This window comes from Rhodococcus sp. NPDC019050, assembly GCF_055664235.1.
Map to the genome: position 1 here is coordinate 1 of NZ_JBVOON010000003.1, position 230,686 is coordinate 230,686.

A 230,686-nucleotide genomic window follows, 5' to 3' on the forward strand; every position below is an offset into this window, starting at 1 on the left:
AACACCCCCCCCCCCCCCGGGCTTTCCCGGGGGCCGCGGCCCCGGGCCCCCCCCCCCCCCCCCCCGGGGGGGCGCCCCCCCCCCCCCCCCCCCCGCCCCTGAGTCGTGTCGGTGAGAGGCCCGACCGCCGAAGTAGTCCCGTTGGGTCAGCTCGCGCGCTGCAACCGCTCGAGCCGGTCGAACACCAACGTCACCGCCGTGTCGGTGTGCGCGAGCACCTCCCGCGTGCTCTGCCGGCCCGCGGCCCAGCTCACGAGGGCCGACATCCACACGTCGGCGATGATGTGCACCGCGTTGAGAACTTCCTCCGTGACCGTGTCGATGCCCGCGGCCCGGGCGAACAGGTCTGTCAGGACGTTCCCGAGGTAGTCGAGTTCGGGCGCGGACGACGCGTCGGCGAACATCGTCGCCCGTACCAGTGCGTCGTACAGCCGGGGCTTTTCCTCGAGTTGCCGGATCGACGCCCGGAACACCACCATGATGCGGTCGTGCGGCGTGTCGCCGGGAAGCTCGACCTCGGCGAACCTGCGGGCGGCCGACTCGAACTCGAGCACCAGTGCGACGACCAGCAGGTGATTCTTCGACGGGAAATAGCGATACACCGTACCGAGAGCAACACCGGACCGATCGGCAACCGCGCGCATCTGCACGGCGTCGTAGCCGCCTTCGGCAGCGAGTTCCTTCGCCGTCCCGATGATGCGCATGAAGCGGGCTCGCTGGGCGGGCCGTAGCTCCGCACCCGGCGTGGAAACAGCCCGCTGCGTCGCACGCGCAACCTCTGGGGTCCGCTCCTCCGCCATCACGTCACCTTCCGTTCTTCCACGTCGAGGATAGTTCAGAGCCGGACGGCGCCTGCACCACGAGCCCCGACGTCCTTATCTAGACAGGTGTCCGGAAACCCTTCCCTCGAGAGGTAGAACGCGTTACATTTTCCTCGTCATCCGACGAGAGGGGCCACAGTGCGCCACGGAATCACCCTGTTCACCAGCGACCGGGGAATCCGACCCGATGTTGCCGCGTCGACCGCGGAGAGCCGAGGGTTCGACAGTTTCTACGTTCCCGAACACACCCACATACCGGTGCGGCGTGAATCCGCCCACCCGGGGACCGGCGACGAAACGCTGCCCGACGACCGGTACATGCGCACCCTCGATCCCTGGGTCTCGCTCGGCCTCGCCGCCGCCGTGACGTCGACGATCAGCCTGGGCACGTCGGTCGCGCTGCCGCTCGAACACGACCCGATCACGCTCGCGAAGACGATCGCCACCCTCGACCACCTCTCGGGCGGACGCGTGATCCTCGGAGCCGGATTCGGCTGGAACGCGGAAGAACTCGCAGACCACGGCGTTCCCCCGGGCAAGCGCCGCACCGCCTTGCGGGAATACCTCGAGGCGATGCAGGCACTGTGGACCCAGGCGGAGGCATCCTACGACGGCACCTTCGTCTCCTTCGGCCCGAGTTGGGCGTGGCCCAAACCGGTCCAGCAGCCGCGGCCTCCCGTGCTCATCGGGGCGGGTGCGACCGAGCGCAACTTCGCGTGGATCGTGCGTTCTGCGGACGGCTGGATCACCACCCCCACCGAACGCGACACCGTCGAGAACGTGCACCGGCTCCACAAGATGTGGGCGGAAGCGGGCCGCACCGGAACCCCGAAGGTCGTCGCACTGGCCGGCCGGCCCGACACCGAGCAGCTGAGCCGCTGGAGCGACGCGGGCGTGGACGAGGTCATCTTCGGTCTTCCCGATCGTGCAGAGGCCGACGTCGTCTCCTATATCGACCGGCTCGCCGGCAAACTCGACCACTGATCGACGCACCAGAACGGGACCCACATTGAACACCGATTTGCATCCCCTCCAGGCCGACCGGATCGACACCTGGCACCACGAGGCCGACGTGGTGATCGCCGGATACGGCATCGCCGGTGTCTCGGCAGCCGTCGAAGCCGCTCGGGCGGGCGCCGAGGTACTGGTCCTCGAGCGCACCGGAGGCTGGGGCGGAGCCGCCTCGTTGTCCGGCGGCATCGTCTACCTCGGAGGTGGGACCGGCCTGCAGAACGCGCTCGGGTTCGAGGACACCCCCGACAACATGAAGGCCTTCATGCTCGCGGCGCTCGGGCCCGGAGCCGACGAGGCGAAGATCTCCGAGTACTGCGAGGGCAGCGTCGAGCACTACGACTGGCTCGTCGACAACGGCGTCGTCTTCAAGGAGAGCTTCTGGGGTGAGCCCGGCTGGGAGATCCCCGGCGACGACGGCCTGATGTACTCGGGCGGCGAGAACGCCGCCCCCTTCAACGAGATCGCGACCCCCGCTCCGCGCGGCCACGTCCCCCAGATGGCGGACAAGCGCACCGGCGAGAAGGGCGGCGGATTCATGCTCATGCAACCGCTGTCGCAGGTTGCCGAAAAACTCGGCGTCCGAGCCGAATACGACGTCCGCGTCCAGCGTCTCATCATCGACGAGGACGGGCGCGTCGTCGGTATCGCCGCCAAGCAGTACGGCAACGAGGTGTACGTCCGGGCCCGTCGCGGCGTCGTCCTCGCAACCGGAAGCTTCGCGTACAACAAGGAGATGGTCGCCGCTTACGCGCCCCAGCTCGCGGGACGTCCGGGTGCCGCGATCGAGGAACACGACGGTCGTGCGATCCGGATGGCGCAGGCACTCGGCGCCGACCTCGCGCACATGGACGCCACCGAGGTCGCGTTCTTCGGCGATCCCCAGTTGATGGCGCGCGGCATCCTCGTCAACGGTCGCGGCAACCGCTACGTGCCCGAAGACACCTACCCGGGGCGGATCGGGCAGTTGACCCTGCTCAAGAACGACAACCAGGCGTTCCTCGTCATCGACGAGGCCGCCTACGAAGAGGGTTGTGCTGCTACCAGTTCCACGCCTTTCTTCCGGTTCCGCCCGAAGTGGGTCGCGGAGACCGTCGAGGAACTCGAGTCCGACATGGGATTGCCGGCGGGCACGTTGCAGGCCACGGTCGAGGTGTACAACCGGCATGCAGCGACGGGCAGCGACCCCGTACTGGGCAAAAAGAGCGAGTGGTGCGTGCCGATCGGGTCACCGATCGCCGCCCTGGATCTGCGCAACTGCACCGCCGGGTTCACGCTCGGCGGGTTGCGGACGACCGTCGACTCCGAGGTTCTGCACGTCTCCGGTGAGCCGATCCCCGGCCTGTTCGCCGCGGGCCGTTGCACCTCCGGAGTATGCGCCTGGGGATATGCGAGCGGAACGTCCCTCGGCGACGGCAGTTTCTTCGGCCGGCGGGCGGGCATCTCCGCAGTTAAGGGCTGAACCGGACCGAGCGGGTCCCGGGCTCAGAACACCGAACCGGCATCGCGGCGGACGATCTCGTCCGCGCCGTACTCCGCGAGCGCGGCGATCGTCATGGACGGATTGCACGCGCCGGTCGAGCCCGGGATCTTCGCTCCGTCCACCACATACAGGCCGCGCTGCCCGAACACGCGGCCCGCTTCGTCGCACACCGATCCCATGGGCGCTCCCCCGAGCGGATGGAAGGTGTTGACGTCCACGGAATTGATGTCGACCACGAGGGCTGCCGGGCCGGCGATGCGGCGGATACGCGTTTCGATGGCCCGGGTCAGTTCACGGTCGAATGCCTGATCCCACTGCAGCACAGCGTCGTCGGTGGCGGCGTCGTACTGCCATCGTCCGAGCCCGCGCACGACCCCCAGTCCGATCACCGAGGTGGTGCCGATGTCGGCGGGCCACGGCACCGGGCCGGTGACGATCATCAGCGCACCGGCCGGATCGGAATAGTCCTTCATCCCGACGCAGGCCGGACCGCCCTGGAACTCCCCCGGACTCGACAGCGGCGTGGTCACCGAGAACACGCGGTCTCCGTTGTTGCCCCACCCCGTTCCCACCTCGTCCGGCAGGTCGGGCACGAGGTTCTTCGCGTGGGCCTTCATCAGCAACCGGGTCGTGCCGGCCGATCCCCCACCGAGGAACACCGCCTCCGAGAGGAGCCTCTTTCGTTCGAGAATCGTTCCGTCGGTGTGGATCCGGTCGACGTGCGTGATCCACGTTCCGTTCGATGCGCGCTCGATGTCGGTGACGCGATGCAGTGGCGCGACAGAGACATTGCCCGTGTTCTCGGCCGCGGCCAGGTAGGTCACGTCCACCGAGAACTTCCCACCGTTGTTCACGCCGTAGATCACGTCGCCGGTCGTGTAGGACGGTTTCAGTTCTCCGGTGAGTTCGCGCCGGGCGAAGTCCCAGTCGAGGGACATGGGTACGCGGAACGTCTCGTACCCTTCCGACGCGGCCCGGTCCAGGAACTCCCGCGACGACCTGTACCGCACATGGGCGAGCAGGTCGTCGGGGATCTCGGCGACTCGCAGCATGCGGGCCACGCGGGGAAAGTACTCCCGGTCGAGCAGACCGTAGTCGAGGCTCGGCGACACCGACGCCGCGAACCGTTCTGCGTCCGGTTGCAGCGTCATCCCGTGGTACATGAGGGAACTGCCACCGACTCCCGCACCACACAGGATGTCTATCCCGCGCCCGCGCACCCGTTCCATCAGGCCGGTGTACGGTTCCGACGGAATCGGGGGCGCACCCGTCATCACCGGCATCGGTGACAACCACGACGCCCGCCGGTCGGGGGCGAACATACGGGGGAAGGTCTCCGCGTTCGGCCCGGTGGGCCAGCGCACCCCCCGTTCGAGCACGACCGTCTGGACTCCCGCCCGCCCCAGGTGCATCGCGGTGATCGCGCCACCGAAGCCGCTCCCGATCACCACCGCACGGTGACGTTCCTCGGCGATCACCGCTCGTGCCCGCGGAGCCGCCAGCACCGTCAATGCCGCTGCGGCGGCAGCGGTCCCGAGAAAAGCGCGACGCGACAGAGCAGTATCCACATGATCTCCTGAACGAATGAGTTCGAACGTGAAGAGCGGGAAAGCCTGGCAGAGCAGAAGATCGGATGACGGGCGGGAAGATCAGACGACGGTGAGCGGGAGCGGAATCCCTCGGTCGGCGAACACGAAATCGGTGCCCGAACTGAAACGTGTCACGGCCACCTCCGCGCTTTCCTTCGCCGGCGTCTCCTCGCGCACGACACCCACAACGAGAGCATCCGGAGTGTCGGAGCGCACGCGAACGGAGAAGTGGGCGTCGACCCCGCGCACGAGTGCGTCGAGGGCACCCAGATGGTCCGAGTCGACGAGCGTCGGCCACGCACCGTCGACGTGGGCGCCGCCCCGGCGGTGGATGCGCAGGGTAAGACCGTCCTGGTCGTGCTCGATGCTGCGGTCGACGTACTGGTACGGCGAGAACACCGGATGCACGTCGAGCACGGCCGCGAGTCCGGCGAACGAGCGCGGCGCTCCCAGTGCCCGCGCGATCCGCTCCGACGCGATACCGGCGATTCCGGTGAGTTGCTTTCGGGTCAGGGCGAGGGCGGACGCCTCGTCGGTGCGTTTGCGCACACCCATCAGGAATCCGAGGGTCAGCATGTGCTGCTGCAGGCAGACCTCCTCGGCTATGCGGACCAGCGCGGACTTCGAGAAGTCCGCGAAACGCAGGTCCGACAGGAGCGGACCCGAATAGTCGTGCGCGCCACCGCCGTCGCCGTCACTGCCCTCGCCGTCACTGCCGCCACCGTCGATCGGGCTCAACTCGGTGGTCACGGCCGCGGTGCGCCCGAGCGCTTCGGTGTGGGGTTCGACCTGCGGCGGCACGTGGGACGGATCGATGGTGACGGTCCACGCGCAGTGCGGATGTCTGTCCGCCGGCACCCGCGGCGGCCGGTGGATCGGGCGGACCTGGGCGTGTGGGTTGGTGGCCAGCGCGGTCGCGTCGAACGTCGGGTCTTCGATGTCGTGGCACATGGCCATGACGTACTCGTCGCCGAGCGGTTCGACGTCCATCAAGGCGCCACAGTGATCGAGCCAGAACTCACCGTGGTCGCGGTCGTCGACGCGGTACCGGAAGTCCATGAACTGCGGTGGTGCGCCGATGTCGAGTTGCAGGCCCTTGAAGATCGTGACGACGTCGTCGCCCTCGTACCGCAACGCACGCTGCATGCGCCGGGTGTACCAGGGCGAGGCCGCCTGCCACTCCTCGATCGCGACCTGGGCCATGCCCTCGCGGCCGAAGGCCGAGATGAGGTGTGCCATACCCGAACGGTCGATGAGTTGCCCGCACAGCAGCAACTCGGGCACCAGCACGGCGAGGTCGGCGCGGGAGAGCGCAGCGAACGATCCGCCCGTGCGCGCAGTGGTCACCACAGCGGAACCGGTGACTGCCCGATCCGGTACCAGCCGGGCAGCGGTGTCTTGGCGGTGGACCGCTCGATCCGCTTGTTCATACCGTCGGACAGTTTGTTGTCGGTGATCATCTGCATGAAGAGGTGGGAGACGTTTCCGAAGTCGAAGAAGTCGCGCTGCCAGGACCATTGGAAGTTCCCGCCGTAGCGGAACCAGCTTCCCCCGATACCCTGCACCGTGTAGGGCTCGCCGCTCTCGCGCTTCTCGTCCGCCGTCTGCTTCCAGAAACCGATCACGTCACCGGAACGGTCGTCGACGACGAACTGCTGGTACGGGTACTGCCACCCCTCGAGGCCTTCCATCTCCTGCCCCAGTGCCAGGTCGCGGATCTCGTCCCGGCCCACCGCCATGAACTCCTGCTTGGGTCCATAGTTCCACCCGTAGGTGGCGTCCTCGGTGTACATCTCCGCCAACGGCTTCCAGTCGCCTTCGGCCTCGGCACGCTTGTTGGCGTCGGTCCAGCGGGCGATCATCTCGTCGAGCTCGGCACGATCGAACGTTGCCATCAGTGGGTCTCCTGGTCTCGGTCTTCGACGATGCGAAGGGCTTGGGTCGGGCAGTACTTCACGGCGGCCTCGGTATCGCTGCGCAAGTCCTCCGGCACCGGGTCCAGGAGAATCTCCACCTCGCCGTGCTTTGCCACGGCGAACACGTCCGGGGCTTCCATCGCGCACATGGCGTGGCCCTGGCAGAGATCGAGATCTGCTTCGACTTTCACGGCATCCACCCTCAGTCCCGGTTGCGGCGGCGGTACCGCACCGCGCAGGGCTGCGCGAGTTGCACCACCATCTTGGAGTGATCGTTGCGGTAGGTATCCGACGGCTGCGCCAGTTCGAATTCGTAGTCGCGCAGAAGAATCGAGAAGATGGCCTTGAGTTGCATCAGGGCGAAGGCCGCACCGACGCACCGGTGGCGGCCGGCACCGAAGGGAATCCACGTCCAGCGGTTGACGATGTCTTCCTGGTTGGGATCGATGTAGCGGCCCGGATCGAACGCGTCCGGATCGGGAAAGTCCTCCGGGATGCGGTTGGACACCGCGGGCGTGGCACCCACGAGATCGCCCTTCCGGATCCGGTATCCGGCGACTTCGAAGTCGTCACACGCGACACGCAGCAGCAGGATCAGTGGAGGATGCAGCCGCAACGTCTCCTTGAGCACCGCTTCGAGCACCGGAATCTGGCGGAGCGCATGGAAACTCACATCCGCGCCGTCGGCATAGAGCGTGTCGAGTTCGTCCGTCACCTGTTGCAGGTATCCGGGATTGCGCAGCAACTCGATCAGGGCCCACGCGGCAGTACCCGACGTGGTGTGGTGGCCGGCGAACATCATCGAGATGAAGATGCCGGTGATCTCGTCGGCGCTGAACCGTTCGGTTCCGTCCTCGTTCTTGATCGACACGAGGACATCGAGCATGTCGCGGTCCTCTTTGTCCTTCGGCGGATTCGCGATGCGACCGGTCATGATGTCCTGCACCAGTGCGACGAGACCGCGCCGCGCTTCGTCGCGTCGCCGGAAACTCTCGATCGGCGCATACGGATCGACGAATGCGATTGCGTCGGTGCCTTTTTCGAGGTCGTGATAGAGCTGGGCGAATCGGCCGTCGAGCTGGTCGCGGAATTTCTTGCCGATCAGGCACGCAGACGAGGTGTAGATGGTCAGCTCCGCGAAGAACTCGAGCAGGTCGATCTCGCCCTCGTCGCCCCAGTGGGCGATCATGTCCTGCACTTCCCGGTCGATCGTCGCGGCGTGCCCCTTCATCTGTTCGCCGCGCAGTGCCGAGTTGTGCAGCATTTCCTTGCGCCGCTCGGGGCTCGCGTCGAACACGACGCCTTCGCCGAAGACCGGCGTCATGAACGGATAGGCGGCCTGCTGGTCGAGTTCCTCGTCCGCGGCCCGGAAGAAGAACTCGTTGGCCTCGGCGCCGGAGAGCAGCACGACCTTCTTGTCGGCGAGTTGGAAGACGCCCACGTTTCCGCATTCGTCCCGGACGCGTCGCATGAGCGCGATCGGGTCGGTGCGCAACTCTTCGAGGTGGCCGTGCTCGTGCTCGCCACCGGACACCCGCCTGGGTTCGACGATCGTGGTCATCAGGAATCCTTCTTCAGTGGGGCCTCGGGTTGTACCTCGATCAGCACGATGTGGGCACCTCGCGGGGCGGAGACGACAGCCACGGTCGCATCCGCGATGTCCGACGGCCGGAGGAAGTAGGGGTGGCGCGCGAGTCCCCACTTCTCCCAGTCCGCGAGCAGCGGTTCGAGGATCTCGGCGGGCGCGCTCATGCCCGCCGCGGTCTGTGTGGGCCCGGGACGCACGACCGACGCACGCACTCCGGTGCCCTCGAGTTCCATGCGCATCTCCCGCGCCAGGGCTTCCAGACCGGTCTTGGCCGCGACGTACGCGCCCATCCAGGGGCGTGCCACGTCGGCGCAGTCGGACCCGATCACGACGAAATCGCCGCGCCGGCGTTCGATCATTCCGGGAAGCACCCGGTGGGCGAGTCGCTGCGTGCCCATGAGGTGCACGCTGACCTGGAACGCGAAACGGTCGGGATCCATCTCGTGGGCGAGGGAGAAATCCATGTCGCCGGCACCTGAGACGACGATCTCGGTCGGGCCGAGCGCATCCTCGGCGGCAGCGACGAATTCGTCGACCGACTCGGTCGACGACACATCGAGGTGATGAGCGAACGCTTCACCTCCCTCTGCGCGGATCTTCCCGGCGACCGCCTCGCATTCGTCGACGCGGCGGGCGCCGAGCGCGACCGGGTGTCCGAGTTCGGCGAGGGCGTAGGCGGTGGCGGTGCCGATGCCGGACGACGCGCCGGTCACGATCGCCGGGCGCCGGTCGGGGTGTGGTTCGAATCTAGGCATGTCGATCGGTGACCTTCATGGGCAGGGCCGCGAAGCCTCGGACGTTGGTGGAATGCACCCGTTCGCAGCGGTCGACGTCGACCTCGTAGTCGGCGACGCGGCGGGCGAACTGTTCGAGCGCGATGTTCGCTTCGAGACGCGCGAGGTGGGCTCCGAGGCAGAAGTGCACTCCCCCACCGAAGCTCGCGATCTTCTGGGAACTGTTGCGACCGATGCGGAAGGCGTCGGCATCCTCGAACACCTCCGAGTCGCGGTTGGCGGACCCGATGAGCAGCAGTACCTTGTCGCCGGCGGCGATGGTGGAACCGTGCATCTCGATATCCTCAGCGGCAGTGCGCGCGACGAGTTGACTCGAGGTGTCGTACCGCAGCGTCTCCTCGACCCATTCCGGTGAGCGAGAAGGGTCGGACAACACTTGTCGCACTTCGGTTTTGTTGCCGGCGCCCCAGAACATGGCGTTGCCGAGCAACTTCGTCGTCGTCTCGTTGCCCGCGACCACCATGAGGAACATGAATCCGATGATTTCGTCGTCGGACAACCTGTCGCCGTCGATTTCCGCACCGAGCAGAGCCGAGGTGAGATCCGATGTCTCCTTCGCGCGCCGCTCGGCGATCATGTCGGCGTAGTAGCCGACGAGGTTCAGCGAGGCTTCCATCGCGCCGACCGGCACGTCGAGAACACCTTCTTCGCGGTGCACGACAAGGTCGGCGAGCCTGCGGATTTCCGCGCGGTCGGCTTTGGGAACGCCCATCAGTTCGGAGATCACGTCCATGGGCAGCTTGCCGGCGACCTCCGAGATCCAGTCGAACTCCCCTGCCTCCAAAGCGGGTTCGAGATACTCGAGTGTGAGTTCCAGGATCCGGCCCTCGAGATCTGCGACGCGGCGCGGGGTGAAACCTTTGGACACCAACTGGCGCATGCGCATGTGCCGCGGGTCGTCCATCGCGAGGAAGGACATGACCTTGTGCGCGTTGGGCCCGTATGCGGACGGATCGAGGGAGACCCCGTTGGCACTCGACAGCCGGGTCCCGTCACGAAACGCCGCCACCACGTCGGCGTGACGTGACAGCGCCCAGAACTCGAGTTCTGGGTTGTAGTACAGCGGCGCTTCCTCGCGCAGTCGGCGATAGGTGGGGTACGGGTCCTCGTGGAACGAGTAGTCGTACGGATTGAACGTCGGCGGGTCGAGCGATGAGGACTCCAGGGAGGCCTGAATCATGGGTCACTCCAGTAACAGTCGGGCTGAGACTTCCAACCTGTCGGCGAGCTTTTCGTATGTTCCGTATCCCATACCGGCGCGCACGAGGGCACCGGCGTAGAGCAGTTCGAGGGCTTCGAGTTCGTCGGGGTCGGCGTCCTGTCCGAGCGCGGCGGAGAGCCGCTCTCGAATGTCGAGCCCGATGCGTCCGCGCAGATGCTTCACGTCCGGATCCTGACCGAGAAGCGCACTCGTGACGGCTGCCGCGAGTTCCGGTTCATCGGACATGAGCAGCGCGATCCCCCGGAGCACTGCCACCACACGGTCGGCGCGGTTCGCCTCGCCCGGTGAGGTCTCGACCGCAGGCTCGGTGGCCAGTCGCCGCCAGAACACCTCGGCGACGAGGTGTTCCTTGGACGAGAAGTACGTGTACGCCGTTGCCGGTGCGACGCCCGCGCGCGACGCGACCATCCGGACTGTCAGTCCCGCGAATCCCTCTTCGCGCAACACCTCGACCGCGGCCTGCGTGAGCCGCTGTACGGTGTCCGCCTGCCTCTCGGTCAGACGGCGGCGAGTCGATTCGAGATTCACATTTCTGGACACGTGTCTGGACATTACTACGGCAATGCTCGTGCGGCAATGCCGGCGACCGGCGGCGAGCACCGAATTCTTCACCCGCGCGGGTGGATCCGGACGGGCATCGCCTTGACCCCGTTGATGAAGTTGGACCTCAGCCGGCGGACGGGACCGGCGGGTTCGATGCGGTCGACGCGCGAGGCCAGCGTCTCGAACATCACGCGCAGTTCGAGACGTGCGAGATGCGCTCCGACACAGAAGTGCACACCGCTCCCACCGAACGCGACGTGCGGGTTGTGTTCACGCCCGATGTCGAAGACCTGGGGGTTCTCGAAGACGTCCTCGTCCCGATTCGCGCTCGGGTAGTAGACGACCAGTTTGTCGCCGCGGTCGACAGCCTGGTCTCCGACCGACGCCGGACAGGTCGGGGTACGGCGGAAGCCCACCACCGGACTGACCCAGCGCAATATCTCCTCCACCGCGCTGCCGATCAGTTCCGGCCGCTCCTGGAGCCGCCGCCACTGCTCCGGATGTTCCATGAACGCCTGCATACCGCCCGAGATCGCGTTGCGCGTCGTCTCGTTGCCCGCGATCACGAGCAGCACGAAGAACATGTCGAATTCGACTTCCGACAGGGTGTCGCCGTTCTCGTCGGGACGAACCAGTTTGGAGACGATGTCGTCTCGCGGTTCGGCCCGTCTCCTCGCCGCGATCTCGTTGGCATACAGGAACACCTCCGCAGCAGCGAGTTCCCCGTCCTCCTGTGAGCTGCCGTATTCCGGGTCGTCCCAGCCGATCATCCGGTTCGACCAGTCGTACAGCCTGCCGACGTCCTCGGCCGGCGCACCGAGCAACTCGGCGATCACCTCGAGGGGCAGGGGCGCGGCCACGAGCGGCACGAAATCGACGACCGCGCCGTCGCGTCCGGCATCGATCGCCTCGTCGACGATCCGGGCGCACACCTCGCGAATGTGTGCCTCGAGCGTCTTGACCATGCGAGGGGTGAACCCGCGGCTGACCAACTGGCGCAGCCGAGTGTGGTCCGGAGGATCGAGATTGATGAGCATCGCGGCCTGTTTGAGCCGCGTCTCGTCGTCGAAGTCGTCGATCTGGGTGGTGCCCAGGGCCGACGAGAAGGTCGCGCTGTCGCGGGAGACGGCGACGACGTCGGCGTGCTTGGTGACCGCCCAGAAACCGGCGCCACCGTCCTCTGCCTGGCGAGGCACCGGACACTCACGGCGGAGCTGGGAGAAATATGCGTGCGGAACCCCCTCGAGATAGAGATCGGGGTTCTTGAGATCGATGCGGGAGGTGGTCATGCCGTCACCCTCGTCGTGAATATACGAATATGTGTGGCCTTCAAACTACAGATATTCGTTTGATGCGGAAGCCCCTTAGAATAACTTCATGGCACGTGACAATTCCCGGCCCGTCCGGCGACGCACCCTCACGCGGGAGAAGGTCATCGAGGCTGCGCTCGGGATCGTCGAGGACTCCGGTTGGGAGCAGCTCACGATGAGCACGCTGTCGAGCAGCCTGGGGATCGCCGCCGCGTCGCTGTACAACCACGTTCGCAACCTCGACGACGTCCGCTCCGCGATCCAGGTGCGGGCGATGACGGATCTGGGCCTGCATCTCCGCGAGGTGGCGATGGGCCGCAGCGGGATCGACGGGCTGCGTGCCCTGATCGACGCCCACCGGGCCTGGGCCGTCGAGCACCCACGCCTGTACCGGGCGCTCACGGCGGCGCCGGTCGACCGCGACGCGCTCGTCGGCGCTGCCCTCGACGCGAATGTCGCCCTGCGGACGATGCTGTCCTCGTGCGGGGTGCCGGACAACGAATCGCTCGAGGTCGCCATCAGCATGTTCGCGGCGTTGCACGGGTTCGCGACACTCGAGGGCAGCGGATTTCTCGGCAGCGAACTCGATCTCGACCAGATCTACGAGACGGTCGTGCACGGTGTCCTGGCGAGCGTTCCCGTCGGAGATGCACGCGCGCGAGGAACCGAGCCGGTATAACTGGATCAGTCGTCGTCAGATGGAGGATTCCATGCCTGCCATCCGCTCCCTGGGGGATCTGGTCTCGCCGCTCGGCAGCACGATCAACGCGGCGAACGTGATCATGCAGTTGGCTCTCCCGAGTGTCGGGCAGGGCGTCGTCCACAGCACCGTGGACTCCGGCCGAGCCGACCTGCACCCGATCAAACGCGCCCGGACCACCGGCGCCTACCTTGCGGTCGCGGCCTTCGGCAACGACGACGACCGTGCCTTCGTTCGAGAATCCGTGCGGCGCATCCACGCTCACGTGGTGTCCGTCCCGGGCGCCCCGGTGGCCTACAGTGCCAACTCGCCCGCGCTCCAGTTGTGGGTCGCTGTGTGCCTGCTGAAGTACTTCGTCGACCAGCACGAACTGCTGCACGGACCGCTGGGCGACGACGAGTTCCGGCACGTGCTCCACGACGGAGCGACGCTCGGCACCACATTGAACGTCCGCCCCGAGTCCTGGCCCACCACCCGTGCGGAGTACGACGATCTCTGGCAGGCGGGCGTCGAGAGCATCTCCATGAACGACGAGGTGCGCACCTACCTCACCCACCTCGCCGAACTCAGCTTCCTCGAAATCCGGCTCGGGAAGATCGGCCGCCTGATCCACCGTGTGTTCGGCCGGTCGTTCGAGTTGGTCACCCGCGGAGCGCTGCCCCCGGAGTTCCGGGAGATCATGCACTACGAGTGGACCGCCACCGATCAGCGCAGGTTCGACCGCTACCTGGGCAACCTCCGCAGGGTGCACCGCCTCACCCCGGGACTGTGGGGACTGCCGTGGCGGATGTATCTGGTGGACATGCGGGTGCGGCGCCGGCTCGGCCTGCGCGTCTTCTGAACGTTCCTCGCGATCACCGCACCGGAGCACACCGGACGAACCCGGCGATCTCCTCGGGTGTCCACGGCGGCGCCGCGTCGTGGTCCCGCCAGGCGAGCAGGTCGGGTGTCTGCTTGCCGAACCGGCCGACGAAACACCCCGAACCCGCGAAAACCCCGCCGGTATCCGGCGACAACCCACTCGCAAGATAGACGTAGAGCGGCGCGACGTACTCCGGCGGAGCGGGATTGCGCGACGCCTCGTACGACACGTCGTCGAGCAGACCGCGGTCGTGTAGGCGCGTGAGCTGCCGCTCGTAGTCGCCACCCGTTGACAGGCGCGTACGCGCTCCCGGGCACACCACGTTGGCGCGCACGCCGTGTTCGCGCAGTTCCGCCGCGACCGCCATGGTCAAGCTGTTCACGGCACCCTTGCCCGCGGGATATCCCGTCCCGCCGTAGTCACCCAGAAATGCGAACGAACTCGTGTTGACGATCGCTCCGCGGCCGTGCTCGACGAAGTACGGCGCGAGGACGCGGCAGGTACGGAAAGTGCCCGTCAGGTGGGCGTCGATCAGGTCGTGCCACTGCCCGTCGTCGATGTCGAGAATGGACGACCCGGCGGGCTCGGCCGTGCCGGCGCAGTTGACGAGCGCTGCCACCGAACCGAATTCCGCGAGCGCGGTCTCGAGCAAGCGCTCCGCGACTCCCGGCGCGGCGGCCGAGCCTGCGACACCGACAGCCCGCGCACCTGCCGCGACCATCTCGGCGACCGTCGTCTCCACCGCCCCGGGATCACGGCCGTTGACCACCACACCGGCGCCCAGCGCGGCGAACGCGCGGGCGACCGCCCGGCCGATGTCCCGACTCGAACCGGTCACGATCACGCCCCTGCCCGACAACCCGGTCGAATCAGGCTCTCCCATAACGTTCCCCGTTCGGCCATTGCGTCGTACATCTGCCCGAACTATAGTCCAGACACCTGTCCAGAACAGAGGGATCGTCTGATGACACTTCGCCCCACCGACAGCTCCACACTCCTGATCGACGGCAAGCTCGTACCCGGCAGCGGGGGCACCTTCGAGGTGTTCGACCCGAGTACCGAAGAACTGCTGGGTCACGCGGCAGACGCCACCGCCGACGACATGGACACCGCGATCGAGGCCGCCCGCCGGGCGTTCGACGACACCGACTGGTCGCGTGATCACGCGCTGCGCGCCCGGTGCCTGCGCCAGTTGCGCGACGCGCTGCGCGGACACATCGAGGAACTCCGCGACATCACCATCGCCGAGGTGGGTGCTCCCCGATTCCTCACGTCGGCCGCGCATCTCGAAGGGCCGATCGACGATCTGCTCTACTTCGCGGACCTCGCCGAGAACTACTCGTGGAAGCAGGATCTGGGCAACGCGGAACCGATGGGCATCCCCACGCATCGCTATCTGCTGAAAGAAGCCATCGGTGTCGTCGGCGCGATCACGCCGTGGAACTTCCCGCACCAGATCAACTTCGCGAAGATCGGGCCTGCACTCGCGGCCGGCAACACCGTCGTCCTCAAACCCGCCCCCGACACCCCGTGGTGCGCGGCGCTCGTCGGAAAGGTTCTCGCGGAAGAGACCGATTTTCCGCCGGGAGTGCTCAACATCGTCACGTCGAGCGACCACGGCCTCGGTGCGCAGCTCGCCGAAGACCCGCGCGTGGACCTGATCTCGTTCACCGGATCCACCGCGACCGGCCGATCCGTCATGCGGGCCGCATCCGAAACCCTCAAGAAGGTCTTCCTCGAACTCGGTGGCAAATCCGCCTTCCTCGTGCTCGACGACGCGGATCTGCGCAGCGCATGTTCCATGGCCGCGTTCACCGTGTCCACCCACGCGGGCCAAGGTTGCGCCATCACCACCCGGCTCGTGGTTCCCCGCGACAAGTACGACGAGGCTGTGGCCACCACGGCGAAGACGATGCGCAACCTGCGGCCGGGCGATCCACGCGACCCCGGCACCGTCTGCGGGCCCCTGATCTCCGAGCGCCAGCGTGCGCGTGTCGAGGGCTACCTCCGGCTTGCCGTCGAAGAAGGCGGCACCATCGTGGTCGGCGGTGGACGACCGGCCGAACACGAGCGCGGCTTCTTCGTCGAACCCACCCTGATCTCCGGTCTGGACAACGGATCCCGAACCGCGCAGGAGGAGATCTTCGGTCCCGTGCTCGTCGTGATCCCGCACGACGGTGACGACGACGCGGTGCGCATCGCCAACGATTCGCCCTACGGCCTCTCCGGTGCGGTGTACGGCACCGATCCCGACCGCATCGCCCGGGTCGTCGCGGGGGTGCGCACGGGAACCCTCGGCGTCAACGGCGGCATCTGGTACGCGGCGGATGCACCGTTCGGCGGGTACAAGCAGTCCGGAATCGGCCGGGAGATGGGCGTCGCCGGCTTCGAGGAATACCTGGAAACCAAGCTGGTCGCGGAGCCCGCGAGCTGATCGCCGCACCCATAGAATCGAAAGGATCCACAGCATGGCGAGATTCACCGACCGTACGGCGATCGTCACCGGAGCAGCACAGGGCATCGGGGAGGTCTACGCCCGCGCCCTCGCGTCCGAAGGTGCGAACGTGGTGGTCGCCGATCTCAACACCGAACTCGGTGAGCAGGTCGCCAAACAGATCGTCGCCGACGGCGGCAGCGCGACCTTCCTCCCCGTCGACGTATCCGATCCGGTGTCCGCGGAGGCACTGGCCGCGGCGACCGTCGAGAAGTACGGTCGCATCGACCACGTCGTGAACAATGCCGCGATCTACGGCGGCATGAAGCTCGACCTGTTGCTCACCGTCCCGTGGGACTACTACAAGAAATTCATGAGCGTCAATCTCGACGGCGCCCTCAACGTCACCCGGGCGGTATGGCCGCACATGTCGGCCGACGGCGGGTCGATCGTCAACCAATCATCCACGGCCGCATGGGTGTACTCCGGTTTCTACGGACTCGCGAAGGTGGGGATCAACGGCCTGACCCAGCAGCTGGCCGCGGAACTCGGCGGGTCGAACATCCGGATCAACGCGATCGCACCCGGCCCCACCGATACCGAGGCCACCCGCAACACCACGCCACCGAAGATGGTCGCGGACATGATCAAGCGCCTGCCCCTCAAACGAATGGGTACCCCTGAGGACCTGGTCGGCATGTGCCTGTTCCTGCTGTCGGACGAGGCGAGCTGGGTGACCGGGCAGATCTTCAATGTGGACGGCGGACAGGTGTTCCGATCGTGAGCGACAACGAAAGCTTCCGGCTCGGCTACATCGGGCTCGGCAACATGGGTGCGCCGATGGCGCAACGGCTCCTGGGCCGGGCCGGTGGGCTCACGGTGCTCGACACCCGTCCCGAGGCAGTCGCCCCGTTCGTCGACGCGGGCGCCACTGCCGCGGCGGATGCGGCAGAACTCGGTGCCGACTGCGACCTGATCTGCGTGACCGTCCTCGACGACGCGCAGGTACGCGATGTCGTCGCAGGCTCGGGCGGTCTTCTGTCCAGCGCACGACCCGGAACCGTGATCGCTGTGCACTCGACGATCTCCGACACCACCGCCACCGAACTCGCGGCACTGTGCACCGAGCACGGGGTCGACCTCGTCGACGCACCGGTCAGCGGCGGCGCTCCGGGCGCCCGCAACGGCACCCTGGCCGTCATGGTCGGTGCGACGGACGAGGCGTTCGCCAAGGTCTCCGAACCGTTCGGGCACTTCGCCGAGTTGGTGATCCATGCCGGTCCGGTGGGCGCCGGCACGCGAATGAAGCTGGCGCGCAATCTTCTCCACTTCATCTCGTTCACCGCCGCGACCGAGGCGCAACGGCTCGCGGAGGCCGCCGGAATCGACATCACCGAACTCGGCAAGGTCGTCCGGCACACCGACGCCATCACCGGCGGTGCCGGGGCGATCATGTGGCGCGACAACACATCCCAGCTCGAACGGGCGGATTCGTGGTTTCCCATCTTCTCCCACGTGCGGGATCTCGGCGAAAAAGATCTGTCGCTCGCGCTCGACCTGGGTGAGCGACTCGGTGTCGAACTACCGCTCGCAACACGCGCCCTGACCGGCCTCGGCGTCGGACTCGGAGTCGGCACCGGCAGCACCGCCCATTCCCACGCCAGCGAGGAGCACGCATGACCGACGAGACCCGCCGCCGCGGCCTGGACATGATGACCGAGGTCTACGGCTGGGAGATGCAGGACGGGCCGGGCGACCACTTCGCGGTGACCGCAGACCACCTGTTCGCCGATATCTGGTCCCGTCCCGGACTGAGTATCCGGGACCGCAGACTCCTGTTGCTGGGTGCCCTCACGGCGCAGGGACTCACCGATGTTGCCGAGATCCAGATCGGTGCGGCCCTGCACAACGACGAACTGGACGAGGAGCAGTTGAGGGAGATCTCCCTGTTCCTGTGCCATTACGTGGGGTGGCCGCTGGGTACCAAACTCGATTCGGTGATCGGGAGCGTGCTGCACAAGCGGCGTGCATCCGAGCGCTCGTGAGCGAACCCGGCCGGACCGGTTCGGCACCCGAGTTCCCCGAACTCGGGTTCTACGGCCTGGCCGGGCACTCCCCTGCCCCGCGGGATCTCCTCGACGAGGTCCGGCGTGCCGAACAACTCGGACTCGGCGCGGTCTTCCTGTCCGAGCGGTTCGACACGAAAGACGCGGGCGCACTCGCCGGTGCGGCCGCGGCGGTGAGCGACACGATCGGAATCGGCACCGCCGCAACGAATCCGCACATCCGCCATCCCCTCGTCACGGCGACGATGGCGACCACCCTGCACCGGTTGAGCGGTGGCCGGTACGCGTTCGGTCTCGGCCGCGGCTTCGATGCCCTCTTCGACCTGATGGGTCTGCCGCGCGTCACCTCGGCGAGGCTCGAGGACTCGGCGGGGATCCTGCGTGCCCTGTGGAGCGGTGACGCCGTCGCGGGACACGACGGCCCGGCCGGGTCTTTTCCCTACCTGCGCCGCATCTCCGAGGGTTCCGACCGCATCCCGATCCTCGCGGTGGCCCTCGGCGACAGGACGCTCGAACTCGCCGGGCGAATCGCCGACGGGGTCGTCCTGCACACCTTCTTCGCGGACGCCACCGTCGCCCGCGCGGTGAAGATCGTCCGCGACGCGGCCGCCGCGGCCGGCAGAGACCCCGCCTCCGTGCGGATCTGGTCGGTCCTCGCCACGGTCGAGGACTCGATCCCCGAAGACCGTCGGATGCGCATGCTGATCGGACGTCTCGCCACGTACCTCCAGGGCTACGGCGACGTGCTGGTCGGCGCCAACGGCTGGGATCCCGCCGTGCTCCGCCGGTTTCGCGACGACCCCGTCGTTCGGGAGCACCGGGGAGCGTTCGACGCATCCGGCGACCCCGACGTTCTGCACCACCTCCGCACCCTGTTGCCCGACGAGTGGGTCGCCGCGTCGGCCACCGGATCCGCGCAGGCCTGCGCGACACGCATCGCCGATCAGTTCGACGCCGGCGCCGACAGCGTGATCCTGCACGGTGCAACGCCCTCGGAACTCGCCCCCGTCGTGGGAGCATGGCGCGAGGTACGCACACCCCACAGCGTCTCGCGGCTGCCCGCGAATCCCGGATGGAGCGCCCGATGACCTCGTCTCTCCCCGAACCGGCGCTGATGCTCGATGTCGGAGACCTGACGCCGGCGCGGCTGGGAGCAGTCCTCGGGAGCACGGTGCGTTCGGTGCGAACGGAGCCGATCGGCACCGGTCAGATCGGCCGTTGCCTGCGTCTGGAACTGACCGGCGACGAGATACCGGCCTCGGTCGTCGCAAAGCTCCCGGCGGCCGACGCCGGGACACGGGCCCTGCTCGCCGGCGCGTACCGCGGAGAAGTCCGGTTCTACACCGACATCGCGGACACCGTGTCGGTGTGTGTACCGGTCTGCTATCACGCCGCTCTCGGCGAGGACGGCTGTTTCACGCTGCTCCTCGAGGACCTCGCGCCCGCGCAGCAGGGCGACCAGGTCGCCGGGTGCACCCCGGCGCAGGCACATGATGCGGTACGCAACCTCGCGGGGCTGCACGGGCCGCGATGGTGCGATCCCACCCTCCTCGACCTGTCCTGGGTCGGCCGCACCGACCGGGAGGAAGCCCGGGTGCTCGCCGATTTGTACGGCCCGGCCGTCGAGACGTTCCTGGACGGGCTCGGCGACCTCGTCGCGGAGGACGATCGCGCCACGCTGCGGGCGTGCGTCGAGGTCACGGAGCGGTGGATCTGTGCGCGAGGCGAGCGGTTCGCGCTGGTGCACGGCGACTACCGGCTCGACAATCTTCTGTTTCCCCCGGCGCCGGACACCGGGGTCACCGCGGTGGACTGGCAGACACTCACCATCGGGCTTCCCGCTCGCGACCTCGCGTACTTCGTGAGCACCTCGCTGTCACCCGCGCTGCGGCGCGAGCACGAGTGCGACCTCGTCGCGACATACCACCGTGCGCTGCTCGGTCACGGCGTCGAGAGGTACAGCCTGACCGACTGCTGGGAGGACTACCGATTCGCGATGTTGCAGGGTCCCCTGGTTGCCGTCTTCGGCTGCGCGTACGGCACGCGCACCGAGCGCGGTGACCGGATGTTCGCCACGATGGTCGCCAGAGCATGCGCCGCGATCCGCGACCTCGACAGTCTCACCCTGGTGGCCCGCACCTCCGGGTGAGGGGGCGTCTCGGTAAGGTGGCGCACCTGACACCGCAGTTCGCGATCGAACGGAGACCCCGGATGACCCGCACCACCCTTCCCCGCGAGGTAGTCGAACTGGCCGAGGCCACTCAGGGTTTCATGCCCGAGGACGAAGGCACCGCGCTGCACGACGCCGCCATCGAGTACCTCGGCAACGGCGTCGGCGTCGAGATCGGCACCTACTGCGGCCGGTCGACGGTCTACCTCGGCGCTGCTGCCCGGGCAACCGGTGGCACCATCGTGACGATCGACCATCACCGCGGCTCCGAGGAACATCAGCCGGGCTGGGAATACCACGATCCTGGCCTCGTCGACTCCCACACCGGACGGATCGACACCGCCGGACGATTGCGGCACACGCTCGCCGACGCCGACCTCGAAGCGCAGGTCGTGACGGTGATCGGCAATTCCCCTCAGGTCGCGGCATTCTGGCGTACGCCGGTGTCCTTCGTCTTCATCGACGGCGGCCACAGCAGCGAAGCCGCGCAGTCGGACTACGCGGGATGGTCTCCGTGGGTGGAGGTCGGAGGCGCGCTGATCATCCACGACGTCTTTCCCGATCCGAAGGACGGCGGCCGGCCGCCGTACGAAATCTACTGTCGCGCACTGGAAAGCGGTGAGTTCACCGAGAAGTCGGTGACGGGCACGCTCCGCGTGCTCGAGCGCACCGGAGGAACCGTCGGGACCCTGCCCGGTCACTAGAAGGCCACTGTCGCAGGGGGCAGGGCGTCAGACCAGGACGGGGCAATCCTCGGTGCAGGGATCGGCACCCGCCAGGCGGGCGGGTGCCGCCGCGTCCCGGAACACACCGTTTCCACCGGTCGTGCGCGAGAGAGCATCTGCCGCCAGGATCACCGCGGCACTGGTCCACGAACTGACCTCGACGGGCCACCGTTTGCCGTCGGTGTAGACAAGTCCGGTCCAGTACGAACCGTCCGGGTCGCGGAGATGCTGCATGTCGGCGAACAGTGCACGGGCACGCGCGCTCTCCCCCAGGCAATCCAGGGCGAGGACGAGTTCGCATGTCTCGGCGCCGGTCACCCAGGGGCGGTGATCTACGCAGCGGATGCCCAGACCGTCGACGACGAAATCCGCCCAGCGGTCCCGAATCCGTTCGTGCGCTTCCGGTCCGCGGACGGCACCGCCGAGGATCGGGTAGTACCAATCCATCGAGAACTCCGGTTTGGGCGTGAACACCTCGAGATGCCGTCGCAGCGTGTGCCCCAACCGGAACAACGCCACTTCCCATTCCGGCTGCGGATCGCCGACGAGTTCGCCGAGACGCATTCCGCAGTACAGGCTCTGGTGGATACTCGAGCATCCCGTGAGCAGCGCCTCGTCGCACAAGCCGCCCGCGCCGCGGGCCCACGAGATCGAACCATCCGGCAACTGCATGTCGAGAACGAGGTCGAGCGCGGGCCGAACCGTCTGCCACATCTCTTCGGCGAAGTTCCGGTCGCCGGTGACCAGATAGTGGTGCCACACTCCCACCGCGACATACGCGGTGAAATTGCTGTCGGTGTCGGCACTTTCCACGACGTCACGACCGAACCGGACCGGCCACGAGCCGTCCTTACGCTGGGTTCGGCGCAACCAGTGGAAGGCGGCATCCGATTCGTCGCGTAAACCTGTCACGGTCAATGCCATCGCCGATTCGACGTGATCCCACGGATCGGTGTGGCCTCCCGGAAACCAGGGGATCGCACCCGACGGCTCCTGCATCCGGGCTATGGCACGTCCGGTTGCGACGCACTGTTCCTCGGAGAACACTCCCTCGACGGAGGGAATGACAGGCACACGGGATCTACTGTGCCGCACCGGAAACACCGGGCTTTTCGAGGTAGAACACGACACTCTTGCCCATCACCGGGTCGAGAAGCCGCTCCGCGGTCCGGGTGATCCACGGACCCTTCATCAGATCCCACACGAGCATTCGGTGGTACGCCTTGGTCAGCGGGTTGTCGTTGTTGTCGACACCCACCGCACACTTGAGCCACCAGTACGGAGCATGCAGGGCATGGGCATGCCCGGTTCCGGACACCTTCAGCCCCGCCGACGTGAGCTTCTCCGCGAGTTCGTCGGCCTTGTAGATGCGCACGTGGCCGCCCTCGACCTCGTGATACGCGTCGGACAGCGCCCAGCACACCTTCTCGGGGAACCAGCGCGGCACGGTGACCGCGGCGACACCGCCCGGCTTGAGCACCCGGACGAGTTCGGCGATGGCGCGCTCGTCCTCGGGAACGTGCTCGAGGACCTCGGAGATCAAAACGATGTCGAACGACGCATCCTCGTACGGCAGCGCCAGCGCGTCACCGACCTCTGCGCGGGCCAGTGTGCCCTCGGGAACCTGCCCCTCGAGTTCCATGGCGACGAACATGTCGGCGACCGCCTTCATGTCCTCCGCACTGCGATCGAACGCCACCACATCCACGCCGCGCCGATACAACTCGAAGGAGTGCCGGCCGGCACCCGCTCCGATGTCGATGGCGCGCTGCCCGGGTGTGATTCCCAGCCGGTCGAAGTCGACGGTGAGCATCAGTTCGTCCTTCCCTCATGTGCGGCGATGGCCTGTTCGTAGACGCGCGCGGTCTGCGCAGCCACCGCGGCCCAGCTGTACTTGTCGAGCACCCTCGCGCGTGCCTTCGCCCCGAGCCGTTCACGTGCGCCGGGATCGTCGAACAGATCGGCCATGGCTCCTGCGAGCTGCGCGGCATCACCCGGCGCGACGAGAACACCCGCGTCGCCGACCACCTCGGGGATCGCTCCGGCGCGACTGGCCACGAGCGGCGTGCCACACGACATCGCTTCCACCGCCGGCAACGAAAAGCCTTCGTAGAGCGACGGAACCGCGGCGACCTCGGCGGATGCCAGGAGTGCCGCGAGCTCGGAATCCTCGATGCCGGAGACGGTACGCACGACGTCGCCGATCGCGAGTGCGTCGATGAGCCGTTCGGTTGCACCGCCGGGCGCGAGCTTGGACACGAGGACGAGTTCGACCTCCCGCTCCGTACGCAGTTTGGCCACCGCCTCGAGCAGGGTCGGAACACCTTTGAGCGGAGCGTCTGCACTGGCGACGCACACGATCCGTCCCGCGACGCGGGGCGCCGACGGAGGAGCGAAGAGTTCGGTATCCACGCCGAGCGGGATCGTGTGGATGCGTTCCGGCTGGATTCCGAACGCAGCGCGGATATCGTCGGCCGAGTTCGCGGACACGGTCAGCAGGGTGCCGATCCGCCTGGCGACACGCTCCTGCATGCGGAGAAAGCCGTACCAACGACGCAGGGTGAACTTGCGGCGCCACGTGCCGGCGGACGCGAGGTCGAGTTCACGGTCACGAGTGATCGGATGGTGAATCGTGGCGACCAGCGGAAAGCGCTCGGCGATCTTCAGCAGTCCGGAGCCGAGCGACTGGTTGTCGTGCACGACGTCGAAATCGCCGAGTCGTTCGCGCAGCAACCGGGCCGCGCGCAAGCCGAACGTCCGCGGTTCCGGGAATCCTGCCGTCCACATCGTGGCGACCTCGAGAACGTCGATCAGATCGCGGTATTCGCCGGGCCGGGGTGTCCGGAAAGGATCCTCGTCCCGGTAGAGGTCGAGACTGGGCACCTTGGTCAGGGTCACCCCCGGATCGAGTTCCGGGTACGGCTGCCCGGAGAAGACCTCGACCGTGTGGCCCTGCGCGACGAGTTCGCGGCTGAGATGCCGCACGTAGACCCCTTGGCCCCCACAGTGCGGCTTGCTCCGATACGACAACAGAGCTATTCGCACATTCCACCTCGGGTTCATTCGGACGGGCGTGGACCGGACGGGCACCTGGCCGTCGGGTCGCGTAGAGCACCCTAGAACAAGTTCCGCCGTGTCACGATAGCGGCACGAACCGGAGACGGCCGACCGGCGGGATGCGAATGGGACCTGCCGACGACAACACGACAACACGACGAAGGCCCGGTATCCGTAGATACCGGGCCTTCGCCTGATGCGACCCTGACGGGACTCGAACCCGCGACCTCCGCCGTGACAGGGCGGCGCGCTAACCAACTGCGCCACAGGGCCATGCAGAACCCCGAGGGGTTCCCATAGCAGGACCCACCGCACGCGGTGGGTCCGTCATATGTAATTGAGCGGTTGTTTGCCGGACAACCTCTGTGGCCAGGGCCGGGATCGAACCGGCGACCTTCCGCTTTTCAGGCGGACGCTCGTACCAACTGAGCTACCTGGCCGGACGGCACCCGAACCCGAATGCCGATCGTATGCGTTTTGCGACCCTGACGGGACTCGAACCCGCGACCTCCGCCGTGACAGGGCGGCGCGCTAACCAACTGCGCCACAGGGCCATACATATTCACTTCTTCACCAAGATACTGCACGCTCCGACAGGATCGAAGCGTACCCCCTACGGGATTCGAACCCGCGCTACCGCCTTGAAAGGGCGGCGTCCTAGGCCGCTAGACGAAGGGGGCCCGATCGGATCTCTCCGAACCGCGCCCTCAACGGGAATTGGCGTTTCCGTTGGGAGCTTGGACAGCTTATGCCACGGCATTCGAGAATCACAAATCGCCAGGTCACCCACACTATTGGGCACTCGGGCGGACGCTGGGCCAGCCCCGCTCACGCCACCGCTCGAGCCACTCCTCCGACGCTGTCGCCTCCAGTGGAACCTCCAGGCAACTCTCGAACCGGGAGCGCACATCGACCTCGGGCGCAGTCAGGTCGGCGAAGTAGCGCTGGCCGGCGAGCGAGGAGCCGACGGCGCGGACGAATCGCCTCAGATCCACCCCCGGCTTGAACAGGCCGAGGTCTCGGGCCTGCTCGGCCAATTGGTATCCGGCCCGCCCCCACACGGCGCTTCCGCGCAGCCGCGCCTCGTCGACGAATTCCGGATCGATGACGAGACGGAACTCCGCCCCGATGATCACGTCGTTGTGGAGCGCTTCCCCCAGATCACAGATCAAGCCGTGGAGACGCTCGAACGGATCGAGCTCGTCGAAGTCCACCCACCGATCGACGATGACCCTGTAATGGTCGATCCCCTCTTCGAGGACCGCCCGCGCAAGGTCTTCCTTGGACTTGAAATGGAAGTACATCGCACCCTTGGTGGCGCCGGAATGCTCGAGGATCAGATTGATCGACGCCGCCGCGAATCCCCTCTTGGCGAATTCGGCCGCTGCCGACTCGACGATCGCCGCCCGTGTGCGCCGCGCACGCTCCTGCTGAAGTGGCATGGGGATTACAAGCCTTCCGAGTACCTGTGCCCCCCTCCGACAACTTTAGACTGCTCCGGCACGTCGGGGCGCGGAGTCCGCATCCTGTTCTCGCGGCGTCGGCAGCGCGGAGGTTTCCGTCGGTATCCGAAGAACACACCGAGTGGTATTCTTTGTCCGGCTCGGGTGCGAAGCAGGGGGTGAGCACCCGAGCCGTTTAGTGTGCCGGGCCGACCAGCCACGCCGGGAGGTCGCCGCACCCGTGGCCAGGCGGTCCGTTACCATCGAGTCGCTCGATGTGGTTACCTCCATGTGGTTACATTGTGCGCCCAGCCCCTATAGCTCAGTTGGTAGAGCTACGGACTTTTAATCCGCAGGTCGTAGGTTCGAGCCCTACTGGGGGCACCATGCACGACCCGGCGTCGGGGAAACCGGACGCCGGGTCGTGTTGTTTTTCAGCGGAAACACCGCGCCGGTAACGAGTTCTGCGACAAAGGGGATCAACGGGTCATGAGATTTCGCGTGCTTGCTCTCGCGCCCGCACTGGTCCTGCTCGCCGCCTGCGGAGGTGGCACCGGCGACGCCGCCGGCGCAGGATCCCAGGTCGACTGGGACTTCATCCGCTCCCAACACGCGACCACTCTCGCGACAACCTCGTGCCTGAGCGATGCGAACACCTCCGCGGTGGACTGCAACCTGGCACGACACGACGGTCTCGCCGCACTGCGCACGGACGCCGAACGGCTCCCCGAGAGCACGTCCAAACACGACATACTCGACAGCATCGATCGCTGGGAAGAGAAGTACGCCGCCTACACCGGTGACGATTGTGCGGGACCGTCCGGAACGCGGGGGGTCACGTGCGCGCTCGACGAGAGTCTCCTCAACATGACGATGGTGAACATCGAATCCATCGCGAGGAATCCGGCGAGCTGATTCGGCACCGGGCGATCATCTGTCGGTTCGGTGAGAGCCCGGGGGCACGTCCTCCGGACCGGTACCCAACTCTTCCGCGGCGCGACGTCGCTCGTGCTCGCGTTGTTCCTCGAGTCGCTGACGCTCGAGGTTCTCGCGCACGGTAGCGAGGTCGCGGCCCCGCTTCCGGTAGCGGGACACCGCGACGAAGAAGAGCACACAGATCAGGGCCCCGACTATCGCGCCGACAAGTGACGCCCCACGGAATCCGGGAGCGTCCACGTCGAGGATCCGCTCACCCGCATGCGCGGCGTTGCCGTTGCCCAGCACGATGCTCAAGGTCATGAGATTGGGAATCGCGATCACAAGTGCCAGCACGGCGAGCAGCACCTGCAGGCTCCGGTGGTATTTCCATCTGCGGACCTGCCAGATCCAGCCGAAGAGGATCAGTGGGATCGCAGTGCACAGAAGACCGAAGGCCAGGCCCCACATGATGCCCCGGGCGAATCCGCCGTCGGCGAGACCCGCGACTCGCAGCGCCCACCATCGCGGGACGAATGCGGCAAGGATGAAATACACGATGACGAGCACCGCCAGCGTCGCCACGACGACCAGCGTCTTCTTCGCCCACGGGGGCAAGCCCTTCCGTGTCTCCCCCGACCGAATACTTGCGTCCGACATCCTGCGGCCCTCCCTGGGTCCTCGATAGACGCGCATCAGCCTACGGATCAGCCGACGTGCCGGCCGTGAATTCGCTCCCCTGCGTTTCCATCCGGTGACACAGCACTTCTTTGTATACGGTGAGTCCGCAAAACGGATTGTCTCGGTTCGTTTCGTTTCGGGGGAGGAACATGCGCAGCTTCGTGGACCTGGGCCTGTTTCTGGCCGCAGTCGCACTGGGCATCGGGGCGGTGCTGCCCGTCGTCGGGGGTGTGCGGCCGACGGAGATACCGATGTCGGGATTGCGAGACGGATTCGCGAGCGGCGACCTGTCGAGCATCGCGTCGGCCGGGCTGCCGCTGTACCAATCGCTTGCGGTGCCGCTGGCGGTGTCGGCCGTGCTGCTGTTGCTCGCGGCGCTGTTCGATTCGGTTGTCACCGGGTGGGTCGGCACGATTCTCGGAATAGTCACGGCGGTGGCGTTCTGGGTCCAGATCCTCGCTGCCCACGGTGAATACGTGCAGGAGAACCGCAGGACGGCACTGACCAATCAGAACGGGACGGTGTTGCTGCTGAGCGGCATCCTGGTGGCACTGCTGTGTTGCCTTGTCGCGGTGCGCCGGTCGCCCGGCGACCGTGCCGGTTTCGACTGACCGGCCGAGGCACGAATCGCCCGAGTCGTTAACCTCGGCCGCACGGGCGGCCGCGACGGGACGCCCATGACCAGGCAGGTATTCATGGCAAGTCTCGACGAACTCCTTTCGCAGGTACCGATCGACCGCGTGGCCGAGCGCCTCGGAGTCGACAAGCAAACCGCGGAAACCGCGGTGCGCGCGGCTCTCCCGACCCTCGTCGGGGGACTCGGCGCCAACGCCCGGAACCCGGAGGGAGCGGCCTCGCTGATGTCGGCTCTCGACGAGCACTCACGCTCCGGTCTTCTCGACGGCGGCGTGAAGGTGGAGGACGTCGACACGGCGGACGGCAGCAAGATCGTCTCCAATGTGTTCGGAGAGAACAAGGACCAGGTGATCAGCACCCTCGGCGCGGTCGACGGCTCCGGTGGGAACACCCTGATCGCCCAACTGCTGCCGATCCTCGCTCCGATCGTGCTGTCGTACCTGGCGAAACAGATCCAGGGTGGCGGCGCCGGCCCCACTACGAGCGCCGGACCCACCACCGGAGGCGACCCCCGCCCGGGCGGCGGACTCGGCGACCTTCTCGGTGGACTGCTCGAGGGGGCGGCCGGTCGCTCCGGCAACGGCGGGGGCGGTATCGGCGACATCCTCGGCAGCGTCCTGGGCGGCAGTTCCGGCGGCGGCCTCGGCGGGCTTCTCGGGGGACTCCTGGGCGGCGGCAAGCGCTGAGCGGTTTCCGGACGCGTCCGCCGTGTCGGGGCCCACGTCCGGCTGTGTGTCCGGTTCGGGTTGTACGGTGACCGGCGAACGATTGTGATCGGGAACACCGATCAGCCCTGACCACGCCGGGGCGTTGTCCGGCGCAACAGGCAGATACGACATTTACCTACGGGTCCGTAGGCTGACAGAGTTCATGCGACACCACACGGAGGGTACGAAGGTATGACGCGAGTCCTGACACAGTTGGAGTTGCTGCGAGAGCTGGAGCCGGTGGCCGAAGCGAACGTCAACCGGCATCTCTCCATGGCGAAGGACTGGCATCCCCACGACTACGTCCCGTGGGACGAAGGACGCAACTTCGCCGCGATGGGCGGAGTCGACTGGGAGCCCGAGCAGTCACAGCTCGGCGAGGTCGCCAAGGCGGCGATGATCACCAACCTCCTCACCGAGGACAACCTGCCCTCCTACCATCGTGAGATCGCGGAGGCCTTCACCCGCGACGGCGCGTGGGGCACCTGGGTGGGCCGCTGGACCGCCGAGGAGAACCGCCACGGCATCGTCATGCGCGACTACCTCGTCGTCACCCGCGGTGTCGATCCGGTGGCACTCGAGAACGCGCGCATGGAGCACATGACCAACGGCTTCGGCTCGCCGAGCGAGACGGGCATGCTCCACTCGGTCGCGTACGTGACGTTCCAGGAGCTCGCGACGCGCGTGTCGCACCGCAACACGGGCCTGGCCTGTGAGGACTCCGTGGCCGACAAGATGCTGCAGCGCATCGCCGCCGACGAGAACCTGCACATGATCTTCTACCGCAACATCTGCGACGCCGCACTCGACGTCGCGCCCGTGCAGGCACTGGAAGCGATCGTGCATGTTCTCCGCACCTTCGAGATGCCCGGATCGGGGATGCCCAACTTCCGCCGCAACGGAGTGCTCATGGCGAAGCACGGCATCTACGACCTGCGTCAGCACCTCGACGATGTGGTGATGCCGGTGCTGCGCAAATGGCGGATCTTCGAACGCGATTTCGGACCCGCGGGCGCCCAGCTCATCGACGAGCTGGGAACCTACCTGGCAGAACTCGAGCGTCAGGCGGTGAAGTTCGAAGAGATGCGCGACCGGTCGCTCGCACGCGACGCCGCCAAGCGGGAGCGCGCGGGCGCCCTGTCCTGAGTCCTCGCGCCGGTTCGTCCCAGCGGATTCGGGGCCGACGTCGGCAAACGGTTATCCTGTGCCCGGTACCCCTGTCGGTACCGGGCACAGCCGTCTTCCCCGAGCGATACCGCGGGAATCCGGAATCTTACTGAAACACAACGCTTTCCAGAGGTCCTTATGTCACCCCTTCGCATCGGCTCGCTCGAACTGAACAGCCCGGTGGTGCTGGCGCCGATGGCGGGAGTGACGAACGTCGCATTTCGCACACTTTGCCGCGAGCTCGAACTCGAACGTGCCGGAAGCACCTCGGGTCTGTACGTGTGCGAGATGGTCACCGCCCGCGCCCTCGTCGAGCGCCACCCGGTCACCATGCACATGACGACGTTCGGTCCCACCGAAACCCCCCGCTCGCTGCAGCTGTACACGGTCGATCCCGACACCACGTACGCGGCGGCGAAGATGATCGTCGACGAGAACATGGCCGACCACATCGACATGAACTTCGGCTGCCCGGTCCCCAAGGTCACCCGCAAGGGCGGCGGGTCCGCCCTGCCGTACAAGCGGCGCCTGTTCGGGCAGATCGTCGCCGCCGCGGTCCGGGCCACCGAGGGCACGAACATCCCGGTCACCGTCAAGTTCCGGATCGGCATCGACGACGAGCACCACACCCATCTGGATGCGGGCCGGATCGCCGCCGAAGAGGGAGCGGCCGCTGTGGCACTGCACGCCCGGACCGCCGCACAGCGTTACTCGGGCACCGCGGACTGGGACGAGATCGCCCGGCTCAAGGAGCACGTCACCACCGTGCCGGTGCTCGGTAACGGGGACATCTTCGACGCCGGGGACGCGGAAAAGATGATGACGCAGACGGGTTGCGACGGCGTGGTGGTCGGTCGCGGCTGCCTCGGCCGGCCGTGGCTGTTCGCGGAACTGAGCGCCGCGCTCAACGGCCGCGAGATTCCCACGCCCCCCACTCTCGGCGAAGTGACGCAGATCATGCGCCGCCACGCGGAACTTCTTGCCGACCATCACGGCGAAGACCGCGGCACGCGCGAACTCCGCAAGCACATCGCGTGGTACCTGCGCGGCTTCCCCGCCGGGTCGGAAGTCCGGAGCGGTCTCGCGCGGGTGTCCTCGCTCGCCGAACTCGACGATCTGCTCGGAAAACTCGACGCCGACGTGCCGTTTCCCGCCGACGCCGAGGGACCTCGCGGGCGTCAGGGTTCACCGAGCAGCGTCGCTCTGCCCGACGGCTGGCTCGACGATCCGGAGGACACCTGCGTCCCGGTCGGAGCCGACATCATGCACTCGGGCGGGTGAGAATCCACCCCCGTCCTGCCCTCGGCCCGTCCACATGACGGACCCCCACCGGCCGCGTGTACAGCCCCGGTAACAGACGGTCAGTATCATGGCGGGATCATTGCGCTCCGCCCGTTCGCGGGCGGGGCGCACGAATGCGGTGGACCCGCGGAGAGGCAAGGCAGCGGTGGACGAAGGGCACGATTCGGGCCTGCCCGACAATCGCGCTCCCTGGGAACGTCCTATAGCCGATCCGACCTTCCGGGAAGCCCCGTCTCCGCGGCGCAGCCGCGGCCGATCCCGACACTCGGACTCCCCTGCCGACGATGTGCGCTCGGGCCCCGCCCGCTCGGGCGACGCGTATTCCGGCGGTGCACACTCTGCGGAAGCCCGTTCCGACGGCGACCACGCCGCGGGACACCGCCCCGACTCCGGCCGTAACCGCCGGGCTGCGGACGACGGCGACCCCGACCGGCTCACCGTCGCCGACCTGGTGGACAAAGTGTCGCGCCGGGACGGTCCTCCCCCCGAACCGCCGGTGACGGCCTCGTCCTCGCTGCCGCCCGCACATCCCCGTGTCCCACCCGGACGTCCGGCGCCGCCGCCCCCTCCTCCCGGGCGGCCCCTGCCCCCCGTACCCGGTCCTGTGCCACCCGTACCCGGTCCTGTGCCCCCCGTAGTGGGCCCACCAGCGGTACCGCCTCCGGCACGACCCCCGCAACCACCACCGCAGCGACCGCCTGCGCCTCCCGTGCGTACCGTCGGCGCGCCTGCGGGCCCGCCGCCCGTGCCGCGCACGCCCCCGAGGCCTCCCGTGGCCGACAGTCCCACCGAGCTGATCGCGCCGGTGGGCGACGAACCCGACATCGAACCGCCGGCCGACGACGACGGTTACGACGAGCCCGCCGACACCCGGGGCGGCCGTGCGCAGGCCGCACCCCGCACCGTGGGAACCGACGGGCTGACCCGTCTCGAATCGAGCAAGAGACGCAAGAATCGCAAGCTGCGGATCGCTGCCAGAACAGCCGTCGCGTTCTTCTCGGTGCTCGCCCTCGCCGGCACCGGATCGGTCTGGGGCTACCTGAAGTCGACCGAAGCGGGTTTCTCACAGATCGCAGCGCTGGACACCGATTCCGACGACATCGTCGACGCGGCCGGGCAGACCGGTGACGAGACGTACCTCATCGTCGGCACGGATACCCGGGCGGGAGCGAGCGGCGCGGTCGGTGCCGGCACCACCGCAGATGCGGAAGGCGCCCGCGCCGACACCGTGATCCTGGTCAACATTCCGGCAGACCGCAGCCGCGTGGTCGCGGTGTCGTTCCCCCGCGACCTCGACGTCGAACGCCCGGTGTGCCGAGGCTGGGACAGCACGACCGGCGACTACAGCTCGGACACCTACCCTGCGGCGGAAGGCGACAAGCTCAACGCCACGTACGCGCTCGGTGGCCCCAAGTGCCTGGTGAAGGTGATCCAGAAGATGTCCGGCCTGAAGATCGGGCATTTCGTCGGCATCGACTTCGCCGGGTTCGAAGCAATGGTCGACAAGATCGGCGGTGTGGAGGTGTGCACCACGACGCCCCTCGAAGACGGCGAGCTGGGCACCATTCTGGACTCGCCCGGCAAGCACACTCTGAGCGGGCACAAGGCACTCGATTACGTCCGTGCCCGCTACGTGTTCACCGAGGGCAACGGCGACTACGGCCGGATCACCCGGCAGCAGAGGTTCCTGTCGTCGCTGCTGCGCTCCGCGTTGTCGAACAAGGTCCTGCTCGATCCGGGCAAGCTCAACGGCTTCATCGGCGCCTTCACCAACGCGACGTTCGTGGAGAACGTCAACACCGAATCGCTGGTCAAGCTCGGCCGCTCGCTGCAGAACGTCGACGCCGGAGCCGTCACATTCCTGACCGTGCCCACCGCGGGCACGAACGACTGGGGCAACGAGATCCCCCGGCTCGACGACATCGAATCGATCTTCACCGCCATCATCGACGACCTTCCTCTCCCCGGTGAGAAGCGGGAGGAACCCCAGGACGACGCCGCCCCCGCGACTCCGGAAGCGGTGCCCGCAACGCCCGGCCGGATCGCGGTCGATCCGGGCACCGTGAGCGTGCAGGTCTCCAACGCGTCCGGAGAGTCGGGCCTGGCGGCGCGGATCGCCGAATCCGTCGGAGCGCACGGCTTCCCCGTCTACTCGGTGGGCAACTACGCGGGCACGAGCACCAAGACCGTGATCCGCTTCGCCCCCGGTCAGGAAGCCGAGGCCATGACGGTCGCCACCGCGTTCCCTGATGCCGTGCTGCAGGAGGCTCCCGCGTCCGCGCAGTTGGGCTCTCTCGTCGAGATCGTGCTCGGCACCGGTTTCGACGGCACCGTCATCGCGCCCACCCCGGCGGGAACCCAGCTCGAGCCGGTGAAGATCGAAGCGCCGTCGAGCAAGGATTCGATCGAGCTTCCCCCCGACCTTTCCATCACGAATGCCGGTGACGACCTCTGCAGCTGAGGGCTCTTCGCCTCCGCCAGTTCACCCGTGGTTCACCCGACGCTCGTGACCTGTACGTTTCCGCACCGTAGGCTGTGCCGTTATGCGCGTCGTCTACAACGTACAAATGAGCGAACTCGGTGACCTCCTCGGAGAGATGGCCGGGCTCGCCGGACTTGCAATGGAGCGGTCCACCGAAGCCCTACTCACCGCCGATCTCGGCCTCGCCGAGCAGGTGATCGAGGAGCACGACAAGATCACCGACCTCGCCGTGGTGTGCGAGGAGAAGGCGTTCCAGCTCCTCGCCCTCCAGGGGCCGGTCGCGGGTGATCTCCGCGCGGTGGTCAGCGGCATCCAGATCGTCGCCGACATCGATCGCATGGGCGCGCTCGCCCTGCACATCGCGAAGGCGACCCGTCGGCGTCACCCGAACCACGTGCTTCCCGACGAGGTCAAGGGTTACTTCGCCGAGATGGGCCGCATCGCCGTCGCCCTCGGCGGAGCCACCCGCGAGATCCTCGAAACCCGTGACCCGGAGCGCGCGTTGCGTCTCCATCACGAAGACGAGGCGATGGACGATCTGCACCGTCACCTCTTCAAGGTCCTCATGGACCCGGAGTGGAAGCACGGCGTCGCCGCGGCCGTCGACGTCACCCTGCTCGGCCGCTTCTACGAGCGCTTCGCCGACCATGCGGTGGAGGTGGGCCGGCGGGTGATCTTCCTGGTCACCGGAAAGCTCCCCACCGAAGAAGAAATCCGCGAACTCGGCAACAAGGTCGACAAGCTGACGGTGTACCCGACCGACTCCTGATCATCATCCGATCGACGAAAGCCCCGGCCGGGAAATCCGGCCGGGGCTTTCGTCGATCACATGCTGGTTCGGCTCAGCCGAAACGTCCCGAGATGTAGTCCTCGGTGGCTTTCTGCGTCGGGTTCGAGAAGATCTTCTCGGTGTCGTCGATCTCGACGAGCCCACCCGGCCGGCCGGTCGCCTCGAGGTTGAAGAATGCGGTCTGGTCGCTCACCCGCGCAGCCTGCTGCATGTTGTGGGTGACAATGACGATCGTGAAGTCCTGCTTGAGTTCGGCGATCAGGTCCTCGATCGCGAGGGTCGAGATCGGGTCGAGCGCGGAGCAGGGCTCGTCCATCAGCAGCACGTCGGGCTGGACCGCGATCGCACGCGCAATGCACAGTCGCTGCTGCTGGCCGCCGGACAGACCGCCACCGGGCTTGTCGAGACGGTCCTTGACCTCGTTCCACAGGTTCGCGCCGCGCAGCGACTTCTCCGCGACCTCGTCGAGGAACTTCTTGTCGCGCGTGCCTTGCAACTTCAGACCCGCAACCACGTTGTCCCGGATGGACATGGTGGGGAACGGATTCGGGCGCTGGAAGACCATGCCGATGGTCTTGCGCACACCCACCGGATCGACGTCGGCGCCGTAGATGTCCTCGCCGTCGAGGAGGACCGATCCCTCGACGCGGGCGCCGGGCGTGACCTCGTGCATCCGGTTGAGCGAGCGCAGCACGGTGGACTTGCCGCAGCCCGACGGACCGATGAACGCGGTGACGCTCCGCGGCGGTACGGAAAGCGTCACGTCGGCTACGGCGTGGAACTTGCCGTAGTAGATGTTGACGTCCTTGAGATCCAGACGCTTGGCCATTACAGGCTCCCTACTGGTGTATCGATGTCGTGAGAGAAGTTCATGGGTCGCTACTTCCTGGAGCCGACCTGCGAGTAGTGGCTGATCACCTTGGCCGCGACGTTCAGCACCGCGATCACGAGAATCAGTGTGAGGGCGGCGCCCCAGATCCGCTGCGAACCGGCCGCGGTCGGGTTGTTCATCTCGGCGACCATGACGCCGGGCAGCGAACCCTGTTCACCGCCGAACAGATCGAAATTGATGAACGGCGCGTAGCCGACGAGGATGAGCAGCGGAGCGGTTTCGCCCATGACGCGGGCGAGCGCGAGCATGATGCCCGTGATGATTCCGGCCATCGAGGTGGGAAGAACGATCCTGACGATGGTCTTCCACTTGGGCACACCCAGCGCATAGGAGGCTTCGCGGAGGTCCTGCGGCACGATCCGGAGCATCTCCTCCGTGCTGCGCACCACGACCGGCACCATCAGCAGCACGAGCGCGAGCGACACCGCGAAGCCCGACTTGGGCATTCCGAAGGTGGACACCCACAGGGCGTAGATGAACAGCGCCGCGACGATCGACGGCACACCGCTGAGGATGTCGACCATGAAGGTCGTGATCTTCCCGAGCTTGGACCGGCCGGCGTACTCCACCAGATAAATCGCGACGAACACGCCGAGCGGAATCGAGATGATCGCGCAGACGAGTCCCTGCAACAGGGTGCCCACCAGCGCGTGATAGATGCCGCCGCCTGTCGACGAGGCGGTCAGGCCACTCAGCGAATGGGTGAACCACGTGGCGGACATCAGAGCCGGCAGGCCCTTGGTGATCACCGTGGCCAGAACCCAGACGAGCGGCACCAACGCGACGAGTACCGACAGGGTCACCAGCACGGTGGCGCCGACGTCGGTGATGCGCCGGCGGGTGCTCACCTTCTGGAAGGTGGGCGTCTTGACGGGCGAGTCGAGGGTTGTCGTCGACATCGGTCAGTCCCTCTTTCCTGCGACCACCATGCGGGCCGCGGCGTTGACCAGGAAGGTCAGCACGAAGAGCACCAGGCCGGCAGCGATGTAGGCACCTGCCTGGATGTCGTTGTTGAACTCGGCGTAGCCGAGAGCGATCTTCGACGCGATCGTGGCGCCACCGTCGAACAGCGACCACGAGAACCCGGCCGACGTCGTACGGAGAATCAGGTAGAGCGCCATCGTCTCGCCGAGAGCGCGGCCGAGACCGAGCATCGAACCGCTGACGTAACCCGACTTGCCGAACGGGATGATGGTCGTCCGGACGACCTCCCAGCGGGTGGCACCGAGGGCGAGGGCGGCTTCGATGTGTGCGACGGGCGTCTGGACGAACACCTCGCGGCTCACCGCCGCGATCGTCGGGAGGATCATCACCGCGAGGACGATCCCGGCGGTGAAGATCGTGCCGCCGCCCATGATCGAACCGCTGCCCGTCGCGAACAACGGGAACCAGCCCAACGTCGAGTTCAGCCAGCTTGCGACCGGACGCAGGAACGGCGCCAGGACGAGGACGCCCCACAGGCCGTACACGATGGACGGGACGGCAGCGAGGAGATCGATCACGTAGGCCAGCGGCTTCTTGATCCGGGCGGGGCAGTACGTGGTCAGGAAGATCGCGATACCGAGCGCGACCGGCATGGCGAGGGCGAGAGCGAAGAGCGACACGAGCACGGTGACCTGGAACAGGTCGAGGACACCGAAGGCCATCGCCTGCACGTCCTGCGTGACCCATTCACTGCTCGTGAGGAAGTTGACGGTGTTGCGCTGCAACGCGGGCACCGCACGCCAGACCAGGAACACCGCGATCGCGCCGATGATCACCGAGATCAGGATCGCGGAGCCTGTGGCCAGCGAACCGAAGATGCGATCGCCCGGCCGCACGACAGTCTTCTGCGTGCGATCCGAGGGTGGTGTGGTGCTAATCGTTGCCTCCGTAGTACCGGGACGACCGCCCGTTCCTGACCGGGTCGGGCCGTCCGACTCCGTACGAGCCGTTGTCGTGGGCGCGTCACTCATTTGCGCTCATATTCTCTCTGGGCTTGTTCATCAGGAACGGGCGGACCGCCGATCTACTCGGATTCGATGGCGTCGATAGACTGGGTGATGCGCTCCTTGAAGGAGTCCGGCAGCGGCACGTAGCCCTGCTCTGCGAGCCCGTCCTGGCCTTCGTTCGCCGCCGAGGTGAGGAAGGACTTCACGGCAGCAGCGGTGTCGGGACCGTACCCGGCGGAGCAGACGACCTCGTAGGTGGCCAGAACCAGCGGGTACGTGCCCGGCTCCGTGCTACCGAAGATCGACGACAGGTCGAGCGTCAGATCGCCCGCTTCTGCGGGCGAGAACCCTGCACCCTCGATCGCCTTGCCGGCGGACTCCTCGGTGAGTTCGACCGGGCCGGAGCCGTTGTCGATCCGCGCCATGCTCAGTCCGTTCTGGTCCGCGAACGACTTCTCGACGTAGGTGATCGAGCCCGGGGAACCGCTCACTGCCTGCGCGACTCCCGCGGAACCCTTCGCGCCCTCGCCGGTGCCGCCGGTGAAGTCGGAACCGGCGCCGGTTGTCCATGCACCCCCGGACGCGGCCTCTAGGTACTGCTGGAAGTTGTCCGTGGTACCCGACGAGTCGGAGCGCACGACCGGGGTGATGGCGGAGTCGGGCAGGTCGAGGCCCTCGTTGAGCGCGACGATGGCCGGATCGTTCCAGGTGGTGATCGACCCGTTGAAGATCTTGGCCGTGGTCTCGGCGTCGAGCACCAGTCCCTCGATGCCCTCGAGGTTGTAGGCCAGCGCTACCGGACCGAAGACCAGCGGGAGGTTCCAGGCCGGGTTACCGGCGCAGCGTGCGAGCGCCTGCTCGGCCTGCTCACCCTTGATCGCGGAGTCGGACCCGGCGAAGTCGACCTGATTCGCGATGAACTGGGTACGGCCGTCACCCGAGCCCGTCGGGTTGTAGGCCACGTTGACGGTGGCGCCCTTCTGCGAGCACACGGCGATGTACGTGGACACGAACTGGTCCATCGCATTCTTCTGCGCGGACGAGCCGGCAGCCGACAGGTTGGATTTTCCCTCACAGGTGGCGCTGGATGCGGACGCATCCACATCTACCGAACCGGTGTTGTCGTCGGTACCGCACGCGGTGAGCGTGAGAGCACCGACCGCCAATGCGCCCAGCAGGGCACCATTGCGCTTGAGGTTCACCTGTACTCCTCCGGAGTTCACGACCGCTGACCGAAGGCAGCGGAATCGAGGCGCGGGTGATCCCGGCGCCGGGCCACCAACTCGACCCGTATGGAAAACCTAGGTGTGCCCGGTGGACTGAGGGACGACCGTAGGTGAACGGAGGATGAACAGACCGGATACACCTGGCAGTGGTGTTGCGGTGGTCACTCGGAGCCTCCGCGACAACGTGTGCGCGCGCACATCGCGGTCACGGTCGGGCGTAGGCGACATCCACGTGGAAGCGCTCGAAGCCCAGCTTGCCGTAAGTGTTGAGCGCTGCGGTGTTGTCACCTTCGACGTACAGCAGCACGGTGTGGAGGCCTCCGTCGCGGAGGTGATGCAGTCCGGCCAGTGTGAGCAGGCGCCCGAGCCCGCGACCCTGCGCGGAGGGGTCGATGCCCACGACGTAGACCTCGCCGAGCGCATCGTTGACATCGGTGGCCGGATGCACCTTGGTCCAGTGGAAGCCGAGCAGGACGTCGGGGTCGGCGGCGTCGAACGCGAGGAACAACCCTTCGGGGTCGAACCACGACTCGGCGCGTCGCTCTTCGACGTCGGCTTCGGTCCAGCGCCCTTGCTCGGGGTGCCATTCGAAGGCCGCGGCGTTGACCCGGAGAAGTTCGGCGTCGTCGCTGGGTCCGCGGTAGGTGCGCAGCACGATCGAGTCGGGCAGCTCGACGGCAGGAAGTGCGGGAGAGTCGAGGGGGCGGCGGAGTTGCAGCAGTTCACGCACTCCGGTCAATCCGAGCCGGCGCGCCACCGCGCGGGCGGCCGGGAGGTCGCCGTGGGCCCACACCCGGGCGCCGTCACCGCCGGCGGTGAGCGCCGCGTCCACGAGTTCACCGCCGAGGCCGTGACCCCGATGCGCAGGATCGACGACCACTTCGGCCATCGCGGGATGCTCGTCGTGCGCGGGCACGAGATTCGCGTATCCGACGACGGTGTCGTCGGATACCTCCACGAGGTGGCGGGCGTCGCTGTCGCGGGTGAGCGAATGGATCACTTGCTCCGAGACCGGTGCGGTGCCGTCCTCGGCGGCGGCTCGACCGATGAGGTCGCGCACCGCCTGTGCCTGATCGGTGGACGGAAGGCCGGTGAACTCGGAGGCGATACTCATTCGGCGAATTCTGCCTCGGACTCCTCGAGTTCCGGGGCGATACCCCCTGCTTTGTTCCGGGAGGACGGTCGCACAGCCTTGTAGCCGACGTTGCGCACCGTGCCGATCAGGGATTCGTATTCGGGGCCGAGCTTCGCGCGCAGCCGCCGGACGTGCACGTCGACCGTGCGGGTACCGCCGAAGAAGTCGTAACCCCACACCTCTTGCAGGAGTTGCGCGCGGGTGAACACGCGGCCCGCATGCTGAGCGAGGTACTTGAGTAGCTCGAACTCCTTGTAGGTGAGGTCGAGGGGACGACCACGCAACCGGGCCGTGTAGGTGCCTTCGTCGATCGACAGCTCGCCCAGGGTGATCTTGCCGGAGCTCTCGGTACTGACGAGGCCGCCCGCCCGTCCGACGAGGAGACGCAACCGCGCATCCAGCTCAGCGGGTCCGGTGGTCGTGAGCAGGATGTCGTCGAGGCCCCATTCGGGATTGACCGCAACGAGCCCACCTTCGGTGAGCACCGCGATGACCGGAATCGCCGACCCGGTACTGCCCAGCAAACGGCACAGTCCTCGTGCTGCCGCGAGGTCGCTGCGAGCATCGACGATCGCGATATCGGCTGAACTGGCCTCGAGCAGCGACGATACCTCCGTCGGGGCCGGCCGAACCGAGTGCGCCAGTAACGCGAGCGACGGCAGGACCGCGTCCGGGTTCGGGTCGGAGGTCAGAAGGAGAAGCTCCACTGGGCCTCCAGTTCCTCGCGCTACCAGCGCGGATCGGGTGCGTAAACGACGTGCTACAGATTAGCGCCCTATTTGTTACCGACATGTAAGCACGACGTCGCAAGCAGCGTGATTCCCACATTCCGGACACGCTGGCCGTGGGCGCGGCACCGACTCGGACTCTGCGTCGGCCACAATGGTGGGCGTGCGCAAACTGATCTACGGTCTCGTGGTCCTGCTCGGAGTCGCCCTTCTCGCCGACTTCGGCGCGGCCGCCTGGTCCGAGTACCGCGTCTCCCGCGCACTTCGCGAGGGCGGCGCACTCGAGTCCGATCCCGCCGTCACCATCCACGGTTTCCCGTTCCTTCTGCAGGCCCGCAACGGCCACTACGAGAACGTCGAGATCGTCGCCGACGGCGTGCACACCGACATGCTCGGGGACATCACCGTCGAAGCAAACCTCATCGGGGCGCACGCGGCCGCGGGCGAACTCCTCGACGGATCGATCCGCACCGTTCCGGTGGACCTCCTGTACGGCCGAGTGCTGATCGACGCAACCGAACTCGGACAGCTCTACAACATCCCTGACCTGCAGATTTCGGCTCCGCCGGAGAGCAAGTCCGACGGAACCGGTGGATCGGGCGGGTCCGGCCCGACGACTGCCGGCGGCGTCGTTCTCACCGGCACCGTGCCGATCGGCCCCGAATCGGCGACGGTGAGCGTGCAGGCCGATCTGGTGCTCGACGGGGACCGCGTGCACATTGTGGCGTCGGACCTGTACTTCGGCCGGGAGGGACGCGCGGACTTCACGGTGCCCGACGCGCTGAAGCCGGTCGTGCTCGGTTTGTTCACCACGACGATCGAACCGCAGGATCTGCCCTTCGGCGTCAAGCCGACGTTCGTGGAGGCGCGCGGGTCGCGCATCGTCATCGAGGGCGAAGCCCACGACACCGTCATCGATCTGACCGAGGTGCAGACCGCCCCATGATTGCTCTCGTAGTTCTGTTCATCGTGATCGTCGCCACACTCGTCGCGGGAGTGACGTTGCGCACACGATCCGGCAAGGTCCGCGCGACCGGGCCGGATCGTCCCGGATCCGAGCCGGGCGTGGACCCGGCGCTCGCAGCGGTGGGGGTCGGCAACGGAGTACCCGTGATCCTGCATTTCTCCGCTCCCTGGTGCGGACCGTGCGCCTCGGTGCGACGCGTGATCGCCCGGGTGCTCGGCGACACCCCCGACGGCGCCCTCGACGTGGAGCTCGACCTCGACGAAAACCCGGTTCCCGCAAGGCAACTCGGCGTGATGTCGCTGCCGACCACGTTCGTGTTCGACGCCACCGGGCGTGAGCGTTACCGGGTGTCCGGGGTGCCCGAAGCGGCGGACCTGCGCACCGCTCTCGCATCCCTGTGAACCCGACGGTCCTATTTCCCTGAAACTTCGGTTAAACTCCTCGCGTGCACACACGCCAGGAGCTGATGCTCACCCGACGCCGCGCAGTCGATCTGTGCCGCCTCGGCGCGTGTTGTTGTCCCTGCTGCTGACCTGTAGCCGCTGACCCCCGTATCGACGGACTCCGTCCCGATCGGTCGCTGCTGCCGTCGTCACCGATGCGTTTCCCCGCGGTACTTCGCCGTTCGGCGAACCGAATTCCGCACGACAATCCCGGATTCCAGCAGGAGCATTCTCATGTCCGTTCCCGATTCCACCCGTACCGGCCGGCAGGTCGACGTCCGCGGACCACGTTTCGCCGCGTGGATCACCACCGCGGTGCTGACGGTGGTACTGCTCGTCGCGACCGTCTCCGACAACGTCGCCGGCATTCTGCTCGGCGTGCAAGCCGTCGTCTTCGCGATCGGTGCAGCGTTCGGTCCGCGTCGCAGCCCTTACGGTGCGCTGTTCGCCCGCCTCGTCGCACCGCGCCTGGGCACACCTACCGACGTCGAACCCGTTGCGCCCCTGCGGTTTGCGCAGCTTGTCGGATTCGCCTTCGCGGCGATCGGCACCGTCGCCTTCCTGCTCGGAGCCGGAACAGTGGGCATTGTGGCCACCGGCTTCGCGCTGTTCGCCGCTCTCCTGAACGCGGCCTTCGGGTTCTGCCTCGGTTGCCAGATCTACCCACTGGTCGCCCGCCTGCGTCCCGTCGCTGCCTGATCTCTCTCCTGACTTCTTCAACTTCACGTACCACCACCGAAAGGACTATCCATGGCTCGCTCCGACGTCCTGGTCTCCGCCGATTGGGCAGAGCAGAACCTTCATGCACCGAAGACGGTGTTCATCGAGGTCGACGAGGACACCAGTGCCTACGATGGCGGCCATATCGAAGGCGCCATCCGGCTCGACTGGCGCAAGGACCTGCAGGACGGTGTCCGCCGCGACTTCCTGAACCAGGAACAGTTCTCGGCACTGCTGTCGGCCAAGGGCGTCGCCAACGACGACACCGTTGTGCTGTACGGCGGCAACAACAACTGGTTCGCGGCCTACGCCTACTGGTACTTCAAGCTGTACGGCCACCAGGACATCAAGCTGATCGACGGTGGCCGCAAGAAGTGGGAACTCGACGGCCGTCCCTTGTCGAAGGACGAGGTCACCCGTCCCGCGACCGAGTACAAGGCGCAAGCGCCCGACAACTCGATCCGCGCCTTCCGCGACGAGGTCATCGCCGCGATCGGCACCAAGAATCTCGTCGACGTGCGGTCGCCCGACGAGTTCTCCGGCAAGATCCTTGCCCCCGCGCACCTGCCGCAGGAGCAGGCGCAGCAGCGTGGCCACGTCCCCGGCGCCGTCAACATCCCCTGGAGCACCACCGCCAACGAGGACGGCACCTTCAAGTCCGACGACGAACTCACTGCGCTCTACGCGGAGAAGGGATTCGACGACAGCAAGGAAACCATCGCGTACTGCCGGATCGGCGAGCGCTCGAGCCACACCTGGTTCGTGTTGCAGGAGATCCTCGGCAAGCAGAACGTCAAGAACTACGACGGCAGCTGGGTGGAGTACGGCTCGCTCGTCGGCGCACCGATCGAGTTGGGAGCATAGATATGTGCGGAGCACCTGTTCAGAATCAGAGCCTGCCCGCAGGCGTGGATGTCGAGAAGGAAACGGTCATCACCGGCAGGGTCCTCAAGGCCGACGGTGAGCCGGTCGGAGGCGCATTCGTGCGTCTGCTGGACGGCACCGACGAATTCACCGCCGAGGTCGTCGCCTCCGCCACCGGTGACTTCCGGTTCTTCGCCGCACCGGGAGACTGGACGGTGCGCGCACTGTCGAGTTCCGGCAACGGCACCTCGACCGTGAGCCCCACCGCTCCCGGCGTGCACAACGTCGACGTGACGGTCGCCAAATAACCGGCACAGCTGCAATACGAAGGGCCTCGCTCCCCGATCACCGGGAGCGAGGCCCTTTGTCATGAAGCAGAGGGTGTGCAGTCTAGAATGACCTCGTGGTCATCTTCTTCGAACTTTTGCTGGTCCTTGCAGCGGTGCTCATCACCTGGTTCGCGCTGTACACCATCTACCGCCTGGTCTCCGACGGGTCATGACGGACCAGCCGGACGGCGGCACTCGGCGTAGCGGCGACGAGGCGATTGCGCGCGCAGCAGAGCGGGCGCGGGTCACCTCCGAGCTGAACATCCCCGTGCTGTCGGGTCTGCCCGGCGCCGACGACACCGCGAATCTGCGGCACGGCGCCGATCTGAACCCTGCCCTGCTCGCGCTCCTCCCGTTGGTGGGCGTGTGGCGCGGCGAGGGTGAGGCACACGACCCGGAGACCGCCACCGATTACCCGTTCGGGCAGCAGATCGTCGTCGCGCACAACGGCGGTGACTATCTCGTATGGGAGGCCCGCTCGTGGCGTCTCGACGAGAACGGCGAATTCGTCGCCGAGGATCGCCGGGAGAGCGGGTTCTGGCGCGTCGCCGGCACCGGTGGACCGGACAGCGACGATCCCGAAACCCTCGAGTTGCTGCTCACCCACAGTTCCGGTGTCGTGGAGTTGTACTACGGCACGGCGCTGACCCAATCGTCCTGGGAACTCGCCACCGACGTGGTGATTCGTACCCGGTCCGGCGAAGTCGTGGGTGGCGCCAAGCGCCTGTACGGCATCGTCGAAGGCGGCGATCTCGCCTACGTCGAGGAACGCGTCACCGCGGACGGCGACATGCGGCCGCGCATGTCTGCGCGGCTCGCACGCCACGTCGGCTAACGAGCCGCTTCCGCGCCCGCGCGGCTTTCCGTCGCGGGCGCCGATCCGTTGCCCGCGACGGCCGAAGAGCTTTCCCGCTCGTCTCGTCCGTCGTCGTCTCCGTCGATCTCGTCCGGAATCGCGCGCGTCACGACCACGACCTCCGGCGCCGGCCGGCTTTCCGCAGCCTCGAGGTCCTCGGGGGTGTTCACTTCGGTCCACTGCCGGGTGACCGGTTCGGGAAGTTCACCGAGATCCTCACGGATTCCGCGCACCAGGCTGTACATCATGACGAAGCCCATCACGAAGAAGGGCAGACCGACCACGGTGATCAGCTGCTGTAGCGCGTCCAGACCGTCCTTGCCGGTCGCGACGAGCATGGTGGCAGCGACCAGGCCCATGATCACGGCCCAGAACAGCCGCTGATGCATGGGCGCCTTCCCTTCGGTGCCGCCGGACATCATGTCCAGGACCATCGCCGTCGAGTCCACCGAAGTGACGAAGAAGATCACCACCAGCAGGATCGCAATGCCCGACACCAGCCCTGTCAGAGGGTAGTTGCCGAGGAATTCGAACAGCGCACCCGGGATGTCCCCTGCGTCGACGACACGTTCGACAAGACCCCCGTCACCCTCGAGTTCGATGTGGAACGCGCCCATGCCGAAGATGCTGAACCAGATGACCGAGAAGAGCACCGGCAGAGCCAGCACACCGGCGACGAATTCGCGGACGGTCCGGCCGCGTGAGATGCGTGCGATGAAGATGCCGACGAACGGCGACCAGGTGATGGTCCAGGCCCAGTAGAACACCGTCCAGGTGTTCTGCCAGCCGGAGTCGGCGAACGTGTCGTTCCAGAACGCGAGGCTCGGCAGGGTGTCGGCGTAGATGCCGACCGACTCGATCATTCCCTTGAGCAGGAACAGGCTGGGGCCGGTGACCAGGACGAAGATCAGAAGCATCACCGCGAGGCCGATGTTGAAGTTCGACAGCCGCTTGATGCCCTTGTCGAGACCGAGAGCCACCGAGATGCCCGCCATGACGGTGACGAGGGCGATGAGCGCGATCTGGATGATGCCGGACTCCTCGAGTCCGAAGAGCTGAGCCAGGCCGGCATTGATCTGGAGCGTACCGAGGCCGACGGACGTCGCGACGCCGAAGATCGTGCCGATGATCGCAACCACGTCGATCGTCTTGCCGATGGGACCGTAGATCCGCCCGCCGAGCAGGGGCGCGAAGATCGAGCTGACACGGGGTGGGAGCTTGCGCTTGTAGATGAAGTAACCGAAGCACAGACCCGGCAGAGCGAAGATCGCCCACGTGTGGAATCCGAAGTGGTAGAGCGTGAAGCCCATTGCTTCACGCGCGGCCGCCTCGGATTCCGGCGCCACGTCCTGCTGTGGAGGATTCGCGAAATGGGAGATAGGTTCCGCAACGCTCCAGAACATCAGGATCGTGCCGATTCCCGCCGCGAAGAGCATCGAGAACCACGCGAGGGTGGAGTGCTCGGGACGCTCGTCGTCACCTCCGAGCCGGACGCGTCCGTAGTGCGTCAGCGCGATGACCACCAGGAAGATCAGGAACGTGGTGACGCCCAGGATGTAGAACCATCCGAGGTTGGTCATGATCCAACCGGAAGCAGTGCTGAACACGTCGTCGACGGTGGTCGTGAACGCAACCGTCACCACGACGAACAGCAGCGATATCAGCGCGGAAGTGAAGAAGACGCCCGGTGACGTGCGTAAACGGAGGGCGTCGTGGGCTTTTGTCAGGATCGGCACGCCAGGGTTTACCCCCACCGCGGCTGCGGTTACACATGCGTCTCGTCACATCACCGCCGACAGGCCGGACACGAACGACCCCCGAGTCTTCTCGGCGAGCCGGTGAGATCCGGAACTCGGCGAGCCCGGTGGAACGATCCGGGGACTCGGGGGTCGGGTGACTACCTGGTATTCGCCGGCCTCTCGCGGTCGGAGAATGCTGTGGTCGACGAGCGGCTAGCGGGTAGCCACCTCACATGTCCGAAGATAACTCAATTTCAGACCACCTCCTTCCTCGTGTAACAGCGAAGGTACGCCCGGCTCAGGCAGTCGGCAACGTATTTTTCTCGACGTGCATCACGACGTCCGCGGCGGTGTCGGGAGGCAGTTGATGCGTCACCACCACGACGGTGCGCCCCGGGTCGACAAGACCGGCATTGCGGTCCAGGAGACGACGTTGCAACCGGGCTCCGTCGTCGGCGTCGAGGTGTTCGGCAGGTTCGTCGAGCAGCAGTATCTGCGCCGGTGAGAGCAGGGCGCGTGCGAGCAGGAGTCGTCGGCGCTGGCCGCCGGAGAGTGCTCGTGCGCCGGTGTCGAGCACGGTGTCTAGACCGTCCGGCAGCGCCGCGATCCAGGGGCCGAGCCCGACGGCGTCGAGCATCTCGGACGCCTCCGACTCGTCGATGTCACCACGCGCCACGCGCAGGTTCTCGAGCACGGAGGTGCCGAAGATGTGCGCGTCTTCGGCGAAGAAACCCACACGGCGGCGCAACGCTTCGGGATCGAGTTCGGCGAGGGGCACTCCGTCGAGCGTGACGCTTCCGGAGACCGGAGTGAGCAGTCCGGCCAGGGTCATGAGGGTGGTGGTCTTGCCGCTACCGCTCGCCCCCACCAGGGCCACACGGGCACCGGGAGCGAGGTCGAGGCTCACCGGACTGGTGGCGGCGCCGCCGGGCCACCCGCTGCGCACGTCGTCGGCGCGCAGGCGGCCGGGGCCGTCAACAACCTTGTCGCCCCGCGGGACGGGCCGATCCGCCCGGTCGAGCAGGTCGCCGATCCGCCTTGCCGCGATCCGCGCACGCACCAGGGTCTGCGCGGCCGCGGGCAGTACCGAGGTCGATTCGAAAGCTGCGAGTGGCAGAAGGACGAGGACACCGAGCGTCGTGGGGCTCATGGCATCGGGACCGGACCCGAACACCGTGATACCGATCAGCAAGGCTCCGAGGACGCTCGCTCCGACCGCGAGCGGTGCGGCGGCGTCGGCGAACGCCGAGGGCACGGCAGATCGGTCGATGGCACGCACCGCAGCGACACCGGAGGAACGCGCGCGACGGGTGGCGCGGTCGAGTTGCCCGGACACCCGCAGTTCCGCGGCGTGGTCGAGAACGGTCACGGCGTCATGGGTGAAGCGGTTGCGCGCGGCATCGCTGTCCGTCTCCGCCTGCGTAGCAGCACGAGCGGACAACCACGGGGCGAGCACTCCCGCGACGAGCAATGCGACAGCGAGCACGACCCCCGCCGCCGGGACGATCACCGCGAGGGTGACGACCGCGGCGAGAGAGAGCACGACGGCAACGGCGATAGGCACGAGTGCCCGCACCACGACGTCTCCGAGCGCATCCACGTCCGCTCCGGTGCGGGCGAGCAGATCGCCGCGCCGCAGTCCCGCCGACGCGGCAGGGTCGCCGTCGGCGAGACGCTGATAAAGCCGGGCGCGCGCGGATGTCATTCCCCGGAGGGCGGTTTCGTGTGTCGCGAGGCGTTCGAGGTACCGGAACAGCCCGCGTGCGACGCCCAGCGCGCGCACCGCGACGACCGCGACCGTCAGGTCGAGCACCGGGGGCATCTCCCACGCCCTGACGATCAGCCATGCCGACAGTCCGGCCAGCAGAAGAGCACTGCCGAGCGTCGCGACGCCCGCCACGATCGCCCGTGCCACGCGGCGCGGTTCGAGTTCGAGCAGCGCCATGGCCCGGCGCAGGTCGGAAGTAGCACTCATGATGCGACCTCCCGGTGAACCTCGACGATGCGGTCGGCGACGGCCAGCAGACTCGGCCGGTGCGCCACGACGACCACCGTGCGCCCCTCGTCGGCGAGGGCGCGCAGGCCGTCGAGCACGGTCGTCTCGGTTTCGGGATCGAGGTGCGCGGTGGGCTCGTCGAGCAACAACACCGGGCGGGACGATGCGAGCGTGCGGGTCAGCGCGAGTCGTTGCCGCTGCCCCAGAGACAATCCGGTTCCGCCGGCGCCGACGACGGTCTCCCACCGGTTCGGCAGCTCCTCGAGCACTGCATCGAATCCTGTTGCGGCGCATACCCTGTCGAGAGCAGGAGAATCGGGGTCGACGCCCGTCAACCGGAGGTTGTCCGCGAGCGGACCCGGCAGCAGCACCGGGTGTTGCGGGAGCCAGGCCACCTGACGCCACCACGACTCGTCGCCTGTGACGCGGCGTCCGTCGACGGTGATGGTTCCTTCGGCGAGGTCGGTCAGCCCGAGAAGGGCAAGCAGCGCAGTGGATTTCCCGGAACCGTTCTCACCGGTCAGCACGGTGATCTCACCCGGCCGGCATACCGCGTCGAGCCTGTACGGGGCGTATCCGTCGCGGCCGGCGACGCCGACTCCCCGGAAGACGAGTTCGCACCCGCCCGCGGTGACGGGTTCGCCGGGCGTCGACACCGTGGCCGGCATGTCCCCGGTCGCGGTTCCTCCCTTCGGCGCAGCGGCCAGGATCGTGAATGCTCGTTCTGCGGCGGCTGTTCCGTCCTCTGCGGCATGGAACTTGCTGCCGACCGTGCGGAGCGGGAAGTACGCCTCCGGCGCCAGGATCAGGGCGATGACACCGGCTTCGAGCGGCATCTCGCCGAACACCAACCGCATGCCGATCGTCACTGCAACGAGCGCGACCGAGAGCGTCGCGAGGAATTCGAGCACGGTGCCGGACAGGAATGCGACGCGCAGCGCCGACATCGTCGTGCGCCGGTGGTCGTCCCCGAGTTCCCGCACCCGGTCGACGGGCCCCTGTTCCCGCCCGAGTGCGCGCAACGTGGGCAAGCCCGCGAGCAGATCGAGCAACTGCGACGACAACGTGGTCATCGCGTCGAGCGTGCGGTCGGCCTTCCCCTTGGTGAGCAGGCCGATCAGGATCATGAAGATCGGGATCAACGGCAGGGTGACGATGACGATGATCGCCGACGTGAGGTCGTGCAGGGCGATGACGACGATCGTGACGGGCGTGAGAATCACCGCGAGCACCAGAGCGGGCAGATAGCCGGTGAGGTAGTCGCGCAGCCCGTCGAGCCCTCTGGTGAGGACGGTGGCGATCTCGTCGCGACGCGGATCGAGTTCGCGGGGCGGCAGCGTCGCGGCCGCGCCGAGCACTTCGCTCTCGAGTTCGGCGATCACCCGGCTCGCGGAGCGATGCGCGTACCGGGAGTGCAGCCAGGTGACCAGAACGCGGACGGCGACGGCCCCGGCGAGGACCGCGAGTTCGGTGCGCCAGTCGCCCACCGTGCGGGCGTCGGTGGTGATGACACCGGCCAGCACCCGGCCGATCATCAGAGCGCTCACCACGACCATCACGACGTCGACCAGCGACGCCAGGACGGTCAGCGCGAGATATCCGCGCGCCGACGCAGAGTAGCGCCACAGCCTCGGGTCCACCGGACCCCGCCGACGTTTGCGGACGTCGGCGGGGCCGGCGGTCGCGTTCAGCGTCACTTCGAGCTGAACTTCAGGCCGATTGACGGCGGGATCTGCGCCGTGGAGATGCGCTTACGGAACACCCAGTAGGTCCACCCCTGGTACAGCAGCACGACGGGAGTGACCGCCACGGCAGCCCACGTCATGATCTTCAGGGTGTACGGGTTCGACGACGCGTTGTCGATGGTCAGCGACCACGCGGGATCGAGCGTGGACGGCATGACGTTCGGGAACAGCGATGCGAACAGCAGGACGACCGTCGCCGCGATCGCCACCGTGGTGAACGTGAATGCCCATCCCTCACGGTCGGCGGCGACCAGAGCCACGACGGCGACCAGTGCCGCTGCAGCGATACCCACCAGGATCATCGTCCAGGTCTTGCCGTACGCCAGCTGGGTCCACACCACGAACGCACCCGCCACGAGGACCGCCGGAATCGAGAGTTTCCGTGCGAGGGAGACCGCGTCCTCGCGGACGTCACCGGAGGTCTTGAGTGCGATGAACACCGCGCCGTGCAACGCGAACACCAGGGCGGTGGTGACACCACCGAGCAACGCGTACGGGTTGAGGAGGGCGAAGAAACCGCCGACGTACTGCTTGTCCGCGTTGATCGCCACACCGCGCACGATGTTCGCGAACGCGACACCCCACAGCACCGCCGGAACCCACGAGCCGAAGATGATGCCCCAGTCGCAGCGGCGCCGCCATACCGGATCGTCGATCTTGCCGCGCCACTCGATCGCGCAGATTCGCACGATCAGCGCCACCAGGATCAACAGCAGTGGCAGATAGAACCCGGAGAACATCGTCGCGTACCACTCGGGGAACGCGGCGAACAACGCACCGCCGGCCGTGATGAGCCACACTTCGTTGCCGTCCCAGACCGGGCCGATTGTGTTGAGCAACACGCGGCGACGGGTGTCGGCGGTCTCGGTGGATCCGCGACCGAGCACCGGAAAGTGCATTCCGACACCGAAATCGAAGCCTTCCAGGATGAAATATCCCGTGAAGAGCACCGCAATCAGGATGAACCAGACTTCGGGGAGTGCCATGGGAGATCTCTCCTAGTACGCGAAGGACAGCTGTTTCGGCTGGGTGTCGTCGTCGTCCGAACCGTCGTCGGTACCGGGCGGCTGCGAGTCGTGCGGCTGAGGGCCTTCCATCGCGTACTTCCGGATCAGCCGGAACCACACCACACCGAGCGCCCCGTAGACGACGGTGAATGTGATCAGCGATACGAGGACGGTGCCGGTCGCGTGGTCGGAAACACCCTGTTCGACGGTCAGCCGGATCATGTCCACGCCGGTGGGGTTGGGGTGCACGACCCACGGCTGGCGTCCCATTTCGGTGAATATCCAGCCGGCGCTGTTCGCCAGGAACGGGGTGGGTATCGCGATGAGCGAGAGCACCGAGAACCATTTCTGATCGGGCACTCTGCCCCGTCTCGTCACCCACAGACCCGCGATCGCGAGTGCTGCGGAGCCGGCGGCCAGACCGATCATCGCGCGGAACGACCAGTAGGTGACGAAGAGATTGGGGGTGTAGTTGCCGGGACCGAACTCCTCCTCGTACTGCGCCTGGAGGTCTTCGACGCCCTGCAGCGTCACGCCCGAGAACTCACCTTCGGCGAGGTACGGCAGGACGTACGGCACTTGCAGAACGTGGATGACACCGTCGCAGTCGTTGTGTGTGCCGATCGTCAGAATCGAGAAGTCGGGGTCGGTTTCCGTCTTGCACAACGATTCTGCCGAGGCCATCTTCATGGGCTGCTGTTCGAACATCAGCTTGGCCTGGATGTCGCCCGTGACGAACAGGCCCACACCGGCGATGATCATCACCAGCAGGCCCATGCGGGTGGCGGGACGGAACAATTCGCGCGCATCGTGCTCGAGCTGCTGCGCTTCCTCCGGCTCCGACGCCTTGATGGCCTTGGCACGTCGCATGTTTCGTACCATCCACCAGCCGCCGATACCTGCGACGAAGGTGCCTGCGGTGAGGAATCCGCCGGTCACGGCATGCGGGAACGCCGCCAATGCCGTGTTGTTGGTGAGCAGTGCCCAGATACTCGACAGCTCCGCACGTCCGGTCTCCGGGTTGTAGGTGGCACCGACCGGGTGCTGCATGAACGAGTTGGCCACGATGATGAAGTACGCCGACGCGTTGACGCCGATGGCCACGAGCCAAATCGTCGCCAGGTGCACCAATTTGGGCAAACGCGACCATCCGAAGATCCACAGCCCCAGGAACGTGGACTCCAGGAAGAAGGCGACCAGACCCTCGAGTGCCAGCGGCGCTCCGAAGACGTCACCGACGAAGCGGGAGTACTCGCTCCAGTTCATGCCGAACTGGAACTCCTGGACGATGCCGGTCGCGACACCGAGCGCGAAGTTGATCAGGAACATCTTCCCGAAGAACTTGGTCAGCCGGTACCAGCGATCCTTCTTGGTGACCACCCACATCGTCTGCATGATCGCGACCATGGGCGCGAGACCGATGGTCAAGGGCACGAGGATGAAGTGATACACCGTCGTGATCCCGAACTGCCATCGGGACAGATCCAACACATCCATAGTCGCTCCGAGGTGAGGCCCGAATACGGGGTTCGAATGCTGGCGCGCGGGCCGGCGCTCTACTTGTAGACACGAAGCCCCGCTCAGGGCGGTTCGGCCTCGTTACTACGGAATGTAGTAGAAAAAACTCGGGTCGGGTACCGCCGGTGTCCTCAAACACACGGGACACGTCTCACATCCCGCCTCACAGCGTAGGCCCGCTTCGGAACAGAGGACCGGAGAAATGCGGAGTTTCAGCCGGCTGCGCCGACCGCCTCGTCGACGAGAGCCTCGACGACACCGCTGAGCGACCTCACAGAGAGGGGGTGTCCGTCGAGCGTGTGGACCCGCGCGGCGAGCGCCACGCTCGAGACGAGCCACACGCCGTCCGCGACGATGAGATCGGCCGGACGCAGCGGCTCGTAGCGCACCGCGAAGTCGCGACTACCGGCCAGATCGAACAGGGCCTGCTGGGTGGTGCCCAGCAGGATGCTCATCTCGGGAGGCGGGGTGAGCAGGGTGTGCCCGCGCGCGATCACGACGGTCGAGCGTGGCCCCTCGAGCACATATCCCTCGCTGCTCGTATAGATGACGTCGTCGGCGCCCACCGACTCCGCCTGACGCAACGCCGCCATGTTCGTCGCATAGGACAAGGTCTTGGCCCCGGCGAGCTGCCACGGCGCGGTCCGCGCGATGTCGACGGAGAATCCACGTTCGAGCGTCACCACCGACACCCCCTCGCGTCGAGTCCGCTGGACCCGCTCCGGAACGTCGGTCACGAGAAGGAACGCGGTCGGAGAACCGGCGCCTTCCCGCCCGCGCGTATAGATGAGGCGAAGGACCCCTTCCCGGTCATTGCCCCACTCCTCCACCGCGAGGTCGACGGCTGCGCGCCACTCCGCGCGGTCGGGTTCGGGAAGAGCGAGGGCCTGTGCGGACGCGGCCAGCCGGGCGAGGTGCAGTTCGACCGCGCATGCGCGTCCCTCGCGCACCAGCAGCGTCTCGAACGCCCCGTCGCCCCGCAGCACTCCGATATCGTCTGCGTGCACCAGAGGCGCGTCGGGGTCCCGCACCTCGCCGTCCAGCGTCATCAGCACCCGGTCAGCCATGGTCATACCCTAGCGAGTGGCGATCCCGCGGTGACTTCCCCATAGACTGGTGACGTGACCGAGATTCCGATCGTGTCCAAGAGCCGTCTCCTCACCGTTCCCGACGCTGTCGCGTCACCCCCCGGTTCCCCCGACGAGGGCCTCGCCTGGCATTACGGCGACCCGCTGGGTGAACAGCGCGCCGCTCTCACCGGCGCTGCGATCGTCGACCGGTCCACCCGGTTCGTCATGGCCGTCTCCGGTCCGGAACGGTTGTCGTGGCTCCACACCATTTCGAGCCAGCACGTCGCCTCCCTCCCGGACGGCAGTTCGGCCGAGAACCTCAGCCTCGATGTGAACGGCCGCGTCGAACACCACTTCGTGCTCACCGACCTGGACGGCGTCACCTGGATCGACACCGAACCGAGCCGCGGACCCGATCTCCTCGGGTTCCTGACCAAGATGGTGTTCTGGTCCCAGGCGGAGCCGCGCGACGGCAACGAACTGGCCGTCCTCTCGCTCCTCGGGCCCGAAGCGGGGAGCCCGGCGATCCTCGGTGCACTCGGCATCGACGCCCTGCCGGCGACGCCCTACGCCGCGGCCGCGCTGCCGGGCGGCGGGTTCGTCAGGCGCATGCCGTGGCCCACCGACGACTCCTACGACCTGCTGGTGCCCCGCGACCGGATCGTCGAGATCTTCACGGCCGTCCAGTCCGCCGGCGCACGCCCCGCGGGAACGTGGGCCTACGAGGCGCTGCGTGTCGTCGCCGTGCGGCCCCGCATCGGCCTCGACACCGACGACCGCACCATCCCGCACGAGGTGCGCTGGATCGGCGGTCCCGGCGAGCACGGCGCCGTCCACCTCGACAAGGGGTGTTACCGCGGCCAGGAGACTGTCGCCCGCGTGCACAATCTCGGTAAGCCGCCGCGGCATCTCGTGCTGCTGCACCTCGACGGCTCGGCGGACGGGCGACCCGAGACGGGCGACGCCGTGACCGCCGACGGCAGGTCCGTCGGACGGATCGGCACGATCGTCGATCACTTCGAACTCGGCCCCGTGGCGCTCGCCCTCGTCAAACGCACCATCACACCGGAGACGCCGCTCGTCGTCGGTCCGTGCGCGGCGGCGATCGACCCCGACTCGATACCGAAGGACGACGGCGTGCAAGCCGGAAGGCAGGCCGTCGAGCGACTGCGCGGCCGGTGAGCACCGGCCGGGTCGACGCCGTGTGCGTCGTTCACGCCCTCCGCGACACCGGTTTGCGGCGCGTCCCCCAGACGGGCATCGACAAACGCCCCGTCGACGGCGCAGTCCAGGTCGGCGAGTCCGGCCTGGCCGGCGACCGTCAGTGCGACACTGGTAATCACGGGGGCCGTTACAAGGCGGTCTACGCGTACGGCGACGACGAAGCCCGGCGCTGGGCGGCCGAACTCGGCCGGGACCTGCCCGTCGGGTGGTTCGGTGAGAACCTCCGCGTGAGCGGCCTGTCCCCCACCGACGCCGTCATCGGAGAGCGCTGGCGGGTCGGCGACGACGGACTGCTGCTCGAGGTGACCGGACCGCGCACGCCGTGTCGCACATTCGGAAACTGGTCCGGAGAGCCGCACTGGGGGTCGCGCTTCACCGAACGCGCGGACACGGGCGCGTACCTGAAAGTGCTCACCGAAGGTTCGGTGCGAGCAGGCGACACGATCACCGTCGAATCCGTCCCCGATCACGGCGTGACGGTGCGGGACCTGTTCACGGGCCGCGACCCGGAACGGCTCGCCGTGATGCTCGACCAGCAGGAAGATCTCGCGCCGAAAGTGGCCGAGAAGGCACGCCGGCGGGTTGCCGGCCGGAAGGCGGAACAGCAGTGAGTGTCGAACTGGTCGAGGTGGTGCGCTCCGGATTCCGGGAGTGCGTGCACCGCGGGTCGCTGGTCGTGCTCGACCCGCAGGGTGAGGTGGTGGTCTCCCTCGGAGAGGTCCACACCCCGATCTACCCACGCTCGTCGAACAAGCCCATGCAGGCCGTCGCCATGCTGCGGGCCGGGTTCGTGCCCCGCACCTCCGAAGAACTGGCGATCGCCACCGCATCGCACGAAGGTGAAGCCGACCACGTCGAACGGGTCGAGGCACTGCTCACCGCGCACGGGTTCGGTGAAGCGGATCTGCAGTGCCCGCCGGATCTGCCCGGCAACGAACTCGCCCGCGCCGAAGTGCTCGCCGCCGGACGGTCGCCCCGCGCCGCGTACATGAACTGCTCCGGCAAGCACGCGGCGATGCTCGCGGTGTGCTCCGCGCGGGGCTGGGACACCGACACCTATCTCGACCCGGGCCACCCGCTGCAGAAAGGCGTCGTGGAGACGATCGCCGATCTGACCGGAGACATCGAGGACACGGAGCTGGGTATCGACGGGTGCGGTCTTCCGATCGTGCCCGTGCCCCTGATCAACCTGGCGCGTGCGTACGCGCGTCTCGCCACCGCGGAATCCGGGACGCCCGAACGTGCCGTGGCCGACGCGATCCGGGAGCATCCGTTCCTCATCTCCGGCACCGGCAAAGACGATCTGCGTCTGATGAGTGCCGTGCCGGGTCTGTTCTGCAAGGCCGGCGCAGACGGTGTCCATGCCGGCGCGCTCCCGGACGGAACCTCTTTCGCTTTCAAGATCGACGACGGCCACGAGCGTGCACGGTTGCCCCTCTCCGCTGCCCTCCTGCATCGGCTCGGTGTCGGTGACGCAGATGTGCTCGCGACCCTCGCGTCCCAGCCGGTTTCGGGCGGCGGAGTGCGCGTCGGCACCGTTCGTGCGGTCCCGGGGGTGTTCTGAAGGGCACATTCCGGGAGGTTCGGTCCTCATAGGCGCAGGTCGGGTCCGTTTGAGACGTAAAGGACACCGGCCCGGACAGGTGCGTGGAAGCGCAACCGACTTTTCCACGCTAAAGTGGGCCACAGGAAAATACTCAACTCACCGGGGCCGCCAAATTTCCCCAGGCCGCCCCGTCAAAGCGCGAGGGGGTTAGTCATGGGCCGCGGCCGGGCTAAGGCAAAGCAGACCAAGGTTGCACGGCAACTCAAGTACAGCTCGCCGTCCACCGACTTCGAGAACCTCCAACGAGAGTTGTCTGGTGGTGTAACCAACTCGCAGCGTGACGAGGTCTTTGCAGACCAGCGTTCCGGTTGGGACGACGATTACGACGACGATTTTCGTCGTTGACTCACCTTTCTTTCTGACGGAGGGGGTCGCCGAGAACTCGGCACCCCCTCCGTCAGTGGTGTAGTCGGCTTTTCATCCGAGTGGGCCTCGGCGGTGGCGACACCGCGACAGCCCGCCTGTTCGGCGACCCCTACCCCACCTCTACACACGGTGGCGGCGCGGGAACTACAGCCGTAGAACAGCTTTCACACAGACGCGTACGGTCCCCCACCCACACGGGTGAGGGACCGTACGCGTACTACGAGGTTCAGAAACGCGGGTGGTCGCCGGCGAGGATCGCGCGCTCGTCGGAACCGTCCTGGGCCCGGCGAACCGTGCCGAGGGTCCAGCAGTCGATGTGGCGGGCGGTGAGCACCGCGAGAGCCCGGTCGACGTCCTCGGGCGCCACGATCGCCACCATGCCCACACCCATGTTGAAGGTCTTCTCCATCTCCGCGCGCTCCACACGACCGCGCTGGGCGATGAGACCGAACACCGGTGCCGGGCTCCACGTGGTGCGGTCGAGTTCCGCGACAAGGCCCTTCGGCATCACGCGCGCGAGGTTCGCAGCGAGGCCGCCACCCGTCACGTGGCAGAACGTGCGCACCTCGGTCTCGGCGGCGAGCGCGAGGCAGTCCTTGGCGTAGATGCGGGTCGGCTCGAGCAGTTCCTCGCCGAGCGTGCGGCCGAACTCGTCGACCTGCGCCGTCAGGCTCATCTTGCCGATCTCGAGCAGCACCTTGCGGGCGAGCGAGTATCCGTTGGAGTGCAGACCCGACGCGCCCATGGCGATCACGACGTCACCGGGACGGACCCGTTCGGGGCCGAGCAGCTTGTCGGCCTCGACGACGCCCACGCCGGTCGCAGAGATGTCGTAGTCACCGTCGGCCATCACGCCGGGGTGCTCCGCCGTCTCGCCGCCGAGCAGCGCGCAACCGGCCTGGACGCAACCCTCGGCGATGCCCGCGACGATCTCGGCGACACGCTCCGGAACGACTCGTCCCACCGCGATGTAGTCCTGCAGGAACAGCGGTTCGGCGCCGCACACCACGAGGTCGTCGACGACCATCGCGACGAGGTCGAGCCCGACCGTGTCGTGCTTGTCGAGCGCCTGCGCAATCGCGAGCTTGGTACCCACACCGTCGGTGGACGCCGCCAGCAGCGGCTCCTTGTAGTCACGCTTGAGCGCGAACAGGCCCGCGAACCCACCCAGACCGCCGAGCACCTCCGGGCGCGTGGCCCTTTTCGCGTGCGGCGCGAACAGTTCGATGGCACGGTCACCGGCCTCGATGTCCACGCCGGCCGCGGCGTAGGAAGCTCCGGGGGTTGTCTCCTCGGTCATGGGTTGTCGGCTCCAGCCTCGAGTTGTCGATCTACTGATTTGAAAGGTTGCCGGTATCCGTCACGGGACATGCTGAACGCACGCCGAACAGTGCCGACCGCGGGACTTACGGTACCCGACCAGTTTCTACGGACGACTGAGAACATCTACGTTGGCGTTCTCGAGGACGATCGGGGTGGGCGAATCCGTATCGACCACTCCCTCGACAGCCTCGACCCCGGCCGTGTGCCCGGTGGGCAGCGGGATCGGGTAATGACCGTCGAAACACGCTGCGCACAAGCGCGTTGCGGGTTGCTCGGTGGCACCGATCATCCCGTCGATCGAGATGTAACCGAGCGAATCGGCTCCGATCGACCGTCGCACCATCTCGACCATGAGGTCGAAGTCGTGCTCGTCGTCGTTGTCGCGGTCGCGGGTACCCGCACCGTTCGCGATCAACTCGGCCGGCGACGCGAAGTCGATGCCGTAGAAGCACGGCCACTTCACCGGCGGCGACGCGATCCGGACATGGATCTCGAGGGCGCCGGCCTCGCGGAGCATCCGGATGAGCGCGCGCTGGGTGTTGCCCCGCACGATCGAATCGTCGACCACGACGAGACGCTTTCCGCGAATGACCTCACGCAGCGGGTTGAGCTTGAGGCGGATGCCCAACTGCCGGATCGTCTGGCTGGGCTGGATGAAGGTACGACCGACGTACGCGTTCTTCATCAGACCCTGGCCGTAGGGCAGACCCGAACCCTGCGCGTAACCGACCGCGGCCGGGGTGCCCGATTCGGGAACCGGGATCACCAGGTCGCCGTCGACCGGATGTTCCTTGGCCAAGCGCCGTCCGATCTCCACGCGCGTCGCATGAACCGAGCGGCCGGCGATGGTGGAGTCCGGGCGGGCGAGGTAGACGTACTCGAACACGCAGCCCTTGGGCTCCGGCGCGGCGAACCGCGAGGACCGCACGCCGTTCGCGTCGATCGCGAGGAGTTCACCGGGCTCGATGTCGCGGACGAAGGACGCACCCACGATGTCGAGGGCGGCGGTCTCGCTGGCGACCACCCAGCCACGATCGAGACGGCCGAGACACAGTGGCCGGATGCCCCACGGATCGCGCGCCGCGTAGAGCGTGTGCTCGTCCATGAACGTCAGGCAGAACGCGCCCTGGAGAGTCGGAAGCAACTCCATCGCGGCTTCTTCGATGGTGCTGTCGCGGGCGGCGTGCGCGAGCAGGGCGCCGACGGTGTCGGAGTCCGAGTTCGCCGCACCGGGACGTTTGGGGTCGAGCACACCGAGGCGGCGACCGCGCTCGGCCAGGGCTGCGGTGTTGACGAGATTGCCGTTGTGGCCGAGGGCGACCCCCGAGCCGGACGCGGTGGTCCGGAAGATCGGCTGCGCGTTCTCCCACGTCGTGGAACCCGTGGTGGAGTAGCGGCAGTGGCCGATCGCGATGTGGCCGGGCATCGCGGCGAGCGTCTGCTCGTCGAAGACCTGGCTCACGAGGCCGAGATCCTTGAACACGAGCACCTGCGAGCCGTCGGCGACGGCGATGCCCGCCGCCTCCTGGCCGCGGTGTTGCAGCGCATAGAGGCCGTAATAAGTGAGTTTGGCCACGTCCTCGCCAGGAGCCCACACTCCGAAGACGCCGCACTCCTCGCGCGGTTCGTTCTCGGGTTCGTCGTTGGCGAGAAGATTACGTGTGTGAACCGACAGATCGGCACTGGTCACGGAGGTGCTCCCTGAGGCTGGACAAGGCGGGGCAAATTTCATTCTACGGGCCGCGGGCCGGGACTCCGACCGTCGTCCCCGCTTCGGCGGTGCGGACCGCCCGATTCGGACATCACAAGCGGAGCAGCGGAAGCCAGTGCGCGATCTCCCCGGCCCGGCTTCCCGAGGCATCGATCGACCCTACGGCGACCGCCTCGTCGAAGGTAAGACGCCCCACCGCGAGACGCAACCAGGTGCGTGCGTCGGTTTCGACCACGTTGGGGGGTGTCCCCCGGGTGTGCCGGGGTCCCTCGATGCACTGAACCGCGACGAACGGCGGCACCCGCACCTCGACGCTCGAGCCCGGTGCGATCTGCTCGAGGGTGCGGGCACTGAACCGGACCGCGGCGGCGACGTCGGCACGGGGAGGCGCCGCCTCGTCGACTCCGGACAGCCAGGGCTCGACGCGCTCGAGCGCTGCCCTCAGCTCGGCGGGATCGACGGTTCTACGCGGTGCCATGTCCCCGGAGCCTAATCACGGCGCGAGGTCGTCTCGTCGAGCACCCGGGTTGTCGCCACCCGCACCGCGACGGCGCCGCCGACATTGATTGCGAGATGCGCCAGGGCCGGCGCCAGTACGCTGCCGCTGCGCTCACGCAGCCACGCGAACACCAGACCCGACAGCCCGGTCACGACGACGGTGCCGGCGATGCTGTCTCCTTCTATCATCGCCGGGCGCACGTGCCAGAGGCCGAAGACCATCGCCTGCGGAACCGGACCGACCAGTGCTGTCAGCGCGCTGCGGAACAGCAACTCCTCCGCGAGCACCGTGCCGACGGGAATGTGCACGCCGATCCACTCGTAGAAGTCCGTGCGGCCGCCTCGCACCTCGTCGACGAAATGCGTCCGCAGCGCGGGCACCGTCACCGCGACGACATACCCGGCTGCGACCACCGTGGCCGCTCCGGTGCCCCAGCGCAATCCTGCTCGGACGCGGGCGGGATCGAATCCGAGAGCAGCGGCGTCCACTCCGGAGGCCCGAGTGAGAAGTACCGCTCCGGCTCCCGCAGCGGCCGAGAGCAACCCGCGACCGCGGGGCCCGGTCCGCACCGCTGGCAGTGCTGCCCCGAGCGCGAGAGTCGCGGTGGACGCGACCAGCCCACGCCACGTACCCGGCGTCACTTCTCGGGTCCTTGTTCTACTCGCAACTCTTCGAGCGCGGCGCGCGCCCGCTCGGTGTCGGCATCGGTCCACCCGTCCGGCCGCGTGATCGCCAGCCAGCCGTCGAGCACCGCCGTGCCGTAGTTGTGCCCGTGCCCGTCCGGAACCCCGGCCGCATTCGTCAGATCGGCGGACACCTGCCAGAACGTGACGAACGGGAACCAGCGCATCTGCGGGAGACGGTCGGGTCCCGGCGGCTCCGCGAGCCAGTCCGGGCGATTGAACAGCAGGTCGAACGACCACCACACCACCGGATCCGAGGTGTGCTGGATGTAGAGGACTCGCGGTTCGAGCCACGTCGAGTCGGGCTCCGCGAGCGTGTCGCTGCCATCGGAGAAACGCACGACGAGGCCGTCCGCGTAGACGGGTAACACCTCGGGCGTGCCGGGGTCCCGTCGGTCGACGATCTGGCGCCACAGGGGGTTGGAGTTGGGCGGGCCCACCCACAGGACGCCGTCGACGGTCGAGCGGATGTCCCCGATGTTCTCGAACGCTCCCTCACCGGACTGGGCGCCGAGGCTCTCCCCGTAGACGTACAGCTTCGGGCGATCGTTCTCGGGTAGCTGCGACCAGCGCTCGTGCACCCGGCCGATGAGCAGTTCTCCTGCCGCTGCTGCCTTCTCGCGGTCGGCCAGGAAAGAGATCCAGCTCGGAAGATACGAATACTGCCATGCCACCATGGCGAGGTCACCGTTGTGGACGAGTTCCATCGCCTGCGCGGCAGTCGGATTCACCCACCCCGTCCCGGTGGTGGGAATCAGTGCCAGCACCGACCTGTCGAACGCGCCGGTCCGCTCGAGCTCGTCCACGACGAGATCTGCTCGTGCTTCCGGTGTTTCGGCTGAATCGAGCCCGACGTACACGCGGATGGGGTCCAGCGCCGGAACGTCGCTGATGGCGGTCAGCCTGTCGGCGTCGAGTCCGCGCGAGACGAAATCGCGTCCCTGATACCCGAGCGAGTCCCACGACACCAGCGAGTCGGGACTACCCGACTTCGTCGGTTCGGTCGGCTGAAGGATGCCCTCACGGGTGGTGTCGTCCTTCAGGCTGAACGCCTGGTTGGTGAAGAAATACACGCCGCGCAGCAGTACGCCGTCGATGAGCATGAAGGTGGCGAGCACGACGACGAGCACCCCGAGGGTGCGGGCGAGCCCCAGCGGGACGCGGGCACGCCGGATCAATTGTCCCGCGACCCAGCGTCCGACGTCGTGCCCGAAGCGCCAGAGTCCGACCAGGCCGGCGAAGACGCCGAGGCTGAGCCCGAGGGTGCGGAGGTACCCGCTCGTGGTGGTGCCTTCCGCTCCCATCAGTGCCGCAATCTGGCGCTGATCGTCCACCGCGAGGACGAGTGCGACGAGGGCAGCGACGACGGCCGCGACCGGGACCGCCACCTTCAACCCCTGGGTGACGGGCAACGGTGGTGGCCACCAACGTCTCCCGGCGAGCAGGAACCGGTGAACCGCCCACCCCACCGCGCACCCGACGCCGTAACCGATTGCGGCGTTGATGCCGCCGACGATGCCCTGGAACAACCAGTCCCGGGGCAGCAACGACGGCGTCAACGACCAGCAGAAGAACAACGACGCGAAGGCGATACCGGTGAAATCCAGGCTCAGCCGTCCCCATACCCGCGCAGGAAGGGGATAGCGGTCACCGAAGTCGGTGACCGCAGCGATGATTCGGCCCCTTCGGGCCGCGATCGCCGCCAGCCGATCGACCTGGCTCGCCGGCATGGCCTACCCGAACAGAGCCGGGAGGGTGCCTTCCCACACCTCACGAAGTTCGTTCATCGGGATCGAGAACTGACCCTGGACCTCGATGGAGTCGGACCCTTCGTCGACGACACCGATACGCACCCACGGCATGTTGCGGGCCGTGCACATCCCGGTGAAACGGGATTCTTCGGTGCGCGGCACGGCGACGAGCACCCGTCCCGCGGACTCGGAGAACAGCGTCACGAACGGGTCGGCGCCCTCCGGCAGGAGGATCCGGCAGCCCGTCTCACCCGCGAGTGCCGCTTCGACGACAGCCTGGGCGAGACCACCCTCGGACAGGTCGTGGGCGGCCGAGATCAGGCCGTCGCGCGAACCGGCGAGCAGGATCTCCGAGAGCAGACGCTCCCGCTCGAGGTCGACCTTCGGGGGCACGCCACCGAGATGATCGTGCTCGACCTGGGCCCAGATCGATCCGTCGAACTCGTCGCGGGTCTCCCCCAGCAGGATCAGCGTTTCGCCGGGTTCGAGTCCGAGGCCGGTGGGGATGCGGCGGTGCACGTCGTCGATCACGCCGAGCACGGCGACGACCGGCGTCGGCAGGATCGGCGTCGAGCCGGTCTGGTTGTAGAAGCTGACGTTGCCGCCGGTGACCGGGATTCCGAGCTGCGCGCAGCCGTCGGCGAGCCCGCGCACGGCCTGCTGGAACTGCCACATCACGGCCGGATCCTCGGGCGAGCCGAAGTTCAGGCAGTTGGACACGGCCTTCGGGGTGGCGCCGGTGGTGGCGACGTTGCGGTACGCCTCGGCCAGCGCGAGCTGTGCGCCCGTGTACGGGTCGAGCTGGGTGTACCGGCCCGACGCGTCGGTGGCGAGCGCGATGCCGCGACCGGTCTCCTCGTCGATGCGGATGACGCCGGCATCGGCATTCTCGGCCAGCACGGTGTTGCCGCGCACGTAGCGGTCGTACTGCTCGGTGATCCACTTGCGGCTGCACAACGCAGGCGACGCAAGCATCTTCCGCAGCGTGGCCTCGAGTTCGGCAGCCGTCTCGGGACGCTTCAGACCGGCAGTGGTGTCCGCGATCAGCGCGTCCTGGCTCTCGGGACGCTGCACGGGACGCTCGTAGACCGGGCCTTCGTGGGCGACGGTGCGCGGCGGGACGTCCACCACGGTTTCCCCGTGCCAGTTGATGACGAGACGATCCCCGTCGGTGACCTCACCGATCACGGTCGCGAGCACGTCCCACTTCTTGCAGACCGCCATGAACGCGTCGACGTTCTCGGGGGTGACAACCGCGCACATGCGTTCCTGCGACTCGGACGAGAGCACCTCGGCCGGAGTCATGCCGGTGGCGCGCATGGGAACGCGCTCGAGGTCGATGTGCATACCGCCGTCACCTGCGGCAGCGAGTTCGGATGTCGCGCAGGACAATCCGGCACCGCCGAGGTCCTGGATACCGACGACCAGCTTCTCGCGGTAGAGATCGAGGCAGCACTCGATGAGCACCTTCTCGGTGAACGGGTCGCCGACCTGCACGCTCGGAAGCTTCTTCGGGCGGCCACCGGCGCTGTCGTCGAAGGTCTCGGACGCGAGAACCGATACGCCGCCGATGCCGTCGAGACCGGTGCGGGCGCCGAAAAGGATGATCTTGTTACCGGTTCCGGACGCGAACGCCAGGTGGAGATCCTCGACGCGCATCGCACCCGCACACAGGGCGTTGACGAGCGGGTTGCCCTGGTAGGAGGCATCGAAGACCGTCTCGCCACCGACGTTGGGCAGCCCCAGCGAGTTGCCGTAGCCGCCGACACCGCGCACGACACCGTCGACGACGCGCCGGGTGTCGGGATGAGCCGGGTCACCGAACCGCAGTTGGTCCATGACCGCGATCGGGCGTGCACCCATCGCCATGATGTCGCGGACGATGCCGCCGACGCCGGTGGCCGCACCCTGGTACGGCTCGACGTACGACGGATGGTTGTGGGATTCGACCTTGAACGTGACGGCCCAGCCGTCGCCGATGTCTACGACACCTGCGTTCTCACCGATGCCGGCGAGCATCGAGGCTCGCATCTCGTCGGTGGTGGTCTCGCCGAAGTACTTGAGGTGCACCTTGGACGACTTGTACGAGCAGTGCTCGGACCACATGATCGAGTACATCGCGAGTTCGGCATCCGTGGGGCGGCGCCCCAGGATTTCCTTGATGCGCGCGTACTCGTCTTCCTTCAGTCCCAGCTCCCGGAAGGGCTGGTCGACATCAGGAGATTCGGCGGCGTGGGTGACGGTATCCACGTGCGGTGACACTGGGCGTCGGGTCCCTTCACTCTGGGATCGAAAACAGCAGGCCGGGCGGGCACTGCCGGAGGCCAGTCTATCGGGGCGAAGGCTCGACAGGGTTCACCGGTGCGGGCGCGAGGTCCGAGAGCGCGAGGGTGACGTCGTGACCGACCGCTTTCAGGGTGGCGGTGCCGGTGCGATCACCGTCGTAGCGGTACCAGCCGTCCTCGAGGGTGAACACCGCCATCACCGGGGGTCCGTCGAGGTCGACGATCCAGTACTGCGGCACTCCTGCCTCGGCGTACTCGGAGAATTTGGTGACCCGATCGGTGCGCGCGGTGCCCGGCACCGTGATCTCGACGACGAGCCGCACCTCGCCGACCGGAGCGCGATCGGGGTCGGCCTCGACGAGCGACCGGTCCACGACGATGACGTCCGGTATCCGCACGGTCAGCGGGTTGTCGGAGACCAGCACCTCGACGCCCCCGAGTACGCACAGGTCGCCGGGTAGCTGGTCGTCGAGTTGCATCGCCAGCATCATCTCGGCGTGGTCGTGCCGGTTCCCCGGCGGCGGCGAGGCGATGAGCACGCCTTCACACACTTCGATGTGATGCTGCTCGTGGTCCGGCAGTGCGACCCAGTCGTCGAGGGTCAGCAGGTGATCGGGGTACGTCGGGCTGCTCACGCCAGCACTCCCGTTCGTTCGGACCGGACAAGACCTCCTCAGTCTGTCACCGGGGGGACGCAGTGGTGCCGGAAATGGCGGGGTCCCCGGAACAGCAGGCTCTCGGGAGCGGCTCAGGCAGCGGGGGTCAGGAACGCCGCGAGCGCATCGGCGTAACTCCTCACATCGGCCGCTCCCATGAGCTCGCGCGCCGAGTGCATCGCAAGCTGGGGTGCCCCGACGTCGACGGTGGTCAGTCCGGTGCGCGACGCGGTGATCGGCCCGATCGTCGATCCGCACGGCAGATCCGCGCGGTGGACGTAGCGCTGCAGCGGCACGCCCGCCTGCTCGCACGCGAGCGCGAAGGCAGCGGCGCCGGCCGCGTCGGTCGCGTAACGCAGGTTCTGGTTCACCTTGAGCACCGGCCCGCCGCCCACCGTGATCCGGTGGGCGGGTTCGTGACGGTCCGGATAGTTGGGATGGGTCGCGTGGGCCATGTCGCCCGAGGCGACCACCGATCCCGACAGAGCGCGGAGATAGTCCTCGCGACCGTCGCCGCGCACCAGGGCAATGCGCTCGAGGACCGTGTTCAGCAGATCCGAGAAGGCACCCCGGTCCGACATGCTGCCGACCTCTTCGTGGTCGAACAGGGCCAGCAGCGGCACCGGTCCCGAGTGCGCCGCCACATGGTCGGCGGCGTGGAGCATCGCCTGCAATCCGGCGTAACACGTGCCCTGGTTGTCGAGCCGAGGTGCGCTGACCAATTCGCCGTCGGCTCCGATGAGTGAACTCGGCGCCAGGTCGTGCGTCATCAGCTCCCATCCGAGCACGTCGCCGGCGTCGACCCCGGCGTGCCCGGCCACGTATGCCATGAACGATCGCGGCTCTGTGCCGATGCCCCACACCCCGTTGAGGTGCCGCTGCGGATCGAGTTGCACGCCCTTGCGGTCTTCCGACAGGTGGATCGCGAGCTGCGGCACGCGCAGCACGGGGTCGTCGATGCGGACGAGCACGTCGGTGGTTCCGGCTCCCGATCGGACGGTCAGCCGACCGGACACGCCGAGGTCACGGTCGAGCCAGGAATTGAGCCACGCTCCGCCGTACGGCTCGAGGCCCACGAGTCGCCATCCGGCCGACGTCAGGTCGGGGTGCTGTTTCACCCGCAGGTTGGGGCTGTCGGTGTGACCGCCGACGATGCGGAAGGGCCGTGCCGGGTCGCCGTTGTCGCCCTCGGTGCTCCACGCGACGAGCGACCCACCGCGGATGAGGAAGTAGCGTCCGGGCTCGGCCGGCCAGCGCTGCCCTTCCTCGAGTTGGACGAAGCCGGCGTCGCCCAGTGCGGCGGCCACGGTGGCGCACACGTGGAACGGCGACGGCGACAAGTCGACGAAGTTGCACAGGCCGGGGGCATCCGCTCGCGTCATCGAAGGCATGTCTGCATCCTCGCACCTCCCGGAGGGTGCGATGCCGAGAGACCGTTTCGCGGGGCAGCGAGGGTGCCTTTTCTGCGCTTTGCCGGGACAAATCGGGGTGATCCCGGCACACTGGTGGTCGGCGCTTCCAGCGGAACAGAGGGTGGCGTCGGCTCGGGACTCGATCGGGGGGTTGAGCTCCGGGTTTCACGGACGAGGGATCTCGCGGCCGTTCGGGACGGCATCGGGATCCCTCGTCCCGTGTTCGGGTCGGCCCACGCGGGCAGGTGTTCGGGTCAGCCCACGCGGGCCAGGCAGAACAACCACTGCTCGGCCAGCACCGACACGAGGCGCTCGAAATTCTCGTCGTGCCCCTGCACCAGGGCGAAATGGAAGTTGCGGTCGGTCGACATCAGCATCGACGTCACGTGCAACCGCGCCCGCAGCCGCGCATCCTCGCCCGACTGCCGTCCCAGCAGGTTCTCCATCGACGACGCGACGCGACGCAGCATCGCGAACCACTCGCCGGAGACGAGCGGCTCGTGCGACAGGGCCTGCTCCATGCTGGCGAACTCGGCCCGGTGCTCGCGCCAGAACAACGCGTGCTCGTTCAGCCAATCCGTGACGTCGCCCAGCGACGGGTCGTCGAGGGCATCCAGTCGCCGATAGGCGTCACGGATCGGCTGTTCGAGCGCGGACATGTGCCATTGCACGATCTCGGCCTTGGACCGGAAGTGCAGGTAGAACGTCGCGCGGGACACGCCTGCTGCCTTGGCGATGGCATCGGCCGTGGTCGACGTGTAGCCCGCCTCGACGAACAGTGCCCGTGCCGATTCGATGAGTGCCTCGCGAGTCGCGCGTTTCTGCTCGACCCGCGTCATCTTCGGAACGACCGCCGTTCTCGGTGCCACACGCCCTCCCGCATCTCGTCGCACGAAACCCTACCGGCCCGGTGGCCGGAAACCGATCGGGTTTTTCGTCGCTGTCAGGCGTCGAGCACGAGCTTGGAGCAGCCCTTCTCCGCGCGTGACACGCACATCATCATCGTCTCGTTCCGCTCCTGCTCCGCCGGGGTGAGGATGGAATCCCGGTGGTCGGCCCGGCCGGAGAGGATCCGGACCTCACACGTGCCGCACGTGCCTTCCTTGCACGACGACAACGTCTCGATGCCGTTCTCCTCCGCCACGTCCAGCACCGTTTTCCCGGCCGGAACCGTTGCGGTGATCCCGGATCCGGCGAAGTCGACGTCGAACGCCACGTCCGGTTCGCTGCGCACGATCTTCTTCGCGGCGAATCGTTCGGTTACGAGCGACCCGACCGGCCAGTGCGCACTTGCCGCTTCGATCGCCTGCAGCAGCGGTTCGGGACCGCAGCAGTAGATCAGAGTGTCCTCGGTCGGCTCGGCGAGCAACGTCCGAAGATCGAGCAGTCCGGTGGTGTCCTGAGGGCACACGGTGACCTTGTCTCCGAACTGTTCGAGTTCCGAGAGGAACGCCATGGACGCGCGCGTGCGCCCACCGTAGAGCAGTTCCCATTGCGCGCCGTCGGCTTCGGCCTGTTCGATCATCGGCAGGATCGGAGTGATACCGATTCCACCGGCGACGAAGATGTACCGCGCGGCGGGACGCAGCCGGAAGTTGTTGCGGGGGAAGCCCACCGTGACCGTCGACCCGTCCTGGAGCCGGTCGTGGACGTACCGGGAACCGCCGCGCGAATCCGGTTCGCGGAGCACGCCGATACGCCAGCGGGTGGCGTCGGACGGAGACGACGACAGCGAGTACTGGCGCAGCAGTGCGTCGTCACCGTCACCGAGTCGGACCTCGATGTGCGCGCCCGGCTTCCAGGTCGGCAGCACACCGCCGTCGGGGTGGCCGAGCGTCAGCGACACCACACCGTCGGATTCGTCGCGCCGCTCGAGCACCGTGAGTTCCATGTGCCGGGCGGTCTTGGTCTTCGCCCGCTCGATGTCGGCGACATCCCAGGTCACCGGCAGGGTCCGCCGCACCGGCAGCAGAGCGATCGGCAGGAAGTCGAGCGGGACCTCCGCTGCGGGACGCAGCGACGGGAGCCGTTCGAAGAGCACCTTCAGCGCGGTCGCGCCCTGGACCCGCGCAAGCGCCTGTCCGAGGCAGGTGTGACGACCCTGGGTGAAGGCGAGGTGGTTCTCGGGTTCGGGCCGGTGGATGTCGAATTCGAACGGGTGCGGGCACCGCGACGGGTCGGTGTTGGCGCTGGCCAGCGCGACCCACACCATGTCGCCCTTCCGGATGTGCGCGCCGCCGAGTTCGATGTCCTGCTGAGCCTGGCGCGCGGCGAAGGGCGACGACGGCCGGCGTCGCACCGTCTCCTCGAACACCCGCGACCAGAGTCCGGGATCGTCGATCGCCTCGGCGAGCGTCTCGGGATTGCGCGCGAGGAACAGCACGGCGTTCGACACCGCCTGAGTCGTCGAGTCGACACCGGCCATCGCGAATTCCGTGAGGTGCACGGCGATCTGGGCCGCCGACAGCATCCGGTTGCCGTCTTTGTCGTTCACGATCGCCATGTCGGAGATCAGGTCGGTGCCCGGATTCTCGCGACGCTCGTCGATGATGCGGCGAAGCACGAGGGTCGCGTCGATGTAGCGCTGCCAGACCTGTGTCCGTAGCGGTTCGGCCATCGGTTCGGCGGCCGACGCGAGGATCATCGCGAAGTCGTCGCGAAGCTGACGCATCATCGCGTCGTGCTCGTACCCGAGACCCATGTGCGCCATGATCGTCTGGGTGGTGAGTTCGAGCGCGTAGTCCGTCACGAGATTGCCGGAGCCGCGGGCCTCGAAGCCGTCGACGACGCGATGCGCCCGTGCCTCGATCTCGGGCTGCAGCGCCTCCATGCGTTCCTTGGTGAACCCGCGCTGCGCCACGAACCGGTGGTCGGTGTGGCTCGGCGGGTCCGATCCGACCAGCATCTGCGTGATCAGGTCCGGAGGCACGATCGCCCGGAACTGCTCGGGGACGTCGATGGTGCCGCTGTTGCCGCCGGAGGTGAACTGCTGCCAGTCGGCGAGCACCGTCTCGACGTCCTCGCGGCGGTTGACGATCCAGGCGTTGAGGTACGGGTAGAAGAACACCGGGGTCTCGTCCCGGAACTTCGCGAAATGTGCTGCGGGGTCGGTGAAGTAGTCGTCGCTGAGCGCATCGAATCCGTGTGCGACAGGGCATCGGGAAGCGGCGGGCGCTTCGGGCGTGAGGGTCATGTGAGGTCTCCCCGGAGGAATCAGACGGTGGCCGCGGCGGCCATGGTGGAGAGCTTCTGGAACCGGGCGACGTTGTCGCCTTCGTCCATGCAGCCCGCCGACAGGAACACGAACGTCATGTCGAGTTCGGGATCGACCCAGAACAGGGACGACCCGGCACCGTAGTTGCCGAAGGTGCGCGGTGAGGTGAAGGGCCCGAAGAACGACGCGTGGGAACCCGTGCCGGACAAGGAGAATCCGAGTCCGAAGTTGCCGGGCGGGGTCTCCCATCCGCGGCTCGCGGCGATGCCCGCGTAGAGGTCGTTGGGCATGTCGCCGGTCTGCAGGGTCGTGGCTTGATCGACGACCACGGGTGCGACGAGGTGCTGTCCGTTCACTTCACCCTTGCGGCGGAACATCTCGGCGAACGCGAAGATGTCCTCAGCGGTGCTGACCGCACCGACCCACGGGATCTCCGCGTCCTCGGTGATGGTGTCGTTGAGGTTTTCGATGTCCGCCGGCGACAGCCAGCCGTTGTCCGGCACGTATGCCTTGAGCGGCACCGCGTCCGCGCGCCAGGCGTCGGGCATGCCGAACGCGGTGCGCGTCATGCCGAGCGGCTCGAAGACGAGATCCCGCGCGAGGTCCCGGAAGTGGTCGTAACCGTAGACTCGACGGACCATTTCGCCCATGAGGGCGTGGTTGATCGACGGCGCGTAGTTGAGGTTGGTCCCGGGTTCGTTGACGACGTCCACCGAGCACAGCGCCTCGATCACGTCGGCGAGCACACCGAAGCGGTCGGGCCCGAGCCCCGGATTCGGGGTGGCGGGCATACCCGACCGGTGGGTCAGGAGATGATGGAGATTGATCCGGTCCTTGCGCACCGAGCGGAAGAAGTCGGTGCCGAAGAACTCGGGGATGATGTCGACGACCCGCGTCGACAGCGCGAGCTTGCCTTCGCCGAGTGCGCGGTACGCGAGCGTGTTGGTGAACGCCTTCGACATCGACAGGATGCGGAAGACGTTGTCCGGCCGCAGCGCGGTCTCGGTGGCGCGTTCGGCGTAGCCGAGGGTTTCGTTCAGGGCGATGTCGCCGTGGCGCGCGACGATGATGTTGACGCCGTCGTAGTCGCCGCGGTCGATGTCACGGCGGATCTCGTCGGTCAGCCGGGTCAGAGCGGTGGGGTCCAGAGCGGGCATGGAGGTGGGTCCTGTTCTCGTGATGCGGAGCGAAGGCGGCGGTGGGTCACATGACCAGGCCGCCGGACGGCGAGAACGTCTGTCCGGTGTAGTACGAACCCTCTGCTCCCGCGAGGAAGAGCACGGTCTTGGCGATCTCCTCCGGGGTGGCGGGCCGCTTGATGGGCTGCATCGAGATGAGGAAGTCGGAGAATTCGTCGTCGCTCTGGCGGAACAGCGGGGTATCCACGGCGCCGGGGGCGAGCGAGTTGACGCGAATGTTGAATGGGGCCAGTTCCGTTGCGGCCTCCCGGGTCAGTCCGAGCACGCCGGCCTTGGACGCCGGGTAGTACGCGGGCATGGCCACCGACATCAGCGCCGCAGCCGACGAGAAGTTGATGATCGCGCCGCCACCGGTCTTCTTGAGCAGCGGGACCGCGGAGCGGATCGTGTAGAAGGGGCCGTACAGGTTGATCTTCAGGACGCGGTCGAAGTCTTCGTCCGTGATCGTCTCGTAGAACTCCGGATTGTGCTGGCGACCCTCTTTCATCGCCTCGAAGCCCTTGTAGTTCTCGGCGTTGAGCGCGTCGAGTGCAGCCTTGTTGGGGGCGTTGACGCCCGCTGCGTTGACGAGCACGTCGAGGCGGCCCTGCTCACGCTCGACGGTGGCGAAGGCTTCGCGCACGGCAGCACTGTCGGCGATGTCGAGTGGAACGGCGTGCGCTCCGGGGAGGGCGGCGAAATCGCGCGCGAGGTTGTCGGCCGAGATATCGGCCCCGTAGACGATGGCTCCCTGTTCGGCGAAGGCCCGCGCGGTGGCGAGGCCCATGCCCGACGCGGCGCCGGTGATGAAGACGACGTTGTCCTGGAACTGCATTCGAATCTCCTCGGTGATGTGCGCAGCGGGCCGTCTCGGTCCCCGTTTTCCGCGCTCGAGCAGAGCATTGCACCTTGAATAGACATATGTCTAGTGAAATCGAGAAGCAGCAGTTCAGGATATATATTTCATGCATAAAACGTTGATAAATCGTATCGAAAACAAAGAAAACCCCCGCCGTCCGAATTGGACAGCGGGGGTTCTTTTCGTCGGAAGGTCAGGCGTTGACGACCGCGTCGAGAGCGCTGTAGAAGATGCCGAGCCCGTCGTCGCTGGGACCGGTGAGCGCCTCGGTGGCGTGCTCGGGATGCGGCATGAGACCGACGACCCGGCCGTTGGCCGACGCGATACCGGCGATGCCGCGCTGCGAGCCGTTCGGGTTGTCCCCGACGTAGCGGAACACGACCCGGCCTTCGCCTTCGAGTTCGTCGAGCACTTCCTGCGAGGCCTGGTAGCGGCCCTCACCGGACTTGAGCGGCACGAGGATCTCCGCTCCCTGCTCGTAACGCGAGGTCCACGCGGTGGAGTTCGATTCGACCTTCAGCCACTGGTCGCGGCATACGAAGTGCAGGCCGGCGTTGCGCGTGAGCGCACCGGGGAGCAACCCCGCCTCGGCGAGCACCTGGAAACCGTTGCAGATGCCCAGCACGGGCATCCCGCCGCGGGCAGCCTCGACGACCTTCGTCATCACCGGCGCGAAGCGCGCGATGGCACCGCACCGCAGGTAGTCGCCGTAGGAGAACCCGCCGGGCACGACGACCGCGTCGACGCCCTTGAGGTCGGCGTCACCGTGCCACAGGCTCACGGCTTCACCACCGGCAAGCTTCACGGCGCGGGCGGCGTCGATATCGTCGAGGGTCCCCGGGAACGTGATGACGCCGATACGGGCGCTCATGCGTCACCGTCGATCCGACGAACCGCCCAGTCCTCGATCACGGTGTTGGCGAGCAACGCCTCGGCGATCTTCTCGACCTGAGCATCGTCGACGCTGCCGTCGACCTCGAGCTCGAATCGCTTGCCCTGGCGGACGTCGGTCACGCCCGCGAAGCCCAGCCGCGACAACGCGCCGGCAATGGCCTGACCCTGAGGGTCGAGAATCTCGGCCTTGGGCATGACTTCGACGACGACACGCGCCACGTGCTGCTCCTCGGTAGTAGTGCTGGCGCCCGGGAACGGACACCGGACACCGCGAAGTTTACCGGCTGACGTGCTCCGACCCGGAACCGGCCGCTGCCCCACCGGCAACTACGTCCACGCGGTGGCGACTCCATACCCCCTAGGGGTATAAAGGGAGAGACAACTTCGAAGGAGTATCCACATGACGACCGCCGATACGACGCGCGACGTCGAACTCACCATCGGGGGAATGACGTGCGCCTCCTGCGCCGCGCGCGTCGAGAAGAAGCTCAACAAGATGGAAGGTGTCACGGCCTCCGTCAACTACGCGACGGAGAAGGCCAAGGTCAGCTACAGCGGCGACATCACGCCCGACGACCTGGTCGCCACGGTGGAAGCCACGGGTTACACCGCAGCGCTCCCCGCACCGCCCAAGCAGCAGCGCGACCCCGAAAGCGACACCGGACCCGAATCCGACGAGGCCGCGCAATGGAAACAGCGACTGACGGTGTCGGCACTGCTCACCGTCCCGGTCGTCACGCTGTCGATGATCCCGGCCCTGCAGTTCGACAACTGGCAGTGGCTGTGCCTGACTCTCGCATCGCCGGTCGTCGTGTGGGGCGCACTACCCTTCCACCGCGCGGCATGGACCAACCTGCGGCACGGCGCCGCGACGATGGACACCCTCATCTCCGTCGGTGTCACCGCTGCATACCTGTGGTCGCTGTGGGCGCTGTTCTTCACCCACGCCGGCATGCCCGGCATGAAGATGACCTTCGAGTTGTTCGCGTCGGGCGGCGGTGAAGAGCACATCTATCTCGAGGTCGCTGCGGCGGTCACGACCTTCATCACCGCGGGTCGCTGGTTCGAGGCCCGGGCGAAGCGCCGTTCCGGGGCCGCCCTGCGGGCGCTGCTCGACATGGGAGCCAAAGACGTCGCGGTGCTGCGTGGCGGCACCGAAACCCGCATCCCGGTCGACCAGCTCGCCGTCGGTGACGTGTTCGTCGTGCGTCCCGGCGAGAAGATCGCGACGGACGGCGTCGTCGAATCGGGTTCGTCGGCCGTCGACGAGTCGATGCTGACCGGTGAGTCGATGCCCGTGGAGGTCGCGCCCGGCGACGCCGTGGTCGGTGCGACCGTCAACGCCGGCGGTCGCCTCACCGTCCGGGCGACCCGCGTCGGCTCCGACACCCAACTCGCCCAGATGGCGCGCCTCGTCGAGGACGCACAGAACGGGAAGGCGGAGGTCCAGCGCCTCGCCGACCGGATTTCCGCGGTGTTCGTCCCGATTGTGATCGGGCTGTCACTGCTCACCCTCGCCGCGTGGCTGTTGTTCACCGACGATCCCGTCTCGGCTGCCTTCACGTCGGCGGTCGCGGTATTGATCATCGCGTGCCCGTGCGCGCTGGGTCTCGCCACTCCCACGGCGCTGCTCGTCGGCACCGGCCGCGGTGCGCAACTCGGCATCCTGATCAAGGGCCCGCAGATCCTCGAATCGACCCGGCGCGTCGACACCGTCGTCCTCGACAAGACCGGGACGGTCACGACCGGGCACATGACGGTCGCTTCCGTTCACGTCTCGCCGGACGAATCGGAAGACGAGGCGCTGCACCTCGCAGGGTCGCTCGAGCACGCCTCCGAGCACCCGATCGCTCGTGCCATCGCCGAACGCGCCGCACAGACGCGCCCGCCGGCGGACGTCGACAACTTCGAAAACCACGGCGGACGCGGCGTTTCCGGTGTCGTCGACGGTCATGCGGTACTGGCCGGACGCCTCACGTGGTTGCGTGAGGAGTGGTCGCTCACCGCGCCGTCTGCCCTCGAACAGGAAGCCGAATCGGCCCAGTCCGAAGGCCGGACCCCGATCTGGGTGGCCTGGGACGGCAAGATCCGTGCGGTCGTCGTGGTCTCCGACTCGGTGAAGGACGGTTCCCGCGACGCCGTGGCTGAACTGCGCGAACTCGGTTTGCGTCCCGTCCTGCTCACCGGCGACAACCGCGGTGCCGCCGAGGCGGTCGCGAAGCAGGTCGGCATCGACGAGGTCGTCGCCGAGGTGCTGCCGGCCGACAAGGTGCAGGTGATCGAGCGACTCCAGTCCGAGGGCAGGGTCGTCGCGATGATCGGCGACGGCGTGAACGACGCGGCGGCGCTGGCCCAGGCCGACCTCGGGCTGGCGATGGGCACGGGAACGGACGTCGCCATCGAGGCGTCGGACCTGACCCTGGTTCGCGGCGACCTTCGGGCCGCGCCCGACGCCATCCGTCTGGCACGCGCGACGCTGCGCACCATCAAGGGCAATTTGTTCTGGGCGTTCGCTTACAACGTTGCGGCGCTGCCGCTGGCTGCGCTGGGCCTGCTCAACCCGATCATCGCGGGTGCGGCGATGGCCTTCAGCTCGGTGTTCGTGGTGAGCAACAGCCTGCGACTGCGCAGGTTCGCACCGCGCTGACCCGGACGACGGCGGTGGTGTGCGAGATTTTCCGGATGTCGCATACCACCGCTATCGCGATGCCGCCGGCTCCCCGTCGCCGCGCTCGGCCGCGACGAGTTCACGCACCTGCGGCGCGACCTCGGCGGCGAAGCGTTCCAGTTCTGCCGAGTCGTCGCTCGCGAGAACGAATGTGCTGGTCCCGTGCTGCAGAGTCAAGTCGGCGAGCTGCTGGGCCCATGCCTCCGCCGGGCCGTGCAGGAACGAGCCGTCGGCAACGTCGGCGAAGGTGCCGGTGACGTTGTACAGGCGGCGGATCTCCGCAGGTTCGCGCCCCGCCTCCCGCGCCGCGTCGTCGACCCGCGCACTCATCTCTCCCAGGACGTCGGGCCCGGCGGCGAACGAACTCGGCAGCCAGCCGTCGGCGAGCCGTCCGGTCAGTCCGAGCATCCGTGTGCCGTAGGCGCCGACCCAGATTCCGAGATCGTGCGCGGGTGCCGGGCCGCGCTTCGCGCCGGACAGCGAGTAATACTCTCCGTCGACCTTCGCCCCGCCCTTCTCGTCCGACCACAGAGCCCGGATCACCGCGATCGCATCGACCAGCGCGGTCACCGCTTCCCCGGCGCTTCGGCGCGGACCGCCGTTGGCCGCCACCGCATCCCAGAATGCACCCGAGCCGAGTCCGAGTTCGACGCGTCCGCCGCTGAGCCGATCCAGTGACGCGGCACTGCGTGCGAGGATCGCCGGTCCGCGCAGGGGAAGGTTCGCCACGTTCGGAGCAACCGTGACGGTCGTCGTGCGGGCCGCGATCCAGCTGAGCAACGTCCAGGTGTCGAGAAAGCGCGACTGGTACGGGTGATCCTGAATCGTCACCAGGTCGAGCCCCGCGCGTTCGGACACGAGAGCGAGATCCACCACCCGGGCCGGATCATCGGCGGACGGTGTGAGGAAGCTGCCGAATTCGAGGGATTGCCGGTAGTCGGGCACGGCGTCACGACCCTTCCGGAGCGGAGCGCGGAACGTGGCGACTGACGATGGAGATGCGATTGAAGGCGTTCATCGCGACGGTCACCCAGGCCACGGCAGAAAGCTGGTCGTCGGTGAGGTGCTCGCGCGCGTCTGCGTAGTCGAGGTCCTGCTCGCGACTGGAGGGCAGCACCGTCAACGATTCGGCGAGTGTGAGCGCCGCCCGCTCGACGTCGGTGAACAGGTCGGTGTCGCGCCACGCGGACAACACCGCGAGCTGCGTCGTCGACACGCCTGCTTGCAGCGCCGCGCGGACGTGGGTGTCGAGACAGAAGGCGCAGCCGTTGATCTGGGAGACCCGGACGTTGACGAGTTCGACGAGGGATCGCTCGAGTCCCGCCTCCGCGACCGCACTCCGCACTGCCTCGGCGACCTCGATCTGCGCTCGGTAGACAGGCCGGTGTTGTTTGTCGATCAGGACGCGGGATGTCCCGGTCTCGGTCATTTGTGCTCCTCGGGCCGGTCGGTGATCCGTCGTGCTCGGTGTCAGCGCAAGAGTCCGGTGCCGCTGCGAAAGCGGTCACACTAGTTGACTGCGCAACCATAACACCGGGTTCACGTGCACACCGGGGATCGGGGCTCCCGGCGCGGCGGTGAACGGCATACTCGATGCCATGCGACTGACGCACTTCGGCCATTCCTGCATCCTGGTGGAACATCTCGGTCGGAAGATCCTGTTCGACCCGGGCAATTTCTCGCACGGGTTCGAGGGAATCACCGGTCTCGACGCCATCCTGATCACGCACCAGCATCCCGATCACGCCGACCCCGCGCGCCTCCCGGCACTGCTCGAGGCCAACCCCGGCGCGGCCCTGTTCTCGGACCCGCAGTCGGCCGACCTCCTCGACGGTGACTGGTCGGCGGTCCGGCCCGGTGACAGTTTCACCGTGGGCGAGGTGACGATCCGGGGCACCGGCGGACGCCACGCCGTGATCCACCCCGACCTGCCCGTCATCGACAACACCGCGTTCGTCGTAGGCGACGCCGAGAACCCCGCGCGGCTGATGCACCCGGGCGACTCGCTGTACATCCCGCACGAACGGGTGGACGTCCTCGCCCTCCCGGCGGCGGCACCGTGGCTCAAGATCTGGGAAGCCGTCGACTACCTGCGGGCTGTGAATCCGCGCGTAGCGGTGCCGATCCACCAGGGCATCATCGCCGACCAGGCCAACGGCATCTTCTACGGCCGGTACTCCGACATGGCGCCGGAGGGCACCGAGTTCCGCGTGCTCGAACACGAGAACGACGTCGAGGTCTGATCCGCGAGCGGTAGTCCGGCGCGCACCGGACTACCGCGCCGCCGCACGCCCCGCAGCCCGGCCCGAGAAGATGCAGCCGCCGAGGAACGTGCCCTCCAGCGAGCGGTATCCGTGGACGCCACCGCCGCCGAAGCCCGCGACCTCGCCGGCCGCATACAGGCCTTCGAACACCGATCCGTCTGCGCGCAACACCCGCGACGACAGATCGGTCTCGAGTCCGCCGAGCGTCTTACGGGTGAGGAGGTGCAGCTTCACCGCAACCAGGGGTCCGGCCTTCGGGTCGAGGATCCGGTGCGGCGACGCAATGCGGGCGATGCGATCCGGCTTGTAGGCGCGGGCCGCACGCATCGCCACGACCTGCAGGTCCTTCGTGAACTTGTTCGTCATCTCCCGGTCCCGCGACTCGACGATCGAGCGCACCCGCTCGTAGTCGAGCGGGGTATCGGGCGTCAGCTCGTTCATGCCGGCGACGAGGTCGGCGAGGTTGTCGCGGACGACGAAGTCGACACCACGCCGCATGAACGCATCCACCGGTCCGGGCGCACCCGACCGGATGCGTTGCAGGAGCAAGCGGATATCGCGGCCGGTGAGGTCGGGATTCTGCTCCGATCCGGAGAGACTGAACTCCTTCTCGATGATCTTCTGATCGAGGAGGAACCACGTGTGGTCGTGCCCGGTGCGGGTGATGTGCTCGAGCGTGCCGAGCGTGTCGAAACCGGGAAACAGTGGGACGGGCAGACGCTCCCCCGTGGCATCGAGCCAGAGCGACGACGGTCCCGGCAGAATCCGGATGCCGTGGTTGGGCCACACGGGGTCGAAGTTCGTGATGCCTTCGGTGTAGTGCCACATCCGGTCGCGGTTGACGATGTGACCACCGGCGTTCTCGGTGATCTCCAGCATTCGGCCGTCGACGTGCGCGGGCACGCCGGTGAGCATCCGCTTGGGGGGTGCGCCGAGTCGCGCGGGCCAGTTCTTCTTCACGAGTTCGAAATTGCCGCCGATGCCCCCGGACGTGACGATCACTGCTCCGGCGGCGAACTCGAACTCACCCACAGCCGTCCGGGACGACGCCACGCCGCGCGCGGCATCGGTGGGCTCGAGGACGGTGCCGCGCACTCCGGTGACCGCTCCGTCGGTGATCACGAGATCGTCGACCTGGTGACGATGCTTCAGCGTGACCAGACCCCGCTCGACGCCTTCGCGGACCTTGCGGGCGAAGATCTCGACGAGCGCCGGTCCCGTGCCCCACGTGATGTGGAAGCGCGGAACCGAATTACCATGTCCTGCAGCGTCGTAGCCGCCGCGTTCCGCCCAGTTGACCATCGGGAAGATCTTGAGGCCGCGCTGCTTGAGCCACGCGTGCTTCTCACCCGTCGCGAATTCGACGTAGGCCTGTGCCCACCGGCGGGGCCAGCGATCGTCGACCTCACGGTCGAAACCCGCGGTGCCCATCCAGTCCTGGAGTGCCAGTTCGTACGAGTCCTCGATTCCGAGGCGACGCTGCTCGGGGCTGTCGACGAAGAACAAGCCACCGAAGGACCAGAACGCCTGTCCCCCGAGGTTGTTCGCATTCTCCTGGTCGACCAGGAGCACCTTCCGGCCGGCATCGACGAGTTCGCCCGTCGCTACGAGTCCCGCAAGACCCGCCCCCACCACGATCACATCTGCGTCCATGCCGCAAACAGTACCGAGCGCGAGCGTCGCACGGGACAAACAGGTACCGGTGAAACTCCTCAGACCGTGACGCGTTTGTTCGGTACACCCCGCCGGTGATAGACGGCAGGCTCGGCGCCGTTGCAGAGCGCCACGTCGATCGCGTCGAGGACGGCGCGCCGGGAATCGGGTACGGCCAGGATCGAGGCACAGACGGCAAGCCGGAACATCTCCCCTCGCCGCGTCAACCGTCGCGCCTCGGCGACCATCGTTCGGTGCCGAAGAGGTCCTGTCGGTGCACCGTCACCGATGCCGTGAACCCGCGATTTCGTGACCTCACCGGTGATCAGGTCTCGGATCTCGTTGCGGTCCAGTATCATCCGGAATCCCACTCCCGGAAGCGCCGCGACGGTACCGCTGGATGCGCGCCACCGCGGCGGGGCGAAGAGCCGGGTGCGCAGCCCGGTCTCCTCGAGGACCCGGTCGGCGGCGAGCAACCGCAACCGCGCCTCGTGCCGAGGCAGTCGCGCGAACTCGGGGTGCCGCCCGGCGGCTGCCGAGGGGTCGTACCCGTGCAAGACGATGGCGTCGCCCCCTTCCCGCCGTTCGAGCAACCACTCCTGGGTGTGCGGATCACCCGAGAGTGTGTAGCGACCCCGGAGTTTCGGAACGACGCACAACGACAGCGGCACACCGCGAACGTCCATCTCCCGGGCGAATCCTTCGGCGGTCCCCCGGGTGGTGTCTCCGATTCCGGTGAGCGACACGACCAGTTGTCCGTTCACGGTTCCACCGTTGCACCCGAAGGTGAACGCGAGTGGTCACCGCGTCGAAGACCGCTCGGCGGTCCGGTGTCGACGCGGTGACGCACTAACTCAGGGATTCGAGATGGACCGCCTCGTCGAGGGGACGCCCCTGCCGCCAGCCGAAGCGTTCGAGGTCGGGAACCTCCTGCAGACGCGAGACCGGGCCGACACAGAGCCACGCGATCGGGCGGACGGGGTCGTGCGCACCGACGAATTCGCGGAGGAATTCTTCCTCGTAGAACGACACCCAGCCCACGCCCAGCCCCTCGGCCGTGGCCGCGAGCCACAGGTTCTGGATAGCGAGAACCGCGGAGAACAAGCCAGACTCGTCGACGGTGTGCCGTCCGAGGATGTGCTTCCCGCCGCGCGCCGGATCGTAGGTGACGACGATTCCGGTGCGCGATTCGGCGATGCCCTCGACCTTGATCGGATCGAAGGTGCGTCGCCTGTCCTCGGGGAGCGAATCGGCGAACGCCTGCCGGCATCCGGCGACGTGGTCGGCGAACGCCGCCAGGCGCTCCGGGTCGCGAACGACCACGAAATCCCACGGCTGGGTATTGCCCACGCTCGGTGCGTGATGCGCCGCGGTGAGGACGCGGTGCAGTACGTCCTCGGCAATCTCCTCGCCGCTGAACTCGGCGCGCACGTCGCGGCGCATGCGGATGATGTCGTACAGCGCGTCGCGCGCTTGGGCGGTGAACATGATCGTCAGGCCGGCACGACAGCTTCGATTGCCTCGATGACCTCGGGTGCGTCGGGTTCGGTGCGAGGCCGGAAACGTGCGGCGACGGTGCCGTCCGGTGCGATCAGGAACTTCTCGAAGTTCCACTGGATGTCGCCGGCTTCCCCCGAAGCGTCGGGATGCTTGGTGAGTTCGGCGTACAGCGGGTGCTGGTTGTCGCCGTTGACCTCGACCTTCTCCATCAGCGGGAAGGTGACCCCGTACGTGGCGGAGCAGAACTCCTGGATCTCCTGGGGTGTGCCCGGTTCCTGTCCCATGAACTGGTTGCACGGAACGCCGATCACGATGAGCCCACGGTCGGCGTAGTCGTTCGCAAGCTGCTCGAGCGCGCCGTACTGCGGGGTCAGGCCGCACTTGGACGCGACGTTGACGACGAGCAGGGCATGTCCCTCGTACGCCTCGAGGCTCGTGGGCTCACCCGACAGGGTGTTGATGGTGATGTTCTGCAGTTCGGTGGTCATGCCTACAAGCTAGCCTGCCCGGAGTTCAGCCCTCGGGAATTGCGGCGCCGGACGGCATCCCGGCCGTGAGGTATGCCTCGTACACCGGCCGCCACGGCATCGCGCCGGCCGAATGCGGACCCTCGACGGGTTCTCCCGCAAGGGCCGATTCGAAGGCGGCGAGGCAGACGGTCCATCCGGTCGCGGTGCGCGCCGCGGTGTCGCGAGCCTCGAGGACGTCGACGAAGACCAGGGTGGTGCCGTCGGGCGTCGGAGTCAGTTCGAAGTGCAGTTCGTCGCCGCCCCAGGTGTAGACGAGCCGGTACGGCGCGTCGGCGACGAGGACCTTCCCCGTGGTGGGTGCGGCGTTCGGGTCGCCGGAGAACTCGACGGTTCCTCCCGGCTGCAGCTCGATCACCACGTGGGACGGGAACCAGCGCCCGAGTTCGTCCGGGTCGGTGATCGCGCGCCACAGCCGTTCCGGCGGGTGCGGGTAGGTCCGTTCGAACCGCACGGCGGGTCGTCCGTCGAATTCGATGTATTCGCCTCGAGCGTTCATGACGAGTCCTTCCGGTCCGTGTCGGCCGGGTCCCCCGAGTGGACCGCGGAATCCGGTCGGCCGGTCGTGTCGAGATGGTCGCCCAGTGCATCGAGACTGTCGTTCCACAGTCGCCGGTACGGTTCGAGCCAGGCGTCGAGCCGCGCGAGAGCCCGCGGTTCCACGGTGTAGATGCGCCGGGTTCCTGCCTTGTGGACCTGCACCATCCCTGCCTGACGCAGTACGCGCAGGTGTTTGGACGTCGCCGGTTGGGAGATTCCCAGGCGTTCGGAGAGAGTGCCGACGGTGCAGCCGCCCTCTCGCCGGATGAGTTCGAGCATTGCCCGGCGATGCGAGTCCGCGAGTGCGGACCAGAGTGCGTCGTCCACCCGGCCAGTATGCCTGTGGGGTTATATTCCGGTCAAGGAATATTTATACAGAAAGCGCCGACGCCTTCCCATAAGGTCAGGCGCCGACGCTCGGCTGCGGATCGATCTTCACGCGAGAGCGAGGAACAGTTTCTCGAGTTCCGTCTCGGTCATCGGCTCCCTGCTTCCATCGGCCGTCTCCGTGAGGCACTCACGCAACCCACTGGCGACGATCTTGAACCCGGCGCGGTCGAGCGCTTTCGACACCGCCGCGAGCTGGGTGACGACATCCTTGCATTCGCGCCCCTGCTCGATCATCGAGATCACCCCGGCGAGCTGCCCCTGCGCGCGGCGCAAACGGTTGAGTACCTGAGCGATGCTTTCGTCGTCGCCGACCATGTGGATTTCCTTTCCCGAAATGTCTACCAATCGTACCCCTAGGGGTATTGAAACCGTGGAATGCCACTTCACGGCGGCACCCTCGTCCGCGCGCTGTACGTCCGCCGTCATGCGGGCGCTGCGGCCACTCTCCTCCATCGCCGCAGCGGGCAATGCTCGGAACGGGTGCACATATAGGTGGCGCCGCCTGCTGCCAGAGTGAGCACCGCCGCCGCGATTCCGACTGCCGGGTGGAGTTCCTGCGCGAGAATCACCGACGACATCAGCAGAACGAACCAGCCGAACCCCTTGCGCAGGGCTTCGGGGTCGACCTTCGAGGTCAAGCGGCCACCGATCAGGCTTCCGACGACGGCCGCCCCCGTGACCATCGCCGCCAGACGCCAGTCGATCTGCACCGCCGAGAGGTAACCACCCAGGCCGGCGAAGGACTTCATGGCGATCACGATCAGCGACGTGCCGACGGCGATGGGCATCGGGAGTCCGCCGAGCAGAGCCAGGGCGGGCACGACGAGGAATCCTCCCCCCGCACCGACCAGTCCGGTGACCATACCCACGACCACGCCGTCGATCAGGATCTTGCCCACCGGCATGGACGAACTGTCGCCCGCCGCGCCCTTGTTCTTACGGCCACGCAGCATCGCGATCGCGGTGGCGATCATCATCGCGGCGAACGCGAGCAACAAGATGCCGCCGGGAACGAACCGGGAGAGCAGTCCGCCGGCGTAGGCACCCACCATGCCGGCCAAACCGAACAGGATGCCGGTGCGCCACTGGACGCGGCCGGCCCGTGCGTGCGAGATCGCGCCGACCGCGCTCGTCACTCCCACGACGAGCAGGGAGGTCGCGATGGCCTCCTTCGGATCCATGCCCGCAACGTAGGCCAGCAAGGGAACGGTCAGGATCGATCCGCCCCCGCCGAGCAGTCCGAGGGTCACGCCGACGAGGACCGCCAGCGACACGGTCAGGGCGATCATGGTCGGCCGCCTTCGGCCGGAGCGGGTTTCGGCGCGAGTGGGCCGGAAGTGGTGTTCATGGAGTCTTCGATTCGGGGTGCGATCGGACGGGTGCATACCCCGGGGGGTACTTGACATACCCTAGGGGGTATGTGTCAATCTGTCTACATCCCCGGAACACCACCTTGGAGCCGGCTAGGGAGGAACCATGATTCTCGAGCAGTACTACATCGAATGCCTGTCCCACGCGTCGTACCTGATCGGCGACGAAAGCACCGGACGGGCGATCGTGGTCGACCCCCGCCGCGACATCACCGAATACCTCGCCGACGCCGCGAAGCATCACCTCACGATCGAAGGCGTGATCAACACGCACTTCCACGCAGACTTCGTGTCCGGGCACCTCGAATTGGTCGACGCGACCGGCGCGTGGATCGGCTTCGGCGAGGCCGCCGAGACCGACTACCCCATCCGCCGGTTACAGGACGGAGAGCGAATCTCCCTCGGCGACGTCCAGCTCGAGATTCTCTCCACACCGGGACACACCTGGGAGTCGATTTCGGTGCTGGTACGCGAGCATCCCGACGCCGTTCCGTCCGCCGTCCTGACCGGCGACTCGCTGTTCATCGGCGACGTGGGCCGGCCCGATCTGGTCAACCTCGGTGACGGATCCACCAGCGACCTTGCCCGGGCGATGTACCGCACTGTGCACGAGAAACTGCTCACCCTCCCCGACGAGGTGACCGTCATGCCTGCACACGGCGCCGGATCCTCCTGCGGTAAGAACCTGTCCACCGAGCTGACCTCCACCATCGGTGAGCAGCGACTGACCAACCCCTCGGTTCAGCCGATGAGCGAGGACGACTTCGTCGCGCTGGTCACCGAGGGCCAGCCTGCCGCCCCGACGTACTTCTCGGCCGACGCCGCCATGAACAAGCGGATCCATCCGCTGCTCGCGCAGGACCACACCATCCCGGAACTGAGCCCGGCACAGGTCAAGGCGGAACTGGCCGCCGGCACCCGTGTGCTCGACGCGCGCAGCGTCGACGACTTCGCCGACGGGCACCTGCGCGGATCGGTCAACGTCGGGTTCGACGGACGCTTCGCCGAGACCGGCGGCATGGTTGCCGAGGTCGGCGAGCGGATCGTGCTGATCACCTATCCCGGCGAGGAACAAGAGGCAGCAGTGCGCCTCGCCCGCATCGGATCCGACAATGCGATCGGCTACCTGACCGTCCCGCAAGATGGTTCGTTCCCGGCCAAACTGGCCGACCTCGTACAGGCGGCGCATCGCACCTCCGTCGAAGAGCTCGACGATTTACTCGCTGCCGAGGCCGTGACCCTCGTCGACATCCGTAACTCGGGTGAGCGTGAGCAGGGAACCATCCCCGGCGCCGTGCCGATCCCGTTGGCACAGTTGCGCATTCGCCTCGAGCAGGTCCCCACCGGTAAGCCCATCGTGGTGCACTGCGCGGGCGGATGGCGCTCGAGCGTCGCAGCGTCGCTGCTCCGGGCACAAGGCTTCGACAACGTCTCGGACCTCGTCGGCGGATACAACGCCTGGGTCGAGGCTCACGCCACCGTGTGACCGTCCGTCCAGAACCGGCACACCACCTGATACGACAACCACATCACACGAGAAGCAACCCGCGCTCATACCCGAGGAGAATTCCCATGTGCTACCCCGTCGCCTGCCCGACCTGCGGAAAGACCGGATGGGACGGCTGCGGACAGCATGTCGACGCCGTCATGGCCTCCGTCCCCGTCGCCGACCGCTGCACGTGCAGCCAGGACGCCCCGGCGCCGGCACCGCACTCGACGTTGCGGTCGCTCTTCGGTCGCTGAGCGAGGCTCCACCCCCGAACAGAGGAGGCGGCGCCGGGGTCGAACCGAACGGTTCGACACCGACGCCGCCTCCGTCACGTCACGCCCGGTAGGCACCCGACGTTTCGAGCACCCAAGCGAACTCGAACGCCACTTCGCGCCACTTCTCGTACCGGCCCGAGACGCCGCCGTGTCCGGCACTCATCTCCGTCTTGAGCAGCAGTTGCGAGTCGCCGGTCTTGGTCGCCCGCAGTTTCGCGACCCACTTGGCGGGTTCGACGTAGAGCACCCGCGTGTCGTTGATGCTGGTGATCGCGAGGATCGCCGGGTAGTCCTTGGCTTCGACGTTCTCGTACGGGCTGTACGAACGCATGTACTCGTACACCGCGGGATCCTCGAGCGGGTTGCCCCATTCGTCCCACTCGATCACCGTCAGCGGCAGCGACGGATCGAGGATGGAGGTCAACGGATCGACGAACGGCACGTTCGCAAGAATGCCCGCGAACAGTTCGGGAGCGATGTTCGCGACCGCGCCCATGAGCAGTCCACCCGCACTCCCCCCGTCCGCGACGAGCCGATCCGGGCTGGTCACGCCCTCGTCGATGAGGTGCCGCGCGCACGCGACGAAGTCGGTGAAGGTGTTCTTCTTCGTGAGGGTCTTGCCGTTCTCGTACCAGTGCCGGCCCATCTCACCGCCACCGCGGACATGCGCGACCACGAACACCATGCCGCGGTCGAGCAACGACAATCGGGCGACCGAGAATCCGGGATCGATGCTGGCCTCGTAGGACCCGTAGCCGTAGAGCAGGGTCGGCGCCGGCCCGTCCGCCAGGTCTTTGCGCTGCACGACCGACAGCGGAATCCGGGTGCCGTCCTCGGCGGTGGCCCACTCGCGTCGCTGTTCGTACCGTGCGGGATCGAAGTCACCGAGCACCGGTTGCTCCTTGCGGAGCCGTAGTTCGCCGGTGCCGACGACGTAGTCGTAGACCCTGGTCGGGGTGATGAACGACGTGAAGCCGAGGCGCAGAACGGGCTGCTTCCACTCGGGGTTGCCACCCGGACCGACAGCGAACAGTTCCTCGTCGAACTCGAGTTCGGTGAGTTCGCCGTAGCCGTCGTCGGTGAGGGGCCACACCGCCACCCGGGTGAGCGCCTCACGGCGGTACCCGAGCACGAGGTGTCCCTCGAACGCCTCGACGTCCTCGAGACGCACGTCGTGACGATGCTCGACGAGCGTGCGCATCGACGACGGGTCGTCGACCGGAGCTTCGGCGAGGACGAAGTTCTCGGCCTTCTCCCCCGTCGCAGGATCGACGTCGTTGTGCATGATCAGCAGCCGGTCCCGGCCGCCGATCACCGCGTGCTCGGCGCCGTATTCGACACCCTCGCGACGCGGCAGGAGAACACGGAAATCGCCTGTCGGATTGTCGGATTCGAGGATCCAGCCCTCGGTGGTGATCTTCGATCCGACCCAGATCATCAGGTACTTTTCACTGCGGGTCGACCCGATCGACACCCAGTACCGCTCGTCGGGCTCGTGGAATACCTTCACGTCCTCGTCGCGCGGGGTGCCGAGCTTGTGCCGCCACACGGTGTCGGGTCGCCAGGACTCGTCCACCGTCTGATAGAAGACGTGGCTGTGGTCGAGCGCCCACGTCGCTCCCGGTGCGGTGCCGGCGATCTCGTCGGCGAGCAGTTCACCGGTCTCGAGATTCTTGAACCGCAGCGTATACCGCTCGTCGCCGACGACATCGGTCGAGTACGCCAGCAGCGTGCCGTCCTGGCTGATCGAGAACGCGCCGATCGAAAAGAACTCGTGCCCTTCGGCTTCCACGTTCCCGTCGAGCAGCACCTGCTCGCCGGGCAGATCGACGCCGGGAGCGACCTCGGGCGGCGTCCAGTCGTCCGCGTTCGTGATCGGTGCGCGGCACTGAATGCCGTACTGCTTACCTTCGACGGTCCGCGCGTAGTACCACCAGTCGCCCATCCGAGCGGGCACCGACATGTCGGTTTCCTGGGTGCGGGACTTGATCTCCTCGAAGATCGACTCACGCAAGGGCGCCAGGTGCGCGGTCTGCGCATCCGTCCAGGCGTTCTCCGCCTCGAGGTACGCGACGACCTCGGGTGATTCCTTGTCGCGCAACCACTCGTAGTCGTCGACGAACGTGTGGCCGTGATGGGCACGCTCGTGGGGAACCTTCTGGGCGACCGGCGGGGTCGAATTCGTGGAGGTCATCTGCGTTCAGCCGATCCAATCGTCGAAGGAGAGCCCGGAGATGCGTTCGTAGGCTTCGATATACCGCGCACGCGTCTTGTCGACGATGTACTGCGGGAGGGCGGGCGGTGGTGTGTCGGACGCGCGGTCCCAGCCGGACTCCTCGCTGGTGAGCCAGTTGCGGACGATCTGCTTGTCGAAGCTCGGCTGCACCTTGCCCTCTTCGTACTCGGCGGCATCCCAGTAGCGCGACGAGTCCGGCGTGAGCACCTCGTCGGCGAGCACCAGATTTCCCGCCTTGTCCAGGCCGAACTCGAACTTCGTGTCGGCGAGCAGGATGCCGCGTTCGGACGTGTACATCGCGGCGCGGCCATAGATGTCGAGGGTGTCCTGCCGCAACTTCATCGCAAGATCGACACCGAGTTTCTCCACGACCTGCTCGAACGAGATGTTCTCGTCGTGGTCACCGAGCGCTGCCTTGGTGGCGGGGGTGAAGATCGGCTCGGGCAGCGGGCTGGCCTCGACGAGCCCCTCGGGCAGCGCGACGCCGCAGACCGCACCGTTCGCCTGGTAGTCGAGGAGACCGGACCCGGTGAGAAAACCCCGGGCGACGCACTCGACGGGCACCATGTCGAGGCGCTTCACAATGAGCGCCCGGCCGAGAACTTCCTCGGGGATGCGCTCGTCGTCGGGCTCACCCGCGAGATGGTTGTTCGCGTCGAGCAGGTCGAAGAAGAACACGCTCATCGCGGTGAGGACCCGGCCCTTGTCCGGGATCGTCGTGTCGAGTACGTGGTCGTAGGCCGAGATCCGGTCGCTGGCGACGAGAAGCAGGTGCTCGTCGTCTACGACGTGCAGATCGCGGACCTTGCCGCCGGCGAGGTGGGGATAGGACTCGAGTGAAGGACGCACGCTGACACCCTAGTGCGCGATGCGGACGGGGACCGAACGCCGTGGCGGATATCCCATCGACGACAATGGTCCGGAACGGTGTTCGAAGCCAGGACAGGGGCGTCATGACTGCATCGTCACGGGTGGATGTCGGGTTCCGCTCCGAGCGCGGACCGATCCTCATCGCCTTGATGCTCGCGACCTCCTTGGTTGCGCTCGAGAGCACGATCCTCGCGACGGCGGTGCCCACGATCGTCGCCGACCTCGGCGGATTCACCCAGTTCCCGTGGTTGTTCTCCAGTTACCTGCTCACGCAGGCGGTGCTGGTCCCGGTGTACGGCAAGTTGTCGGACACCTTCGGCCGCACCCCGGTGCTGCTGTTCGGCATCGGGGTCTTCGCGCTGGGATCGGTGTTGTGCGCGCTGGCGTGGAGCATGCCCGCCCTCATCGCGTTCCGCGCCGTCCAGGGCCTCGGCGCAGGTGCCGTGCTGCCCATGGCGCAGACCGTCGCCGGTGACATCTACACCGTGGCCGAGCGCGCGAAAGCGCAGGGATATCTCGCGAGTGTGTGGGGGATGTCCGCGGTCGTGGGTCCGGCCCTGGGTGGCGTCTTCGCGGACTTCTGGTCGTGGCGGTGGATCTTCTGGATCAACGTGCCGCTGTGCGCGATCGCTGCATGGGTGATCGTCCGCAACTTCCATGAGGACCGTCCCTCCGGCAGCGCGCGACGCGTGGACTGGGCGGGCGCAGTGACACTCGCCGCGGGTGCGGCGCTGGTGATCCTCGGCCTGCTCGAGGGTGGCCAGTCGTGGGCGTGGTCCTCGGGCCGGAGCATCGGCATCTTCGCCGGTGGGATCGCACTGCTGGTGGTCTTCGGATGGATCGAGTCCCGCGCGGCCGAACCGATCCTGCCGATGTGGGTGCTCACCCGCCGGGTCCTGATCACCACGAGCGCCGTCTCGGCCCTCGTCGGCGCGGTCGTACTCGGGTTGACCTCGTACGTCCCGTCGTTCGTGCAAGGTGCTCTCGGTACGTCCGCACTGGTCGCCGGATTCGCCCTCGCCACGATGACCATCGGCTGGCCCATCGCCGCGTCGCAGTCCGGCCGGTGGTATCTGCGGATCGGGTTCCGGATGACCGGCCTGGTCGGTGCGGTGCCGCTGCTCGCCGGCGCGGTCCTGCTCACCCGGCTCGGAATCGGATCGTCGCCGTGGCACGTCGCGGGGTGTTGCGTGCTCATCGGTCTCGGAATGGGCCTGATCGCGAGCCCCGCACTCATCGCCGCACAATCGAGTGTCGAGTGGGCCGAGCGGGGTGTGGTCACCGGTGCCAACGCCTTCGCCCGCGCACTGGGAAGCGCCGTGGGTGTCGCCGTGTTCGGTGCGCTCGCGAACACCGCGCTGTCGCGTTCGGATGCGCCCTCCGGCCGATCCGTCCCGGACGCCGCGCAGCTTGCGGCGTCAGTCGCACCCGTCTTCACCGCGGTGCTCGTCTGCGCGGTCATCCTCATCTTCTGTGTCGCACTCATTCCGAACCGCCGGCAATCGGAATCCGACTCTGCCTGAATGTAGTCAGGGTGCCCTAAGGTGTCCGCTATGACCAACGAATACGGGATGCTCCCCGTCCTCATCGAAGTGGCGAGGGTCGAGGACATCACGCCTCACATGCGCCGGATCACGTTCGCCGGCCCCGGCGTCGCCGAATATGCCTCCGTCCCGGGCCGGGTGCCGAACATCAAGTTGGTGTTTCCCCGCACGAACGGTCGACTCGAGGTGCCGGCCCGTAACGGATGGGGGCGGCTCGCATGGCCCGATCCGACCGTGAAACAGCAGGTTCGCACCTACACGGTCCGCCGTCTCGACCCCGAGACCGCCGAGATGGACATCGATTTCGTCAAGCACGGCGACGAGGGCCTCGCGAGCGGCTGGGCCGAACATGCCCGCCCGGGGGACGTGATCGCTGCCGCGGGCGCGGGCGGAGTGACCGCCGGTGAGGCCGACTGGTATCTGATCGTCGGTGACGAGACGGCCCTGCCCGCCATCGGGCGAATGCTCGAGCACATGAGCGAGGACGCCACCGGTGTCGCCCTGATCGAAGTGGCCGACGAACACGAGCAGCAGGACCTGCGCCATCCCGACGGCGTGGAGATCCGCTGGATCCACCGCCACGGCGCCCCCGCGGGCACCACCGATCAACTGTTCGACGCCGCGACCGCCGTCGAGATCCCCGGAGGTGACGTCACGAAGTTCGCGTGGGTCTCGGCGGAGTCGAAGACCGTGCTGGCGATGCGCAAGTGGCTGCGCAACGAGGCAGGATTCGACCGTAAGGCCACGCTCGTCATCGGCTACTGGCGACGCGGGATGACGGAGACCGGCTACGGCAAGACCGCCGACCACGACCGGGTCGAGGACGAACACGACGAGGTCCTCCCCCACGATCACGACCACGATCACGATCACGATCACCAGCACGCTCACTGACGGACCACCCCGGTCGCGCGGATCGTTACAGACCGGATGTTTCGTTCTGCCGCGCGATCGGGCACCATCTCTGCGGTGAGGACCAGACGTGCAGGCAACGAGACCGTCGACGACATGACATACGTCCCGCTGGGATCGTCCGAGCATGCGGCGAGCCAGCTTCGGAATGCCAGGGCGATGCAGGACACGACCGACTATCAGTCACTGCGTTCCGCGATGGACGCCGAGTACTACTGGCGGGGCGTGACCGAGACCTTCCGGATCGCGGACGAGTCGTTCACCGCGGTATCCGGCGCGACGCGCGACATCACGGACATCTCCGCGCATGTGATGGCACGCGCAGCCGACTGGGTGGGCACCATCGAACTGGCCGCCGAAGGCAGCCGCCTCTACGGTGCCCTGGTGGCGTATACGCAAGGGGTGGGCGACGGTTACGCGGCCATCGAACTGTGGGCGCACGGCGTCCGCAATGCCCACTACTGAGTTCCGGCCGGCCGGCTGAACCCCACCCTGCCGTCCTGTGCGGAGCAGCAGCTACCGCGGCCGCTCGAGGTGGACGCGATCCCAGCGTCCGAGGTCGGCAGCGGCGTCGTACGTACTGCGCAGGAACGCCAGCACTTCTGCGTCGGGGTCGGTCGCGGTACGCACCGCCTCGTACGGCAACACGAACTCCCCCAACTCCGCGGCGTAGTACGCGGAATCCGGGCGCACCGGGTGCTCCGCGTAGCCGTCCGGCGCGGGGTACGCATACGAGTAGAACGCGCCTTCCTCGCCGCCGCCCGGCCAGAATCCGCAGCTGCTCAGCTCGTGCGAGTACGCCTCGGTCATCACCCGGTCGGGACAGTTGGGAATACCTCCGGGATGCGGCGGCGCGGGCCGTCCCGAAAACCGGGTACAAGCCAGATCCATTGCTCCCCAGAAGAAATGAACAGGACTGACCTTCCCCAGATAATCCGCCCGGAACTCCTGCAGGACGCGGTCGGCGCGGAGCAACTGCCGCCAGAACAGATGCGCAGCATCGGCGTCGTACGCACTGTGTTCGTCGTCCTGCGCGAACGGGATCGCGGGATCGACCTCGTTGGGAGTTCCGTGGATCCGGATCTCGATGCCCAGCTCTTTGAGGGCACCGAAGGTCCGCGAGTAGAAGTCCGCCACCGGCTGCGCCGTGAGGGGAACGACGCTCCTGCCGCCCTCGCTCGAGCGGATGTTCAAATTGTGCTCGTAGAAATCGAATTCGAGGTCGAAGACGCTGCCGCCGTAAGGAATCGACGACGTCCCCAGTCCGCGCGGGGTGACGTACAGCGTGGACTGCCACCAGTGGTTGATCGGCGGCGACTGCGCGAGCCGGATCTTGCCGACGATCTGCAGCCACATGTGCAGGGTGTCCCGAGTCGCAGCCCAGTCGGCCACACGCAGGCTCGGCCACTCCTCATCGGGAATCACTACCGGTTCGCTCACGACACCTCCCGCGGTTGGGAATCGACCCTACTCGGCCGCGCCGCCGCTCGGGCTCCGTCGCGCGGATCGGCCACGGCAACGGCGACTCGGACGCCCGTCAGGCCACCTGTTCGAGATGGTCGGAGTCGACGAAGCGACGCAGTGTCGGCATGGTCAGGTACATCGCCAGCACGAGTACGGCACCCGCGGCGCCGTACACGGGCAGTGCCACCGAGATCGGTGCCACCGACGCGATCACGCCCGCGGCGAGCGCACCGAGCGAGGTTCCCGCCGTCACCTGCGCCGACCAGACACCCGCGATCCGTCCGCGGTACTCGTCGGCCGTGTTCCGCTGGACCGTCGCGTACCGGACGACGTCGGCGAGCGAATCACCGAATCCGTACGCCGCCAGACCCAGCAGGACGATCGCGGTCACGCTCGTCGCGCCCGCACCCGCGAGACCAGCCGACGACACCGCCATGAGCACGAAGACGACCAGCCCGGAGCGCCGGACCGACCCCGTCCAGCCGCTCGTGAGCGAACCGAGAACCGCACCGACAGCGGGGGCGGCGTAGAGCAGGCCGATCACCGACGGCCCCGCGCCGAGCACCTCGTCGGCGAATGCCGGAAGCAGCACAGCCCACCCGGTGAGCAGCATCGCTGCGAAGCCGGCGACGAGAACCTGCCCGATCACGCGAGTGTGGAAGGCGTACGTGAAGCCCGTGACGATCGACCGCAGCGGCGACTCTTCGGCGACCGACGCCGGTGGCAGTGACGGCAACCGGGTGATGCAGAAGGTGGTTACGACCGTGGTGAAGGCCGCGAGCGCGTACGCGAGCCCCACGCCACCGGCCGCGATGACCACACCGCCCAGTGCGGGTCCGATCATCGAGCCGAGATCGGCCGTCAGGGCCATGAGTGCCCCTGCGGCGGCGAGTTTGTCGCGCGGCACCAGGCTGGGGGTGACGGCCATCAGCGCAGTCGCCGAGATCCCGCCCGCGACCCCGTCGACGACGGAAATGACGTAGATCGCCCACATCTGCGGTTCGGGCAGGTAGGCGTTGATCGCGAGCAACGCGAACGCGACCGCTGCGGTTCCGCGCGCAAGGGCGATCACGTTCCGCCGATCGAACCTGTCGGCGAGGACACCGCCGACGAAAGTCGCGGCGAACGTGGTGATCCCGAGGACCGCCGTCACTGCCGCGACCTGCGTCGTGGAACCGGTCAGCTGGTAGACCTGCACCGGAACAGCGACGATGAGGAATCCGAGCCCGAGCAGCGAAACCGCTCGCGCCGTGAACAGATACCGGAATTCGCGGCTCGTCCGGATGGGATCGATATCGATGATCAGTTTGTCGAGGAGCGCCACGGCGTTCGGCTCACTGTCCGCCGAGCAGCACGCACCACTGCTCGAGATCGGGTTCGGAGGCGAGCGACACGAAGTCGACGTCGGCACCGGCGCTGCGCCACTGTTCGACCAGAGCCATCAGGCGCACCGAGTCGAGTCCCTGGTCCACCAGGTTCACCGTCGGGTCCAGCTCGTCCGGTTCCACTTCGAGAATGCGGGCGGTGTCGGCGAGGATCGTCGTGCGGTCGATCATGTTCTTTCTCCTTCTACTGGCTGGTACGGGCGTTGTCCGCGCCGGTCGGGGATCAGTGGTCGGTCAGTGCCGCCAGTGCCTGCGCCCAGCGCGCAGCCAGCATCTCGAGCAGGTCGGCGTCGACAACCCCGGCGGCCGCGGCGAATTCACAGTCGAGGACGGGTCCGTCCTCGGTGTCCTCGGTGATCGCATCGACCTGCAGGACGTGGTCGAGCGGAGTCGACGGATCCACGGACCCGCCGAGTGCCGGTGCTTCGGGCGCACCCGCCCACGGCGCTCCGGTCTCCTCGCCGAGCGTCATCCGGCCGAGGTAGTTGAACACCACGTCGGGGCGGCGATACCCGCTGAACAGATCGGCGAAATCCGGGTTGAGGCGTTGCAACAGGCCGAATCCGATCCCGTTGTCGGGCAGGGACCGCATCGCGCGGCGGGCGCGGGCGAGAGCCTCGGCTGCCGTCGGCCCGCCGGTGAGCGCGTCGTCGACGTCGATGCCCGTGAGGTCGAACGCGATCGGGAACATCGACGTGAACCATCCGACGGTGCGAGAGATGTCGGCACCCGGCACCACCTCTTCCTCCCGTCCGTGCCCTTCGAGTTCCACCCGCACGGTGTCGCCGCCGCGCACCGACGCGACGGCGAGGGCGAGGGCGCCGAGCAGCGTGTCGTTGATCGACTCACCTGCGAGGACCCGCTTCGTCACCGCGACAGGTATGCGCACGTGGGTCGAGCGAAGGGCCGAGACCGTGTCGACGGCAGGATCGAGAACCCGGTTGCCCAGGGGTGGTTCGGACGCCGTCAGCGCCGGTTCCCAAGCCGACCACGATGCGACGATCCGTTCCGACCGTGACGCCTCGGCAAGACCTGCGGCCCAGGCGCGGAACGGGGTGCCGGCGGCACCGAGCAGGACACCGCCACCGCGCGAGGCCTGTTCGACTGCGTCCGCGAGGTCCGGCACCAGGATCCGCCACGACACACCGTCGACGACGAGGTGGTGCACGGCGACGAGGACGCGGCCCGGGCGGCTCGGCCCGAAATCGAACCAGACGACCTGGAGCATGATCCCGTTAGCCGGATCGAGCGCGGAGTAGACCCGTTCCCGTTCGGCGGCGAAGAGTTCCTGCCACCGCTCGTCGTCGGCGCCCGCGTCACCGAGACAGGTGGCATCGACCCGCCGGACCAGAGCATCGACAGGCGGGATCTCGGAGTCGCTGTCGCCCGGAACCGTCCAGGCCGCGCCGGTACCGGGGGTGACGACCGCGCCGGTGACGAACCGGGATCGCAGCATCGGATGTGCGGCGAGCAGCGCCCGCACCGCGGTCTGCAGCGCGGGCAGGGCCAGCCCGACCGGTGCGACGAGCAACCGCGCTTGGGAGAAGCGGTTCAGGTTGCCTCCCCAGCCGAGGGCCTCCCACACGATCGGGACGAGCGGCACATCACCCGTCTCCTCACCGGCGCCGAAGACTCGCTCGGACGCCGGGCCGGTGGTCTCGGCGGCTGCCGCGAGATCGGCCACGGTGCGGAGTTCGAAAACCTGGCGGGTGGTGATGCGTACCCCGGCGGCACGCGCCTTGGAGACGAGTTGCATGGACACGATGGAGTCTCCACCGAGGGAGAAGAAGTCGTCGTCGGCGCCCACTCTGTCGAGCCCCAGCACGTCGGCGACCACTGCGGCCAGCGCAGCTTCGGCGGGAGTGTTCGGTTCGCGTGACCCGACGAGCGCCGCGAAATCGGGTTCGGGCAGCGCCTTCCGGTCCACCTTGCCGTTCACCGTCGACGGGAAGCGGTCGACCACCACGACGACCGCGGGGACCATGTAGTCGGGCAATGTTTTGGCGGTGACCGCCCGGACTGCCACCGGGTCGACGTCACCGTCGGGTGTCACGTAGCCGACGAGCCGAGCGACGCCGCGGGTGTCGGTGTGCGCCACGACGACCGCGTCGCGGACACCGTGCACCGCGGCCAGCGCTGCCTCGACCTCGCCGAGTTCGACGCGGAAACCCCGGATCTTGACCTGGTCGTCGCCGCGTCCGAGGAACTCCAGCACGGTGTTCCCGTCCGCCCCTGCCACGCGCCTGACGACGTCACCGGTGCGATACATGCGGGAACCGCTGCCGCCGAAGGGGTTCGGGAGGAACCGGGTGCAAGTCAGATCGGGGCGGCCGAGATAACCGCGAGCGACACCGTCACCGGAGATGTACAGCTCACCGGCGACACCAGGCGGGACGGGCCTGAGCATCGAGTCGAGGACGTACGCGCCGCCGCCGTGCACCGCACTGCCGAGACACGGGGTGTCGGCATCGGTGACCTTCCCGACGAGCGAATCGACGGTGCATTCGGTCGGCCCATACAGGTTGAACGCGCGCCCGTCGGTGAGTTCCCGGAGCCGGCGCCACGACGCGGGCTTGACCGCTTCGCCGCCGAATCCGACCGTGGCAGGCCGGTGCGGATGGTCGTAGAGGCCTGCGGCGAGCATCCGGTCGAGGAACGACGGCGTGACCTCGAGGAAGTCGAGGCGATGCTCGATCGTGTACTCGACCATCCGTTCCGGATCGCGCATCGTGTCCTCGTCGAACACGTGCACGGTGTGGCCGTCGAACATCCAGAGCGTCGGCTGCCACGAAGCGTCGAAACCGAACGACCACGCGTGGCCGACACCGACGACCTCACGCTGTGACGCCGCGACCGTGGGCAGGTACAGGTCGGCGCGGTGGCTGTCGAACAGGTTGAGCAGGTTGGCATGCGTCACGGCGACGCCCTTGGGCAGCCCGGTGGATCCCGAGGTGTAGATGACGTACACCCCGTTGTCCGGTCGCAGCACCGCGAGACGGTCCGCATCGGTCACTGCCGTGGCGGGTAGCGACGCGAGCGCGCTCCGGGTCGCGGGGTCGTCGAGAATGACCACGGGGGTGTTGCCGGCGACCGCCGCGATCTGCTCGGCGACCGCCGCGACCGTCACGATGACGCGTGGACCGGAGTCGGAGATCATGTGCGCCAGACGATCTGCGGGGTACGACGGATCCATGGGCACGTAGACCCCGCCCGACCGGATGGCTGCGGCGATGGCCACGATCATGTGTTCGGACCTGGGCAGCGCCAACCCCACGACCGTCTCGGGCGCCACTCCCGCACCGATCAGCAGGCGCGCGAGTCGTGCGGAGCGATCCCCGAGTTCGGCGAACGACAACGTCACGGCACCCGAGACGACCGCTGCTGTCTCGGGAGTGCGGGCGATTTGTGTGTCGAGCAGGCCGGCGACGGTCGTGGCTCCCGACCGCGGTGCGTGGGCGGTTTCCGACCGCGCGAGCATGTCGCGCCGTTCCGCGGCGGTGAGCACATCGAGGTGCGCGACGGGTACCGGCCGGTCCGCGACGAGCTGGTCGAGAATCCGTACGAGACGTTCCCCCACCGTTGCGGCCTGGCGTTCGCCGAAGACCGCGGGCTGGTATTCGAGCACCAGGCGCAGGGTGTCCTGCAATCCCGCGACGAGGACCAGCGGGAAGTTGGTCGCGTCCGTACCGTTCATCGCGGACACCCGGACTCCGCTGTCGCGCTGGGCGCGATCGAGTGCGTCCCGGTCCACCGGGTAGTTTTCGAACACCAGCAGCGTGTCGAACAGTTCGCCCACTCCGGCGGCACGCTGTACGTCGGCGAGACCGACGTACTGGTGATCCATCAGCCGGTTCTGCTCGCTCTGGGTGCGCGACAGCAACTCCGCGACCGATTCGTGCGCACCGGTCCGCACGCGCACCGGGACGGTGTTGATGAACAACCCGATCATGGACTCGACGCCGGGGACATCCGGCACCCGCCCGGAGACGATCGCACCGAACACCACGTCCGTCCGTCCGGTGAGCGACGCCAGCAGTAGTCCCCAGGCCGTCTGCACCACGGTGTTGACCGTGACGCCGCGGGCGCGGCTGACGGAGGCGATCCGTTCGGACAGCGTGTCGGGCACGGGAATCGTGACTTCGGCGGGCAGTTCGGCATACATCGACGAACCTGCGGGCGCGACGAGGGTCGGCTCGTCGACGCCCGACAGCGCCTCGCGCCACACCTCGAGCGCGGCGGTACCGTCCTGGCGGTCCAGCCACGCCAGATAGTCCGTGAACGGCACCGCGCGCGGCAGACCCGACGCGTCACCCCCTGCGGCATAGATCTGGAACAGTTCCTGCACGAGCAGTGGCGTCGACCATCCGTCGAGGATGAGATGGTGCGCCGTGAACACCAGACGCGACCGGCCACCGGACAGTTGCAGGAGACAGAATCGGACGAGCGGAGCGGTCTCGGCCACGAACCGCTCGACGCGGTCCTGCTCCACGAGCGTGTGGACGCGCCCGCGTGGATCCTCCTCCGCGGAAAGGTCGATCACCTCGAAGGGGGTCTCGACGCTCGCGGCGACAACACCGACGGGGATGCCCGTCTCGGAGACGCGGAAACCGGTGCGCAGTACCGCGTGCCGCTCGATGAGCCGCCCGATGCTGCGGCGCAGCAGCGCGACGTCGACGATGCCGTCGAGATCGAGGACGGACTGCATCGTGTAGACGTCGACGCTGTCTTCGTCGAGCCGGGACAGGAAGTACATGCCGCGCTGCAGCGGGGTCAGCGGCACGACGTCCTCGAGTCCGCCGGTTACGGTGCGGGCGAGTTCGGCCGTTTCCTCGACCGTCAGACCGTTCGCGGTCAGGTCGGACGGGGTCGGCGCGATCGCGCCGGGCTCGTCCGCCACGCGGGCCAGGGCGACCAGTGCATCCGTCCACGCGCGGGCGATCCGCTCGACGGTAGCGGCATCCAGGATGCCGGTGGCGTAGGTGAATTCGGCCGACAGTACCGGGCAGTCCGCGCCGTCGTCGGTGATCGCGTCGACGGCGAGCACGTGGTCGAGCGGGGTCGCCGGGTCCACGGTGCCGCCGAGTGTGGCAGCTTCGGGTGCGGCCGACCACGGCGCAGCCGCGCTCTCACCGAGGGTCATCCGTCCGAGGTAGTTGAACATAACCTCGGGGACCCGGTAGTCGGTTCGGCCGTCGTCGCCGGACAGGTGTCGCAGGATTCCGAATCCGATTCCGTTGTCCGGCATGGCTCTGAGCGATTCCTTGACGTGCGCGAGGCACAGGGCCACGTTGTGGGGGTTCGCACCGAGATCGAGCACGACCGGGTACATCGAGGTGAACCAGCCGACCGTGCGAGACAGGTCTGCGCCGGGCACTATTTGCTCCTCGCGACCGTGCCCTTCCAGATGCACGCGCAACGCCGACCCGCCACGCACCGAGGCCACCGCCATGGCGAGCGCGGTGAGCAGCACGTCCGCCACCCCGGTGCGGAAGGCTGCGGGAACCGAGGTGAGGATCCGGGTGGTGATGTCGCCGGGCACCTGCACCTCGACCGACGCCGACGTCGCCACCGTGTCGTGCGCGGGGTCGAGTGGGCGCGTGCCCAGCGCGGTCGTCTCGGTGCCGGTGCCGGCCGACGCACGCGTCCACACCGCGCGGGACTGCGTTGTCCGCTCGGAGGATACCGCGTCGACGAGACCGTTTGCCCAGTCGCGGAACGAGGTTCGAGGTTCGTCGAGTGCACCGCCTGCACCCCTGCCGGCGCGGTCCACAGCGTCTGCGAGGTCGGGGACCACAATGCGCCAGGACACCCCGTCGACCACCAGGTGGTGAGCGATGACCAGCACGCGCCCGGGAACCTCGGGCCCGGCGTCGAGGAAGACGAGTTGCAGCATCACGCCGGCCGCCGGATCGATCCTGTCGCGCGCAGAGTCCTGAGCGGCTGTGAATGCGGCCTGCCACCCGTCGGCGTCGAGTCCGCGCACATCCACACGCCGGACCAGTGCGGCGGCGTCGGGAACGTCGGCGGGCACGACCCATGTGGCCGGTCCGCCCCCACCGTGCGGCGTGATGAGGAAACGCGATCGCAGCATGTGGTGGGTGGTGAGCAATTCCCGCACGCCCGCGACGAGATCGTCGGTCGCCAGACCGGGCGGCGCGACCAGCAACCGGGACTGGGTGAAACGCCGCAGCGCATCGGCGGGCATGTGCGCCAGAGTGTCGTGGACGATCGGCGTGAGCGGGACCTGTCCGGTAGCCGAAGAGCGCTCCCGATCCGCCTCTGCCGCGGGCGTGGTGTCGTGCGCCGCCGCGATCGCCGCGACGGTACGCAGTTCGAAGACCTGACGCGCAGTGATCGCGACGTCCGCGGCCCGGAGGCGGGCCACGAGTTGGATCGAGACGATGGAATCTCCGCCGAGCGCGAAGAAGTCGTCGTCGACTCCGACGCGCTCGAGACCGAGCACGTCGGCGAACGCGCCGCACAGCGTCTTCTCCAGGTCGGTGGTGGCCTCGCCCGAACCGGTGAGGGCCGCGAAATCGGGTGCGGGAAGCGCTTTCCTGTCGATCTTGCCGTTCGCCGTCACCGGAAGGGCCGGTAGAACGACCACGGCGGCGGGAACCATGTACTCGGGCAGGCGCGTCCCGAGATCGGCGCGCAGGTCACGGGGGTCGAGCGCACCCTCGGTCACGACGTAGGCGACCAGCCTGGTGACTGCTCGCTCGTCGGTGTGGGGAACGACGACGGCCGCCCGCACGCGCGGATGAGCAACCGCCGCGGTTTCGATCTCACCCGGTTCGATGCGGTAGCCGCGGATCTTGACCTGGTCGTCGTCGCGTCCGACGTACTCGAGGTTTCCGGTCTCGTTCCAGCGCACCACGTCACCGGTGCGGTACATGCGTTGCCCGGCGCCGGCGCCCGCGTAGGGGTCGGCAACGAACCGGTCGGCGCTGAGGCCGGGCCGGCCCAGATATCCGCGCGCGACCCCGGTTCCGGAGACGTACAGTTCCCCGTCGACTCCGGGAGCGGTGGGCCGGAGCCAGCGATCGAGCACGTACAGCCGGGTGCCCGGCGTCGGTCCGCCGATGGTGACGCCCTCCCCGGAGATCCGGGCGTACGAGGCGTCGACGGTGCATTCGGTCGGGCCGTAGCAGTTGAAGGCCTCGACGCCGGATGTGGCGAGCTCGCGCCACAGTCGGCTGCTCACGGATTCACCGCCGACGGTGACCTTGGCGGGCCGGTGATGGGAGGGGTCGAGGAGACCACCGTCGACCAGTCGGCTCATGAGTACGGGCACGGCGTCGACGTGATCGATGCGGTGCGTGCGCACGTAATCGACGAGGTAGGACACGTCGGTTCGGTGCTCGTCCGACGGCAGGTACAGAGTGTGCCCGTCGAACAGCCAGGTGAGAGCGGCGACGGCAGAGTCGAACGCGAAGGGGTAGGTCAGCAGTACCCGCCACTGTCCGTTCCGTGGAGCGCGCACCCCGGCCGCCATGAGGATATCTCTCTGCGCGGCAGCCAGATCCGCGAGATTTCCGTGCGAGACGACGACACCCTTCGGCGCGCCCGTGGATCCGGAGGTGTAGATGACATATGCGGCGTGTCCCGCATGCAGCGCCGCACAACGGTCACCGTCGGTGACGGGGTGCGACGGCAGTGCGGCGCGCGCTTCGGCGACGTCGGGATCGTCGAGCAGCAGCACGTCGGTTCCGTCGAGCACGCCGCCGAGTTCTTTCGCTACCGCGGTGGTGCTGACGACGACGGTGGGTGCGGCGTCGGCGATCATGTACTTCAGGCGGTCGGCGGGATACGAGGGGTCGAGTGGCAGATAGGCACCGCCGGCGGCGAACACCGCCGTGATCGCCTCGACCATGACGGGTGTGCGCGGCAGGGCCAGGCCGACACGGTCGTCCGGTCCCACACCACGCGCGATGAGCAGGCGGGCGAGACGCGCGGACTCGGTACCCAAGCGTCCGAAGGTTATTCGTTGGTCGTCGCCTACGAGGGCGAGAGCGTCGGGACGCGAATCGAATTGCCCGGCGAGCACATCGACGACGGTTCCGCTCGACGGGACGGCGGGTGCCTGGGACCAGGAACCGAGCACGCGCTGCCGGTCGCGTTCGGGCAACACGTCGAGCCGAGCGACAGGGACGTTCGCGCCGGACGCGAGAGCCTCGAGGATCGCGACGAGCCGGGTACCGAGAGCGGCAGCGTCGCCCACGGTGAACAGCGACGGCCGGTAGTCGAGCTCGACGACGAGGTCGTCGGCGAGACCGGCGGTGAGGACGAGCGGATAGTTGGTGGCGTCGTGCGCTTCGACGCCGTCCACGGAGATGCCACCGGCCCGTTGCGCGCGCTCGAGCGCGTCGCGGTCGACGGGATAACTCTCGAAGATGGTCAGGGTGTCGAAGAGTTCACCGATCCCCTTGTCGCGCTGGATGTCCGCGAGTCCGAGGTACTGGTGGTCGACGGTCCTCGACTGGTCGAGCTGGACCTGTCGCAACAGGTCGGTAACCGTGGCGCGCGGATCGAGACGAACGCGAACGGGCACGGTGTTGATGAACAATCCCACCATGGATTCGACACCGGGAAGTTCCGGCGGGCGGCCCGAGACGGTCGCGCCGAAGACGATGTCGTCGCGTCCGAGCAGGTCGCCGAGGAGCATTGCCCACGCGGTCTGGAGGACCGTGTTGAACGTGACCCCCGCTGTCCGGGTCAGCGCCGCGACCCGATCTGCGAGACCTGCGGGCACGGGGACGGTCAGGTCGTCGCACGGCTCTGCGGTGCGGGTGGAACCCGGCGGAGCCACCAGGCTCGGTTCGGCCAGGTCCGCGAGGGTTTCGTGCCACAACTCGCGGGCGGCATCGCGATCCTGGCGTTCGAGCCACGCCAGGTAGTCGCGGTAGGGCCGGACCGAGGCGAGCGGGGTGCCGGTGCGCGCGTCGTCTGCGCCTGCCGCATACAGCTCGAGCAGTTCCCGCACCATGATCGGTGTGGACCACCCGTCGACGACGATGTGGTGCGTGGTGAGCAGCAACCGGACGTCCTCGGCGCCGAATCTCACGAAGTGCCATCGCACCAGGGGCGGCTGGGTGAGGTCGAACCACGTGCGGAGGTCGGCGTCGACCAGGTCCTGCAGCCGTCGCTGCGCCTCCGGCAGCGGCGTCCCCGTCAGATCGACACTGTTCCAGGGTGCTTCGACACCACGCACCACGAGCCCGGCGGTGCGCCCGTCCTTGCGTGGCCGAAAGCAGGTCCGCAACGAGGCGTGCCGGTCGAGCAACGCCTGCGCCGCCGTGCGCATGCGCTCCTCGTCCACCGCACCCGACAGATGCAGAACCGACTGAACGGTGTACGCGTCCGGTTCGGTGGCGGCATCGTGCGCCGACGCGTCGGGAGCGGCGACCGTGCTCAGGTAGAGCAGGCCCTGCTGCAACGGAGAGAGCGGGACGATGTCTTCGAGCGCAGTGGAGCGAGTCATGGCTGCTTTCCGGGCGGGGACGGGCTTTTCGGACACGACGAGCACGGCCCCCGAGTCGGGGACGTCGGGGGCCGTTCGGTCGGTGGCAGCCGCGGTGATCGACCGCGACGGTTGTTACTGCTTCTGGCTCGCAGGCAGCTTTTCGAGTGCTTGGTCGATGGAATCGAGTGCCAGCAAAGCGGTTTCGTAGGTAGCGGCGTTGGCGTGGCGGACACCGACGAGGTTTCCGGCCTTGACGGCGGGAAGGTTCTGCCACAGCGGCGAATCGAAGACTTCCTGCAGTTCGGCGGAGACCGAGCCGTCCGCTTCGAGGCCGTAGACGATCACGTCGGCGTCGGCGAGGTTCTGCGGCAACTGCTCGAGCGAGACGTATTCGCCGTGCACATCCGCGGGATCGACGGGCTCACCGGGGAAGGTGAAGCCGAGGTCGTCGAACAGGTTGGTGGTGTAGGAGGACTTGTACTCGCGGAAGAACTCTCCCGGCTCGGTGCCGCAGGTGCTGCACAGGCCGGCGAAGTTCAGGCTGCCGAGCGTGTCGGCGTACTTGTCGGCGATCTCCGAGGCACGAGCTTCGTACTGCGCCTTGGAGTCCCCGTAGGTGTCGGAGACGTTGGCGGCGTCGGCGTACTGCTCGCCGAGGTCCCGCCAGTCACCCGGGTTGGTGGGTCCGAGGAAGACGACAGGCGCGAGCGCCTCGAGCTTGGCCATGTCCACCTGCGACTGCACGCGGGCGGGAACGCCCATGATGATGAGGTCGGGCGCGGCGGCGGTGATGGCCTCGTAGTTCAGTTCGCTCGCCGCGCCGTCGGGTGCGACCTTCGGCAGCGCCTCGTATGCGGCGAGGGTCTCGTCGTCCATGCTGTCGATCTCGCGGGTCCATTCGCACACCGCCGCCAGGTTGGCCCCCGACTGGATGAGCGGGAAGGCGGCATATCCACACGCGACGATGCGCTGCGGGTCGGCCGGGATCTCGATAGCTCCGTTCTGCGCTTCGAACGTCCGGGTCGCCGCGGCCTCCGTGCCTTCCGAGGTGTCGCCGCTGTCGCTCGAGCAACCCACCAGGCCGGCGGTGAGCAGCGCGGCTGCACCGAGAACCGCGACGCTACGCGCCCGGCTACGTTCAAGAACCTGCATCACGTTTCTCCCACATGTCTTTACGCCGGGATGTACCCCCGGTCACGATTGGTTAGGCTAACCGAAATACTCACCTACGCCAAGAGTGTCGATCATCCGAATTCCAGGGCGAACTCGTCGATCTCCGACTGATCGAGCCCGGCGAGGGTCAGATCGGACGGTGTGAAGCCGCCGGCCTCCCCCGTCGACGAATGCCGGGCCAACGCCCCCAGCGCCTGCACCCACGTGTCCACGAGGTCTGCCACCACCTGCTCGTGTACCAGCGCCGGGCTGTATCCGAAAGTGCCTCGGAGCATCGGCCCTTCCGCCGTCTCGTCCGTGAACACGCCGATCTCGAGCGCGTGGTTCACCGGCATGTCCGCCTCGGTGGCGCCGCCCAGCGCAGACGATTCCGGTGCGCTCGACCACGGGCGGCCCTGCGCTTCACCGAGAGTCAGCCTGCCCAGGTAGTTGAACCCGATCTCCGGGGCCGACGCCGACGCCAGGACGCGGCAACCTTCGTCGTCGAGGTGTCGGAGAATCCCGAAACCGATTCCGTTGTCGGGAATTTCGCGCAGTTGTTCCTTGACCTGTTTGAGGGCTTCGCCCGCTTCCCGTCCACCTTCGAATGCCACATCGAGATCCGTGCCCGCCACGTCCAGCCGTACCGGGTACAGACTCGTGAACCATCCGACGGTGCGCGAGAGGTCGGCGCCCGGCACCACCTGCTCCTCCCGCCCGTGCCCTTCGAGGTCCACCGCGACCGCACCGGCGCCGCAGACCCGGGACACCGCGAGTGCGAGAGCCGCGAGCAGTACGTCGTCGACACCGGCGTGGAACTGTTCGGGCACCGTCGTGAGCAGTGCTTCGGTCACCGCCACCGGCACTTCGACGTGTGCCTGCGCCGTGGCCGACATCGTGTCGCGGGCGGGATCCACAGCGCGCGAGCCGATCCGGACACGACCGTCCGACGACGTGATCCGACTCCACAACGGTAGTTCGGCGCGACGCGCCGGCGCGGTGTCGAGCAGCCCACGAGCCCAGAACCGCAGCGGAGTACCGGTCCGGACCGGCGTGGTCCCGGCGACTGCCTCGGCGAGGTCGGGAACCAGAATCCGCCACGACACGCCGTCGACCACCAGGTGGTGCACCGCGAGCAGCACCCGGCCCTGTGCGCCGGGTCCGGCGTCGAAGAACACCACCCGGACGAGTTCGCCGGACTGCGGATCCAGTGCCGCATAGGCGTCCTCGGTGGCCGCGACGATCACGGCGGACGGGTCGTCGAGTCCCGAGATGTCGATGCGGGTCACCACGCCGGCGCCCCGGACCGCTCCCACCGGCAGGATCTCGAGGGTGCGGGCCGCGGAGTCGAAGACCGAACGCAGCGCGTCGTGCACGTCGAGGACCGACTGCACGGCGTCGGTCAGCACCTCGAGCGTCAGCGCTTCGGGGGCCAGCAACAGTCGCGACTGCGCGTACCTGGCGTACGGCCCGCCGCGGTCGAGCATGTCGTGAACGATCGGCGTCGCCGGAACGCTTCCGGTTCCCGCGGCCGGATCGGTTTCCGGCCGGCCCGCATCCGGTTCGGCGACCCGCGCGAGACCCGCGACGGTCCGGTGTTCGAACACATGCCGGGCCGTGAACCGCAGGCCTGCCGCACGCGCCTTGGACACCAACTGGATCGACACGATCGAATCGCCACCGAGCGAGAAGAAGTCGTCGTCGACGCCCACCGTCTCGAGTCCGAGCACCCCGGCCACCACGTCACAGAGCCGTCGTTCGATGTCGTTGTCCGCCTGTCGTCCGGCAGCCGTGGGCGTGAACACCGGGGCCGGGAGCGCGGCCCGGTCGACCTTGCCGTTGGCGGTCAGGGGGAACTCGCCGAGGACCACCACCGCGGCAGGAACCATGTGTCCGGGCAGGTGTTCGGCGGCATACGCTCGCACGGAGTCGCCGTCCACCTGCGCCGTTTCCGGCAGTGCACTTCCCGGCACCACATAGCCGACGAGACGGCGGCGGCCGGGTTCGCCCTCGCGGGCGACCACCGCGGCCGCCGACACAGCCGGATGACCCGCGAGCACGGTCTCGATCTCACCGAGTTCGACCCGGAACCCGCGGATCTTGACCTGATCGTCGTTGCGTCCGAGGTATTCGAGCCGATGGGGTGCGCGGGAGGTCCACCGCACCGTGTCGCCGGTGCGGTAGAGCCGGCTTCCCGGTGCGCCGAAGGGATCCGCGACGAACCTGCCCGCAGTCAGGCCGTATCGGCCGAGATATCCGCGGGTGACGTGCGGACCGCCGACGTACAACTCTCCCGGCACGCCCGGGGGCACCGGACGCAGATATCGGTCGAGGACGTGGGCGCGACCACCGGCGACAGGCTGCCCGATGTGCGGGGCCACGTCCGGTGTCATCAGCGCGACAGTCGCGTCGACCGTGCATTCCGTGGGGCCGTAGATGTTCAGCGCGCGCAGTCCGGGTGTGGACGCGAGATCCGCCCACAACTCGGCGGGGACCGCCTCGCCGCCCACGGCGAGCACCGACGGGCGGTGCTCGGCAGCCTGATCGAGGAGACCCTCCGCGACGAGTTGCGTCATCAGGACCGGCGCGCAGTCCAGTGCGTCGATCCGGTGGTCGCGGACGTACCCGACGATGCCTTCGGCGTCGGCGGTCATTTCGTCCGCGAGAACGTGCACCGTGTGACCGCCGAGCATCGCGAGCAACTGGTCGACCGACGAATCGAACGCGAAGGTGTAACTGAGCAGCACCTGCAACTGCCGCTCCTCGGGGTCACCGTAGGTGCGGGAACGCACTGTCTCCCACAGGTTCACCGCACCGCGCTGGGGCACGACGACGCCTTTCGGGGTCCCGGTGGAACCGGAGGTGTAGACCACGTAGGCGGTGTTGTCCGCCCGGACCTGTCCGCGCAGTTCGGGGAGCGGAACCGGATCCGTGCGCGCGGCACCGCACCGAGCCAGAGCAGGCTCGTCGAGTACGACGGCCACCTCCGCATCGCGCAGCATGTAGTCGATGCGCTCGGCCGGGTGGTCGGGGTCGACGGCGAGGTAGGCGCCGCCGGCCTTCCACACACCGAGAATCGCCGCGACGATCCCGCTTCCGCGCGGAAGCCGAAGACCCACCACTGTTTCGGGTCCGACACCGCAGGCGAGTAGCGCGCACGCGATCCGGTCGGACCACGCATCGAGTTCACCGAATGTCAGGGTCTTCCCACCCGCGACGACGGCCTGCCGGTCCGGTGCCGCGGCGACCGTGGCGGCGAACAGATCGACGAGCGTCTCCGGTCCCGGTTCCGGTCGTGCGGGTTGCGGTTCCGGCCGTCCGTCGCGGAGCCAGGAGCGTTCGGCATCGGAGAGCAGGTCGGTCCGGGACAACGCACGGTCGGGGTCGCCCGCGAGAGCGGCGAACCCGCGCACGACCCGCGCGGCGAATGCTTCCGCGGTGTGGTGGTCGAAAAGGTCCCGGGCGTATTCGACACGGACCCGCATGGACCCGTCCGGCGTGTCGACCACGTCGAAGGTCAGATCGAACATCGCGGCGTCGTTGGGCACGAGCGAGACCTCGGGCGAGAGATCCTCGAATGCGTTCGGCACCGGAAGGTTTCGATACTGGGCCATCACCTGGAACAACGGGTGGCGGGCCGCGCTGCGTTCGGGTTCGAGCGCCTCGACAACTCGGTCGAAGGATACGTCCTGGTGGGCGTACGCGGCGATATCGGCACTCTTGATACGGGCAAGCAATTCCCGCACGGTCGGGTCCCCGGAGAGATCGGTGCGCAGGACGACCATGTTGACGAAGAAACCCACGAGGTCGTCGAGTTCCGACGCCGGACGTCCCGCGGTGGGGGAACCGATAGGGATGTCCTCCCCTGCCCCGCTGTGTGACAACGCCAGCGCCACCGCGGCATGGACCATCATGAACATCGTCGCGCCGGTGTCGCGTCCGGCGGTCCGCACTGCCGCGGCGAGCGCTGACGGAATCTCCAGTTCGACACCGCCACCGGCGAACGAGGCGACGGCCGGGCGAGGCCGATCCGTCGGCAGGTCGAGTTCCGCCGGAATCCCTGCGAGTTCGTTGCGCCAGAAGTCGAGTTGGCGCCCGGCGAGGCTTGTCTCGTCCCGCGGGTCGCCGAGCAGTTCACGCTGCCACAGCGCGTAATCGGTGTACTGGACGGGAAGGGGCGCTGGTTGCGCCCGGTCAGCACCGGTGTGGGCGGCGTAGAAGGTACCGAGGTCGCGCAGCAGAATCGGGGTGGACAACTCGTCGCTCGCGATGTGGTGCACGAGTAGCAACAGGATGCTTTCGTTCGACGTCACCGTGAACAGCCGAACCCGCAGGGGAATCTCGTGTTCGAGGTCGAAGGCGTAACGCGCCGCCGACCGCACCTGCTCGTCCACCGCATCGGGTGTCGTCTCCACGACCTCGAACGGACTCTCGACGGCTCCGAGCACCCGCTGCATCCCGGCACCGTCCCCTTCGGTGAGCACGGTGCGCAGACTCTCGTGGCGGGCCAGGACGTCGGCAACGGCACGGCGCATCGCGGCGGAATCGACGTCACCGTGCAACCGCACCGTCAGCGGAACGTTGTAGGTCGGGCTGGGCCCTTCCATACGGAAGAGGAACCAGAGGCGCTGCTGCGCGAACGACAACGGTACGAGGTCACCGTGGTTACGCGCGACCAGCGGTGGACGCGTAGGTCCGGCCGCGACGCCCGCGTTCTCGCACCGCACGGCGAGTCCGCCGACGGTCGGGTGGTCGAACACCTCGCGGAGCGGCAGTTCCACCCCGATGCTGTCGCGCACGCGGGCGAGGAGCTTCGCCGCAGACAGCGAATGTCCGCCGAGCGCGAAGAAGTCGTCGTCGACACCCACCGTCTCGAGCCCCAGGATGTCGGAGAACAACTCACACAGGCGACGTTCGAGGTCGGTCGCGGGAGTGCGTGACGATACGAGAGCACCGAAATCCGGTGCCGGAAGGGCTTTCCGGTCCAGCTTCCCGTTGGAGGTCAGTGGCAGTTCACAGAGTACGACGAGAGCGGCCGGCACCATCGCTGCCGGCAGCCACTCGGTCAGTTGTGTCCGTGCCGCCACGGGGTCGAGCGCATCGCCGACGAGGTAGCCCACCAGTTGTGCGGTGCCCGCCCCGTCCGTGTGGATCGCCGAGACCGCGCGCGCCACTCCGGGCAGGCGCAGCAGCGCCGCGTCGACCTCCCCCAGTTCGATACGGAACCCACGCACCTTGACCTGGTTGTCGACGCGTCCGCGATAGACGATCTGCCCGTCCGGAGTCCACATCACGCGATCGCCGGTGCGGTAGAGCCGTGCGTGAGCGGGATCGCCCGAGTCGCCGGCGAACGGGTTCGCGACGAAGCGGGTGGCGGTGAGGGAAGGAGCGTCGAGGTAGCCACGAACGACCCCCGGGCCGGACAGGTACAGCTCACCCTCGGCTCCCGAAGGCACCGGCGCCAGACCCGAATCGAGGACGTAGGCACGGAGGTTCGCCACCGGGCGGCCCACGACCGGTGTGTCGCTGTCGTGAACTTCGGCGACGAGCGCATCGACGCTGCATTCGGTGGGCCCGTAGAAGTTGAACGCCGCGCCCCGGCGAGCACGCAGGTTCTCCCACAGCCGGCCGGTTGCTGCGTCGCCTCCGAAACCGAGGGTGGAGACGGCGTTCTCGGGGAGCATCCCGTCCTCGACCACCTGGTCGAGTTGGGCGGGAGAGAGTTCCACGAAGTCCCAGCGCTCGCGGAGGGCCTGTTCGGTCAAGAGCGCCGGATCGCGTTGCGCGAGTTCGTCGACGATGTGGAGGGTGTGACCGGCGAGCATCCACAACAGTGGCTGCACCGAGGCGTCGAACGCGAGCGACCAGGCGAGTCCGAGATCGAGGTGCTCGTGGCCGGCTTCGTGTGCCGCACGTGTGAACACCTGTTCGCGGTGACTGTGCAGGAGGTTGACCAGACCACGGTGCGGAGCGACCACACCCTTGGGCCGGCCCGTCGATCCGGAGGTGTAGATGACGTATGCGACCGAGTCGGGCGTCGGGGCGGGCCGTCCCACGGGCGACAGGACCGACTCCCCTGTGCCGTCGAAGTCGATTTCGTCGAGCCGGATCCGGCGCGTGGTGGCGGCGGCGTCCGCAACTCGCCCGTCGGTGGTGGGTGAGGTCAGCACGTACGCGGGCGCGGCGTCGGCCAGCACGTGCGCGAGGCGTTCGAGTGGCTGATCGATATCGAGCGGAACGTACGCCGCGCCCGTCTCGAGGATCGCGAAGATCGCAACCACGGCCTCGACCGTGCGGGGCAGTGCGATCGCGATCCTCGGTTCGGTGGCGTCGCCGAGACCCTCGGCGACGAGATAACGCGCGAGGCGGTTCGCCCGCGCGCGCAGTTCCGCGTAGGTCAGGGTGGTGTCGGCGTCCGCGACCGCCGCCACGTCGGGCGTCGTGTCGGCCTGCCGGTGCAGCAGATCGACGAGAGTCAGGCCCGGCTCTACCGGCACGTCCGGAGATGCGCTCCAGTGCTGGAGGATCCGATTCCGCTCGGCGGAAGTGAGGATCGGGAGTTGTGCGAGTGACGTCGCTGCGTCGAGGGTGCTCACGGCATCGAACAACTGCTCGAGCCGCGCGACGTGGATCCGCAGTGCATCGTCGTCGTAGATGTCGGCATCGACGTCGACGAAGACTTCGAGTCCGGCGCTCGCGTCGAGTGGCCGCACCGTGATCATGAAGTCCTGGAACGGGCCGCGAGCAACCGAGTGCACAGCCGCGCTGATGTCGGCGAACCGGAACCGGTCGCCGAACGGTTTCACGTTGACGGACGGACCGATCACCCCGCGCGATCCGGCGGGCAACCGCAGGTCGCGCTGGATGTCCTCACCGCGGTAGCGGTAGTGCTTGCGGCACAGGGCGACCGAATCGCGGACCTGCGCGACGAGTTCGGACAGGGTGTCCCGTGCGACCGGCCGCAGCCGCAGCGGCACGACGTTGACCGCGGTCATCGGTACGTTCAGTGCGGCAGATCCGAGCCTGTTCATCACCGGGAACCCGAGGGTGATGTCTTCCCGTCCCGTCACCCCACGGAGATACGCCGCCACCAGCGCTGTCACCGCGTCGCCCCAGCTTCCGCGGGCGGATTTGCCGAGTGCGGCGAGCGCGTTCTGCCGGCGTGCGCCGAGCGTGAACCGGGCAGCACGGGAACGCCTGGCGATTCCGCTCGCACCGGGTTGCAAGGCGACCGCTTCCTCGACGTCTGCGAGATAGTCGGCCCAGAACGCACGGTCGTCGGCGAAGGCGTCCGACTCGCGGTAGCTCTGTTCTTCGCGCACCACCGGTTCGACGGGGGCGAAGCGGTGCGCAGAGGTTTCGGTGCCCGTGACGAGCGCGGTGTAGTGCTCACCGATACGGCGGTTGAAGAGCGAGAACCCGAAGGCGTCGAAGACGAGGTGATGGCCGCACACGTACAGGACGACACGGTCGTCCGCGAGGCGTAGAACCGCGGCTCGGACACACAGGTCGACGACCGGATCGATCGCGCGTGCCAGGTCGTTCGCCATCCACTCCTCGGCAGCGGCCCACGCGTCGGGCGTATCGCGCAGATCCACCACGGGAGGCTCGTCCAGCCGTCTTCGCCCGGGGAACTGAACGACCGTACCGTCGTGCTGCACTTCGAAGGAGGCGACGAGCGCCTCGCACTCGTCGGCTGCGGCGCGCACTGCCGCGACCAGGGCGTCCGTATCGACCGTTCCGCGCAGTTCGATGCATTCGGACGTGTTGAAAATCGGGTTGTCGGGGGTCAGTTGCTGAGCGAACCATACGCCCGTCTGGGCGCGCGTGAGCGCCAATCCCGTGGTCGACGGCCTGGACGTGGGCACTGTCATCCCCTTTTCTGCATTCGAAAACTCTTGGGCGCGAGCAGAACACCCGGGTTGCGCAACTCTCGGCGATTCGGAACAGTACCAAAGGTAAGGCTAACCGTATATGTTGCTGAGACGATCTTGTGCAGCCTGCACTCGATCCGCCGTCTCACTCCGCTATCGAGAGGTTCGAGCATGCAGACATCGGTTGTCGACACACCGACACCCGACTGTGCCGAGCGGACCGTTGCTCGCCCGTTCGTGTTGTCCCGCCCCCACGGCACCGTGATCGCCGGAGGGATCGAGGACCGGTTCGACCGGGCCGACGCCGCCGCCGCGGCCCTGCGGACAGGGCGCGTGCAGGCACTCGTCGGTGCGCTCCCCTTCGATCCCGCCCACCCCGTCGCACTGACGGCGCCGCACACACTGGAGCACACTTCCGGGCCGGTCGGTGTCCCGTCACCCGTTCTCCCCGCCATGCGTGTCGTGCAGGCGATTCCGGCGGAAAACACACACCTCGACCGGGTGACCGCCGCACTCGCTCTGCTGCGCTCCGACGACGACGACCTCGTCAAGGTCGTTCTCGCACGCGCGCTCCGTCTGCGGTCCGAACTGCCGGTCCGGGCCGCCGACCTCGTCGCACGCCTTGCCGGAAACGACCCCGCCGGCAACGGTTTCGCCGTCGATCTCACGCCCGCCGGTGATCCGTGGCGCGGACGGCAGTTGATCGGCTCGAGCCCGGAGGTGCTCATCCGGCGCCGCGGCGACCGGGTCACGGCCCATCCCCTCGCGGGGTCGGCGCCGCGCCATGCCGACCCCGCCTCCGATCGCGTGGCCGGCGAGCGTCTCGCGGAGTCCGCGAAAAATCGCGCCGAGCATGCGCATGTGGTCCGCGCGCTGCGCTCCGCGCTCGAACCGCTGTGCACCGACCTCGACATACCCCGGTCGCCGTCGCTCACGAGCACCAGACAGTTGTGGCACCTCGGCACGTCGGTCTCGGGGCGTCTGCGCGACCCGTCCACCACGGCGCTCGACCTTGCCCTCGCGGTGCATCCGACCCCCGCGGTCTGCGGTACACCGACCGAGGCGGCACGCGAATTCATCCGGGACGTCGAAGGTGACCGCGGGTTCTACGCGGGTGCGGTCGGGTGGTGTGACTCCCAGGGGGACGGCGAGTGGATGGTGACCATCCGGTGCGCGGTCCTCGACGCGGACGGCACCACACTCACCGCCTACGCGGGGGGAGGCATCGTCGCCGATTCCGATCCCGCCGACGAACTCGCCGAGACCAGCGTCAAATTCGGGACCGTTCTCGACGCGTTCGGAGTACGCCGATGAGCGCTCCCGTCACGCTCGTCGTCGGTGCCGCACAGGGCATCGGCCGCGCCACCGCCGTCACCTTGGCCCGCGCCGGACACCGCCTCGCGCTGCTCGACCGCGACCCCGCCGGCCTGCGCAAGACCACAGCGCTGATCGGAGGCTACGCACCGGTGTATCCGGTCGACATCCGCGACCACGACGCCCTCGAGTTCGCCGTCGACAGCATCGAATCCGACCACGGGCCCATCGAGCACCTGGCGCACGTCGCGGGCGTGTTCACCACCGGATCCGTACTCGACTCCGATCCGGACGACTGGCAACGCATGTTCGACGTCAACGTGACCGGGTTGCTGTCGGTACTGCGCGCGGTCGGGCGCGCGATGCGGCAGCGTCGATCGGGGTCGGTCGTCGTGGTCGGCTCGAACTCCGCCGGGGTCCCCCGAATGGGCATGGGCGCGTACGGATCGTCGAAGGCGGCCGCCACCATGATCGTGCGCGTCGCCGGACTCGAACTCGCGCAGTACGGGATCCGCGCCAATATCGTCGCACCCGGCTCCACCGACACCGCGATGCAACGGTCGCTGTGGGAGAACCCGGACGACGACGACGGCGCACGCAGCGCCATCGACGGCGATCCGGCACAGTTCAAGGTCGGAATTCCGCTCGGCCGCATCGCCGAGCCGTCCGACATCGCGGATTCGATCGAGTTCCTGCTCTCCGACCGTGCCCGGCACATCACCATGCAAGCCCTCTACGTGGACGGCGGCGCGACCCTGCGTGCCTGAGTCCCGTTCCGCCCCTCGAAAGGAATCATTTCGTGACCTCCGGCCTCCGGCGCAGTGCGCTCGCCGACATCGCCCGCTTTCCCGAGGACTTCAGCGAGTTGTACCGCGGCGCCGGGTACTGGACCGGGGAAACGTTCGCGGAGTTCGCAGCGAACCGCGGTGCGCGATTCGCCGACCGGGTCGCGGTCGTGGGACCGGACGCCATTGGCGTGCGCCGGCAGCTGACCTACCGGGATCTCGACGAGTCCGCCACACGGATCGCGACCGGACTCGCGCATCTCGGTATCCGGGCCGGCGACCGGGTCTTGCTGCAGTTGCCGAACATCGTCGAGTACACCGAAGTCCTCTTCGCGGTCTTCCGTCTCGGAGCGTTGCCGGTGTTCGCGCTGCCGGCGCACCGCGCATCGGAGATCGGTTACTTCTGCCGCTTCGCGGACGCTGCGGCCTACATCGTCGCTGCCGAACACGGCGGATTCGACTACCGCACGCTCGCTCGTGAAGTCACAGGTGCGCTGGACAATCCGCCCGCGGTCGTCGTCGCCGGGGACGCCGGTGAATTCGTCTCGCTCGCCTCGTTGCGTGAGCACGAACCTGCGCCCATCGCCGACGTCCATGCGGAATCCGTCGCGTTCCTCCAGTTGTCCGGCGGCACGACGGGGACACCGAAACTCATCCCCCGTACGCACGCCGACTACCTCTACTCGGTGCGCGAGTCGGCACGGATCTGCGGGGTCGGCGAAGACACCCGGATGCTGGTCGTGCTTCCGGCCGCGCACAATTTCCCGATGAGTTCACCGGGAATCCTCGGTGTCCTCCACGCCGGCGGAACCGTCGTATTGGCACCGGATCCCAGCCCGGACACCGCTTTCGCGCTGATCGAAGCCGAGCGCGTCACCATGGCTTCGCTGGTGCCACCGCTCGCCCAGGCGTGGTTGGCGGCGCGGGCCCGCACCGAGCGCGACCTCTCGTCGCTCGAGGTACTGCAGGTCGGTGGCGCGAAGTTTCCGGCCGAGGCGGCAAAACGTGTACGGGCGGAACTCGGCTGCACACTGCAGCAGGTGTTCGGCATGGCGGAGGGTCTCGTCAACTACACCCGCCTCGACGACGACGAGGACACGATCGTCCACACCCAGGGCCGCCCGATCAGCCCGCACGACGAGATCCGTGTGGTCGACGACGCCGGCGAACCGGTCCTCTTCGGCGCCCCCGGGCACCTTCTCACCCGCGGCCCGTACACCATCCGTGGCTATTACGGCGCGCCCGAGCACAATTCGACGGCGTTCACCGCAGACGGTTTCTACCGCACCGGCGACATCGTGCGCATCACCGAGCACGGTTACCTCGTCGTCGAAGGCCGGGCGAAAGACCAGATCAACCGGGGTGGCGAGAAGATCGCGGCCGAGGAGGTCGAGAACCACCTCATCGCCCACCCCGCAGTGCTCGATGCTGCGGTCGTCTCGATGCCCGACCAGTACCTCGGTGAACGGACGTGCGCCTTCGTCGTGACCGAGGGCGAGGCGCCGAAAGCGCTCGCACTCAAGGCTTTCCTGCGAGAACGAGGACTCGCTGCATACAAGATCCCCGACAAGGTGCTTTTCGTCGACGCGTTCCCGGTGACCGGTGTCGGCAAGATCAGCCGCAACGAACTCCGCCGGGCGCTGACCGCCACCCTCCAGAACTGACGTCACCCTCCAGAAAGCGAAGATCGATGGCTCTGCCGAAGTCCGTGTCCTATTCCCTTCCCGACGAGCAACCGTCGAACGTGGCGTCGTGGTTGATCGATCCGGACCGTGCCGTGCTGCTCGTCCACGACATGCAGGAATACTTCGTGCGGTCGTTCGACCGTACGGCCGATCCGCTCGCCACCGTGGTTCCGCACATCGACCTGCTGCGCAACACCGCCCACGAGGTCGGAGTTCCGGTGGTCTACACCGCACAACCGGGAGACCAGGACCCGGCGGATCGTGCGCTGCTGTCGGACTTCTGGGGTCCCGGGCTGTCCGAGGATCCGACCGAAACGTCGATCATCGCGGACCTGACGCCGCACGAGGGCGACACCATGCTCACCAAATGGCGGTACAGCGCCTTCATCCGCACAGATCTTCTCGAACGGATGCGCGCGTGGGGTCGCGACCAGTTGATCGTCACCGGGGTGTACGCCCACATCGGCTGTCTCACCACCGCGCTGGACGGTTTCATGAACGACATCCAGGTCTTCTTCGTTTCGGACGGCACCGCAGACTTCTCGCAGCGTGAGCACGTCGATGCCCTGACCTACGTCGCGTCGCGATGTGCGGTGGTGCTGCCCACCGACGAGGTCGCGCGTGCGCTCACGCGCTCGTCGGTGCGCGCCTGAGTCACACCCCGACGGACCGGTCGTCGTGCTCGGAGACCGTGCGATCGTCGCGACGAGCGAGCGCGGCGTACTTACCGCCGAGCGCGACGAGCGCGTCGTGGGTACCCCGCTCGATGATCCGGCCGTGATCGAGGACCACGATCTCGTCGGCGTCGCGGACGGTGGACAGGCGGTGCGCGATCGTGATCGTCGTCCGTCCGGCCCGCGCGTTGTCGAGCGCCTGCTGCACCGCGCGTTCGGTGTCGTTGTCGAGAGCACTCGTCGCTTCGTCGAGCACCAGGATCCGCGGGTCGCGCAGGAGGGTGCGGGCGATCGCGAGTCGCTGCTTCTCGCCGCCGGAGAAACGGTGCCCGCGGGCGCCGACGACGGTGTCGTAACCGTCGGGCAACGACATGATGAGGTCGTGGATGTGCGCGGCACGCGCGGCGTCCTCGATCTCCGCGTCGGTGGCGTCCGGCCGGGCGTAGCGCAGGTTCTCGCGGACCGTGGCGTGCAGCAGATACGTCTCCTGCGACACGACTCCGACGAGAGCGGCCACGTCGGCGAGTCGCATGTCGCGCAGGTCGATTCCGTCGATCGTCACCCGTCCCGCCGTCGGGTCGTACAGCCGCGCGACGAGCGACCCGAGGGTGGTTTTGCCCGATCCGGTCTCACCGACGAGCGCGACGCGGGCGCCGGCCGGTACGTCGAGGTCGATCCCGTCGAGCGCGAGGCGGTGTGCCCCGTCGTACCGGAAGCTCAGATTCTCGAAGCGGACCCTGCCGGCGACCTTCGCCGGATCGACCGGCACCGGATCGGCGGGCTCGTCGATGTCGACCGCCAGGTCGAGGTACTCGAAGATGCGGCTGAACAGCGCGAGCGAACTGGTGACGGACACGCCGACGTCGAGCAGGCTCATGAGCGGCCGGAAGAGCGCGCCCTGCAGGCCGGTGAAGGCGACGAGGGTGCCGATGGTCATGCCTCCGGAGGTCGCCGGTAGACCGGCGACGAGATAGAGCACCGCGGGAATCGCGGCGAAAATGATGTTCATGGTGGCCATGCGCCACCGGCCCGAGAGTTGGGCGTGCACCTCGAGATCGGCGAGATCGGCGGAGGTTTTCGCGAACTTGTCCGACAGCGCGGGCCCGGTGCCGAGGGTCTTGCCGAGCAGCACACCGCTGACCGACAGACCTTCGTCGATCTGGGTCTGGATGTCGGCGAGGCGGCGTTGCTGGCGGGTGGTGATCGCCCGTCGCATCTGGGCGACGCGGCGGGTGAGCCAGATGGCGGGCGGAAGCACGATCAGCGACAGCAGGGACAGTCGCCAGCTCAGCACGGCCATGGCGATCGCGGTGCCGACCACGGTCGTGATGTTGGCGGCGAGCGAGGTGGCGGTGGTCGTGACCACGGATTGCATGCCGCCGATGTCGTTGGTCAGCCTCGACTGGATCTCGCCGCCGCGGGTGCGGGTGAAGAACGTCAGGGACTGCCGTTGCAGGTGCGTGAAGACCCGGGTGCGCAGGCCGTGCATGATCCGCTGGCCGACGGTGGTGGAGATCCAGGTCTGCACCACCCCGAACAGGGAACTGATCACGGTGACGGCGAGCATGCCGCCCACCGCCCACAGCAGCAGGCTCACGTTCTGGTGCGGAATCGCGTCGTCGATGACGGCCCGGACGAGGAACGGTGTCGCGAGCGAGACGGCGGACGAGGCGACGATCAGCACGACCACGAGCGCGATCTGGCGACGATAAGGGGCGAAGAGCGCGCCGATCCGGCGCAGGCTGACGGGAGATTCGCGTAGCTGCTCGACGTCCTTGGGATCGATTTTTCCGCGGCCACGGGAGGGGCCGCCTCGACCTGGTGGGGGATGCATCATGTGCACACCACCTCGATTCTGCATTCGTACGTACTTGCTGAGGTTGCCTCATTAAGAGGTAGCTGTCAAGTGAGGTATGATCCGGGCCATGTCCGATTCCCCCGTGGTGTTGCGCGATCTGCTCATGGGCGCCACGCGCACCCTCCGGCGCCGTTGGCACGACCTCCTGCAGCCGTGGGAACTCTCTCCCCACGAGCATCGGGCTCTGCGGGTCATCGGTGAGAGCGATACCCCGATCCGCCTGGGAGTTGTGGCGAAGGCCCTGCGCATCGCTCCCCGTTCGGCCACCGAGGTGGTCGACCGGCTCGAATCCCGCGGACTCACCGAGCGCCTCGCCGATCCCGCCGACCGCCGCGCGGTGTGTGTCCAGCTCACCGGCGACGGACGCACCGTTCTCTCCGAACTCGATGCGGCACGCGACACGGACGCCGCAGAGGTGTTCTCCCGGCTCGACGCGTCCGAGCGGGCCGACCTCTCGCGGCTCCTGCGCAAACTCGTGGACGACGCGCCCCGCTGACATCTCACATTCTCCTCCTCCGGCGCGTTTACCCGACAAGACCGAAGGAGGCCGCATGACGCACCACACCCCGAAGTTGGCCGCGCGCGTGGACGCTCTGCCCTGGACGCAGCTCACCGAGGAACTCGACAACTACGGTTGCGCCGCCACCGGCCCGCTGCTCGAACCGGCCGAGCGCGCAGAGATCCTGTCGATGTGGGACGACGACGCCCGCTTCCGGACGACCGTCGACATGGCCCGCCACCGCTACGGCCACGGCACCTACAAGTACTTCGGTACGCCCGTACCGAAACAGGTGGCCCAACTCCGCAGGATCTTCTATCGGCACCTGCTGGCGCCCGCGCGCGACTGGGCAGCGCGGCTCGGCGATCCTGCGCCCTGGCCCGACGACTTCGACGAGTGGCTGGAAATGGGTCATGCCGCGGGCCAGCCCAAGCCCGCACCGTTGATGCTGCGGTACGTCGGCGGCGACTGGAATGCGCTGCACCGCGATCTGTACGGCGATCTCGCGTTTCCGCTGCAGGTCGTGATCGGGCTCGACCGCCCCGGTGTCGACTACACCGGCGGCGAGTTTCTCCTCCTCGAGCAGCGGCCCCGCGCTCAGTCCCGCGGCACCGCCAACGTCATCGAGCAAGGGCACGGGCTGATCTTCACCACCCGCGACCGCCCGACGCGCGGCGCCCGGGGGTGGACGCGCTCGCCGGTGCGGCACGGCGTGAGTACCGTCCGGTCCGGGCTGCGACGCACCCTCGGGCTGGTGCTGCACGACGCCGCCTGAAGCGCGGCGAGATCCGCGGCCGACGCATGCCCCGTCCCGCGAGGTACACCGGGTCTGTCAGATCACCGTCTCGGACCGGCGTTCGAGCAGGACGGTGTCGTGCCATACGCCGGCGAGCTTGCCGATGCGTTCACGGACACCCACTGTGCGAAATCCCTCCGAGTGGTGCAGAGCGAGACTGGTGCGGTTCTCCGGGAAAATCGAGGTCTGCAGCGTCCACAACCCCGCCTCGTCGGCGGCATCGACCTGGATGCGCAGCAGCGCCTTGCCTACCCGGCGCCCGCGCATCCCGTCGGCGACGTAGATCGAGTTCTCCGCCACCCCGGCATAGCATTCGCGGCTCGATACCGGGCTCAACGCCGCCCACCCGACGACGCACCCGTCGATCTCGGCGACCCAACGGTGGTCGGGCAGCCACACCTTGTCGAGCACCTCGAGAGCGGGAACCTCGGTGGTGAAGGTCGCGGTTCCGGTGGCGATCCCCTCACCGTAGATCCGCCGCACCGCAACCCAGTCTCGACCTTCGAGCGGGCGCACCGTCACGTCGGCAGCGCGCTCCTCGGGGCGACGGGGTCGACCGGGGCGGACGCCCTTCACTGCAGTGTCGGTGTCCACCCCGACGCCGCGAGCAACCGTGGGCGGCAAACCGTGCGATGTCATGACTCCACTGTATTGATCGACCTTGCGGCCCGCCGAACCTTCCGGACCCGTCGAGGCGCACGCTCGGCTCGGTCTGCACGACGGGCTCAGTGTCGGCAGCTTCCTTGGTAGTGCCGTCGGTGCGCAGCGCTCAGGATTCGAAGAACCGTCTCGGATTGTCGACGAGCATCGTGGTGATCTGCTCGTCGCTGACGCCCCGTTCGCGGAGTTCGGGCAACACGTCGTCGCTGATGTGGTTGTAGTTCCAGTTCGGTACCGCGAGTTCCTTCACGTCGTAGGGGAACCAGTCGATGAAGCACGACGCATCATGCGCGAGCACCATGCGGTCCGCATATCCGAGGTCTGCCAGCGCGGCCACGGTGGCGACGCGTTGTTCGAACGGCAGCAGCAGGTCGAGCCCGAAGCGGTCCATCCCGAGAATCGACCCGGCGTCGGCGATCTTCCGGAGGTAGTCGAGGTCCGTGGAATCTCCGCTGTGCCCGATCACGACTTTCGTCAGGTCGACACCTTCCTCGGCTAGGACCTGCTGCGCGACGAGACCCGACTCGGTGTGCGGATTGGTGTGCACCGTGATCGGAACGCCCGTTTCCACGTGCGCCCGGCCGACCGCGCGCATCACGCGCTCCACTCCGGGAGTGAGGCCTTGCGCTTCGATCGCGCACTTGAGCATCGCCGCCTTCACACCCGTGCCGGCGATGCCCTCCCGAATGTCCCGGACGAACAACTCGGTCAGCGGTTCGGGAGCGTCGAACAGCATTCCCGGTCCGACATAGTGGAATTGGAACGGCAATTCGTTGTAGGTGTACAGACCGGTCGCGACAAGGATGTTGATGTCGGTGTGTTCGGCGATGCGCTGAATCCGCGGTATGTACCGGCCGAGTCCGATCACGGTGGGATCGACGATCGTGTCGATTCCGCGGTCCGACAATGCGCGCAGTTTCGAGATCGCGTCGTCGACGCGCAGGTCCTCGTCCCACCTCGTCGGGTATTCGGGGTAGTTCTCGCGCATTTCCTCCCCGAGCACGAATACGTGTTCGTGCATGAGGACACGACCGAGATCACCGGTGTCGGCGGGGCCGCGGACGGTGTCGACAGATGCCATGGCGCAGAGGCTATGTCACCACGAGCGGACACGGACCGGGTTTCGGCGGGACCACATTTCCTACCTGCGCGGGCTCAGCCTCGGAGGAACTGCTGGTACCGGCGCATGCCGCTCAACCAGCGGTCGTAGTCTGCGCCCTTGTGCCGGTACATCTCGAGGACTTCGGGGTGGGGAAGGATCAGGAAGTGCTCTTCTTCCAGCGCGCCGAGCACGACTTCCGCGACATCGTCCGGTTCCAGAACCGCCCCGGCCCCGGTCACCGCGCGGGTGGCGAGCGCGCCGAGTTCGCTGTCGGAGTTCTTTCCCGCGTACAACAGTGGAGTGTTGACGCCCATCGGGCACAGGCACGACACTCGCACACCGCGGTCGCCGTAGGTGACCGACAGCCACTCGGCGAACCCGACCGCGGCGTGCTTGGTCACCGAATACGCCGCCGACCCGATTTGGGTGAGAAGACCGGCAGCCGATGCGGTGCTCACGAAATACCCTTCGCCCCGCTCCACCCATCCGGGCACGAGAATGTTCGCAGCACGGATGTGGGCGCGCAGATTGACGTCGAGGACCTGATCCCAGGCGGATTCGCCGATATCGAGTCCGGGCGGGCCGGTGATGCCGGCGTTCGCGAAATACAGGTCGACCGGCCCGAACTCCGCTTCGGCACGCTCCACGAGACCACGGATCGCGTCGGTGTCGGAGACGTCGCCTCCCACCGCGATCGTCGACGTGCCGTCGAGAGCGTCCACGACACGCTGAGCGGCGTCCTCGTCGAGGTCGGCCACGACCACACGGGCGCCTTCTGCCACGAGCCTGGCCGCGAGAGCGCCACCGATTCCACCGCCGCCACCCGTCACGATGGCTACCTTGCCGTCAACCTTCACCGGACCCCTCTCGGTCGTGATGCTCGCTGCCCGCACTGTCGCACGCTGCACCGGACTATAGGGCGAACACCGGACGACGCGGGGGCAAGTCGTCGTCCGTGCCGGGACTTGGCATCCTGGAGACGGACGCATTGCCACGATCCGCCGAGAGTGACCCTGACCGTGAACGAACTGTTCTCCATCCCCCGTCCGCGCCGCGAGATCGCGCCCGGTGCGGTGCACGTGCCCGACTGGCTGAATGTCGACCAGCAGCGAGAACTGGTGGAACTCTGCCGCGAGTGGGCACGGGGCCCGGCGCCGATGCGGCACACCGTGTTACCGGGCGGCGGGCAGATGTCGGTGCGTACGGTGTGCCTCGGCTGGCACTGGTCCCCCTACCGGTACAGCCGCACAGCGGTGGACGTCGACGATGCGCCCGTCGCGCCCCTCCCCGACCTGCTCGTCGATCTCGGGCGGCGCGCGGTCGCCGATGCGTATCAGGACGCGGCCGCGGGAGCGGACTACACACCGGACGCCGCATTGATCAACTTCTACGATCACGACGCGCGCATGGGCATGCACCAGGACAAGGACGAACGGGTCGCGGCCCCGATCGTGTCGCTGAGCATCGGCGACGCCTGCACGTTCCGCTTCGGCAACAGCGAGTCGCGGGGCCGCCCGTACACCGATGTTCGTCTCGAATCCGGCGACCTGTTCGTGTTCGGCGGGCCGTCACGATTCGCCTTTCACGGTGTGCCCGTCGTCTTCCCCGACACCGGCAGCGCACAGGTGGGACTGTCCGGCGGCCGGCTGAACATCACCTTGCGCGCGACCGGCCTGGACTGACCGAACCCCGACTCAACGGTCGCCGAGTTGCCGCGCAGCGTCCTCGAGGGCTGCGACGTCACTCCCGGAGAGTTCGATCCGGGCGGCGGCGATGTTGGCGTGAAGATGCGTGATGCTCGTGGTTCCGGGCAAGGGAACGACCGCGCCGGCGACCCGGCGAGCGCGATGATGAACCCACGCGAGGGCGATCTGGCCACGTGTCGCTCCTTCTCGCGCAGCAATGTCGGCAAGGGCCTGCCCGAGAGGATTGCCGGCGGAGTGAGTCAGGCTGCCGTGCCCCAGTGGCGAATACGCGACCAGCGCGATCCCCAGGTCGGCGAGAGTCGGGAGCAGGGTTTCGACGCCGCGTTGCGCGAGGGACCACTCCAACTGGACCGCGGCGATCGGGTGCACAGCGTGTGCGCGCCGGATGTCGTCGAGCGTGACATTGGACAACCCGAGCGCACCGATCTTCCCGGCTCGGTGCAGTTCGGCCATCGCGGCGACGGTCTCCTCGATGGGTGTCTCCTCGCTGCGGTGATGCAGATAGTAGAGGTCCAGATGGTCGACGCCGAGACGCCGTAACGAACCGTCGATGGCCGAACGCACTGTCGCAGGATCCGCGCGGACGCTCCAATCGTCCATCCGGCCCGATGGCCCCAATAGACGCCGAACTTGCTGCACAACGTGACGTCCTGGCGACAGCCGCCGAGTGCACGGCCGACCACTTCCTCGTTTCCGTACATTTCGGCGGTGTCCAGCACGGACACGCCGGCATCGACGGCGGCCCGGACCAGGCGGGCGGGGTCACGGTCGTCGTCGCCCCACCCGTCGTCCGTCAGTCGCATCAGGCCCAGGCCCTGGAGGGGCGCGGTGTCGGATGTCCACGTCGCAACCGTCATGAACGATGACGCTACGACCTCGACTGCACTCGAGGTCAAGAGCGACGGGCGTCGCCCGGCATCCCGGTCGTCCGGTGGACCCGACCCCCGATCACCCCGATACGGCCCTCGTCGGGTTCGGTATTGTCAGGCCATGAGCGTCGATATTCCGGCAGCGCAGACCCCCTCCTCCGGCGACGATCCTCTGGCACTCGACCGGCAGGTGTGCTTCGCGCTCGCCGTCGCCAACCGCGCCGTACTCGCGGTCTACCGTCCGATTCTGGACCGGCTCGGTCTCACGCACCCGCAGTACCTGGTGATGCTCGCCCTCTGGGAACGGGCACCGATGACGGTCAAGGACATCGGGGGCGTGCTGCAACTCGACTCCCCCACGCTGTCACCGTTGCTCAAGCGGCTCGAAGCCCTCGGCTTGCTCACGCGCGAGCGCAGCACGGTCGACGAGCGGCAACTCGTCGTGGACCTCACCGCCGAAGGCCGGGCACTGCGCCGCAAGGCGGAGTCGGTACCCGGCGAGGTGGTCGAGTCCCTCGGTGTCGATATCGCCGAACTCGAGGCGCTCCACACCGCACTCGTTCGGGTCAACGCCGCAGCGCTGAAGGCCGGGACCCAGCACCGTTAGGCACCGGTTCCCGGCCTCCGGCTGCGCCGCTGCTCAGTGGTGGCCGGACTGCTCAGTGGTGGCCACTGCTCAGTGGTGCGAGATCAGCGGAACCGACGCTTCGCTCGTGTACACGAGGAACGTGAACGACTCCTGGAAGTACAACTGGACGTTCTCACTGTCGTGCGAGAGGTAGCCGATCGACAGGTCCTGCCCGACCTGCAGGTCGTAGTCGCCGCCACGGGTGGTGAGCACGAACGCTCCGTCGATCGCGGGAGCCCAGATGATGTCCCCGTCGATCAGACGTCTGATCTGCTCCCGGATCGGATAGCCGTGATCGGACGTTTCGCTGACCTTGGTGAACTCGTCGGCGCTGAGCAGCACGTGGTACGGCCCGCCGACACCGGCGAGTCGCAACTCGGACAGCGCCTGGCTGATGGTCTCGGGAATGTCGCGCGGATCGTCGGGCAGTTGCAGCGCGGTGTTGGACGACGAGGCGCGGATGCCCTCGATACCGGCGGCGGCGTAACCCTCGAAGATCGCCCGGTCTTCGGCGAACGCGATCTGCCGCGCCGCTTCCTTGACGGCATCGAGATCGACATCGGCGGCGCCGCGCTCGACGTTGTCGAGTTCTTCACGCGAGAGCGTGAACGGCACGCGGAGTTCGACGAGGGGCGCGACCCGATGCTGACGCGCCCGGACTCCCGCGGCGGGGGAATCGACTTCTCGCAACCGGCCGAGGCCGACCGCGGCGAAGTCGGTGCCGTGCGGACCCGAGAAATCGACGACGAGGCGGCCGGCGACGTGCCGCTTGAACGTGCGCGTCGCCTCCTCCTCGATCTCGGCCCACGCCGCGTCGGTTATCGGAGCGAGGTCACGATAGAGATTGTTCACAGCGTTGAACTCCTTCTGAGAGCACCGATTCCGAGTGAACCGTCGGTAGCCGGCGGTGTCGATGCACCGGTGTCGGCGGCGACGGATACGTCCGTCGGTGCGGGCGGAAGATCGTCGAGCATCTCTGCGGTGGGGCAGAAGAAGAGAGAACCCGTGACCGCCGTGGAGAAGTCGAGAATGCGGTCGTAATTGCCGGGCGGATTTCCCAGGAACATGTTGCGCAGCATCTGCTCGGTCACGTCCGGTGTCGCGGCGTAACCGATGAAGTACGTGCCGAACTCGTCGGCTCCGAAACTGCCGAAAGGCATGTTCGCGCGGAGGATCTGTCGTTCCTCACCGTCTTCGTCCTCGATGCTGGTGAGCGCGACGTGCGAGTTCGCGGGCTTGGTGGCGTCGTCGAGTTCGATGTCGTCGAGTTTCGTCCGGCCGATCACGCGTTCCTGCTCTTCGACACTGATGTTGTTCCAGGTCGAGAGGTCGTGCAGGTACTTCTGCACGATCACGTAACTGCCGCCGGTGAACTCGGGATCCTCGTCGCCGACGAGCGCGGCGTCGACCGCCTCCTCGTCTTCCGGATTCTCGGTGCCATCTACGAAACCGAGCAGGTCGCGACGCTCGAAGTAGCGGAAGCCGTGGGTTTCGTCGACGACGGTCGCCGCGCCACGCAGGCGGTCGTTGATCTTCGCCGCCAGTTCGAAGCACAGATCCGTCGACGACGCGCGGAGGTGGAACAGCAGGTCGCCGGGTGTGGACGGCGCACTGTGCCGGCCGCCGTCGAGCGGGACGAACGGGTGCAGATCGGCGGGACGCGGACCGTCGAACAGTCGGTCCCACATCTCCGAACCGATGCCCGTCACGACCGACAGGCCACCGTCCGGAATCCGGAAACCGACGGACCGTCGCAGACCGGACAGGTCTTCGAGAAGACTCCGGACGTCGTCTTCTCGTCCCTCGTCGATGGTGACGACGAGAAAGATCGCCGCCTCGGTGAGCGGGGTCAATATCGGTTGTGAGCGCACCACGGACCAACCGTAGTTCACGTGAGCGGTCACAGCACCACTACGTCCCGATGCGTTTACGGCACCATCCACGAGAGCACGGTCGTGGTCTGCAACCAGACGAGCACGGCCAGGACGACGACCATCGCGACGCTGATCGGCGCCAGGCGCCGCAGCAGCAGTCGGTCCCGGCCGGACAATCCCTGCACCGACGAGACCAGCGCCAGGTTTTGCAACGCGATCGGGGTGCCTGCGGTGCCGCCGGCCATGTTCCCGGCGACGAGCACGGTCGGGTCGAGTCCTGCCTGTTGCGCCGCCGAGACCTGGAGGCTTCCGAACATCGCGTTGGACGCGGTGTTGGATCCGGTCACCAGCACACCCAGCCAGCCGAGCAGCGGGGACAGCAGTGCGAACGCGGCGCCGGCCCCCGCGAGGAACTGGCCGATGGTGGTGGTCTGCCCCGACAGGTTCATCACGTAGGCGAGCGCCAGGACTGCGGTGACGGTCGCGAACGACCAGCGCAATTGGACGACCGCAGCGACGAGGCACCGCAGTGCGTCACCCGAGGCGACACGGAGCACCATCACCGAGAGCAGCGCGGCGACGAACACGAGCGACCCCGGTGCCGTGAGCAGATTGAGGTTGAAGGTCTCCGCCGTCGGGACTCTGCCGTCGGCGCCCGTCACGTCGAGACCCGGCCAGTCGAACGCGAAGGTCGCGTTGGACAGGAACGACTCGACCGGACCGAGACGGCTGACCAGGAAGACAACCACGATCAGCGCGTACGGCGCGAACGCCTCGATCGTCCTGCGGCGCGTGTCGTGGATGCGGTCTTCCCCACCGGTGCGCGTGGCGTCCGGCGTCGGAGTCCACACCTTCAGCACGATCAGCAGCGCGACCAGACCGGCCGCCGCACCCGCGATATTGCTCAGTCCCACGGTCAGGTAACTCGCGCAGAGGAACTGCGCGGCAGCGAACGCGACCCCGACCACGAGCGCGACGGGCCACGTCTCGCGCACACCGCGACGCCCACCGACCACTGCGACGAGCACCAAGGGCACGAACACGGCGAGCAGGCACACCTGCCGGGCGACGACCGGACCGATCTCGTCGACGGGGATCTCCGACACCCGCGACATAGTCAGGATCGGTGTGCCCATCACGCCGAGCGGTGTCACCACCGAGTTCGCGAGGAGCGACGCCGCTGCCGCACGAATCGGGGGCAGTCCGGCACCGATGAGCACGACCGTCGCGACGACGATGGGAGTACCGAACCCGGCGACCGCTTCGAGCAGCGCGCCGAACAGGAACGCGATGACGATCGTAAGGATGCGATGGTCCGGCGAGATCCGGGCGAATGCGCGTGTGAGCACGTCGAAGTGACCGGACTCGACGGTCAGGCGGTACACCCAGACCGCGTTGAGGACCGTCCACATGATCGGGAACAGGCCGAATACCGCACCCTCGAGGCCCGCGCTGAGCGCCGACCCGACGGGCATGCCGTACCCGGCCGTTGCGACGACGAGTGCGACCAGCACCGCCACCGCCACCGCGGCGTGCGACTTGAACCGGAACACCGCGAGAAGCACGAGCATCGTCAACAGCGGAAGAGCCGCGACGAGTGCCGACCACGCGAGCGAGCCGCCGATCGGTGAGATCGGCTGGATGTACGTGCCTGTCACCGCATCATGCCCCGAACGACTCCACGGCGGTGCGCAGGGCGGTTGCGGTGCCGTCGAGCACCGTCCGGTTCGGGGTCTGCGCACGCGCACGGATACCGAATCCGTCACCGCTCGTGCGCGGCACCAGGTGCAGGTGGACGTGAAACACTTCCTGGCCGGCGGCGACACCGTCGGCCAGGAAAAGGTTCACACCGTCGATCGGCAGGTCGCTCGCCCGCATCGCCGTGGCAATGCGCTGCCCGGCGGCGAACACCTTCGCGCCGTCATCGGGGTCGAGTTGCGCCAGTCCCGACGCGTGCCGCTTCGGCACCACGAGCAGGTGCCCCGGTGTGAACGGCCGGATGTCCATGAAGGCGAGGACGTCCGGTTCGTCGAGCACGATGCTCGCCGGGGCGTCACCGGCCACGATGGCGCAGACGATGCACTCGCTCACCGGACCGGCGCCTCCGCGGCAACCGGCTCGCGCGCGGTGCTGAGCAGGCGCAGCAGTTCGGCTTGCACGGTGGGCCGATCCCCCGCCGGGTCGTCACTGTGCGCGAGATAGAGCATCGCCTCCTCGACAGCCGCGACGAGCAGATGCGCGAGCACGGAAGTGCGGGTGGACATCGACCGGTGCGTGTCGGGGTACAGCGCAATCAGCATCCGCTCGATGAGACGAAGCGTCGAATGACGGTGTGCCTCACGCACTTCGGCCCATCCGAGAACGGCAGGTGCCTCGATGAGCAGCAACCGGCGCTTCGGCTGGTCGTTGACCACGTCGAGAGACGCCAGCACCGCCGCGGTGAAACGCGCCCACGGATCGTCGATGGCTTCGCCGGGTTTCAGAGTCTCCTCCGCCTCGAGCTGCACACGCTCGACGACACCTCGGAACAGATCCCGCTTGTTCGCGAAGTGGTGGTAGAGCGCGCCGCGGGTCACCCCCGCGACCGCGACGATGTCCTCCGTCGCCGCCGCGGCATACCCGTCTCGCAAGAACACTTCGAGCGCGGCGTCCAGCAGCGCACTCCGCGTTCGCGTCGCGTTCCGCACCCTTCCAGGGCTCGTTTTCTCGAGCACTGTTTCCTCCCCTGTGTTGTGCAGCTATCCCCTCGGGACTCCCCCGTAGCCCCCCCTACTTACTACAAAATCGGCGCCGGCGAGTAGCGAGCGGCGTCCGGGTACCGGTCCACCAGCTCCTGTACGGCTGCGATCACCGCGCTCACCTGCGCGTCGGCGGCACCGACGAACGCCGAGCGGTCGGCGAGTGCTTCGTCGAGTGCGGCGCGGTCGAGCGGCAGCCGGTCGTCCGCGGCGAGGCGGTCGAGCAGGTCGGGTTCGCGGCCCTGCTCGCGCATCGCGAGCGCCACCGACACCGCGTGTTCCTTGATGGCTTCGTGTGCGGTCTCCCGGCCGACGCCGGCGCGCACGGCCGCCATGAGCACCTTCGTGGTTGCCAGGAACGGCAGGTAGCGGACGAGTTCCTTCTCGATCACCGCGGGATACGCGCCGAATTCTGCGAGCACCGTCAGGAAGGTCTCGATCTGGCCGTCGATCGCGAAGAACGCGTCGGGCAGCGCGACACGGCGCACGACGGAGCAGAACACGTCGCCTTCGTTCCACTGCGCACCGGCGAGTTCTGCGGCCATCGACGCGTACCCGCGCAGCACGACCTGCAGGCCGTTGACCCGCTCGCAGGACCGGGTGTTCATCTTGTGGGGCATCGCGGACGACCCGACCTGGCCGGGCTGGAAGCCTTCGGTGACCAGTTCGTGCCCTGCCATGAGGCGGATGGTGTGCGCGAAGGACGACGGAGCGGCTCCGACCTGCACGAGAGCCGACAGCACGTCGTGGTCCAGCGAACGCGGGTACACCTGCCCGACGCTGGTGAACACGTGGGAGAACCCGAGGTGCTGCGCGATCTTCTCCTCGAGCTGCGCGAGCTTCGCGGCGTCTCCGCCGAGCAGATCGAGCATGTCCTGTGCGGTGCCCATCGGGCCCTTGATGCCGCGCAGCGGGTACCGCTCGATGAGCTCGCGGACCCGCTGCAGCGCCAGGAGCAGTTCGTCGGCGGCCGAGGCGAAACGCTTGCCGAGGGTCGTGGCCTGCGCGGCCACATTGTGCGAGCGGCCCGCCATCACGTACGACGAATACTCTGCGGCCCGTTCCGCGAGTCGCGCCGCGACAGCGACGCCGTGCGCGTGCACATGTTCGAGCGACCGCAGGATCTGAAGCTGCTCGACGTTCTCGGTGAGGTCGCGGCTCGTCATGCCCTTGTGGACGTGTTCATGACCGGCGAGGGCGTTGAACTCCTCGATACGGGCCTTGACGTCGTGGCGCGTGACGCGCTCGCGGTCGGCGATGGACGCGAGGTCCACCTGGTCGACGACCCGCTCGTAGTCGACGATCGCCTCGGCCGGCACGTCGATTCCGAGTTCGGCCTGCGCACGGAGAACCGCGATCCACAGCTGCCGTTCGAGCACGATCTTGTGCTCCGGTGACCACAGCTCCCTCAGTTCGGGGCTGGCGTAGCGAGTGGCAAGGACGTTCGGGATGTGGCTCACGAGTGGCCAGTTTACGTTCCGTGTCCGGACTCATGGTTCGGCAGGCGGCGCGACCGAGTGCATGACGTCGAGGAGGATCGTCCTCGCCAGGGCGCGCGGGTCGGGATCGAGGTCGCCGAGCCCGCACAGCACGGCTCCGTCGACCACCACCGCGAGGGTGTGCAACTGCGGTACCCGGACTGCGCGGCCGCACCGTTCGAGCAACTCGGTCAGCACCTCGTCGACCTGCTCCCGAATGCCCATTTGTGCTTCGCGCAGTTCCGGATGCCGCACGGTGGCGACGCATCCCTCGTGGCGGGCGACGAGCCGGTCCCGGTCGTCATCGGACCCCGCGTTCCCCACGAGCAGGTCGAGGACCAGATCGGCGGTCTTCTCGAGGCTGCGCGGACAGGGCGGAACGTCCTCGACGCGCGCGCGCATGATCTCGAGGTCGCGGGCGCCGTTGTGCTGCATGGCGCACATCACGAGATGCTCGAGGGAGTCGAAATAGTAGGTCGTCGAAGCCAGAGGGAGACCCGCGCGCGTCGCGACCGCGCGGTGGCGCACCGCGTCGAGACCGCCCTCGAGAATCAGATCCGCCGCAGCCTCGACCAGCGCCTGCCGGCGCCGTTCGCCTTTCGGTGTGGCCGCGGTAGTCACAGTCACATCGTGACAGCCCGGGGCGCTCACCAGGGGAAAACGCCAGTTGATACCACCCGGTACGATTGCGCCTGCAGTCGTCGGTTCGAGGGCCGGATCGGTCGGTCCGCCCGCCTTTTCACGAACGATCGGAGCCGTACCCGGATGAGACGTCGCCGCATGCTTCAGGCATCCGCCCTCGGGGCGGCCGTCGCCGCGTTCGGATTGCCGGCAGGCCCCCTCCGGGTCGCTTCGGCGTTGCCCGTCGGGCTCGACACGTTACGCGAGAGCGTTCCCGAACTCTTCACACCTTCGCCGGTGCCTCCGCAGCACTCGGAGGTGATCGTCGTCGGTTCGGGGTTCGGGGCGAGTGTCGCCGCGCTCCGCCTGGCGGAAGCCGGGAGCAAGGTCACCGTGCTCGAGCGGGGTATGCGCTGGCCCCGCGACCCGTGGCGCGAGATCTTCACCTCCGACCTGCTGGCCGACGGCCGTGGTTACTACCACCGCACGCACTTCACCGGCCCGACCGGCATCCCGGTGCAGTGCGACGACTTCGCCGGTGTCCTCGACGTCGTCGACTACCCCAACATGTCGGTGTGGCGCGGCGCGGCCGTCGGTGGCGGGTCGGTCGTGTTCAGCGGCGTGATGATCGCGCCCGAGCAACGCTTCTTCGAGCACGTCTTCGGTGACCGGTTGAGCTACGACGACATGGCCGCGACGTGGTACCCGAAGGTCCGGTCGATGCTGCGTCTCGACCCGATGCCCGACGACATCTATCACGCACCGGAGTTCACGCACTCCCGCCGCTGGGACGACGACGCGCGGGCCGCGGGGTACTCGCCGCACCGGATCGACGGCATCTGGGACTGGGATGTGGTCCGGGCCGAACTGGCCGGCGCGGTGCGGCGTTCCGCCGTCGCCGGAGAGAGCAACCTCGGCAACTCCAACGGCGCGAAGTTCGACCTGACACAGAACTACATTCCGGCAGCGGAAGCGACCGGGCGCGCGCTGGTGTGTCACGGACACCGGGTTCTCGCCATCGGCCAGGAATCCGGCGGCCGGTACCTGGTCGAGGTGCAGGAAGTCGATCCGACCGGCGCGGTACTGAACACGACGACCCTGACGTGCGACCGTCTCGTACTCGGCGCCGGATCGATCGGCACGACCGAACTGCTCGTGAAAGCCCGTCACACCGGGTCGCTGCCGCGGCTCAACGAGCACGTGGGCCGGGGCTGGGGCACCAACGGCGACGCCGTGCTCGTCCGTTCCCTCGCGTTCACCGACGGGTTCGGCGGAGACCAGGGCGCACCGTCCGCGTCGCGGATCGTCGACGAGTCCGGTCTGCCGCTGAGCCTCGAGAACTGGTTCGTCGCAGGCACGGCGAAGGATGTGGGCATGCTCGCGTCGCTCGGGATGACGCTGGACCCCACGCGCGCGGAAATGGTCTACGACGCCGCGACCGGACGGACGATCGTCGACTGGCCGGCGGGCGGTGAACTCGCGAGTGTCGCGGCCCTGCGTGAGGTCCACAACGCGATGGCCGCCGCGGGTGGCACCGTCGTGGGCGCCCCGCCGATGGCCGAGGACGTCAACGCCTCGTTCACGGCGCACCCGCTCGGCGGCGTCGTGCTGGGCGATGCGACCGACGGCTACGGGCGCGTCCACGGGCATCCGGGGCTGTACGTCGTGGACGGTGCTCTGATCCCGGGCAGTACCGGCACCGTGAACCCCTCGTTGACGATCGCGGCGCTCGCCGAACGCAACCTCGCCCGGATCGTCGCGGACGGCCGTTAGTCCACCGCGCGCCCGGCGGCGGTCAGGGCAGCGACACAGTCAGGGCAGCGACACAGTCAGGGCAGCGGCAGCCAGCCGGCGAGCCGGTCCAGCGCGGCGGTGACGTCGGAGGTGGCGCCGGCGAACGACAATCGCACGGTCCGGTCGCCGCGCACGGTATCGAAATCGACGCCGGGCGCGAGCGCGAGGCCGGTGTCGTGCAGCAGGCGCGCACACCACGCAGTCGACGTCTCCCCGGAGAGCAGCAGATGCTCGATGTCGGCGTAGACGTAGAACGCGCCGTCCGCGGGAGCGAGGTCGGTGATGCCGAGATCGGGCAACCCGGTGAGCAACAACTCGCGGTTGACGGCGTACCGCGACACATGGGCGTCGAGTTCGGCGCGCGCTTCGGTACCGAACGCCTCGATCGCCGCGAACTGCGCGATCGACGGCGGGCACACCGTCATGTTCGAGCCGAGCCGTTGCAGCGCGGGACGCAGCGATTCGGGAGCCAGCATCCAGCCGAGGCGCCATCCCGTCATGGAGAAGTACTTCGACACCGACCCCACCACGGCGGACTCCCGCGAGGTGGCCCAGGCCGTCGACGCCGCGGGCGAGCCGTGCGTTCCGAATTCGATGCCGTGGTAGATCTCGTCGGAGACGAGCAGGGCGTCGTGCTCGTCGCACCAGCGGGCGAGCGCGGCGAGTTCGTCGGGTTCGATCATGGTGCCCGTCGGATTGGCGGGACTCGCGACGATCACGCCCGCCGGCGGAGCGTCGAGCGCTTCGAGCATCGCGACCGTCGGCTGGTATCGCGTCTCCGGGCCGCAGTCGAGTTCGACGACTCGGCACCCGAGCGCAGCGAGAGTGTTGCGGTAGGCGGGATATCCGGGTCGTGCGACGACGACCGTGTCCCCTGGGTCGAAGGCCGCGAGAAACAGCAACGTGAACGCGCCCGACGATCCGGTGGTGACGACGACGTCGTCCGCGTCGACGTCGATTCCGTAACGGTCCCGGTGATACGCGGCGATTTCTTCGCGCAGCGGCAGGATCCCGAAGGTTTCGGTGTAACCGAGCAGTTCCGCATCGATGGCCTGTACGGCCGCGCGGAGCACGGGCGTGGGCGCCGGCGTCGAAGGCTGGCCCGCCGCCAGGCTCAGGACGTCACCGTGGGAGCGTTGCCGTTCGGCAGCCGCCTTCCACACGTCCATGACGTGGAACGTCTCGATTCCGGAACGTCGCGATTCGGTGCGCACGTGATCGACGGTAGTACTGCGCAGCGAGCCGCTAGAGACCGGCCCGTTGACCGTGCGCGAGCGCCGACCACGCGTGAGGCACTTCGTCCAGCACGGCGAGCGGTGCCTGCCCGGTTTGCCCGCTGCTGTTCTCGGCGGCGTCGACGGCGAGGGGCGCGGGCGGACCAGCAGGGACGACGGGCAGCAGCAGGTGCGAGTCGAAGTCGCCACCGGCGTGCACGATGTGGAAACCCCGGTTGACAGTGCGGTCGTGACCGACCGCGGGATTGCCATCCAGGTCGTGACCGGAGACGACGAGGACGAGGGTCGAGCCCGCCTCGAAGAACGTGCTGTGCGGCATGATCTCGATGTCGACGGGAACCAGTTGGCCGGGCAGTAGCGGCCAGTACTTCGTGAGGTCGAGGACGGGCCGGTAGGCGGTCGACGCTTCGGTGTCCAGGGCGCGATGCGACACGCGAATCCAGCCGTGCGCCACGAAGCCTTCCTCGTATCCGCCGTGCCCTTCGAACCACACGTCCCGGCCACTCGCGTCGAGTTTCTTGAGGCCGACGAACAGGTCCATGTCGTTGGCATCCTTGGCCTGGACCCACAAGCGCAGGGCAGCGTGCCCGGTGACCTCGGTGTCTTCCGTGAACATGGTGGTGAAGGTCAGCTCGTCGCCTGCGACGGGGAACGTGCGCCGCGACTGCGCTTCGTCGGGCAGGGTCTTCTCCAGGGTGCCGGTGCCGTGGTCCAGATAGAGGGGTACGTAGCGGGTGCCGGGGACGGGCCAGTCCTGTTCGAACCGTTCCGAGTAGGTGCGCAGGTCGTGCCTGGTCTCCAGGCGCACGCGCGGCAGGAGGTCGAAGCCGTTGGCCTCGTCCTTGAGGAACCGGTCGAAGAACCGTCGCTGAACCTCGAGGACCTCGGCGCCGTAGTAGGTCTGCCACATCTTGCGGCCGTGGGTGTAGAGCCACTTGTACGACGATCCCAGCCGGGTGTATCCCTCGACCGACCCGCGGTTGCGGGGCCCCTGGTCCGACCACGACACCCCGACGAGGGCCGGTACGGTCACGCCTTCCAGGTCGGGCGGCGGGGGTGCGACGTGCCGGAATCGGTCGGGAAACCGACGCAGCAGCCACGGGGTGAGGCGTCGCAGCGATGTGAATGCCGGGCGGGCACCGCTGTGCATCGCGCGGTACCAGAATTCGCTGTAGCGGGTCTCGGGGATTCCGCCGTGGGTGAGCGTGTCGCGGCAGGGGTCGGTGATGCCCTCCCACGGGGCGATCGCCGCGAGGTGCGGCGGGCGGAGCGCGGCGGTGTACCACTGCAGTGTGGCCAGGTACGACGCCCCGGCGAGGCCGACCCTGCCGGTACACCACGTCTGTTCCGCGGCCCACTCGATCACCGCCGCCGCGTCCACCGCAGCGCGGCTGAGCAGCAACCTCGGGCGACCGTCGCTGGCGAAACAACCACGCATGTCTGCAACGACGACGGCGTATCCGCGAGGGACCCAGTAGCCGGGATCCGGGGCTTCGAACGAGGTGGCCTCACTCAGCTCGATGTCGCCGACGAACGCGCCCGATGCTGCGAGCGCCGCGAAGTCGACGGGGTAGTCGTCGATGCCGACGCCCTTGCCGTACGGCGTGACGGCGACGAGCGCGGGCAGTTGCTCGTCGGGCGCATGACGCGGCCGGTAGACGTCGGCACGCAGGATCGTGCCGTCGCCCGTGCGGATGGGAAGATCACGCTCGACGACGATGTCGTCGGGCAGCGGATACCCCACGACATTGTGGTGCCGTAGCGGTGTCGGATCCTGCGTGAGTGCTCGTTGCCACGAAACCATGCTTCACCCCTGGCACGTCAGAAGATGCACAGAGTGTGCAACATGCACCTGGTCGGTGCAAGGCTTGCGAGGCCCACTCCCTGCGCTTACAGCGTGATCCGGCCTTCCACTGCGGCGAGCCCGATGTCGCGGCGGAAGTGACCGCCGGGCAGCTTGATGCCCTCGAGTGTGGCGTATGCGTCGGCACGCGCGGCGGCCAGATCGTCGCCCACACCGACCACGCTGAGGACGCGGCCACCTGCCGAGAGCAGCTCACCGTTCGGCCCCCGCTTCGTGCCGGCGTGCAGCACATTGTCACCGTCTGCACCGGCGATCACATCCCCGGTGCGCGGGGTGGACGGGTAGTACTCGGCAGCGAGCACGACCGTCACCGCGGCGCCGTCACGCCACTGCAACGGGGGAAGAGTGTCGAGCGTCCCGGTGGCGACCGCGTCGAGCACGGTGCCGAGCGGCGACTCGAGCAGGGCGAGCACGGCCTGCGTTTCGGGATCCCCGAAGCGGCAGTTGAATTCGACGACGGCCGGACCGTCCGCGCCCATTGCAAGGCCCGCATACAGCAGGCCGGAGAATCCGCAGCCGCGGCGGACGAGTTCTGCGGCGACCGGTTCGACGACGTCACGGACGATGCGCTCTACGCTGCCCTCGGGCAACCACGGGAGCGGCGTGTAGGCACCCATTCCCCCGGTGTTCGGGCCGGTGTCGCCGTCACCCACTCGCTTGTGATCCTGGGCAGGAAGAAGCGGCACCACGGTTTCGCCGTCGACCAGGCAGAACAGCGAGACCTCGGGGCCGTCGAGGAACGACTCCAGCAGCACCGGATGGCCGTTCTCGATGATCTCCGCGGCATGATCGCGGGCCGCGTCGCGGTCGGTGGTCACCACGACGCCCTTGCCGGCGGCGAGACCGTCGTCCTTGACGACCCAGGTGGGCCCGAACCGGTCGAGTGCCTCGTCGATCTGCGCGGGAGAGTCCACAACTTCGCTGTGGGCGGTGCGCACGCCCGCAGCGGCCATCACATCCTTCGCGAACGCTTTGGATCCTTCGATGCGCGCGGCGGCGGCAGACGGGCCGAAGCAGGGAATCCCCGCCGCGCGGACAGCGTCGGCTACGCCGAGCACGAGCGGGACCTCGGGTCCGATGACGACGAGATCCGCCTTCTGGGCTTTCGCCAGCGCCACCACGTCGTCGGCGGCTGCCGCGTCCACCGGGAACTGCTCGGCGATCGCGGCGGTCCCGGCGTTACCGGGCGCGACCATGACGGCCGTCACTCCGGGGTCGCGGCGCAGGGCCAGGGCGAGAGCATGTTCACGGGCACCGGAGCCGATAACGAGTACGCGCACGCAGGACAGACTACGGGACCGGTTTCCACACGAGATCGGCGCGGCAGCGGCTCCGGGCGACGGCAGCGGCATTGGGGAGGTCGACGTTGTCCACCCAGTCGCGGGCCTGATCGTCGTCTCGTCCGTTGGCGACGTGCCGGTGTACGAGGCGGCGGGTGAGCGTGGGATCGGGGACGTCGAGGTAGATCGAGAGGTCGAGCAGCGACCGGATCTCGCCCCATCCTCCCTCGTCGAACAGCAGGTAATTGCCCTCCGTGATCACCACGCGGTCCTCGGGAGCTATCGCGTGGACCCCGGCGATCGGCTCGTCGAGCCGCCGGGAGAAGTCCGGTGCATAGATCGTCTCACTGCCGCGTGCCCTGATCCGCTCGAGGACGTTGCGATAACCCGCGACGTCGAACGTGTCCGGCGCTCCCTTCCGGGCGCGGGCCCCGCGGGCGTCGAGTTGCCGGTTCGACAAGTGGAACCCGTCCATGGGGGCCTGGCCGGCGGCGATACCCGCTCGCCGGAGCGCCTTCATCAGCAACCATGCCGCGCGACTCTTGCCCGCGCCCGGGGGCCCGCACAGACCCACTACGGTGCGCCGGCCCTCCGGAAGGCCCGCCAGCACGTGCGCGACGAGTTCGTCGACGAGTTCCCGCAGCGGTCCTGTGCGCACGGATTCGGGGCGTGCGGATCCGGGGGTTGCGGATCCGGGGGTTGCGGATTCGGGGGTTGCGGATTCGGCATCCACAGGTTCGGAGCACACAGGTTCGGGGGCCTCCATGTGAGCGACGATACGACTGTGGTGGTCCGGACCCTCGACGCGCAGCGCGAACACCGGTGGCATCCGGCGGGCTCCCGGCTGTCGCGGAGGTCGCCGACCGACTGCGATCCGCCTATCCTCGCGCTATGGCATCCGTCTTCAGCATGATCATCTCCGGGGAACTGCCGGGCCGATTCGTCTGGCAGGACGACGACGTCGTCGCGTTCCTCACCATCAACCCCCTGACCGAAGGGCACGTGCTCGTCGTGCCCCGGCAGGAAGTCGACCACTGGGAGAGCGTCGACGACGAACTCTGGACCAAGCTCAACGGCGTCGCGCAGATCGTCGGCAAGGCGGTACGGGCCGCGTACGACGCGCCGCGGACCGGTCTGGTGATCGCGGGTCTCGAGGTTCCGCACCTGCACCTGCACGTCTTCCCGGCCCGCTCGATGGCAGATTTCGACTTCGCAACCGTGGAGAAGGATCCGTCGGCAGAGTCCCTCGACCGTGCGCAGAACAAGATCCGCGACGAACTCAGGACGCTGGGGTACGCGGACAACGTCCCGGAGTGACGGAACGGCCCGGACCCCCGAGGGTCCGGGCCGCGAGGCCGACGAGGTCACGCGTGGGTGAGCGTGCCCGTCTTCGGCGTCCGGATGAAGAAGGACGCGGCTACCGCGAGGAGGGAAACGGCTCCGCCGTAGAGGAAGGCCGTGTGGATGCCCGACTGGCTCGCGCTCAGTGCGGTCGCGCCGTCGGCCGCACGCGAAGCCGCGGTGCTCGACATGACGGTGATGAACAGCGCGGTACCCGCAGCACCCGCCAACTGCTGGATCGTGCTGAAGATGGCACTGCCGTGCGAATAGAGCTCACTCGGCAGTGATCCCAGCGACGAGCTCATGAGCGGGGTCATGACCGTCGCGAGACCGGCCATGAGCAGAGTGTGGACGGCCACCGCCATCGGCAGGGCGGACTCCGCGTCGAGCAACGTCATCAGCCACAGTGCGGAACTGACGACGACGGCGCCGGGTATCACCAGCACGCGCGGTCCGGTGCGGTCGAAGATCCGGCCGACGAACGGCGACAGGAATCCCATCACCAGACCACCGGGCAGCAGCAGCAGACCCGTGGTCAGGGTATCGAGGCCGCGAATATTCTGCAGGTACAGCGGCAGCAGGATCAGAGCGCCGAACAGCGCCATCATGCTGATCGACAGCATGCCGAGGCCGATGCTGAACGTGGGCGTCGCGAAGGGGCGGAGATCGAGCAGGGCGCGTCCTGCGCTCTGCCTCGAGATCTGCCGTCGCACGAACACCGTCAATGCGACGACGCCGACGCCCAGCGGGATCCAGACCGGCACCGCCGACCCCTCGGCCGAATGTCCGATGCTGCTCAGCCCGTAGACGATTCCGCCGAACGCGAACACCGACAGCACGACCGACACCAGATCGAGCGGGACGGCGACCGGGCTGGTCACGTTCTTGACCAGCGCCACCCCGATTGCGAATGCGACGAGCGCGATGGGCAGCACGATCCAGAACATCCACCGCCAGTCGAGCGCGTTCAGAACGATGCCCGACACGGTGGGGCCGATGGCGGGGGCCACCGCGATGACGATGGAAATGATGCCCATCATGCTTCCCCGCTTGTGGGCGGGGACCACGCGCAGCACCGTCGTCATCAGCAACGGCAGCATGATGGCGGTGCCACCGGCCTGCGTCACGCGTCCCGCCAGCAGGACTTCGAATCCGGGAGCGAGCGCCGCGAGCAACGTACCGGTGCTGAAGATGCCCATGGCTGCGATGAACACCTGGCGGAGGGTGAATCGCTGGAACAGGTAGCCGGTGATCGGAATGACCACTGCCATCGTCAGCAGGAAGCCGGTGGTGAGCCATTGGGCGGTGCTCGCGGTGATGGCGAGATCGTCCATCAAGCGCGGCAGCGCGACGCTCATGATCGTCTCGTTGAGGATCATGACGAAGGCTGCGGTGACGAGGACACCGATCAGCAGCACGCTTGCGCGGTCCAGTTTCTCCTCGGAGACCGTGTCCCCGGAGACCGTCTCCGGCCGGTCGTCGGCCTGTTGTATCTGCATCTGAGTGGGACTTTCTGGATGTGGACCTCTGCTGCCGCGACTGCTTCAGTTCTGACAGAGTCACTCCAAGTGGTAGTCACTGTCAAATTGATTTCTGCTGTTAACATGAGTTCCGCTGTTGAGTCGGCTTCGGCCAGGACACTTCCCGTTTGCCTGCCCGGAGTGAAAGGAGCGATCGGATGGTTCCCCCGGCCGGGTCGGCCCCACCTGCACGCGTCCCGGACCTGCGGGAACGCAGAAGACAGGAGACGCGCCGCGAGATCACCCGTGCGGCCCTGACGCTCTTCGAACAGCAGGGCGCGGCTGCAACGACAGTCGACGAGATCGCGCGCACGGCCGGTGTATCGCCGAGCACCTTCTTCCGCTGCTTCGCGACCAAAGAAGAGTCGGTGTACGAGCCGGACCGGGAGTTCGAAGCCGAACTACTCTCCTGGCTCGAATCGGTTCCTCCCGAGCAAGTCGACCTCGACGGCATCGAAGCCCTCTACGAGCGCTCCCTGTGCCGGCTCATGGCAAGCTCCGACGACACCAAGGACCGCCTTCTCAGAGCCCGCCGCCTCATCGCGTCCGACGATCACCTCCGCGCAGCAGCCTTCGCGACCGACGCCGTCGCGATGTGCCGCATCACCCAGAGTGTGGCGGCAAAGGTGGACGGCATCCGTCCCCCGACCTATGCACGACTGCTCGTCGAAGCGGCGGGCGTCGCGACGCGTACCGCCTTCGACGCGTGGGTCGACGGCATCGAAAAGGGCGACAGCGGGGACCTGGTGGAGATCTATCGGTCGACACGCAGGCAAGCACGCCGGATCTTCACCGGCAGCGACGCCTGATTCTTTCCGACGACAAGGCGTCGTAGCTCTGCTCTAACGGACGGTCCGGTCCGGCCGCCTCGTCGCGGCCGGCGGCGTGGATACCGGCAGCTCTTCTCCCGGGTCGTCGAATTCTGCCGGGACGTCGACCCCCGGTTCCTCGAGGAACGCGGCGAGTTCGACCCACGACGTGGTGCGCGCACGCGCCCCGGTGAGCATTCCCAGGTGCGTGCCCGGTACCTGCACGAACCGCACAGGCGCGTTCGGCAGCAGCCGGACGACCGGTTCGACGGCGGCGATCGGAGCGAGGATGTCCTCGGTGCCGCCGAGCGCGAGCACGGGCGCCGTCACGTCGGCGAGATCGACGATTCGCTCACCGAGGTGAAGTCGTCCGCCCGACAGGTCGTTGGCGACCGTCATCTGCGCGAGCTGGGCGAACGCGCGACCGGCATACCCGGAGATCTCCTCCTGGAACCGGTCGACGAATTCCATCCGGCTCAGTTTGTCCGCGTCGGTGAGATTCGACGCGACGAAAAACGGCCGAGCCAGTTCCCGGTCGAGCGCGGTGATGCGGTAGGCGGCCTGGACGAGAAGCGCGGGTACTCCACCGAACACCGAGTTGAGCACGCCGATCGCGGGTTCGGCGCAGAACCTGCCGATCAACCGCAGCGGCGCCATGACCGGGATCTTCGAGAAGTCGAGCGGGCTGCCGAAGACGGTGATCGACCGCACCGGTAGTTCGGGGTGCGCGGCTGAGGTCAGCAGGGCCATCGCTCCGCCGATACTCCAGGCCACGACGTCGACGTCCCGGTTGCCGCACAGTTCCGACACCCGGTGGATCGCCTCGGGGACGATGTCGTCGATCCAGTACTCGAGTCCCAGATCGCGGTCCTCCGACGTCATCTGTCCGTAGTCGACGACGAAGACGCTGCGACCGAGTTCGGTGAGGTACTGCACCACGCTCTGGTCCGGCATGAGGTCGAAGCAGTCGGCGACGCGGCGAGAGGCGTCACGAGGAGGACCGGGTCACCGTCGTCGGGACCGAACCAGCGCAACGTCCGATGCGGGCCTTTGCCGACGACCACCGAATCCGTGCGGTGGGGCGCCGCGAGACCGTCTCCTGCGAACAACGCCCACGCGTTGTGGGCCGCCCGTGTCACCGAGTCCGTGATACCCATCAGATGCCTCCAGTCCTCGGTGAACGTTCCGGGTAGGAAGATCGTATTGGTCACCCGGCCGGTGCACAGCGACCGGCTTCGGTGAGGTGATCGCGGACGGCCCTCCCGGTCTCCGGCACGAGCTACCAGGGGAATCGCCGAATGCGACGAGCAACACGCCAGGGGTACCCACCTTCAACGCCCTGTCCTCGGTGAGTGCTATCAAAGGGATATGACGTGTAGGGAGTGCGAGAACCGACTCGACCATTGCCACGGGTCCCTGGTCCTGCACTCGACGGTGGACGTCGAGTGCACCGACGACACCTGCACGGATCTGTCGATCGTGCGGCACTCGCTGGTCGCGGAATGCGCCGACCTCGTCGGCGGATGCGCGTGTTCCGTCGTGGCCGAAGAGACGGAGATGCTCGTCGCGTCCTGACGCGCACGCGGACAGACACCTCACACTCGGGGGTCGTGGCTTGCCGCCCCCGGCACTCTTTCCTAACCTGGCGACGAGGGACCGAAGACGGACCCCCGGACGAGCGCACCGTACCCGGCGAGCGACAAGACGGTGTAGGAGCGTTGCGTCATGGCCTGGATCGTTCTCGTCCTGTCAGGTGTACTCGAAGCCGTATGGGCGACCGCGCTCGGCAGATCGGAAGGGTTCACCCGGCTTTGGCCGACGGTCGTCTTCGGAGTCACGGTGGTCGCGAGCATGGCGGGCCTCGCGTATGCGATGCGCACGTTGCCGGTGGGCACGTCGTACGCGGTGTGGGTGGGCATCGGAGCTGCGCTGACCGTCGGATATGCGATGTTGACCGGCACCGAATCCGCGACGTTCGTAAAGCTGTTGCTGATCACCGGAATCGTGGCGTGTGTCGTGGGTTTGAAGCTCGTGCACTGACCGGCCGCTCACGTCCCGACGCTCGGTGACGATGCGGTTACAGTGACCGCATGAACCTCGGTTCCGCGCTGGCACTTCCGTTCCGGGTCGGCCTGTCGGCGGCAGATACCGCACTCGGTATCACCGAAGCCGTCATCGGTACGGTCCGTCTCGCGGTGTCGCCGCAGACGTATTCGGCGCTCGGTGCCGTGGGCCTGCCCGACACCCGCAGTTCGATGGGGCTGCTGCAGCAGATCTCGACGCTCACCTCCGAGGACCGCGGACTCGGCCAGGCGATGCGGCCCGGCGGACCCCTCGACCGTCTTCTGGAACCGGGCGGCCCGGTCGATCGGCTCACTGCCCCCGGAGGATTGCTCGACCGACTGCTGGAACCGGGCGGCGCCCTCGATCGCCTGACCGCGCCCGGCGGACCGCTCGACCGGGTCCTCGCCGACGACGGCGCGCTCGACCGCCTGCTCTCGGACGGCGGGTTGCTCGACCGGCTGACCGCGCCGGAAGGGCCTCTCGAGCGCTTGCTGGCACAGGACGGCGCCGTGGAACGGCTCACCGCGCCCGGCGGCATCGTCGATGTGGCGACGCGGCCGGGTGGTGTGGTCGAACGAGCGTTGGCACAGGGCGGCGTGCTCGAAGTGCTGCTCGCGGAGCAGGGAGCCCTCGACCGTCTGCTGGCGAAGGGCGGCCCGCTCGATCAGATCGAGTCGCTGGCCGGCACGCTCGCGGAACTGACTCCAGGGATCATCAGCATGAACGCGAGCGTCGACATGTTGCGGGAGACCGTCGAACTGCTCCGCGGCGCGGTCGGACCGCTCGGTGACCTCGCGGGCAGACTGCCCGGCCGATGGCTGCGCGGCGGCAAAGGGGAACTGCTGCCGCCCACGTGAGCTGCGGCAGATTCGGCGATCAGCGGTCGGCGCGCTTCGACGCGACGAGGATCGCCGCCGCCCTGGTGGCCTGGTGCGCGGCGGCGAAAAGATCTTCTCCGGTCCCGAGCAGGGCGGCGAGCGTCCCCGCGAAATGGTCGCCGGCACCGGTCGTGTCCACGACGTGCACGCGCGGGACCGCGATCCGCTCGATGTAGTCCTCGGTAGCGACCACCACGTCGGCACCGCCCCGGGTGATCACCGCGCTGCGGACGCGCTCGAGAAGCCGGGTGGCGATGTCGTCGAGGGCGTCACCCGCGGAAGCGTCCGCGTAGAAGAGTGCTTCGTGCTCGTTGACGACCAGCGGATCGGCGTCGGCGAGGACCTGATCGTCGAGCGGGGCAACGGGGCTGGGGTTGAGAACCAGTCGCCGCCGGTGCACGCGTGCCCACCCGACCGCCGCGATGGTGGCGGCGGACGGCAATTCCAGTTGGGTCAGCACGACCGCCGGGTCGAGCGCGTCGAGTGCCGCGGTGACGTCGGAGGCCGTGACCTTCGAGTTCGCGCCGGGGATGACGATGATCCGATTGTCCCCGTCGTCGGTGACGACGACGATCGCGCGTCCGGTCGGCACATCGACGGTGAGAAGGTGCTCGGTATCGACGCCTGCTGCGGTTTGCGCACCGCGCAGCGCAGTCGCGGCGCTGTCGTTCCCCACGGCACCGACCACAGCGGTGCGAGCGATCCGTGCCGCGCCGATCGCCTGATTCGCGCCCTTGCCTCCGGGATACGTTTCGAGACGCCGGCCGAGGACGGTTTCGCCCTCTTCGGGCGCACGAGCGACCACGGCGGTCAGATCGAGGTTCAACGATCCGACGACCGCCACCACGCAGTCCCGAGCATCTGCCACGTCTCGACCTTACGGGCGGTGCAACCTCATGGGCGGCAACCTCACGGGCAGGGCGGCGCGGTCGGCCCGCTGTCTCAGCGGTCCCGGGCCTCGGGTTCGAGTTCGGGGCACATCGCATGCACGACCCCGTCGGCCCACGACTCGCTGACTTCGCCGTGCCGGAGATATGCCCCCAGGTACGAACCGACGAGCATGGACACTGCCGTGTCGATGTCGAGGTCGGCGCGCACCGCGCCGGCGTCGACAGCGGCGCGCAGTACCCCCGCGACCACGTCGCTGCGCGCGTTGATGATCTCGCGGAAGGATTCGGTGAAGTCGGGGTCCTCGTCGGTGAGCGCCGCCCCGACGCTACCCAGTCCCATGTCGCTCGCCAGTGCTCGCCGGACCTGTTCGAGTGTCCACTTCATCCGGTCGTAGACGCACAGTCCGTCCGGGACGCACGGCGTCACGGCCTGCGAGTCCAGCGCAGCGTCGAGAATCTCTTCACGGTTCGCGTAACGCCGGTAGATGGTCGTCTTCGCCACGCCCGACAGGGCCGCAACCGCTTCCACGGTGACGCGATGGGGTCCGTGCACCCGCAGGATCTCCAGCGCCGCCCGCATGATCCGCGCATCCGTTCCGCCGCGCGACTTGGCGGGACGTCGCAGCGATTCTGACACCGGATCCACCTCGGTATCGGCCACCATGTCACTCCTTCTCAGGCGAGAAAGCCCCGCACGGTCCTGAGTGTCTCCGAAAAAAGGACCCGAATCAAACGATACGAAACGCTACGCTACGCTATCCGTATCGTTAGCTTGCACATGGAGGAGGAACGTATGACCGAGATCTACGCACCCACGACAGGCTGTGCCACCGATTCGGAGACCCTCCTCGAGAGCTATCGGACGTACGAAGCTGTCGAACACGCGATCGATCACCTCTCCGACGAGGGCTTTCCCGTGGAGTACCTGCGCATCGTGGGCCAGGGAGTGACCACGATCGAGCGCATCGACGGCCGAATGACCAACGGCAGAGCGGCACTGAACGGCGCGGGCGCCGGCGTATGGACAGGCCTGATCTTCGGCCTGCTCCTCGCCTTGTTCCTCCCGGCGACCAGCATGGCCGCGATCGTGCTCGCTGCGGTGGCGTTCGGCGCGGTGTGGGGCGGAACACTCGGTTTCGCCGCGCATTGGAGTACCGGCGGGCGCCGCGACTTCATCTCCCGCAAGAGCATCGAAGCGGCCCGGTACGACCTGATGGTCGACAGCGACTTCGAGGAGCAGGCGCGCCGGAAACTCGCCCTCCGCTGAGCCTGCTCGTGTTGTGAGATCCCGCACGTCGCCCGGAACGCGTGGGCACGGCCCAAGCGGGAAACGGCCGCATCCGTCGCACGTTCCGCGGGCCCGGCACCAGGGTTCCGACCAGGACGAACGGTGCACCGAAAACAAAAAGGCCGACCTGCATATATGCAGGTCGGCCTTTTTTCGAGCCCCCTAACGGGATTGAACCGTTGACCGCTCGCTTACAAGGCGAGTGCTCTACCGCTGAGCTAAGGAGGCAGCGAACGCCGCCCATCATATAGGGCGTCCTGCCTAGGGTGCACACCGCCCGTTTCGTTACCGTGGAATACATGCGTACCGCCCGACCTGTCTCCGTCCATGCCGGAGGTGGTAGGCGGTGAGCTTGCTGGCCGACGTCCTCGATCGAACTCTCGGTACGCGCCGCGCGACCATCGACGCAGTCATCGCAGCACCCACGCCGCTGCAGCCGATCGACCTTACGGACGATGCTGTGGTCGCCGAAGCTCTCGACGTCGCGGTCCGCGTCGGTGAAGTCCTCCTCGCTTCCGGTACGGGAGCGATCGACACCGCCGAGCAGGTCCGGTTCGTCGCCGCGACGTACGGGCTCGCGCAATGCGACGTCGACGTCACCTACAACTCGATCGTGTTGTCGGCCTACCGGGGGCCGACGATGCCACCGGCAAGCACGATGCGTGTCGTCCACTACCGCTCGATGGACTTCACGCGACTGGCCGCCGTCGATCGGCTGACCAGGCGGATCCGGCGCGACGCCATCTCGCCGGCGCAGGCACATGAGGAACTGCTCGCGATCACCTCGGCCGCCCACCCGTACGACCGGTGGGTGGCGACGATCGCGTGGTCCGGGATGGCCGCGGCGATCTCGGTGCTGCTCGGCGGCGATGCTCTGGTCGCACTCGTCGCCTTCGCGTCGACCTTCGTCATCGACCGCGTGAACCGATTCCTCAATCACGCCGGTCTGCCGTTCTTCTTCCAGCACCTGGTGGGCGGCATCATCGCCACCGCTCCCGCGATCACGTTGTACGGGCTGCGGGAGACGCTCGGATTCGAAGTGTCTCCGGGGTTGATCATCGCCGCCGGCGTCACCGTGCTGCTGTCCGGTCTGTCACTGGTCGGTTCGGTGCAGGACGCGATCACCGGCGCCCCGATCACCGCCTCGGCGAGATTCTTCGAAGTCCTCATGATGACGGGCGGCATCATCGCCGGCGTCGCGACGACCCTGCGCATCGCCGAGGTGCTGGGCGCGGAACTCCCGCTGATCAGTTACGCCGCGCTACCGGACCTGACGCAGTTGCCCACGAAGATTCTCGCGGGTGCGGCGGCAGCGGCGTTCTATGCGCTCGCCTGTTATGCGGAGCGCCGGGCACTGACCGTCGCGGCGCTGGCAGGGGCGACCGGCAGCCTCGGCTACCAGCTGGCGCTCGGGCTCTCGCTCGGCCCGATCATCTCGTCGGCGGTGGCCGCGACCGTCATCGGTTTCGCGGGTGGCCTGATGGCTCGCCGGGCCCTCACTCCCCCGCTGGTCGTCGCGGTCGCCGGAATTACTCCGCTGCTTCCGGGTCTCGCCCTCTATCGCGGGCTGTACGCGATGCTGCGCAACGAGATGAGCATCGGTATGACCGCGTTGTTCGCGGCATTCGGTATCGGCTGCGCGCTTGCGGCCGGGGTGACGCTCGGCGAATGGCTCGCACGACGCACCCGAAATCCTCGGAGCATCTTCAAGGTGGGGTCGCTGCGCCGCCCGCAGCTGCGCCGAATCCCGCGTATCCGGCTGGAGAAGAAGCGGCCGGTCCGGCCGGCCCCGACACCGGTCACCGGTCCGATCCCCATCACCGATTCGATGCCGGCCATCGACGCCGTGGCCACAGAAACAACGAGAGCCACGCTGCGCCTCGGATGGCGCGGGCGTGACTCTCGCCGAATGTGAAGTCTCCGGATATCAGCCCTGACGAGCCTTTTCGTCGGCCTCCATCGCATCGCGGAGGCTCTTCGGACGCATATCGGTCCAGTTCTGCTCGACGTACTCGACGCACGCGGCACGCGACTCTTCGCCGAATACCACTCGCCACCCCTGCGGAACCTCGGAGAAGGTCGGCCACAGCGAGTACTGTTCCTCGTCGTTCACGAGGACGTAGAACCGGCCGTCCTCGTCGTCAAATGGGTTCGTGCTCATCTCGCCTCACTTCTTGCGTAGGTGTGATGGTCCGAAATCCTATCAAGTTCACCGACAACTCCCAGGCCTCCGGGCATCTTCCGTTCCCGGCGCCCGAGGACGGAAGCCAGGATTTCTCCCGCTCGCACCGCCGCATTCGACAGCAGTGACGAGGTGAGACCGTGGGTCTTCTCGGTGCCCCCCTGAAGGTAGATGTCGGCGTCGACGTCTTCCGGTGTCGGCAGCCGGTAGTCGCGGTCCACCGACAGCACCGGGCCGTCGGGCGCGAGATCTCCGAGCAGCGGAGCGAGCGATGCCGGTTCGAATCCGGTCGCCAGCACCACGGCATCGCAGGTGAGGGTCTCCGCGGTGCCCTCGAGATTGTCCCGTACGTCGACCTCGATGCCCGTGGCGGTTTCCCGGGACGAGACGATCTCGGAGGCGCGGCGCATGAACAACCGGCGACGTCCGCTGACACGCTCGCGGTACTCGGTGGCGTAGAGCGCCTCGATGAGTTCCGGCGCGACGACGGAATAGTTGGTGCTTCGATGAAGTGTGAGCACCCGTTCCCGCTCCGCCGGAGACGCGCGGTGCAGTTCGTCGACGACTGCCGGATCGAAGATGCGATTCGCGTACGGACTGTCGTCGGCCGGGCTGTACCCGAAGCGGCTGAAGATGCTGTGGACCTCGGCCTGCGGGTAGTGCGCGTGCAGGTACTGCACTACTTCCGCCGCACTCTGCCCTGCCCCGACCACCGCGAATCGCTGATGCACCGGTTCGGGCATCTTCTCGAGGTGGAACAGGAACTGGTGGTTGTGGAAGCACCGGACCGATTCGGTTGCCCACCGCGGGATCTGCGCCCTCAGCCCGACGCCGACCACGATGCTGTGCGCGTGGACGACGCTCCCGTCGGCCGCCCGGATTGCGAACAGGTCGGCGGTGCCGGTGTGGTTGCGGACGGCTTCCACCGCTGTGACCTCGGTGCCGTACCGAACGTCGGCGGTGACACGGCCGGCCGCCCACCGCAGGTAGTCCTGGAACTCGTGCCGTGTGGGAAAGAACGTCTGGTGGTTGACGAAATCCACGAGCCGGTCACGCTCGTGCAGATACGAGAAGAAGCTGTAACTGCTGGTCGGGTTCCGGAAGGTGACGAGGTCCTTGGGAAACGCGATCTGCATCGTCGCGCCTTCGAGGAGCATGCCGGGGTGCCAGGCGAACTCGGTCTGCCGCTCGAAGAACGTCGCCCGGAGCGGTGCGCCCGGCTCGGCCGCGTTGTGTTCTTCGATGGCGATGGCCAGAGCCAGGTTTGCGGGGCCGAAACCGATTCCGACGAGGTCGAAGACATCCCCCCGAGGTTCGTCCGGATTCTCCGAGTCACCTGCGATAGCGCTGAATCGGTCGGTCATCACTCAACTTCCGTACTCGGGGGCGCGAGCCCGCGGTCAGTGGACGCAGCCCACGAAATGTAGCTCAGGCTAACCTTGGTTTGGGGAGCCTACCAAGGGATGTGCGTCAGCGGGGGACCCCGAACTTCCGAATTCCCAGGGACTTCCGGCCAGCGAGACACCGACCCACCCCGACCGACGCGAGCGCGGCGGGATCGTGTTCGATCCCGCCGCGCTCGCCGCGTCCGTGCCCGGTCCGTCAGGACGCCAGGAAATCCAGCAGCACCTTGTTGACCACCTCGGGACGCTCCAGGTATCCGTAGTGACCCGCATCCGGGATTTCTTCGTATCGCGCGCCCGGAATCGCCGCGGCGACCTCCCGCGACAGATACGCCGGGATCATCCGGTCGTCCGCAAAACCCACCGCGAGGCACGGCTTCGTGATCCCGCGGTACGCGGCACGACGATCGAACTCACGGTCCATTCCCAGTTGCGCCCGCACACCGGGCGACATCTTGCCCCCGCTGAACTCGAACACATCGAGCCAGTCGCGCGCGGTGTTCTCGTCGGCGAGCGACGCGGGCGACAGGTTCATCACCGCAGTCACCGCGGCCTGGTACTTCGGCGGCAACTCGACTCCGCTGTCGTACAACTGCCGCTCCCCCTCGGTGAGGGTCATCTGGAACCTGTCCATCCGCGCATGACCGGCGAGGAACACCGCTTTGCGCACCAGATCCGGACGCGCGAGCGCCAGTTCCTGCGCGACGCGCGCACCCATCGACGTGCCGACGACGTGTGCGGGACCGCCGAGCAACTCGATCAGACCCGCGGTGTCCGCGACGAGATCGTCGAGCGTCATCCCGCCGAGGCTCTCCCCCGACGGCGCGATCCCCCGGTTGTCGAAGGTCGCTACGCGGTAACCGGCTTTCACCAGCGCGGGCACCTGATGCAGATCCCACACCCGGCCGGGGCTACCGGTCCCCATGACGAGAACCACGAGGTCGCCGGATCCCTTGACCTGGTAGTTCAGCGGGATTCCGTTGATCGTCGCAATGGGCATGGAAACCTTCCTCGAAGACTGCAGGGGACGATGCGCCCGCGTGGGAAACGCGTGGCGCTACCGGCCCAACGGTACCGTCACGACCAGCGCCGTGATCGCCACAGGACCCGGCGGGTGGCGCCTCGGCGTCCCACTCTCCTAGAGTCGGGGTAGATGCGTGCTCGCGCCGAGCAGCTACCCCGGGAGGAACACATGACCGCGGACCCGACCACCCCCGACGTTCTCGCCGACGACGATCTCGAACCCGTCGCCGACGAGACAGCCCGACAGGCACAGCGCGTCGTCGCTGCCTACGCCGAGACTGCGGACGAGTGCCGCATGCTGCTGTCCATGCTGGGCATCGACCCGGTCGACAAGCACTGATCAGTTCCACCGGACCGGCCCCTCGAGAGGACACGACGTGACAGCAGGCGACGCGGATGCGACCGAAGACTCCGAGTCGATCACCCCGTCAGATTTCGTCGTAGTCGCCAATCGCCTGCCGGTGGATCTCGAGCGCCTGCCGGACGGCACGACCCGGTGGAAGCGCAGCCCCGGCGGTCTCGTCACCGCGCTCGAACCGATCCTGCGTTCCAATCACGGAGCGTGGGTCGGTTGGGCCGGTGTCGCCGACGTCGACGCCGGTGTCATCGTCGAGGACGACCTCACCCTCTACTCGGTTCCCCTGAGCACCGAGGAGATCGCCGACTACTACGAGGGCTTCTCCAACGCCACCTTGTGGCCCCTCTATCACGACGTCATCGTCCGCCCGGAATACCGGCGCGAATGGTGGAACGTATACGTCGAGGTCAACCGCCGCTTCGCCGAAGAAGCAGCCAAGGCCGCTGCACCGAATGCCACCGTATGGATCCAGGACTACCAGCTGCAGTTGGTCCCGAAGATGCTGCGGATGCTCCGGCCCGACCTCACGATCGGGTTCTTCCTGCACATTCCGTTCCCGCCCGTCGAACTGTTCATGCAGATGCCGTGGCGCACCGAGATCGTCGAGGGACTGCTCGGTGCCGATCTCATCGGCTTCCACCTGCCGGGCGGTGCACAGAACTTCCTCTATCTGGCGGGCAGGCTCGCCGGGCACCAGACCTCGCGCGGCAACATCGGTGTCCGCTCGAAGCTGGGCGTGGTCCAGGTCGGATTCCGGTCCGTGCGCGTCGGGGCATTCCCGATTTCCATCGCATCGGGCGAACTCGACGAACAGTCGCGCAGCAAGGCGATCCGCGACCGGGCCAAGGCCATCCGCAAGGAACTCGGTAACCCGGACAAGATCCTGCTGGGAGTCGACCGGCTCGACTACACCAAGGGGATCGACGTCCGGCTCGATGCCCTCAACGAACTCCTCGCCGAGGGCCGGGTCGATCCTGCCCGCACCGTCATGGTGCAACTCGCGACTCCGAGCCGCGAGCGCGTCGAGTCGTACGTGCAGATGCGCGGCGAGATCGAGCGCATGGTCAGCCGCATCAACGGCGAGTACGCCGAGGTCGGGCGCCCGGTCGTGCACTACATCCACCGCCCGGTACCCCGCGAGGAACTCATCGCGTTCTTCGTCGCCGCCGACGTGATGCTGGTGACGCCGTTGCGCGACGGGATGAACCTCGTCGCGAAGGAGTACGTCGCGTGCCGCAGCGACCTGGGCGGTTCGCTGGTGCTCAGCGAATTCACCGGTGCGGCAGCCGAATTGCGACAGGCATTCCTGTGCAATCCGCACGACCTGGAGAACGTCAAGGACAAGATGCAGGCCGCGATCGAACAGCCGCGGGAGGAAGGTCGCAAGGCGATGCGCGCCCTGCGCCGCCAGGTGCTCACCCACGACGTCGACCGCTGGGCCCGTTCGTTCCTCGAGGCACTGTCACACACGGGCGCTGCCGGGCCGGCACTCATCACACCCGGGGAGGGCCGGTCCGGAAGCGCCGGCTGACGCACCTATCCCACTGAGCGGAATTGTGCTACCGGACACAGCGTATCCGCATACCGTCTGGGCGTGACGACCGAGACCTTTCCCCATCTCCTTTCCCCCGGCAGCATCGGGCCGGTGGCGCTACGCAACCGGGTCGTCCTGCCCGCCATGGACATGAACCTGTGCGACGACGGCGAGATCGAACAAGGCGACATCGACCATTTCGTGGCCCGCGCGCAAGGCGGGACCGGGATGATCATCACCGGATGCTGCGCCGTCGCCTACCCGCTCGGCTGCGCGAGCACCAAGGAACCCGGCCTGTCGGAAGACCGGTTCATCCCGGGACTCACCGCGCTGGCCGATGCCGTCCACGAGGCCGGAAGCGCACTGTGCGTACAGATGACCCACCACGGCAAGGTCGCGCGGATCGACACCGTCAACGATCGGCCGCTGCTGGTTCCGTCGACCCCGAACAGCAGTCCCGACCTCAGCGCCCTCGCCGACAACACCGGCGAGGAACTCCGGAAGATGGCTTCCGTTACGGCGGGTAAGGCGGCCGAGTACCACGAAGCCACCGTCGAGGACCTCGCCTGGCTGACGCGATGCTTTGCAGAAGCCGCCGGCCGCGTGAAAGCTGCGGGTGCGGACGCCGTCGAAATCCACTGCGCACACGGCTATGTGCTCGGTGCCTTCCTGAGCCGCGCCGATAATCGACGTACCGACGAATACGGCGGGTCGCTCGAGAACCGCGCCCGCCTCGCGTGTGAGGTCATCCGCGCGGTCAAGGCCGAGGTCGGCGACTCCCTCGCGATCCTTGTCCGCATCGCCGGACGCGAATTCGGCGAAGCCGACGGCCTGACCACCGACGAGGCAGCCCGGGCGTCGGCACTGTTCGAAGCCGCGGGAGCCGACGCAATCCACGTCACCGGGTGGGGCCGGAACCCGTTCTCCAACTTCACCGACGGGCCGCTCCCCAACGCCGTGGGCGCTTACACCGGACTCGCTGCGGCAGTGAAGAAAGCTGTCGCCATCCCGGTGATCGCCGTGGGCCGGGTGCTTCCCGAGGTGGGCGAGAAGGCAATTGCCGACGGCAGCGCCGACTTCGTCGCGATGGGACGCCAACTGCTCGCGGATCCCGATCTGGTCCGCAAGCTGAAGGCCGGCACGCCGGAGCAGGTGCGGCCGTGCATCAACTGCTACGTCTGCGTCCAGGAGAACTTCTGGGACGACACCCCCATCTGCGCCGTCAATCCTGCACTCGGCAACGAGACGTTGCTGCCGTTCACACCCTCGTCCGCCCGCAAACACATCGTCGTGGTGGGTGCCGGACCGGGCGGCCTCGAAGCCGCACGCGTCGCCACCGAGCGTGGACATCGCGTGACGGTGCTCGACAAGTCGGATCGGCTGGGCGGCACGCTCTGGTTCTCGACCCTCACCACGCCCGACAACGAACGGTTGCTGGACTGGCTCCGGGCCGAGGTCGAACGGCTCGGTATCGAGGTGCGGCTGAACACCGAAGCCACCGCGGCGTCCGTCGCGGCGCTCGCACCCGATGCGGTCGTGATCGCGACCGGCGCGGTGCGCGGCCGGCCGGACGTGCCCGGCGGCGACCTCCCGCACGTGCATACCGGCGACACGCTGCGAGCGCTGATGACCGGCTCCGGGGATGTGTCGGAGCAACCCCTGTTCCTCCGCACGATGGGGCGGCTCGGCAAGCTCTCGGGCATCACGAAGAGCCCGAGTGCCATCCGCGCGGTCACCCGCAAGTTCCTGCCGATGGGTAAGGACGTCGTCGTGATCGGTGGTTCGCTCGTCGGCCTCGAGTTGGCGGAGTTCCTCGCCGAACGCGGTCGTCGGGTGACGTTGCTCGAGGACGGCGCCCAGCTCGGTCTGCCGATGGCGATGCCGCGTCGCTGGACGGCGGTTCGGCACGCCGGGGAGGTGGGCGTGACGATTCACCGCCGGGCGCGGGTGGAACGCATCACCGCCGAGACCGTCGAGTTCCGCGTCGGCGACGAAACCTTCACCGCTCCAGCCGATATGGTCGTCGTGGCGTCGGGTGTCTCGGCTGCGGCACCTCTCGCCGAGCAGCTCGAGGGCCGGGTGCCGGAGATCCACGTCGTGGGTGACGCGGCCGACGTGAGCTACATCGAAGGTGCGATCCACTCCGCGTGGAACGTCGCCACGGTGCTCTAGCGGCAGGGTCCGGAAGCGGGGGCAGCCTAGATCGGTGTCAGCCGGCTCACGAGCCAGCGGTCGTCGTGCTTTTCGAGTTCGACTCGCACGCGACTGCCGCTACTCACCGCTTCCGGATTCTCCGAACTCGTCGTGATCTGGTTGAGGAACAGCAGGGTCACCGCACTGTCGGTGTCGGCAGAGACCACCGATGATCCCTGCACACTCACCTGGACGCTGATGGCCTTCTCCTTGGCCCCGGGCGCGATGACGTTCTTCATCAGGTTCGTGTACTCGTCGCGGAAATCTCCGGTGAGACCCTCACCCGCCAGGGCGATCTGGTCGTCGACCTCGTCGAAGTCGTAGGCGAGCATCGCGACGGCCTGCTCTTCCGCCGCCACCCGTGCTTCGGTGCGGGCTGCTTCGGCGGCGGCGTCCGCGCGCGCTCCGTATGCGAGCCAGCCGACGAGGACCGCGAACACCAGCACGACGACCGACAACCCGATGGCGACGTGCCGCAGATACGGCTGTCCGCTGTCTGCCTGGGAGGTACCGGGGGTATCCGCGTTCACCGCAGCATCCGCCGCCGGTCCCGCCGATCCCGTCTCGGTGTCGGTACCCGTCTTGCTGACCGCCTCCGTCTTGCTGCCGGTGTCCGACTTGCTGCCGGTGTCGACTGACGTCACGTGCTTGTCCTTCCGGTCTTCCGTCACGGCACGAACTCCACTTTCGACGCGAGCAGCCTGCCGTTTTCGTCGCAGATCGTCACCCGCAGACGGAAGTCGCGCGGTTCGGGTTCGGTCTGGTCGGCGTTGCTCACCATCGCGCGGGACGCCACCAGCGACGACGCGCACGTACCGTCCTCGTTCTGGATGCCGGCCTCGAGCACCTCACCGACCGTGGTGACACCGGCCTGCTGTACGACCTCGACGAACGGGCCTTCCCGTCCTTCGAATTCGGCCTTGAAATCGCCGGTCGCGCCCTCGATGAGCCGTTGCACGTCGGCATCGGCCGAGTCGGCCCGGATCGTCGTCAGGTTCAGCACCGTCTGTCTCGCTGCCTGCACGAACGCTGCTCGTCGCTCGTCGCGCTCGCCAGCGGACTGCCGGTCGAGGAGCAGCCACACACCGGCCGCGATCACGGCGATCAGAAGCACCGAGGCGATCACGACCACCCGCTTGGGCCATCTCGGCACGGCAGGTGCCGCGACCGCCGGAGGAGTGACCGCCGCGGCGGGTTCCTCGACGGCAGCTTTCTCGGCTGCGGGAGCGTCGGTGGGCGTGGGTGTGGGTGTGGGCGATGCCGCCTTCACATCCCCGGTGTCGGCCGCACTCGACGGTGCGGTTCCCGGGCCGGTGTCCTTGTGGAGGTCGACGGCGGGACCGTCTGTGTCTGTTTCGCCTGCCATCAGCCCTGCTGTGCCTTCATGAAAGTCTCCAAACTCCGGTCGTCTCCCAGTTGGGCGTGGGTGTACACGGTGCCGTCGGGACCGATGTACGTCCCGGTCTGCGGATCGATGCGTCGCGCGGTCACGCCTGCCGGTTCCGCAGCGCCGCCGCCTTCGGTGTGTGATGCGGGCGTCGGCACAACATTCTCGGACCCTACCGGCGTGGGAGGACCCTGCCAGGGATTGTCCGAGTATTTCGGTGTGTAGCCCGTGCGGCACTGGTCCGGCGTCGGCGCGCGCCGGCCCGGATACTCCATGCACGGCAGGTTGCGGGCACCGCGCTGAGCGTTCGGGAAGTCCTGCGGCAGTTGGCAGAACACGTCGCCCGGCGTGTCGACCATCGAGGTGTCCGCGGGGCTGCGCCACTGGTCGGGTGGAACGAATCCCGACAGGCACGGCGGCGGGTCGTGAAGTTGGAGATGGAAGTCCACCACAGCGCCGTCTTCCGGAGGTCCGGAACCGGCCGCGGTGATGAGCGCGGTTGTCATCGGCGGGTACAGCACGAGAATCTGCTCGATCCCCGGGTTGTAGATGACACCGACCTCGCCGACACTCACGAGGTTCGAGAGCAGGAGCGGAAGCGTCGGACGGAGGTCCTGCAGCAATACTTCCGCTTCGACGGCGGCCGACGGACCCGTCTCCAGGAGCGTCCGGAGGTCGGGATCGCTCTGACGCAACCGGTCGGTGAACGTCACCATGTCGCGTGTCCACGACCGGATGGCGTCGCTGGTGACCGTCTGGGTGTCGAGCAGCGGCCCGGCCTGGTCGATCAACTGCCGGGTTTCGGCGCTGCTTCCCGACGCCTCCTGCACGAAAAGGCGTGTCGAGTCCAGGAGATCCTGTAGTTCCGGACCCGACCCGTTGAACGCGTCGAACGCTTCGTCGACGAGCAACTGCAAACGGGTGTCACCGATGCTCGCGAGCAGTACGTCGGCCTGATCCAGCAGAGCGCCCACCTCTTGCGGCACGGTGGCGCGGTCCACCGGGATCACGTCGCCGTCCTCGAGGTAGCCCCCGCTCGACGCTCCTTGTGGGGGAACGAGATCGACGTACTGTTCCCCGATGGCCGACACGCTGCGGACGGCTGCGTCCACATCGGCCGGAATCTTGTAGTTGCTGTCGATCGAGAGTGTGGCGTCGACCCCGGCGGGCGACAGCGCAACCGATTGGACGGTCCCGACGGTGATGCCCCGGTAGGTCACGTTGGAGTGCGGGTACAGGCCACCGGTGGAGGGGAGTTCCACGGTGAGTGCGTACCGCCCCACGCCGAACAGCGCGGGAAGCCGCACGTACTGCAGCGTCATCACCACGAGCCCGATCACGGTGAGTACCGCGAAGATCGAGAGCTGGATGCGTACGAATCGCGAGAGCATCATGGTCCGAACACCCCCTCGGGAAGCCCGGGAATCGTGATCTCGCCGAGCCCGGGGATCGAGAGTGTGCCCGCCGGTCCCGGATCGGGTTGCGGGGGTGGCGGTGCGAGCGGTGCCTGGAACGGATCGACGGCCTGGGCGGCCAGTCCGGCATCCTGGCCGAGGATCCCCTCGGGTCCGGCCAGTCGGCCGGCGAGCGGGGTACCGGTCAGGAAGTTCAGGTCGAGCCGGTCGAGTGTGAGGTCGATCGTCATCGCGAGGTTCGCGTAATCACCCCGGATGACGTTGTTGATACCGGCCTGTGGGAAGGGATACGTCAGCAGCACGCCGAGGACTTCGGTGAGCGCGCTTCCCGAGTCGGCCAGCGCCCGCAGTGTCGGCGCCAGACCTTGCAGGTTCGCCTTCAGGTCGTCGTTGGAGCTTTCGACGATACGACTCGCCACCGTGCTCAACTCGCCGAGCGACGACATCGCCGACGTGAGGTTCTGCCGCTGATCGACGAGGACTTCGAGCGCGGGCGGCAGTTCTTCGAGTGCCCGTACGAGTGTGGCGTTCTGGTTGTTCACGGTCACCGCGAGCCGGTCCATGCCTTCGAGCGCGGACACGATGTCCCCGCGCTGGGTTTCGAGCGAGGAGACGAGTTCGTCGAGACGGGGCAGCAGGTTCCGGACGGAATCCTCCCGGCCCACCAGGGCGGAGTTGAGTTCGGTGGTGATGTCGTTGATCTGCGCCAGACCGCCACCGTTGAGCACCAGCGACAGCGAGGAGAGAGTCTGCTCGGTCGTCGGGTACACGCCCGCACGCTCGAGCGGGATGAGATCGCCGTCCGCGAGACGGCCGCGTGCGGGTTCGTCGACCGGGCTGAGCAGTTCGAGGTGCTGCGACCCGAGCAGGCTCGTCTGGCCGATCTTCGCCGTCGCATTGGCGGGGACCACGGTGTCCTTGTCGAGCGCGACGGTGACCAGCGCGTGCCATCCCTGCACCTCGATCGCGGCGATCGAGCCGACGGTGACATCGTCGGCCCGGACCGGCGAGTTCTGGGTGAGCGTCGTGACGTTGGGCATCTCGATCTGCACCCGGTAGGCACCCTCACCGCGACCGGCCGTGCCGGGCATGGGTATCGAGTTCAGACCACCCCACTCACATGCCGTCAGGGTCAGCGATGCCGCCATCACGACCGCGGCCGCGGCGGTGCGCCGCGCATTCGACCGGCTCATCGTCCGCCTCCCGGCTGCAGCAGCGTTCCCAGATCCTGCGGGACCACGATATTCGGCAATCCACCCAGCAAACCGTCGAGCGGCGTCGGTGCCGGAGCCGCCTCCGGAGGTGCGGTCCCCCGGCCGGCGGAGGCACCCTCGAGCCACGGCTCGCTGTAGACGATGTCGCCCGGGAACGCCTGCACGCTCGCGAGCGGGTTGGCGAGCGCCGGCAGGTAGTTGGCGCTCATCGAGGCGAGCACCGGGCCGAGTTGCTGACGGCACAACTCCTCACTTCGTTCGGAGGTCGCATTCGCGGCGGCACCGACCGACCCGCACATCCACTCGACGGGATTGGCGAGGTTGTTGATCGCGAGTGCACCGGTGAGCGATCCCTGGGCGGGCTTGTAGATGTTGTAGAAGTTGGCCAGCGACGTCGGGCCGGAGTGCAGGATCCGCTCGATCTCCGGGCGCTTGCGCGCGAGCACTTCGGTCGCATCGGCAAGGCGCTCGACCGATTCGGTCAGTCCGGCACGGTTGTCCTGGACGAAGCGCTGCACGTCGCCGACCGCGATACCCAGGTCGGTGAGCGAGACCCCGAGCTGATCGGAACTGTCCGCGAGGACGTTCGAGACGGAGGCGAGCCGGCCGCCGAACTGCACGATCTGCTCGTTGCTCGACGAGAGCACCGAGACGAAGGTCTGGAGGTTCCGGATGGTCGAGAACAGGTCGGTGCGGCCCTCGGACAGCGTGTGCATGGTGTCGGAGAGTCGGCGCAGAGTGGAACGGATGGTTTCTCCGTTGCCCTCGAGGTTTTCGGCGGCGGTGTCGATGAACCGGCCGAGCGACCCCTGCGGATCGAGTTCTTCCGGGCCGAGCGCCTCGGACAGACGCATGAGCTCGGTTTTGATCTGGTCCCATTCGACCGGCGACGCGGTGCGCTCGACCGGAATCGTCGCGTCGTCCTCGATGGCCGGTCTACCCGAGTAGACGGGGGTGAGCTGGACGAAGCGAGCCGATACGAGGCTCTGTGCGATCACGACCGCGGCGGCATCAGCGGGCACGTCGATCGAGTCGTCGATCTTCATGGTCACCCGCACACGATCGTCGGCGGGTTCGATGTCGGTGATTCGCCCGACCGACACGCCGAGCACGCGCACCTCGTCACCCTTGTACAGCCCACTGGTGGAGACGAACTCGGCGTAGAGGGTTCGTTTGCCGAGATCGGGCAGCACGAACAAGACGAAGCCGGCGACGAGTGCGACGGCGACACCGGCCGCGATCGCAGGCAGCAGCCAGGCCGGGCGGCGGGAGGACTTCTGCGGGGCCGGCTCGTTGGGGTTCGCCGGCAGGGTCTCGGTGCTCATTCGCCATCCCTCGTGATCGACGGGGGCTCTTGGGGAATCACGTTCTGGAGATCCTCGGGGAGAAGGTCGGGCGCAACCTGGCTGTCCACGATGGCTTTCCACCAGGGCGCGGGCAGGATGTTGGACACGTAGGCGTTGAAGAACGGTCCGCTCGCCACGGATTCGCCGAGCGCACTGATGTACGGACCGAGACCGTCGAGGGCACCGGCGATGTTCTCCTTGTTGGCCTGAAGATTCGCTGTGACCGCGTTGAGTTTCTCGAGCGTCGGGCCCATCTGGCTCTGGTTGTCCTGAACCAGGCCGGTGAGCTGACGCGACACCGAGGAGATGTTCGCGATGAGTTCGGTGATGGCGTCACGGCGCAGATTGAGCTCACCGAACAAGGCGTTCGCGTCCACGATCAGTGCATTGACCTGATCGCTGCGCTGCGACAGGATCGCCGTCACGTTCTCGGCGCGTTCGAGCAACTGCATCAGTGACTCGTCGCGCGAGTTGATCGACTGCGACAACCGGGTCATGCCCTCGAGGGCGCCCCGAATCTCCGGCGCTGTGTCCTGCAGCGAATCCGACAGGGCATCGAGAGACTCGTTGATCTGCCCGGTGTCGAGTTCCGACACCGTGGTCGTCAGGTCACCGAGCGCGTCGGTCAGCGAGTACGGCGAGTTCGTGCGGTCGATCTCGATCACCGACCCCGGACGCATCACGCCCGAGCCACCCGGACGGACGGCGAGCGACTTCCTCCCGAGCACGGTATTGGTCTTGATATCGGCTCCGGTGCCGTCCCCAAGTCCGATCCCGTCCTCGACCGTGAACGTCACGAGCACTGCCTGGCCGTCGAGCCTCACGTCGGTCACATCTCCGACGGTGACACCGGAGAGCATGACGTCGTCGCCGGCGACGAGTCCGCCCGCGTCCTCGAAGCGAGCCGAGTAGCTCAGTCCCCCGGACAGGAACTGCAACTGGTCGTACTGCAACCCGGCGAGGACCAGGGCGGCGGACACGCCCAGACCGACGATGCCGATCTGGATGTGACTGCGTTCGCGAGGTGCACTCATTCGACCTTCGCACACCTTCCCGTGTCGTGGTTCGCCGTGGTGTACCGGATGGTGGTGCCGTCCGGCCCGGAGAACTTGAAGGTGTTGGCGCAGAGGAAGAACTGGAAGAAGTTCCCGTAGGCACCCACGCGGATCAGCTTCTTGTAATCCGTCGGGAGTCGTTCGAGTGTGCGGTTGATGTCGTCCTCACCCAGGTCGAGTTGTGTCATGGACCGGTTGGTTTCGGCGATCACCGACTGCAGATCCGGCCGGTTGTTCTGCAGCAGGGCCGTGAGGTCGGCTGTGCCCGCTGCGATCTGCGGAATGGATGCGCCGATCGGGTCCTTGTCGGCTGCGAGTCCTCCGGCGAGCGCACTCAGCCGGTCGATGGTGTCGGTGAACTCTTGATCGTGCTCGTCGATGGTGCCGAGGACGCCGTTCAGATTGTCGATGACGTCGCCGATCAGCTGGTCCCGGTCCGCCAGCGAATTCGTGAACGAATTCGTGTTGCCCAGCAGCGACACCAGGGTCTGCCCCTGTCCCTGGAACACCTGGAGCAATGCGCCGGACAGGTCGTTGACCTGCTGGGAGTCGAGCCCCTGCAACAGTGGTTTGAACCCTCCGAGCAGAAGGTCGAGGTCCAGCGCCGGTTCGGTCTGATCGATCGGGATGGCCCCGCCCGGTTGAAGAACCTCGACGCTTCCGGGACCCTCGAGAAGTTCGAGATACCGGTCTCCCACCAGGTTTTCGTAGCGCACGGTCGCGCGGGTTCCGGTGTAGAGCGTGTACTTCGAGTCGACGCCGAATTCGACTTCGGCGTGGTTGTTCTCACCGATATCCACACCGTCGACCGAGCCGACCTGGACACCGGCGATGCGCACCTTGTCGCCGGACTTCAGGCCGGACACGTCGGTGAACGCCGCATGATAGGTCTCGCTGCCGGTGAACCGGGCCTGGCTGAACACCACCGCCAGCCCGGCGAACACGAGGACCATCGTCAGGGCGAAGATCGTGAACTTGATCGTGGTGGGCCGCATCGTCACTGCCCTGCCGCGAGCTGGTCGCCGAACAGGTACCGGAAGATCGTCGGGTAACGCACCCATGCCTCCGTGGCCGGCTTGTACGGCGTGACCCCGGTGTCGGTCACGACGAACTTCGCGTTCCCGTCGCGGCGCGGATCGAAGTCAGGCAGCCCCCAGCAGTTCGGGCCGCCCGACGCGCCCACCACGGGCAGATCCTGGGCAGCGTTGTAGGGCGTGGCTCCACCCATGAAACTCGTACTCAAGGTGAGCGCGGCATACTCGCCGGTTCCGGCCATCGGCTCGAACGCGACGCGCGCATCGTTGAGCCCGACGATGAAGCAGGTCAGTCCGGGCGAGTACTCGCCGAGCAGCCCGGTGGTGTACGACAAGCTGTCGAGTGCGGTGACCACTTGGTTCTCGTTCTCCCCCAGCACGTTACGTCCGGTGTTCGCCAGACCGGTGAGATTCATGAGCAACAGGTCGAGCTGTTGCTGTTCGTCGACGACGGTGTTTCCGACATCGGTCGCGTTGCCGACAGTCGTCATCAGGTCGGGTGCGGTGTCCGCGTAGAGATTGGTGACGTCGGCCGCCGCACTCAGGTCGTATTGCAGCTGCGGGAGAGAGGGATTCATCTCCGCCAGGTAGGCGTCCGCGTCGGCCAGAGTTGCTCCGAGTTCGTCGCCCCGGCCGTTGAGCGCTTCGGAGAGCGCGCCGAGCGTGGCATTGAGCTTCTCGGGCTGTACCTGCGCCAGCACTTCGGACAGGTGCTCGAAGACGGTGTTGAACTCGACGGTGACGTCGTCGGCCGAAATCACCGCGCCCTCCCGCAGCGGTACCGGTGACGGGTCCTCCGGCACCACGAGGTTGACGAACTTCGCGCCGAATACGGTGGTCGATTCGATCGACACGCGCGCATTGGACGGGATGAGGTGCATCTGACCCGGCTGCATCGCTAAGCCCAGCACGGCACCGTCGGGAGTGTGCTCGATGGACGAGACCCGCCCTACTTCGACGCCACGCAGCTTGACCTTCGCATCGGGTTCCATCACCAGTCCGGAGCGCGGCGCGGTGACCGTGACCGGGGTGGTGGAGGTGAACCCGGCGGCGAACATCGTGAGGGCCACGAAGACGACCGCCGCGAGACCCCCGACCATCAGGAACGCCGCAAGCTTCTTCTTCCACGAGGGAGTGTCCATGTACCGCGCCCTATCCCGACAGGTTGAAGTTGCCGGTCGCGCCGTACACGGCGAGAGAGATGAGGAGGGTGACGGTGACGACCGCGACGAGGGACGCGCGCACAGCGTTTCCGACGGCCACACCGACCCCGACGGGGCCACCGCTCGCATTGAACCCGTAGTAGGTGTGGATGAGCATGACGGCGATCGCCATCACGATCGCCTGAACGAACGACCAGAGTATGTCGGTCGGTATGAGGAATGTCGTGAAGTAGTGGTCGTAGACGCCGGCCGACTGCCCGTAGATGAAGACGGTCGCGAAACGGCTGGCCACGAAGGACGCGATCACCGCCAGGGAGTACAGCGGGATGATTGCGATCATCCCCGCCAGCACGCGGGTGGACACGAGATACGGGATCGACGGAATGGCCATCGTTTCGAGTGCGTCGATCTCCTCGGAGACCCGCATCGCGCCGAGTTGGGCCGTGGATCCCGCACCGATGGTGGCGGCCAACCCGATTCCCGCAATCGTGGGCGCCGCGATGCGGACGTTGATGAACGCCGCGAAGAACCCGGTGAGCGCTTCGACTCCGATGTTGCCGAGTGAGCTGAAGCCCTGCACAGCAATGATTCCGCCCGTGAACAAGGTGAGGAATCCGACGATGACGACGGTGCCGCCGATCACGGCGAGTGCGCCTGTGCCCATGCTGATTTCGGCGACGAGCCGAACGGTTTCCTTCGGGTACTGCCGCAGCGCGCGCGGAATGGTCGCCAGCGCCTTGGCGAAGAACAATGCCTGCTCACCCACGCCGTCCACGGAGGACGACACACGGGAGAACCGTCGCGCGGCCCTCGGGAATCGCCCGGAAATCACTGCCATTGCGTGTCCTCCGCGCTCATCCGGCCGTCAGCTTGATGCCGACGGCGGTGACCAGAAGATTGACGACGAACAGTGCCATGAAGGCGAAGACGACCGTCTGGTTGACGGCGTCCCCGACACTCTTGGGCCCACCTTTGACGTTGAGTCCGAGATAGGAGGCGACGAGGCCTGCGATCATGCCGAACAATCCTGCCTTGAGCTGGGAAATCATCAGTTCACCGAACCCGGTGAGAAGGGTGATTCCGTTGATGAACGCACCGGGGTTCACGTCCTGGAGGAATACGGAGAAGACGAACCCTCCGAGAATGCCGATGGTGCAGACGAGTCCGTTGAGGAGCAGTGCGACGACGGTCGACGCGAGCACGCGTGGGACGACGAGGCGATGGATCGGGTTGATGCCGAGCACCCGCATCGCGTCGATCTCCTCGCGGATGGTGCGGGCCGCGAGATCTGCACAGATAGCGGTGGCACCGGCGCCGGCCACGATGAGCACCGTGACCATGGGCCCGACCTGGGTGACGGCTCCGAGTGCCGCGCCGGCACCGCTGAGGTCGGCCGCGCCGATCTCGCGGAGCAGGATGTTGAGGGTGAAACTGACGAGGACGGTGAAGGGGATCGCGACCAGCACGGTCGGTACCAGGGAAACCCGCGCGACGAACCATGCCTGATCCACGAACTCGCGTCGCTGGAACGGCCGGGAGAACATGGCTCGGGCGGTGTCGCCCGTCATGGCGAAGAGTCCGCCGACTGCGCGGAGCGGAACCTCGAGGAGATCTACCACGCTCTCCCCTTTCGTTCATCCGCCCGGCCGCAATGCGGTGCACAGAAACCATTTGTGACCCGCGTCATAGTAACTAGAACGTGTTCACGTGTCAAAGAAATACCCCGTAGCCTGTTCATTCGTTATCTGCGTGGCCGCACAACCCGGGCCCCCAGTCTCCGCTATTCGGACATAAGCCGCACTGATCAGGCGGTTTCCTGCAATTTCAAATTCCGGTCCGTGACTTCTTTTTCTCGCGTGGCCGACCGGAAAGATTGAATCCCGGAATTCATCGGCGAGAAAACTAGAACAGGTTTCCTATGCCTCCGGGGCGCGTCGCAGCGCGCAGCCGGAGACGGGCCGGTCCGTGCGACACGCACTTGACGCTCAGGATACGTGTCACGCCGGGGCGCACAGAGTTCTTGATCGGGCGAGTCGAGCGGGTTCAGAGTTTGAGGGCGTCGGACGCCGAGAACGTTGCCGCCGGGTCTCGGTCGGCAAAGTAACCACCCAGTTCGGCCGCAAGGGCGTCCGGGCTCCATTGCACGTCGGTGTCGAACCGTTGCTCCACCACCGGCGCCGCCATCAGCGCGACCATCGGGCCGTAGACGATGAAGACCTGACCGCTTATGCGGTCGGCGGCGGGAGAGGCGAGATACGAGACCAGGTTCGCCACATGATCGGGCGAGAGCGGATCGACCTCACCCTCGGGCGCGTCACCGAAGACCGCTTCGGTCATGGCCGTGCGCGCACGAGGACAGATGGCGTTCGCGCGCACGCCGTACCGGGCGAGCCCGCGCGCAGCCGATACGGTCAGGGCTGTGATGCCGGCTTTCGCCGCGCCGTAGTTGGCCTGCCCCTCCGGCCCGAGCAGACCGGCCTCGGACGAGGTGTTCACGATGCGCCCGTAGACGGGTCCCCCGGCCTCCTTGGACTTCGCCCGCCAGTACGCGGCGGCATTGCGGGTCAGCAGGAAGTGACCGCGCAGATGAACCGCGACAACCGAGTCCCATTCGTCGTCGGACATGTTCGGCAACATGCGATCCCGGGTGATGCCCGCATTGTTGACCACGATGTCGAGGCCACCGAATTCCTCTTCGGCAGCCTGGACCATCGCATCGGCGGTGGCGCGTTCGGCCACGCTGCCCGGTACGAACGTCGCGCCGGGTCCGACGGCGCGGATCTGCGCGAGCGTGTCCTCCACCGAATCGTTCACCGCGAGATCGTTGACGACGACGGCTGCGCCGGCCCGAGCCAGCGCGAGCGCTTCGGCCCGTCCGAGTCCGGAGCCCGCGCCGGTGACCACGGCGACCTTGCCTTCGAGGGACACACCGTTGCCGACAGAACTCATCCACGCACTCCTTGCGATTCGGGCGGGCCGGAAGGCCGCGCGCCGGTGGACATCCCGATCACCGGGACAGTCCAGAATGTAGAACCTGTTCCCGTTTATGACAAGAAGCGAACCGGACGGGCCTCAGGCCTCGGACAGCGCGGCCCGGGGGCACTGGGCGATGGCCTCGCGAACGCGCCCCTCGCTACCCTCGGGAACCGGATGGTTGACGAGCAACTCGTCGTCGTCGTTGAGATCGAAGACCTCGGGTGCCACACCGACACACACGCCGTTCGCCTCGCAGCGGTCGAAGTCGACCTTGACATCCATGACCCGAACCCCGTTTCACTTTCGCATCGACCGAACTGCCATCAGGCTAGAACGCGTTCCAATTCTGTGCAATGATTCGCCGTAATCCCGCAGCGGCGAAGTGGAGCGTTCGTGGACATCAGCTATACCTCCGAGCAACAGGCGCTACGCGAGGAACTGCGAAACTATTTCACCCACCTCATGACCCCGGAACGGCGCGAGGCACTCGCCGCGACCACCGGCGAATACGGGTCGGGCAATGTGTATCGCGAAATCGTGCAGCAGATGGGCAAGGACGGGTGGCTCACCCTGGGCTGGCCCGAGGAATACGGCGGCCAGAACCGCTCCGCGATGGACCAGTTGATCTTCACCGACGAAGCGGCGATAGCGGGCGCCCCGGTTCCGTTCCTGACCATCGACTCCGTCGCGCCGACGATCATGCACTACGGCACCCCGGAACAGAAGGAATACTTCCTTCCGCGCATCTCCGCCGGTGAACTGCACTTCTCCATCGGTTACTCCGAACCCGAAGCCGGCACGGACCTTGCGTCGCTGCGCACCACGGCGGTGCGCGACGGCGACGACTGGGTGATCAACGGCCAGAAGATGTGGACGAGCCTGATCGCCTACGCCGACTACATCTGGCTCGCGGTGCGAACCGACCCGGATGCCAAGAAGCACAAAGGCATCAGCGTTCTGATCGTTCCCACCGACGCCGAGGGGTTCTCCTACACGCCGGTGCACACCATGGCGGGTCCCGACACCAGCGCCACCTATTACGAGAATGTCCGCGTACCGGCCTCCGCCCTGGTCGGCGAGGAGAACCGCGGTTGGTCGCTGATCACCAATCAGCTCAACCACGAACGGGTCGCGCTGACGTCGGCGGGCCCGGTGCTCACCGCACTGGCCGAGGTACGCCGCTGGGCCCAGCAGACGACGCTGCCCGACGGGCGGAGGGTCGCGGACCAGGAGTGGGTGCAGGTGAATCTGGCGCGGGTGCACGCCCGTGCGGAATACCTCAAGTTGATGAACTGGGACATTGCCTCGAGCGCTGGCAAGACTCCCCTCGGCCCCGCGCCCGCATCGGCCAACAAGGTGTTCGGAACCGAATTCGCGACCGAGGCCTACCGATTGCTGATGGAGATTCTGGGACCTTCCGCGACGGTCCGGCAGAACTCACCGGGGGCACTGTTGCGCGGCCGCATCGAACGTATGCATCGCAGTTCCCTCATCCTCACCTTCGGCGGTGGCACCAACGAGGTCCAGCGCGACATCATCGCGATGGCTGCCCTCGGTCAACCACCCGCCAAGCGATAACGAAGGATCCTCCACCGTGGATTTCACCCTCACCGAGGCTCAGCAGGACCTTTCGGGCCTGACCCGCAGCATCGTGTCCGACCTCGTCACCAACGAGCACCTGCGCACGCTCGACACCCTCGACGACCGCATCGACCGGACGTTGTGGGACGTGCTCGCTTCCTCGGGGATTCTCGGCGCAGCGTTACCGGAGTCGGTCGGCGGCGACGGATACGGCCCGCTCGAACAGGCGAGCATCCTGATCGAACTCGGCCGCGGGGTCGCGGCAGTCCCCTTCCTCACGTCGATCGCTTCCTGCGCCGCCACGATCGCGGAGTTCGGTACGCCGCAACAGGTGTCGGAGTGGGCCCGGCCGGCCGCCGACGGCGCGACGATCCTCACGGCCGCCCTGTCCGAAGAATTCGACGCCGACCCGGCGATGCCCGCCACGCGGGCACAGGCGGTGGGCGACGGGTACATCCTCGACGGCACCAAGACCGTCGTCGAGGCCGCGCCCGTCGCCGACGGATTCCTGGTCCCCGCCTCGGTCGACGGTTCCGTCACGGTGTTCCTGGTGCGCTCCGGCGACGCCGGAGTCCACGTGACCCGTCAGTCGACCACCGACCACAGCAGCAGGGGCATCCTCACCCTGGACGGGGTTGCCCTCGAAGCGGACCGGGTGCTGGGAGACGACGGCGCTACCGTCGCGGCCCGGTTACGCGACCGGATGCTCCTCGGGTCGGCGGCCTACCAGTGCGGAGTCCTCGACCGCGCACTCGAGCTCACGGCACAGTACGCCCGCGAACGCATCCAGTTCGACAGGCCGATCGGCAGCTTCCAGGCCGTCGCACAGCGACTCGCCGACGCCTACATCGACGTCAAAGCGGTACGGCTGACGTTGTGGCAGGCCGCGTACCGGATGGCCTCGGGCGAAGGGTACAGCGAGGAACTCCGCAGCGCTGCGTTCTGGGCGGCAGATGCCGGACACCGGGTCGCGCACACGGCCGTCCACATCCACGGGGGTGTCGGTCTCGACGAGGATCACCCCGTCCACCGCTACTTCCTCGCCGCCAAACAGCACGAGTTCCTGCTCGGTTCGGCCACCGCCCAGTTGCGTGCGCTCGGACGCGAACTCGCCGACACACCCGCCTGACCGGACGACGAGGACCCCATGACAGCTGCTTCCACCGTCACCTCGTTGCTCGCCGCACTCTCGGACATCGACGACCGCGGACTGCAATTCGAGGACACCCGCATCTCGTGGCGCGAACACCTCCGCGCCTCGCACGACCGGGCGGCGCTGCTGCGGGAACTGCTCGACGGCAACTCTCCCCCGCACATCGGCGTGCTCATGGACAACGTGCCCGAGTTCTCGCTGCTGCTCGGCGCGGCCGCGCTGTCCGGGTCGGTGATCGCAGGTCTGAACACCACGCGCAGAGGCGAGGCGCTCGCCCGCGACATCCTGCTCACCGACTGTCAGGTGGTGTTCACCGAGACCGCGCACCTGGCCCTGCTCGACGGACTGGACCTGCCCGGTGTGCGGGTGATCGACGTCGACTCCGGTGAATGGCCGGTGCTGCTCGATCGCTTCACCGGATCGGTGCCGGTGGTCGCCGACACCGCGCCCGACGACCTGTTCATGCTGATCTTCACCTCGGGCACCAGCGGCGACCCGAAGGCGGTGCGCTGTACCCACGGAAAGGTCACCGGACCGGGAGCGATGCTCGCGGAGCGGTTCGGGCTCGGACCGTCCGACGTGGTGTACCTGTCGATGCCGATGTTCCACTCCAACGCGATCATGGCCGGGTGGGGCGTTGCCCTGGCGGCCCGGTCCGGCGTGGCGCTGCGTCGCCGGTTCTCGGCGTCGGGTTTCCTGCCCGACCTGCGGAAGTTCGGTGTCACCTACGCGAACTACGTCGGCAAGCCCCTGTCGTACATCGTTGCGACGCCGGAGCAACCGGACGACGCGGAGAATCCGCTGCGCATCATGTACGGCAACGAAGGCACGGCACCGGCCGTCGCGGAGTTCACCCGGCGCTTCGGAGCACGGGTCGTGGACGGATTCGGTTCGACGGAGGGCGGTGTGTCGATCGCCGCGACCCCCGGCGCGCCGCCCGGCGCCCTCGGCAAACTTCCCGACGGAATCGAAATCCTCCATCCGGAGACCGGGATTCCTTGTCCTCCGGCGGAATTCGACGGTGAAGGCAGGATCGTGAACGCCGAGGTCGCAACGGGCGAACTCGTCAACCTTCGCGGTGCGGGAATGTTCAGCGGCTACTACAAGAACCCAGAAGCCGACGCAGAACGCCTCCGCGACGGCAAATACCACAGCGGGGATCTGGGCTACCGCGATCACGACGGATTCGTGTATTTCGCGGGCCGCAGTTCCGGGTGGCTCCGGGTCGACGGTGAGAATCTCGGCGCCGCACCCATCGAACGAGTTCTCATGAGATACCCCGGGTTCGCCCAGGTGTCGGTGTACGGCGTCCCCGATCGGCATGTCGGCGATCGAGTGATGGTCGCGGTGATCCCCACAGCCACCGAGGATTTCGACCCGGTCGAGTTCGCCCGGTTCCTCGGAGTGCAAACCGATCTGGGCCCCAAGCAGGTTCCGACGCTCGTCCGGGTCTGCCGGGACTTCCCCCGCACCGCGACGTTCAAGGTCCTCACCCGTTCCCTTGCCGCAGAGCGGTGGCACTGCACCGATCCGGTGTGGATCCGCGAACGAGGCGCAGCCGAATTCGTGCCGCTGTCAGCCGAGATGATGCACCTCCTCGAACCTCTCACGGTCGGGTCCGGACACCGATAACGTCTATCCGGACGCCATGCAGACCCGTGGGAGAAACGGGGAGCGATGGGATCGGTGCCCGGTACGGCAGCGCGTGCGCTCGGAAGTTTCTACGCGTTGTCGCTCGACGCGTTCACCGGCCTGTTCCGCGCACCTTTCCAGTGGCGTGAGTTTCTCACGCAGTTCTGGTTCATCGCACGGGTATCGCTCCTCCCGACCATCCTCATGTCCATCCCGTTCACCGTCCTCGTGGTGTTCACCCTCAACTCCCTGCTGCTGGAGATCGGCGCGGGTGACCTCAGCGGCGCAGGCGCAGGCGCCGGTCTCGGCGCCATCACCCAGATCGGTCCGCTCGTAACAGTTCTCGTCGTTGCGGGAGCGGGTGCCACCGCCATCGCGGCGGACCTCGGGTCGCGCACGATCCGCGACGAGATCGCCGCGCTCGAGGTACTCGGCATCGATCCGGCCTCCCGTCTCGTGCTGCCTCGCGCACTCGCGTCGATGGCCGTCGCGGTGACGCTCAACGGTGCGGTGTGCGCGATCGGACTCGTCGGCGGGTTCTTGTTCTCGGTGACCTTCCAGAGCATCGATCCCGGCGCCTACGCCTCGGGGGTCACCCTCCTCGTCGGTCCGGGAGAACTGCTGCTGTCGGAGGCGAAAGCGGCAGTGTTCGGACTGCTCGCCGGGCTCATCGCCTGCCACCGCGGCCTGTCCGTCACCGGCGGACCCAAGAGTGTCGGCGAGGCCGTCAACGAGACCGTGGTGTTCGCGTTCGTAGCGTTGTTTCTGGCCAACATGCTGCTCACCGCCATCGGCATCGCGGTGATGGGCCGGTGACCGTGGACGGTCCCGCCGGGGGACGGGGCACCCACGCGGCAGGCCGGGCAGGCCGGGCCGTGTCACACGCCGTCGACAACCTCGGGCGGCAGGTGATCTTCTCGATCGGAGCGCTCGTCTCGACGGGCAAAGCAGCACGCCACTATCCGCGCGAGACGATGCGCGTGGTCTCCGAGATCGGGCTGGGCACGGGAATTCTCGCCATGGTCGGCGGCAGCGTCGCCATCATGGGGTTCCTGACGTTGTTCGCCGGTGCGACCGTCGCAGTGCAGGGCTTCACGTCGCTCGGCAACATCGGCGTCGAAGCCCTGACGGGGTTCCTCTCGGCCTACGTCAACGTGCGGGTGATCGCTCCGGTCACCGCCGGGGTCGGCCTGGCCGCCACCATCGGCGCGGGAACCACCGCGCAACTCGGCGCCATGCGCATCAGCGAAGAGATCGATGCACTCGAGGTCATGGCCATCCGCTCGGTGCCGTACCTCGTCGGCACCCGCATCCTGGCGGGGCTCATCGTCGTCGTCCCGCTCTACGCACTGTCCGTACTCGCGGCCTTCCTGTCGAGCCGCATCGCGACCGTGGTGATCCTCGGTCAGTCCCCCGGCGTCTACGACCACTACTTCTCGACGTTCCTGCGACCCGCCGACGTCGCGTGGTCGTTCGTCCAGGCCGTGACGATGGCACTGGTCGTGATGACCGTGCACAGTTACTACGGTTTCACCGCGACCGGCGGCCCGTCCGGAGTGGGCGTCGCCACCGGGCGTGCGGTGCGGATGTCGCTGATCGCCGTCGTCGCCGTGACCCTGCTGATCTCACTGGCCCTCTACGGCAGCAGTCGCCAACTGCACCTGGCCGGGTGACGAACGTGCCCGGCCGAGCATCGAAAGACTGGTTGCCGACGGTGGCGGTGGCAGGACTGACCGTGGTGTCGGCCGTCGTGCTCGTGCTGGTGGGGTTGGCCTTCCGCGGATCGTTCGCCCCCGGCGTGACCGTCGTCGTCGAGACGGGTCGCACCGGCCTGGTGCTCGAACGCGGCGCGATGGTCAAGGCTCACGGCGTGCAGATCGGACCGTCTCCGAGGTCCGGCACACCCCGGACGGTGCCGAGGTGGTCCTGCGACTCGAACCCGGCGACGCCGCGCGCATTCCGTCGGACGCGGGCGCCGACATCCGCGCGACCACCGTGTTCGGTGCCAAGTACGTCTCGCTCACGGTACCGGACCCTCCCGGCCCGTTGGGCCTCGCGGAGGGCACGGTGCTGCGAGCCTCACGCGTGACGGTGGAGACCCAGACCGTCTTCGAATCGCTCTCCGGTGTCCTGCAGGCTGTCGACCCCGCGAAGCTCAACCGCACGCTCGGAGCGTTGGCCGTCGCGCTGCGCGGTCAGGGCGACACGCTCGGGCAGGCGCTGACCGACACCGACGCGGTGCTCGCGCAACTCGAACCAGGGATGGACGTGATCCGGCGCGATCTCACCGCCACCGAGGCCACCGCCGACATCTACGCGTCGGCAACCGACTCGGTGATGGACTCCCTCGGCAATCTGACCACCACGGGCGCGACCATCGTCGAACATGCCGACGATCTCGATCGTCTGTTGCTCGCCGCCATCGGTATGGGTGATGCGGGGCGGCGTGTGGTGGAGCCCAATTCGACGCAGATCGTCGACGTCCTCGATCTGCTGCGACCCACCGCGTCGCTGCTCGAGGAGTACTCGCCCGTGCTGCCGTGCTTCTTCCAGGGCGCCGACCGCGCCCGGCAACTCGCCGAACCGGCGTCCGGTGGCAACGGTTCGTCGATGATGCTCAATTCGACGCTGCTGCTCGGCGTGGACCCGTACGAGTATCCCCGTAATCTTCCGGTGGTCGCGGCAAGCGGCGGACCACGTTGTGGCGCATTGCCCGTCGTCGGTGAGGACGAGATCCCGGCGCCGTACCTCGTCGCGAATACCGGTGCCAACCCGTTCGAGGCCGGCAACACCTCTCCGGTGTTCGTACCCGAATCGCTGTTCGAACTGCTGTCGGGAGGTGTGCGATGACCCGCACCGCCGTCGCCGCGGGCATCTACGCACTCGTCATGCTGATGACTCTCGCGGGTCTGTTCGTCGTGTTCGGACACGTCCGGTTCGGCGACTACACCCGCTACCACGCTCTCTTCGACGACGTGTCCGGCCTCGAGCCGGGGCAATTCGTGCGGGTGAACGGTGTCGAGGTGGGCCGTGTCGCCGAGGTCGAGTTCGCCGAAGGCAATCGCATCGACGTCGTCTTCGAGGTCGAATCCGTGTACGTGCCGACGCGGGCCACGGTCGCCACCGTCCGTTACCTCAATCTCGTGGGTGACCGCTACCTCGAACTGTCCGACGCACCCGGCGCACTCGTACCGATGGTTGCCGGGGAGACCATCGGAACCGACCGGACCCGCCCGGCACTCGATCTCGACGTGCTCATCGGCAGCTTCAAACCGCTGTTCCGCGCACTCGAACCGGAGCAGGTCAACCGCCTCTCCGCGGACCTGATCACCGTGTTGCAGGGGCAAGGCAGCACCGTCGAATCCGTTCTGATGCACACCGCCTCACTCACATCCGCCATCGCCGATCGCGATCTGCTGGTGGGCAGCGTGATCGCCAACCTGAACGCGGTACTGGGCAACCTCGCCGCGCATCGGGACACCTTCGATACCGCACTGGTGCGCGCCCACGAACTGATGGACGGCCTCGCACAGGATTCCGTGATGCTGGGCGACGCCGTCTCCGACATCGACGCCGCGAGCGGAACCGTGGCGAGTCTGCTCACCGATGCCCGCGCCCCGCTCGCCGCGACGATCCGGGAGACGGGCAATGTGGCGACTCTGCTCAAATCGCGAGGCGACACGATCGAGAGCCTGGCCACGCGCCTGCCCGACGCGTACGCCGCCCTCAGCCGCCTCGGTGCCTACGGCGGGTTCTTCAACTACTACCTCTGCGGAATGCTCATCAAGGTCAGCGATCCGTCCGGAAACACCGTCACCTCACCGCTGTTCGGGCAGACGACGGGGAGGTGCGCGCCGGCATGAAGCAGTTCCGCGAGATGAACCAAACCGCTGTCGGATCGGTCGGCACCGGCGTGCTCGTCGTGCTCGTGCTGTGTGCCCTGAACATCGGATCGCTGCCGTTCCTGAACACCGGGGCCGAGTATCGTGCGCGCTTCGTGGACGCGGGAGGGCTGAACACCGGCGACGCCGTGCAGGTCTCGGGAAAGGATGCGGGACGGGTCACCGGCATCGACATCGACAACGACGCCGTCGCTGTCACGTTCACGGTCGACGAGCAGGTCGTCCTCGGCACCGACACGGCCGTCGAGATCTCGACGGCGACCGCACTGGGCGCGCGCAACCTGCGGGTCCGGCCCGCCGGACCGGGACGCCTCGAACCGGGGAGCACCATCGACGTCGACCGCACCACCGCCCCGTACCAGTTGACCGACGCTCTGGGCGACCTCACCGGCACAGCCTCCGACCTCGACGCGGATCAGCTCCGCACGTCGATGCGCGTCCTGTCCGACACCCTGCGCGACACCCCCGACGACGTCGGTGCGGCAGTCGACGGTGTGATGCGACTGTCCGACACGGTGGCGTCCCGCGACGAGTCGCTGCGCGAATTGCTCACCCACGCGGAATCGGTCACCGCCGTCCTGGCCGAACGCAGCGACGCCATCGACTCACTCGTCACCGACATCGATCTCGTTCTCGCAGAACTGGATCGCCGCCGGGTGGCACTCGACACCCTGTTCGCGAATCTCGACGCGTTGTCGGTGGAGATCTCGGCACTGGTCGCCGACAATCGGGCCCAGCTCGCTCCGGCGCTCACGAAGGTGAATGCGGTCCTCGACATCCTGAATCGCAACCGGGAGAACATCGCGCTCGCGATCCAGCGACTGGGGCCGTACGCCACGGAACTCGGGGAGGCTGTCGCGTCGGGTCCCTTCTTCAATTCCTACATCCAGAACCTGCTGCCGATGCAGATCATCGAACCGGCACTCACCGCCGCACTCGACAACGCCGGTCTCGGTGTCCCGGGAGGCACGCCGTGACGTGGAGCAAACCTGTGCGGGCATGGCTCGTCCTGCTACTAGTCCTCGCGGTCGGTGCGGTCGTGTCGTTCACGGTGGTGCCCTTGCGCGCCCACGATGAATACTCCGCGGAGTTCGCGACCGCTCGTGGCCTGTACGTCGGCGACGACGTGCGTGTCATGGGTGTCGAAGTGGGGCGCATCAGCGCGATCGAACCGCGCGGCGACCGGGTCCTCGTGACGTTCACCGTCGACGCGGCGCGGCGGATACCGGCCGATGCGAGCGCTGTGCTCATGGCACCGACACTCGTCTCGGCGCGGTTCCTCCAGATGACCCCCGCCTACACGGGCGGACCCGAACTCGCCCCCGGCGGCACGATCCCCCTCGAACGCACCGCTGTTCCGGTCGAGTGGGACGAGATCACCGCGCAACTCGCGCGCCTGACCACCGAACTCGGTCCGGCCGCCGACGATCCGCAGGGCCCGCTCGGCGAAGTTCTCGATACCGCGGCAGCCAACGCCGAAGGTCACGGGCCGGCCGTGCGCGACTCGCTGACGCAACTCTCGGCGGCGATGCGCACCCTGTCGGACGGTCGCCACGACCTGTTCGGCACCCTCACCAACCTGCACGTGTTCGTGGAGGCACTGTCGATGAGCGGCGACCATCTCGTCTCGCTCCACGACCGGCTGGCCGCCGTCACCGGCGTCCTCGACGCGAACCGCGACGAGATGGGCGCCGCCCTGGCCGGGCTGGACACCGCGCTCGTGGATGTCGAAGGGTTCGTCCGGGAGAACAGGGACGTCATCGACGCGACCGTCGACCGCACGAGCGTGCTCGCCGAAACCCTCGCGACGCAGCGGGACGGTATCGCGCAGGTACTGCACGTCGCGCCGACCGCGTTGTCGAACTTGCAGAGCATCTATCAGCCTGCCCACAACACCGTGGTGTCGGCGCTCGCGCTCACCAATTTCGCTAACCCTGCCCAGTTCATCTGTTCGGCGCTGGCCGCGGCGGAGCAGGTCGACGCACACACGGGTTCCGAACTGTGCGTGCAGTATCTCGGGCCGATCCTGCCGCTGCTCACCATGGATTATCCGCCGGTGCGCATCAATCCGACGCGGGGCGTGGGCGCGCTGCCCGACCAGCTCGTCTACTCGGAGCCCGGCCTGGCACCTGCCGCTCCGCCGAGCATTCCGTCACCCGGCACCCCGTCGCCGACCGACCTGACCGCGCTGCTGTCCCCGGGAGTGCGATGAAACTCCGGCTCCCGGCGCTCGCCGGTGTTCTCGTCGGCGTCTTCCTCACGTCGGGGTGCGACTGGCACGGCCTCAACTCTCTCGAACTGCCAGGCACCCACGGACGGGGTGGCGACGCCTTCGCCGTCACCATCGAGATGCCCGATGTCACGACACTCGAACGTAATTCACGCGTACGGGTCGGCGACGTCACGGTGGGGCGGGTGTCGGACCTGCAACTCGGGGGCGGGCACGCCGTGGTGACCGTGATGCTCGACGGCTCGACCGTCCTCCCCGCCAACGCGGGCGCGAAGATCGGGCAGGCGAGCCTGCTGGGTTCCGCCCACGTCGAACTCGCGCCGCCCGTCGGCGAACCCGCGCGCGGCGTTCTCTCCCAGGGCGACGTCATCCCTCTAGAACGTGCGGGAGCATTTCCCACGACCGAGCAGACCTTGTCGTCCCTCTCGCTCGTCCTCAGTGGCGGCGGACTCGCCCAGGCTCAGGAAATCTCGCGGGAACTGAACCAGGCGCTGGACGGACGCCAGGAAACGGTGCGTGCCCTGCTCACGCGCATCGACGCGGTGCTCGCCGGTCTCGACGATCAGCAGAACGGAATCCTCAGCGCGATGGAATCACTCGATGCGCTCACCGCAGACGTAGCCGTCCACAACGAGCGACTCGCTGCGGCCACGGACCAGTTCGCACCGGCACTGGCCGTCCTCGCCTCACAGCGCGGAGAACTCACCCGCGCCGCCGACGCGCTGGGCCGGTTCGGCCGGGTGGCCACCGACGTGGTCGATGCGAGCGGAGACGATCTGGTTGCGAACCTGCGCGACCTCGAGCCGATCCTGGCCTCGCTCAGCGCATCCGGCGACTCGCTCACCGAATCGTTGCGTTACCTGCTGACCTTCCCGTTTCCGATCGACACATACCGCAACGCCGTGCGCGGTGACTACGCGAACGGCACCGTCATTCTCGATCTCACCCTGCCCACCCTCGAGAATGCGCTGCTGCTCGGCACGCCGTTCGAAGGCGCACTCACCGGGAACACGGTGCCGATCCCGGATCTCGTGTCGTTGCTCGTTCCACCGGTCGGTGAGGTGCCCCGGTGAGCCCGGCAGCCCGGTTGCGGGCGCGGCTGATCGTGTTCTTCGCGATCGGAGTGGCCGCGGTGCTGGTGGTCGCGTTGTGGGTCGTCGACGTTCCGCGGCTGCTCGGGGTCGGCACGTACAAGGTTCGGGTCGAACTCACCGATGCCGCAGGTCTGTACTCGTCGGCCAACGTCACCTATCGCGGCGTCGAGATCGGACGTGTCACGGCGGTGACGATGACGACGGGCGGCGCCGAAGCGGTGTTGTCGCTCGACTCCCGGGTGCCCGTACCCGCAGACAGTGACGTGCAGATCCGCAGCATGTCGGCGATCGGCGAGCAGTACGTCGAATTCCTGCCCTCGGGCAGCCGAGCGCCGTACCTCAGCGACGGCGCGGTCGTCCCGAGTGGACGGGTGTCGGTACCGGATCTGATCGGCGGCACACTCGACCAACTCGACTCGACGCTGCAGTCGGTCGGACCGGATCGGCTCGCCGTGCTTCTCGACGAAACCGACAGCGCTGTCGCGGAATCCGGCGAGGTTCTGCGGGCACTCGTCGAGTCTGCCGCCGCACTGAGCGGCGAGGCCGAGGCAGGCATCGACGGCACTGCCGCCTTGCTGGATCAGGCCGGGCCACTTCTGGAGACACAGGTGGTGTCGTCGGAGTCGATCGCGAAGTGGGCGACGTCGCTGTCCGGGATCACCGGGCAACTGCGGGACTCCGACTCGGACGTGCGGATGCTTCTCGGTGTCGGGGCACCTGCGGCGGCTCAGGTGCAGGCGCTGTTCGAGGACGCCGAACCCACGTTGCCGCTGCTGCTGGCCAATCTCGTCACGGTCGAGCAGGTGGCGGCCGTCTATCGTCCGTCACTCGAGCAGATACTGGTGTTGTTCCCGTCGATCATGGCGTCGACGCAATCCGCGGGTCTGCCGAACCTCGACAACCCTTCTCAGAACACCTATTTCGTCAATTCCTACAACGATCCGCCACCGTGCATCGAGGGCTTCCTCCCGCCGGAGCAACGCCGCTCCCCCACCGAACTCGACGTTCCGGAGACGCCGCCGGACCTGTACTGCAAGTTGCCGGCCGATTCACCGATCGCGGTGCGCGGCGCCCGGAACATGCCGTGCATCGAGTACCCCGGGCGGCGCGCACCCACCGTGCAACTGTGCCGCGACGGTGGCTATTCGGCGTCCACCCTGGAGGACCTCCTCACCCCGGCGGGCTGAACGACGAAGCCACCGGAACGGCTCGGGGGCCGGTCCGGATGTCTACCCGGACCGGCCCCCGCAATTCGAGGTCTCGCGATTCGTACCTGCGGTCAGGCGTTCGCCGCGTCGTTGAGACGCTCGAGAGTGCCGGTCGCGTCGAGGTACTCCTGCACCCACCGTTCGATGACGACCGACGTCTTCTCCACCTTCGTGAGCTGGCCGACGACCTGGCCCACGGGGTTGAATGCGACGTCGACGGAATCGTCGGGGTACTTGTGTGTGGCGGCGACAGCCATGCCGGACACCATGTACTGCAACGGCATGCCGAGCGGTTCCGGATTGCCCTCCTTCTCCCACGCCTCGGTCCAGTCGTTGCGCAGCATGCGGCAGGGCTTGCCGGTGAACGACCGGCTGCGCACGGTGTCGCGGCTGGTCGCGTTCGCGTAGGCGGCCTGCTGCACCGCGGTGTTCTCGGCTTCCTCGACCATCAGCCACTGCGAGCCCGACCAGGCACCCTGAGCACCCAGAGCGAGTGCGGCCGCGATCTGCTGGCCGCTGCCGATACCGCCGGCCGCGAGGACCGGGATCGGGGCGACTTCCTTGACGACCTGGGGCCACAACACGATCGAGCCGACCTCGCCGCAGTGGCCGCCGCCCTCGCCGCCCTGGGCGATGATGATGTCGACACCGGCGTCGGCGTGCTTGCGCGCCTGGTAGGGCGAGCCGCACAACGCCGCGACCTTGCGTCCGGATTCGTGGATGTGCGCGATCATGTCGGCCGGCGGTGTCCCCAGCGCGTTGGCGATGAGCGTGACCTTCGGATGCTGGAGGGCGACGTCGACCTGCGGGGTGGCCGTTGCCTCCGTCCACCCGAGAAGCTGCAACGCGTTATCGTCGCCTTCGGGCAGCGGCACACCGTGGTCGGTGAGGATCTTGCGCCCGAAATCGAGGGTCTCCTGCGGCACCATCGACTGGAGCATCTTGGTGAGTTCTTCGGCCGAGAGGTCGGTGTCCATGCCCTCGTACTTGTTGGGGATCACGATGTCGACACCGTACGGATGGTCGCCGATGTGCTCATCGATCCAGTTCAGCTCCACTTCCAACTGCTCGGGGGTGAACCCGACGGCGCCGAGGACACCGAACCCGCCCGCCTTGGACACGGCGACGACGACGTCACGGCAGTGGGTGAAGGCGAAGATGGGGAACTCGATGCCGAGTTCGTCGCAAAGGGGCGTGTGCATTCGGCACTCCTCGGGAGACGGTGGAAGACTGGAACAGGTTCCACTTTAGAGGGCGCGCCACCGAATGAACATGCCTCGACGACTTCTCCGCGGAGTTCAGATGATGCCGCGCTCCCGCAGATCGGCCTGCTCGGATTCGCCGAGGCCGAGCACGTCGCCGTAGACGGCCGCATTGTCGTAACCGGCGACGGGTGCGCCCGCCATGCGCACCGATCCGGGCGTCCCGACGAGGGCCGGCACGACACCGGGGCCGAGAACATCCCTGCCGGAACGCTCGTCGTGGTGGGACACGAGCATGTCGCGCGCCTGGAACTGCGGGTCCTCGACGACCTCGGCGATGGTGTTCACAGGACCGGCGACCACGCCCGATTCGGACAGGTGCGCCAGCAGGTCTTCCAGGGTCCACGTCGCAGCCCACGCGCCGATGAGGTCGTCGAGTTCGTCCTGATTCACCCCGCGCGCGAGATGGTCGGCGAATCGGGGGTCGTCCGCGAGTTCCGGGGTGTCCATCGCCGCGCACAGGCGACGGAACACGGTGTCCTGGTTGGCTGCGATGACGATCCACATGTCGTCGGACGTCCGGTAGAGATTCGAGGGAGCGATCCCTTCGAGACGGGTGCCGGACGGGCCGCGTACGACCCCGGCCGCGTCGTAATCGGGCAGCACCGACTCCTGGACCGCGAAGCACGCTTCGGTGAGCGCGACGTCGACGACCTGACCCCGGCCGGTCCGCTCGCGACTCAGCAGCGCCGCCAGAACCCCCTGCACGGCGAACATGCCGCCGAGGGTGTCGCCGAGCGACAACGCGAGGCGCGGCGGCGCCTGGCCGGGATAACCGTTGAGGTGCCGCAGACCGCTCTCCGCCTCGGCGACCGACGCGTACCCGGCGTGCCCGGCCTTCGGACCGGTCTGTCCGTAGCCCGACACGCGGGCGAGTACGAGACCGGGGTTGATCTCGGACAGCACGTCGTACCCGAGGCCCCATTTCTCGAGGGTGCCGGGCCGGAAGTTCTCCACGATGACATCCGATTCGGCGACCAGTCGCCGGAACAGTTCCTGCCCTTCGGTCGACCGCAGGTCGAGGGTGATGCACCGCTTGTTGCGCGCGTGCACCGTCCAGAAGAACCGGTGACCGTCCCGCTCACCCTGCCCCCACGTGCGCAGCGGGTCGGGGCGAGCGGGATCCTCGATCTTGATGACGTCGGCGCCCATGTCGCCGAGGAGTCGTCCGGCGAACGGGCCCGCGATCAACGTGCCCAGTTCGAGCACCCTGATGTCCGCGAGCGCACCGGATCCGTTTGCGTGCTGCGCCGACTCGTTCGGTGTCCGTGTCACTGCGTCCCCGGTTGTCACTGCGTACCTGTTCCTTCGATCAGTAGCCGAGGTGAACGGTCTTCTCCTCGGTGAACGCTTCGAGGCCGCTGCGGCCGAGTTCGCGTCCGATACCGCTGGCGTCGCGCCCGCCCCAGGGTAACGCCGGGTCGGGCACGCCCCACCCGTTGACCCACACCGTGCCGACCCGCAATCGGGGGATGACGCTGTGCACCGTCGACAGGTTCTGACTGAAGATGAACGCGTTGAGTCCGTACTTGGTGGTGTTCGCCAATCGGACCGCCTCGTCGGTCGTCTTGAATGTGATGACCGTGGCGACCGGGCCGAAGATTTCCTCCTGCGCGATCGTGAGGTCGTTCGTGCCGCGGAACACCGTGGGCTCGACGAAGAATCCGCGGTCGCCGATGCGCGATCCGCCGGTGATCAGTTCGGCGCCCTCACTGCGTCCCTGCTCGATGTAGCCGAGGATGCGGTCGAGTTGTTTGCGGTTGACGATGGTGCCCTGCGTGGTGGCCGGATCGAAGGGATCGCCGACGACCGCGTTGCGCGCGAAGTCGACGAGTCCTTCCACCACCTGGTCGGCGATGGATTCGTGCACGATCACTCTCGTGCCCGCCGCGCACACCTGGCCCTGGTGATAGAAGTTGCCCATCGCGATCCACGGCAGCGACGCCTCGAGATCCGCGTCGGGGAAGATCAACTGCGGTGCCTTGCCGCCGAGTTCGAGCGTGACCTTCCGGAACTTCTCACCCGCGAGCGAGGTGATCGTCTTGCCCACCGCGGGGCTGCCCGTGAACGTGATCTTGTCGATGCCGGTGTGCGCGGCGAGTGCGGCACCTGCCTCCGCTCCGAGACCGGTGACGACGTTGAACGCCCCGTCCGGCACGCCCGCCTCGGCGAGCAGGTCGGCGAGCCTGAGGGTCGCGAGCGAGGCGTCCTCGGCGGGCTTGACCACGACGGAACATCCGGCGGAAAGCGCGGGTGCGATCTTCCACGCCGCCACCACGGTCGGGTTGTTCCACGGCGTGATCGCCCCGACCACACCGAGGGGCTGCCGGAGCGTGAACCCGAACCGGTGCTGCGGTCCGACGTCCGGGAGGATCATCGCCTCTCCGGCGATCTTGTCGGCCCAGCCGGCGTAGTGACGGAACGATGCCGCGGCCGCGGGGATGTCACCGGCAACGGTGTCGGCGTAGAGCTTGCCCATCTCGGTTGTTTCGAGTGCCGACAGCTCGGGTGCGTGCTGCTCGATGAGATCTGCTGCGCGGGACAGGATCCGGCCGCGTTCGGCCCCGGACATGCGCGACCACGCCCCCGATTCGAACGTCTCGCGCGCTGCGGCGACGGCAGCATCGACGTCGGCGGCACCGCCCGCTGCCACCTCGGCGACGATTTCCTCGGTCGCCGGGTTGATCGACGAGAACTTCGCACCCGACTGCGCCGGAACTGTGCGTCCTCCGATGCGCAGGCCGGAATCGGGGATCGTCAGGGGTGCGGAGGCGGGAGCGGAAAGGTCTGTCATCGGGACTCCTCGGGAGTAGGCGGAGCGAAGCGGCGGCTGATCCCGGACCACGACGCGTCGTAGTCCGTCTGGCGGTGGGCGCAGTGGTATGCGGTGTCGGTCACGGTGAGCGCGAAACGCGTCTCGAACATGAACGACAGCGTGTTCTCGAGCTTGACGGGCTTCAGATCCGCCGAGGTAGCCAGATCGAACGTCTCCAGGTCGGGCCCGTGCGCGCCCCACTGGTTGTGGAGAGACGCGCCGCCGGGGACGAATCCTTCGGCCTTGGAATCGTGCCGCCCCCGTACCAGCCCCATGAACTCGGTCATCACGTTGCGGTGGAAGTGCGGTGGCCGGAACGTGTGCTCCGCGACGACCCAGCGGTCGGGGAACACGCAGAAGTCGACGTTCGCCTGGCCGGGGATCGCCGTCGGCGACGTGAGCACCGTGAAGATCGACGGATCCGGATGATCCCAGCCTGCCGTGGTCATGGCGTTGAACAGCGACAGGTCGTATTTGTAGGCACCGTGCGTCCCGTGCCACGCCACGACGTCGAGCGGTGAATGATCCAACTCCGTCGCCCAGAGCCTGCCGCCGAACTTGTTCACCAGTTCGACCGGCCCGCTCGACTCTTCGTACCACGCTGTGGGATAGAGGAAGTCGCGGGCGTGTGCGAGTCCGTTGGCTCCGATGGGGCCGAGTTCGGGCAGCGTGAAGGACGAACCGTAGTTCTCGCAGATGTATCCGGACGCCTGCCCGTGAAGTAGCTCGACCCGGAAGCGCACGCCGCGACCGATGACGGCGATCTCGCCCGGTTCGACCGCGAGACGACCGAACTCGGTGCACAGCAGCAGACCGCCTTGTTGCGGGACGAACAGCAGTTCCCCGTCGGAGTCGACGAAGTACCGGTCGGTCATCGACGAGGAGATCGAATACAGGTGTACGGCAATGCCCGTGCGGGTGTGGACGTCTCCGTTGAGGGCGTAGGTCGTGGTCCCGTCCACGAAATCCGTTCCCGGTTCCGGCGGCGGCAACGGATCCCATCGCAACCGATTGGGGGTGAGTATTCCCCCGGGTGTCGGCGCCGACACCCAACCGCGGTCGTCGATGCGCTCGTACGGCCCGTGGGCGGCCGACGGGACGATGCGATACGTCCACGTCCTGCGGTTCTTCTCGCGAGGCTCGGTGAAGGCCGTCGCCGAATGTTGTTCGGCGTACAGGCCGTAGGGGGCGCACTGGGGCGAGTTCTGCCCCCACGGCAGCGCACCCTCGACGGCTTCGCTGTGGTGTTCGTTCCCGAAGCCCCGCAGGTAGAAGATTCCCTGCCCGGCCTCGACCTCGCGGTCGACCTCGACGCGAGCACCGTCGCCGACGGTCATGTCAGCGCGACCATCTCGTGCAGTGTGGTCCCCGTACGCACGTATTCCTCGCCGTCGATCGTGACGGTCATCGTGAAATCCGAGCGGAAGCGGAAGTATCCCGGCCGGCCGACGAGACGATTGACGAGGGGCTTGAGAAGGACCGTCGAGGCGAGCGGTACATCTTCCAGCAGGTTGTGGGCATGCACGATGTCGCGGACGGTGAGGGTCAGGTCGAGTGAACCCGGCACGCGGATCCGCAGCCACGAAGGGTAGGTGCGGTCGGCAACCGGGTTGAACACCGCTGGACCTTCGGTCATTTCGACTTCGCCGTTGCTGAGCACGATGCGGTCGCCGTGCGCAATCATCACCGGCTGTGACCAGTGGGCGCCGTACTTCTTCTGGGTGTACACCATCGCGTAGACCAGCGAGAAGTCGTCGGTGTACAGCCTGCCCCAGTACCACTTGTCGATGACCCGCTTCATGTCGCCGACACCCCAGTTGTGGTCGTGGTAACCACGACCGGTGACCTCCGTGGTGACGCCGTCGATCGTGACGGTGCCGGCAACGGACGCCCGGGGAGCCCCGACGACCCAGGCAAAGAACTCCTTGTCGTTGTAGCTCGTCCGGCCCCGGCCCGGCATCCACGGCGCGATCAGAGCGGTGAACGTCAGATCGAATCCGAGATCTCCTTCGGAGACCGTGACACGGTAGACCGGCTTGCCGTCGTCCTCCCCGATCAGTTGTGCCGTGTTGTGCGCGACGCGCACGTCGCAGCGTTCCTCCGATACGGAGAGGTCCGACTCTCGGTAGTGCCGGATCTCTTCCCTACGCTGCCCGTCCGGGGAGTACACATGGATTTCCACACCCGGTCTGCGGTGCACCAGTTCTCGCGTCTGGACCATCGCGACGACGATCCGTCCGTCGTCGAGATGCGCGTCGAAATACCAGTGTTCGAACGCGTGTTTCTCGCTCGAGGGATGAGCAGCGTTGTCCTTCGGCTCGACGACGGTGATCTCACCGTCGCGGCGGCCCGGGCCGTTCCAGGCTTCGGTGATCTGCAGAGTGGGCATCGATTCGTCTCCAGGAGTTCATGTGTCGGGGTGTGGCTCGGATCAACGACGCAGAGCGCCGCTCGCATCGAATTGCGCTTCGCGACCGTCCATCTGGGCCCGGTACCAGTTCTCCCGGTGCACGACCATGATCTTCTCGTGCAGCGCGGCGACACCGGGCACGAACCGCCGCGCGAGTTCCATCAGCGTGATGAGAGGGAACCGCACGATCGGGATGAGCATCCACGGCAGTATTTTCGGCATCGAATACTTGCGTCTGGTGGCGGGCGACATGAACATCGCGGAGTACACCGAGTTGATGCGGAAGTTGTATTTCGCGCGCAGCAGGGCGAGACCGTGTTGCCCTTCGCGCGGAGCGAATGCCTGTGGGTACGACTCGATGAGTTCCTTGCCGTACTCCCCCGAGTCGTACGACCGCGACACGACGGTGGTGAGCAGGGTCCGCACGCTGTCGCCGATCGTCTCGGGATACCAGGACATTCGCACGCCGAGGAGGTAGCCCATGTACTTCTGGAAGTGGATGAGCGCGCGGATCTCTCGCGGCGTGGTGTGGTATCCGAGGGACCACAGCGCCAGGCCCGGAGTCACACTGCCCGCAATGAGGGTGAGAAGCATGTAGGTCTGACTGATCGGGAGTCCCCATTTGGCGGCGTCCCATTCCGGGTGCCCGGCCACCCGCGCACGTACGGAGACATGCATGATCCGCACTTTCAGCGCGGTCGCCCGGCCCCGCGATCCGGGCGTGAGGAGCGCACCGGGTTCGGAGACGTCGATCCAGAACCGCGAGGTTTCGAGGAACCTTCGCAGAGCATTGTCACCCGCGTAACCGCCGGCGAGCGAGAGTGGCGTAGCCACAGCGGATTCGGTGTAGATCTCGAGAGTCTCCGCACCGGCGAAGCTGAACAGCATCGTGCCCCAGCGGCGCCAGATTTCGGCGCCCTGTTCCACGAGGTCCGGTTGCACCCAGTCGGGGACGGTTTCGAACTCGCCGAACAGTGCCTTCATCGCGTCGGGGGCCTCGGGAACGGAGTCGATGCCGTCCGCCAGGGCCCGATCGAGCAGTACCCGAGCCTCCTTCGGGCCGGGTTCGCCGTGATAGACCTCCTCGACGAAGCGCTCGGCGGTGGGGTCACCGCTGTAGAGGTCGTTGCACAGCGCACGGGCCTGTTCGTCGGTGGGAAGGATGTCGAATCCCGTCGCGGCCCGGATCAGCCGTCGCAGACGCCGGACTCCGGGGCGGGCCTGCGCCTGCCAGTACGGGAACGCGCTCGGGCACCGGTCTGCGGTGGTGGGTTCGTCGGGTGTGGTTTCCAGTGTTCCGGTCATGCCGATGCCTCCTCGGCTCGGTCGTCTGTCACCGTGCGGCGGATCCACCCGCTCAATCGCGTCACGACGTCGTGAAGCCCCCCGGGCTGGTCCACGAGGTAATGGTTGAGATTGCGCATCTCGATCAGTTCCGCCTCGCCCGGCAGGGCATCGCGCATCAGCCGGGAGTCCTCGGCGAAAGCGGCCTGGTCGCCGAGCAGGCTCATCACCAGGGTCGGCGCGGTGACGTTGTTCAGGTCGGTCAGTGCGTCGGCGTTGGTGTGATCCACGCTCCACGTGCTGAGCCAACTGCGCACCGTGACGAATCGTGCGAGCCCTCCGGCGGCAGTGTTGGCCGCGGCCGGATCGCCGTACATGCTGCCGGCTTCCCGGTCCGAGGGGTCGAGCGTGGTGTCGACGAACCGGGGATCTCCCACGGTGCGATGCACCACGAATCCCCGGTCGGACGCACCGACACGGTTCAGTTCGTCGAGTTGTTCGAGAACCCAGGCGTCGATGCGACGCATACGGGCGAGCTGCGCGTCGCGATACGCGGCCACCCACTCCCGGTCGAGCGGGACCGTGCGGTCCGGTGCGTACAGGTCGAGGCCGGGATCGGTCGCATAAGGGTCGGCCTCGTCGACGACGGCGCCGTCGATCCAGTGCCGCAGCACCCGCGCGCGCCCCGGGTGTGCCCCGACGAGCAGATTCGCGTCGGCCGGACGCAGATTCGCGTCGGCGAATCGGGCGGGATCACCGGCGGGGGTCTGCGTGACCGTGGGGTTCTCCGCCTGCGACTGATAGAACGACGCCAGCGATCCGCCGCCGCTGAATCCGAGCAGCACCACCTTCTCGAAGCCGAGTTCGTCCGTCATCCAGCGCACGCCGGTACCGAGGTCGAACGCGGCACGTTCCATGATGAGGGCGGGCTCGTTGGAGGCGTACCGGGTGTTCAGGCCCATCGCAGGGATTCCGGCTTCGGCGAACGCGCGGAGCAGGAAATGACTGAGGAAGTTCGACGCCGGATGGCACATGATCACCCCGACCTCGCGGGAGTGCCCGGGCATCGCGACGAGGTTGCCGTGCAGCGTCGGATAGTGCCGGCTGAGACCGGAGTGCATCTCGACGCGGCCGTCGGTCGCCGGTTCGTACGGGATGCGCTGGAAGTGGTCGCGGGGTTCGGAGCCTGTCGTGGAGTTCATTGCACCGTCCGGTATTTGAGCATCATGTCGTGGTCTTCGTGGTCGAGGACGTGGCAGTGCCACACGTAGCCCTGGAGTCGCTCGGCGTGCGCATGGTCGGCGTGCGGGTCGTGCGGAGCACCGTGCGCGTCCGCCATGTCGACCGCTGCGGGGAACGTCGCGTCGGGATCGAAGCCCAGTTCCGCGGCCGTCGGGAAGTACGCGACGATGCGGGTCACCGAGTTCGGGTCGCAGATCACGGTGTCCTTGAAGCCGGTCTCCCACGGCTCGGGGCCCCGCAACGGTTCGACGACGAACGGATCGGCATCGGGCGTCCACTTGGTCCCGATCGGCGGCTGTGGTTGCCGCGCGCACATCGCGAGCGTGTCGATCGCCTGACGTCCCACGACGCGAAAATGCACCAGATGCAAGTGGATCGGGTGCGGGTCCGGCGTGGCGTTGACGATGTTCCACTGCTCGACGGTGCCCTGCCGGGGCATCTCGATGTCCTCACTGTGGAACCTGAGATTGTTGAGCGACATGATCGACGGGGGTAGCCGCACGTCCGACGGCTGACTCAGCGACACGTGACGAACGTGCTGCACGGCCGGGACCGCTCCCACGACCGGCGGTTGCCGCAGGCCACCCCGGAGACGAGTCGGGGGCGTCGCTGCGAAACCTCGCGCGGCCTCGGCCCTGAAACGCATAAACACCGGCATGTGCACGGCACCGATCTGCGCGGCTTGCGGTGCGGCCGATTCGGTGTTGCGGAGCTCGACGGTGGCGCCGGGCTCGAGCGTGCCGAAATCGACCAGCAGGTCTACACGTTCGCCCGGTGCCAGCCGTACGTGGGTGGTCGGTGCGGGAGCGTCGAGCAGTCCGCCTTCCATCCCGATGACCCAGAACGGCATGCCGTTGGAAAAACGCAGATCCCACACGCTGAAGGACGCGGCATTGAACAGTCGCAGTCGGTACAGACCCCGTGCTACCCGGGCCTCGGGCCAGATCTTGCCGTTGACGACGCCGACGTCGCCGACCGCGCCGCCTTCCCATCTGCCCTGCGGAACGATCGGGGTGGAGCGGATGCTCTGCCGTCCATCGCTGTGCACGATCTTTTCCTGCAGTACCAGTTCGAGTTCGAACTCCCCGGCGGGCAATCCCAGTGGGTTGCCGCGTTCTCCGGTGTCGTAGTCGTCGCGGAGCAGGTACACACCCGCGAGCCCGGCATAGACGTTCAGGCGCGTGACGGCCATGGCGTGGTCGTGGTACCACAGCCCGGCCGCATCCTGCCTGTTCGGGAACCGGTACGTCGATCCCTCTCCCGGCCGCGCGATCTTCTGAGGGTGGCCGTCGAATTCGGGAGGCGTCACGCCGCCGTGCAGGTGCATCGATGTGGGTACGTCGGTGCGGTCCCGCTCGCTCAGTCCGTGCAGGGAGGTGTCGACGTCGGCAGCGAACGGATGCACGGTGATCCGGTTGCGGTAGTCGATCGTCGTTTCCTGTCCGCGGTGAGCGGTGATCACCGGACCGAGATACGTGCTGTTTCCGTAGGCCAGGGTCGGACCGGGCGCGAGGTCGCGATGGAAGCTGTGGGTCGCGCTCACCGCATCGAGCGTCAGCGACGAGCCCTCGAGCCTCGGGAGGACGGGGAGGTCGTCGACGAACGGCGTGAGCTGTGGTGAGGGAAAGAGCATGGGGCGTGGGAGTTCCGGCGGATCAGCGAGTGCTCTTCCCCCGACGAGCAGACCCGAGCCGGCACCGACTGCGATTCCGGCGAGAAGAGTTCTGCGACTGATATTGCGCATGGACCAGGCTTCCGTTTCACGCGACCGCAGCCGACGAGGCAGCAAACTTCGTGATCGCGATCACAATACCATACGGTATGGTGTGGTCAATCCCCCGGTTTTCGTCGCCATCGCCAGAGGCCAAGTGGAGGCCTGTATTCCACTGTGCCGGAAAGTCGTTCGCTCGCAGTGTCCTCACCTCGGTTCCGCTCGCCCACAGTCCCGGCCCCGGCGACATGTAGGCTCGGCGCTTACAGCGAGAGACAAGAGGTGGCGACCCGTGGCGCAGCAACCGGCGAAGGAACGCTCGCGGTCCGGCCGACGTCCCCGGCTTTCCCTCGACGACTGGACCGCCGCCGGACTCCAACTGCTCGTCACCGAAGGCCGCAATGCCGTGAAGATCTCCCGGTTGTGCGACGAACTCGGTGTCACCAAGGGCAGTTTCTACTGGCACTTCACCGACATCGACGACCTGATGAAGGCCATCGCCACCCGCTACACCTCACAAGACAACGACGCCGCCCGCGGTCTGACGAGCGTCGAGGAGTTGCCCGTCCGGGAACGTCTGGCGCGTATGGGCACGATGCTCGTCGACGATCGCGCATGGGAGGCCGAGGTCGCGGTGCGCGAGTGGGCGCGAAGTGATCCGCAGGTCGCCGAATCGGTGCGTGCCCTCGACCAGCGGATCATGGCCGTCGTCGAGAATGCTTTCCTCGAACTCGGTTTCGACAAGGACGAGGCACGGGTCCGCGCCGGAACACTGGTGTACGCGGGAATCGGGTTCGTGTACGGACGCGACGGATTGCCCTCCCCCACGGTCGAGCAGATTCAGGCGTTGCTGACGATTCTGGTCCGGAAATAGGACGTGCCCGGGAGGAAACACCTCCCGGGCACAGCCCCACCCCCCCCCGGTCTATCGGGCTTCGTTCAGACGATCGACCGCCCGGTCGTAGCCGGTCACGAGTTCGTCCATGATCTCCGCGACAGGACGAATGTCGTTCATCCGGCCCACCACCTGGCCCACCGGCATCGCGACGACTTCAGGATCGTCGGCCGCCGAAATACGCTGATGCGCCTCGCTGACCAGAATGTTCTGCAGCGGCATGGGCAGTGGCGCGGGTGCATCAGGCTTGGACCACGCCTCCGTCCACTTGGTCTTGAGGAGGCGCGCGGGCTTGCCGGAGTAGATCCGCGACCGTACCGTGTCCGACGACGTCGCACCGAGCAACGCCCGCTGTATCGACGACGGGCCGTTGGCAGCGGAACCCAGTTTGTATTCGGCGGCGGTGAGCCAGTACGAACCCATCCATACTCCCGAGGCCCCGAGTGCCAGCGCTGCCGCGACCTGCCGGCCGGAACCCACGCCACCCGCTGCGAGCACCGACGCCGAATCACCGATGGCGTCGACGATTTCGGGCCACAACACCATCGAGGCCACCTCGCCGGTGTGTCCCCCGGCCTCGTATCCCTGGGCGATCACGATGTCGACGCCGTTCTCGACGTGCCGACGTGCGTGTTCGACCGCTCCCGCGAGCGCAGCGACCGGCACACCCTTCTCGTGTGACAGGTCGATGACATCCTTCGGCGGCGAACCCAGGGCATTCGCGATCAGGGAGATGCGGTGCCCGAGAGCGATATCGACGTGCGACCGCGCCACCGAGTGCAACCAGCCGAGCACACCGCTCGCCTGCTCGACGTCATCGGACAGCGGCGGAACACCGAGTTCGGCGAGAGTCCGGTCGACGAACGCGCGGTGTTCCTCCGGAATCAGCTTGTCGAGGTCGACCGCGGTGCCTTCGGTCGGCACCTTCGCCGGCATCACGATGTCCACGCCGTACGGCCTCCCGTCGGTGTTCTCGTCCATCCAGGTGAGGACGGCATCGAGTTCGTCCGGGTCGTTGAAGCGCACGCATCCGAGGACACCGAGTCCACCTGCGCGACTGATCGCGGCAGCGACGTGCTCCGACGGGGTGAAACCGAAGATCGGATAGTCGATTCCGAACTTCCGGCTCAGTGCGGTCTGCATACTTCTCCCTCAGCCCGCTGCGCCGGTGCTGCTCGTGGTGCAGTGCTCGTCGGCCGGGCGCGCCTCCGTCTGCTCGTGGGCCCAGCGGTAATCGGGCTTGCCCGCCGGTGAGCGCTTGATCTCGTCGACGAACCAGGCGCTACGCGGCACCTTGTACCCGGCGATCTTGGTACGGGCGCTCGCGACGAGTTCGTCGAGGCTCGCGGTCATACCCTCCCGCAGTGCGATCACCGCAGCGACCCGCTCGCCGAAGCGGTCGTCGGGCACACCGACGACGAGGACGTCGAACACTGCCGGGTGCAACTTGAGCGCGCCCTCGACCTCTTCCGGATAGATCTTCTCGCCGCCGCTGTTGATGGACACCGAACCGCGGCCGAGCATGGTCACCGAGCCGTCCTCCTCGACCCGCGCGTAATCGCCCGGGATCGAATAGCGAACGCCGTTGTACTCGCGGAAGGTCGCCTTCGTCTTTTCTTCGTCCTTGTAGTAGCCCAGCGGGATATTGCCCTTGCGGGCGATCAACCCGACCTGTCCCGAACCCGGGGCGATGGGGTTGCCGTCCTCGTCGAGCACGGTGGTCGACTCGTCGATCTTCACCGTGGGACCGCCACCGCGGGTCTTGCCCTTCTCCACGATCCCGAGTCCGCCGAACCCGCTCTCGGACGAGCCGATCGAGTCGGTGAGCACCTTGCCGGGGAGCAGTTCCAGGAAACGGTCCTTGAGGGAAGGCGAGAACAGCGCGGCGCTCGACGCCATCGCGTAGAGGGTCGAAAGGTCGTACGGCTTACCGGTATTCGGGTTGCCTTCTTCGAGCGCGTCGAGCATCGGGCGGCCCATGGCGTCACCGGTGATGAAGATGACGTTGACCTTGTGGTCGTCGATGATCCGCCACACTTCGTGGCCAGAGAACTCGGGGTGCATGACGACCTTGCCGCCGCTGAACAGCGACTGGAACAGCGCCCACTGCGCGCCACCGTGGATCATCGGCGGAATCGGGTACCGCACGAGGCCGGGGTTCTCTGCTCCCTGCTTCGCGAGTTCCCACTCGTCCTTGACCCATTCACCGGTCATGAAGTTGATGCCGCCACCGAGCACGCGCCAGACGTCTTCGTGGCGCCACATGACGCCCTTCGGGTGGCCCGTGGTCCCGCCGGTGTACAGCATGTACAGGTCGTCCGCACTGCGCTCACCGAAGCTGCGCTCGGCGGAACCCTGGGCGAGCGCGGCCTCGTATTCCACCCCGCCGTACGACGAGTAGTCGGTATCGGTGCCGTCCTCGATCACCACGACGGTTCGGATCAGGGGCGTGAGCGGCAGGACATTGGCAACCTTGTCCGAGTACCGGCGTTCGTGGATGAGCGCCACGGTGTCGGAATTGTCGAGGAGGTATTGCAACTCGTTCTCGACATACCGGTAATTGATGTTGACCATGACGGCCCGGATCTTGAACACCGCAACCATCGCCTCGACGGCTTCGATGGTGTTCCGGGAGTAGATGCCAACCTTGTCACCCGGCTTCACGCCCTGTTCGGCCAGGTAGTTGGCGAGTCGGTTGGCTCGTTCCTCCAATTGTCCGTAGGTGACCTCTCTGCCGTCCGAGGCCAGTGCAACACGGTCGGGAACGAGGTCGATTGCGTGCTCGACGAGGTCTGCGATGTTTAGGGGCACGCCACAAAAGTAGAACGTGTTACCGTTATTGACAAGACTTTACTGAGACCTATTTCACAACACCGCCAGGAGTCCTCCCAGTGTCCTCTCCCGCAGCCCCCGGCGCAGCCGATCCGGACATTTCGCCGCATGCTCCGCACTGCCTCGTAGAGCAGCGCGGCCACGTCCTCATCGTGACGCTCAACCGGCCGGAGGCACGTAACGCGCTGTCGGGCGAAATGATGGCGATCATGTCCGAGGCCTGGGACCGGGTCGACAGCGATCCCGAGATCCGCGTCGCCATCCTCACCGGCGCCGGTGGTGCGTTCTGCGCGGGAGCGGACCTCAAGGCGATGAACCAGTCGGCGCCGGGCGACAAGTTCGAGGGCGGCGGCTGGGACCTGTCCCGGCTCCCCGCCCTACTCAAGGGCCGTCGGCTGACCAAGCCTCTCATCGCCGCGGTCGAAGGCGCAGCCATCGCCGGCGGCACGGAAATCCTGCAGGGCACCGACATCCGGGTCGCGGGAGAGAGTGCCAAGTTCGGCGTCTCCGAGGCCAAGTGGGGTCTGTTCCCCCTCGGCGGTTCCGCGGTGCGTCTCGTCCGCCAGATTCCGTACACGATCGCAGCGGACATTCTGCTCACCGGCCGGCACATCAAGGCGGCCGAAGCCAAAGAGATCGGGCTCATCGGTTACGTGGTCCCCGACGGCACCGCACTCGACAAGGCACTCGAGATCGCTGAGACCATCGCGAACAATGGGCCGGTCGCCGTACAGGCCATCCTGCGCACGATTCGCGACTCCGAGGGCCTCCACGAGGAAGAGGCGTTCCGGATCGACGCCGAACTCGGTGCCGCGGTCTTCAAGAGTGCCGACGCAAAAGAAGGTCCCCGTGCCTTCGCCGAGAAACGGCCCCCGAAGTTCACCGGAGCCTGACTCCCCCACCGACCCGGCGACGCGCCCGCGCACACCCGTGCGCGGGCGCGCTCGTGTGCGCGGCCGCATGAACCTGTGAGACCTGGACCACACCAAAATACGGGCTCTGCTACCTTCCGTTGTGTTCCAGGACACAGACCCGCACTGTTCGTGCAGGCGGTAAGGAGCCCCATGTACCCCGGCGTCCACGCGCGCACCACACCCGACAAAATCGCTGTCGTTCTCGCCGACAGCGACCGCAGCCTGACCTATCGCGAGTTGGACGACCATTCGGCGGCATTGGCACGGGTGCTGCACGACGCGGGACTCCGGCAGGGTGACGTCGTTGCGTTGCTCACGGACAACCGGGTCGAAGCGTTCGAGGTGTTCTGGGCTGCACTGCGCTCCGGCCTCTACATCACCGCGGTCAACAGTCATCTCACCGCCGGGGAGATCGCGTACATCGTCGAGGACAGCGGCGCAAAGGCATTGGTCGTTTCGGCGGCTCTCGGCGAACTCGCGGAACGCGTCGGCGAGACGGTCGAGGCCCGCTCCGCCCGACTCGCGTTCGGTGGCGCAGTTCCCGGATTCGGGTCGTACGAGGAGGCACTCGCCGGCGCCGGGCCGCGACTCGACGAGGAGCCGTGCGGCGGGATCATGCTCTACTCCTCGGGCACCACCGGATTCCCCAAGGGTATCCAGCCGCCGCTGCCCGAGCGCCGGGTCGACGAGCCCGGTGAATCGCTGGTGATGGTGGCGCAGTACATGTTCGGCATCGGCGACGCCGACGTCTACTACTCCCCCGCACCGATCTACCACGCCGCGCCGCTGCGCTGGGGCGCCGCGATCCACGCGCTCGGTGGCACGGTGGTGCTGGCTGCGAAGTTCGAGCCCGAGACCGCACTGCGCCACATCGAGCAGTACTCCGTGACAGCGGGCCAGATGGTCCCGACGATGTTCGTGCGCATGCTCAAACTCGACCCGGAGATCCGGACCCGGCACGATCTGTCGAGCCTGCGAGTGCTCATCCATGCCGCGGCGCCGTGCCCGCCCGAGGTCAAGCGCGCCATGATCGACTGGCTCGGCCCCGTGATCTACGAGTACTACAGCGCTACCGAAGCCAACGGCATCACGTTCATCAACAGCCAGGAATGGCTCGACCATCCCGGCTCGGTGGGCAAGAGCGTCATCGGTCCCGCCCACATCTGCGACGACGAAGGCAGGGTCCTCGCACCCGGCGAGATCGGCACGATCTATTTCGAAGCCGACCACATCCCCTTCACCTACCACAACGATCCCGAGAAGACCGCCACCGCACAACATCCCGAGCATCCGACGTGGACGACAGTCGGCGATCTCGGCTACCTCGACGACGAAGGCTTCCTGTATCTGACCGACCGCAAGTCCTTCACCATCATCTCCGGCGGCGTGAACATCTACCCGCAGGAGATCGAGAACGTCCTCGCGCTCCACCCGGCCGTCGACGATGTGGCGGTCATCGGCGTGCCGCACTCGGAGATGGGCGAGGAGGTCAAGGCCGTGGTGGAACTGTCGCCGGGCGCCACCGAATCACCGGAACTCGCCGAGCAACTGCTCTCGTACGTCCGGGACCGCGTCGCCCACTTCAAGGTGCCGAGGTCGGTGGACTTCGTCGACCGGCTTCCCCGCACCCCCACAGGCAAGCTGGTCAAGGGAAAGCTGAAGGCGGCCTATACCTCCTGAGCCGACAGAGTGGCTGTCGCCCGGATCATCACGCCCGGCTCACTGCAACACGACCGAGGCAAGCTCCTTGATCTGGGCGGCGTCGCGGCACGAGACGAGCAGCATGGTGACGCCGGCGTCCTCCCACCTGCGCACCCCGTCACGCACCTCGTCGAGGTCTCCGACGATCATCGTCTCGGTCACCATCTCGTCCGGAATCGCCTCGGCTGCTTCGTCTTTGCGGCCGGAACGGAAGAGTTCGGTGACCTCGTCCACCACGTCGCCGTACCCCATGCGCCGGTAGACCTGCGCGTGGAAGTTCAGTTCCGGCGCACCCATCCCGCCGACGTACAGCGCCGTCACCGGTTTCATCGCCGCGATCGTGCCCGCACGGTCGTCCGTCACCACCACCTGGCACGTCGCGGCGATCTCGAAGTCCTCGCGGGTGCGGCGCGCCCCGGCACGGGCGAAGCCCTCGTCGAGCCACTCGTCGTACATCGGCGCGAGACGCGGTGTGTAGTAGATGGCGAGCCAGCCGTCGGCGATCTCCGCGGTGAGCGCGACATTCTTGGGACCCTCGGCGCCCAGCCAGATCGGTATGTCCGAACGCAGCGGGTGGGTGATCGGCTTGAGCGGTTTCCCCAGTCCCGTGGCACCCGCACCGGTGTACGGCAGGGGGTAGTGCGGCCCCGGACTCGTGACGGGCGCTTCCCGCGCCAGGACCTGACGGATGATCGAGACGTACTCCCTGGTCCTCGCGAGCGGCTTCTCGAACGGCGCGCCGTACCAGCCCTCCACGACCTGCGGACCGGATACACCGAGACCGAGAATGTGCCGGCCGCCCGACAGGTGATCGAGGGTCAGCGCGTGCATCGCGCAACTGGTGGGCGTGCGCGCCGAGATCTGGACGACGGAGGTGCCCAGCCGCACCCGGTCGGTGGACGATCCCCACCACGCGAGCGGGGTGAACGCGTCCGAACCCCACGACTCGGCTGCGAACACCGCGTCGAACCCCTCGGCTTCGGCGGCTGCAACGAGTTCCGGTGCGTTGCCCGGTGGCTGCGCGCCCCAGTATCCCAGCTGCAGTCCCAGTTTCATTGCACGCCTTCCGGGTCGGATCAAGTGCGGCGAGGTGCAGATCACACGCTACCCTTGCCAGCAACACTAGAACCTGTTCTACTCGACTTTGTGAGCCTGGGAAAGAGTGCGGTCGCCGAGCCACCGCTCAATGCGCCGCTGAATCTGAAGTTCGACTACACACGATCCACCGGGCCGACCGTCGGCGCGTTCGTCACCGGACTGCGCGACGGACGCATCGTCGGGGCCCGTGGATCCGACGGCAGGATCTTCGTCCCTCCGCCCGAGTACGACCCCGTCACCCACGAACCACTCACCGATTTCGTCGAGGTGGGCCTGACGGGAACCGTCGTCAGCTGGACGTGGAACGCGGACCCGTTGCCGGGCCAGCCCTTCGACCGGCCGTTCGCGTGGGCGCTCATCCAGCTCGACGGCGCCGACACCTCGATCCTCCACGCCGTGGACGTCGCCTCTCCCGACGACATCGAAACCGGTCTGCGCGTCCGGGTCCGCTGGGCGTCCGAGCGTACCGGCGGAATCCACGACATCGCGGCGTTCGAGCCCGGCGAAGCGGTCACGGACACCCCACCGGAGTCCGGCGAGCCGGTTTCGATGATCACCACTCCCGTCGACCTGCACTACCGGCACAGCGCTTCCCCCGAGGAGTCCTGGTACCTCCGGGGCCTGAAGGAAGGCAAGATCATCGGTGGCCGCACCGGCCCCGGTGAGAAGGTGTACGTGCCGCCGCGCGGTGCGAGCCCCACCGACGGTGTGCCCACCAAGGAACCGGTGGAGTTGCCCGACAAGGGAACCGTCACGACGTTCTGCATCGTCAACGTGCCGTTCATGGGCCAGCAGATCAAGCCCCCCTACGTCGCCGCGTATGTGCTGCTCGACGGTGCCGACATCCCGTTCCTCCACCTCATCCTCGAGTGCGAGGCGACCGAAGTCCGCATGGGCATGAGGGTCGAGGCCAAGTGGCGGCCCCGCGAAGAGTGGGACCACACGCTGCGCAATATCGAATACTTCCGCCCGACCGGCGAACCCGACGCCGAGTTCGACACCTTCAAACACCACCTCTAGGAGCGTCGAGCACAATGACAGACATTGCAGTCGTCGGCTTCGCGCACGCCCCGTACGTGCGCGAGACGTTCGGCACCACCAACGGTGTGGAAATGCTCGTCCCCTGTTTCCAAGAGCTCTACGACAAGCTCGGAATCACCAAGTCGGACATCGGGTTCTGGTGCTCCGGGTCGTCGGACTACCTGGCCGGCCGTGCGTTCTCGTTCATCTCGGCGATCGACGCCATCGGCGCCGTGCCGCCGATCAACGAGTCCCACGTCGAGATGGACGCCGCATGGGCGCTCTACGAGGCGTGGGTCAAACTTCTCACCGGCGAGGTGGACACCGCCCTGGTCTACGGCTTCGGCAAGTCGTCGGCCGGGACGTTGCGGCGGACTCTCTCGCTGCAACTCGATCCGTATCTCGTCGCGCCACTCGGCGTCGACTCCGTCTCTCTCGCCGGACTCCAGGCCCGGATGGGTCTCGAATCCGGGAAGTGGACAGACCGGGAGATGGCCGAAGTAGCCGTCCGCTCTCTCGCTGCGGCGAAGAACAACCCGAAGGCCCAGTTCTCCGGCGACCTCGATATCGACGAACTGCTCTCGCGCCCGTACATTGCCGACCCACTCCGGAAGCACGACTGCGCTCCCGTCACCGACGGTGCGGCCGCGATCGTACTGGCCACGGGCGACCGGGCACGCGAACTGTGCGAGAACCCGGCGTGGATCACCGGAATCGAGCATCGGATCGACTCACCGAACTTCGGTGCCGCCGACCTCACCACCGCACCGTCGGCGCGTGCCGCGGCCCGCTCCGTGACGGGCGGCGACACCGCGTTCGACGTCGCGGAACTGCACGCCCCGTTCACCCATCAGGAGTTGATCCTGCGTGAGGAGATCGGACTCGGCGACGGCACCGTCGTCAATCCGTCGGGTGGTCCGCTCACCGGCAACGCGATGTTCTCCGGCGGCCTCGAGCGAATCGGATACGCCGCCCAGTCGATCATGACCGGATCAGCGGGCCGCGCGCTCGCACACGCAACGAGTGGCGCACTGCTGCAACAGAATCTGGTAGCCGTTCTGGAGGGACGTAACTGATGGCGAAGCAACCCGCAGCTGTCCTGGGTACCGGCCAGACCCACTACGTCGCCAAGCGTCACGACGTATCGATGTCCGGCCTGGTCCGCGAAGCCATCGACCGCGCCATGCTCGATGCCCAGGTGGGCTGGGACGACATCGACGCCGTCATCATCGGCAAGGCACCCGACCTGTTCGAGGGCATCATGATGCCCGAGTTGTCGATGGTCGACGCGATCGGCGCAACCGGCAAACCGATGCTGCGCGTACACACGGCGGGATCGGTGGGAGGGTCCACCGCGAACGTCGCGGCGAGCATGGTGCAGTCCGGCGTCCACCGCCGGGTCCTCGCGGTGGCGTGGGAGAAGCAGTCCGAATCCAACGCGATGTGGGCGCTGTCGACACCGGTGCCGTTCACCATGCCGGTCGGCGCCGGCGCGGGCGGCTACTTCGCTCCGCACGTCCGCTCGTACATCAGGCGATCCGGAGCACCCGAGCACGTCGGGGCGATGGTGGCCGTGAAGGACCGGCTGAACGGCGCCAAGAACCCGTACGCACATCTCAAGCAACCGGACATCACATTGGAGAAGGTCCAGGCGTCACAGATGCTGTGGGACCCGATCCGCTACGACGAGACCTGCCCGTCCTCCGACGGTGCGTGCGCCGTCGTGATCGGGGACGCCGACAGTGCCGTCGCCGCGGAGCAGGCCGGCCGCAGTGTCGCCTGGATCCACGCGACCGCCATGCGTACCGAACCCACGACCTACGCGGGTCGTGACCAGGTCGACCCCCAGGCGGGCCGGGACGCGGCAGCAGCATTGTGGAAGCAGGCGGGCATCACCGATCCGCTCACGGAGATCGACTGCGCCGAAATCTACGTCCCCTTCTCGTGGTTCGAGCCGATGTGGCTCGAGAACCTCGGATTCACTCCGCAGGGGTCGGGTTGGAAGCTGACCGAGTCCGGTGAAACCGCCATCGGGGGACAACTGCCGATCAACATGTCCGGCGGTGTGCTCTGCTCCAACCCCATCGGCGCATCCGGGATGATCCGTTTCGCCGAGGCCGCGATCCAGGTGATGGGCAAGGCCGGAGATCACCAGGTCGACGGTGCCAGTAAGGCCCTCGGGCACGCGTACGGTGGCGGCTCCCAGTACTTCTCGATGTGGGTGGTCTCTTCCGACCGCCCCACGAACTAGGAGCATCACATGGTGGATTTCACCGTCGGGGTCGCGATGACGCCGCTCGATCAGCTGAGCGGTATCGCGCGCACCGCGGAGGAGTGCGGGTTCTCGTCGATCGCCCTTCCCGACTCGCTGTTCTACATGGAGAAGCAGACCGTCAACTATCCGTACACTCCCGACGGGTCGCGGATGTGGACCGCGGACACGCCGTGGGTGGATCCACTGATCGCCGCCGCCGCGATGGGTGCAGCGACCTCGACCATCCGGTTCTATACCCAGGTGCTGAAGCTGGGGTCGCGCAACCCCGTCCTGCTCGCTCGCCAGGTCGGGTCCGTCGCCAACCTGACGGGAGACCGGTTCGGTCTCGGTGTCGGCATCGGCTGGGCACCCGAAGAATTCGAGTGGTGTGGCGTCCCGTACGCCCGGCGTGGCAAGCGCGTCGACGAGATGATCGATGTGCTCAAGCTGATCCTCGGTGGCGGCATGGTCGAGCATCACGGCGAGTTCTACGATTTCGACCGGCTCCAGATGAGCCCGGCCCCCAGCGCCCCCGTTCCGCTCTACGTCGGTGGGCACACCGACGTCGCGCTGCGCCGCGCCGCCCGGGTCGGTGACGGCTGGACGTCGGCCATGATCGGGTTCGACGACCTGGTGGCGGTGATCGACCGACTGCGGGAACTGCGCGCCGAATACGGGCGGTCCGACGTGCCGTTCGAGATCCAGGCTGTGTGCGTCGACCGATTCGGCTCGTCCGGTTACGCCGAACTCGCCGACGCGGGCGTCACCGACATCATCGTGGTGCCGTGGATCTTCGACGGCCACGGGTTCGATTCGACGCTCGAGGCGAAGCAGGAGTCGATGCGAAAGTTCGCAGACAAATACATCCATGGAAAGGATGCGGCATGAGCGAGGAACACCCCGCACGGGTGGCGGCGCGCGCGTCGCAAACGGCTGCCAGCGGCAAGCGCAAGGACGAGTGGCTTGCGGTGTTCGCGGAGAACGCCTGCGTCGAAGATCCCGTGGGACCGTCGGGATTCGACCCGGAAGGCAAGGGCCACACCGGCCGCGACGCCATCGCCGCCTTCTACGACATGACGATCGCCAACACCGACAAGCTCGAGTTCCTCATCGACGATGTGCTGGTGTGTGGTGACGAGTGCGTCAACATCGGCACCATCCGCACCACGATGGCCGGGAACATCATCGATGCCGAGGGCGTCTTCGTGTACCGGGTCGACGGCGACGGCAAGATCGTGTCGCTGCGGGCGTTCTGGGAGATGGACCGGGCCATGAAGACGGTGCGTCCGGCCCCGTAGGGGCCGGTCCCTCGTAGAGTCGCGGGATGAGCACCGCCGGAATCGTTCTCGCAGCAGGGGACGGCTCGCGATTGGGTGGGCGCGCGAAAGCGCTCCTGCCTCACCGCGGCCGTCCCCTGCTGCATACCGTGACCACCGCACTCGCCGACGGCGGGTGCGACGAGGTGATCGTGGTGCTCGGCGCCTACGCAGACGAGGTCGCCGCAGCGTGTCCGCCGGACGTCACCGTGGTGGTCAATCCGGAGTGGCGCGCTGGGATGTCGACGTCGTTCCGCAGTGGCGTCGGTGCTGCCGGAGGTCACGGCACGGTCGCGCTCACAGTCGTGGATTTCCCCGGTATCACCGCCGAACTCGTCCGGCACGTTCTGACCGAGCACCGCCTCGGGACGGTGACGGTTCCGGTGTTCGGTGATCGGCCCGGTCATCCGGTGGTGTTCGACCGCGCCGACGCCGTCGCGGCGGCACAGCAGGCGACAGCGGATGAAGGTGCCCGCACTTACCTTGCGCGCCAACGCGACCGGGTGCGGCGCCTCGACTGCACCGCCCTGGCGGATGCGGGAGACATCGACACCGTCGGCGATCTGCGCCGGCTCGAGCCCTGAGGAGTCCTCGCTGTACGGCAAGCACGGGTCCTCCGTCCGCGACATCGACGACCGGCAGGAATATCGGCGCGTGAACCGACGGGACCCCCGCACCCGGAGGTGCAGGGGTCCGCGCTACTGCCGTGTGTCAGTGCTGCACGGGGCAACCACCACCCGACGTCTTGTAGTCGACGTCGAACTCCTTGATTCCGTTGAGCCAGCCGGACCGCAGGCGCATCGGATCGCCGATCTTGGTGATGTCGGGAATGTGATCGGCAATCGCATTGAAGATCAGGTCGATCTCCATACGGGCCAGATTCGCTCCGAGGCAGTAGTGGGCACCCGTGCCGCCGAAAGCGAGGTGCGGGTTCGGGTCGCGGAGAATGTCGAACTCGCGCGGGTTCTCGAAGACCTCTTCGTCGTTGTTCGCCGACGCGTACAGCATGACGACGCGATCACCCTTGCGGATCGTCTGCCCGCCGAGTTCGGTGTCCTCGAGCGCGGTGCGCTGGAACGACGTCACCGGGGTGGCCCAGCGGATGATCTCGTCGGCAGCGGTCTTCGGGCGGTCGCGCTTGAAGATCTCCCACTGCTCGGGATGGTCGAGAAACGCCGCCATGCCGTGCGTGATCGCGTTGCGAGTGGTCTCGTTGCCGGCAACAGCAAGCACGATGAAGAAGAAGCCGAACTCCTCGGGAGCGAGTTCGTCGCCGTCGATGTCGGCCTCGATCAAGGCGGTGACGATGTCGTCCGCCGGGTTCGCCTTGCGGTCGGCCGCCATCTGGTAGGCGTAGCCGAGCACCTCCATCGACGCCGCCGCCGGGTCTGCGGTGTTGTCGGGATCGTCGTAGCCCGTCATCTGGTTGGACCATTCGAAGATCTTCGAGCGGTCCTCCTGCGGCACACCGATGAGGTCGGCGATGGCCTGGAGCGGCAGTTCCGCTGCGATCTGGGTGACGAAGTCGCCCTGGCCGGCCGTGCACGCATCCTGGACGATGGACTTCGCCCGGCGGTCGAGTTCGTCGCGCAGACCGTTGATGGCGCGCGGGGTGAAACCACGGGCGACGAGTTTGCGGAGCTTGGTGTGCTCGGGCGCGTCCTTGTTCAGCAGAACATGACGCTGCAGTTCGATGGCTTCGCGCGGAATATCGTCGTTGAACCGCGGAATCGCGGTGTTCTCCCAGTTGGAGAACACATCGCTCCGACGGGACACCTCGCGGACCTCCTCGTGCCGGGAAACCACCCAGAACCCGTCGTCGTGGAATCCACCCTTTTCGGGCGACTTCTTGTTCCACCACACCGGTGCCGTCTTCCGGAGTTCGGCGAACTCTTCGAACGGCATGCGGTCTGCATACAAATCGGGATCGGTGAAGTCGATGCCTTCGGGGATGTTCGGCTGCGCCACTTATCTCTCCTGCCTGGCGAGTACCCCTCGCGTGATGTGTAACACGTTCTAAAACCATTCAAACACAGGCTCGGCTTGTGACCAAGAGATCAGCACGTCCCGCCCGATTCGGACGCTTGCTGCCGGTCGTGACAACCTGTTCTACTTTGCAGAGAACATCAGATTGAAGAGAACCAAAGGAAAGGAGCCCGCCGTGGGCACTCCAGTCATCGTCGAGGCCGTACGTACCCCGATCGGCAAGCGAGGCGGATGGCTCGCGGGTCTGCATGCTGCGGAAATCCTCGGTGCCGCCCAGAGTGGGCTCGTGGAGCGTGCCGGGATCGATCCGGCGCTCGTCGAGCAGGTCATCGGCGGCTGTGTCACCCAGGCCGGCGCGCAGTCGAACAACATCACGCGCACCGCCTGGCTGAACGCCGGCCTCCCCTGGCAGGTGGGCGCCACGACCATCGACTGCCAGTGCGGTTCGGCGCAGCAGGCCAACCACCTCATCGCAGGTCTCATTGCCACCGGCGCGATCGACGCCGGAATCGCATGTGGAATCGAGGCCATGAGTCAGGTTCCGCTCGGTGCCAATGTGGGCGACCAAGCCGGTCCGCGACGCCCCGACTCGTGGAACATCGACATGCCCAACCAGTTCGAGGCTGCCGAGCGTATCGCCCGCAGGCGCGGCATCACCCGTGAGGACGTCGACACGCTCGGTGTCCGGTCGCAGACCCTCGCCAAGCAGGCATGGGACGAGGGCCGCTTCGACCGCGAGGTGCTGCACGTCGTGGCTCCGGTCGTCGACAAACAGGGCACCCCCACCGGCGAGAAGCAGACCGTCACCCGGGACCAGGGACTCCGCGACACTTCACCCGAGTCGCTGGCGAAGCTAAAGCCGGTGCTCGAGGGCGGGATCCATACCGCCGGCACCTCGTCGCAGATCTCCGACGGTGCAGCTGCCGTCCTGCTGATGGACGAGGACCGAGCGAAGGCACTCGGTCTGAAGCCGCGCGCCCGCATCGTCGCGCAGGCCCTGGTCGGCGCCGAACCCGAATTCCACCTCGACGGCCCGGTGCAGGCCACCGCGAAGGTGCTCGAGAAGGCGGGCATGAGGATCGGCGATCTCGACCTGTTCGAGGTCAACGAGGCCTTCGCCTCGGTGTTACTGTCCTGGGCGAACGTGCACGGCCCCGACATGGACAAGGTCAATGTCAACGGTGGAGCCATCGCGCTCGGGCACCCCGTCGGATCGACGGGTTCACGCCTGCTCACCACCGCTCTGCACGAACTCGAGCGCCGTGACGGCTCAACCGCGCTGATCACGATGTGTGCGGGTGGCGCGCTGGCGACCGGCACCGTCATCGAGCGGATCTGACGTGGCCGCCGAACGCGCACCCAAGGGACTGAACTCGAAGGCGACCATCCCGATCATCAAGTGGATGTCGCGAGTCAACGTCGCCGCGTACCGCGCCACGGGTGGCCGTATCGGTGGCAAGTGGCGGGTCGGCAGTGCCTTCCCGCGGGGGATCCCGGTATGCCTGGTCACCACGATCGGACGAAAGACCGGGCAGCCCCGTACAACTCCTCTGCTCTTCCTGGAGGACGGCGACAAGGTATTGCTCGTCGCCTCTCAGGGCGGACTGCCCAAGAACCCCATGTGGTTCCGCAACATCCAGGCGAATCCGGAGGTGACCGTCCAGATCAAGTCGCGAGTGCGAAAGATGCGCGCGCGGGTCGCGACGGACGCCGAGCGCGCGGAGTACTGGCCCCGGCTGGTCGCGATGTACCCGGATTTCGACAACTACCAGTCGTGGACCGACCGCGTCATCCCGGTCGTGATCTGTGAGTAGGACTGCGACCCCCTGCCTCACCGGAATGCGGGAATACTCGAAACGGTAGTCACAGGCTTTCGAGAAGGGATGTCGCGATGGCAAACACGAACCACGACCAGGTCCTCGACCGGCGGGAGATCGCAGCCGCGCTGCTGCGTGCTCTGGAACAGCGTCACGAGGTACTCGATGCCATCGTCGAGAGCGCCGATCGAGCCGAAGCCGTGGCCGCGATCGCCGCGCTGCTCGACACGACCGAGTTCTGCGCGGAGGCGGTGCTGAATCTGCCGTTCCGCCGCCTGACCAAGGCGGAACGCAAGAAGATCCGTGAGGAACTCGAAGATCTCGATGCCGTACTGCAATGGACCACCGCGGCTCGGCCGTACGCGACGGGCGCGCACTTCCGGGTGCGGCCGATCACCGACTCGGCGGCGGACCTGCAGTTGCTCGAGGCACGATGCGCCGACCAGTTGGGTGACGGCAGCAAGGAACGCGTCGCCGCGGAGCAGGAACACGGAAACGCGTTGATGAGCGATGAATCCGGGATGTGGCTCGTCGCCGAAGATCTGTCCGGCGACGAACCCTCTGCGGTCGGATTCGCGTTCGGTGAGCTCGTCGGAAACGACGTGGACGTGCGCATCTGGGTGCGTCCCGAGTTGCGCAAGCAGGGTTACGGTACGGCCATTCTCAAGCAGGCCCGCACCGAACTCGCGGCCTACTTCCCCGGTTCGACCCTGACGGTGCGCACGCCGGCCTGATCCCGGCCGCACCGTGAATGCGCGCTTCCGGTAGCCCAGCTACCGGAAGCGCGCATTGTTTCGTCAGGCCCTGTAGTTGTCAGGCCCCGTAGACCGGGGTGGGTGCCTCGCTCGACGCAAGAAGCTTTTCCACGACGGGACCGAGTTCCTTCGGATCCCAGCGATCGCCCTTGTCGACGACCTCGCCGTGGCGCCATCCGTCGGCGATGGAGACCTTGCCGCCTTCGACCTCGAACACGCGGCCGGTGACGTCCTTCGCCTCGGCGCTGCCGAGCCACACGACGATCGGGGAGATGTTCTCCGCTGCCATCGCGTCGAATCCTTCTTCGGGCGCGGCCATCATCTCGGCCATCGCGCCACCGGCACCGACGGTCATGCGGGTGCGCGCGGACGGGGCGATCGCGTTGACGGTCACGCCGTAACGGCCGAACTCGGCCGCGGCCTGGATCGTCAGCGCGGCGATGCCCGCCTTCGCGGCGGCGTAGTTGCCCTGGCCGATGCTGCCCATCAGACCGGCGCCCGAACTCGTGTTGATGATGCGCGCGTCCACCGGGTTACCGGCCTTGGACTCGGCACGCCAGTAGGACATGGCATGGCGCATCGGAGCGAAATGGCCCTTGAGGTGCACGCGGATCACCGCGTCCCATTCCTCCTCGCTCATGTTGGCGAGCATGCGGTCGCGCAGGAATCCTGCGTTGTTGACCAGGACATCGAGGCGGCCGAAGTTGTTCAGAGCCGTCGCGACGAGGTTCTCCGCGCCGGCCCAGTCCGCCACGTCGTCCCCGTTGACGACGGCCTCGCCGCCGAGCGCGCGGATCTCCTCGACGACCTGCTCGGCCGGCGATTCTCCGGTCGCGGCGCCGTCGATGCCGGCGCCGATGTCGTTGACGACGACCTTCGCACCCTCGGCGGCGAGGGCGAGCGCATGGGCGCGGCCGATCCCCCGGCCCGCACCGGTGACGATCGCTACACGTCCGTCCAGCAGTCCACTCACTTTGTCTCCTTCGTTCGGGCCGCTGCCATGTAGGCAGGGCGTTCGCCGCCGCCGTGGACGGTCAGGGTCGATCCGCTGACGTATGCCGCCAGCGGAGATGCCAGAAATGCTGCGCAGTTGCCGATGTCGTCGGGGCTGGACAGGCGGCCGAGCGGCACCGTCGCGCCCACTGCGGCGACACCCTCGTCGTCACCGTAGAACAGGTGAGACTGCTCGGTGTCCACCATGCCGACGACCACCGAGTTCACGCGGACCTTCGGTGCCCACTCCACCGCGAGGGACCGGCCCAGGCTGTCGATCCCGGCCTTCGCGGCGCCGTAGGCCGCGGTGCCCGGCGACGGCCGCGATCCGCTCACACTCGAGATGTTGACGATCGAGCCCCCGGTGTCTTGGGTCTGCATCACCGCGTTCGCGACCTGCGAGACCAGCAGCGGCGACAGCAGATTGAGTTCGACGATCTTGCTGTGGAACTTCGGGCTCGCGTCGGCGGCGAGGGCGAAGGGAGAGCCGCCGGCGTTGTTGACGAGGGTGTCCAGCCTGCCGTGTCGCGTGACAATCTCGTCGATCAACTGCGCGACCCGATCCGGGTCGCGCACGTCGCAGGGCAGGAAATCGGCAGTCCGGCCGTCGGCTTCGATCGGCCGGTCGCCCGCGTTCCGCGCGCAGGTCACCACGGTCGCTCCCGCACGGAGAAACGTCCTGCTGATCCCCGCGCCGACGCCGCGGACGCCCCCGGTCACGAGCACGACCGTGCCGTCCAGTCCCAGATCCATTCCCTGCCTCCGCGTGGGTGTGGCCGCCGGGGCGGCCGATGTGGCTTGTTCCGACCCGCGTGCGGGGCCGCACCCAACTTACCAAGCAATCGCTTGGTTCGGTATATGCCTCCGATTCCTGCTCAGCGGGAATCGGGCGATGCCACCACCGGGCCACCCCTAGCGTGACGCTTCGAGTGCGTGCCGAAGAGAAGGTGATTGGGGCCATGCAGACCGTCGAGCGTGATTACGAGAAATACGTCGGCCAGGTGGCCGAGCCACCCAGGGTGGCCCGGTACGAGGTCAACGAGGCGATGATCCGCAACTGGGCCGAAGCCCACGACGACTTCAATCCGATCTACGTCGATGCCGACGCCGCCCGCGCCACAGGACGCGACTCCGTGGTGTGCCCACCCGCGATGATCTCCACCTGGGTGATGGCGGGGTACCGCCGGTGGCGTGAAGTGCACCGCAACCGCGCCGCAGGAATTGTGGAGGACTTCGCGTACTCGAGGATGCTTGCCGAACTCGACAGCGAGGGCCTCACGTCCGTCGTGGCCACCAACGTCGAACAGGAATACCACCGCGAACTCGTTCCCGGGGACCGCGTCACCGCCCACCTGACCATCGAGTCCGTCTCGCCGATCAAGCGGACCGGCCTCGGCGACGGCCGCTTCTTCACGCTGTACAAGCGCTACGAGGACCAGCACGGCGAACTCGTCGCCGAGGAGCGTTTCCGGATGCTCCGGTTCAACCCGAACACTCCGAAGGAGGCGTGATGACCACCGTCCCCAGGCTCACCATCACTCAGGACAACGAGTTCTGGTTCACGGCGGTCCGCGAAGGCCGACTCGAGATCCAGCGGTGCAGCGACTGCGGCACCCTCCGGCATCCGCCCGGACCGGCATGCCCCGCGTGCCGCTCGTTCGAATGGGACACCGTCGAATCGTCGCGCCGCGGAACGCTTCACAGCTGGACGATCATCCATCATCCGCAGGACCCGGCCTTCGAGTATCCGCTCGCGGTCGGGCTGATCGACCTCGACGAAGGCATCCGCATCGTCGCCGATATCGCCGGCGTGGACCACGAGAGCCTCGAACTCGGTATGGAACTGGAAGTGGGATTCGCCGAACACGCGCACGGCGAGATCCTTCCGCAGCTGCGCAAGGTGGGAGACGCGTCGTGAACCTGTCCGAATGCACTGTCGGCCAATCGCTTCCCGGCCTCGAACTGCCGCTGGACCGCTCCACGATCGCCGCGACCGCCATCGCATCGCAGGACTTCGAGGACGTGCACCACGATGCGGGGGCCGCGCAGCGACGCGGAACTCCCGACGTGTTCATGAGCATCAATGCGACGAACGGTTTCGTCGACCGCTACATCACCGACTGGACCGGCCCCACTGCACGCATCCGCCGGGCTTCACTGCGCCTGGGCGTACCCGCCTTCCCGGGCGACCCGCTGCAGATGAGCGGCGAGGTGACCGCCGTCGAGAACAGCACCGTCACCGTGAAGGTGCAGGGCCGCAACAGCAAAGGCGTCCACGTCACCGCAGTGGTCGTCGTGGAGCCGTACGAGAGGAACACTCCATGACCGTGAAGGGCTTCTCCGGAGCCGCGGCGATCGCCGGCATCGGAGCCACGGAATTCTCGAAGAATTCCGGCCGCAGCGAGTGGCAACTCGCCTGTGAAGCCGTCCTGGCCGCGCTCGCCGACGCACAGATCGGCGTCGAAGAGGTCGACGGGTTCGCACTGTTCACCATGGAGACCAACCCGGAGATCGCGGTGGCCCGCGCGCTCGGCATCCCCGAACTGAAGTTCTTCAGCCGCATCCCGCACGGCGGCGGTGGTGCCTGCGCTCCCGTGCAACAGGCCGCGATGGCCGTGGCGACCGGCGTTGCCGACGTCGTCGTGGTCTACCGCGCGTTCAACGAACGCTCGGGTCACCGTTTCGGCTCCGGCCCACCGCCTTTCGCGTACAACTCGAGCACCGATCAGGAGTACCGCAACTGGATCAACCCCTACGGGTTGCTCACTCCCGCGCAGCAGGAAGCGTTCCTCGCGCGTCGCTACATGCAGCGGTACGGCGCCACGAGCGCCGACTTCGGCCGCGTGTCGGTGCTGTCGCGCAAGCACGCCGCCAACAACCCCAAGGCGTGGTTCTACGAGCGGCCCATCACCCTCGACGATCACCAGAACTCGCGAATGCTCGCCGACCCGCTGCGCCTCTTGGACTGCTGCCAGGAGAGCGACGGCGGACAGGCCCTGGTCATCGTCAGCACCGAACGTGCACGCTCTCTTCCGCACCCCCCGGCCGTCATCACCGGCGCGGCACAGGGTGTCGGCCCGCAGCAGATCTCGATGAGCAGTTACTACCGTGACGACATCGACGTGATGCCCGAGGTCGAACTCGTCGCCAAGCAGATGTGGGCGCAGGCCGGCTTCGGGCCGGAAGGCATCGACGCAGCGATCATCTACGACGCGTTCACCCCCATGGTGCTGCTCCAGTTGGAGGAGTACGGCTTCTGTGGCCGGGGCGAAGCGAAGGACTTCGTCGCCGAGGGCAACCTCGAGGTGGACGGCCGCCTGCCGGTCAACACCCACGGCGGCCAGCTCGGCGAAGGCTACATCCACGGCGTCAACGGAATTGCCGAAGGCGTCCGGCTCGTCCGCGGCACGTCGGTGAACCAGCCCGCCAAGACGCTCGACAACGTCCTCGTCACGGGTGGTTCTCCGGTTCCGCACAGCGCGATCGTGCTGTCCGCGGATCGCTGATCCGCCCCACGCCATCCGACCACTTCTCAGGAGACCACATGCATCCCGAGCTGTCCGACAAGTCACGGCGGCTACGCACCGAACTGCGGGAGTACTTCGCCCGCATCATCAACGACGAGGATCGCCGGGCCCTGGTGGACCAGACGGAGGGCGGTCCCGTCTTCGACCGGATCTACCGGCAGATGGGCAGCGACGGCTGGCTCGGCCTCGGCTGGCCGGAGGAATACGGCGGACGCGGCGAGGACCCCGAGGCGCTCTACGTCTTCTACGACGAGACGATCCGCGCCGGAGCCCCGGTCTCCCTGGTCACGCTCAACACCGTGGCGCCCGCCCTGATGAAATATGGGTCGCAGGAGCAGAAGGACTTCTTTCTTCCGAAGATCCTCACCGGTGAACTGAAGTTCGCGATCGGGTACACCGAGCCGGGAGCCGGAACCGACCTTGCCGCGCTCCAGACCCGGGCGCGCACCGACGGCGACGAACTCGTCATCAACGGCAACAAGCTGTTCACCAGTTCCGCGATCTTCGCCGACTGGATCTGGCTCGCCGTCCGCACCGATGTCGACGCACCCCGGCACAAGGGGATCTCGGTCGTGCTGGTGCCCACGACGTCTCCCGGTTTCTCGGCCACCGAGATCAAGACCGTCGGCGGCATCAGCACCGCCGTCACGTACTACGAAGACATCCGGGTGCCGCTGAGCAACGTCGTCGGTGGGGTGAACCAGGGATGGACGCTGATCACCAGTCAGCTCAACCACGAGCGGGTTGCCCTCGCGGCACGCGGCGGTATCGCCAACCAGATGTACGACGAAGTGCTCGCGTGGACCAAGCAGGAGCCCGTCGGTCCCGGCGTGCTGTACGACGTGCCGTGGGTCCGCAAGACACTGGCGGAGGTGTACGCGCTGCTGTCCGCCGCGGACCTCGTGAACCTGCGCCTGGTGTCGGACATCGCGGCCAACACACTCGGCGGCGGTGACTCGGCGGCAGCGAAGATCTTCGGCACCGAAGGCGTCGTCACCGCATACGGAATGTTGCAGGAAGTGCTCGGTGCTCGGGGCCTGCTGCGCCCGGGCAGCCACGGCGCGGTGATCGAAGGCCGCGTCGAGTCGCTCGCCCGGCGCGCACAGAACAACACCTTCGGCGGAGGCACCAACGAGGTTCTGCGCGAAATCGTCGCGGCGAAGACCCTCGGGATGACTCTCGGCGCCCGGAGGCGCCCCGACGCGAAAGCGCCGGAGCCGGCAGCAACAACGGCCGCCAAGCCGTCAGAGACGAGGAGCTGACATGGAATTCGAGCTCGATGACGACCTGATCGCGGTCGAGGACCTCGCCGCGCAGGTCTTCGGCGCCCTGGCAACGGTCGAGCGGGTCGTCGCGGTCGAACGGACCGAGGGCGGCTTCGACGCCACACTCTGGAAGGCGCTCGGCGACTCCGGTCTGCTCGGCCTCGCCCTGCCCGAGTCCGCCGGTGGTGCGGGGATGGGCATGCTCGGCCTGACGACGATTCTGCAGCAGCAGGGTCGCCGCGTGGCCCCGGTACCGGTGTGGTCCGTCGTCGCCGGAGCGGCCCTTCCGCTCGCGCAGTTCGGCTCCCCGGATCAGGTGGAGCGTTACGTCACCGGCATCGTCGAGGGATCGCTCGTTCTCATGGGTGCCTTCGACAGCCATCCCGGGGAGAGCGCCGCGTTGACGGCGGTCCGCAAGGGTGACGATCTGGTGATCAGCGGTGAGATCCCGTCCGTGCCGTGGGCTCCCGATGCTGCCGGAGTGCTGGTGCCCGTTCTGTGTGACGACGACTCCGTTGCCGTGGTCGTCGCCTCGGCGAGCGCAGCCGGGGTGACGGTGACGCCGGTGTCGGTGACCGGGCAGGGCGCCGACGCGGCGGTGCGCTTCGACGACGTCGTCATCGCTGCGGCGGACGTACTGCCCGGTGACGGCGCCGAGATCACCGCGTGGACTCGCCGCCGGCTCCGTCTGGCCATCGCAGCGCTCCAACTCGGCGTGTGTGAGGAATCGTTGCGGATGACCGCGGTCTACACCTCCGAGCGCATGCAGTTCGGGCGTCCGTTGTCGACGAACCAGGCCGTCGCGGTACGCGCGGCCGACGCCTACATCGATACCGAAGCGATCCGGCTGACGATGCGCCGGGCAGCGTGGCTGATCGACAACGGACGCGAGGACGAAGCGGACGCCGCGGTGCTCGTCGCGAAGTGGTGGGCGGCGCGCGGTGGCATCCGTGTCGGGCTCACCGCCCAGCACCTCCACGGCGGTATCGGTGCCGACATCGACTACCCCATCCACCGGTACTTCCTGTGGGGCCGCCAGTTGTCGTTCACGCTCGGCGGCGCGGACGCCAGTGCCGCCGCACTCGGTGACCTCCTCGACACCGCGCCCCCGATCGGGGCCGCAGGATAGGTCCTTCCCGACTCGAAGCCCCGTCCTCCGCATCCGTGCGGACGGCGGGGCTTCGTCCGTGTCAGACGGTTCCGGACGCCGGGTCGGCCAAGTGTGCGAGGAGCAGGTCGCAGGCGCGCCGGATGTCGGCCTCGGTCTCGTCGAGCGAAACCCTGCCGTTCAGGTACACCAGGATCAGCCCGAACCAGACCATCGACAGCAGGCGCACCGCTTCACGATCTCTGTCCGTCGGGTGTTCGATGCCTCCTTGGACAAAGAGCATCTGGTGGAAGAGGTGGTCGACCTCGACCGAGTCCGGCACCACCGATGCGGATGCCGTGCTGTTGGACACCAGCATGGCGGAGGCAAGGCGCGGCCGCGCCACGATCCTGCGGGTCATGACGACGAGCGCATCACAGATCGCCTGCGTCGCGTTCGTACCCGGCTCCCGCTCGGGCAGTCGTTCCGACGCCTTGACGAGCTGATTCAGCAGCAACGCCACGAAGAGATGCGTCTTCGACGGGAAATAGCGGTACAGCGTGCCGATCGCGACCCCCGCGTCCTTGGCGACCTCCGCCATCTGGACCCTGGCGAGTTCGTGTTCGGACCCGAGGCGCGTGGCAGCGGAGAGTATCCGCTCCTGCCGTTCACGTTGCACCTCCGAAGTCGGTTCGGCGCCCTCCCGCGCCTTGGCAATCCTCGGCATTGCCGGCCCCTTCCTGCAATTCGACATGCGAATTGTCCCACCGCGCGCGCCTCAATCCCGTTGCGGGCATCCGGATCGCCCCGGACCGGTGACGTCGTCTCGATCAGTGGGAGCGCGGCGGCGGCACGACGGTACGCGGACCGATCACGCACGAACGTCCGCTGAGCGAGAATCCACTCGGGCGTGGCGGAGGTCACCCATACGCTCGGATTCGTTGACGTCGCCCGGACCGGAGGCGACCCGGTAATCCGAATCGGAGTGAGGCACATGCAGATTCAGTCACTGCCCCAGGAACTCGGCATCTCGCCCGCCACACAGCCCACTCCGGACGAGATGCGCCGGGCGATGGGACGTTTCGCGTCGGGAGTCACCGTGGTGACCGGACTCGACGAGGACGGGCCCGTCGGTTTCGCATGCCAGTCGTTCGCGTCGGTATCGCTCGAACCGCCGCTGGTGCTGTTCTGTGCGGATCATCGTGGGCGGGCCTGGCCCCGGATCCGTCGCGCCGGGTGGTTCACCGTGAACGTTCTCGGCGCGGAGCAGACCGACCTCTGTGGACGATTCGGATCGAGCCGGGGCCTGAAGTTCGACGGCCTCGACTGGGAACTGTCCCACTGGGGAACACCGACGTTGCCGGGCGTGCTCATGCGGGTCCACGCCGAGATCCACGACGTGCACGTCGCCGGGGACCACGACATCGTCGTCGGGCGCGTGGCCGAACTGGAGTGCCCCGCCGAGGACCGTCCGATGGTCTTCTATCGCGGAGCTTTCGGTCTCGACGGCTGACCTGCCGTCGAGACCTGCCGCTGCCGGTCAGCCGGCAGCGGCGCGGATGCCCGCGCGGCGCCCGAAGAAACTCCCGTCTCCGAGCGAGATCCCGCTGCAGTAGCCGCCCGCGGACAACCCGGAAGTACAGCGGCCCGCCGCGTACAGGCCCGGGATGGGATCGCCGTCGACATGCAGGACCTCCGAGTCCACCGACGTCCGCAGGCCACCCAGGGTGAACCCACCCGTCATTCCGCGCAGATCGATCGCGGCGATCGGCGATCCGATCGGCTTGACCCATTCGGCTTTCTTCCCGAGTACGGGATCGGCACCGTCGGCGGCGTGCCGGTTGTACAACTCCACCGTGGAGGTCAAGCTGCCCTCGGGCAGACCCATCTCGGCTTCGAGTTCGGCGACACTCTCGCACACCCACGTCGGCTGCCTGCGCAACTGCGGGCTCGAACTCGGCGCGTTGACCCCTTCCTCGTAGGCGTCCTCGTCGAGTACGAGGAACGACTGATTGTCGTTCTGATACATCGTGAGCTGGCCGATCCGGCCCGGGTAGGTGTCCTCGGGGACGTACCGCTGGCCGCGTCCGTTGACGAGGATGCCGCGCGCGATCAGTTGCGGGTCGCAGAAGAACGCGACCTCGCACGCGTCCATGTGCGCGAGTCCCGCACCGAGCGCCTGCGCCATGAGGATGGCGCGGCCGTCGTGTTCCTCGACCGTCGCGGCGGGCCGCTTGTAGAGGCGCGGCGCGTAGGCCTGCATCATCTCGTCGTTGTAGGCGAACGAACCGGTCGCGAGCACCACGCCGCCGTGCGCACGAACGGTGATCTCCTTGCCGAACCGGGTGGCGACCACACCGACGACCCGTCCGGTGTGGTCGGTGACCAGGCGCTGCACGCGGATGTCGGACTCGACGCGGACACCGAGGTCGTTCGCCTTCGCGATGAGCGTGGTCATCAGAACGTGCCCGGCACCCTGCTCGCCGTTGCGTGGCATCGGGACCTGGGCGAGGTGGCCACGCGGGGCCGGCGGCACGAGCGTGTTGAACGGTGCGGCGTTCTCTCCCCCGCTGTACATCAGCGAGTCGTCGGCGGGGCACTCCCAGCCGGGCTGGGACCAGAAGCTCTCCTTGTACTGCACGCCGCATGCTTCGAGCCACTCGAAGTGCTGCACGCTGCCCTCGCAGTAGACATCCAGCTTGTGCTCGTCGACACCCGGCCCGAGCGCCTCCGTGAGAAATGTCTTCATGTGCTCGGCGGTGTCGTCGAATCCGCATGCCTTCTGCACCCGGGTGCCACCGCCCAGGTAGACGATGCCCCCGGACAATGCGGCCGCCCCGCCGCCACCGCCGGTGCGTTCGAGGACCAGTACGTCGGCGCCGCTCTCGGCAGCCGCGATGGCCGCGGACACTCCGGCGATGCCGAAGCCCGCAATCACGACGTCCGCTTCGAAATCCCAGGTGCCGACGGTGTCGGCGGGTATGGGGCGAATCGGTGAACTACTCATGGGCACAGCCCCTTCCGTGTCGCGGCCCAGTGGTCTCCTCCGGACGGTAAGCCGACTCCGACGGGTCGATGCCGAATATCCCGCTGGGCGGGAGCACCCGCCCGCAAAGCACCGCAGATGCGCTTGCGTGGGTGCGACACGTACCACGATCGAGAGGAAATATCCGTGCAGGACAACACCTGTGAATACGACGTCATCGTCGTCGGATCGGGCGGCGGGGCGCTGGCCGGCGCGTACTCCGCTGCCGCGGCGGGACTGCGCACCGTCGTTCTGGAGAAGACCGGGCTGTTCGGCGGCACCTCGTCGTACTCCGGTGGGGCGATGTGGCTGCCCGGCACGAAGGTCCAGGAACGTGCCGGGATCGGTGACTCCACCGAGTCCGCACGTACCTACCTGGCGGCTGTCCTGGGCGATTCCGAGAAGGAACGGCAGGAAGCGTTCGTGACGACGGCCCCGGTGCTCGTCGATTTCCTCGAGCGCGACCCGAACCTCGAATTCGAGTGGCGCCCGTTCCCCGATTACTACCCGGCACCCGGACGCATCGATGTGGGCCGCGCGATCAACGCCCTGGATCTTCCGAGCGACCAGGCCGGTTCGTTGCGTGAGCGGATCCGGCCCGAGCCCGGCCTCGACCGCAACGGTGAGCCGCACCCCGACGAAACGCTCATCGCCGGGCGGGCTCTGATCGGACGCCTCCTCCTCGCCCTGCAGGGCACCGGCAACGCGGATCTCCGCACCGGCACCGCCGTGCGCAAGTTGATCGTCGAGAACGACCGCGTCGTCGGTGTGGAAGCGACCACCGATACCGGTGAGACGGTGCAGTTCCGTGCGACCCGCGGTGTGCTCCTCGCGGCCGGCGGGATCGAAGGCAACCAGGAGATGCGCACCGAACACGGCACCCCGGGTGCCGCAGCCTGGAGCATGGGCCCGCGAGGCGCGAACACCGGAGATCTCCACACCGCAGCGGCGGAGGCCGGCGCCGCGATCTCGCTGACGGACGAGGCGTGGTGGTGCCCCGGCGTCGAAATGCCCGACGGTTCCGGCGCATTCATGGTCTGCGTGCGGGGCGGTGTTCTCGTCGACGCGAACGGCGAGCGCTACCTCAACGAGACGCAGCCGTACGACCGGTTCGGGCGCGCGATGCTCGCGCACGGGTCGTCCAAGTCGGTCCCGTCGTACCTGATCTTCGACTCGCGTGAGGGTGGCCCCGTCCTGCCGGCGATGTCGATCCCCGCGGCGAGCGCAGAACAGCACTTCGCCGCCGGAACCTGGGTGCAGGCGGACACGCTCGACGATCTGGCGGGCAAACTCGGCATCGACGCCGCGACGCTGCGGTCCACCGTGGACCGTTTCAACGGATATGCAGCCACCGGCGTGGACGAGGACTTCGCGCGCGGTGAGGATCCGTACGACGTGTTCTTCTGCCCGCCCAGCGAGAACCCCAACCGGGCGCTGACAGCCCTCGCGGAGGGTCCGTTCTACGCTGCCCGGATCGTCCTGAGCGATCTCGGAACCAAGGGCGGGGTGCGCACCGACGCGGACGCGCGCGTCCTGCGCGAAGACGGTTCGGCAATCGACGGTCTGTACGCGGCGGGTAACACGGCCGCATCGCTCAGTGGGCGGTTCTACCCCGCACCCGGCACTCCGCTCGGAACGGCGATGGTGTTCTCCTACCGCGCGGTCCAGCACATGGTGCAGGCCGATTCGGTGCTCACCGATTCTGCCGTGGCCGAGAGTTAGACGAGGTTGTCCTCGAAGGGCAACCCGAACGCGTCTTTGCCGTAGAGGGCGAAGGCGCGTTCCGGCTCGTTCGCGACGTGCATGCTTCCCGCATGCGCGTCGCGCCACGCGCGCTCCACGACGTTTCCGAGAAACAACGACGACCCGCCCGCCGTCTTGAACAGCAGGTCGATCGCTTCGACGGCGCGTTCGGTTGCACGGACCTGATCGCGCCTGGTTCGCAGCCGCAGAGACAACGGGATGTCTTCTCCCGCCTTCGCATGTGTCCACAGGTCGCGCATGTTGCGCTCCAATTGGAGTGTCGCAGCGTCGATCTCCGACGACGCGCGCCCGACGGCAACCTGCGCGAACGGATCGTCGACGAAACGTCCACCACCCAGGCTCAGACGCACCCGCTCCCGCATCGCCGACAGGTACTCGTCGTAGCAGCCCTCCACCACACCCACGACGGGCACGGCAACGGTGGTGGCGAAGAGCGATGCGAACGGTAAGCGATACAGCGGACCGGTGTTGACCTTCTGTCCCGGTCCCCGCAACTTCGCGGTGTCGAAGTTGCGCACCACTCGGTGATCGGGGACGAACACGTCCTCGACGGTGATCTCGTTGCTGCGCGTCCCCCGCATGCCGACGACGTTCCATACGTCGCGAATGGAGTAGTCGTCGTCGGGCACGAGGGCGGTGACGAAATCGACCGGCCTGCCTTCTGCACCGACGACCATTCCGCCCAGCAGCGCCCACGACGCGTACTCGCATCCGGACGAGAACATCCACGTCCCCGACAAGCGGTAGCCACCGCGTGTCCGCCGGAGTCGGCCCACCGGCGCGTACGCGGACGACACGAGAGCCGACTCGTCCCGGCCCCAGACATCTTCTTGTGCGCGGTCTTCGAACAACGCGAGGTGCCAGGGGTGTACACCGACGACGGACGCGATCCATCCCGTCGACCCGCAAGCGGCGGAGAGCGCCCGGACCACCTCGTAGAACCGCATGGGGTCGGTTTCGGCTCCGCCGTAGCGGCGAGGCTGGAGCATCCGGAACACACCGGCGGCACCCAGTTCGCGAATCGTCTCGTCGGGAATTCTGCGTGACTCGTCGATGTGCGCGGCGCGGGCCGCCAGCCGGGGTGCCATCTCCCGCACCGCATCGAGTACCTGACAAGCAGTCATCGAGTGTCCTGTCCCGCCGCGGCCGTCGCGGTCAGTGCGACGGCGGAGAGAACGCCGCCAAGGGTTCCGACGCCGACCAGTCGTGTCCCCAGTAGCTGTCCGCCGTGATTTCCTCTGCGGTGTAATACGTTTCGTCGACGAGCATGCCTTCGGTGCCGAACTCGATATCCCAGCCGCCCGGTGCCCGCACGTAGAACGAGACCATCTTGTCGTTGGTGTGCCGGCCGAGGGTCGACGAGATCGAGAAGCCCAGCGCGGCGATGCGGTCGAGTGCCTGACCCACCGCGTCGAGCGTATCCACCTCGACCATCAAATGGACCAGTCCCGGATCGCTCACCGGCGGTGCGGGGCACAGCGCGAGACTGTGGTGCCGGCGGTTCACTCCGAGGAAGCGCACGCGCCGGATCGGGGGCGGTGCGGTCGGGCCGCCGATCCGTGTCGCTCCGCGGGGCAGGAAGCCGAGCACCTCGGTGTAGAACTCGTACGATTCCGCGAACGCGGCGGAGGGAAGCACCACGTGCCCGAGGCCTTCCGGCCCGGTGTGGAAGTTTCCGCCGAACGGTGTCACGAGCGGGCTGTGGTCGAGCACCGGTCCGAAGAACACCTCGGTGGGGGTGCCGCCCGGATCGTCGAAGGCGATGACCTGTTCCGCGTCGCGATAGGAGGACTCCTGTTCGCTCAGCACCTCGACCGCGACCCCGGCCTTTTCGACCGCCTCCCGGACGCGCCGCAACGCGAATTCGTCACGCACCTCCCAGCCCACGGCCAGAGCACGGTCGGTCTCGCCCGGGAGCACGATCAGGCGGGCACGACGTTCGTCGAGCCGCAGGTACAGCCCGTCCGGTTCGGGGCCGGTGCCCACGGCCATACCCAGCCCGTCGACGACGAGTTCGCGCCAGCGAGCGACGTCGCGGGTCTGAATCCTGAGGTAGCCGAGTCCCCTGATCTCCGTCATGTCCGTCCCTTCGTAAGTCGTGCAGTACTGCGGTTCGTGGAGGGGATCTAGATCATCGAGCGCATCATGCCCTGCGGTTCTTCACCCAGCTGGGAGAGCGTCGCCGCGTGGAAGACCGATCCGGGCACATGGATGGCGTGGCTCAGGCCGGCGTGGGCGTCGCGCCAGAAACGCTGCAACGGATTGCTCAGCTGCAGGGCGCCACCGCCTGCGCGGCCGAAGATCTCGTCGACGGCGCCGACAGCTCGCCATGCGGCGGCGGTCTGCGTCCTGCGGCCGATGGCGCGCATCTCGAACGTGACCTCCTTGCCCTGCTCGGTCAGATCCCAGAACCGGTCGACGGTCTCGAGGATGGCGGCACGCGAGGCGGCGATCTCCGCCGCTGCGTTGCCGAGCGCGGACAGCACGTAGGGGTCCTGCTTGATCGCGGTGCCCGTCACGGTGACTCGCTCGCGCTGCGATTCGATGTAGCAGTTCAGCGCGCCCTCGGCGATGCCGATGAGCGAGGACGTGATGCCCAGCGGGAAGATGCACGAGAACGGGAACTTGTAGAGCGTCTCGTCGCGTCCCGCGTCCTGCCACGCCAGCCCGCCCATCACCCGTTCGGCGGCGAGGGTGCGGTACGCCGGCAGGAAGGCGTTCTCGACGATGAGGTCCTTGGAGCCGGTGCCGCGCAGGCCGACGACGTTCCAGCTCTCGTGGTCGATCCGGTAGTCGGACCTCGGCACCAGCACGTGCAGGCTCTTGGGCGGCGAAAGCCGCTTTCCGTCCTTGTCCCCCACTGCTGCGCCGATCATCACCCAGTCGCAGTGATCGGTTCCCGAGGAGAACGACCAACGTCCGTTGAGGATGTATCCGCCATCGACGGGGGTCGCAACACCCATGGGGGCGTAGGGCGAGGCGATCCAGGTGTCGGGGTTCTCGCCCCAGACTTCCTGCTGCGCCTTCGGATCGAAGAACGCCATCTCCCAGGGGTGGACACCCACGATGCCGCTGACCCATCCCGTCGCGCCGTCCATCGCGCCGAGCGCCATGGCCGTTTCGGCGAATTCGCGCGGGTGCACCTCCAGACCACCGAATTCCTTGGGCTGCAACATCCGGATAACTCCCGCGTCGCGGAGCCGTCCGGCGGTGCGGTCGGTCAGACGCATGAGCGCATCGCCCTCGGCGCCGTCCGCACGGATTTCGTCTGCAAACTTCACGACGGAGTCGAGGACTTGTCCCATGATCTCTCCAGCTCTCTGAGGGCGACGCCCGGTCACCGTGCGAAAACGTGTCGCCGGCGGCGTCGAAGTTCCGGTAGTGGCTACGGTCTCAATAGTTCGCAGCCACCCTCCGGAAATGTTCCACTGAGCGGGATCAACCGAGATCGGACGACCCCGCGGTCAGGATGCCGCAGCGTCGTCGCGCTTCAGGAACGCGAGAACGGTTGCGAGCCAGGCCTCGCGCGCTTCGATCATCGTCCAGTGCCCGCAGTTGGGGAACACGTGCAGCTCGCCGTTGCGCAGGTCGCGCATCGGGAGCATCGCCATGTCGACGGGGCTGACCCGGTCGTCGCGGCCCCAGGTGAGCAGGGTCGGCGCGGTGATCTTGCCGAGTTGAGCCCAGTACGGGGTGGCGTCGGAGGCTTGCGCCGCCTTTCCGGCCGCGGCGAAGGCGGCGCTGCTGTACATGCGACGCGCGATTTCCAGGGTCTTGGGCTCGGTGGCCAGTGCCCACCGCTCCTCGATGAGTTCTTCGGTGATGATCGCGGGGTCGTACACCATGGAATGCAGCCAGCGGACAAGCTTTTCGCGTGTCGGATCGTCCGTGAACTCCATCAGAAGCTTGATGCCCTCGCCCGGTGCCGGCGCGAAGACCGAACGTCCTGCGCCGCCGATGGTGACAAGCTTGCTCACCCGGTCGGGCTGTGCGATCGCGAACTGGGTACCGACGATGCCGCCCATCGAGTTGCCGATGATCGCTGTCCGGTCGAGGCCCAGTCCGTCGAGGAAGTCGGCGACCGCTACCGACGCCATCGCCATGGGGTGTCCCTCGCAGGGATCACTGACCCCGAATCCGGGAAACTCCAGGACGAGGCACCGAAAGTGCTCGGAAAGGTCGGCGAGCACGCCGCGATAGTTGCGCCATCCGGTGACTCCGGGGCCGGACCCGTGCAGAAGGACGAGAGGCTCTCCGGCACCTGCCTCGTGGTAGCGGAGTGTGCCCCGGTCGGTCTCGAGCGTCCTGGCAGTCTCGTCGTAACTCAATTCGGTCGTCATATCCGACACGTTCCCAGTGACGGCCCTCACGCGGCGCGCGACCTCCCGGTCACCGGGACGTGCCGGCGGTCATCGGTCGTGGCGGGTTATATCCACTCTCCCGATTGGGTGGCGAGCAGTCGCTCCATGGCGTGCGAGGACCACGATTCTGCCGGGACCCGGGTCGCGCGGGTGCCACGCCGGGGAACGCTCAGTTCGGGATACAGCGCGCGCGAGACGTCGCGGGCCGCCGCCGCGACGAGCGGCGCGGTCCGTTCGAGAAGGCCGGCGCGGGTGGGACCGCACAGGGAGATCGAGGCGATGGGCCCCTCGGGTCCGCGGATCGCGGCACCGACACATGCCATCCCGACCGCGGACTCACCGGTTTCGAATGCCAGACCGCGCCGGCTGCGGATGCGGTTGAGTTCGAGATGCAGAGTCGACCGATCGTGGATGGTGCGGTCGGTACGACGGGCGAGCCGCTCGTCGTAGAGGTCGTCGACCTGCTCGGGCTCGAGGCCCGCGAGCAACGCTTTTCCGCACGCGCTGGCGTAGGCGGGAACCCGGCCGCCGACACGGGACGGCAGTGCCGCGGCGAGCTGACCGCCGATCTTGTCGAGATAGACGCAGTCACCGCCGTCGAGCACCGCGAGGTGCGCGACCATACCCGTGGTCATGTGAAGTTCGTAGAGCAGCGGAGCGGCGGCTTCCCGAATCCGGATGTGGCCGTTGTCGCCTTCGGTCATTGCTTTCGCCCGCCGGCCCAGGCAGTAACCGAACGACGCGTGGTCGATCCAGTCGAGCCGAACCATCTGGTCGAGGATGCGATGAACGGTCGAGCGCGGCAGTCGCGTGCGGCACGCGACCTCTTCGAGAGTGAGACGAGACGAGCGATCGTCGAAGGCATCGAGGATCAGGGTCATGCGTTCCACCATCGACGCGGGAAGCTCGCGCTTCGCGGTCTCGGCCGGTTTCGCGTAGTCGGACTCTGACATCGGCACCCTTTCGTTCTCCTGCACAGAACCCACAGAACAACAAACTGAAATTCATTCTTGTGGTCTGCACCAAAGGGTACTACGGAAGGTGACGAAGTACACAAACCGCCCGCACATCCCACTGACCAGGAAGAACCTGTCGACCGAATCGCGGCGCCGGTACAACCGGAGAGCAAGGTGCCCGATCGACCTGCAGTCGTCACGGCAATCGCGTGACCACCGACGAAAGTGCCGAAACAGTCATGACCGAAGTCCACTCCGCTCTCTTCCGCCCGCTCGCCGTCCGCTCCCTTCGGCTGCGCAACCGCATCGTGATGTCGCCGATGACGCGGTCGCACTCGCCGGGTGGAGTTCCGGGACCGGACGTGGCCGAGTACTACCGGCGCCGTGCCGCCGGCGGCACGGCACTCATCGTCACCGAGGGTGTGGCGATCGACCACCCGACCGCCGTCGACAACCCCCGCGTACCTCACATGTACGGCGAGGCCGCACTCGACGGGTGGCGCCGCGTCGTCGACGCGGTCCATGCCGAAGGCGGCCGGATCATCCCGCAACTCTGGCACGTCGGGCCGCTGTGGGGAGCCATGACCGCAGACGTCGATCCCGCCCTGACCCCGATGCGGCCCTCGGGTGTGTGGGGAGAACCCGGCGTCACCTCGTACGGAGCCGACTATGTCGCCCGCGCGTCGAAGCCCACGCGCGCCATGACCGAAGAGGACATCGCGCAGGTCGTCGACGCATACTCCCGCGCCGCAGCGGCTGCGAAGGAAGTCGGATTCGACGGCGTCGCCCTGCACGGCGGTCACGGTTACCTGCTCGACTCGTTCCTGTGGGAAGGAACCAACCTGCGCGAGGACCGCTGGGGCGGCGACCTCCGAGACCGCACCCGATTCCCCGTGGCCGTCGTGGCAGCCATTCGCGCGACCATCGGTGAGGACCTGCCGATCTTCTATCGGTTCTCGCAGCACAAGCAACAGGACTACGAGGCAAAGATCGCGCACACGCCGGACGAGCTGAAGGCCGTCCTCTCGCCGCTGGCCGCCGCCGGCGTGGACGTGTTCGACGCAAGCATCCGCCGCTTCGATCTGCCCGCGTTCGAGGGCAGCGACCTCACCCTCGCCGGATGGGCCAAGAAGGTCACGGGCGCCGTGTCGATGGCGGTCGGGAGCGTCGGCATCGGAGCGACCCTGCGCGAGAGCCGCACCCAGGGCAGCGCTCCCGTGCGAGACAACCTTCCGGAACTCGAAAGCCGGATGGGCAGGGATGAATTCGATCTGATCGCCATCGGGCGCCTTCATCTCGCCGATCCGACACTCGCGACGACGCTGCGCAACGGCGCGGCGCTGCCGGAATTCGACCGCACCATCCACGAGGCGGCACTGCTCTGATCTCGGTGCACCGGACACGTCGGCAGTCTCGATGAGCGGGAACACAACTCGGAGAATTTGTTACCTCATCTAGAAAGTGATGCGCACCACTCCCGACTGGAGTGAGGAAACCCCGCGGGCCACGACGGGTCGCCGAGAGTCTGGATGCGCAGTGACGTCATACGCTAACGAGCTATCCCACCAGGAGCCCGAACACACTTCCGGCCGAGGACGATTCGACCGCAGGCAACCCGTCTGGGTAATCGTGGCGGTGTTGATCGCCGTCGAGATCATCAGCGCTTTCGAAACTTCCATGATGTTCGCGGCGATCCCCACGCTCATCACGGATTTCGACAGCGACGCGTCGACCGTCGGCTGGGCCGTCACCTCGTTCCTTCTCGTCGCGGCCGCATCTGCCGCAGTCTGTGGCCGACTCGGCGACATGTACGGACGTGAACGGGTATTGATCGTTCTTCTCGTCGTCGCAGCGGTGGGTTCCATCATCAGCGCCGCGGGCGACAGTCTCACCAGCATCATCGTCGGCCGCACTATCCAGGGTGTTGCCGGCGCGATCCTTCCGTTGTGCATCGGCCTCGCACGTGAGCACCTTCCGTCGGGCCGGGTTCCCGTTGCCGTCGCGCTGATCTCGGGATCCGCCGTTGCGGCGGGTTCGGCGTCCCTGCTGGTCGCGGGGCTGCTCATCGACTACGCCAGCTGGCACATGATCTTCGTCGTCGCTGCCGCGTACTCGGTGTTCGCGATTCTGCTCGTGTGGTTCGTCCTGCCGTGGCGGCCGCCGACCGGCACGAAGGAGAAAATCGACTACGTCGGAGCGGTGACGTTCGCGGCATCCGTCGCTGCGATCCTCCTCGGCGTCAACAAGTCGCAGGCATGGGGCTGGGCCGACGGCCGGACCCTCGGCCTGATCGTCGGCGGCGCCGTCGTACTCGTTCTGCTCGTGCGGTGGGAGTTGCGCGTGCCGTCACCGATCATCAATGTGCGCCTCTTCGCCGGACGAAAGTTCTCGCTGACGATGCTCGCGACGATCGCGATCGCCGCGGGACCGATGGGCGTCGCCACCATGATCATCCCGATCATCATGCAGACGCCGACGTCGAACGGCTTCGGCCTGGGCCTGAGCGCAACGCACGCGGGCTGGTTGTCCTTCATCGGATCGATGTTCGGTTTCGCGTGCACGCCCCTCAGCGGCCGCATCTCGGCGGCCGTCGGATCCCGCGTATCGATGTTGATCGGCAGCATTCTCTTCGTCGCCAGCACCGTGACCATGATGACCGCTCACAATTCGGTTGTTGCGATGACCGCGATGGTCGTGGTCGTGTCGGTGGCCACCGCATTCGCCTACACGGCCCTGCCGAACCTCATCGTCGAGGCCGTGCCCGAACGCAACACGAGCGAGGCGACCGGCACGAATGCGGTGCTGCGTACCGCAGGACAGGGCGTCGGCACGTCCGTCGCCACCATGTTGCTCGCGTTCGCGGCCACTCCGATCGGTGGTCTGAACATGATCGGTGTCATGTTCCTGGTACTGGCGTTCATTGCGATCGCACTCACCGTGATGATTCCCCGTGGCGTCCCGGACACAGTCGCCGGCTGACTGATCCGACATCTTCGGATTTCTTCCGACATCTGGAGGCACCCTGCGCGCCCGGTTCCGGCCGGGCGCGCAGGGCTTTCATCCGGCGGGCGGCCGACTGTGTCTGCTCGGGCGTTCCATGTATGCCGGGCCGTAGGCGAGAAAACCGAACCGGGAGTAGAGCGGCTGCGCATCTGCCGTATGCAGCATCCACCGGAAATCCGCTGCGTCGGTATCCGACAGCAGGCACTCGAGCACGGCACTTCCGACGCCATCTCCCCGATGCTCCGGGAAGACGAATCCGTCTGCGATGTACCCGTAGGCGACACCGTCGGAGGACACCCGGACCGCGCCGAGCATTCGACCGGAGTCCGGCTCCCTCGCAGCGTAGACCTTCCAGGCGCTACACAGAAAGCCCCGTCCAGCCCTGTGATCAGGGCGGGACGGGGCAGTCATCCCTGTTGAGGGAGTCGACAGTTCTCTCAGCGGTTCATCAGGGCACGCATCGCTTTCGCTGCTCCTTCGACCAGCTCGCGACGAGGAAAGCCGCTGCGCTTCACCGCTGCGTCGTAGTTTCCGCCCGCGATCCACACCGGACCGTCCTCGAGATGTTCGAGGCCCTCGCGTGCAACATCTTCCGACTCCGAGACACGCATGCCGGGAACATCGAAGTTCAGTCCGGCGCGCACCATCGCGGGGGTGCGCGTGACGCCGAGGACGAGTTCGACCACGTGGACGCCGAACGGCCGGAGTTCGAGCCAGAGGCTCTCGGCGAACACCCGGCTGAACGCCTTCGACGCCGAGTAGATGCTCTGGTGTTCCGAGCCCATGTAGCCGGCGAGCGAGCCCAGCAACATGATGCCGCCGCGGCCCCGCTCCTTCATCGGTGCGCCGAACAGATGGGCGAGTTCGACCTGCCGGTGCACGTTCAGGTCGATCACGCCGCGGAATCCGTCCAGGTCTCCGGTGACGAATTCGTGGCCGTAGCTGTTCGCTCCGGCGTTGAAGATGAACAGTCCGACTTCGAGATCTGCTGTCGCGGCGCGGATCTCGTCGACTGCGTCGGGAGCGAGCAGATCCAGTGCGAGGGTGCGCACCTCGACGCCGTTGCTCCTGGCACGATCCGCAGTCTCCTCCAGAGGAGCAGGCTTACGGGCGATGAGCACGAGATCGAATCCGGCACGGCTCAATTCGTCCGCGAATGCGGCGCCGACGCCCTCCGATCCTCCGGCGATGACAGCCCACGGGCCGTGCTGTGCACGATCGAGGTTGATGGGTTCGGTCATCGCGGATCCTCCGGAGGGTCGGTTCGAAGCTTCACTGGACAATCGGTGCCGGGACAGGTGCGTCGTCGTATACGTCGAGCACGCCCGACGCCGCAGCCCGCGTGATGGTCTCGGCGAGCCGGGGGCACGCCATGAGCGGGGCACCCGGCCGCCCGTCGCGGCCGGCGCCGTCCTGCACCTCGGGACAGCGCCTGCGCGCGTCGGCGTTCCACTGGATGGAGGTGTGCTCCCAGCTGTTCTTCTGAACCAGCACCTGCGCCGAGCACTCGACGCATCGCAACGGTTCCATCCGGTTCTCCATCGTCGGTACTCCTACCCCGTGCTGGTGGGTTGTTCCTCGAGGGCGGCCTTGCGCGCGATGTTGGCTTCGACTTCCTTCATCCACGCGGCGACCGGGCGGGTCGTGTCCATCTCGAACTCGAATCGGTCGGTCATCTCCGGCTTCACCTCGTCCACGTCGACGTAGAACTGCTCGTACCAGCGGCGAAGCTGGTACACCGGGCCGTCCTCCTCGCAGAGCAGAGGATTGTCGATGCGGGTCTTGTTGCGCCAGATCTCGATGTCCTGCTCGAAGCCCTTGGCGATGAAGTTGCCGAACTGCTGTGCGACCTGCAGCGCCTGCTCGCCCTCGAAGCGATCGGACTTCTTGACGATCATCCCGTACATCAGCACGAACTTGTTCTGGGAGACCGGGTAGTGGCAGTTGATGAGCGTCGACTCGATGTCGTAGCCCTCGTACTCGTAGACCAGGTCGGCGATCATGAACGACGGGCCGAAGTAGCTCGCATCCGAACGGCTGCCGAGCATCCGCGGCTGGCCCGCGGCGTGCGGACGGGCGTCCTCGCGGGCCTTGCCGCGCATGAACTGGCTGGCCACATGGCCTTCGAAGACGTTCTTGAAGTACGTCGGGAAGGAGTAGTGCACGTAGAAGAAGTGCGCCATGTCGACGATGTTGTCGATGAGTTCACGGCAGTTGGTGTCGACTTCGGTCCGGTACCAGACCCAGTCGGTCCACTCGTCGCTCAGCGCGCCCTCGATCCGGGGGATCGTGACGTCCGCCGGCGGCGGGTTGCCCTGCGGGTCGTTCCACACGAACAGCAGCCCGTCCTGCTGGAGCGTGTGCCATGCGCGAGTCTTGGCGATGGGCGGCACACGACGGGCGTACGGGATGTTGGTGCAGCGGCCGTTGCCGCCCCAGCGCCAGTCGTGGAACGGGCACGCGACCTGGTCGCCCTTGACGGTGCCCTGGCTCAGATCGCCACCCATGTGGCGGCAGTAACCGTCGAGGATCTTGAGGTCGCCTGCCGTGTCCGCCCAGACGACGAGCTTGGTGCCGAAAGCCTCGACCGAGTGCGGCTTGCCGTCCTTGAAGGACTCGGCGAGTCCCAGGCAGTGCCAGCCACGTGCGAAACGGGTGGGTGCGGTACCCGCGACGATCTCGCGGACCTCGGTGTTGTCGGAAGTGCCCAGGCTCACGGTCGTCCGTCCTTTCGGGAGGATTGAGAAGTGGAGGAGTCACCGGCGGAATATCGGCAAGCGCTGTGCCGGTCGGGATCTCGCCACGCTGTTGATCCTGACGCTAGGTGATCACCGTCACGCCGAACCCGGTCGTCTCACTAGGCGGGACTCCCGAATCAAGAGGCGTCGGGTGCCGACCAGAACGCGCGCATCGACGTGATCCGGCCCGCGTCGTCGAAGGTCATGACGTCGATCGGTTCGAAGACGTACTCGGTCCCGGCCACCTCGGACGTGACCCGGAAATGGAAGGCGGCCTCGTTACCCGCGATGCGCAGGGTCAGCAATTCGGTCGTGTTGCGGGAGTTCTCGAGCGCTGCGTACAGCGGAAGGATCTCCTCGCGGCCCTTGCGCACGTCGCTGCCGACCGGATCCTCGACGGTGGCGGTCTCGGAGTACAGGTCTGCGATACCGGCCGCCGACGACGCCTCGATCCGCCGCAGGTATTCCGTGACGGTCGTGCGAATACGGTCCTGGGTGGGGGTGCT

The 230,686-nt window shown here is 67.3% G+C and carries 208 protein-coding genes, 6 tRNA genes, 2 pseudogenes and 1 riboswitch (1 of these 217 cut by a window edge); of the genes and pseudogenes, 89 read left to right on the forward strand and 127 right to left on the reverse strand.

Translation table 11 applies throughout. The features are described from left to right. Nucleotides 1-146: 146 nt before the first annotated feature. Complete coding sequence (locus AC0B44_RS04585) at nt 147-800, reverse strand: TetR family transcriptional regulator (RefSeq protein ID WP_471901754.1); 654 nt, start codon at nt 798-800, stop codon at nt 147-149. A 159-nt stretch (nt 801-959) separates the two neighbouring features. Here AC0B44_RS04585 and AC0B44_RS04590 point away from each other — a divergent pair, with 159 nt between their 5' ends. Together AC0B44_RS04590 and AC0B44_RS04595 are read left to right on the forward strand one after the other, a co-directional pair. Beyond that, nucleotides 960-1,805, forward strand: coding sequence for an LLM class F420-dependent oxidoreductase (locus AC0B44_RS04590; RefSeq protein ID WP_471901755.1), 846 nt, complete (start codon nt 960-962; stop codon nt 1,803-1,805). Nucleotides 1,806-1,830: 25 nt separating this feature from the next. Next, nucleotides 1,831-3,294 (forward strand): FAD-dependent oxidoreductase, encoded by a 1,464-nt coding sequence (locus AC0B44_RS04595; RefSeq protein ID WP_471901756.1) that lies wholly within the window; start codon nt 1,831-1,833, stop codon nt 3,292-3,294. A 23-nt stretch (nt 3,295-3,317) separates the two neighbouring features. Here the strand turns inward: AC0B44_RS04595 and AC0B44_RS04600 are convergent, their stop codons facing one another. The 9 genes from AC0B44_RS04600 to AC0B44_RS04640 all read right to left on the reverse strand — a co-directional run bounded on the left by AC0B44_RS04600 (nt 3,318) and on the right by AC0B44_RS04640 (nt 12,256). After that, nucleotides 3,318-4,883 (reverse strand): GMC oxidoreductase, encoded by a 1,566-nt coding sequence (locus AC0B44_RS04600; RefSeq protein WP_471901757.1) that lies wholly within the window; start codon nt 4,881-4,883, stop codon nt 3,318-3,320. Nucleotides 4,884-4,964: 81 nt separating this feature from the next. Beyond that, nucleotides 4,965-6,254: a hypothetical protein gene (locus tag AC0B44_RS04605; RefSeq protein WP_471901758.1), complete on the reverse strand. Its 1,290-nt coding sequence runs from the start codon at nt 6,252-6,254 to the stop codon at nt 4,965-4,967. Beyond that, entirely contained in the window at nt 6,248-6,799 is a 552-nt protein-coding gene (locus AC0B44_RS04610; protein WP_471901759.1) for a Cif family virulence factor, read from the reverse strand. Before AC0B44_RS04610 ends, AC0B44_RS04605 begins: the two co-directional genes overlap by 7 nt. Then, on the reverse strand, nt 6,799-7,011 hold the full coding sequence (locus AC0B44_RS04615; protein ID WP_471901760.1) for a ferredoxin: 213 nt from the start codon (nt 7,009-7,011) through the stop codon (nt 6,799-6,801). The genes AC0B44_RS04610 and AC0B44_RS04615 overlap by 1 nt, the downstream gene beginning before the upstream one ends. 11 nt (nt 7,012-7,022) lie before the next feature. Next, nucleotides 7,023-8,381: a cytochrome P450 gene (locus AC0B44_RS04620; RefSeq protein ID WP_471901761.1), complete on the reverse strand. Its 1,359-nt coding sequence runs from the start codon at nt 8,379-8,381 to the stop codon at nt 7,023-7,025. After that, nucleotides 8,381-9,163: an SDR family oxidoreductase gene (locus tag AC0B44_RS04625; RefSeq protein ID WP_471901762.1), complete on the reverse strand. Its 783-nt coding sequence runs from the start codon at nt 9,161-9,163 to the stop codon at nt 8,381-8,383. The genes AC0B44_RS04620 and AC0B44_RS04625 overlap by 1 nt, the downstream gene beginning before the upstream one ends. Beyond that, nucleotides 9,156-10,382: a cytochrome P450 gene (locus tag AC0B44_RS04630; protein WP_471901763.1), complete on the reverse strand. Its 1,227-nt coding sequence runs from the start codon at nt 10,380-10,382 to the stop codon at nt 9,156-9,158. Before AC0B44_RS04630 ends, AC0B44_RS04625 begins: the two co-directional genes overlap by 8 nt. Nucleotides 10,383-10,385: 3 nt before the next feature. Continuing rightward, complete coding sequence (locus tag AC0B44_RS04635) at nt 10,386-10,952, reverse strand: TetR/AcrR family transcriptional regulator (protein ID WP_471902056.1); 567 nt, start codon at nt 10,950-10,952, stop codon at nt 10,386-10,388. Between the two features lie 80 nt (nt 10,953-11,032). Next, nucleotides 11,033-12,256, reverse strand: a complete 1,224-nt coding sequence (locus AC0B44_RS04640) for a cytochrome P450 (protein ID WP_471901764.1) — start codon at nt 12,254-12,256, stop codon at nt 11,033-11,035. 88 nt (nt 12,257-12,344) lie between these two features. Here AC0B44_RS04640 and AC0B44_RS04645 point away from each other — a divergent pair, with 88 nt between their 5' ends. Both AC0B44_RS04645 and AC0B44_RS04650 read left to right on the forward strand, forming a co-directional pair. Continuing rightward, nucleotides 12,345-12,956 (forward strand): TetR/AcrR family transcriptional regulator, encoded by a 612-nt coding sequence (locus AC0B44_RS04645; protein WP_471901765.1) that lies wholly within the window; start codon nt 12,345-12,347, stop codon nt 12,954-12,956. A gap of 31 nt (nt 12,957-12,987) precedes the next feature. Next, nucleotides 12,988-13,818, forward strand: coding sequence for an oxygenase MpaB family protein (locus AC0B44_RS04650; protein ID WP_471901766.1), 831 nt, complete (start codon nt 12,988-12,990; stop codon nt 13,816-13,818). Nucleotides 13,819-13,831: 13 nt separating this feature from the next. Here AC0B44_RS04650 and AC0B44_RS04655 read toward each other — a convergent pair whose 3' ends face one another. Next, nucleotides 13,832-14,722, reverse strand: coding sequence for an SDR family NAD(P)-dependent oxidoreductase (locus tag AC0B44_RS04655; protein WP_471901767.1), 891 nt, complete (start codon nt 14,720-14,722; stop codon nt 13,832-13,834). 81 nt (nt 14,723-14,803) lie between these two features. Between AC0B44_RS04655 and AC0B44_RS04660 the strand changes: the two genes are divergently transcribed. The 7 genes from AC0B44_RS04660 (at nt 14,804) to AC0B44_RS04690 (ending at nt 21,213) form a co-directional block, all read left to right on the forward strand. Next, nucleotides 14,804-16,273 carry an aldehyde dehydrogenase gene (locus AC0B44_RS04660; protein WP_471901768.1) on the forward strand — a complete coding sequence of 490 codons (1,470 nt, stop codon included), beginning with the start codon at nt 14,804-14,806 and terminating at the stop codon, nt 16,271-16,273. Nucleotides 16,274-16,307: 34 nt separating this feature from the next. Then, nucleotides 16,308-17,057, forward strand: coding sequence for an SDR family oxidoreductase (locus AC0B44_RS04665; protein WP_471901769.1), 750 nt, complete (start codon nt 16,308-16,310; stop codon nt 17,055-17,057). Then, complete coding sequence (locus AC0B44_RS04670; protein ID WP_471901770.1) at nt 17,054-17,953, forward strand: NAD(P)-dependent oxidoreductase; 900 nt, start codon at nt 17,054-17,056, stop codon at nt 17,951-17,953. Before AC0B44_RS04665 ends, AC0B44_RS04670 begins: the two co-directional genes overlap by 4 nt. Then, nucleotides 17,950-18,318 carry a carboxymuconolactone decarboxylase family protein gene (locus tag AC0B44_RS04675; RefSeq protein ID WP_471901771.1) on the forward strand — a complete coding sequence of 123 codons (369 nt, stop codon included), beginning with the start codon at nt 17,950-17,952 and terminating at the stop codon, nt 18,316-18,318. Before AC0B44_RS04670 ends, AC0B44_RS04675 begins: the two co-directional genes overlap by 4 nt. Next, nucleotides 18,315-19,427: a TIGR03857 family LLM class F420-dependent oxidoreductase gene (locus AC0B44_RS04680; RefSeq protein WP_471901772.1), complete on the forward strand. Its 1,113-nt coding sequence runs from the start codon at nt 18,315-18,317 to the stop codon at nt 19,425-19,427. The genes AC0B44_RS04675 and AC0B44_RS04680 overlap by 4 nt, the downstream gene beginning before the upstream one ends. Then, nucleotides 19,424-20,488: a phosphotransferase gene (locus AC0B44_RS04685; RefSeq protein ID WP_471901773.1), complete on the forward strand. Its 1,065-nt coding sequence runs from the start codon at nt 19,424-19,426 to the stop codon at nt 20,486-20,488. The genes AC0B44_RS04680 and AC0B44_RS04685 overlap by 4 nt, the downstream gene beginning before the upstream one ends. 62 nt (nt 20,489-20,550) lie before the next feature. Further along, a complete protein-coding gene (locus tag AC0B44_RS04690; RefSeq protein WP_471901774.1) occupies nt 20,551-21,213 on the forward strand; it encodes a class I SAM-dependent methyltransferase in 663 nt (220 codons plus the stop codon). Between the two features lie 27 nt (nt 21,214-21,240). Here the strand turns inward: AC0B44_RS04690 and AC0B44_RS04695 are convergent, their stop codons facing one another. From AC0B44_RS04695 to AC0B44_RS04730, 8 genes are all read right to left on the reverse strand, one after another. Beyond that, the gene (locus tag AC0B44_RS04695) at nt 21,241-22,299 is read right to left on the reverse strand and encodes a prenyltransferase (RefSeq protein ID WP_471902057.1); all 1,059 of its coding nucleotides are present in this window, start codon (nt 22,297-22,299) and stop codon (nt 21,241-21,243) included. A gap of 16 nt (nt 22,300-22,315) precedes the next feature. Continuing rightward, on the reverse strand, nt 22,316-23,047 hold the full coding sequence (locus AC0B44_RS04700) for a class I SAM-dependent methyltransferase (RefSeq protein WP_471901775.1): 732 nt from the start codon (nt 23,045-23,047) through the stop codon (nt 22,316-22,318). Next, nucleotides 23,047-24,297 (reverse strand): glycosyltransferase family 4 protein, encoded by a 1,251-nt coding sequence (locus AC0B44_RS04705; protein ID WP_471901776.1) that lies wholly within the window; start codon nt 24,295-24,297, stop codon nt 23,047-23,049. The genes AC0B44_RS04700 and AC0B44_RS04705 overlap by 1 nt, the downstream gene beginning before the upstream one ends. Before the next feature lie 193 nt (nt 24,298-24,490). Continuing rightward, nucleotides 24,491-24,564: transfer RNA gene (locus AC0B44_RS04710), tRNA-Asp, on the reverse strand. Nucleotides 24,565-24,657: 93 nt separating this feature from the next. Then, nucleotides 24,658-24,731, reverse strand: a tRNA-Phe gene (locus tag AC0B44_RS04715). Between the two features lie 40 nt (nt 24,732-24,771). Then, nucleotides 24,772-24,845, reverse strand: a tRNA-Asp gene (locus tag AC0B44_RS04720). A 53-nt stretch (nt 24,846-24,898) separates the two neighbouring features. Next, nucleotides 24,899-24,971, reverse strand: a tRNA-Glu gene (locus AC0B44_RS04725). Between the two features lie 111 nt (nt 24,972-25,082). Beyond that, nucleotides 25,083-25,733: a TetR family transcriptional regulator gene (locus AC0B44_RS04730; protein WP_471901777.1), complete on the reverse strand. Its 651-nt coding sequence runs from the start codon at nt 25,731-25,733 to the stop codon at nt 25,083-25,085. Between the two features lie 311 nt (nt 25,734-26,044). Between AC0B44_RS04730 and AC0B44_RS04735 the strand changes: the two genes are divergently transcribed. Then, nucleotides 26,045-26,120, forward strand: a tRNA-Lys gene (locus tag AC0B44_RS04735). 102 nt (nt 26,121-26,222) lie between these two features. Then, nucleotides 26,223-26,648: a hypothetical protein gene (locus tag AC0B44_RS04740; RefSeq protein ID WP_471901778.1), complete on the forward strand. Its 426-nt coding sequence runs from the start codon at nt 26,223-26,225 to the stop codon at nt 26,646-26,648. Nucleotides 26,649-26,663: 15 nt separating this feature from the next. Here AC0B44_RS04740 and AC0B44_RS04745 read toward each other — a convergent pair whose 3' ends face one another. After that, nucleotides 26,664-27,308 (reverse strand): hypothetical protein, encoded by a 645-nt coding sequence (locus tag AC0B44_RS04745; protein ID WP_471901779.1) that lies wholly within the window; start codon nt 27,306-27,308, stop codon nt 26,664-26,666. 170 nt (nt 27,309-27,478) lie between these two features. Between AC0B44_RS04745 and AC0B44_RS04750 the strand changes: the two genes are divergently transcribed. The 6 genes from AC0B44_RS04750 to phoU all read left to right on the forward strand — a co-directional run bounded on the left by AC0B44_RS04750 (nt 27,479) and on the right by phoU (nt 34,392). Next, nucleotides 27,479-27,940, forward strand: a complete 462-nt coding sequence (locus AC0B44_RS04750; RefSeq protein WP_471901780.1) for a hypothetical protein — start codon at nt 27,479-27,481, stop codon at nt 27,938-27,940. 84 nt (nt 27,941-28,024) lie between these two features. Further along, nucleotides 28,025-28,651 carry a DUF937 domain-containing protein gene (locus AC0B44_RS04755; RefSeq protein ID WP_471902058.1) on the forward strand — a complete coding sequence of 209 codons (627 nt, stop codon included), beginning with the start codon at nt 28,025-28,027 and terminating at the stop codon, nt 28,649-28,651. 213 nt (nt 28,652-28,864) lie between these two features. Further along, complete coding sequence (locus AC0B44_RS04760) at nt 28,865-29,818, forward strand: acyl-ACP desaturase (protein WP_471901781.1); 954 nt, start codon at nt 28,865-28,867, stop codon at nt 29,816-29,818. A gap of 159 nt (nt 29,819-29,977) precedes the next feature. Continuing rightward, nucleotides 29,978-31,120 carry a tRNA dihydrouridine synthase DusB gene (dusB, locus tag AC0B44_RS04765; protein WP_471901782.1) on the forward strand — a complete coding sequence of 381 codons (1,143 nt, stop codon included), beginning with the start codon at nt 29,978-29,980 and terminating at the stop codon, nt 31,118-31,120. 658 nt (nt 31,121-31,778) lie between these two features. After that, nucleotides 31,779-33,602, forward strand: a complete 1,824-nt coding sequence (locus AC0B44_RS04770) for an LCP family protein (protein WP_471902059.1) — start codon at nt 31,779-31,781, stop codon at nt 33,600-33,602. 82 nt (nt 33,603-33,684) lie between these two features. Continuing rightward, a complete protein-coding gene (gene phoU / locus AC0B44_RS04775; RefSeq protein ID WP_471901783.1) occupies nt 33,685-34,392 on the forward strand; it encodes a phosphate signaling complex protein PhoU in 708 nt (235 codons plus the stop codon). Nucleotides 34,393-34,465: 73 nt separating this feature from the next. On the opposite strand, the gene pstB is transcribed toward phoU, so the two are convergent. The 6 genes from pstB to AC0B44_RS04805 form a co-directional block, all read right to left on the reverse strand. Beyond that, complete coding sequence (pstB, locus tag AC0B44_RS04780) at nt 34,466-35,242, reverse strand: phosphate ABC transporter ATP-binding protein PstB (protein ID WP_471901784.1); 777 nt, start codon at nt 35,240-35,242, stop codon at nt 34,466-34,468. A gap of 50 nt (nt 35,243-35,292) precedes the next feature. Then, nucleotides 35,293-36,204: a phosphate ABC transporter permease PstA gene (gene pstA / locus AC0B44_RS04785; protein ID WP_471901785.1), complete on the reverse strand. Its 912-nt coding sequence runs from the start codon at nt 36,202-36,204 to the stop codon at nt 35,293-35,295. Nucleotides 36,205-36,207: 3 nt separating this feature from the next. Further along, nucleotides 36,208-37,260, reverse strand: coding sequence for a phosphate ABC transporter permease subunit PstC (pstC, locus tag AC0B44_RS04790; RefSeq protein WP_471901786.1), 1,053 nt, complete (start codon nt 37,258-37,260; stop codon nt 36,208-36,210). A 53-nt stretch (nt 37,261-37,313) separates the two neighbouring features. Continuing rightward, the gene (gene pstS / locus AC0B44_RS04795; RefSeq protein ID WP_471901787.1) at nt 37,314-38,438 is read right to left on the reverse strand and encodes a phosphate ABC transporter substrate-binding protein PstS; all 1,125 of its coding nucleotides are present in this window, start codon (nt 38,436-38,438) and stop codon (nt 37,314-37,316) included. Nucleotides 38,439-38,667: 229 nt separating this feature from the next. Beyond that, complete coding sequence (mshD, locus tag AC0B44_RS04800; RefSeq protein ID WP_471901788.1) at nt 38,668-39,576, reverse strand: mycothiol synthase; 909 nt, start codon at nt 39,574-39,576, stop codon at nt 38,668-38,670. After that, on the reverse strand, nt 39,573-40,304 hold the full coding sequence (locus tag AC0B44_RS04805; RefSeq protein ID WP_471901789.1) for a winged helix-turn-helix transcriptional regulator: 732 nt from the start codon (nt 40,302-40,304) through the stop codon (nt 39,573-39,575). The genes mshD and AC0B44_RS04805 overlap by 4 nt, the downstream gene beginning before the upstream one ends. Nucleotides 40,305-40,488: 184 nt before the next feature. Between AC0B44_RS04805 and AC0B44_RS04810 the strand changes: the two genes are divergently transcribed. From AC0B44_RS04810 to AC0B44_RS04840, 7 genes are all read left to right on the forward strand, one after another. Beyond that, nucleotides 40,489-41,271: an LmeA family phospholipid-binding protein gene (locus AC0B44_RS04810; RefSeq protein WP_471901790.1), complete on the forward strand. Its 783-nt coding sequence runs from the start codon at nt 40,489-40,491 to the stop codon at nt 41,269-41,271. Beyond that, complete coding sequence (locus tag AC0B44_RS04815; RefSeq protein WP_471901791.1) at nt 41,268-41,693, forward strand: thioredoxin family protein; 426 nt, start codon at nt 41,268-41,270, stop codon at nt 41,691-41,693. The genes AC0B44_RS04810 and AC0B44_RS04815 overlap by 4 nt, the downstream gene beginning before the upstream one ends. A gap of 44 nt (nt 41,694-41,737) precedes the next feature. Continuing rightward, nucleotides 41,738-41,824, forward strand: coding sequence for a putative leader peptide (locus tag AC0B44_RS04820; protein WP_471902060.1), 87 nt, complete (start codon nt 41,738-41,740; stop codon nt 41,822-41,824). 145 nt (nt 41,825-41,969) lie between these two features. Then, nucleotides 41,970-42,434, forward strand: coding sequence for a DUF4395 domain-containing protein (locus AC0B44_RS04825; protein ID WP_471901792.1), 465 nt, complete (start codon nt 41,970-41,972; stop codon nt 42,432-42,434). Between the two features lie 51 nt (nt 42,435-42,485). Further along, on the forward strand, nt 42,486-43,319 hold the full coding sequence (locus AC0B44_RS04830) for a sulfurtransferase (RefSeq protein ID WP_471901793.1): 834 nt from the start codon (nt 42,486-42,488) through the stop codon (nt 43,317-43,319). 2 nt (nt 43,320-43,321) lie between these two features. Next, entirely contained in the window at nt 43,322-43,627 is a 306-nt protein-coding gene (locus AC0B44_RS04835; protein ID WP_471901794.1) for a DUF1416 domain-containing protein, read from the forward strand. Between the two features lie 190 nt (nt 43,628-43,817). Beyond that, entirely contained in the window at nt 43,818-44,483 is a 666-nt protein-coding gene (locus tag AC0B44_RS04840) for a heme-binding beta-barrel domain-containing protein (protein WP_471901795.1), read from the forward strand. Here the strand turns inward: AC0B44_RS04840 and AC0B44_RS04845 are convergent. From AC0B44_RS04845 to AC0B44_RS04870, 6 genes are all read right to left on the reverse strand, one after another. Then, nucleotides 44,480-46,234 carry a BCCT family transporter gene (locus AC0B44_RS04845; RefSeq protein ID WP_471902061.1) on the reverse strand — a complete coding sequence of 585 codons (1,755 nt, stop codon included), beginning with the start codon at nt 46,232-46,234 and terminating at the stop codon, nt 44,480-44,482. The genes AC0B44_RS04840 and AC0B44_RS04845 overlap by 4 nt on opposite strands. Nucleotides 46,235-46,541: 307 nt before the next feature. After that, nucleotides 46,542-48,218 (reverse strand): thiol reductant ABC exporter subunit CydC, encoded by a 1,677-nt coding sequence (gene cydC / locus AC0B44_RS04850; protein ID WP_471901796.1) that lies wholly within the window; start codon nt 48,216-48,218, stop codon nt 46,542-46,544. Beyond that, nucleotides 48,215-49,936: a thiol reductant ABC exporter subunit CydD gene (cydD, locus tag AC0B44_RS04855; RefSeq protein WP_471901797.1), complete on the reverse strand. Its 1,722-nt coding sequence runs from the start codon at nt 49,934-49,936 to the stop codon at nt 48,215-48,217. The genes cydC and cydD overlap by 4 nt, the downstream gene beginning before the upstream one ends. Next, nucleotides 49,933-50,970, reverse strand: coding sequence for a cytochrome d ubiquinol oxidase subunit II (gene cydB, locus AC0B44_RS04860; protein ID WP_471901798.1), 1,038 nt, complete (start codon nt 50,968-50,970; stop codon nt 49,933-49,935). The genes cydD and cydB overlap by 4 nt, the downstream gene beginning before the upstream one ends. A 12-nt stretch (nt 50,971-50,982) precedes the next feature. Next, complete coding sequence (locus AC0B44_RS04865) at nt 50,983-52,488, reverse strand: cytochrome ubiquinol oxidase subunit I (protein WP_471901799.1); 1,506 nt, start codon at nt 52,486-52,488, stop codon at nt 50,983-50,985. A 233-nt stretch (nt 52,489-52,721) separates the two neighbouring features. After that, nucleotides 52,722-53,576 (reverse strand): aminodeoxychorismate lyase, encoded by an 855-nt coding sequence (locus AC0B44_RS04870; protein ID WP_471901800.1) that lies wholly within the window; start codon nt 53,574-53,576, stop codon nt 52,722-52,724. A gap of 54 nt (nt 53,577-53,630) precedes the next feature. Here AC0B44_RS04870 and ygfZ point away from each other — a divergent pair, with 54 nt between their 5' ends. The 4 genes from ygfZ (at nt 53,631) to AC0B44_RS04890 (ending at nt 56,754) form a co-directional block, all read left to right on the forward strand. Next, nucleotides 53,631-54,761: a CAF17-like 4Fe-4S cluster assembly/insertion protein YgfZ gene (gene ygfZ, locus AC0B44_RS04875; RefSeq protein ID WP_471901801.1), complete on the forward strand. Its 1,131-nt coding sequence runs from the start codon at nt 53,631-53,633 to the stop codon at nt 54,759-54,761. After that, the gene (locus AC0B44_RS04880; protein WP_471901802.1) at nt 54,758-55,414 is read left to right on the forward strand and encodes an MOSC domain-containing protein; all 657 of its coding nucleotides are present in this window, start codon (nt 54,758-54,760) and stop codon (nt 55,412-55,414) included. Before ygfZ ends, AC0B44_RS04880 begins: the two co-directional genes overlap by 4 nt. Continuing rightward, nucleotides 55,411-56,367 (forward strand): asparaginase, encoded by a 957-nt coding sequence (locus AC0B44_RS04885; RefSeq protein WP_471901803.1) that lies wholly within the window; start codon nt 55,411-55,413, stop codon nt 56,365-56,367. The genes AC0B44_RS04880 and AC0B44_RS04885 overlap by 4 nt, the downstream gene beginning before the upstream one ends. 195 nt (nt 56,368-56,562) lie before the next feature. Continuing rightward, nucleotides 56,563-56,754 carry a DUF3073 domain-containing protein gene (locus AC0B44_RS04890; RefSeq protein WP_072701946.1) on the forward strand — a complete coding sequence of 64 codons (192 nt, stop codon included), beginning with the start codon at nt 56,563-56,565 and terminating at the stop codon, nt 56,752-56,754. A gap of 247 nt (nt 56,755-57,001) precedes the next feature. Here AC0B44_RS04890 and purM read toward each other — a convergent pair whose 3' ends face one another. The 14 genes from purM to purS form a co-directional block, all read right to left on the reverse strand. After that, complete coding sequence (gene purM / locus AC0B44_RS04895; protein WP_471901804.1) at nt 57,002-58,075, reverse strand: phosphoribosylformylglycinamidine cyclo-ligase; 1,074 nt, start codon at nt 58,073-58,075, stop codon at nt 57,002-57,004. Between the two features lie 126 nt (nt 58,076-58,201). After that, nucleotides 58,202-59,788 carry an amidophosphoribosyltransferase gene (purF, locus tag AC0B44_RS04900; RefSeq protein WP_471901805.1) on the reverse strand — a complete coding sequence of 529 codons (1,587 nt, stop codon included), beginning with the start codon at nt 59,786-59,788 and terminating at the stop codon, nt 58,202-58,204. Between the two features lie 112 nt (nt 59,789-59,900). Next, nucleotides 59,901-60,287, reverse strand: coding sequence for a sterol carrier family protein (locus tag AC0B44_RS04905; RefSeq protein ID WP_471901806.1), 387 nt, complete (start codon nt 60,285-60,287; stop codon nt 59,901-59,903). A gap of 11 nt (nt 60,288-60,298) precedes the next feature. Next, nucleotides 60,299-60,949 (reverse strand): lysostaphin resistance A-like protein, encoded by a 651-nt coding sequence (locus AC0B44_RS04910; protein WP_471901807.1) that lies wholly within the window; start codon nt 60,947-60,949, stop codon nt 60,299-60,301. Beyond that, a complete protein-coding gene (locus AC0B44_RS04915; RefSeq protein ID WP_471901808.1) occupies nt 60,946-62,721 on the reverse strand; it encodes an alpha/beta hydrolase in 1,776 nt (591 codons plus the stop codon). The genes AC0B44_RS04910 and AC0B44_RS04915 overlap by 4 nt, the downstream gene beginning before the upstream one ends. A gap of 3 nt (nt 62,722-62,724) precedes the next feature. Then, nucleotides 62,725-65,004, reverse strand: coding sequence for a phosphoribosylformylglycinamidine synthase subunit PurL (purL, locus tag AC0B44_RS04920; RefSeq protein WP_471901809.1), 2,280 nt, complete (start codon nt 65,002-65,004; stop codon nt 62,725-62,727). Nucleotides 65,005-65,071: 67 nt separating this feature from the next. Next, nucleotides 65,072-65,662, reverse strand: a complete 591-nt coding sequence (locus AC0B44_RS04925) for a Uma2 family endonuclease (RefSeq protein WP_471901810.1) — start codon at nt 65,660-65,662, stop codon at nt 65,072-65,074. Nucleotides 65,663-65,775: 113 nt separating this feature from the next. Beyond that, nucleotides 65,776-67,074, reverse strand: a complete 1,299-nt coding sequence (locus AC0B44_RS04930; RefSeq protein ID WP_471901811.1) for a M18 family aminopeptidase — start codon at nt 67,072-67,074, stop codon at nt 65,776-65,778. A gap of 275 nt (nt 67,075-67,349) precedes the next feature. Then, nucleotides 67,350-67,964 carry a TetR/AcrR family transcriptional regulator gene (locus tag AC0B44_RS04935; protein WP_471901812.1) on the reverse strand — a complete coding sequence of 205 codons (615 nt, stop codon included), beginning with the start codon at nt 67,962-67,964 and terminating at the stop codon, nt 67,350-67,352. A 74-nt stretch (nt 67,965-68,038) separates the two neighbouring features. After that, on the reverse strand, nt 68,039-70,288 hold the full coding sequence (locus tag AC0B44_RS04940; RefSeq protein ID WP_471901813.1) for a cytochrome P450: 2,250 nt from the start codon (nt 70,286-70,288) through the stop codon (nt 68,039-68,041). A 20-nt stretch (nt 70,289-70,308) separates the two neighbouring features. Then, nucleotides 70,309-71,466, reverse strand: coding sequence for a serine hydrolase domain-containing protein (locus tag AC0B44_RS04945; protein ID WP_471901814.1), 1,158 nt, complete (start codon nt 71,464-71,466; stop codon nt 70,309-70,311). A gap of 46 nt (nt 71,467-71,512) precedes the next feature. Beyond that, nucleotides 71,513-72,322 (reverse strand): SDR family NAD(P)-dependent oxidoreductase, encoded by an 810-nt coding sequence (locus tag AC0B44_RS04950; protein WP_471901815.1) that lies wholly within the window; start codon nt 72,320-72,322, stop codon nt 71,513-71,515. Between the two features lie 217 nt (nt 72,323-72,539). Next, a complete protein-coding gene (gene purQ / locus AC0B44_RS04955; protein WP_471901816.1) occupies nt 72,540-73,217 on the reverse strand; it encodes a phosphoribosylformylglycinamidine synthase subunit PurQ in 678 nt (225 codons plus the stop codon). Then, a complete protein-coding gene (gene purS, locus AC0B44_RS04960; protein ID WP_072701971.1) occupies nt 73,214-73,459 on the reverse strand; it encodes a phosphoribosylformylglycinamidine synthase subunit PurS in 246 nt (81 codons plus the stop codon). The genes purQ and purS overlap by 4 nt, the downstream gene beginning before the upstream one ends. Nucleotides 73,460-73,640: 181 nt before the next feature. Here purS and AC0B44_RS04965 point away from each other — a divergent pair, with 181 nt between their 5' ends. Then, entirely contained in the window at nt 73,641-75,887 is a 2,247-nt protein-coding gene (locus AC0B44_RS04965) for a heavy metal translocating P-type ATPase (protein WP_471901817.1), read from the forward strand. Between the two features lie 51 nt (nt 75,888-75,938). On the opposite strand, the gene AC0B44_RS04970 is transcribed toward AC0B44_RS04965, so the two are convergent. Both AC0B44_RS04970 and AC0B44_RS04975 read right to left on the reverse strand, forming a co-directional pair. Continuing rightward, nucleotides 75,939-76,853, reverse strand: a complete 915-nt coding sequence (locus AC0B44_RS04970; RefSeq protein ID WP_471901818.1) for an LLM class flavin-dependent oxidoreductase — start codon at nt 76,851-76,853, stop codon at nt 75,939-75,941. 4 nt (nt 76,854-76,857) lie between these two features. After that, nucleotides 76,858-77,337 (reverse strand): carboxymuconolactone decarboxylase family protein, encoded by a 480-nt coding sequence (locus AC0B44_RS04975; RefSeq protein ID WP_471901819.1) that lies wholly within the window; start codon nt 77,335-77,337, stop codon nt 76,858-76,860. Nucleotides 77,338-77,506: 169 nt separating this feature from the next. Here AC0B44_RS04975 and AC0B44_RS04980 point away from each other — a divergent pair, with 169 nt between their 5' ends. Then, a complete protein-coding gene (locus tag AC0B44_RS04980) occupies nt 77,507-78,151 on the forward strand; it encodes an MBL fold metallo-hydrolase (protein ID WP_471901820.1) in 645 nt (214 codons plus the stop codon). A 30-nt stretch (nt 78,152-78,181) separates the two neighbouring features. Here the strand turns inward: AC0B44_RS04980 and AC0B44_RS04985 are convergent, their stop codons facing one another. From AC0B44_RS04985 to AC0B44_RS05020, 8 genes are all read right to left on the reverse strand, one after another. Next, complete coding sequence (locus tag AC0B44_RS04985; protein WP_471901821.1) at nt 78,182-79,825, reverse strand: FAD-binding dehydrogenase; 1,644 nt, start codon at nt 79,823-79,825, stop codon at nt 78,182-78,184. 59 nt (nt 79,826-79,884) lie between these two features. Beyond that, entirely contained in the window at nt 79,885-80,589 is a 705-nt protein-coding gene (locus tag AC0B44_RS04990; RefSeq protein ID WP_471901822.1) for a DUF2334 domain-containing protein, read from the reverse strand. Nucleotides 80,590-80,674: 85 nt separating this feature from the next. Then, nucleotides 80,675-81,313 carry a 5,6-dimethylbenzimidazole synthase gene (gene bluB, locus AC0B44_RS04995; protein ID WP_471901823.1) on the reverse strand — a complete coding sequence of 213 codons (639 nt, stop codon included), beginning with the start codon at nt 81,311-81,313 and terminating at the stop codon, nt 80,675-80,677. A gap of 5 nt (nt 81,314-81,318) precedes the next feature. Then, complete coding sequence (locus AC0B44_RS05000) at nt 81,319-81,813, reverse strand: glutathione peroxidase (RefSeq protein ID WP_471901824.1); 495 nt, start codon at nt 81,811-81,813, stop codon at nt 81,319-81,321. A 25-nt stretch (nt 81,814-81,838) separates the two neighbouring features. Continuing rightward, nucleotides 81,839-82,351, reverse strand: coding sequence for an SRPBCC family protein (locus AC0B44_RS05005; protein WP_471901825.1), 513 nt, complete (start codon nt 82,349-82,351; stop codon nt 81,839-81,841). After that, nucleotides 82,348-82,719 carry an ArsR/SmtB family transcription factor gene (locus AC0B44_RS05010; protein WP_471901826.1) on the reverse strand — a complete coding sequence of 124 codons (372 nt, stop codon included), beginning with the start codon at nt 82,717-82,719 and terminating at the stop codon, nt 82,348-82,350. Before AC0B44_RS05010 ends, AC0B44_RS05005 begins: the two co-directional genes overlap by 4 nt. 108 nt (nt 82,720-82,827) lie before the next feature. Further along, complete coding sequence (locus tag AC0B44_RS05015) at nt 82,828-83,097, reverse strand: metal-sensitive transcriptional regulator (protein ID WP_471901827.1); 270 nt, start codon at nt 83,095-83,097, stop codon at nt 82,828-82,830. Between the two features lie 107 nt (nt 83,098-83,204). Next, a complete protein-coding gene (locus AC0B44_RS05020) occupies nt 83,205-84,071 on the reverse strand; it encodes a sulfite exporter TauE/SafE family protein (RefSeq protein WP_471901828.1) in 867 nt (288 codons plus the stop codon). A gap of 187 nt (nt 84,072-84,258) precedes the next feature. Between AC0B44_RS05020 and AC0B44_RS05025 the strand changes: the two genes are divergently transcribed. Further along, nucleotides 84,259-85,638 (forward strand): MBL fold metallo-hydrolase, encoded by a 1,380-nt coding sequence (locus tag AC0B44_RS05025; RefSeq protein WP_471901829.1) that lies wholly within the window; start codon nt 84,259-84,261, stop codon nt 85,636-85,638. An 86-nt stretch (nt 85,639-85,724) separates the two neighbouring features. Continuing rightward, nucleotides 85,725-85,895, forward strand: a complete 171-nt coding sequence (locus tag AC0B44_RS05030) for a hypothetical protein (protein WP_471901830.1) — start codon at nt 85,725-85,727, stop codon at nt 85,893-85,895. A 79-nt stretch (nt 85,896-85,974) separates the two neighbouring features. Here AC0B44_RS05030 and AC0B44_RS05035 read toward each other — a convergent pair whose 3' ends face one another. Together AC0B44_RS05035 and AC0B44_RS05040 are read right to left on the reverse strand one after the other, a co-directional pair. Then, nucleotides 85,975-88,110, reverse strand: coding sequence for a S9 family peptidase (locus tag AC0B44_RS05035; RefSeq protein ID WP_471901831.1), 2,136 nt, complete (start codon nt 88,108-88,110; stop codon nt 85,975-85,977). A 6-nt stretch (nt 88,111-88,116) separates the two neighbouring features. Further along, nucleotides 88,117-89,001: a phosphoribosylaminoimidazolesuccinocarboxamide synthase gene (locus AC0B44_RS05040; protein ID WP_471901832.1), complete on the reverse strand. Its 885-nt coding sequence runs from the start codon at nt 88,999-89,001 to the stop codon at nt 88,117-88,119. A 104-nt stretch (nt 89,002-89,105) separates the two neighbouring features. Here AC0B44_RS05040 and AC0B44_RS05045 point away from each other — a divergent pair, with 104 nt between their 5' ends. The 3 genes from AC0B44_RS05045 (at nt 89,106) to AC0B44_RS05055 (ending at nt 91,943) form a co-directional block, all read left to right on the forward strand. Continuing rightward, complete coding sequence (locus AC0B44_RS05045; protein ID WP_471901833.1) at nt 89,106-90,545, forward strand: MDR family MFS transporter; 1,440 nt, start codon at nt 89,106-89,108, stop codon at nt 90,543-90,545. 30 nt (nt 90,546-90,575) lie between these two features. Then, nucleotides 90,576-91,460 (forward strand): siderophore-interacting protein, encoded by an 885-nt coding sequence (locus AC0B44_RS05050; protein WP_471901834.1) that lies wholly within the window; start codon nt 90,576-90,578, stop codon nt 91,458-91,460. A 75-nt stretch (nt 91,461-91,535) separates the two neighbouring features. Next, the gene (locus tag AC0B44_RS05055; RefSeq protein ID WP_471901835.1) at nt 91,536-91,943 is read left to right on the forward strand and encodes a hypothetical protein; all 408 of its coding nucleotides are present in this window, start codon (nt 91,536-91,538) and stop codon (nt 91,941-91,943) included. A gap of 51 nt (nt 91,944-91,994) precedes the next feature. Here AC0B44_RS05055 and AC0B44_RS05060 read toward each other — a convergent pair whose 3' ends face one another. From AC0B44_RS05060 to AC0B44_RS05085, 6 genes are all read right to left on the reverse strand, one after another. Further along, nucleotides 91,995-92,918: a DUF5996 family protein gene (locus AC0B44_RS05060; RefSeq protein ID WP_471901836.1), complete on the reverse strand. Its 924-nt coding sequence runs from the start codon at nt 92,916-92,918 to the stop codon at nt 91,995-91,997. 97 nt (nt 92,919-93,015) lie between these two features. Then, nucleotides 93,016-94,266: an enterobactin transporter EntS gene (entS, locus tag AC0B44_RS05065; RefSeq protein WP_471901837.1), complete on the reverse strand. Its 1,251-nt coding sequence runs from the start codon at nt 94,264-94,266 to the stop codon at nt 93,016-93,018. 10 nt (nt 94,267-94,276) lie between these two features. Continuing rightward, nucleotides 94,277-94,498, reverse strand: a complete 222-nt coding sequence (locus AC0B44_RS05070) for a phosphopantetheine-binding protein (RefSeq protein ID WP_471901838.1) — start codon at nt 94,496-94,498, stop codon at nt 94,277-94,279. A gap of 52 nt (nt 94,499-94,550) precedes the next feature. Then, complete coding sequence (locus tag AC0B44_RS05075) at nt 94,551-103,808, reverse strand: amino acid adenylation domain-containing protein (protein WP_471901839.1); 9,258 nt, start codon at nt 103,806-103,808, stop codon at nt 94,551-94,553. 114 nt (nt 103,809-103,922) lie between these two features. Continuing rightward, a complete protein-coding gene (locus AC0B44_RS05080) occupies nt 103,923-104,942 on the reverse strand; it encodes an ABC transporter substrate-binding protein (RefSeq protein WP_471901840.1) in 1,020 nt (339 codons plus the stop codon). A 92-nt stretch (nt 104,943-105,034) separates the two neighbouring features. Beyond that, entirely contained in the window at nt 105,035-112,810 is a 7,776-nt protein-coding gene (locus AC0B44_RS05085) for an amino acid adenylation domain-containing protein (protein WP_471902062.1), read from the reverse strand. Nucleotides 112,811-112,987: 177 nt separating this feature from the next. Here AC0B44_RS05085 and AC0B44_RS05090 point away from each other — a divergent pair, with 177 nt between their 5' ends. From AC0B44_RS05090 to AC0B44_RS05105, 4 genes are all read left to right on the forward strand, one after another. Beyond that, nucleotides 112,988-114,130, forward strand: a complete 1,143-nt coding sequence (locus AC0B44_RS05090) for an isochorismate synthase (protein ID WP_471901841.1) — start codon at nt 112,988-112,990, stop codon at nt 114,128-114,130. Then, nucleotides 114,127-114,897 (forward strand): 2,3-dihydro-2,3-dihydroxybenzoate dehydrogenase, encoded by a 771-nt coding sequence (locus AC0B44_RS05095; protein WP_471901842.1) that lies wholly within the window; start codon nt 114,127-114,129, stop codon nt 114,895-114,897. Before AC0B44_RS05090 ends, AC0B44_RS05095 begins: the two co-directional genes overlap by 4 nt. Nucleotides 114,898-114,965: 68 nt before the next feature. Next, nucleotides 114,966-116,579, forward strand: coding sequence for a (2,3-dihydroxybenzoyl)adenylate synthase (locus tag AC0B44_RS05100; RefSeq protein WP_471902063.1), 1,614 nt, complete (start codon nt 114,966-114,968; stop codon nt 116,577-116,579). A 26-nt stretch (nt 116,580-116,605) separates the two neighbouring features. Continuing rightward, nucleotides 116,606-117,253 (forward strand): isochorismatase family protein, encoded by a 648-nt coding sequence (locus tag AC0B44_RS05105; RefSeq protein WP_471901843.1) that lies wholly within the window; start codon nt 116,606-116,608, stop codon nt 117,251-117,253. Nucleotide 117,254: 1 nt separating this feature from the next. Here the strand turns inward: AC0B44_RS05105 and AC0B44_RS05110 are convergent, their stop codons facing one another. Continuing rightward, on the reverse strand, nt 117,255-119,111 hold the full coding sequence (locus AC0B44_RS05110; RefSeq protein ID WP_471901844.1) for an ABC transporter ATP-binding protein: 1,857 nt from the start codon (nt 119,109-119,111) through the stop codon (nt 117,255-117,257). 76 nt (nt 119,112-119,187) lie between these two features. On the opposite strand from AC0B44_RS05110, the gene AC0B44_RS05115 reads away from it, so the two are divergent. Both AC0B44_RS05115 and AC0B44_RS05120 read left to right on the forward strand, forming a co-directional pair. After that, nucleotides 119,188-119,628 (forward strand): MarR family winged helix-turn-helix transcriptional regulator, encoded by a 441-nt coding sequence (locus AC0B44_RS05115; RefSeq protein ID WP_471901845.1) that lies wholly within the window; start codon nt 119,188-119,190, stop codon nt 119,626-119,628. 55 nt (nt 119,629-119,683) lie between these two features. Next, a complete protein-coding gene (locus AC0B44_RS05120; RefSeq protein ID WP_471901846.1) occupies nt 119,684-120,406 on the forward strand; it encodes a 2OG-Fe(II) oxygenase in 723 nt (240 codons plus the stop codon). Nucleotides 120,407-120,463: 57 nt separating this feature from the next. On the opposite strand, the pseudogene AC0B44_RS05125 reads toward AC0B44_RS05120, so the two are convergent. From AC0B44_RS05125 to AC0B44_RS05135, 3 genes and pseudogenes are all read right to left on the reverse strand, one after another. Continuing rightward, nucleotides 120,464-121,006: pseudogene (locus AC0B44_RS05125) on the reverse strand (GNAT family N-acetyltransferase); the annotation flags it as partial. A 190-nt stretch (nt 121,007-121,196) separates the two neighbouring features. Then, the gene (locus tag AC0B44_RS05130) at nt 121,197-122,168 is read right to left on the reverse strand and encodes a phosphotriesterase family protein (RefSeq protein WP_471901847.1); all 972 of its coding nucleotides are present in this window, start codon (nt 122,166-122,168) and stop codon (nt 121,197-121,199) included. Nucleotides 122,169-122,242: 74 nt separating this feature from the next. After that, a complete protein-coding gene (locus tag AC0B44_RS05135) occupies nt 122,243-123,046 on the reverse strand; it encodes an SDR family oxidoreductase (protein WP_471902064.1) in 804 nt (267 codons plus the stop codon). A gap of 162 nt (nt 123,047-123,208) precedes the next feature. On the opposite strand from AC0B44_RS05135, the gene AC0B44_RS05140 reads away from it, so the two are divergent. Then, nucleotides 123,209-123,871: an alpha-ketoglutarate-dependent dioxygenase AlkB family protein gene (locus AC0B44_RS05140; protein ID WP_471902065.1), complete on the forward strand. Its 663-nt coding sequence runs from the start codon at nt 123,209-123,211 to the stop codon at nt 123,869-123,871. 12 nt (nt 123,872-123,883) lie between these two features. Here the strand turns inward: AC0B44_RS05140 and AC0B44_RS05145 are convergent, their stop codons facing one another. Both AC0B44_RS05145 and AC0B44_RS05150 read right to left on the reverse strand, forming a co-directional pair. Continuing rightward, nucleotides 123,884-124,459 (reverse strand): aldo/keto reductase, encoded by a 576-nt coding sequence (locus AC0B44_RS05145; protein WP_471901848.1) that lies wholly within the window; start codon nt 124,457-124,459, stop codon nt 123,884-123,886. A 20-nt stretch (nt 124,460-124,479) separates the two neighbouring features. Beyond that, nucleotides 124,480-124,752: pseudogene (locus tag AC0B44_RS05150) on the reverse strand (aldo/keto reductase); the annotation flags it as partial. 133 nt (nt 124,753-124,885) lie between these two features. On the opposite strand from AC0B44_RS05150, the gene AC0B44_RS05155 reads away from it, so the two are divergent. After that, nucleotides 124,886-125,371 (forward strand): MarR family winged helix-turn-helix transcriptional regulator, encoded by a 486-nt coding sequence (locus AC0B44_RS05155; RefSeq protein ID WP_471901849.1) that lies wholly within the window; start codon nt 124,886-124,888, stop codon nt 125,369-125,371. 69 nt (nt 125,372-125,440) lie between these two features. Here the strand turns inward: AC0B44_RS05155 and AC0B44_RS05160 are convergent, their stop codons facing one another. The 7 genes from AC0B44_RS05160 to AC0B44_RS05190 all read right to left on the reverse strand — a co-directional run bounded on the left by AC0B44_RS05160 (nt 125,441) and on the right by AC0B44_RS05190 (nt 132,103). Continuing rightward, nucleotides 125,441-126,244, reverse strand: a complete 804-nt coding sequence (locus AC0B44_RS05160; protein WP_471901850.1) for a family 1 encapsulin nanocompartment shell protein — start codon at nt 126,242-126,244, stop codon at nt 125,441-125,443. Then, a complete protein-coding gene (locus AC0B44_RS05165; RefSeq protein WP_471901851.1) occupies nt 126,241-127,266 on the reverse strand; it encodes a Dyp-type peroxidase in 1,026 nt (341 codons plus the stop codon). Before AC0B44_RS05165 ends, AC0B44_RS05160 begins: the two co-directional genes overlap by 4 nt. A gap of 53 nt (nt 127,267-127,319) precedes the next feature. Further along, a complete protein-coding gene (locus AC0B44_RS05170) occupies nt 127,320-128,924 on the reverse strand; it encodes an L-lactate permease (protein ID WP_471901852.1) in 1,605 nt (534 codons plus the stop codon). Nucleotides 128,925-128,928: 4 nt separating this feature from the next. Further along, on the reverse strand, nt 128,929-129,357 hold the full coding sequence (locus AC0B44_RS05175; protein ID WP_471901853.1) for an HIT family protein: 429 nt from the start codon (nt 129,355-129,357) through the stop codon (nt 128,929-128,931). Next, a complete protein-coding gene (locus tag AC0B44_RS05180) occupies nt 129,354-129,953 on the reverse strand; it encodes a TetR/AcrR family transcriptional regulator (RefSeq protein ID WP_471901854.1) in 600 nt (199 codons plus the stop codon). The genes AC0B44_RS05175 and AC0B44_RS05180 overlap by 4 nt, the downstream gene beginning before the upstream one ends. Before the next feature lie 89 nt (nt 129,954-130,042). Then, nucleotides 130,043-131,464 carry an adenylosuccinate lyase gene (gene purB / locus AC0B44_RS05185; protein ID WP_471901855.1) on the reverse strand — a complete coding sequence of 474 codons (1,422 nt, stop codon included), beginning with the start codon at nt 131,462-131,464 and terminating at the stop codon, nt 130,043-130,045. 30 nt (nt 131,465-131,494) lie between these two features. Beyond that, nucleotides 131,495-132,103 carry a TetR/AcrR family transcriptional regulator gene (locus AC0B44_RS05190; protein WP_471901856.1) on the reverse strand — a complete coding sequence of 203 codons (609 nt, stop codon included), beginning with the start codon at nt 132,101-132,103 and terminating at the stop codon, nt 131,495-131,497. A 159-nt stretch (nt 132,104-132,262) separates the two neighbouring features. On the opposite strand from AC0B44_RS05190, the gene AC0B44_RS05195 reads away from it, so the two are divergent. Further along, on the forward strand, nt 132,263-133,876 hold the full coding sequence (locus AC0B44_RS05195; protein WP_471901857.1) for a GMC oxidoreductase: 1,614 nt from the start codon (nt 132,263-132,265) through the stop codon (nt 133,874-133,876). A 56-nt stretch (nt 133,877-133,932) separates the two neighbouring features. On the opposite strand, the gene AC0B44_RS05200 is transcribed toward AC0B44_RS05195, so the two are convergent. From AC0B44_RS05200 to AC0B44_RS05215, 4 genes are all read right to left on the reverse strand, one after another. Then, nucleotides 133,933-135,111, reverse strand: a complete 1,179-nt coding sequence (locus AC0B44_RS05200) for a pyridoxal phosphate-dependent aminotransferase (RefSeq protein ID WP_471901858.1) — start codon at nt 135,109-135,111, stop codon at nt 133,933-133,935. A gap of 31 nt (nt 135,112-135,142) precedes the next feature. Next, entirely contained in the window at nt 135,143-136,936 is a 1,794-nt protein-coding gene (locus AC0B44_RS05205; RefSeq protein ID WP_471901859.1) for a CocE/NonD family hydrolase, read from the reverse strand. An 86-nt stretch (nt 136,937-137,022) separates the two neighbouring features. Then, entirely contained in the window at nt 137,023-138,276 is a 1,254-nt protein-coding gene (gene purD, locus AC0B44_RS05210) for a phosphoribosylamine--glycine ligase (protein WP_471901860.1), read from the reverse strand. Nucleotides 138,277-138,286: 10 nt separating this feature from the next. Continuing rightward, nucleotides 138,287-139,105 carry a nucleoside/nucleotide kinase family protein gene (locus tag AC0B44_RS05215; protein WP_471901861.1) on the reverse strand — a complete coding sequence of 273 codons (819 nt, stop codon included), beginning with the start codon at nt 139,103-139,105 and terminating at the stop codon, nt 138,287-138,289. 62 nt (nt 139,106-139,167) lie between these two features. Between AC0B44_RS05215 and AC0B44_RS05220 the strand changes: the two genes are divergently transcribed. Next, nucleotides 139,168-139,593, forward strand: coding sequence for an HIT family protein (locus tag AC0B44_RS05220; protein ID WP_471901862.1), 426 nt, complete (start codon nt 139,168-139,170; stop codon nt 139,591-139,593). Between the two features lie 47 nt (nt 139,594-139,640). Here the strand turns inward: AC0B44_RS05220 and AC0B44_RS05225 are convergent, their stop codons facing one another. Then, nucleotides 139,641-141,116 (reverse strand): DHA2 family efflux MFS transporter permease subunit, encoded by a 1,476-nt coding sequence (locus AC0B44_RS05225; RefSeq protein WP_471901863.1) that lies wholly within the window; start codon nt 141,114-141,116, stop codon nt 139,641-139,643. Between the two features lie 179 nt (nt 141,117-141,295). Between AC0B44_RS05225 and AC0B44_RS05230 the strand changes: the two genes are divergently transcribed. Continuing rightward, nucleotides 141,296-141,946, forward strand: coding sequence for a TetR/AcrR family transcriptional regulator (locus tag AC0B44_RS05230; protein WP_471901864.1), 651 nt, complete (start codon nt 141,296-141,298; stop codon nt 141,944-141,946). A gap of 33 nt (nt 141,947-141,979) precedes the next feature. Here the strand turns inward: AC0B44_RS05230 and AC0B44_RS05235 are convergent, their stop codons facing one another. Beyond that, entirely contained in the window at nt 141,980-142,900 is a 921-nt protein-coding gene (locus AC0B44_RS05235; RefSeq protein ID WP_471901865.1) for an alpha/beta fold hydrolase, read from the reverse strand. 414 nt (nt 142,901-143,314) lie between these two features. Here AC0B44_RS05235 and AC0B44_RS05240 point away from each other — a divergent pair, with 414 nt between their 5' ends. The 3 genes from AC0B44_RS05240 to AC0B44_RS05250 all read left to right on the forward strand — a co-directional run bounded on the left by AC0B44_RS05240 (nt 143,315) and on the right by AC0B44_RS05250 (nt 144,867). Continuing rightward, nucleotides 143,315-143,521 (forward strand): hypothetical protein, encoded by a 207-nt coding sequence (locus AC0B44_RS05240; protein ID WP_471901866.1) that lies wholly within the window; start codon nt 143,315-143,317, stop codon nt 143,519-143,521. A 74-nt stretch (nt 143,522-143,595) separates the two neighbouring features. Beyond that, a riboswitch (guanidine-III (ykkC-III) riboswitch) is annotated at nt 143,596-143,660 on the forward strand. Between the two features lie 11 nt (nt 143,661-143,671). Beyond that, nucleotides 143,672-143,986, forward strand: coding sequence for a DMT family transporter (locus AC0B44_RS05245; RefSeq protein ID WP_471901867.1), 315 nt, complete (start codon nt 143,672-143,674; stop codon nt 143,984-143,986). 50 nt (nt 143,987-144,036) lie between these two features. Next, nucleotides 144,037-144,867 carry an ABC transporter gene (locus tag AC0B44_RS05250; RefSeq protein WP_471901868.1) on the forward strand — a complete coding sequence of 277 codons (831 nt, stop codon included), beginning with the start codon at nt 144,037-144,039 and terminating at the stop codon, nt 144,865-144,867. Between the two features lie 19 nt (nt 144,868-144,886). Here the strand turns inward: AC0B44_RS05250 and AC0B44_RS05255 are convergent, their stop codons facing one another. Further along, nucleotides 144,887-145,756 carry a ribokinase gene (locus AC0B44_RS05255; protein WP_471901869.1) on the reverse strand — a complete coding sequence of 290 codons (870 nt, stop codon included), beginning with the start codon at nt 145,754-145,756 and terminating at the stop codon, nt 144,887-144,889. 74 nt (nt 145,757-145,830) lie between these two features. Beyond that, the gene (locus AC0B44_RS05260; protein WP_471901870.1) at nt 145,831-146,442 is read right to left on the reverse strand and encodes a TetR/AcrR family transcriptional regulator; all 612 of its coding nucleotides are present in this window, start codon (nt 146,440-146,442) and stop codon (nt 145,831-145,833) included. A gap of 129 nt (nt 146,443-146,571) precedes the next feature. Here AC0B44_RS05260 and AC0B44_RS05265 point away from each other — a divergent pair, with 129 nt between their 5' ends. After that, nucleotides 146,572-147,045 carry a YflT domain-containing protein gene (locus AC0B44_RS05265; RefSeq protein ID WP_471901871.1) on the forward strand — a complete coding sequence of 158 codons (474 nt, stop codon included), beginning with the start codon at nt 146,572-146,574 and terminating at the stop codon, nt 147,043-147,045. Between the two features lie 177 nt (nt 147,046-147,222). On the opposite strand, the gene AC0B44_RS05270 is transcribed toward AC0B44_RS05265, so the two are convergent. After that, nucleotides 147,223-147,294 (reverse strand) — tRNA-Thr (locus AC0B44_RS05270). 118 nt (nt 147,295-147,412) lie between these two features. Here AC0B44_RS05270 and AC0B44_RS05275 point away from each other — a divergent pair. Next, nucleotides 147,413-148,981, forward strand: a complete 1,569-nt coding sequence (locus AC0B44_RS05275) for a threonine/serine exporter family protein (RefSeq protein ID WP_471901872.1) — start codon at nt 147,413-147,415, stop codon at nt 148,979-148,981. A gap of 12 nt (nt 148,982-148,993) precedes the next feature. Here the strand turns inward: AC0B44_RS05275 and AC0B44_RS05280 are convergent, their stop codons facing one another. The 3 genes from AC0B44_RS05280 to AC0B44_RS05290 all read right to left on the reverse strand — a co-directional run bounded on the left by AC0B44_RS05280 (nt 148,994) and on the right by AC0B44_RS05290 (nt 151,651). Continuing rightward, the gene (locus AC0B44_RS05280; protein WP_072702139.1) at nt 148,994-149,227 is read right to left on the reverse strand and encodes an MbtH family protein; all 234 of its coding nucleotides are present in this window, start codon (nt 149,225-149,227) and stop codon (nt 148,994-148,996) included. After that, entirely contained in the window at nt 149,224-150,612 is a 1,389-nt protein-coding gene (locus tag AC0B44_RS05285) for a lysine N(6)-hydroxylase/L-ornithine N(5)-oxygenase family protein (protein WP_471901873.1), read from the reverse strand. The genes AC0B44_RS05280 and AC0B44_RS05285 overlap by 4 nt, the downstream gene beginning before the upstream one ends. A gap of 238 nt (nt 150,613-150,850) precedes the next feature. Next, complete coding sequence (locus AC0B44_RS05290) at nt 150,851-151,651, reverse strand: alpha/beta fold hydrolase (RefSeq protein WP_471901874.1); 801 nt, start codon at nt 151,649-151,651, stop codon at nt 150,851-150,853. A gap of 153 nt (nt 151,652-151,804) precedes the next feature. Between AC0B44_RS05290 and AC0B44_RS05295 the strand changes: the two genes are divergently transcribed. Genes AC0B44_RS05295 through AC0B44_RS05305 form a run of 3 tightly spaced genes read left to right on the forward strand, consistent with a single transcriptional unit; the run spans nt 151,805 to nt 155,738 of the window. Continuing rightward, nucleotides 151,805-152,014, forward strand: coding sequence for a hypothetical protein (locus tag AC0B44_RS05295; RefSeq protein ID WP_471902079.1), 210 nt, complete (start codon nt 151,805-151,807; stop codon nt 152,012-152,014). Between the two features lie 37 nt (nt 152,015-152,051). Further along, nucleotides 152,052-153,563 (forward strand): alpha,alpha-trehalose-phosphate synthase (UDP-forming), encoded by a 1,512-nt coding sequence (locus AC0B44_RS05300; protein WP_471901875.1) that lies wholly within the window; start codon nt 152,052-152,054, stop codon nt 153,561-153,563. 57 nt (nt 153,564-153,620) lie between these two features. After that, complete coding sequence (locus tag AC0B44_RS05305; protein ID WP_471902066.1) at nt 153,621-155,738, forward strand: oxidoreductase; 2,118 nt, start codon at nt 153,621-153,623, stop codon at nt 155,736-155,738. Nucleotides 155,739-155,764: 26 nt separating this feature from the next. Here the strand turns inward: AC0B44_RS05305 and AC0B44_RS05310 are convergent, their stop codons facing one another. The 12 genes from AC0B44_RS05310 to AC0B44_RS05365 form a co-directional block, all read right to left on the reverse strand. Further along, on the reverse strand, nt 155,765-156,238 hold the full coding sequence (locus AC0B44_RS05310) for a twin-arginine translocation pathway signal (protein WP_471902067.1): 474 nt from the start codon (nt 156,236-156,238) through the stop codon (nt 155,765-155,767). A 188-nt stretch (nt 156,239-156,426) separates the two neighbouring features. Next, nucleotides 156,427-157,125, reverse strand: coding sequence for a hypothetical protein (locus AC0B44_RS05315; RefSeq protein ID WP_471901876.1), 699 nt, complete (start codon nt 157,123-157,125; stop codon nt 156,427-156,429). After that, on the reverse strand, nt 157,125-158,540 hold the full coding sequence (locus AC0B44_RS05320; RefSeq protein WP_471901877.1) for an MCE family protein: 1,416 nt from the start codon (nt 158,538-158,540) through the stop codon (nt 157,125-157,127). Before AC0B44_RS05320 ends, AC0B44_RS05315 begins: the two co-directional genes overlap by 1 nt. Continuing rightward, nucleotides 158,537-159,754, reverse strand: coding sequence for an MCE family protein (locus AC0B44_RS05325; RefSeq protein WP_471901878.1), 1,218 nt, complete (start codon nt 159,752-159,754; stop codon nt 158,537-158,539). Before AC0B44_RS05325 ends, AC0B44_RS05320 begins: the two co-directional genes overlap by 4 nt. Further along, on the reverse strand, nt 159,751-161,100 hold the full coding sequence (locus AC0B44_RS05330) for an MCE family protein (protein WP_471901879.1): 1,350 nt from the start codon (nt 161,098-161,100) through the stop codon (nt 159,751-159,753). Before AC0B44_RS05330 ends, AC0B44_RS05325 begins: the two co-directional genes overlap by 4 nt. Continuing rightward, nucleotides 161,097-162,155: an MCE family protein gene (locus tag AC0B44_RS05335; protein ID WP_471901880.1), complete on the reverse strand. Its 1,059-nt coding sequence runs from the start codon at nt 162,153-162,155 to the stop codon at nt 161,097-161,099. The genes AC0B44_RS05330 and AC0B44_RS05335 overlap by 4 nt, the downstream gene beginning before the upstream one ends. Next, on the reverse strand, nt 162,152-163,171 hold the full coding sequence (locus tag AC0B44_RS05340; protein ID WP_471901881.1) for an MCE family protein: 1,020 nt from the start codon (nt 163,169-163,171) through the stop codon (nt 162,152-162,154). Before AC0B44_RS05340 ends, AC0B44_RS05335 begins: the two co-directional genes overlap by 4 nt. A 2-nt stretch (nt 163,172-163,173) precedes the next feature. After that, nucleotides 163,174-164,352: an MCE family protein gene (locus AC0B44_RS05345; protein WP_471901882.1), complete on the reverse strand. Its 1,179-nt coding sequence runs from the start codon at nt 164,350-164,352 to the stop codon at nt 163,174-163,176. Between the two features lie 10 nt (nt 164,353-164,362). Next, nucleotides 164,363-165,211 carry an MlaE family ABC transporter permease gene (locus AC0B44_RS05350; RefSeq protein ID WP_471901883.1) on the reverse strand — a complete coding sequence of 283 codons (849 nt, stop codon included), beginning with the start codon at nt 165,209-165,211 and terminating at the stop codon, nt 164,363-164,365. Between the two features lie 16 nt (nt 165,212-165,227). Further along, nucleotides 165,228-165,992, reverse strand: a complete 765-nt coding sequence (locus AC0B44_RS05355; protein ID WP_471901884.1) for an MlaE family ABC transporter permease — start codon at nt 165,990-165,992, stop codon at nt 165,228-165,230. Between the two features lie 424 nt (nt 165,993-166,416). Next, the gene (locus AC0B44_RS05360) at nt 166,417-167,322 is read right to left on the reverse strand and encodes a 3-oxoacyl-ACP reductase (RefSeq protein WP_471901885.1); all 906 of its coding nucleotides are present in this window, start codon (nt 167,320-167,322) and stop codon (nt 166,417-166,419) included. 123 nt (nt 167,323-167,445) lie between these two features. Continuing rightward, nucleotides 167,446-167,631 carry a ferredoxin gene (locus AC0B44_RS05365; RefSeq protein ID WP_471901886.1) on the reverse strand — a complete coding sequence of 62 codons (186 nt, stop codon included), beginning with the start codon at nt 167,629-167,631 and terminating at the stop codon, nt 167,446-167,448. Nucleotides 167,632-167,742: 111 nt separating this feature from the next. On the opposite strand from AC0B44_RS05365, the gene AC0B44_RS05370 reads away from it, so the two are divergent. The 11 genes from AC0B44_RS05370 (at nt 167,743) to AC0B44_RS05420 (ending at nt 180,128) form a co-directional block, all read left to right on the forward strand. Then, nucleotides 167,743-168,927 (forward strand): acyl-CoA dehydrogenase family protein, encoded by a 1,185-nt coding sequence (locus tag AC0B44_RS05370; protein WP_471901887.1) that lies wholly within the window; start codon nt 167,743-167,745, stop codon nt 168,925-168,927. 16 nt (nt 168,928-168,943) lie between these two features. Next, nucleotides 168,944-170,059: an acyl-CoA dehydrogenase family protein gene (locus AC0B44_RS05375; RefSeq protein ID WP_471901888.1), complete on the forward strand. Its 1,116-nt coding sequence runs from the start codon at nt 168,944-168,946 to the stop codon at nt 170,057-170,059. A gap of 18 nt (nt 170,060-170,077) precedes the next feature. Next, the gene (locus AC0B44_RS05380; protein WP_471901889.1) at nt 170,078-171,715 is read left to right on the forward strand and encodes a long-chain-fatty-acid--CoA ligase; all 1,638 of its coding nucleotides are present in this window, start codon (nt 170,078-170,080) and stop codon (nt 171,713-171,715) included. A gap of 45 nt (nt 171,716-171,760) precedes the next feature. Continuing rightward, nucleotides 171,761-172,531, forward strand: coding sequence for an MlaE family ABC transporter permease (locus AC0B44_RS05385; RefSeq protein WP_471901890.1), 771 nt, complete (start codon nt 171,761-171,763; stop codon nt 172,529-172,531). Between the two features lie 59 nt (nt 172,532-172,590). Continuing rightward, on the forward strand, nt 172,591-173,388 hold the full coding sequence (locus AC0B44_RS05390) for an MlaE family ABC transporter permease (RefSeq protein ID WP_471902068.1): 798 nt from the start codon (nt 172,591-172,593) through the stop codon (nt 173,386-173,388). 247 nt (nt 173,389-173,635) lie between these two features. After that, nucleotides 173,636-174,565: an MCE family protein gene (locus AC0B44_RS05395; protein WP_471901891.1), complete on the forward strand. Its 930-nt coding sequence runs from the start codon at nt 173,636-173,638 to the stop codon at nt 174,563-174,565. Further along, nucleotides 174,562-175,578 carry an MCE family protein gene (locus AC0B44_RS05400; RefSeq protein WP_471901892.1) on the forward strand — a complete coding sequence of 339 codons (1,017 nt, stop codon included), beginning with the start codon at nt 174,562-174,564 and terminating at the stop codon, nt 175,576-175,578. Before AC0B44_RS05395 ends, AC0B44_RS05400 begins: the two co-directional genes overlap by 4 nt. Continuing rightward, a complete protein-coding gene (locus AC0B44_RS05405; RefSeq protein ID WP_471901893.1) occupies nt 175,575-176,594 on the forward strand; it encodes an MCE family protein in 1,020 nt (339 codons plus the stop codon). The genes AC0B44_RS05400 and AC0B44_RS05405 overlap by 4 nt, the downstream gene beginning before the upstream one ends. Continuing rightward, nucleotides 176,591-177,829, forward strand: a complete 1,239-nt coding sequence (locus AC0B44_RS05410) for an MCE family protein (RefSeq protein WP_471901894.1) — start codon at nt 176,591-176,593, stop codon at nt 177,827-177,829. Before AC0B44_RS05405 ends, AC0B44_RS05410 begins: the two co-directional genes overlap by 4 nt. Further along, complete coding sequence (locus tag AC0B44_RS05415; RefSeq protein ID WP_471901895.1) at nt 177,826-178,920, forward strand: MCE family protein; 1,095 nt, start codon at nt 177,826-177,828, stop codon at nt 178,918-178,920. The genes AC0B44_RS05410 and AC0B44_RS05415 overlap by 4 nt, the downstream gene beginning before the upstream one ends. Then, nucleotides 178,917-180,128, forward strand: coding sequence for an MCE family protein (locus AC0B44_RS05420; protein ID WP_471901896.1), 1,212 nt, complete (start codon nt 178,917-178,919; stop codon nt 180,126-180,128). The genes AC0B44_RS05415 and AC0B44_RS05420 overlap by 4 nt, the downstream gene beginning before the upstream one ends. 92 nt (nt 180,129-180,220) lie before the next feature. Here the strand turns inward: AC0B44_RS05420 and AC0B44_RS05425 are convergent, their stop codons facing one another. The 8 genes from AC0B44_RS05425 to AC0B44_RS05460 form a co-directional block, all read right to left on the reverse strand. Then, complete coding sequence (locus AC0B44_RS05425) at nt 180,221-181,351, reverse strand: nitronate monooxygenase (RefSeq protein ID WP_471901897.1); 1,131 nt, start codon at nt 181,349-181,351, stop codon at nt 180,221-180,223. 96 nt (nt 181,352-181,447) lie between these two features. Next, nucleotides 181,448-182,686, reverse strand: a complete 1,239-nt coding sequence (locus AC0B44_RS05430) for a CaiB/BaiF CoA transferase family protein (RefSeq protein WP_471902069.1) — start codon at nt 182,684-182,686, stop codon at nt 181,448-181,450. A 37-nt stretch (nt 182,687-182,723) separates the two neighbouring features. After that, the gene (locus tag AC0B44_RS05435) at nt 182,724-184,205 is read right to left on the reverse strand and encodes an aldehyde dehydrogenase family protein (protein WP_471901898.1); all 1,482 of its coding nucleotides are present in this window, start codon (nt 184,203-184,205) and stop codon (nt 182,724-182,726) included. Beyond that, nucleotides 184,202-185,563 (reverse strand): homogentisate 1,2-dioxygenase, encoded by a 1,362-nt coding sequence (hmgA, locus tag AC0B44_RS05440; protein ID WP_471901899.1) that lies wholly within the window; start codon nt 185,561-185,563, stop codon nt 184,202-184,204. Before hmgA ends, AC0B44_RS05435 begins: the two co-directional genes overlap by 4 nt. Further along, nucleotides 185,560-186,615: a lipocalin-like domain-containing protein gene (locus AC0B44_RS05445; protein WP_471901900.1), complete on the reverse strand. Its 1,056-nt coding sequence runs from the start codon at nt 186,613-186,615 to the stop codon at nt 185,560-185,562. Before AC0B44_RS05445 ends, hmgA begins: the two co-directional genes overlap by 4 nt. Before the next feature lie 42 nt (nt 186,616-186,657). After that, the gene (locus AC0B44_RS05450) at nt 186,658-187,941 is read right to left on the reverse strand and encodes an oxygenase MpaB family protein (protein WP_471901901.1); all 1,284 of its coding nucleotides are present in this window, start codon (nt 187,939-187,941) and stop codon (nt 186,658-186,660) included. Beyond that, the gene (locus tag AC0B44_RS05455) at nt 187,938-189,122 is read right to left on the reverse strand and encodes an alpha/beta hydrolase (protein WP_471901902.1); all 1,185 of its coding nucleotides are present in this window, start codon (nt 189,120-189,122) and stop codon (nt 187,938-187,940) included. Before AC0B44_RS05455 ends, AC0B44_RS05450 begins: the two co-directional genes overlap by 4 nt. After that, entirely contained in the window at nt 189,119-190,906 is a 1,788-nt protein-coding gene (locus AC0B44_RS05460) for a multicopper oxidase family protein (RefSeq protein ID WP_471901903.1), read from the reverse strand. The genes AC0B44_RS05455 and AC0B44_RS05460 overlap by 4 nt, the downstream gene beginning before the upstream one ends. 259 nt (nt 190,907-191,165) lie before the next feature. Here AC0B44_RS05460 and AC0B44_RS05465 point away from each other — a divergent pair, with 259 nt between their 5' ends. Further along, entirely contained in the window at nt 191,166-191,747 is a 582-nt protein-coding gene (locus AC0B44_RS05465) for a TetR/AcrR family transcriptional regulator (RefSeq protein ID WP_471901904.1), read from the forward strand. Nucleotides 191,748-191,798: 51 nt separating this feature from the next. On the opposite strand, the gene AC0B44_RS05470 is transcribed toward AC0B44_RS05465, so the two are convergent. After that, a complete protein-coding gene (locus AC0B44_RS05470; RefSeq protein ID WP_471901905.1) occupies nt 191,799-192,911 on the reverse strand; it encodes an NAD(P)H-dependent flavin oxidoreductase in 1,113 nt (370 codons plus the stop codon). Between the two features lie 9 nt (nt 192,912-192,920). Further along, nucleotides 192,921-194,579 (reverse strand): acyl-CoA synthetase, encoded by a 1,659-nt coding sequence (locus tag AC0B44_RS05475; protein ID WP_471901906.1) that lies wholly within the window; start codon nt 194,577-194,579, stop codon nt 192,921-192,923. 80 nt (nt 194,580-194,659) lie between these two features. Here AC0B44_RS05475 and AC0B44_RS05480 point away from each other — a divergent pair, with 80 nt between their 5' ends. After that, a complete protein-coding gene (locus AC0B44_RS05480) occupies nt 194,660-195,493 on the forward strand; it encodes a crotonase/enoyl-CoA hydratase family protein (RefSeq protein ID WP_471901907.1) in 834 nt (277 codons plus the stop codon). A gap of 171 nt (nt 195,494-195,664) precedes the next feature. Further along, a complete protein-coding gene (locus AC0B44_RS05485) occupies nt 195,665-197,194 on the forward strand; it encodes an AMP-binding protein (protein WP_471901908.1) in 1,530 nt (509 codons plus the stop codon). A gap of 39 nt (nt 197,195-197,233) precedes the next feature. Here AC0B44_RS05485 and AC0B44_RS05490 read toward each other — a convergent pair whose 3' ends face one another. Continuing rightward, entirely contained in the window at nt 197,234-198,271 is a 1,038-nt protein-coding gene (locus tag AC0B44_RS05490) for an LLM class F420-dependent oxidoreductase (protein ID WP_471901909.1), read from the reverse strand. 90 nt (nt 198,272-198,361) lie between these two features. On the opposite strand from AC0B44_RS05490, the gene AC0B44_RS05495 reads away from it, so the two are divergent. Genes AC0B44_RS05495 through AC0B44_RS05520 form a run of 6 tightly spaced genes read left to right on the forward strand, consistent with a single transcriptional unit; the run spans nt 198,362 to nt 203,487 of the window. Further along, entirely contained in the window at nt 198,362-199,333 is a 972-nt protein-coding gene (locus tag AC0B44_RS05495; RefSeq protein WP_471901910.1) for a Zn-ribbon domain-containing OB-fold protein, read from the forward strand. Between the two features lie 14 nt (nt 199,334-199,347). Next, nucleotides 199,348-200,409 carry a thiolase domain-containing protein gene (locus tag AC0B44_RS05500; RefSeq protein ID WP_471901911.1) on the forward strand — a complete coding sequence of 354 codons (1,062 nt, stop codon included), beginning with the start codon at nt 199,348-199,350 and terminating at the stop codon, nt 200,407-200,409. Further along, complete coding sequence (locus AC0B44_RS05505) at nt 200,409-201,584, forward strand: thiolase domain-containing protein (protein WP_471901912.1); 1,176 nt, start codon at nt 200,409-200,411, stop codon at nt 201,582-201,584. Before AC0B44_RS05500 ends, AC0B44_RS05505 begins: the two co-directional genes overlap by 1 nt. Before the next feature lie 12 nt (nt 201,585-201,596). Next, nucleotides 201,597-202,475, forward strand: coding sequence for a TIGR03619 family F420-dependent LLM class oxidoreductase (locus AC0B44_RS05510; RefSeq protein WP_471902070.1), 879 nt, complete (start codon nt 201,597-201,599; stop codon nt 202,473-202,475). Continuing rightward, complete coding sequence (locus tag AC0B44_RS05515) at nt 202,472-202,885, forward strand: nuclear transport factor 2 family protein (protein WP_471901913.1); 414 nt, start codon at nt 202,472-202,474, stop codon at nt 202,883-202,885. Before AC0B44_RS05510 ends, AC0B44_RS05515 begins: the two co-directional genes overlap by 4 nt. Before the next feature lie 26 nt (nt 202,886-202,911). Further along, nucleotides 202,912-203,487, forward strand: a complete 576-nt coding sequence (locus AC0B44_RS05520; RefSeq protein WP_471901914.1) for a nucleotidyltransferase family protein — start codon at nt 202,912-202,914, stop codon at nt 203,485-203,487. 127 nt (nt 203,488-203,614) lie between these two features. Here AC0B44_RS05520 and AC0B44_RS05525 read toward each other — a convergent pair whose 3' ends face one another. After that, nucleotides 203,615-204,871 carry a cytochrome P450 gene (locus tag AC0B44_RS05525; RefSeq protein WP_471901915.1) on the reverse strand — a complete coding sequence of 419 codons (1,257 nt, stop codon included), beginning with the start codon at nt 204,869-204,871 and terminating at the stop codon, nt 203,615-203,617. Nucleotides 204,872-205,064: 193 nt separating this feature from the next. Between AC0B44_RS05525 and AC0B44_RS05530 the strand changes: the two genes are divergently transcribed. From AC0B44_RS05530 to AC0B44_RS05540, 3 genes are all read left to right on the forward strand, one after another. Next, nucleotides 205,065-206,228, forward strand: a complete 1,164-nt coding sequence (locus AC0B44_RS05530) for a steroid 3-ketoacyl-CoA thiolase (protein WP_471901916.1) — start codon at nt 205,065-205,067, stop codon at nt 206,226-206,228. Nucleotide 206,229: 1 nt separating this feature from the next. After that, entirely contained in the window at nt 206,230-206,703 is a 474-nt protein-coding gene (locus tag AC0B44_RS05535; protein WP_471901917.1) for a nitroreductase family deazaflavin-dependent oxidoreductase, read from the forward strand. 77 nt (nt 206,704-206,780) lie between these two features. Further along, on the forward strand, nt 206,781-207,440 hold the full coding sequence (locus AC0B44_RS05540) for a GNAT family N-acetyltransferase (protein WP_471901918.1): 660 nt from the start codon (nt 206,781-206,783) through the stop codon (nt 207,438-207,440). A 79-nt stretch (nt 207,441-207,519) separates the two neighbouring features. Here the strand turns inward: AC0B44_RS05540 and AC0B44_RS05545 are convergent, their stop codons facing one another. Beyond that, on the reverse strand, nt 207,520-208,434 hold the full coding sequence (locus tag AC0B44_RS05545; protein ID WP_471901919.1) for an SDR family oxidoreductase: 915 nt from the start codon (nt 208,432-208,434) through the stop codon (nt 207,520-207,522). Further along, entirely contained in the window at nt 208,431-209,207 is a 777-nt protein-coding gene (locus AC0B44_RS05550; RefSeq protein WP_471901920.1) for an SDR family oxidoreductase, read from the reverse strand. The genes AC0B44_RS05545 and AC0B44_RS05550 overlap by 4 nt, the downstream gene beginning before the upstream one ends. A 206-nt stretch (nt 209,208-209,413) precedes the next feature. Here AC0B44_RS05550 and AC0B44_RS05555 point away from each other — a divergent pair, with 206 nt between their 5' ends. The 6 genes from AC0B44_RS05555 to AC0B44_RS05580 are packed head-to-tail and all read left to right on the forward strand — an operon-like array spanning nt 209,414 to nt 214,375. Continuing rightward, nucleotides 209,414-209,965 (forward strand): MaoC family dehydratase, encoded by a 552-nt coding sequence (locus AC0B44_RS05555; RefSeq protein WP_471901921.1) that lies wholly within the window; start codon nt 209,414-209,416, stop codon nt 209,963-209,965. Beyond that, nucleotides 209,965-210,372: a Zn-ribbon domain-containing OB-fold protein gene (locus AC0B44_RS05560; RefSeq protein WP_471901922.1), complete on the forward strand. Its 408-nt coding sequence runs from the start codon at nt 209,965-209,967 to the stop codon at nt 210,370-210,372. The genes AC0B44_RS05555 and AC0B44_RS05560 overlap by 1 nt, the downstream gene beginning before the upstream one ends. Further along, nucleotides 210,369-210,779 carry a MaoC/PaaZ C-terminal domain-containing protein gene (locus AC0B44_RS05565; protein ID WP_471901923.1) on the forward strand — a complete coding sequence of 137 codons (411 nt, stop codon included), beginning with the start codon at nt 210,369-210,371 and terminating at the stop codon, nt 210,777-210,779. The genes AC0B44_RS05560 and AC0B44_RS05565 overlap by 4 nt, the downstream gene beginning before the upstream one ends. Continuing rightward, nucleotides 210,776-211,960 (forward strand): lipid-transfer protein, encoded by a 1,185-nt coding sequence (locus tag AC0B44_RS05570; RefSeq protein WP_471901924.1) that lies wholly within the window; start codon nt 210,776-210,778, stop codon nt 211,958-211,960. Before AC0B44_RS05565 ends, AC0B44_RS05570 begins: the two co-directional genes overlap by 4 nt. 38 nt (nt 211,961-211,998) lie before the next feature. Then, nucleotides 211,999-213,243 carry an acyl-CoA dehydrogenase family protein gene (locus AC0B44_RS05575; protein ID WP_471901925.1) on the forward strand — a complete coding sequence of 415 codons (1,245 nt, stop codon included), beginning with the start codon at nt 211,999-212,001 and terminating at the stop codon, nt 213,241-213,243. A 1-nt stretch (nt 213,244) separates the two neighbouring features. Continuing rightward, on the forward strand, nt 213,245-214,375 hold the full coding sequence (locus AC0B44_RS05580) for an acyl-CoA dehydrogenase family protein (protein ID WP_471901926.1): 1,131 nt from the start codon (nt 213,245-213,247) through the stop codon (nt 214,373-214,375). Nucleotides 214,376-214,436: 61 nt separating this feature from the next. Here the strand turns inward: AC0B44_RS05580 and AC0B44_RS05585 are convergent, their stop codons facing one another. After that, nucleotides 214,437-215,060: a TetR/AcrR family transcriptional regulator gene (locus tag AC0B44_RS05585; RefSeq protein ID WP_471901927.1), complete on the reverse strand. Its 624-nt coding sequence runs from the start codon at nt 215,058-215,060 to the stop codon at nt 214,437-214,439. 267 nt (nt 215,061-215,327) lie between these two features. Between AC0B44_RS05585 and AC0B44_RS05590 the strand changes: the two genes are divergently transcribed. Beyond that, nucleotides 215,328-215,846 (forward strand): flavin reductase family protein, encoded by a 519-nt coding sequence (locus AC0B44_RS05590; RefSeq protein WP_471901928.1) that lies wholly within the window; start codon nt 215,328-215,330, stop codon nt 215,844-215,846. Between the two features lie 27 nt (nt 215,847-215,873). On the opposite strand, the gene AC0B44_RS05595 is transcribed toward AC0B44_RS05590, so the two are convergent. Further along, nucleotides 215,874-217,340, reverse strand: a complete 1,467-nt coding sequence (locus AC0B44_RS05595) for an FAD-dependent oxidoreductase (protein WP_471901929.1) — start codon at nt 217,338-217,340, stop codon at nt 215,874-215,876. 165 nt (nt 217,341-217,505) lie between these two features. Between AC0B44_RS05595 and AC0B44_RS05600 the strand changes: the two genes are divergently transcribed. Continuing rightward, nucleotides 217,506-219,080, forward strand: coding sequence for an FAD-dependent oxidoreductase (locus tag AC0B44_RS05600; protein WP_471901930.1), 1,575 nt, complete (start codon nt 217,506-217,508; stop codon nt 219,078-219,080). On the opposite strand, the gene hsaA is transcribed toward AC0B44_RS05600, so the two are convergent. The 5 genes from hsaA to AC0B44_RS05625 all read right to left on the reverse strand — a co-directional run bounded on the left by hsaA (nt 219,077) and on the right by AC0B44_RS05625 (nt 224,436). Beyond that, complete coding sequence (gene hsaA, locus AC0B44_RS05605; protein WP_471901931.1) at nt 219,077-220,246, reverse strand: 3-hydroxy-9,10-secoandrosta-1,3,5(10)-triene-9,17-dione monooxygenase oxygenase subunit; 1,170 nt, start codon at nt 220,244-220,246, stop codon at nt 219,077-219,079. The genes AC0B44_RS05600 and hsaA overlap by 4 nt on opposite strands. Nucleotides 220,247-220,277: 31 nt before the next feature. Continuing rightward, nucleotides 220,278-221,201, reverse strand: a complete 924-nt coding sequence (locus AC0B44_RS05610; protein WP_471901932.1) for a VOC family protein — start codon at nt 221,199-221,201, stop codon at nt 220,278-220,280. Nucleotides 221,202-221,248: 47 nt separating this feature from the next. Next, nucleotides 221,249-222,427, reverse strand: a complete 1,179-nt coding sequence (locus tag AC0B44_RS05615) for an acyl-CoA dehydrogenase family protein (protein WP_471901933.1) — start codon at nt 222,425-222,427, stop codon at nt 221,249-221,251. A 159-nt stretch (nt 222,428-222,586) separates the two neighbouring features. Then, entirely contained in the window at nt 222,587-223,462 is an 876-nt protein-coding gene (locus AC0B44_RS05620) for an alpha/beta fold hydrolase (RefSeq protein WP_471901934.1), read from the reverse strand. A gap of 86 nt (nt 223,463-223,548) precedes the next feature. Next, nucleotides 223,549-224,436: an IclR family transcriptional regulator gene (locus AC0B44_RS05625; protein ID WP_471901935.1), complete on the reverse strand. Its 888-nt coding sequence runs from the start codon at nt 224,434-224,436 to the stop codon at nt 223,549-223,551. A 242-nt stretch (nt 224,437-224,678) separates the two neighbouring features. Between AC0B44_RS05625 and AC0B44_RS05630 the strand changes: the two genes are divergently transcribed. Next, nucleotides 224,679-225,824 (forward strand): oxidoreductase, encoded by a 1,146-nt coding sequence (locus tag AC0B44_RS05630; RefSeq protein WP_471901936.1) that lies wholly within the window; start codon nt 224,679-224,681, stop codon nt 225,822-225,824. A 244-nt stretch (nt 225,825-226,068) separates the two neighbouring features. Then, nucleotides 226,069-227,418: an MFS transporter gene (locus AC0B44_RS05635; protein WP_471901937.1), complete on the forward strand. Its 1,350-nt coding sequence runs from the start codon at nt 226,069-226,071 to the stop codon at nt 227,416-227,418. A gap of 78 nt (nt 227,419-227,496) precedes the next feature. On the opposite strand, the gene AC0B44_RS05640 is transcribed toward AC0B44_RS05635, so the two are convergent. The 5 genes from AC0B44_RS05640 to AC0B44_RS05660 form a co-directional block, all read right to left on the reverse strand. Further along, nucleotides 227,497-227,853 carry a GNAT family N-acetyltransferase gene (locus tag AC0B44_RS05640; protein ID WP_471901938.1) on the reverse strand — a complete coding sequence of 119 codons (357 nt, stop codon included), beginning with the start codon at nt 227,851-227,853 and terminating at the stop codon, nt 227,497-227,499. A gap of 26 nt (nt 227,854-227,879) precedes the next feature. Next, nucleotides 227,880-228,683 (reverse strand): SDR family NAD(P)-dependent oxidoreductase, encoded by an 804-nt coding sequence (locus tag AC0B44_RS05645; RefSeq protein WP_471901939.1) that lies wholly within the window; start codon nt 228,681-228,683, stop codon nt 227,880-227,882. Nucleotides 228,684-228,714: 31 nt separating this feature from the next. Further along, nucleotides 228,715-228,972, reverse strand: coding sequence for a hypothetical protein (locus AC0B44_RS05650; protein WP_471901940.1), 258 nt, complete (start codon nt 228,970-228,972; stop codon nt 228,715-228,717). A 23-nt stretch (nt 228,973-228,995) separates the two neighbouring features. Beyond that, nucleotides 228,996-230,159, reverse strand: a complete 1,164-nt coding sequence (locus AC0B44_RS05655) for a Rieske 2Fe-2S domain-containing protein (protein WP_471901941.1) — start codon at nt 230,157-230,159, stop codon at nt 228,996-228,998. Nucleotides 230,160-230,317: 158 nt separating this feature from the next. Next, nucleotides 230,318-230,686: the 3' portion of a nuclear transport factor 2 family protein gene (locus AC0B44_RS05660; protein ID WP_471901942.1), read on the reverse strand. The gene runs 3 nt beyond the window's last position; 369 of the gene's 372 nt are visible here — the last part of the coding sequence; its start codon lies off the right edge, out of view; its stop codon occupies nt 230,318-230,320.

Bases quoted from the DNA above. Each gene is read 5' to 3' on its own strand.
- AC0B44_RS04585 (WP_471901754.1), bottom strand. From the start codon at position 800: ATGGCGGAGGAGCGGACCCCAGAGGTTGCGCGTGCGACGCAGCGGGCT.
- AC0B44_RS04610 (WP_471901759.1), bottom strand. From the start codon at position 6,799: ATGGCAACGTTCGATCGTGCCGAGCTCGACGAGATGATCGCCCGCTGG.
- AC0B44_RS04620 (WP_471901761.1), bottom strand. From the start codon at position 8,381: ATGACCACGATCGTCGAACCCAGGCGGGTGTCCGGTGGCGAGCACGAG.
- AC0B44_RS04625 (WP_471901762.1), bottom strand. From the start codon at position 9,163: ATGCCTAGATTCGAACCACACCCCGACCGGCGCCCGGCGATCGTGACC.
- AC0B44_RS04630 (WP_471901763.1), bottom strand. From the start codon at position 10,382: ATGATTCAGGCCTCCCTGGAGTCCTCATCGCTCGACCCGCCGACGTTC.
- AC0B44_RS04640 (WP_471901764.1), bottom strand. From the start codon at position 12,256: ATGACCACCTCCCGCATCGATCTCAAGAACCCCGATCTCTATCTCGAG.
- AC0B44_RS04645 (WP_471901765.1), top strand. From the start codon at position 12,345: ATGGCACGTGACAATTCCCGGCCCGTCCGGCGACGCACCCTCACGCGG.
- AC0B44_RS04650 (WP_471901766.1), top strand. From the start codon at position 12,988: ATGCCTGCCATCCGCTCCCTGGGGGATCTGGTCTCGCCGCTCGGCAGC.
- AC0B44_RS04655 (WP_471901767.1), bottom strand. From the start codon at position 14,722: ATGGGAGAGCCTGATTCGACCGGGTTGTCGGGCAGGGGCGTGATCGTG.
- AC0B44_RS04660 (WP_471901768.1), top strand. From the start codon at position 14,804: ATGACACTTCGCCCCACCGACAGCTCCACACTCCTGATCGACGGCAAG.
- AC0B44_RS04665 (WP_471901769.1), top strand. From the start codon at position 16,308: ATGGCGAGATTCACCGACCGTACGGCGATCGTCACCGGAGCAGCACAG.
- AC0B44_RS04675 (WP_471901771.1), top strand. From the start codon at position 17,950: ATGACCGACGAGACCCGCCGCCGCGGCCTGGACATGATGACCGAGGTC.
- AC0B44_RS04685 (WP_471901773.1), top strand. From the start codon at position 19,424: ATGACCTCGTCTCTCCCCGAACCGGCGCTGATGCTCGATGTCGGAGAC.
- AC0B44_RS04690 (WP_471901774.1), top strand. From the start codon at position 20,551: ATGACCCGCACCACCCTTCCCCGCGAGGTAGTCGAACTGGCCGAGGCC.
- AC0B44_RS04700 (WP_471901775.1), bottom strand. From the start codon at position 23,047: ATGCTCACCGTCGACTTCGACCGGCTGGGAATCACACCCGGGCAGCGC.
- AC0B44_RS04705 (WP_471901776.1), bottom strand. From the start codon at position 24,297: ATGAACCCGAGGTGGAATGTGCGAATAGCTCTGTTGTCGTATCGGAGC.
- AC0B44_RS04730 (WP_471901777.1), bottom strand. From the start codon at position 25,733: ATGCCACTTCAGCAGGAGCGTGCGCGGCGCACACGGGCGGCGATCGTC.
- AC0B44_RS04740 (WP_471901778.1), top strand. From the start codon at position 26,223: ATGAGATTTCGCGTGCTTGCTCTCGCGCCCGCACTGGTCCTGCTCGCC.
- AC0B44_RS04745 (WP_471901779.1), bottom strand. From the start codon at position 27,308: ATGTCGGACGCAAGTATTCGGTCGGGGGAGACACGGAAGGGCTTGCCC.
- AC0B44_RS04750 (WP_471901780.1), top strand. From the start codon at position 27,479: ATGCGCAGCTTCGTGGACCTGGGCCTGTTTCTGGCCGCAGTCGCACTG.
- AC0B44_RS04755 (WP_471902058.1), top strand. From the start codon at position 28,025: ATGGCAAGTCTCGACGAACTCCTTTCGCAGGTACCGATCGACCGCGTG.
- AC0B44_RS04760 (WP_471901781.1), top strand. From the start codon at position 28,865: ATGACGCGAGTCCTGACACAGTTGGAGTTGCTGCGAGAGCTGGAGCCG.
- dusB (WP_471901782.1), top strand. From the start codon at position 29,978: ATGTCACCCCTTCGCATCGGCTCGCTCGAACTGAACAGCCCGGTGGTG.
- phoU (WP_471901783.1), top strand. From the start codon at position 33,685: ATGCGCGTCGTCTACAACGTACAAATGAGCGAACTCGGTGACCTCCTC.
- pstB (WP_471901784.1), bottom strand. From the start codon at position 35,242: ATGGCCAAGCGTCTGGATCTCAAGGACGTCAACATCTACTACGGCAAG.
- pstA (WP_471901785.1), bottom strand. From the start codon at position 36,204: ATGTCGACGACAACCCTCGACTCGCCCGTCAAGACGCCCACCTTCCAG.
- pstC (WP_471901786.1), bottom strand. From the start codon at position 37,260: ATGAGTGACGCGCCCACGACAACGGCTCGTACGGAGTCGGACGGCCCG.
- mshD (WP_471901788.1), bottom strand. From the start codon at position 39,576: ATGAGTATCGCCTCCGAGTTCACCGGCCTTCCGTCCACCGATCAGGCA.
- AC0B44_RS04815 (WP_471901791.1), top strand. From the start codon at position 41,268: ATGATTGCTCTCGTAGTTCTGTTCATCGTGATCGTCGCCACACTCGTC.
- AC0B44_RS04825 (WP_471901792.1), top strand. From the start codon at position 41,970: ATGTCCGTTCCCGATTCCACCCGTACCGGCCGGCAGGTCGACGTCCGC.
- AC0B44_RS04830 (WP_471901793.1), top strand. From the start codon at position 42,486: ATGGCTCGCTCCGACGTCCTGGTCTCCGCCGATTGGGCAGAGCAGAAC.
- AC0B44_RS04835 (WP_471901794.1), top strand. From the start codon at position 43,322: ATGTGCGGAGCACCTGTTCAGAATCAGAGCCTGCCCGCAGGCGTGGAT.
- AC0B44_RS04840 (WP_471901795.1), top strand. From the start codon at position 43,818: ATGACGGACCAGCCGGACGGCGGCACTCGGCGTAGCGGCGACGAGGCG.
- cydC (WP_471901796.1), bottom strand. From the start codon at position 48,218: ATGAGTGCTACTTCCGACCTGCGCCGGGCCATGGCGCTGCTCGAACTC.
- cydB (WP_471901798.1), bottom strand. From the start codon at position 50,970: ATGGCACTCCCCGAAGTCTGGTTCATCCTGATTGCGGTGCTCTTCACG.
- AC0B44_RS04865 (WP_471901799.1), bottom strand. From the start codon at position 52,488: ATGGATGTGTTGGATCTGTCCCGATGGCAGTTCGGGATCACGACGGTG.
- AC0B44_RS04870 (WP_471901800.1), bottom strand. From the start codon at position 53,576: ATGGCTGACCGGGTGCTGATGACGCTGGACGGCGAGGTGCGGGACCCC.
- AC0B44_RS04890 (WP_072701946.1), top strand. From the start codon at position 56,563: ATGGGCCGCGGCCGGGCTAAGGCAAAGCAGACCAAGGTTGCACGGCAA.
- purM (WP_471901804.1), bottom strand. From the start codon at position 58,075: ATGACCGAGGAGACAACCCCCGGAGCTTCCTACGCCGCGGCCGGCGTG.
- AC0B44_RS04905 (WP_471901806.1), bottom strand. From the start codon at position 60,287: ATGGCACCGCGTAGAACCGTCGATCCCGCCGAGCTGAGGGCAGCGCTC.
- AC0B44_RS04915 (WP_471901808.1), bottom strand. From the start codon at position 62,721: ATGCCGGCGAGCCAGGTCGATCGGCTGGCGGCGATCGCGGCCCGAAGG.
- AC0B44_RS04930 (WP_471901811.1), bottom strand. From the start codon at position 67,074: ATGCCTTCGATGACGCGAGCGGATGCCCCCGGCCTGTGCAACTTCGTC.
- AC0B44_RS04940 (WP_471901813.1), bottom strand. From the start codon at position 70,288: ATGACCCTCACGCCCGAAGCGCCCGCCGCTTCCCGATGCCCTGTCGCA.
- AC0B44_RS04945 (WP_471901814.1), bottom strand. From the start codon at position 71,466: ATGCCCGCTCTGGACCCCACCGCTCTGACCCGGCTGACCGACGAGATC.
- AC0B44_RS04950 (WP_471901815.1), bottom strand. From the start codon at position 72,322: ATGCAGTTCCAGGACAACGTCGTCTTCATCACCGGCGCCGCGTCGGGC.
- purQ (WP_471901816.1), bottom strand. From the start codon at position 73,217: ATGAGCGCCCGTATCGGCGTCATCACGTTCCCGGGGACCCTCGACGAT.
- AC0B44_RS04965 (WP_471901817.1), top strand. From the start codon at position 73,641: ATGACGACCGCCGATACGACGCGCGACGTCGAACTCACCATCGGGGGA.
- AC0B44_RS04975 (WP_471901819.1), bottom strand. From the start codon at position 77,337: ATGACCGAGACCGGGACATCCCGCGTCCTGATCGACAAACAACACCGG.
- AC0B44_RS04980 (WP_471901820.1), top strand. From the start codon at position 77,507: ATGCGACTGACGCACTTCGGCCATTCCTGCATCCTGGTGGAACATCTC.
- AC0B44_RS04985 (WP_471901821.1), bottom strand. From the start codon at position 79,825: ATGGACGCAGATGTGATCGTGGTGGGGGCGGGTCTTGCGGGACTCGTA.
- bluB (WP_471901823.1), bottom strand. From the start codon at position 81,313: ATGTTCACCGCCCAAGCGCGCGACGCGCTGTACGACATCATCCGCATG.
- AC0B44_RS05000 (WP_471901824.1), bottom strand. From the start codon at position 81,813: ATGACCACCGAACTGCAGAACATCACCATCAACACCCTGTCGGGTGAG.
- AC0B44_RS05005 (WP_471901825.1), bottom strand. From the start codon at position 82,351: ATGAACGCTCGAGGCGAATACATCGAATTCGACGGACGACCCGCCGTG.
- AC0B44_RS05015 (WP_471901827.1), bottom strand. From the start codon at position 83,097: ATGGTCGGCGACGACGAAAGCATCGCTCAGGTACTCAACCGTTTGCGC.
- AC0B44_RS05020 (WP_471901828.1), bottom strand. From the start codon at position 84,071: ATGATCGCCCTGACCGTGTCGCTGGCGGTCCTCGTCGGCGTGACCCTC.
- AC0B44_RS05025 (WP_471901829.1), top strand. From the start codon at position 84,259: ATGATTCTCGAGCAGTACTACATCGAATGCCTGTCCCACGCGTCGTAC.
- AC0B44_RS05030 (WP_471901830.1), top strand. From the start codon at position 85,725: ATGTGCTACCCCGTCGCCTGCCCGACCTGCGGAAAGACCGGATGGGAC.
- AC0B44_RS05035 (WP_471901831.1), bottom strand. From the start codon at position 88,110: ATGACCTCCACGAATTCGACCCCGCCGGTCGCCCAGAAGGTTCCCCAC.
- AC0B44_RS05045 (WP_471901833.1), top strand. From the start codon at position 89,106: ATGACTGCATCGTCACGGGTGGATGTCGGGTTCCGCTCCGAGCGCGGA.
- AC0B44_RS05050 (WP_471901834.1), top strand. From the start codon at position 90,576: ATGACCAACGAATACGGGATGCTCCCCGTCCTCATCGAAGTGGCGAGG.
- AC0B44_RS05070 (WP_471901838.1), bottom strand. From the start codon at position 94,498: ATGATCGACCGCACGACGATCCTCGCCGACACCGCCCGCATTCTCGAA.
- AC0B44_RS05075 (WP_471901839.1), bottom strand. From the start codon at position 103,808: ATGACTCGCTCCACTGCGCTCGAAGACATCGTCCCGCTCTCTCCGTTG.
- AC0B44_RS05080 (WP_471901840.1), bottom strand. From the start codon at position 104,942: ATGCAGGTTCTTGAACGTAGCCGGGCGCGTAGCGTCGCGGTTCTCGGT.
- AC0B44_RS05090 (WP_471901841.1), top strand. From the start codon at position 112,988: ATGCAGACATCGGTTGTCGACACACCGACACCCGACTGTGCCGAGCGG.
- AC0B44_RS05095 (WP_471901842.1), top strand. From the start codon at position 114,127: ATGAGCGCTCCCGTCACGCTCGTCGTCGGTGCCGCACAGGGCATCGGC.
- AC0B44_RS05105 (WP_471901843.1), top strand. From the start codon at position 116,606: ATGGCTCTGCCGAAGTCCGTGTCCTATTCCCTTCCCGACGAGCAACCG.
- AC0B44_RS05110 (WP_471901844.1), bottom strand. From the start codon at position 119,111: ATGATGCATCCCCCACCAGGTCGAGGCGGCCCCTCCCGTGGCCGCGGA.
- AC0B44_RS05115 (WP_471901845.1), top strand. From the start codon at position 119,188: ATGATCCGGGCCATGTCCGATTCCCCCGTGGTGTTGCGCGATCTGCTC.
- AC0B44_RS05120 (WP_471901846.1), top strand. From the start codon at position 119,684: ATGACGCACCACACCCCGAAGTTGGCCGCGCGCGTGGACGCTCTGCCC.
- AC0B44_RS05130 (WP_471901847.1), bottom strand. From the start codon at position 122,168: ATGGCATCTGTCGACACCGTCCGCGGCCCCGCCGACACCGGTGATCTC.
- AC0B44_RS05155 (WP_471901849.1), top strand. From the start codon at position 124,886: ATGAGCGTCGATATTCCGGCAGCGCAGACCCCCTCCTCCGGCGACGAT.
- AC0B44_RS05195 (WP_471901857.1), top strand. From the start codon at position 132,263: ATGCTTCAGGCATCCGCCCTCGGGGCGGCCGTCGCCGCGTTCGGATTG.
- AC0B44_RS05205 (WP_471901859.1), bottom strand. From the start codon at position 136,936: ATGGTTTCGTGGCAACGAGCACTCACGCAGGATCCGACACCGCTACGG.
- AC0B44_RS05215 (WP_471901861.1), bottom strand. From the start codon at position 139,105: ATGCCACCGGTGTTCGCGCTGCGCGTCGAGGGTCCGGACCACCACAGT.
- AC0B44_RS05220 (WP_471901862.1), top strand. From the start codon at position 139,168: ATGGCATCCGTCTTCAGCATGATCATCTCCGGGGAACTGCCGGGCCGA.
- AC0B44_RS05225 (WP_471901863.1), bottom strand. From the start codon at position 141,116: ATGCAGATACAACAGGCCGACGACCGGCCGGAGACGGTCTCCGGGGAC.
- AC0B44_RS05230 (WP_471901864.1), top strand. From the start codon at position 141,296: ATGGTTCCCCCGGCCGGGTCGGCCCCACCTGCACGCGTCCCGGACCTG.
- AC0B44_RS05235 (WP_471901865.1), bottom strand. From the start codon at position 142,900: ATGCCGGACCAGAGCGTGGTGCAGTACCTCACCGAACTCGGTCGCAGC.
- AC0B44_RS05240 (WP_471901866.1), top strand. From the start codon at position 143,315: ATGACGTGTAGGGAGTGCGAGAACCGACTCGACCATTGCCACGGGTCC.
- AC0B44_RS05245 (WP_471901867.1), top strand. From the start codon at position 143,672: ATGGCCTGGATCGTTCTCGTCCTGTCAGGTGTACTCGAAGCCGTATGG.
- AC0B44_RS05250 (WP_471901868.1), top strand. From the start codon at position 144,037: ATGAACCTCGGTTCCGCGCTGGCACTTCCGTTCCGGGTCGGCCTGTCG.
- AC0B44_RS05260 (WP_471901870.1), bottom strand. From the start codon at position 146,442: ATGGTGGCCGATACCGAGGTGGATCCGGTGTCAGAATCGCTGCGACGT.
- AC0B44_RS05265 (WP_471901871.1), top strand. From the start codon at position 146,572: ATGACCGAGATCTACGCACCCACGACAGGCTGTGCCACCGATTCGGAG.
- AC0B44_RS05280 (WP_072702139.1), bottom strand. From the start codon at position 149,227: ATGAGCACGAACCCATTTGACGACGAGGACGGCCGGTTCTACGTCCTC.
- AC0B44_RS05285 (WP_471901873.1), bottom strand. From the start codon at position 150,612: ATGACCGACCGATTCAGCGCTATCGCAGGTGACTCGGAGAATCCGGAC.
- AC0B44_RS05290 (WP_471901874.1), bottom strand. From the start codon at position 151,651: ATGCCCATTGCGACGATCAACGGAATCCCGCTGAACTACCAGGTCAAG.
- AC0B44_RS05295 (WP_471902079.1), top strand. From the start codon at position 151,805: ATGCGTGCTCGCGCCGAGCAGCTACCCCGGGAGGAACACATGACCGCG.
- AC0B44_RS05315 (WP_471901876.1), bottom strand. From the start codon at position 157,125: ATGGCAGGCGAAACAGACACAGACGGTCCCGCCGTCGACCTCCACAAG.
- AC0B44_RS05320 (WP_471901877.1), bottom strand. From the start codon at position 158,540: ATGATGCTCTCGCGATTCGTACGCATCCAGCTCTCGATCTTCGCGGTA.
- AC0B44_RS05325 (WP_471901878.1), bottom strand. From the start codon at position 159,754: ATGAGCCGGTCGAATGCGCGGCGCACCGCCGCGGCCGCGGTCGTGATG.
- AC0B44_RS05330 (WP_471901879.1), bottom strand. From the start codon at position 161,100: ATGAGCACCGAGACCCTGCCGGCGAACCCCAACGAGCCGGCCCCGCAG.
- AC0B44_RS05335 (WP_471901880.1), bottom strand. From the start codon at position 162,155: ATGAGTGCACCTCGCGAACGCAGTCACATCCAGATCGGCATCGTCGGT.
- AC0B44_RS05340 (WP_471901881.1), bottom strand. From the start codon at position 163,171: ATGCGGCCCACCACGATCAAGTTCACGATCTTCGCCCTGACGATGGTC.
- AC0B44_RS05345 (WP_471901882.1), bottom strand. From the start codon at position 164,352: ATGGACACTCCCTCGTGGAAGAAGAAGCTTGCGGCGTTCCTGATGGTC.
- AC0B44_RS05350 (WP_471901883.1), bottom strand. From the start codon at position 165,211: ATGGCAGTGATTTCCGGGCGATTCCCGAGGGCCGCGCGACGGTTCTCC.
- AC0B44_RS05360 (WP_471901885.1), bottom strand. From the start codon at position 167,322: ATGAGTTCTGTCGGCAACGGTGTGTCCCTCGAAGGCAAGGTCGCCGTG.
- AC0B44_RS05365 (WP_471901886.1), bottom strand. From the start codon at position 167,631: ATGGATGTCAAGGTCGACTTCGACCGCTGCGAGGCGAACGGCGTGTGT.
- AC0B44_RS05380 (WP_471901889.1), top strand. From the start codon at position 170,078: ATGACAGCTGCTTCCACCGTCACCTCGTTGCTCGCCGCACTCTCGGAC.
- AC0B44_RS05385 (WP_471901890.1), top strand. From the start codon at position 171,761: ATGGGATCGGTGCCCGGTACGGCAGCGCGTGCGCTCGGAAGTTTCTAC.
- AC0B44_RS05400 (WP_471901892.1), top strand. From the start codon at position 174,562: ATGACCCGCACCGCCGTCGCCGCGGGCATCTACGCACTCGTCATGCTG.
- AC0B44_RS05405 (WP_471901893.1), top strand. From the start codon at position 175,575: ATGAAGCAGTTCCGCGAGATGAACCAAACCGCTGTCGGATCGGTCGGC.
- AC0B44_RS05415 (WP_471901895.1), top strand. From the start codon at position 177,826: ATGAAACTCCGGCTCCCGGCGCTCGCCGGTGTTCTCGTCGGCGTCTTC.
- AC0B44_RS05425 (WP_471901897.1), bottom strand. From the start codon at position 181,351: ATGCACACGCCCCTTTGCGACGAACTCGGCATCGAGTTCCCCATCTTC.
- AC0B44_RS05435 (WP_471901898.1), bottom strand. From the start codon at position 184,205: ATGACAGACCTTTCCGCTCCCGCCTCCGCACCCCTGACGATCCCCGAT.
- hmgA (WP_471901899.1), bottom strand. From the start codon at position 185,563: ATGACCGTCGGCGACGGTGCTCGCGTCGAGGTCGACCGCGAGGTCGAG.
- AC0B44_RS05445 (WP_471901900.1), bottom strand. From the start codon at position 186,615: ATGCCCACTCTGCAGATCACCGAAGCCTGGAACGGCCCGGGCCGCCGC.
- AC0B44_RS05450 (WP_471901901.1), bottom strand. From the start codon at position 187,941: ATGACCGGAACACTGGAAACCACACCCGACGAACCCACCACCGCAGAC.
- AC0B44_RS05455 (WP_471901902.1), bottom strand. From the start codon at position 189,122: ATGAACTCCACGACAGGCTCCGAACCCCGCGACCACTTCCAGCGCATC.
- AC0B44_RS05460 (WP_471901903.1), bottom strand. From the start codon at position 190,906: ATGCGCAATATCAGTCGCAGAACTCTTCTCGCCGGAATCGCAGTCGGT.
- AC0B44_RS05470 (WP_471901905.1), bottom strand. From the start codon at position 192,911: ATGCAGACCGCACTGAGCCGGAAGTTCGGAATCGACTATCCGATCTTC.
- AC0B44_RS05485 (WP_471901908.1), top strand. From the start codon at position 195,665: ATGTACCCCGGCGTCCACGCGCGCACCACACCCGACAAAATCGCTGTC.
- AC0B44_RS05490 (WP_471901909.1), bottom strand. From the start codon at position 198,271: ATGAAACTGGGACTGCAGCTGGGATACTGGGGCGCGCAGCCACCGGGC.
- AC0B44_RS05500 (WP_471901911.1), top strand. From the start codon at position 199,348: ATGACAGACATTGCAGTCGTCGGCTTCGCGCACGCCCCGTACGTGCGC.
- AC0B44_RS05505 (WP_471901912.1), top strand. From the start codon at position 200,409: ATGGCGAAGCAACCCGCAGCTGTCCTGGGTACCGGCCAGACCCACTAC.
- AC0B44_RS05515 (WP_471901913.1), top strand. From the start codon at position 202,472: ATGAGCGAGGAACACCCCGCACGGGTGGCGGCGCGCGCGTCGCAAACG.
- AC0B44_RS05520 (WP_471901914.1), top strand. From the start codon at position 202,912: ATGAGCACCGCCGGAATCGTTCTCGCAGCAGGGGACGGCTCGCGATTG.
- AC0B44_RS05540 (WP_471901918.1), top strand. From the start codon at position 206,781: ATGGCAAACACGAACCACGACCAGGTCCTCGACCGGCGGGAGATCGCA.
- AC0B44_RS05550 (WP_471901920.1), bottom strand. From the start codon at position 209,207: ATGGATCTGGGACTGGACGGCACGGTCGTGCTCGTGACCGGGGGCGTC.
- AC0B44_RS05555 (WP_471901921.1), top strand. From the start codon at position 209,414: ATGCAGACCGTCGAGCGTGATTACGAGAAATACGTCGGCCAGGTGGCC.
- AC0B44_RS05560 (WP_471901922.1), top strand. From the start codon at position 209,965: ATGACCACCGTCCCCAGGCTCACCATCACTCAGGACAACGAGTTCTGG.
- AC0B44_RS05570 (WP_471901924.1), top strand. From the start codon at position 210,776: ATGACCGTGAAGGGCTTCTCCGGAGCCGCGGCGATCGCCGGCATCGGA.
- AC0B44_RS05575 (WP_471901925.1), top strand. From the start codon at position 211,999: ATGCATCCCGAGCTGTCCGACAAGTCACGGCGGCTACGCACCGAACTG.
- AC0B44_RS05580 (WP_471901926.1), top strand. From the start codon at position 213,245: ATGGAATTCGAGCTCGATGACGACCTGATCGCGGTCGAGGACCTCGCC.
- AC0B44_RS05585 (WP_471901927.1), bottom strand. From the start codon at position 215,060: ATGCCGAGGATTGCCAAGGCGCGGGAGGGCGCCGAACCGACTTCGGAG.
- AC0B44_RS05590 (WP_471901928.1), top strand. From the start codon at position 215,328: ATGCAGATTCAGTCACTGCCCCAGGAACTCGGCATCTCGCCCGCCACA.
- AC0B44_RS05595 (WP_471901929.1), bottom strand. From the start codon at position 217,340: ATGAGTAGTTCACCGATTCGCCCCATACCCGCCGACACCGTCGGCACC.
- hsaA (WP_471901931.1), bottom strand. From the start codon at position 220,246: ATGACTGCTTGTCAGGTACTCGATGCGGTGCGGGAGATGGCACCCCGG.
- AC0B44_RS05610 (WP_471901932.1), bottom strand. From the start codon at position 221,201: ATGACGGAGATCAGGGGACTCGGCTACCTCAGGATTCAGACCCGCGAC.
- AC0B44_RS05615 (WP_471901933.1), bottom strand. From the start codon at position 222,427: ATGGGACAAGTCCTCGACTCCGTCGTGAAGTTTGCAGACGAAATCCGT.
- AC0B44_RS05620 (WP_471901934.1), bottom strand. From the start codon at position 223,462: ATGACGACCGAATTGAGTTACGACGAGACTGCCAGGACGCTCGAGACC.
- AC0B44_RS05625 (WP_471901935.1), bottom strand. From the start codon at position 224,436: ATGTCAGAGTCCGACTACGCGAAACCGGCCGAGACCGCGAAGCGCGAG.
- AC0B44_RS05630 (WP_471901936.1), top strand. From the start codon at position 224,679: ATGACCGAAGTCCACTCCGCTCTCTTCCGCCCGCTCGCCGTCCGCTCC.
- AC0B44_RS05640 (WP_471901938.1), bottom strand. From the start codon at position 227,853: ATGACTGCCCCGTCCCGCCCTGATCACAGGGCTGGACGGGGCTTTCTG.
- AC0B44_RS05645 (WP_471901939.1), bottom strand. From the start codon at position 228,683: ATGACCGAACCCATCAACCTCGATCGTGCACAGCACGGCCCGTGGGCT.
- AC0B44_RS05650 (WP_471901940.1), bottom strand. From the start codon at position 228,972: ATGGAACCGTTGCGATGCGTCGAGTGCTCGGCGCAGGTGCTGGTTCAG.